The sequence below is a fragment of the Salinispora oceanensis genome (assembly GCF_000383575.1).
In the GTDB taxonomy this organism is placed as follows: Bacteria; Actinomycetota; Actinomycetes; order Mycobacteriales; family Micromonosporaceae; genus Micromonospora; species Micromonospora oceanensis.
Genome location: NZ_KB911579.1, coordinates 3,677,562 through 3,908,247 on the forward strand (window position 1 = coordinate 3,677,562; position 230,686 = coordinate 3,908,247).

At 69.3% G+C, this 230,686-nt stretch carries 193 protein-coding genes, 6 tRNA genes, 10 pseudogenes and 1 riboswitch (2 of these 210 only partly in view); of the genes and pseudogenes, 109 read left to right on the top strand and 100 right to left on the bottom strand.

Translation table 11 applies throughout. The annotated features are described in order from the left end of the window. A protein-coding gene (locus SALPAC4_RS0117075; protein ID WP_018214634.1) for a hypothetical protein crosses the window boundary here: on the top strand, positions 1-51 show its final stretch. 210 nt of this gene lie to the left of the window's left edge; the window shows 51 of its 261 coding nt (coding positions 211-261); its start codon lies off the left edge, out of view; the stop codon is at positions 49-51. 43 nt (positions 52-94) lie between these two features. Beyond that, positions 95-2,128, top strand: coding sequence for a hypothetical protein (locus SALPAC4_RS0117080; RefSeq protein WP_019871348.1), 2,034 nt, complete (start codon positions 95-97; stop codon positions 2,126-2,128). Positions 2,129-2,875: 747 nt separating this feature from the next. Here SALPAC4_RS0117080 and SALPAC4_RS0117090 read toward each other — a convergent pair. Beyond that, entirely contained in the window at positions 2,876-3,310 is a 435-nt protein-coding gene (locus SALPAC4_RS0117090) for a GNAT family N-acetyltransferase (protein ID WP_019871350.1), read from the bottom strand. Between the two features lie 210 nt (positions 3,311-3,520). Between SALPAC4_RS0117090 and SALPAC4_RS0117095 the strand changes: the two genes are divergently transcribed. Both SALPAC4_RS0117095 and SALPAC4_RS0117100 read left to right on the top strand, forming a co-directional pair. Continuing rightward, the gene (locus SALPAC4_RS0117095; RefSeq protein ID WP_019871351.1) at positions 3,521-5,332 is read left to right on the top strand and encodes an ABC transporter ATP-binding protein; all 1,812 of its coding nucleotides are present in this window, start codon (positions 3,521-3,523) and stop codon (positions 5,330-5,332) included. A 195-nt stretch (positions 5,333-5,527) separates the two neighbouring features. Next, on the top strand, positions 5,528-5,911 hold the full coding sequence (locus tag SALPAC4_RS0117100; protein ID WP_019871352.1) for a VOC family protein: 384 nt from the start codon (positions 5,528-5,530) through the stop codon (positions 5,909-5,911). Positions 5,912-6,013: 102 nt separating this feature from the next. On the opposite strand, the gene SALPAC4_RS0117105 is transcribed toward SALPAC4_RS0117100, so the two are convergent. The 5 genes from SALPAC4_RS0117105 to SALPAC4_RS0117125 all read right to left on the bottom strand — a co-directional run bounded on the left by SALPAC4_RS0117105 (position 6,014) and on the right by SALPAC4_RS0117125 (position 12,770). Then, the gene (locus SALPAC4_RS0117105; protein WP_019871353.1) at positions 6,014-6,820 is read right to left on the bottom strand and encodes a hypothetical protein; all 807 of its coding nucleotides are present in this window, start codon (positions 6,818-6,820) and stop codon (positions 6,014-6,016) included. 383 nt (positions 6,821-7,203) lie between these two features. Beyond that, a complete protein-coding gene (locus SALPAC4_RS0117110) occupies positions 7,204-9,270 on the bottom strand; it encodes a 3-hydroxyacyl-CoA dehydrogenase NAD-binding domain-containing protein (RefSeq protein ID WP_019871354.1) in 2,067 nt (688 codons plus the stop codon). 55 nt (positions 9,271-9,325) lie between these two features. After that, entirely contained in the window at positions 9,326-10,522 is a 1,197-nt protein-coding gene (locus tag SALPAC4_RS0117115; RefSeq protein WP_027644327.1) for a thiolase family protein, read from the bottom strand. 104 nt (positions 10,523-10,626) lie between these two features. Then, entirely contained in the window at positions 10,627-11,982 is a 1,356-nt protein-coding gene (locus SALPAC4_RS0117120; RefSeq protein ID WP_027644328.1) for an HRDC domain-containing protein, read from the bottom strand. Positions 11,983-12,197: 215 nt separating this feature from the next. Further along, complete coding sequence (locus SALPAC4_RS0117125; protein ID WP_019871357.1) at positions 12,198-12,770, bottom strand: DUF3000 domain-containing protein; 573 nt, start codon at positions 12,768-12,770, stop codon at positions 12,198-12,200. Positions 12,771-12,930: 160 nt separating this feature from the next. Between SALPAC4_RS0117125 and hemE the strand changes: the two genes are divergently transcribed. Genes hemE through hemQ form a run of 3 tightly spaced genes read left to right on the top strand, consistent with a single transcriptional unit; the run spans position 12,931 to position 16,141 of the window. Further along, positions 12,931-14,028 (top strand): uroporphyrinogen decarboxylase, encoded by a 1,098-nt coding sequence (gene hemE / locus SALPAC4_RS0117130; protein ID WP_020113524.1) that lies wholly within the window; start codon positions 12,931-12,933, stop codon positions 14,026-14,028. Between the two features lie 5 nt (positions 14,029-14,033). Next, positions 14,034-15,443, top strand: coding sequence for a protoporphyrinogen oxidase (gene hemG, locus SALPAC4_RS0117135; protein ID WP_019871359.1), 1,410 nt, complete (start codon positions 14,034-14,036; stop codon positions 15,441-15,443). Continuing rightward, positions 15,440-16,141 carry a hydrogen peroxide-dependent heme synthase gene (hemQ, locus tag SALPAC4_RS0117140; protein WP_019871360.1) on the top strand — a complete coding sequence of 234 codons (702 nt, stop codon included), beginning with the start codon at positions 15,440-15,442 and terminating at the stop codon, positions 16,139-16,141. The genes hemG and hemQ overlap by 4 nt, the downstream gene beginning before the upstream one ends. A gap of 111 nt (positions 16,142-16,252) precedes the next feature. Here the strand turns inward: hemQ and SALPAC4_RS0117145 are convergent, their stop codons facing one another. After that, positions 16,253-16,600, bottom strand: a complete 348-nt coding sequence (locus SALPAC4_RS0117145; RefSeq protein WP_019871361.1) for a YybH family protein — start codon at positions 16,598-16,600, stop codon at positions 16,253-16,255. A 176-nt stretch (positions 16,601-16,776) separates the two neighbouring features. On the opposite strand from SALPAC4_RS0117145, the gene SALPAC4_RS0117150 reads away from it, so the two are divergent. Further along, positions 16,777-17,661 (top strand): LysR family transcriptional regulator, encoded by an 885-nt coding sequence (locus SALPAC4_RS0117150; protein WP_019871362.1) that lies wholly within the window; start codon positions 16,777-16,779, stop codon positions 17,659-17,661. A gap of 36 nt (positions 17,662-17,697) precedes the next feature. Here the strand turns inward: SALPAC4_RS0117150 and SALPAC4_RS0117155 are convergent, their stop codons facing one another. The 6 genes from SALPAC4_RS0117155 to msrB form a co-directional block, all read right to left on the bottom strand. Continuing rightward, on the bottom strand, positions 17,698-18,150 hold the full coding sequence (locus SALPAC4_RS0117155; RefSeq protein WP_019871363.1) for a GNAT family N-acetyltransferase: 453 nt from the start codon (positions 18,148-18,150) through the stop codon (positions 17,698-17,700). Continuing rightward, positions 18,134-19,045, bottom strand: coding sequence for a cytochrome c biogenesis CcdA family protein (locus SALPAC4_RS0117160; protein WP_019871364.1), 912 nt, complete (start codon positions 19,043-19,045; stop codon positions 18,134-18,136). Before SALPAC4_RS0117160 ends, SALPAC4_RS0117155 begins: the two co-directional genes overlap by 17 nt. A 1-nt stretch (position 19,046) precedes the next feature. After that, positions 19,047-19,628 (bottom strand): TlpA family protein disulfide reductase, encoded by a 582-nt coding sequence (locus SALPAC4_RS0117165; protein ID WP_019871365.1) that lies wholly within the window; start codon positions 19,626-19,628, stop codon positions 19,047-19,049. A 140-nt stretch (positions 19,629-19,768) separates the two neighbouring features. Then, positions 19,769-20,029, bottom strand: coding sequence for a hypothetical protein (locus SALPAC4_RS0117170; protein ID WP_019871366.1), 261 nt, complete (start codon positions 20,027-20,029; stop codon positions 19,769-19,771). A 149-nt stretch (positions 20,030-20,178) separates the two neighbouring features. Next, positions 20,179-20,739, bottom strand: coding sequence for a CGNR zinc finger domain-containing protein (locus SALPAC4_RS0117175; RefSeq protein ID WP_027644329.1), 561 nt, complete (start codon positions 20,737-20,739; stop codon positions 20,179-20,181). 458 nt (positions 20,740-21,197) lie between these two features. Beyond that, entirely contained in the window at positions 21,198-21,608 is a 411-nt protein-coding gene (msrB, locus tag SALPAC4_RS0117180) for a peptide-methionine (R)-S-oxide reductase MsrB (RefSeq protein ID WP_019871368.1), read from the bottom strand. A 47-nt stretch (positions 21,609-21,655) separates the two neighbouring features. Here msrB and ligD point away from each other — a divergent pair, with 47 nt between their 5' ends. Beyond that, on the top strand, positions 21,656-22,681 hold the full coding sequence (gene ligD / locus SALPAC4_RS0117185) for a non-homologous end-joining DNA ligase (protein WP_019871369.1): 1,026 nt from the start codon (positions 21,656-21,658) through the stop codon (positions 22,679-22,681). A gap of 4 nt (positions 22,682-22,685) precedes the next feature. Here ligD and SALPAC4_RS0117190 read toward each other — a convergent pair whose 3' ends face one another. The 11 genes from SALPAC4_RS0117190 to SALPAC4_RS0117245 all read right to left on the bottom strand — a co-directional run bounded on the left by SALPAC4_RS0117190 (position 22,686) and on the right by SALPAC4_RS0117245 (position 36,376). Further along, positions 22,686-23,138: a GNAT family N-acetyltransferase gene (locus SALPAC4_RS0117190; RefSeq protein WP_018737548.1), complete on the bottom strand. Its 453-nt coding sequence runs from the start codon at positions 23,136-23,138 to the stop codon at positions 22,686-22,688. Between the two features lie 44 nt (positions 23,139-23,182). Continuing rightward, the gene (locus SALPAC4_RS0117195) at positions 23,183-24,754 is read right to left on the bottom strand and encodes an alpha/beta hydrolase (RefSeq protein WP_019871370.1); all 1,572 of its coding nucleotides are present in this window, start codon (positions 24,752-24,754) and stop codon (positions 23,183-23,185) included. A gap of 30 nt (positions 24,755-24,784) precedes the next feature. Further along, positions 24,785-25,894, bottom strand: a complete 1,110-nt coding sequence (locus tag SALPAC4_RS0117200; RefSeq protein ID WP_019871371.1) for an ATP-dependent DNA ligase — start codon at positions 25,892-25,894, stop codon at positions 24,785-24,787. Between the two features lie 113 nt (positions 25,895-26,007). After that, the gene (locus tag SALPAC4_RS0117205; protein ID WP_018745473.1) at positions 26,008-26,490 is read right to left on the bottom strand and encodes a GNAT family N-acetyltransferase; all 483 of its coding nucleotides are present in this window, start codon (positions 26,488-26,490) and stop codon (positions 26,008-26,010) included. A 152-nt stretch (positions 26,491-26,642) separates the two neighbouring features. Continuing rightward, positions 26,643-27,563 (bottom strand): DNA-3-methyladenine glycosylase family protein, encoded by a 921-nt coding sequence (locus SALPAC4_RS0117210; RefSeq protein WP_019871372.1) that lies wholly within the window; start codon positions 27,561-27,563, stop codon positions 26,643-26,645. Positions 27,564-28,665: 1,102 nt separating this feature from the next. Beyond that, positions 28,666-29,055, bottom strand: coding sequence for a VOC family protein (locus SALPAC4_RS0117220; RefSeq protein ID WP_019871376.1), 390 nt, complete (start codon positions 29,053-29,055; stop codon positions 28,666-28,668). A gap of 70 nt (positions 29,056-29,125) precedes the next feature. After that, positions 29,126-29,983, bottom strand: coding sequence for a spermidine synthase (locus SALPAC4_RS0117225; RefSeq protein WP_019871377.1), 858 nt, complete (start codon positions 29,981-29,983; stop codon positions 29,126-29,128). After that, entirely contained in the window at positions 29,983-30,969 is a 987-nt protein-coding gene (locus SALPAC4_RS0117230) for a hypothetical protein (protein WP_019871378.1), read from the bottom strand. Before SALPAC4_RS0117230 ends, SALPAC4_RS0117225 begins: the two co-directional genes overlap by 1 nt. A gap of 28 nt (positions 30,970-30,997) precedes the next feature. Beyond that, the gene (locus SALPAC4_RS0117235; RefSeq protein WP_019871379.1) at positions 30,998-33,472 is read right to left on the bottom strand and encodes an AAA family ATPase; all 2,475 of its coding nucleotides are present in this window, start codon (positions 33,470-33,472) and stop codon (positions 30,998-31,000) included. Continuing rightward, complete coding sequence (locus SALPAC4_RS0117240; protein ID WP_018732624.1) at positions 33,472-34,620, bottom strand: exonuclease SbcCD subunit D; 1,149 nt, start codon at positions 34,618-34,620, stop codon at positions 33,472-33,474. Before SALPAC4_RS0117240 ends, SALPAC4_RS0117235 begins: the two co-directional genes overlap by 1 nt. Before the next feature lie 13 nt (positions 34,621-34,633). Beyond that, a complete protein-coding gene (locus tag SALPAC4_RS0117245) occupies positions 34,634-36,376 on the bottom strand; it encodes an ATP-binding protein (protein WP_019871380.1) in 1,743 nt (580 codons plus the stop codon). Between the two features lie 160 nt (positions 36,377-36,536). Here SALPAC4_RS0117245 and SALPAC4_RS0117250 point away from each other — a divergent pair, with 160 nt between their 5' ends. Then, positions 36,537-38,222, top strand: coding sequence for an alpha/beta fold hydrolase (locus SALPAC4_RS0117250; protein ID WP_019871381.1), 1,686 nt, complete (start codon positions 36,537-36,539; stop codon positions 38,220-38,222). Positions 38,223-38,320: 98 nt separating this feature from the next. On the opposite strand, the gene SALPAC4_RS0117255 is transcribed toward SALPAC4_RS0117250, so the two are convergent. Further along, positions 38,321-39,067, bottom strand: coding sequence for a pyrimidine reductase family protein (locus SALPAC4_RS0117255; protein ID WP_019871382.1), 747 nt, complete (start codon positions 39,065-39,067; stop codon positions 38,321-38,323). A 150-nt stretch (positions 39,068-39,217) separates the two neighbouring features. Here SALPAC4_RS0117255 and SALPAC4_RS0117260 point away from each other — a divergent pair, with 150 nt between their 5' ends. From SALPAC4_RS0117260 to SALPAC4_RS0117285, 6 genes are all read left to right on the top strand, one after another. Beyond that, positions 39,218-39,763 (top strand): plasmid pRiA4b ORF-3 family protein, encoded by a 546-nt coding sequence (locus SALPAC4_RS0117260; protein ID WP_018732620.1) that lies wholly within the window; start codon positions 39,218-39,220, stop codon positions 39,761-39,763. 266 nt (positions 39,764-40,029) lie between these two features. Further along, positions 40,030-41,316, top strand: coding sequence for an ABC transporter substrate-binding protein (locus SALPAC4_RS0117265; RefSeq protein ID WP_019871383.1), 1,287 nt, complete (start codon positions 40,030-40,032; stop codon positions 41,314-41,316). 217 nt (positions 41,317-41,533) lie between these two features. Continuing rightward, positions 41,534-42,502, top strand: coding sequence for a carbohydrate ABC transporter permease (locus SALPAC4_RS0117270; protein ID WP_027644330.1), 969 nt, complete (start codon positions 41,534-41,536; stop codon positions 42,500-42,502). A gap of 10 nt (positions 42,503-42,512) precedes the next feature. Then, a complete protein-coding gene (locus tag SALPAC4_RS0117275) occupies positions 42,513-43,355 on the top strand; it encodes a carbohydrate ABC transporter permease (RefSeq protein ID WP_019871385.1) in 843 nt (280 codons plus the stop codon). After that, entirely contained in the window at positions 43,352-44,788 is a 1,437-nt protein-coding gene (locus tag SALPAC4_RS0117280; RefSeq protein ID WP_019871386.1) for a GH1 family beta-glucosidase, read from the top strand. Before SALPAC4_RS0117275 ends, SALPAC4_RS0117280 begins: the two co-directional genes overlap by 4 nt. A gap of 75 nt (positions 44,789-44,863) precedes the next feature. Continuing rightward, positions 44,864-45,910 (top strand): LacI family DNA-binding transcriptional regulator, encoded by a 1,047-nt coding sequence (locus SALPAC4_RS0117285; RefSeq protein WP_019871387.1) that lies wholly within the window; start codon positions 44,864-44,866, stop codon positions 45,908-45,910. A gap of 135 nt (positions 45,911-46,045) precedes the next feature. Here SALPAC4_RS0117285 and SALPAC4_RS0117290 read toward each other — a convergent pair whose 3' ends face one another. After that, positions 46,046-47,257, bottom strand: a complete 1,212-nt coding sequence (locus SALPAC4_RS0117290) for an acyl-CoA dehydrogenase family protein (RefSeq protein ID WP_019871388.1) — start codon at positions 47,255-47,257, stop codon at positions 46,046-46,048. After that, the gene (locus SALPAC4_RS0117295; RefSeq protein ID WP_019871389.1) at positions 47,257-48,327 is read right to left on the bottom strand and encodes a phosphotransferase family protein; all 1,071 of its coding nucleotides are present in this window, start codon (positions 48,325-48,327) and stop codon (positions 47,257-47,259) included. Before SALPAC4_RS0117295 ends, SALPAC4_RS0117290 begins: the two co-directional genes overlap by 1 nt. A 135-nt stretch (positions 48,328-48,462) precedes the next feature. On the opposite strand from SALPAC4_RS0117295, the gene SALPAC4_RS0117300 reads away from it, so the two are divergent. Both SALPAC4_RS0117300 and SALPAC4_RS0117305 read left to right on the top strand, forming a co-directional pair. Then, the gene (locus tag SALPAC4_RS0117300) at positions 48,463-49,065 is read left to right on the top strand and encodes a GNAT family N-acetyltransferase (RefSeq protein ID WP_027644331.1); all 603 of its coding nucleotides are present in this window, start codon (positions 48,463-48,465) and stop codon (positions 49,063-49,065) included. 207 nt (positions 49,066-49,272) lie between these two features. After that, positions 49,273-49,542: a hypothetical protein gene (locus tag SALPAC4_RS0117305; protein ID WP_019871391.1), complete on the top strand. Its 270-nt coding sequence runs from the start codon at positions 49,273-49,275 to the stop codon at positions 49,540-49,542. Positions 49,543-49,658: 116 nt separating this feature from the next. On the opposite strand, the gene SALPAC4_RS28995 is transcribed toward SALPAC4_RS0117305, so the two are convergent. Next, the gene (locus tag SALPAC4_RS28995; protein ID WP_080642030.1) at positions 49,659-50,441 is read right to left on the bottom strand and encodes a hypothetical protein; all 783 of its coding nucleotides are present in this window, start codon (positions 50,439-50,441) and stop codon (positions 49,659-49,661) included. A gap of 269 nt (positions 50,442-50,710) precedes the next feature. On the opposite strand from SALPAC4_RS28995, the gene SALPAC4_RS0117320 reads away from it, so the two are divergent. After that, positions 50,711-51,502, top strand: coding sequence for a hypothetical protein (locus SALPAC4_RS0117320; RefSeq protein WP_223874770.1), 792 nt, complete (start codon positions 50,711-50,713; stop codon positions 51,500-51,502). 118 nt (positions 51,503-51,620) lie between these two features. On the opposite strand, the gene SALPAC4_RS0117325 is transcribed toward SALPAC4_RS0117320, so the two are convergent. From SALPAC4_RS0117325 to bioB, 3 genes are all read right to left on the bottom strand, one after another. After that, complete coding sequence (locus tag SALPAC4_RS0117325; protein ID WP_019871395.1) at positions 51,621-53,192, bottom strand: aldehyde dehydrogenase family protein; 1,572 nt, start codon at positions 53,190-53,192, stop codon at positions 51,621-51,623. Between the two features lie 236 nt (positions 53,193-53,428). After that, positions 53,429-53,680 (bottom strand): biotin synthase auxiliary protein BsaP, encoded by a 252-nt coding sequence (gene bsaP / locus SALPAC4_RS0117330; protein ID WP_050565033.1) that lies wholly within the window; start codon positions 53,678-53,680, stop codon positions 53,429-53,431. 11 nt (positions 53,681-53,691) lie between these two features. Beyond that, on the bottom strand, positions 53,692-54,687 hold the full coding sequence (gene bioB, locus SALPAC4_RS0117335; RefSeq protein ID WP_018733671.1) for a biotin synthase BioB: 996 nt from the start codon (positions 54,685-54,687) through the stop codon (positions 53,692-53,694). A gap of 183 nt (positions 54,688-54,870) precedes the next feature. Here bioB and SALPAC4_RS0117340 point away from each other — a divergent pair, with 183 nt between their 5' ends. Then, positions 54,871-56,007 carry an 8-amino-7-oxononanoate synthase gene (locus SALPAC4_RS0117340; protein WP_019871397.1) on the top strand — a complete coding sequence of 379 codons (1,137 nt, stop codon included), beginning with the start codon at positions 54,871-54,873 and terminating at the stop codon, positions 56,005-56,007. After that, the gene (gene bioD, locus SALPAC4_RS0117345) at positions 55,995-56,735 is read left to right on the top strand and encodes a dethiobiotin synthase (RefSeq protein ID WP_018733673.1); all 741 of its coding nucleotides are present in this window, start codon (positions 55,995-55,997) and stop codon (positions 56,733-56,735) included. Before SALPAC4_RS0117340 ends, bioD begins: the two co-directional genes overlap by 13 nt. 60 nt (positions 56,736-56,795) lie before the next feature. Here the strand turns inward: bioD and SALPAC4_RS0117350 are convergent, their stop codons facing one another. From SALPAC4_RS0117350 to SALPAC4_RS0117360, 3 genes are all read right to left on the bottom strand, one after another. Further along, positions 56,796-57,965: a cytochrome P450 gene (locus tag SALPAC4_RS0117350; RefSeq protein ID WP_019871398.1), complete on the bottom strand. Its 1,170-nt coding sequence runs from the start codon at positions 57,963-57,965 to the stop codon at positions 56,796-56,798. Between the two features lies 1 nt (position 57,966). Further along, on the bottom strand, positions 57,967-58,635 hold the full coding sequence (locus SALPAC4_RS0117355) for a class I SAM-dependent methyltransferase (RefSeq protein WP_019871399.1): 669 nt from the start codon (positions 58,633-58,635) through the stop codon (positions 57,967-57,969). Positions 58,636-58,768: 133 nt separating this feature from the next. Next, complete coding sequence (locus SALPAC4_RS0117360; protein ID WP_018733676.1) at positions 58,769-59,371, bottom strand: TetR/AcrR family transcriptional regulator; 603 nt, start codon at positions 59,369-59,371, stop codon at positions 58,769-58,771. Positions 59,372-59,643: 272 nt separating this feature from the next. Here SALPAC4_RS0117360 and SALPAC4_RS0117365 point away from each other — a divergent pair. The 4 genes from SALPAC4_RS0117365 (at position 59,644) to SALPAC4_RS0117380 (ending at position 60,804) form a co-directional block, all read left to right on the top strand. After that, positions 59,644-59,716, top strand: a tRNA-Gly gene (locus SALPAC4_RS0117365). Between the two features lie 34 nt (positions 59,717-59,750). Further along, positions 59,751-59,821 (top strand) — tRNA-Cys (locus SALPAC4_RS0117370). A 12-nt stretch (positions 59,822-59,833) separates the two neighbouring features. Further along, positions 59,834-59,908: transfer RNA gene (locus SALPAC4_RS0117375), tRNA-Val, on the top strand. Between the two features lie 206 nt (positions 59,909-60,114). Further along, positions 60,115-60,804 (top strand): SAVMC3_10250 family protein, encoded by a 690-nt coding sequence (locus tag SALPAC4_RS0117380; protein WP_019871400.1) that lies wholly within the window; start codon positions 60,115-60,117, stop codon positions 60,802-60,804. 37 nt (positions 60,805-60,841) lie between these two features. On the opposite strand, the gene SALPAC4_RS27780 is transcribed toward SALPAC4_RS0117380, so the two are convergent. Then, positions 60,842-60,994 carry a hypothetical protein gene (locus SALPAC4_RS27780; protein ID WP_162562125.1) on the bottom strand — a complete coding sequence of 51 codons (153 nt, stop codon included), beginning with the start codon at positions 60,992-60,994 and terminating at the stop codon, positions 60,842-60,844. Here SALPAC4_RS27780 and SALPAC4_RS0117390 point away from each other — a divergent pair. The 4 genes from SALPAC4_RS0117390 (at position 60,965) to SALPAC4_RS0117405 (ending at position 64,898) form a co-directional block, all read left to right on the top strand. Further along, a tRNA-Gly gene (locus tag SALPAC4_RS0117390) sits at positions 60,965-61,037 on the top strand. The genes SALPAC4_RS27780 and SALPAC4_RS0117390 overlap by 30 nt on opposite strands. Positions 61,038-61,077: 40 nt before the next feature. Next, positions 61,078-61,152, top strand: a tRNA-Val gene (locus tag SALPAC4_RS0117395). 516 nt (positions 61,153-61,668) lie between these two features. Next, positions 61,669-63,726: a discoidin domain-containing protein gene (locus SALPAC4_RS0117400; RefSeq protein ID WP_027644332.1), complete on the top strand. Its 2,058-nt coding sequence runs from the start codon at positions 61,669-61,671 to the stop codon at positions 63,724-63,726. A gap of 179 nt (positions 63,727-63,905) precedes the next feature. Further along, positions 63,906-64,898, top strand: coding sequence for an NAD-dependent epimerase/dehydratase family protein (locus SALPAC4_RS0117405; protein WP_019871402.1), 993 nt, complete (start codon positions 63,906-63,908; stop codon positions 64,896-64,898). 94 nt (positions 64,899-64,992) lie between these two features. Here SALPAC4_RS0117405 and SALPAC4_RS0117410 read toward each other — a convergent pair whose 3' ends face one another. Then, complete coding sequence (locus SALPAC4_RS0117410) at positions 64,993-65,967, bottom strand: Acg family FMN-binding oxidoreductase (protein ID WP_019871403.1); 975 nt, start codon at positions 65,965-65,967, stop codon at positions 64,993-64,995. 278 nt (positions 65,968-66,245) lie between these two features. On the opposite strand from SALPAC4_RS0117410, the gene SALPAC4_RS0117415 reads away from it, so the two are divergent. Beyond that, positions 66,246-66,884, top strand: a complete 639-nt coding sequence (locus SALPAC4_RS0117415; RefSeq protein ID WP_018733529.1) for a response regulator — start codon at positions 66,246-66,248, stop codon at positions 66,882-66,884. A gap of 32 nt (positions 66,885-66,916) precedes the next feature. Here SALPAC4_RS0117415 and SALPAC4_RS0117420 read toward each other — a convergent pair whose 3' ends face one another. Further along, positions 66,917-68,638: a sensor histidine kinase gene (locus SALPAC4_RS0117420; RefSeq protein ID WP_027644333.1), complete on the bottom strand. Its 1,722-nt coding sequence runs from the start codon at positions 68,636-68,638 to the stop codon at positions 66,917-66,919. 43 nt (positions 68,639-68,681) lie between these two features. Further along, positions 68,682-69,698, bottom strand: a complete 1,017-nt coding sequence (locus tag SALPAC4_RS0117425; protein ID WP_397537942.1) for an Acg family FMN-binding oxidoreductase — start codon at positions 69,696-69,698, stop codon at positions 68,682-68,684. A gap of 295 nt (positions 69,699-69,993) precedes the next feature. Between SALPAC4_RS0117425 and SALPAC4_RS0117430 the strand changes: the two genes are divergently transcribed. After that, positions 69,994-71,886 carry a heavy metal translocating P-type ATPase gene (locus SALPAC4_RS0117430; protein ID WP_027644334.1) on the top strand — a complete coding sequence of 631 codons (1,893 nt, stop codon included), beginning with the start codon at positions 69,994-69,996 and terminating at the stop codon, positions 71,884-71,886. 6 nt (positions 71,887-71,892) lie between these two features. Here the strand turns inward: SALPAC4_RS0117430 and SALPAC4_RS0117435 are convergent, their stop codons facing one another. The 3 genes from SALPAC4_RS0117435 to SALPAC4_RS0117445 form a co-directional block, all read right to left on the bottom strand. Continuing rightward, a complete protein-coding gene (locus SALPAC4_RS0117435; RefSeq protein WP_019871407.1) occupies positions 71,893-72,747 on the bottom strand; it encodes a universal stress protein in 855 nt (284 codons plus the stop codon). Next, the gene (locus tag SALPAC4_RS0117440; RefSeq protein WP_019871408.1) at positions 72,744-75,146 is read right to left on the bottom strand and encodes a phosphoketolase family protein; all 2,403 of its coding nucleotides are present in this window, start codon (positions 75,144-75,146) and stop codon (positions 72,744-72,746) included. Before SALPAC4_RS0117440 ends, SALPAC4_RS0117435 begins: the two co-directional genes overlap by 4 nt. 98 nt (positions 75,147-75,244) lie before the next feature. Continuing rightward, a complete protein-coding gene (locus SALPAC4_RS0117445; protein ID WP_019871409.1) occupies positions 75,245-76,069 on the bottom strand; it encodes a universal stress protein in 825 nt (274 codons plus the stop codon). A 211-nt stretch (positions 76,070-76,280) separates the two neighbouring features. Between SALPAC4_RS0117445 and SALPAC4_RS0117450 the strand changes: the two genes are divergently transcribed. The 4 genes from SALPAC4_RS0117450 to SALPAC4_RS0117465 all read left to right on the top strand — a co-directional run bounded on the left by SALPAC4_RS0117450 (position 76,281) and on the right by SALPAC4_RS0117465 (position 81,701). Beyond that, positions 76,281-77,408, top strand: coding sequence for a CapA family protein (locus tag SALPAC4_RS0117450; protein WP_019871410.1), 1,128 nt, complete (start codon positions 76,281-76,283; stop codon positions 77,406-77,408). A gap of 97 nt (positions 77,409-77,505) precedes the next feature. Beyond that, the gene (locus SALPAC4_RS0117455) at positions 77,506-79,173 is read left to right on the top strand and encodes an RCC1 domain-containing protein (RefSeq protein ID WP_027644335.1); all 1,668 of its coding nucleotides are present in this window, start codon (positions 77,506-77,508) and stop codon (positions 79,171-79,173) included. 38 nt (positions 79,174-79,211) lie between these two features. After that, on the top strand, positions 79,212-80,945 hold the full coding sequence (locus SALPAC4_RS0117460; RefSeq protein ID WP_019871412.1) for an RCC1 domain-containing protein: 1,734 nt from the start codon (positions 79,212-79,214) through the stop codon (positions 80,943-80,945). Positions 80,946-81,038: 93 nt separating this feature from the next. Then, positions 81,039-81,701 (top strand): P-loop NTPase family protein, encoded by a 663-nt coding sequence (locus SALPAC4_RS0117465; protein ID WP_019871413.1) that lies wholly within the window; start codon positions 81,039-81,041, stop codon positions 81,699-81,701. Here SALPAC4_RS0117465 and SALPAC4_RS0117470 read toward each other — a convergent pair. Further along, complete coding sequence (locus SALPAC4_RS0117470) at positions 81,661-81,915, bottom strand: hypothetical protein (protein ID WP_019871414.1); 255 nt, start codon at positions 81,913-81,915, stop codon at positions 81,661-81,663. The genes SALPAC4_RS0117465 and SALPAC4_RS0117470 overlap by 41 nt on opposite strands. Before the next feature lie 208 nt (positions 81,916-82,123). Between SALPAC4_RS0117470 and SALPAC4_RS0117475 the strand changes: the two genes are divergently transcribed. Continuing rightward, positions 82,124-83,815, top strand: coding sequence for an RCC1 domain-containing protein (locus tag SALPAC4_RS0117475; protein WP_019871415.1), 1,692 nt, complete (start codon positions 82,124-82,126; stop codon positions 83,813-83,815). 43 nt (positions 83,816-83,858) lie between these two features. On the opposite strand, the gene SALPAC4_RS0117480 is transcribed toward SALPAC4_RS0117475, so the two are convergent. After that, positions 83,859-84,110 (bottom strand): hypothetical protein, encoded by a 252-nt coding sequence (locus tag SALPAC4_RS0117480; protein ID WP_019871416.1) that lies wholly within the window; start codon positions 84,108-84,110, stop codon positions 83,859-83,861. Between the two features lie 445 nt (positions 84,111-84,555). Between SALPAC4_RS0117480 and SALPAC4_RS0117485 the strand changes: the two genes are divergently transcribed. The 3 genes from SALPAC4_RS0117485 to SALPAC4_RS0117495 all read left to right on the top strand — a co-directional run bounded on the left by SALPAC4_RS0117485 (position 84,556) and on the right by SALPAC4_RS0117495 (position 86,787). Further along, positions 84,556-85,428, top strand: coding sequence for a helix-turn-helix domain-containing protein (locus SALPAC4_RS0117485; protein WP_027644336.1), 873 nt, complete (start codon positions 84,556-84,558; stop codon positions 85,426-85,428). Continuing rightward, positions 85,425-85,640, top strand: coding sequence for a DUF397 domain-containing protein (locus SALPAC4_RS0117490; RefSeq protein ID WP_018214707.1), 216 nt, complete (start codon positions 85,425-85,427; stop codon positions 85,638-85,640). Before SALPAC4_RS0117485 ends, SALPAC4_RS0117490 begins: the two co-directional genes overlap by 4 nt. Before the next feature lie 196 nt (positions 85,641-85,836). After that, positions 85,837-86,787, top strand: coding sequence for a sporulation protein (locus SALPAC4_RS0117495; protein WP_050564245.1), 951 nt, complete (start codon positions 85,837-85,839; stop codon positions 86,785-86,787). Between the two features lie 81 nt (positions 86,788-86,868). Here SALPAC4_RS0117495 and SALPAC4_RS0117500 read toward each other — a convergent pair whose 3' ends face one another. After that, positions 86,869-87,207 carry a hypothetical protein gene (locus SALPAC4_RS0117500; protein ID WP_018733497.1) on the bottom strand — a complete coding sequence of 113 codons (339 nt, stop codon included), beginning with the start codon at positions 87,205-87,207 and terminating at the stop codon, positions 86,869-86,871. Positions 87,208-87,480: 273 nt separating this feature from the next. Here SALPAC4_RS0117500 and SALPAC4_RS0117505 point away from each other — a divergent pair, with 273 nt between their 5' ends. Then, positions 87,481-87,888: a hypothetical protein gene (locus SALPAC4_RS0117505; RefSeq protein ID WP_018733498.1), complete on the top strand. Its 408-nt coding sequence runs from the start codon at positions 87,481-87,483 to the stop codon at positions 87,886-87,888. A gap of 78 nt (positions 87,889-87,966) precedes the next feature. Here SALPAC4_RS0117505 and SALPAC4_RS0117510 read toward each other — a convergent pair whose 3' ends face one another. Both SALPAC4_RS0117510 and SALPAC4_RS0117515 read right to left on the bottom strand, forming a co-directional pair. Then, a complete protein-coding gene (locus SALPAC4_RS0117510; protein WP_027644337.1) occupies positions 87,967-90,231 on the bottom strand; it encodes a HelD family protein in 2,265 nt (754 codons plus the stop codon). A gap of 315 nt (positions 90,232-90,546) precedes the next feature. Continuing rightward, positions 90,547-91,695, bottom strand: a complete 1,149-nt coding sequence (locus SALPAC4_RS0117515; RefSeq protein ID WP_027644338.1) for a LolA family protein — start codon at positions 91,693-91,695, stop codon at positions 90,547-90,549. A 212-nt stretch (positions 91,696-91,907) separates the two neighbouring features. On the opposite strand from SALPAC4_RS0117515, the gene SALPAC4_RS0117520 reads away from it, so the two are divergent. From SALPAC4_RS0117520 to SALPAC4_RS0117545, 6 genes are all read left to right on the top strand, one after another. Beyond that, positions 91,908-92,855 (top strand): siderophore ABC transporter substrate-binding protein, encoded by a 948-nt coding sequence (locus tag SALPAC4_RS0117520; RefSeq protein ID WP_027644339.1) that lies wholly within the window; start codon positions 91,908-91,910, stop codon positions 92,853-92,855. Next, the gene (locus tag SALPAC4_RS0117525) at positions 92,852-93,838 is read left to right on the top strand and encodes an ABC transporter permease (RefSeq protein WP_019871421.1); all 987 of its coding nucleotides are present in this window, start codon (positions 92,852-92,854) and stop codon (positions 93,836-93,838) included. Before SALPAC4_RS0117520 ends, SALPAC4_RS0117525 begins: the two co-directional genes overlap by 4 nt. After that, positions 93,828-94,829, top strand: a complete 1,002-nt coding sequence (locus tag SALPAC4_RS0117530; protein ID WP_019871422.1) for an iron chelate uptake ABC transporter family permease subunit — start codon at positions 93,828-93,830, stop codon at positions 94,827-94,829. Before SALPAC4_RS0117525 ends, SALPAC4_RS0117530 begins: the two co-directional genes overlap by 11 nt. Continuing rightward, a complete protein-coding gene (locus SALPAC4_RS0117535; RefSeq protein ID WP_019871423.1) occupies positions 94,826-95,584 on the top strand; it encodes an iron ABC transporter ATP-binding protein in 759 nt (252 codons plus the stop codon). The genes SALPAC4_RS0117530 and SALPAC4_RS0117535 overlap by 4 nt, the downstream gene beginning before the upstream one ends. 105 nt (positions 95,585-95,689) lie before the next feature. Continuing rightward, the gene (locus tag SALPAC4_RS0117540) at positions 95,690-96,349 is read left to right on the top strand and encodes a response regulator transcription factor (protein ID WP_018733916.1); all 660 of its coding nucleotides are present in this window, start codon (positions 95,690-95,692) and stop codon (positions 96,347-96,349) included. 179 nt (positions 96,350-96,528) lie between these two features. After that, complete coding sequence (locus SALPAC4_RS0117545) at positions 96,529-97,857, top strand: sensor histidine kinase (RefSeq protein WP_019871424.1); 1,329 nt, start codon at positions 96,529-96,531, stop codon at positions 97,855-97,857. Between the two features lie 31 nt (positions 97,858-97,888). Here SALPAC4_RS0117545 and SALPAC4_RS0117550 read toward each other — a convergent pair whose 3' ends face one another. Continuing rightward, positions 97,889-99,604: a fibronectin type III domain-containing protein gene (locus SALPAC4_RS0117550; protein ID WP_020629226.1), complete on the bottom strand. Its 1,716-nt coding sequence runs from the start codon at positions 99,602-99,604 to the stop codon at positions 97,889-97,891. A gap of 119 nt (positions 99,605-99,723) precedes the next feature. On the opposite strand from SALPAC4_RS0117550, the gene SALPAC4_RS27785 reads away from it, so the two are divergent. Beyond that, entirely contained in the window at positions 99,724-100,638 is a 915-nt protein-coding gene (locus SALPAC4_RS27785; protein ID WP_019871425.1) for a hypothetical protein, read from the top strand. Here the strand turns inward: SALPAC4_RS27785 and SALPAC4_RS26740 are convergent. Then, the gene (locus SALPAC4_RS26740) at positions 100,522-101,538 is read right to left on the bottom strand and encodes a helix-turn-helix transcriptional regulator (RefSeq protein ID WP_027644340.1); all 1,017 of its coding nucleotides are present in this window, start codon (positions 101,536-101,538) and stop codon (positions 100,522-100,524) included. The genes SALPAC4_RS27785 and SALPAC4_RS26740 overlap by 117 nt on opposite strands. A 217-nt stretch (positions 101,539-101,755) precedes the next feature. Between SALPAC4_RS26740 and SALPAC4_RS0117565 the strand changes: the two genes are divergently transcribed. Beyond that, a complete protein-coding gene (locus tag SALPAC4_RS0117565) occupies positions 101,756-102,532 on the top strand; it encodes a RhlG family 3-oxoacyl-ACP reductase (RefSeq protein WP_019871428.1) in 777 nt (258 codons plus the stop codon). Between the two features lie 118 nt (positions 102,533-102,650). Here SALPAC4_RS0117565 and SALPAC4_RS0117570 read toward each other — a convergent pair whose 3' ends face one another. After that, the gene (locus tag SALPAC4_RS0117570) at positions 102,651-103,082 is read right to left on the bottom strand and encodes an SsgA family sporulation/cell division regulator (RefSeq protein ID WP_011905498.1); all 432 of its coding nucleotides are present in this window, start codon (positions 103,080-103,082) and stop codon (positions 102,651-102,653) included. A 293-nt stretch (positions 103,083-103,375) separates the two neighbouring features. On the opposite strand from SALPAC4_RS0117570, the gene SALPAC4_RS0117575 reads away from it, so the two are divergent. Next, on the top strand, positions 103,376-103,936 hold the full coding sequence (locus tag SALPAC4_RS0117575) for a TIGR02611 family protein (RefSeq protein WP_027644341.1): 561 nt from the start codon (positions 103,376-103,378) through the stop codon (positions 103,934-103,936). 49 nt (positions 103,937-103,985) lie between these two features. After that, positions 103,986-104,057, top strand: a tRNA-Val gene (locus SALPAC4_RS0117580). A 63-nt stretch (positions 104,058-104,120) separates the two neighbouring features. On the opposite strand, the pseudogene SALPAC4_RS25410 reads toward SALPAC4_RS0117580, so the two are convergent. The 3 genes and pseudogenes from SALPAC4_RS25410 to SALPAC4_RS0117600 form a co-directional block, all read right to left on the bottom strand. After that, positions 104,121-105,266 (bottom strand): annotated as a pseudogene (locus SALPAC4_RS25410) (site-specific integrase). Then, positions 105,266-105,464 (bottom strand): annotated as a pseudogene (locus tag SALPAC4_RS25415) (excisionase family DNA-binding protein). Before SALPAC4_RS25415 ends, SALPAC4_RS25410 begins: the two co-directional pseudogenes overlap by 1 nt. Further along, positions 105,461-107,026 carry a replication initiator gene (locus SALPAC4_RS0117600; protein ID WP_019871431.1) on the bottom strand — a complete coding sequence of 522 codons (1,566 nt, stop codon included), beginning with the start codon at positions 107,024-107,026 and terminating at the stop codon, positions 105,461-105,463. The pseudogene SALPAC4_RS25415 and the gene SALPAC4_RS0117600 overlap by 4 nt, the downstream one beginning before the upstream one ends. 1,153 nt (positions 107,027-108,179) lie before the next feature. Between SALPAC4_RS0117600 and SALPAC4_RS27790 the strand changes: the two genes are divergently transcribed. Then, a complete protein-coding gene (locus SALPAC4_RS27790) occupies positions 108,180-108,884 on the top strand; it encodes a hypothetical protein (RefSeq protein WP_027655164.1) in 705 nt (234 codons plus the stop codon). 216 nt (positions 108,885-109,100) lie between these two features. Continuing rightward, on the top strand, positions 109,101-109,352 hold the full coding sequence (locus tag SALPAC4_RS0117605; RefSeq protein ID WP_019871432.1) for an alpha/beta hydrolase family protein: 252 nt from the start codon (positions 109,101-109,103) through the stop codon (positions 109,350-109,352). Positions 109,353-109,698: 346 nt separating this feature from the next. Here the strand turns inward: SALPAC4_RS0117605 and SALPAC4_RS0117610 are convergent, their stop codons facing one another. Further along, on the bottom strand, positions 109,699-111,336 hold the full coding sequence (locus tag SALPAC4_RS0117610) for an MFS transporter (RefSeq protein ID WP_020113527.1): 1,638 nt from the start codon (positions 111,334-111,336) through the stop codon (positions 109,699-109,701). Between the two features lie 62 nt (positions 111,337-111,398). On the opposite strand from SALPAC4_RS0117610, the gene SALPAC4_RS0117615 reads away from it, so the two are divergent. The 3 genes from SALPAC4_RS0117615 to SALPAC4_RS26745 all read left to right on the top strand — a co-directional run bounded on the left by SALPAC4_RS0117615 (position 111,399) and on the right by SALPAC4_RS26745 (position 114,859). Beyond that, positions 111,399-112,022 carry a TetR/AcrR family transcriptional regulator gene (locus SALPAC4_RS0117615; protein WP_019871434.1) on the top strand — a complete coding sequence of 208 codons (624 nt, stop codon included), beginning with the start codon at positions 111,399-111,401 and terminating at the stop codon, positions 112,020-112,022. Positions 112,023-112,470: 448 nt separating this feature from the next. Then, positions 112,471-113,172, top strand: coding sequence for a hypothetical protein (locus tag SALPAC4_RS0117625; RefSeq protein WP_019871436.1), 702 nt, complete (start codon positions 112,471-112,473; stop codon positions 113,170-113,172). 892 nt (positions 113,173-114,064) lie between these two features. Then, positions 114,065-114,859 (top strand): hypothetical protein, encoded by a 795-nt coding sequence (locus tag SALPAC4_RS26745; protein WP_223874771.1) that lies wholly within the window; start codon positions 114,065-114,067, stop codon positions 114,857-114,859. 19 nt (positions 114,860-114,878) lie between these two features. On the opposite strand, the pseudogene SALPAC4_RS0117635 reads toward SALPAC4_RS26745, so the two are convergent. Together SALPAC4_RS0117635 and SALPAC4_RS28585 are read right to left on the bottom strand one after the other, a co-directional pair. Next, positions 114,879-115,079, bottom strand: a pseudogene (locus SALPAC4_RS0117635) (IS481 family transposase); the annotation flags it as partial. A gap of 93 nt (positions 115,080-115,172) precedes the next feature. Beyond that, positions 115,173-115,358, bottom strand: a pseudogene (locus SALPAC4_RS28585) (hypothetical protein); the annotation flags it as partial. 100 nt (positions 115,359-115,458) lie between these two features. Here SALPAC4_RS28585 and SALPAC4_RS0117640 point away from each other — a divergent pair. Then, positions 115,459-116,211 carry a dienelactone hydrolase family protein gene (locus SALPAC4_RS0117640; protein WP_019871438.1) on the top strand — a complete coding sequence of 251 codons (753 nt, stop codon included), beginning with the start codon at positions 115,459-115,461 and terminating at the stop codon, positions 116,209-116,211. A 35-nt stretch (positions 116,212-116,246) separates the two neighbouring features. Here the strand turns inward: SALPAC4_RS0117640 and SALPAC4_RS25420 are convergent, their stop codons facing one another. Then, positions 116,247-116,558 (bottom strand): hypothetical protein, encoded by a 312-nt coding sequence (locus SALPAC4_RS25420; protein WP_027644343.1) that lies wholly within the window; start codon positions 116,556-116,558, stop codon positions 116,247-116,249. Positions 116,559-116,837: 279 nt separating this feature from the next. After that, positions 116,838-117,884: pseudogene (locus tag SALPAC4_RS28595) on the bottom strand (RNA polymerase subunit sigma-70). A gap of 371 nt (positions 117,885-118,255) precedes the next feature. On the opposite strand from SALPAC4_RS28595, the gene SALPAC4_RS0117655 reads away from it, so the two are divergent. Further along, entirely contained in the window at positions 118,256-118,741 is a 486-nt protein-coding gene (locus SALPAC4_RS0117655; RefSeq protein WP_223874772.1) for a DUF1579 family protein, read from the top strand. 531 nt (positions 118,742-119,272) lie between these two features. Beyond that, entirely contained in the window at positions 119,273-119,746 is a 474-nt protein-coding gene (locus SALPAC4_RS0117660) for a hypothetical protein (protein WP_019871444.1), read from the top strand. 118 nt (positions 119,747-119,864) lie between these two features. Here SALPAC4_RS0117660 and SALPAC4_RS29155 read toward each other — a convergent pair whose 3' ends face one another. From SALPAC4_RS29155 to SALPAC4_RS28000, 3 genes are all read right to left on the bottom strand, one after another. Beyond that, positions 119,865-120,158, bottom strand: coding sequence for an HNH endonuclease (locus SALPAC4_RS29155; RefSeq protein ID WP_080640918.1), 294 nt, complete (start codon positions 120,156-120,158; stop codon positions 119,865-119,867). Between the two features lie 350 nt (positions 120,159-120,508). Then, complete coding sequence (locus SALPAC4_RS0117665; protein ID WP_019871445.1) at positions 120,509-121,795, bottom strand: MFS transporter; 1,287 nt, start codon at positions 121,793-121,795, stop codon at positions 120,509-120,511. Then, on the bottom strand, positions 121,792-121,938 hold the full coding sequence (locus tag SALPAC4_RS28000; protein WP_019871446.1) for a hypothetical protein: 147 nt from the start codon (positions 121,936-121,938) through the stop codon (positions 121,792-121,794). The genes SALPAC4_RS0117665 and SALPAC4_RS28000 overlap by 4 nt, the downstream gene beginning before the upstream one ends. Before the next feature lie 162 nt (positions 121,939-122,100). On the opposite strand from SALPAC4_RS28000, the gene SALPAC4_RS0117675 reads away from it, so the two are divergent. The 3 genes and pseudogenes from SALPAC4_RS0117675 to SALPAC4_RS0117685 all read left to right on the top strand — a co-directional run bounded on the left by SALPAC4_RS0117675 (position 122,101) and on the right by SALPAC4_RS0117685 (position 123,956). Beyond that, positions 122,101-122,652, top strand: coding sequence for a hypothetical protein (locus SALPAC4_RS0117675; protein ID WP_019871447.1), 552 nt, complete (start codon positions 122,101-122,103; stop codon positions 122,650-122,652). Between the two features lie 44 nt (positions 122,653-122,696). Further along, positions 122,697-122,976: pseudogene (locus SALPAC4_RS29160) on the top strand (transposase); the annotation flags it as partial. 497 nt (positions 122,977-123,473) lie between these two features. Then, positions 123,474-123,956, top strand: coding sequence for a glycine-rich domain-containing protein (locus tag SALPAC4_RS0117685; protein ID WP_223874773.1), 483 nt, complete (start codon positions 123,474-123,476; stop codon positions 123,954-123,956). A 133-nt stretch (positions 123,957-124,089) separates the two neighbouring features. Here SALPAC4_RS0117685 and SALPAC4_RS0117690 read toward each other — a convergent pair whose 3' ends face one another. Then, entirely contained in the window at positions 124,090-124,740 is a 651-nt protein-coding gene (locus tag SALPAC4_RS0117690; RefSeq protein WP_019871450.1) for a response regulator, read from the bottom strand. Continuing rightward, the gene (locus SALPAC4_RS0117695; protein WP_033664760.1) at positions 124,737-126,179 is read right to left on the bottom strand and encodes a sensor histidine kinase; all 1,443 of its coding nucleotides are present in this window, start codon (positions 126,177-126,179) and stop codon (positions 124,737-124,739) included. The genes SALPAC4_RS0117690 and SALPAC4_RS0117695 overlap by 4 nt, the downstream gene beginning before the upstream one ends. Before the next feature lie 191 nt (positions 126,180-126,370). Here SALPAC4_RS0117695 and SALPAC4_RS0117700 point away from each other — a divergent pair, with 191 nt between their 5' ends. Both SALPAC4_RS0117700 and SALPAC4_RS0117705 read left to right on the top strand, forming a co-directional pair. Then, complete coding sequence (locus tag SALPAC4_RS0117700) at positions 126,371-127,063, top strand: GNAT family N-acetyltransferase (protein ID WP_027644260.1); 693 nt, start codon at positions 126,371-126,373, stop codon at positions 127,061-127,063. Positions 127,064-127,323: 260 nt separating this feature from the next. Then, positions 127,324-128,583, top strand: coding sequence for a hypothetical protein (locus SALPAC4_RS0117705; protein WP_018732940.1), 1,260 nt, complete (start codon positions 127,324-127,326; stop codon positions 128,581-128,583). A gap of 21 nt (positions 128,584-128,604) precedes the next feature. Here SALPAC4_RS0117705 and SALPAC4_RS0117710 read toward each other — a convergent pair whose 3' ends face one another. Beyond that, positions 128,605-130,233: a nitronate monooxygenase gene (locus tag SALPAC4_RS0117710; protein WP_019871453.1), complete on the bottom strand. Its 1,629-nt coding sequence runs from the start codon at positions 130,231-130,233 to the stop codon at positions 128,605-128,607. Positions 130,234-130,555: 322 nt separating this feature from the next. Between SALPAC4_RS0117710 and SALPAC4_RS0117715 the strand changes: the two genes are divergently transcribed. Then, positions 130,556-131,944 (top strand): hypothetical protein, encoded by a 1,389-nt coding sequence (locus SALPAC4_RS0117715; RefSeq protein WP_019871454.1) that lies wholly within the window; start codon positions 130,556-130,558, stop codon positions 131,942-131,944. Positions 131,945-132,118: 174 nt separating this feature from the next. On the opposite strand, the gene SALPAC4_RS0117720 is transcribed toward SALPAC4_RS0117715, so the two are convergent. Then, on the bottom strand, positions 132,119-132,946 hold the full coding sequence (locus SALPAC4_RS0117720; RefSeq protein ID WP_019871455.1) for a peptidoglycan-binding domain-containing protein: 828 nt from the start codon (positions 132,944-132,946) through the stop codon (positions 132,119-132,121). A 769-nt stretch (positions 132,947-133,715) separates the two neighbouring features. On the opposite strand from SALPAC4_RS0117720, the gene SALPAC4_RS0117730 reads away from it, so the two are divergent. From SALPAC4_RS0117730 to asnB, 5 genes are all read left to right on the top strand, one after another. Then, positions 133,716-134,966, top strand: coding sequence for an MFS transporter (locus SALPAC4_RS0117730; RefSeq protein WP_019871457.1), 1,251 nt, complete (start codon positions 133,716-133,718; stop codon positions 134,964-134,966). A gap of 178 nt (positions 134,967-135,144) precedes the next feature. Further along, entirely contained in the window at positions 135,145-136,578 is a 1,434-nt protein-coding gene (locus SALPAC4_RS0117735) for an autotransporter outer membrane beta-barrel domain-containing protein (RefSeq protein ID WP_080640919.1), read from the top strand. Between the two features lie 100 nt (positions 136,579-136,678). After that, positions 136,679-137,623: an alpha/beta hydrolase family protein gene (locus SALPAC4_RS0117740; protein ID WP_019871459.1), complete on the top strand. Its 945-nt coding sequence runs from the start codon at positions 136,679-136,681 to the stop codon at positions 137,621-137,623. 352 nt (positions 137,624-137,975) lie between these two features. Beyond that, positions 137,976-139,073 carry a hypothetical protein gene (locus tag SALPAC4_RS0117745; RefSeq protein ID WP_019871460.1) on the top strand — a complete coding sequence of 366 codons (1,098 nt, stop codon included), beginning with the start codon at positions 137,976-137,978 and terminating at the stop codon, positions 139,071-139,073. Positions 139,074-139,132: 59 nt separating this feature from the next. Next, positions 139,133-141,907 carry an asparagine synthase (glutamine-hydrolyzing) gene (asnB, locus tag SALPAC4_RS0117750; protein WP_027644262.1) on the top strand — a complete coding sequence of 925 codons (2,775 nt, stop codon included), beginning with the start codon at positions 139,133-139,135 and terminating at the stop codon, positions 141,905-141,907. Positions 141,908-141,977: 70 nt separating this feature from the next. Here asnB and SALPAC4_RS0117755 read toward each other — a convergent pair whose 3' ends face one another. The 4 genes from SALPAC4_RS0117755 to SALPAC4_RS0117770 are packed head-to-tail and all read right to left on the bottom strand — an operon-like array spanning position 141,978 to position 145,731. Continuing rightward, on the bottom strand, positions 141,978-142,961 hold the full coding sequence (locus SALPAC4_RS0117755) for a glycine betaine ABC transporter substrate-binding protein (RefSeq protein WP_027644263.1): 984 nt from the start codon (positions 142,959-142,961) through the stop codon (positions 141,978-141,980). Positions 142,962-143,021: 60 nt separating this feature from the next. Beyond that, on the bottom strand, positions 143,022-143,807 hold the full coding sequence (locus SALPAC4_RS0117760; protein WP_018732952.1) for an ABC transporter permease: 786 nt from the start codon (positions 143,805-143,807) through the stop codon (positions 143,022-143,024). Further along, positions 143,804-145,006 (bottom strand): ABC transporter ATP-binding protein, encoded by a 1,203-nt coding sequence (locus SALPAC4_RS0117765; RefSeq protein WP_027644264.1) that lies wholly within the window; start codon positions 145,004-145,006, stop codon positions 143,804-143,806. The genes SALPAC4_RS0117760 and SALPAC4_RS0117765 overlap by 4 nt, the downstream gene beginning before the upstream one ends. Continuing rightward, positions 145,003-145,731 carry an ABC transporter permease gene (locus tag SALPAC4_RS0117770; RefSeq protein WP_019871464.1) on the bottom strand — a complete coding sequence of 243 codons (729 nt, stop codon included), beginning with the start codon at positions 145,729-145,731 and terminating at the stop codon, positions 145,003-145,005. The genes SALPAC4_RS0117765 and SALPAC4_RS0117770 overlap by 4 nt, the downstream gene beginning before the upstream one ends. A 735-nt stretch (positions 145,732-146,466) precedes the next feature. On the opposite strand from SALPAC4_RS0117770, the gene betA reads away from it, so the two are divergent. The 6 genes from betA to SALPAC4_RS0117800 all read left to right on the top strand — a co-directional run bounded on the left by betA (position 146,467) and on the right by SALPAC4_RS0117800 (position 154,976). After that, positions 146,467-148,143, top strand: coding sequence for a choline dehydrogenase (gene betA, locus SALPAC4_RS0117775; protein ID WP_019871465.1), 1,677 nt, complete (start codon positions 146,467-146,469; stop codon positions 148,141-148,143). Positions 148,144-148,207: 64 nt separating this feature from the next. Then, positions 148,208-149,683, top strand: a complete 1,476-nt coding sequence (locus tag SALPAC4_RS0117780; protein WP_019871466.1) for an aldehyde dehydrogenase family protein — start codon at positions 148,208-148,210, stop codon at positions 149,681-149,683. Between the two features lie 166 nt (positions 149,684-149,849). After that, positions 149,850-150,929, top strand: a complete 1,080-nt coding sequence (locus SALPAC4_RS0117785) for a quaternary amine ABC transporter ATP-binding protein (RefSeq protein WP_019871467.1) — start codon at positions 149,850-149,852, stop codon at positions 150,927-150,929. Further along, positions 150,929-152,923 (top strand): ABC transporter permease, encoded by a 1,995-nt coding sequence (locus SALPAC4_RS0117790; RefSeq protein ID WP_019871468.1) that lies wholly within the window; start codon positions 150,929-150,931, stop codon positions 152,921-152,923. Before SALPAC4_RS0117785 ends, SALPAC4_RS0117790 begins: the two co-directional genes overlap by 1 nt. 78 nt (positions 152,924-153,001) lie before the next feature. Continuing rightward, a complete protein-coding gene (locus tag SALPAC4_RS0117795; RefSeq protein WP_019871469.1) occupies positions 153,002-153,973 on the top strand; it encodes an ABC transporter substrate-binding protein in 972 nt (323 codons plus the stop codon). Between the two features lie 193 nt (positions 153,974-154,166). Beyond that, a complete protein-coding gene (locus tag SALPAC4_RS0117800; protein WP_019871470.1) occupies positions 154,167-154,976 on the top strand; it encodes an SAM-dependent methyltransferase in 810 nt (269 codons plus the stop codon). 53 nt (positions 154,977-155,029) lie between these two features. Here the strand turns inward: SALPAC4_RS0117800 and SALPAC4_RS0117805 are convergent, their stop codons facing one another. Both SALPAC4_RS0117805 and SALPAC4_RS0117810 read right to left on the bottom strand, forming a co-directional pair. Beyond that, positions 155,030-155,482 (bottom strand): MerR family transcriptional regulator, encoded by a 453-nt coding sequence (locus SALPAC4_RS0117805; RefSeq protein WP_027644265.1) that lies wholly within the window; start codon positions 155,480-155,482, stop codon positions 155,030-155,032. After that, entirely contained in the window at positions 155,482-156,981 is a 1,500-nt protein-coding gene (locus SALPAC4_RS0117810) for a SulP family inorganic anion transporter (RefSeq protein ID WP_019871472.1), read from the bottom strand. The genes SALPAC4_RS0117805 and SALPAC4_RS0117810 overlap by 1 nt, the downstream gene beginning before the upstream one ends. A 296-nt stretch (positions 156,982-157,277) precedes the next feature. Here SALPAC4_RS0117810 and SALPAC4_RS27490 point away from each other — a divergent pair. Next, a pseudogene (locus tag SALPAC4_RS27490) lies at positions 157,278-157,423 on the top strand (DUF305 domain-containing protein); the annotation flags it as partial. 121 nt (positions 157,424-157,544) lie between these two features. Here the strand turns inward: SALPAC4_RS27490 and SALPAC4_RS26775 are convergent. Further along, a pseudogene (locus tag SALPAC4_RS26775) lies at positions 157,545-157,759 on the bottom strand (hypothetical protein); the annotation flags it as partial. 118 nt (positions 157,760-157,877) lie between these two features. Here SALPAC4_RS26775 and SALPAC4_RS0117815 point away from each other — a divergent pair. Next, a complete protein-coding gene (locus SALPAC4_RS0117815) occupies positions 157,878-158,294 on the top strand; it encodes a hypothetical protein (RefSeq protein WP_223874775.1) in 417 nt (138 codons plus the stop codon). Positions 158,295-158,728: 434 nt separating this feature from the next. On the opposite strand, the gene SALPAC4_RS28605 is transcribed toward SALPAC4_RS0117815, so the two are convergent. The 3 genes from SALPAC4_RS28605 to SALPAC4_RS27805 form a co-directional block, all read right to left on the bottom strand. Next, positions 158,729-159,463: a hypothetical protein gene (locus tag SALPAC4_RS28605; protein ID WP_223874776.1), complete on the bottom strand. Its 735-nt coding sequence runs from the start codon at positions 159,461-159,463 to the stop codon at positions 158,729-158,731. Positions 159,464-159,473: 10 nt separating this feature from the next. After that, positions 159,474-159,905: a hypothetical protein gene (locus SALPAC4_RS27800; RefSeq protein ID WP_162562121.1), complete on the bottom strand. Its 432-nt coding sequence runs from the start codon at positions 159,903-159,905 to the stop codon at positions 159,474-159,476. Positions 159,906-160,110: 205 nt separating this feature from the next. After that, positions 160,111-160,590, bottom strand: coding sequence for a hypothetical protein (locus SALPAC4_RS27805; protein ID WP_162562122.1), 480 nt, complete (start codon positions 160,588-160,590; stop codon positions 160,111-160,113). Positions 160,591-161,483: 893 nt separating this feature from the next. Here SALPAC4_RS27805 and SALPAC4_RS0117830 point away from each other — a divergent pair. The 6 genes from SALPAC4_RS0117830 (at position 161,484) to SALPAC4_RS0117855 (ending at position 168,079) form a co-directional block, all read left to right on the top strand. After that, complete coding sequence (locus SALPAC4_RS0117830) at positions 161,484-162,026, top strand: MobC family plasmid mobilization relaxosome protein (RefSeq protein WP_223874777.1); 543 nt, start codon at positions 161,484-161,486, stop codon at positions 162,024-162,026. Next, positions 162,023-163,057: a relaxase/mobilization nuclease domain-containing protein gene (locus tag SALPAC4_RS0117835; protein WP_019871476.1), complete on the top strand. Its 1,035-nt coding sequence runs from the start codon at positions 162,023-162,025 to the stop codon at positions 163,055-163,057. Before SALPAC4_RS0117830 ends, SALPAC4_RS0117835 begins: the two co-directional genes overlap by 4 nt. Then, a complete protein-coding gene (locus SALPAC4_RS0117840) occupies positions 163,054-165,330 on the top strand; it encodes a type IV secretory system conjugative DNA transfer family protein (RefSeq protein WP_223874778.1) in 2,277 nt (758 codons plus the stop codon). The genes SALPAC4_RS0117835 and SALPAC4_RS0117840 overlap by 4 nt, the downstream gene beginning before the upstream one ends. Positions 165,331-165,660: 330 nt before the next feature. Then, positions 165,661-165,969 carry a type VII secretion target gene (locus SALPAC4_RS0117845; protein WP_223874481.1) on the top strand — a complete coding sequence of 103 codons (309 nt, stop codon included), beginning with the start codon at positions 165,661-165,663 and terminating at the stop codon, positions 165,967-165,969. Continuing rightward, positions 165,963-167,579: an alpha/beta hydrolase gene (locus SALPAC4_RS0117850; RefSeq protein WP_019871478.1), complete on the top strand. Its 1,617-nt coding sequence runs from the start codon at positions 165,963-165,965 to the stop codon at positions 167,577-167,579. The genes SALPAC4_RS0117845 and SALPAC4_RS0117850 overlap by 7 nt, the downstream gene beginning before the upstream one ends. An 86-nt stretch (positions 167,580-167,665) precedes the next feature. Then, a complete protein-coding gene (locus SALPAC4_RS0117855; RefSeq protein WP_019871479.1) occupies positions 167,666-168,079 on the top strand; it encodes a response regulator in 414 nt (137 codons plus the stop codon). Between the two features lie 253 nt (positions 168,080-168,332). On the opposite strand, the gene SALPAC4_RS26785 is transcribed toward SALPAC4_RS0117855, so the two are convergent. Genes SALPAC4_RS26785 through SALPAC4_RS0117875 form a run of 4 tightly spaced genes read right to left on the bottom strand, consistent with a single transcriptional unit; the run spans position 168,333 to position 170,467 of the window. Further along, positions 168,333-168,656 (bottom strand): hypothetical protein, encoded by a 324-nt coding sequence (locus tag SALPAC4_RS26785; protein ID WP_080640920.1) that lies wholly within the window; start codon positions 168,654-168,656, stop codon positions 168,333-168,335. Next, entirely contained in the window at positions 168,616-169,239 is a 624-nt protein-coding gene (locus SALPAC4_RS0117865; protein ID WP_027644266.1) for a Rieske (2Fe-2S) protein, read from the bottom strand. The genes SALPAC4_RS26785 and SALPAC4_RS0117865 overlap by 41 nt, the downstream gene beginning before the upstream one ends. Next, positions 169,236-169,832: a DUF6529 family protein gene (locus SALPAC4_RS0117870; RefSeq protein WP_019871483.1), complete on the bottom strand. Its 597-nt coding sequence runs from the start codon at positions 169,830-169,832 to the stop codon at positions 169,236-169,238. The genes SALPAC4_RS0117865 and SALPAC4_RS0117870 overlap by 4 nt, the downstream gene beginning before the upstream one ends. Further along, positions 169,829-170,467, bottom strand: coding sequence for a hypothetical protein (locus SALPAC4_RS0117875; RefSeq protein ID WP_019871484.1), 639 nt, complete (start codon positions 170,465-170,467; stop codon positions 169,829-169,831). The genes SALPAC4_RS0117870 and SALPAC4_RS0117875 overlap by 4 nt, the downstream gene beginning before the upstream one ends. Before the next feature lie 219 nt (positions 170,468-170,686). Here SALPAC4_RS0117875 and SALPAC4_RS0117880 point away from each other — a divergent pair, with 219 nt between their 5' ends. The 13 genes from SALPAC4_RS0117880 to SALPAC4_RS0117940 all read left to right on the top strand — a co-directional run bounded on the left by SALPAC4_RS0117880 (position 170,687) and on the right by SALPAC4_RS0117940 (position 185,435). Then, positions 170,687-172,297, top strand: coding sequence for an adenylate/guanylate cyclase domain-containing protein (locus SALPAC4_RS0117880; protein ID WP_188116853.1), 1,611 nt, complete (start codon positions 170,687-170,689; stop codon positions 172,295-172,297). Then, positions 172,294-172,965 carry a Crp/Fnr family transcriptional regulator gene (locus SALPAC4_RS0117885; RefSeq protein ID WP_018735713.1) on the top strand — a complete coding sequence of 224 codons (672 nt, stop codon included), beginning with the start codon at positions 172,294-172,296 and terminating at the stop codon, positions 172,963-172,965. Before SALPAC4_RS0117880 ends, SALPAC4_RS0117885 begins: the two co-directional genes overlap by 4 nt. A 409-nt stretch (positions 172,966-173,374) precedes the next feature. Beyond that, positions 173,375-174,967: a GGDEF domain-containing protein gene (locus SALPAC4_RS0117890; RefSeq protein WP_019871485.1), complete on the top strand. Its 1,593-nt coding sequence runs from the start codon at positions 173,375-173,377 to the stop codon at positions 174,965-174,967. Positions 174,968-175,059: 92 nt separating this feature from the next. After that, on the top strand, positions 175,060-177,018 hold the full coding sequence (nhaA, locus tag SALPAC4_RS0117895) for a Na+/H+ antiporter NhaA (protein ID WP_027644268.1): 1,959 nt from the start codon (positions 175,060-175,062) through the stop codon (positions 177,016-177,018). 139 nt (positions 177,019-177,157) lie between these two features. Continuing rightward, the gene (locus tag SALPAC4_RS0117900) at positions 177,158-177,463 is read left to right on the top strand and encodes a hypothetical protein (RefSeq protein WP_018735710.1); all 306 of its coding nucleotides are present in this window, start codon (positions 177,158-177,160) and stop codon (positions 177,461-177,463) included. Between the two features lie 238 nt (positions 177,464-177,701). Further along, on the top strand, positions 177,702-179,153 hold the full coding sequence (locus tag SALPAC4_RS0117905) for a glucose-6-phosphate dehydrogenase (protein WP_019871487.1): 1,452 nt from the start codon (positions 177,702-177,704) through the stop codon (positions 179,151-179,153). A 106-nt stretch (positions 179,154-179,259) separates the two neighbouring features. Next, positions 179,260-180,792: an ABC transporter substrate-binding protein gene (locus SALPAC4_RS0117910; RefSeq protein WP_019871488.1), complete on the top strand. Its 1,533-nt coding sequence runs from the start codon at positions 179,260-179,262 to the stop codon at positions 180,790-180,792. Between the two features lie 49 nt (positions 180,793-180,841). Further along, entirely contained in the window at positions 180,842-181,786 is a 945-nt protein-coding gene (locus SALPAC4_RS0117915) for an ABC transporter permease (RefSeq protein WP_018732978.1), read from the top strand. Beyond that, complete coding sequence (locus SALPAC4_RS0117920) at positions 181,783-182,664, top strand: ABC transporter permease (RefSeq protein ID WP_018725488.1); 882 nt, start codon at positions 181,783-181,785, stop codon at positions 182,662-182,664. The genes SALPAC4_RS0117915 and SALPAC4_RS0117920 overlap by 4 nt, the downstream gene beginning before the upstream one ends. After that, positions 182,661-183,653, top strand: a complete 993-nt coding sequence (locus SALPAC4_RS0117925; protein WP_019871489.1) for an ABC transporter ATP-binding protein — start codon at positions 182,661-182,663, stop codon at positions 183,651-183,653. The genes SALPAC4_RS0117920 and SALPAC4_RS0117925 overlap by 4 nt, the downstream gene beginning before the upstream one ends. Continuing rightward, positions 183,650-184,672 (top strand): ABC transporter ATP-binding protein, encoded by a 1,023-nt coding sequence (locus tag SALPAC4_RS0117930; RefSeq protein ID WP_019871490.1) that lies wholly within the window; start codon positions 183,650-183,652, stop codon positions 184,670-184,672. Before SALPAC4_RS0117925 ends, SALPAC4_RS0117930 begins: the two co-directional genes overlap by 4 nt. A 263-nt stretch (positions 184,673-184,935) precedes the next feature. Next, the gene (locus SALPAC4_RS0117935; protein ID WP_019871491.1) at positions 184,936-185,121 is read left to right on the top strand and encodes a hypothetical protein; all 186 of its coding nucleotides are present in this window, start codon (positions 184,936-184,938) and stop codon (positions 185,119-185,121) included. Beyond that, positions 185,118-185,435 carry a helix-turn-helix domain-containing protein gene (locus tag SALPAC4_RS0117940; protein WP_019871492.1) on the top strand — a complete coding sequence of 106 codons (318 nt, stop codon included), beginning with the start codon at positions 185,118-185,120 and terminating at the stop codon, positions 185,433-185,435. Before SALPAC4_RS0117935 ends, SALPAC4_RS0117940 begins: the two co-directional genes overlap by 4 nt. Positions 185,436-185,826: 391 nt before the next feature. On the opposite strand, the gene SALPAC4_RS29165 is transcribed toward SALPAC4_RS0117940, so the two are convergent. The 5 genes and pseudogenes from SALPAC4_RS29165 to SALPAC4_RS0117945 all read right to left on the bottom strand — a co-directional run bounded on the left by SALPAC4_RS29165 (position 185,827) and on the right by SALPAC4_RS0117945 (position 190,698). Beyond that, positions 185,827-186,150 (bottom strand): colicin immunity domain-containing protein, encoded by a 324-nt coding sequence (locus tag SALPAC4_RS29165; protein ID WP_080640921.1) that lies wholly within the window; start codon positions 186,148-186,150, stop codon positions 185,827-185,829. A 2-nt stretch (positions 186,151-186,152) separates the two neighbouring features. Further along, complete coding sequence (locus tag SALPAC4_RS26795; protein ID WP_223874779.1) at positions 186,153-186,584, bottom strand: hypothetical protein; 432 nt, start codon at positions 186,582-186,584, stop codon at positions 186,153-186,155. Between the two features lie 29 nt (positions 186,585-186,613). Then, positions 186,614-186,988, bottom strand: a pseudogene (locus tag SALPAC4_RS29170) (hypothetical protein); the annotation flags it as partial. A gap of 2,315 nt (positions 186,989-189,303) precedes the next feature. Then, positions 189,304-189,387 (bottom strand): annotated as a pseudogene (locus SALPAC4_RS29175) (polymorphic toxin type 24 domain-containing protein); the annotation flags it as partial. Between the two features lie 15 nt (positions 189,388-189,402). After that, positions 189,403-190,698 (bottom strand): MFS transporter, encoded by a 1,296-nt coding sequence (locus tag SALPAC4_RS0117945; RefSeq protein WP_019871493.1) that lies wholly within the window; start codon positions 190,696-190,698, stop codon positions 189,403-189,405. A gap of 72 nt (positions 190,699-190,770) precedes the next feature. On the opposite strand from SALPAC4_RS0117945, the gene SALPAC4_RS0117950 reads away from it, so the two are divergent. Further along, positions 190,771-191,676, top strand: coding sequence for a LysR family transcriptional regulator (locus tag SALPAC4_RS0117950; RefSeq protein ID WP_019871494.1), 906 nt, complete (start codon positions 190,771-190,773; stop codon positions 191,674-191,676). A 57-nt stretch (positions 191,677-191,733) separates the two neighbouring features. On the opposite strand, the gene SALPAC4_RS0117955 is transcribed toward SALPAC4_RS0117950, so the two are convergent. From SALPAC4_RS0117955 to SALPAC4_RS0117975, 5 genes are all read right to left on the bottom strand, one after another. After that, positions 191,734-192,438, bottom strand: a complete 705-nt coding sequence (locus SALPAC4_RS0117955) for a cation transporter (protein ID WP_019871495.1) — start codon at positions 192,436-192,438, stop codon at positions 191,734-191,736. Next, positions 192,435-192,848: an ArsR/SmtB family transcription factor gene (locus tag SALPAC4_RS0117960; protein WP_188116874.1), complete on the bottom strand. Its 414-nt coding sequence runs from the start codon at positions 192,846-192,848 to the stop codon at positions 192,435-192,437. The genes SALPAC4_RS0117955 and SALPAC4_RS0117960 overlap by 4 nt, the downstream gene beginning before the upstream one ends. A gap of 79 nt (positions 192,849-192,927) precedes the next feature. Then, entirely contained in the window at positions 192,928-194,799 is a 1,872-nt protein-coding gene (locus SALPAC4_RS0117965; RefSeq protein ID WP_019871497.1) for a hypothetical protein, read from the bottom strand. Between the two features lie 218 nt (positions 194,800-195,017). Then, a complete protein-coding gene (locus SALPAC4_RS0117970) occupies positions 195,018-195,872 on the bottom strand; it encodes an alpha/beta hydrolase family protein (RefSeq protein ID WP_018735700.1) in 855 nt (284 codons plus the stop codon). A 157-nt stretch (positions 195,873-196,029) separates the two neighbouring features. Beyond that, entirely contained in the window at positions 196,030-197,304 is a 1,275-nt protein-coding gene (locus SALPAC4_RS0117975) for an SGNH/GDSL hydrolase family protein (RefSeq protein ID WP_027644270.1), read from the bottom strand. A 403-nt stretch (positions 197,305-197,707) separates the two neighbouring features. On the opposite strand from SALPAC4_RS0117975, the gene SALPAC4_RS0117980 reads away from it, so the two are divergent. The 3 genes from SALPAC4_RS0117980 to SALPAC4_RS0117990 all read left to right on the top strand — a co-directional run bounded on the left by SALPAC4_RS0117980 (position 197,708) and on the right by SALPAC4_RS0117990 (position 203,988). Further along, a complete protein-coding gene (locus SALPAC4_RS0117980) occupies positions 197,708-199,816 on the top strand; it encodes a DNA gyrase/topoisomerase IV subunit B (protein WP_050564989.1) in 2,109 nt (702 codons plus the stop codon). Positions 199,817-199,887: 71 nt separating this feature from the next. Next, positions 199,888-202,371: a DNA gyrase/topoisomerase IV subunit A gene (locus SALPAC4_RS0117985; RefSeq protein ID WP_019871500.1), complete on the top strand. Its 2,484-nt coding sequence runs from the start codon at positions 199,888-199,890 to the stop codon at positions 202,369-202,371. A gap of 406 nt (positions 202,372-202,777) precedes the next feature. Next, positions 202,778-202,911: riboswitch (cyclic di-AMP (ydaO/yuaA leader) on the top strand. A 225-nt stretch (positions 202,912-203,136) separates the two neighbouring features. Then, positions 203,137-203,988: a C39 family peptidase gene (locus SALPAC4_RS0117990; protein WP_019871501.1), complete on the top strand. Its 852-nt coding sequence runs from the start codon at positions 203,137-203,139 to the stop codon at positions 203,986-203,988. A 178-nt stretch (positions 203,989-204,166) separates the two neighbouring features. Here the strand turns inward: SALPAC4_RS0117990 and SALPAC4_RS0117995 are convergent, their stop codons facing one another. The 5 genes from SALPAC4_RS0117995 to SALPAC4_RS0118015 form a co-directional block, all read right to left on the bottom strand. Further along, positions 204,167-205,492, bottom strand: coding sequence for a polysaccharide pyruvyl transferase family protein (locus SALPAC4_RS0117995; RefSeq protein WP_019871502.1), 1,326 nt, complete (start codon positions 205,490-205,492; stop codon positions 204,167-204,169). Positions 205,493-205,508: 16 nt separating this feature from the next. Next, positions 205,509-207,206, bottom strand: coding sequence for a CDP-glycerol glycerophosphotransferase family protein (locus SALPAC4_RS0118000; protein ID WP_019871503.1), 1,698 nt, complete (start codon positions 207,204-207,206; stop codon positions 205,509-205,511). 42 nt (positions 207,207-207,248) lie between these two features. Then, complete coding sequence (locus tag SALPAC4_RS25440) at positions 207,249-208,760, bottom strand: bifunctional cytidylyltransferase/SDR family oxidoreductase (RefSeq protein ID WP_033664728.1); 1,512 nt, start codon at positions 208,758-208,760, stop codon at positions 207,249-207,251. 137 nt (positions 208,761-208,897) lie between these two features. Beyond that, positions 208,898-209,701, bottom strand: coding sequence for an ABC transporter ATP-binding protein (locus tag SALPAC4_RS0118010; RefSeq protein ID WP_019871505.1), 804 nt, complete (start codon positions 209,699-209,701; stop codon positions 208,898-208,900). Then, a complete protein-coding gene (locus SALPAC4_RS0118015; RefSeq protein WP_019871506.1) occupies positions 209,688-210,590 on the bottom strand; it encodes an ABC transporter permease in 903 nt (300 codons plus the stop codon). Before SALPAC4_RS0118015 ends, SALPAC4_RS0118010 begins: the two co-directional genes overlap by 14 nt. A gap of 156 nt (positions 210,591-210,746) precedes the next feature. On the opposite strand from SALPAC4_RS0118015, the gene SALPAC4_RS0118020 reads away from it, so the two are divergent. The 4 genes from SALPAC4_RS0118020 (at position 210,747) to galE (ending at position 214,657) form a co-directional block, all read left to right on the top strand. Then, positions 210,747-211,379, top strand: coding sequence for a TetR/AcrR family transcriptional regulator (locus SALPAC4_RS0118020; protein ID WP_019871507.1), 633 nt, complete (start codon positions 210,747-210,749; stop codon positions 211,377-211,379). Positions 211,380-211,527: 148 nt separating this feature from the next. Continuing rightward, positions 211,528-212,637 (top strand): DegT/DnrJ/EryC1/StrS family aminotransferase, encoded by a 1,110-nt coding sequence (locus SALPAC4_RS0118025; protein WP_019871508.1) that lies wholly within the window; start codon positions 211,528-211,530, stop codon positions 212,635-212,637. Then, positions 212,634-213,653 (top strand): Gfo/Idh/MocA family protein, encoded by a 1,020-nt coding sequence (locus SALPAC4_RS0118030; RefSeq protein WP_019871509.1) that lies wholly within the window; start codon positions 212,634-212,636, stop codon positions 213,651-213,653. Before SALPAC4_RS0118025 ends, SALPAC4_RS0118030 begins: the two co-directional genes overlap by 4 nt. Further along, on the top strand, positions 213,650-214,657 hold the full coding sequence (galE, locus tag SALPAC4_RS0118035) for a UDP-glucose 4-epimerase GalE (protein WP_019871510.1): 1,008 nt from the start codon (positions 213,650-213,652) through the stop codon (positions 214,655-214,657). Before SALPAC4_RS0118030 ends, galE begins: the two co-directional genes overlap by 4 nt. 93 nt (positions 214,658-214,750) lie before the next feature. Here the strand turns inward: galE and SALPAC4_RS0118040 are convergent, their stop codons facing one another. Genes SALPAC4_RS0118040 through wecB form a run of 3 tightly spaced genes read right to left on the bottom strand, consistent with a single transcriptional unit; the run spans position 214,751 to position 219,461 of the window. Then, a complete protein-coding gene (locus SALPAC4_RS0118040) occupies positions 214,751-216,886 on the bottom strand; it encodes a glycosyltransferase (protein ID WP_019871511.1) in 2,136 nt (711 codons plus the stop codon). Then, positions 216,883-218,340, bottom strand: a complete 1,458-nt coding sequence (locus SALPAC4_RS0118045; protein ID WP_223874780.1) for a glycosyltransferase — start codon at positions 218,338-218,340, stop codon at positions 216,883-216,885. Before SALPAC4_RS0118045 ends, SALPAC4_RS0118040 begins: the two co-directional genes overlap by 4 nt. A gap of 38 nt (positions 218,341-218,378) precedes the next feature. Further along, a complete protein-coding gene (gene wecB / locus SALPAC4_RS0118050; RefSeq protein WP_019871513.1) occupies positions 218,379-219,461 on the bottom strand; it encodes a non-hydrolyzing UDP-N-acetylglucosamine 2-epimerase in 1,083 nt (360 codons plus the stop codon). Positions 219,462-220,055: 594 nt separating this feature from the next. On the opposite strand from wecB, the gene SALPAC4_RS0118055 reads away from it, so the two are divergent. From SALPAC4_RS0118055 to SALPAC4_RS0118065, 3 genes are all read left to right on the top strand, one after another. Continuing rightward, positions 220,056-221,621, top strand: a complete 1,566-nt coding sequence (locus SALPAC4_RS0118055) for a glycosyltransferase family 2 protein (RefSeq protein ID WP_019871514.1) — start codon at positions 220,056-220,058, stop codon at positions 221,619-221,621. A 4-nt stretch (positions 221,622-221,625) separates the two neighbouring features. Beyond that, positions 221,626-222,909: a nucleotide sugar dehydrogenase gene (locus tag SALPAC4_RS0118060; RefSeq protein WP_019871515.1), complete on the top strand. Its 1,284-nt coding sequence runs from the start codon at positions 221,626-221,628 to the stop codon at positions 222,907-222,909. Between the two features lie 190 nt (positions 222,910-223,099). After that, positions 223,100-224,848, top strand: coding sequence for a CDP-glycerol glycerophosphotransferase family protein (locus SALPAC4_RS0118065; RefSeq protein ID WP_027644271.1), 1,749 nt, complete (start codon positions 223,100-223,102; stop codon positions 224,846-224,848). Between the two features lie 66 nt (positions 224,849-224,914). Here the strand turns inward: SALPAC4_RS0118065 and SALPAC4_RS0118070 are convergent, their stop codons facing one another. Beyond that, positions 224,915-225,454 (bottom strand): acyltransferase, encoded by a 540-nt coding sequence (locus SALPAC4_RS0118070; RefSeq protein ID WP_019871517.1) that lies wholly within the window; start codon positions 225,452-225,454, stop codon positions 224,915-224,917. Between the two features lie 191 nt (positions 225,455-225,645). On the opposite strand from SALPAC4_RS0118070, the gene SALPAC4_RS0118075 reads away from it, so the two are divergent. Both SALPAC4_RS0118075 and SALPAC4_RS0118080 read left to right on the top strand, forming a co-directional pair. Continuing rightward, the gene (locus tag SALPAC4_RS0118075) at positions 225,646-226,302 is read left to right on the top strand and encodes a response regulator transcription factor (RefSeq protein ID WP_018740146.1); all 657 of its coding nucleotides are present in this window, start codon (positions 225,646-225,648) and stop codon (positions 226,300-226,302) included. Positions 226,303-226,308: 6 nt separating this feature from the next. After that, on the top strand, positions 226,309-227,733 hold the full coding sequence (locus tag SALPAC4_RS0118080) for a sensor histidine kinase (RefSeq protein ID WP_019871518.1): 1,425 nt from the start codon (positions 226,309-226,311) through the stop codon (positions 227,731-227,733). A gap of 7 nt (positions 227,734-227,740) precedes the next feature. On the opposite strand, the gene SALPAC4_RS0118085 is transcribed toward SALPAC4_RS0118080, so the two are convergent. The 3 genes from SALPAC4_RS0118085 to SALPAC4_RS0118095 form a co-directional block, all read right to left on the bottom strand. After that, positions 227,741-228,697: a TAXI family TRAP transporter solute-binding subunit gene (locus SALPAC4_RS0118085; RefSeq protein WP_027644272.1), complete on the bottom strand. Its 957-nt coding sequence runs from the start codon at positions 228,695-228,697 to the stop codon at positions 227,741-227,743. An 85-nt stretch (positions 228,698-228,782) separates the two neighbouring features. Beyond that, a complete protein-coding gene (locus tag SALPAC4_RS0118090; RefSeq protein ID WP_019871520.1) occupies positions 228,783-229,454 on the bottom strand; it encodes a hypothetical protein in 672 nt (223 codons plus the stop codon). 124 nt (positions 229,455-229,578) lie between these two features. Beyond that, positions 229,579-230,686: the 3' portion of a hypothetical protein gene (locus SALPAC4_RS0118095; protein ID WP_019871521.1), read on the bottom strand. The gene runs 500 nt beyond the window's last position; 1,108 of the gene's 1,608 nt are visible here — the last part of the coding sequence; its start codon lies off the right edge, out of view; its stop codon occupies positions 229,579-229,581.

A 230,686-nucleotide genomic window follows, 5' to 3' on the forward strand; every position in this document is an offset into this window, starting at 1 on the left:
GACGGCCACGACGGTGCCTGCTCCCGCCGGCTCGGCGGTCGGCGGTCGTGACGGCGCGAAGGGGCCGCGCTCGAGTAGGCGAGAGGACCGAACGATGCTCGGAGTGATCGACTGCGACGAGTGCGACGGGCTGGGCTTCCGCGTTCGGCGCTGCGTCTGCGTCCAGGGCGGTGACCAACTCATTGTTGACGGGGACCGCTGCGCCGACCAGGCGTACGCCGACTGTCGGGTCTGCGGCGGTGACGGCAGCGTGGTTGAGCCCTGCGGTCGGTGCGGGCGTGCGGGGCGGCGGCGGGCGCAGCTCGTGGTCACCGTGGTCAACCTGGACACCGGGGCGGCGGCGTCGCGGCGGCTGCTGCCCGGCCGCCTCGAGCCGCCAGCCGGGCCCGACAGCATCACGCGGGCGCGGGACATCGTCACCGCGCTGGCCGCCACCGTCGGCGTGCGCGCGCTACGCCCGAGCTGGGGGCAGTGCGCCCTGGACGACCCGGTGTACTGGCTGCCCCAGCAGTGGCGGGCCGACCTGCCGACGCGGGAACGCCTGGTCTTGGAGGCCGAAGCCCTCGCCCAGCAGGAGTACGTGCCGTGGCGGGTCTACGTCGGACGGGGCACCGAGGCGCCGCCGCCCCCGGAACCCGGCCGCGAGCTGGCCCGGCTCTGCGAACTGGCCGACCTGCTCCACCTCGATCTGGTGGTGGAGGCTCGCCGTCAGCACGACATGGCGGTCTGGGCGATCCGCTACGAGCTGCCCGGCGGGCCGGTGCCGCTCGACCCGCGGGCCCACGCCCGGGACCTGCCCTCGGCGGTCGCCGCGACGACGTTCCGGGAGGCGCTGCGCGGGTTCGACGAGCGGGGGCGTGCGGCGCCCGCCCACACCGTGCGTCCGGTGCGAGCTGCCGGCGTAACACCGAGGGTGGACCTTGACCGGCTCGGCCGGGCCGTCCTCGCGGACCTGGCCGACGACGAGCCCGGCGCCCAGGCGGTCTGGCGCGACGGGCGCTGGTGGCATACCCCGTTGCGGCCCGCCGGCACCGTCGAGAAGCTGCACGAACGCGACACCGGCCAGATCGTTCGGTACGTGCGGCAGCTGGTACGTAGAGCCGTGGAGCCGCCCGACCCGGCCTGGTGGGGCGAGCCGGTCGCGCACCGCCCCTGCCCGGACTGCCGGCCCGGCACCCGGCTGCGCCGCTGCCACTGCCGAATCGGTGCGCCCGGCCCCGACCCGCAGTGCTCGCGCTGCTCCGGGGCCGGCTTCGCCCCGTCGGGTCTGGCCTGCTTCACCTGCCGCGACGGCGGTCGGATCCCGGCGGCGCTGACGGTGACCGTGACCGACCTGCGCCGGGTGCGCCACGAGACATGGCGCCCGGTCGCGGGGGAGTCGGCTCCGGTGGTCGGCTACCAGCCCAACGGCACCCCCGTGCACCAGCTACGCCCGCACTGGCGGCTGGCCCGCCACGCCGCCATCTTCGGGGTACGCCCGGCCGACCTCAGCCGCCTCGACGAGGAGCGGCCGGTCGACCAGGACCTGCTCCACGGCACGGTGACGGTCCACGACCCCGTCGTCGAGCCGGCCCGCCAGCACGTCGAGCGGGTCGGCGCCGGGCTGCCCGGAGCCCGACTGTTCGTGCTGGCCGCCGCGCCCGACGTACCGCCGCTGACCGACCTGTTGCGGCTCGCCCACGCGCTCGACCTTGCCGCCGTACTGACCTACTGTGATCACCGCCTCGACTCGGGCGACCCGACCAAGGTCCAGGGGGAACGGTGGGACCTCCGCCTCACGGCCCGGGACGCGCCGCTCGGGGCGGAATCTCCGTTCTGCGCCAGCGTCGAACTCGCCCTGGCCCGGTGCGTCGAGTACCTCGACAGCCACCTGCTCGCCGCCGTTCCCCGGGAGCCGGAGCGGCCGGTGCCCGCGCCGCAGGCGGCACCGTCGCCCCCGGTGGCGGACCCGACCGCGCTGCTGCGGCAGGTCGGTCGGCACTACGCCGGGCAGCCGGTGCTGGTGTCGTTCGACCGGGCGGGCTGCCGGCTCTGGCTGGCCGAGGGGGACCACGTCCAGCCGCTTGCCCGAGCCACCACCCTCGACGCCGCGGTCTCCGCCCTGCGGTTGCCGGGGTGGGAGCACTAGACGAGCGGTTCCGAAGTCAGGGGGCCATGGGCGAGCACGTCGAGATGGCCCGTCACGCAATCGCCTGCTCATTCACACTCTCGGATGCCGTCGCCTAGCCCGAATGCCACAATGTCGTAGTGGAGGGCTTCCGGTGTGCGAGCTGCGGGAACACGCTGAGCGTCCCGGTCCGGTTGGTGGAACTGCCGGAGGGGCTGCACTGGTCGCTCCTGGATCACCATCACGTGAACCCGCCGCTCCTCAACCCCGGCACCTATGCGATCGACGAGGCCGGGTACGGCCATGATCAGGTCGTCGGGACCTTCGTACTGTCACCCGGCGACGTACGCGGGACACGCTTCGTCCACGACCTCGTTCAAACGGGCTGCTGGTCCATGGTTGGGTGGAATCCGTGTGTGGCCTGCGAGGCCTGTGGTGCCCTGGTCGCCTCCCGGACGGATGACTGCGGGGTGGCCCAGGAGACGCGCTTCTACCCAGCGATGGTCGTTCGGGAGCCGTGTGACGATGGGCCTGATCGCGCCACGGATCCTTTTGTGCTGATCGCCGACTGGGACAGCCCTGCACCCGACACCAGACGACATGGCTGGGTGCCCAAGCCGACCCGCCCACGTCCTGAACTCGTTGCGACCCGCTGGGGCGGCCGGGGTGTTAAAGCGCGTCTCTTTCGAGACGATCCGCCAGCCTGACGCGCGGGCCGATGTCGGACCTCGCGGGTCGGCGTGGGCTGCTACCCGCCATTAGCCACGTTCACCGGTTGTCGAGCTGCATCCACCGGTCCGGCTGTGCGAGCGGATCGAAGCCGAGCTTGGCGTACACGCCGTGCGCGTCCCTGGTGCCCAGCAGGATGCGGTGTACGCCGAACTCCGCGAGATGGTCGCGGACCGCACCGGTGAGCCAGGTGCCCAGCCCACGCCCGCGCGCGGCGGGCTCGATGTAGACATCGCAGAGCCAGGCGAAGGTGGCCCGGTCGGTCACCGCCCGGGCCACCGCTACCTGGCGCCCGTCCTCCGGCCGGTAGACGCCGAAGCCGATCGAGCCCGCGAAGGCGCGCTCCACGGTCGCCCGGTCTCGCCCCCGGGCCCAGTACGCGTCGGTGGAGAGCCAGTGGTGGACCAGGTCAAGGTCGAGCCGCTCGGGCGCGGTGCTGAGCAGGTAGCCATCGTCTCGGGTCAGGGTGATCATCGGCCCGATGCTACTCGCCGCTTTCTACCGCTTCAGCAGCCAGTTCTTTCGTCCTGGTCTGCCGGAGCGACCGAAAACCGGTTGCGGTGCACCGGCTGGCGCCCGCTAGCCTCGGCGCGCATCGACATCAGGCGGGCTACCGGAGGAGAGATCCGATGACAACACCAGGCGGTCTTTGGCTTCCCTCTTTCCTTCCTGCCTGGAGTCTTCGTGTTCCGCCTCTTCGAGAACGCCGCCGATCCCTTCGGTACCGATGAGCCCGCTGACGCACCGCAGCGGGTCCTGCCCTACCTGATCTCCGAGTTCCGGCCGCTGCGGTGTGTCCTCACCGCCAGCCTGCTCGCCACCGTCGTCAGCGCCGCCGTCGAGCTCTGGCTCATCGCCTACGCCGGCCGCCTGGTTGACACGCTCGCCGGGGCCGACCCGGCGACGCTGTGGCAGACCCACGGCGTGGAGCTGTGCCTGGTCGGAGCGCTGATCCTCTTCGCCCGCCCGCTCCTGCACCTGTTCAACGAGGGCCTGGACGACATCGCCTTCCGGCCCAACGCGCGCACCCGCGCGCTCTGGCGTGCACATCGGCGGGTCTCCCGGCAGCCGGTCGGCTGGTTCCGCGAAGACCTCTCCGGTCGCATCGCCACCCGGGTGCGGGAAGGCTCGGCGGCCGCGGCCATGGCGACGTACAACTTCGTGCACACGCTCGTCTTCGTCTTCGTCTACATCCTCGGGTCGATCTGGTTGCTGGGCTCCGTCGACCCACGCCTCACCCTGCCGCTGGCGGTGTGGATCCTGCTCTACGCCGGGCTGATGGCGTACGTCGTGCCGCGCTACCGCGCCGCCGCCGAACACCATCAGGATGCGGACTCGGCGGTCACCGGTCTGCTGGTCGACTCGTACGCCAACGTCGACACGCTTGCGCTGCTCGGTGTTCCGGCCGCGGACGACCGGGCCGTCTTCGCCGCCGAGCGCGAGGCCCGGCTGCGGGTGGAGCGGCTCGAAGTCACCATGAACGTCGGGATGATGTGCCTCAGCGGGATCCTGATGGTGGGGCTGATCGGGTACGGCATTCTGCTCTGGCAGGCCGGTGCCGCCCCCATCGGCCTGGTCGCCGCCACCCTGGCGCTGACCTTTCGGATGACCGCGATGGCGGAGTGGCTGCTCGACGGTGTCTCGGCACTCTTCGGGCATCTCGGCACCCTGCGCCGCGCGCTGCGGACGATCGCCCAGCCACCAGCGGTCACCGACCGCCCCGACGCGGGGGCTCTTGCCATACGCAGCGGTGCCATCCGGATCACCAACGTCAGTCACCACTACGGCACGGGCAGCGGTGGGCTGGACGGGCTCAGCCTCGAGATCGCCGCGGGTGAGAAAGTCGGCATCGTCGGGCGTTCCGGCGCCGGAAAGTCCACACTCGTCAATCTGATTCTGCGGTTCTTCGACCCGGAGGTGGGCACCATCGAGATCGATGGTCAGGACATCGCCGCGGTGACCCAGCGGAGTCTGCGGCGGCAGATCGCCATGGTGACCCAGGAGGCCACGTTGTTGCACCGGTCCGTCCGGGACAACATCGGCCTGGCCGCAGCCGGGGAAGAGAGCATCGTCGCGGCGGCGCGACAGGCGGCGGCACACGACTTCATCAGCACGCTGTCTGACCAGGAAGGCCGTACCGGCTACCACGCGCATGTCGGCGAACGAGGGGTCAAGCTCTCCGGCGGCCAGCGTCAGCGCATCGCCCTCGCTCGTGCCATCCACAAGGATGCGCCGATCCTCATCCTGGACGAGGCGACCAGTGCCCTCGACTCCGAGATCGAAGCGGTGATCCAGGAAACCATGGACAAGGTCATGGCTGGCCGTACGGTGATCGCCGTCGCGCACCGACTCTCCACCATCGCCCGGATGGACCGGATCGTCGTACTCGACCAGGGGCGAGTCGTCGAGGACGGTACGCACGCCGAACTGCTCAGCCGCGACGGCCGCTACGCCGCCCTGTGGGCGAGACAGGCTGGTGGCTTTCTCGGACGGTGACCGCACGAGCGGATGTGCCTCCGGAACGCGAGCCCAAAATGGGTTGCCTCCGGCTGGTGACGATGTGAATATCTCTCCGTCAGCCCGAGGGTGAAAGGGGGTGCGTCGATGCTCACCAGAAGCTGTTCCGCGCCCCGCCACCCGCATCGCTGACAGCCTGCGCGGGGCGTCTCCCACCCGAACTGAGGAGAGACCGTGACCGCACGTTTCCACAACATCTGCGTCGACTGCCGCGACGCGTACGCTTTGGCAGGCTTTTGGGCCCAGGTTTTCGGGTGCCCTCCGCCCACCGAGGAGCACTCCGGTGACGCCGAGATCAGCCTGCGGCCCGAGGGTGGGCCGGAGCTGTTGTTCCTGGCTGTCCCCGAGGACAAGGCGGTGAAAAACCGCCTGCACCTCGACCTGGAGCCAACCGATCGGACCCGGGCCCAGGAGGTCGCCCGGCTGATCGAGATCGGAGCGACGCACGTCGCCGACCACACCCGCCCGGACGGCTCAGGCTGGATTGTGCTCGCCGACCCGGAGGGCAATGAGTTCTGCGTCCTGCGCAGCGTCGCTGAGCGCCGCCAGCACGACTGATCGGGCTCGCGCGCGACTCGCTCGTTGGGGCCGCCGAGGTTGGTGGCGATCGTCACCGTTGAGGCGGCCCCACCCCACCGTCCCGGAGGGTGGGGACCGGCCTCAGGAGCGCTTCTCGATCTCCGCTCGGATGTCGACGAAGTTGGAGCGGGCCGTGCTCGCGGACTCGGAGAACATCACGATCATGCCGACGCTGCCCTTGTCCGCCCAGGTGCAGACTCCGAGCGGGATGTCCGAGGCGCTCCCGTCACCACATTTCGCGACGCCGCCGAGCGGGTCGGTGGAGACCGTGGACATCTTGCGCACGTTCAGGTCCGACGCGAGCTCCTCAACGGTGGCGTCCAGCTCCTGGGTCGGGTTGAGGACGAAGCCCGAGGCGGCGGCGACCATGATGATGTCCTCATCCTCGAAGCTGCCGTAGAAGGCCCCGACCGTGCTGTTCCCGCTGCTGACCTTGGCTTCCAGCTCCTCCACCAGCTCGTCGGCGAGGGCCTTCAGCTCCGAGTCGGTGCTCCTGGACCGACCGTCGAGTGACTTTGGTGCGACGAGGCGGATCTGTGGCTCGGGGCTGGGTTCGGGGCTGGGCTCGGCTGAGGGGGTCGGTTCAGCACTTTCGGCGGCTTGCGGCGTGCCGGTCGAGGGCGGGGCGGCGACCGGGGGCGGTGCCGGGCTGTCTCCGCCGGAACGGGTGAGGTAGGCGAGGCCACCCAGTGCGAGCACGAGCAGGCCGGCCAGACCGAGCGAGAGCAGCAGGGTGGACCGTGCCGGCCGGTGGGACGCCGGGGCCGCGGAATCGGACGGGGCGGCGGGGTCACCCGTCTCCGTTGGCTGCCGGTCGTGGTCAGCCAGATCGGGTTCGGCCGGAGGGATCGGCGGGATAGCGCTGTGCACCAGGGTCGGCTCATCCATCGTGGCCGACCAGTTGGGAGGGACTGGTGTGGCGGGAGGGGGCGGTGTGGAGACCGGGGCCGACCAGGAGAGCGGGGCTGGGGTGGGGTCGAGTGGGGGCGGGGGCCGCCAGCCGTCCGGTCGCGGTTCGGGGGGCTCCGGACGCGCGTGCCGGGCTGCCCGCGGCCGCGAGGCCGGCGGCGGATAGCTGGGCTGGGCACCGTGCTCCGGCGGGCCGGACCAGGGATCGACCGGTGAGGACATGACAACGCCTCCAGGCGAGGGTGCTGGCGGCTGATGCTAGCCGGTCGGGGACCCGGGCCACGGGACCGACCCCCGCCGGCCAGAGACGAATCGCGGTGGCCGCCCGAGGGCGGCCACCGCGATCATGGGGAAGGGGCAGGTCAGGCCGGGAGGCTGGCGACACCGGCCGGCAGGAACCGCTTGCCGGTGACCCGTTCGGTGGTGCCGGAGCGGTCCAGGTACGGCGTGATGCCGCCCAGGTGGAACGGCCAGCCGGCGCCCAGGATCAGGCACAGGTCGATGTCCTGCGCCTCGGCGACCACGCCCTCGTCGAGCATCAGCTGGATCTCCTGCGCCAGCGCGTCGAGTGCGTTCTGCCGGACCTGCTCGGCGGTGAGCGGTTGGTCGCCGACCACCAGCAGGTTGGCCACCTCGGCGTTGATCTCGTCATCGATGACAATCGGTTTGCCGGCCTCGGCGATCCGCTTGAGGTTCTCGCTGACCCCGAAGCGGTCCGGGAAGGCCGCGTGCAGGATGCCACCGACGTGGTGCGCCACCGCCGGCCCGACCAGCTGCAGCAACGCCAGTGGGCGCATCGGCAGGCCCAGCGGATCGAGCGCGTTGTTCGCCACCTCCAGCGGGGTGCCGGCGTCCACCGCGGCGAACACCGTGCCCAGGAAACGGGTCAGCAGCCGGTTGACCACGAACGCGGGAGCGTCCTTCACCAGCACGCTCGACTTTTTCAGCTGCCTGCCGACCGCGAAGGCGGTGGCCAGGGTGGCGTCGTCGGTCCGCTCGCCGCGGACGATCTCCAGCAGCGGGAGCACGGCGACCGGGTTGAAGAAGTGGAAGCCGACCACCCGCTCCGGGTGCTCGAGGTCCGCGGCCATCGCCGTCACCGACAGCGACGACGTGTTGGTGGCCAGCACCGCCTCGGGCTTGACGATCTTCTCCAGCTCGGCCCAGACCTGCTTCTTGACGTTGAGGTCCTCAAAGACGGCCTCGATGACGAAGTCCGCGTCGGCGAAGACGGACTTGTCGACCGATCCGCTCACCAGGCCGTACAGCTTGGCGGCGGTGCCCTTGTCCATCCGGCCCTTGCTGACCGACTTCTCGATCTGTTCGTGCACATAGGCCACGCCCTTGTCGACCCGGGCCTGGTCCAGGTCGGTCAGGACGACCGGCACCTGGAGACGGCGGGCGAACAGGAGCGCGAGCTGGCTGGCCATCAGGCCGGCGCCGACGATGCCGACCTTGGTCACCGGCCGGGCCAGGTCCCGGTCGGGCGCCCCGGCCGGACGCTTGGCCCGCCGCTGCACCAGGTCGAACGCGTAGAGGCCGCTGCGCAGCTCCGGTGAGAAGACCAGATCGGCCAGGGCCTCGTCCTCGGCGGCGGTGCCGGCGGCGAAGTCCGCCTCCTTGGCCAGGCCGAGTAGTTCCAGGGCCCGGTTGGCGGAGGGGACGGCGCCGTGCAGGCGGGCTTCCAGGGTCTGCTTGGCGAAGAAGAGGACGCCGTCCCACATCTCCCGGTCGACCTCGGGCCGGGTCACGGTGTGCTCGCCGCGGACCACACCGGCGGCCCACTCCAGGGACCGCTCGAGGAAGTCCGCCGGCTCCAGCAGGACATCCGCGAGGCCCATCTCCGCCGCCTGCTTCGGCTTGAGCATCTTGTTCTGCATCAGCGGGTTCTGGATGATCACCTGGGTCGCCGCCGGGATGCCGACCAGGTTCGGCAGCAGCTGGGTGCCGCCCCAGCCCGGGATGATACCGAGCGAGACCTCGGGCAGGGCGAGGGCCGCCGCGCCGGCCGACAGCGTCCGGTAGTGGCAGTGCAGGGCCAGCTCCAGGCCGCCGCCCATGGCCGCGCCGTTGACGAAGGCGAAGGTCGGAACGTCGCTGTCCTTGAGCCGGGCGAAGACCCGGTGGCCGAGCTGCCCGATCTCCAGCGCCTGTGCGCGGTCGGTGAGCAGCGGTAGGCCGGTGAGGTCCGCTCCGACGCAGAAGATGTAGGGCTTACCGGTCACCGCGACGAACGCCGGCTTCGCCGCGTGGGCTGCCGTGATCGCCTCGTCCAGGCTGGTCAGACCGCCGGGCCCGAGGGTGTTCGGCTTCTTGTGGTCGAAGCCGTTGTCCAGCGTGATCAGGGCGGCGGGGCGGTCCAGGCCCGGTACGTCCACCAGGCGCAGCAAGGCCTTGGTGACGACCTCGTTCGGTGCCGCGATGCTCACTGTGCCTCCTCCGTTCGGGACTGCGGGACGCACTGGCTCGACCCGTTGCTCGCGCTCACTTGGCTCCACCCTCCCAGTGCGGGTTCTCCCAGATCACGGTGCCGCCCATGCCGATGCCGATGCACATGGCGGTGAGGCCGTAGCGGACCTCCGGGTGCTCGGCGAAGTGCCGGGCGAGCTGGGTCATCAGCCGGACGCCGGAGGAGGCGAGCGGGTGGCCGATGGCGATCGCGCCGCCCCACGGGTTGACCCGCGGGTCGTCGTCGGCGATGCCGAAGTGGTCGAGGAAGGCGAGCACCTGGACCGCGAAGGCCTCGTTCAGCTCGAACAGGCCGATGTCGTCGATGGTCAGGCCGGCGATGCGCAGCGCCTTCTCGGTCGACGGGATCGGGCCGATCCCCATCACCTCGGGCTCGACGCCGACGAAGCCGTAGGAGACCAGCCGCATCGCGACCGGCAGACCCAGCTCCCGCGCGGTCTCCTCGGCGACGAGCAGGCTCGCCGTGGCGCCGTCGTTCAGCCCCGCCGCGTTACCGGCGGTGACCTTGCCGTGTGGGCGGAACGGCGTCTTGAGGGTGGCGAGCTTCTCCATCGAGGTGTCCCGCGGCGCCTCGTCCACGGTGGCCAGACCCCAGCCGGTCTCCGGGTCCCGGATCGCCACCGGCACCAGGTCGTCCTGGAGTTTGCCGTTGGCGTACGCCTTGGCGGTCTTCTGCTGGGAGGCGAGCGCGAACGCGTCGGTGCGCTCCTTGGTGATGTGCGGTACCCGGTCGTGCAGGTTCTCCGCGGTGGCGCCCATGACCAGGGCGGACTGGTCAACCAGTCGCTCCGCGACGATCCGCGGGTTGGGGTCGACTCCCTCGCCCATCGGGTGGCGGCCCATGTGCTCGACCCCACCGGCGATGGCGACGTCGTACGCGCCCATGGCGATGCCGCCGGCGACCGTGGTCACCGCGGTCATCGCGCCCGCGCACATCCGGTCGATGGCGAAGCCGGGCACGGTCTTGGGGAGGCCGGCCAGGAGCGCGGCGGTCCGGCCGATGGTCAGGCCCTGGTCGCCGATCTGGGTGGTGGCGGCGACGGCGACCTCCTCGACCCGCTCCGGCGGCAGCTGCGGGTTGCGGCGCAGCAGCTCGCGGATGCAGCGGATCACCAGGTCGTCGGCGCGGGTGTTGGCGTACATGCCCCCCGCTTTGCCGAACGGGGTGCGGACGCCGTCAACGAAGACGACATCCCGAACTTCACGGGGCACTTGAGCCTCCTAGCCGGTTAGCCGGACTGGCGTTTTCTCGGATGCTACTTGTCAGTAACCAACTGGAGTACCACCCCCTGTGTGGCCCAGCCCACATCCGTGGCTCAGGTTGCGGCCGGCGGTGGGCCGACCAGGGCCCGGGTCAGGTCTGACTGCAGCAGCGTGATCTGCCACTCGCGCGCACCCAGGCCCCGCAGGGTCTCCGCCACGGTGGCCTCGGTGATCTCCTCGGGCGGGACCCAGGCGAGGCGGCGAATCGAGTCCGGGGCGATCAGGTTCTCCGGTGGCAGGGTGTGCGCGCCGGCGGTCCCGACGACCACCTCCCGACAGCGGGTCAGCCGGGCCGCCGCGACCGGGTCCCGCTCGGCCCACCGGTGCGGCGGCGGCGGACCCTCGACCGTCGGCGCGACCGGCAGCGCCTCCGCTGGCAACTCCCGGGCATCGTCCAACGCCGCCAACCAGGTACGGGCCAGCCGGCGTACCGAGCGACCGCCGAAGCCCGGCAGGGTCAGCAGCGTCTTCTCGTCCCGCGGATCCAGCTCGGCGGCGGCGACGATCGCCGAGTCCGGCAACACCCGTCCCGGCGCCGCGTCGCGGCGTGCCGCGATCTGATCCCGGGCGTACCACAGGGACCGCACCCGGGCCTGCGCCCGCGCCCCGCGGACCCGATGGATGCCCGAGGTTCGGCGCCAGGGGTCGGCGCGGACCCGGGGCGGGCGGGCGCCATTGCGGACCAGCGCGGCGAACTCCTCGGCCGCCCACTCGGCCTTGCCCTGCCGGGTCAACTCGGCGTCGAGCGCGTCCCGGAGCTCGACCAGCAGCTCCACGTCCAGGGCGGCGTAGGTCAGCCAGGACTCCGGTAGCGGCCGGCTCGACCAGTCCGCCGCCGAGTGGTGCTTCTCCAGGCTGAAGCCGAGCAGGTTCTCGGTCAGCGCGGCGAGCCCGACCCGCTCGAAGCCGGCGAGTCGGGCGGCCAGTTCGGTGTCGAAGAGCCGCCGTGGCCGCAGACCCAACTCGGCCAGGCAGGGAAGGTCCTGACTGGCCGCGTGGAGCACCCACTCGGCCTCGCCGATGGCCTCGTCCAGACTGGTCAGCTCCGGCAGTGGCAGCGGGTCGATCAGGGCGGTGCCGGCGCCGGCGCGGCGCAGCTGCACCAGGTACGCCCGCTGGCTGTACCGGTAGCCAGAGGCGCGTTCGGCGTCCAGCGCCACCGGGCCGGTGCCCTGGGCGAAGCGGGCCACGACCTCGGCCAACTCCGCCGGGGTGCTCACCGGCTGGGGGGTGCCCTCGCCGGGCGCGGTCAGCGGGGTGGGGCCGTCCTCGGCGTCGCGCCGGGTGGTAGCTGGGCCACCAGCGGTCGGGTCAACGTCCGTGTCCCCAGACCGGATTAACGGCGGGTGCGGTGTGTCTCCCGTACGGTTTGCGGCAGCCCGACGGGGTAGGGGTGGTTCGTCGGTCACCCGACAACCCTATTGCGCTACCCGATCGGGCGGGGACAGCCGGTCCAGTGCGTGTCGGGAGTCGGCCGGTTTGGTTGAGCACACCGCGCAGGCGAAGCGTGCTGCCACGGATACGGTCCGTATGCCAGGTGTTCGTAGCAGTCGAACGGGGAGGCGGGGAGGCCGTGCCGGCGGGTGGCAGCGGCGTTCAGGCCGTGTCGGCGGGGCAGCGGCGTTCAGGCCGCGCCGGCGGGGCGGCGCTCGGGGAGTGCCGTCACCCCGGGCGGCGGGAGGCCGGCGGTCGAGGCGAGCAGGGTGCACCAGGCGTGCAGATGTGGCACGAGCTGGTCGTCCACCGGCGTCCAGGAGGCCCGGATCTCGACATCGCCGGCGGCGGGCGGCCCGGCCAGGTCACCGAATCGGGTCGACATGGTCTGCGTGACCGTCCCCCCGATCGCCCGGTGCCGGGCCTGCCGCACCTGGAGGGCATCGGTCAGCCAGGTCCAGCCGACCTCCGGTAGCAGCGGATCGGCGGCCAGGTCCACTTCGAGCTCGGCGGTGACGTACGTGACCAGTCGTAGCGTGCCCTGCCACGCCTCGTGCCCGGCGGGGTCGTGGAGGAGGATCAGGCGTCCGTCCGCCACCTCGTCGTCGTCCCGGAGGACGGTCGCGGCGAGCGCGAAGGCGAAGGGGGCCAGCCGTTGGGGGGCGCCAACCTCCTCCAGCCGGATCTCCGCCCGGGTGGTGGCCGATCGTAGCCCGTCAACCGCGCGGGCGAACGTCTCCGGGAGCGCGGTCGGAGGGGTCATCACTGAAGCGTAAGCGCCGCTGCCTCGGTCGATTCGGCGGCACGCCGGGAACCGGAGCGGTGGCGACCGCTCCAGCCCAGAATGTCGCTTTCTCGGCGCGGATCACACGAAGTGACGGCGACGGCGGGGTGGGGCGGGCGGCGTGGCACGATGGGCGACGATGAGCACCGACACCACGGGCGCAGCCGCCCGAGACGAGGGGCCTCGCCCCGGCGATCCGGCCGACTCCCCCTTCGTTCGGGCGTGCCGGCGTAAGCCCGGCCCGCACACTCCGGTCTGGTTCATGCGGCAGGCGGGCCGCTCACTCCCGGAGTACCGGAAGATCCGAGCGAACGTGGCGATGCTGGAGTCCTGTCGCCGGCCGGAACTGATCACCGAGATCACCCTCCAGCCGGTGCGCCGGCACGGGGTTGACGCGGCGATCCTCTTCAGCGACATCGTGGTGCCGGTCGCCGCCGCCGGGGTGGCGCTGGACATCGTCCCGGGCACCGGCCCGGTGGTAACCGATCCCGTCACCACCGCGGCGGACGTGGAGCGGATCCGGCTGATCAACCGCGACGATGTCCACTACGTGGACGAAGCGGTCCGGATGCTCGTCGGGGAGCTGGGCGCGACCCCGCTGATCGGCTTCGCCGGCGCCCCGTTCACCCTCGCCAGCTACCTCGTCGAGGGGGGCCCGTCGCGCAACCACACGAAGACCAAGGCCCTGATGTACGGCGATCCGGACCTGTGGCACGCCCTGGCCAGCCGGCTCGCCGAGGTGACGCTGGCGTTCCTGAAGGTGCAGATCGACGCCGGCGTCTCCGCCGTGCAGCTCTTCGACTCCTGGGCCGGTGCCCTCTCCGAGGCCGACTACCGCCGGTACGTGCTGCCGCACTCGCAGGCGGTCCTCGCCGGCCTCGCCGACGCCGGCGTTCCCCGGATCCACTTCGGGGTGGGCACCGGGGAGCTACTCACCGCGATGGGCGAGGCCGGTGCCGACGTGGTCGGCGTTGACTGGCGTACGCCGTTGGATGTCGCCAGCCGCCGGGTCGGCCCGCAGCGGGCAGTGCAGGGCAACCTGGATCCGTGCCTGCTGTTCGGCCCGTGGCCGGTGCTTGAGGCCGAGGTCCGGCGGGTACTGGCGCAGGGGCGTGCCGCGCCCGGGCACATCTTCAATCTTGGTCACGGAGTGCTGCCGGAGACCGATCCGGAGGTCTTGACCCGGTTGGTGGCCCTGGTCCATGAGTTGACCACGCACACAGACAGAAGGAGCTGAGGGGCATGGCGACGCCGTGGCGGATCGCGGTGGTCGGCGGGGGCATCGCCGGCCTCGCCGCCGCCGTCCAGTTGCGGGATTACACTCCCGCCGGCACCGAGGTGACGGTCTACGAGCGCGGCGACTCCCTCGGGGGCAAGCTGCGCACCGGCGAACTGGCCGGCGCTCCGGTGGAGTTCGGCGCGGAAGCGTTCCTGATGCGCGACTCCGGCGGTGGGGAGTCGGCCGCGGTAACCCTGATTCGCCGGGTCGGGCTGGCCGACGACATCGTCCACCCCACCGTCGGGCAGGCGGCGCTCCTGGTCGGCGGTGAGCTGCAGCCGTTGCCCCGAGGCACGCTGATCGGCGTCCCCGGGGACCTCGCGGCGGTGGCGGCGGTGGCCCGTCCGACGGGGGAGGCCGACGTGGACACTGGTCGGCCGTTGCTTCCCCCCGGCGCGGACATCACGGTCGGCGAGCTGGTTCGGGCCCGACTTGGCGACGAGGTCGTTGACCGGCTGGTCGAGCCGATGCTCGGCGGCGTCTACGCCGGCCGCGCCGACGACCTCTCCCTGGCCGCCACCATGCCCGCGCTGACCCGGGCCGCCCGGGTCGAACACACCCTGGTCGGCGCGGTCCGCGCGGCGCAGGCGGCGGCGCCGCGGGCACCCGGGAGCCCGTTCTTCGGCACCCTGGCCGGTGGCCTCAGCACCCTGGTTGAGGCTGCCGCGTCGACCAGCGGCGCCACGATTCGGCGGAACGCGACGGTCCGGGCGCTGACCCCGGCCGGCGCCGGCTGGCAGCTGACCGTCGGCCCGAACGGCGACGCGGAGCAGGTCCACGCCGACGCCGTGGTGCTGGCGGTGCCGGCCCGGCCGGCGGGGCGACTGCTCGCCGAGGCCGCCCCGGCCGCGGCCGAGAACGTCGGCGACCTGGCCTACGCCAGCGTCGCCCTGGTCACCCTCGCGTTGCCGGCGACGGAGCTGCCCGAGCTCTCCGGCCTCCTGGTCCCGACCGGCGAGGGGCTGCTGATGAAGGCGTCCACCTTCTTCACCACCAAGTGGGGGCACCTGCGTCGGCCCGACGGGTTGACCCTGGTCCGCGCCTCGATCGGCCGGTACGGGGACGAGGCGCAGCTGCAGCGCCCCGACGGGGAACTCGTCGATACCGTGCACCGGGAGCTGTCGGCGGTACTCGGCGCCGAGCTTCCCGCGCCGGTCGCCACACACGTGCAGCGCTGGGGTGGGTCACTGCCGCAGTACGCGCCGGGCCACCTGGACCGGGTGGCGTCGGCGCGGGCGACGCTGCGGGCGCAGCGGCCAACCCTCGCGCTGGCGGGAGCCGGCTACGACGGCGTCGGGATTCCGGTCTGTATCCGTTCCGGCGCGGCGGCGGCCGACGAGATCATCACTGCACTGAAGGGTTCCGGGATATGACCGAGCAGACCAACGCGGCCCGGCTGAACGAGCTGAACGCGACGATCCGGTACACGATGTGGTCGGTGTATCGGGCGAACAACGCCCTGCCGTCACTACGCGAGAACGTCACCGCCGAGGTGACCGCCTTCTTCGACGAACTGGCCGGCGAGGACGTGACCATTCGGGGCACCTACGACGTGGCGGGACTGCGCGCCGACGCCGACCTGATGATCTGGTGGCACTCCTCGTCGAGTGACGCGCTCCAGGACGCGTACCTGCGGTTCCGCCGTACCACGCTGGGGCGTTCGCTGACCCCGGTCTGGTCCCAGCTCGGGCTGCACCGGCCGGCGGAGTTCAACAAGAGCCACGTCCCGGCGTTCCTCGCCGGTGAGCAGGCCCGGGACTATCTCTGCGTGTACCCCTTCGTCCGCTCGTACGAGTGGTATCTGTTGCCGGATGCGGAGCGGCGGGAGCTGCTGGCCGAGCACGGCGGGATGGCCCGCGGCTACCCCGACGTGCGGGCCAACACGGTCTCCTCGTTCGCCCTCGGCGACTACGAGTGGTTGCTCGCCTTCGAAGCCGACGAGCTGCACCGCATCGTTGACCTGATGCGGGACCTGCGGGCCTCCCGCGCCCGCCGGCACGTCCGGGAGGAGGTCCCGTTCTACACCGGCCGTCGCCGCGCGATCGCCGACATCATCGCCAGCCTGCCCTGATCGTGGTGTCCTCCCCACCCGGCGGTACGGCAGCGGCCCGGCCGGTTCAGCCGTTCTGGCAGCCGAGGGGCACCGGCTGACCGCCGGGTGGGGGTGGGGCGTCCGGGGGAGTCAACCCGAGGTGGGCGTGGTGAACTCCGGCTGGTCGAGCACGCGCAGCCAGGACCCGTCGGGTTGGCGACGAACGACCTGCGCCCGAGCACCCGCGCCGTCGCTCGGCGGCGTCGAGGTGAGGGCGAGGTCGCCGCAGACCAGCGTGGGCAGCGGCGCTTCCGGGGTGAAGTGTGGCCGGTTGGCGAGCACCTTCTCCCACCGGGCTTGGATCGCCGCGCGCCCGACAGTCTGGTCGCCGGGCGGGTAGGCCATGACCGCGTCCGGTTCGTAGAGCGCGGCCACACCCGCGGCGTCGCCGGCGTTGGAGCGTTCGACGAACAGCCGGGTGAGGTCCTCGGGCTGCATGGCTTTCGTGCGGTCCGACACGGTGTTCCTCTCGATGTCTTCTGCGGAACTAAGCGTTCATTCGATGTTTCTGCGGAGCGAAGCGTCTCGCTCGGCGCTTGCCCGCGAACCAAGCGTGCCTTCGGCGGCATCAGAAGTCCAACAGATGATTTTTATGAGAGCTAGAATCTCTAGTTATGGAATTGAGGCAGCTGGAATACTTCGTCGCAGTCGCCGAGGAAGCCAGCTTCACTCGTGCCGCCGAGCGGGTACGGATCAGCCAACCCGGAGTGAGCGCCCAGATCCGCGAGCTCGAACGCGAACTCGGCACCACCCTCATCGACCGCTCCACCCGTACGGCGAGCCTCACCGATGCCGGCCGGGCCGCACTCGAACACGCCCGGGCCGCCCTCGCCTGTTCTGACGCGATGAAACAGGCGGTCGGCGACGTGGTCGGACTCATCCGCGGTCGCCTCACCGTCGGGATGGTCATCGGATGCACGATCACGCCGTTCTTCGACGCCCTGGCGGCGTTTCACCACGCGCACCCCGGCGTGGAGATCACTCTGCTCGAGCACCACTCGGCCCGGCTCCTCCGGGACGTCCAGGCCGGTGCTGTCGATCTCGCTCTCATCGGCACCGCCGATCCCACGCCGGCCGGGTCGAACACCTTCACGATCATCAGCGAACCACTCGTCGCCCTCGTCCCACCCGGGCATCTTCTCGCCAGAGAAGCGGCCGTGACCGTGGCCGCCCTCGCCGACCACCCGCTGGTGTGCATGCCCGAGGGCACCGGCATCCGTACCGTCCTGGACCGGGCCTGCACCCGGCACCGAGTCCGGCCGACCATCAGCGTCCAGGCCAGCGCCGCGGACGCCATCGCCGACCTCGCCACCCGCGGGCTGGGCGTGGCCATCCTCACCGAGTCCATGTCGCGGCACTACCAGGGTCGCCTGATCGCGCTGCCGGTCGTCGACATCGACGAGCCGGCCCTGCTGTCCCTGGTCTGGAGCGGTACGCGGAGTCCAGCCCTCGATCGGCTGGTCCGGCACTGCCGCGACACCCTCGCTACCGGGCCGTGATTCCAGCCTCCGGCCCGGTAGCGATCCGCGGTGTGGCTACGTCGCCGGTGTGTCCCGGCGCATCGGCGTGTGCAGGATGCCGTCCTCGAGGTACTCCGGCCCGGTGACCGTGAACCCGTGTCGGGTGTAGAAGTCGACCAGCTGTGACTGGGCTTCCAGGGTGCACGGGCGTTCGCCGACCTCGACGAGGGCAGCGGTCATCAGCTGGCCCGCGTACCCCGCGCCGCGCGCCTCCTTCGCCACCACCACCCGGCCGATCTGTCGCCGGCCATCCGGAGCGGCCAGGATCCGCAGGTACGCCACCGGCGTCCCGGCCTGCTCCAGCCAGAGATGGCGGGTGCCCGGCTCCACGTCCCGGCCGTCCAGCTCCGGGTACGGGCACTCCTGCTCCACCACGAACACGTCCACGCGCAGCCGGAGCAGGTCGTGGAAGGCGCGGGCGGACAGGTCGGCGAAGGAGGCGGTCCGGAGCTCAGCGATGGGCGGCATCCTGTGATGGTAGGTCGCTGCCCGGTGCCGGCTGCCGGGCGGCGGAGCGCCGCCGGCGGAGCAGCGTGCCGGAGACCGCCGCCGCGAGCAGCGCGGCGACCACGGCCCCGATCGTCCACGGGCCCAGTCCGTCCACCCACCCGCTGATCGTGGTCTGTACCCGACCGGCCGCGTCGATCACCGGGTCGTTGACGTCACCGCCGGCGAAGAGCCGGATCTCGTACCAGCCGTACCAGGCGACGTAGCCACCGGTCAGCACCAGGAGCAGGCCGGCGATGCGGCCGAGCAGCGGCCCGGCCCGTCGGGTGCGCCGGACCAGAGACTCCCGGGCCAGCGCGACCGCGAGTGCGGCGGCGCCGACCATCAGCCCCATCCCGACCGCGTACGCGACGAAGAGCCCGACCCCGGCGAGCGGGCTGCCCGCCCGGAACCCGGCGACCACCACGGCCAGGAACGGTCCGATGGTGCAGCCGAGGGAGGCGATCGCGTAGGCCGCACCGAAGAGGACCATCGATCCGAAGCTGCGCCGGACCTCGGGGCCGTTGGCGATCCGGGGAGCGAAGGTCGGTAGCGCCCGGCCGGCGACGAGCCAGCCGCCGGTGGCGACCAGGGCGAGCCCGATCGCGACCGACACCCAGGGCAGGCGGCTGGCCAGGGCGTCGGCGGCCGGGCCAGCGAGGAGCCCGAACCCACCGAAGACGGCGACGAAGCCGAGGGTCATGGCGGCGGTCAGGGCCAACGCCCGTCCCACCGGCGCGAGTGGCCCCCGGCCGTCCGCCGGGCCGTCCCCCAGCACCAGCATCGACAGGTACGCCGGCAACAACGCGAAGCCGCACGGGTTGACGGCGGCGAGCAGCCCGGCGCCGAGCGCGAGACCGTAGGGGGCGTCAACCATGTCAGGTCAGCTCCGCGACCCGCTCGCGGAGGTCGGTCTCGGAGAGCGAACCCTTGTGGACGACCTTGCCGGTGGAGTCCAGCAGCACGTAGTACTGCTGGGAGACCACCTCGAACCGCTGCCACACCTCGCCCGCGTCGTCGGCCAGCTGCGGGAAGCCCTCGATGCCGGTGTCTTGAGCGAATCGGCGCATCGCGTCGTCACCGCTGCCGAGCCCGGCCACCCCGACCACGTTCACCCGGTCGGCGTTCTCCTGCTGCACGGCCGCCACCGAGTCGGCCTCACCCCGGCACGTGGGACACCAGGCGGCCCAGAACCAGAAAACAGTGGGCTTGCCGGCGAGGCTGGCCCCGGTGAAGGCGTCACCGTCAATGGTGCGGGCGGTGAAGTCGAGGGTCTGCGGCACCTCGGGTGCCGGCTCGCCGGTCGGGCTCGCCGTGGTGGTGGCGGGCGCGCTGGTGGAAGCGGTCGTCGGGGCGGGGGTGGGCTCAGCATTCGCCGCGGTGTCCTCGGAGCTCCCGCAGGCGGAGAGCGCCAGAACGAGGGTCAGTGCGATTGGGATTGACCGGGTCATGGTGCGCATGTCCGGATGTTAGCCCGCTGCGGCACCGAGTCTTCTTACCGCTCGCTAACGTCGGCGGCTCGAACTCCACAACGGCTGTCTCCGCCCCGGACCCACTACCGGGAGTGGCCAACCGCTCCTGCCCTGCTGTCCCTGTCCGCTCAGGACGGGCGGGCGCCGACCGAGTCGCGGACCTGGGCGCCCTCGGATCCCTCCTTGATCCGGGCACAGTTCGCGCAGCAAAAGAAGCGGCCGGACACCTCGACGCCGTGGCCTACGATCTTGACCTGGCAGTTTTCGCAGATCGGCGCCAGCTTGTGCGCGGCGCACTCGAAGCTGTCGAAGGTGTGCACGTCGCCGCTGATCGTACGCACCTCAAACGTCAACCAGTAATCGTTCTCGCAGACCTCACAGGTCGCCATGCTATTCCCCCGAAGTATGGATTCCTGAGGTAAGCGTTAACCATCCAATCCGGGCCGGCAACCGGAATCGGTAAACCAGGTGCGGACGGTCGGCCTTGGTGCGCGCGGGCGACGGGCGGGTGTCCCGCTCGTCCGGATGGTGGGGCTGTTCACTCCACGGATGGGCGGGTGTCCTTGCGCCGACGGTCGCGGTACGACCTGGTCTTGTTGCGGTTGCCGCAGACATTCATTGAACACCACGTCTTCGATGCGTTCTTGGAGCGATCATGGAATACCTCTCCGCAGGTCTCCTCATGACAGATCTTGATCCGTCGCCACGTGCCGTCCTGCTCAGCGCGGACTATTGCGCTGAGCACGTTCGCGAGCATTTCGGCCACGCCACCGTGGACGGACACGAGTTGAGCCGTATGGCCGCTAAACGAGGCGCGTAGGGGAATGCGCGCGGCAAGACTTTCCAGGTGGGCGCGGGCGCGCCTGATGCCGGTCTCGTCGCTGTCGTGGCGGGCCTGTAGCTCGTTCCGTAGGGCGGTCCGGAGTTGAACCGCGAGATCAAGCTCTGCCGCGCTGGGGTCGCCGGTTGACTGCGGGAAGCCGTGGACAGCCAGCCAGTGGCCGAGGCGCGCCGGCGACCCGAGGTCATCTCGCCCGGACTCCGGGTCTACCGAGTCGCCGAACGCTACGACGAGCTCGAGGTCGCGCGGGTACTCCACTAACACTTCCCAACACCGTTGAAACGGTTTGACTGGTTGCGTGCATGATACTACAGTCGGCCCGACACCAGCAAAACTATTTTACTAGTGTCGGAGGGGTGGTATGTATCCGTTGTTTCTCATCGCTACCGCCGAGCAGCAGCACGCCGCGCTCCTAGGCAAAACGCAGCTGCCTGCAATAGCGGCCCGCCGGCGCGCCTGGCGCCTCCGACTGGGGCGGCAGCTCATCAAGCTTGGGGAAGCGATCTTGGCCGAGCCCGGAGGAGGAAACGTCTCCCCGCGCGGAATCGCCTGTTCCAATCGGGGCCCAGCGTGACGTTGCGGTGGCTTGACCTGCTCGACCAGGCCAAAGCGACCTACCTCCCGGGCTAGAGCCTTGGTCGACGCCGGAGTCGATAGCCGTATCCGTTCCGGTCACGGCCCTCTCGAACGCCGGGCAGCCGCTCCGGTTGGTGCCGTCAGGAGTCGTGCGGCTTCAGCCGGAGGGACACCGAGTTCACACAGTGCCGGGTGTCCTTCGGGGTGAAGCCCTCACCGGTGAAGACGTGCCCCAGGTGACTGTCACAGCGGGTGCAGCGGATCTCCGTCCGGACCATGCCCATACTCCGGTCCTCGATCTCCCGAACCCGACCGGGAATGGCGTCGTCGAAACTCGGCCAGCCGCAGTGCGAGTCGAACTTCGCATCGCTGGGGAACAGGTCCAGGCCGCAGGCGCGGCAGTGGTAGACCCCCGGGGTTTTGGTGTTCACGTACTCGCCGATCCCGGGGGCCTCGGTGCCGTGCTCCCGCAGCACCCGGAACTCCTCGGGGCTCAGCCGGACCCGCCACTCGTCCTCGGTGCGGGGCAGTTCACTGTCGTCAAGACTCACCCGCCAACGGTACGTCGAAGGTCGTAGCCATCGCATATGGTCGCGCCATGGGTGGCACGAGGGCCGCAGCCGAAGAGATCGAGGTCGCCGGGCATCACGTCCGGTTGAGCAGCCCCGAGCGGGTGGTCTTTCCACAACGGGGCTTCACCAAGGCCGACGTCTTCCACTACTACCTCGCCGTCGGCCCGGGCATCATGCGGGCGCTCGGCGAACGGCCGACCACCCTGCAACGCTTCCCGGAGGGGATCGAGGGGGAGGCCTTCTTCCAGAAGCGGGTGCCGGCCCGCGGCGTGCCCCCCTGGCTTCGCACCGCGCAGATCAGCTTTCCCAGCGGGCGGAAAGCGGCCGAGCTCTGCCCGGCTGATCTGGCTCACGTGGCGTGGGCAGCCCAGATGGGCACCGTGGTCTTTCACCCGTGGCCGGTGCGTGCCCGCAACCCGGACCACCCCGACGAGCTGCGGATCGACCTCGACCCGCAGCCCGGCACCGACTTCGCCGACGCGGCGGAAGCGGCGGCCGAGCTCCGCGAGATCCTGGCCGAGCTGGGTGTCCCAGGTTGGCCGAAGACCTCCGGCGGTCGAGGGGTGCACGTCTACCTGCGGATCCAGCCGCGCTGGACCTTCGTCGAGGTTCGTCGGGCGACCATCGCCCTGGCCCGGGAGTTGGAGCGGCGCCGCCCCGACCTGGTCACCACCGCGTGGTGGAAGGAGGAGCGCGGCACGCGGGTCTTCGTCGACTACAACCAGATGGCCCGGGACCGGACGATCGCGTGCGCCTACTCGCTGCGGGCCAACGCCCGCGCCACCGCCTCCGCTCCGCTGGCCTGGGACGAGCTGGCCGACGCCGAACCGGACGACTTCGACCTTCGTAGCGTGCCGGCCCGGCTGGCCGAGCGCGGCGACCCGCACGCCGGCATCGATGACGCCGCCTGGGACCTCACACCCCTGCTGGACTGGGTCGAGCGGGACGCCGCCAACGGTCAGGGCGACCTGCCCTACCCACCGGAACACCCCAAGATGCCCGGCGAGCCGAAGCGGGTGCAGCCGTCCAAGGACCGCGACCGTCCCCGCTGAGCCGTCACAGCGGCAGCTTCATGCCCTCGTGGCTGGCGACGAAACCGAGACCCAGATAGAAGCGGTGCGCCTCGTGCCGGGACTTGTCGGTCGTCAGCTGGACCAGCGCACACCCACGCGCCCGCGCCTGGTCGACCGCCCAGGCCATCAGCTGCCGGCCCAGCCCTCGTCCGCGCTGGTCGGAGCGGACCCGGACCGACTCGATCAACTGTCGCTCGGCGCCGTGCCGGCTGAGCCCAGGAATGTAGGTGAGTTGCATGCAGCCCAGCACCTCGCCGCCGGCCTCGGCGACGACGAACTGGTTGCGCGGGTCGGCCGTGATCTCCGCGAACGCCTGCTCGTAACGGGCGTCAACCTGCCCCACCTCCCGGGTGCGCCCCAGCCGGTCATCGGCGAGCAGGTCGAGCACGGTGGGCAGGTCGGCCCGGGTCGCCTCCCGAAAGATCACATCGCTCATCCGGGGAGAATGACACAACGGCGGCGCCCCGGCCGCGACCGAGGTCACTGGGGCGGGCAGCTCTTCCCCTCAGCTGGCACGGTCAGGTCAACCAGGTACGCGTCCACCGCCGCGCTGATGCAGTCCGTCTGCGGATAGGCGGTGTGCCCCTCGCCCTCCCAGGTGAGCACCCGACCCACGCCCAGCATCTCGGCCAGCGCCGGGGTCTGCTCGTAGGGGGTCGCCGGATCCCCCGTGGTGCCCACCACCAGGATCGGCGGCGCCCCGTCCGCGGCTCCGGTCGGGTACGGGTCCCGGCCGCCGGGCCACTCGGTGCAGGTGAGCAGGCCGACCGCGAGCGCCGGACCGAACAGCGGGTACTGCTCACGCCACTGCGACTGGAGCTCCCGGATCTGCTCCCGGCTCGGCTTCTCCGCCTCGTCGGCGCAGTTCACCGCGAGGTTCGCGTCGAACAGGTTCGAGTAGGTGCCGTCGGGCTCCCGACCCGCGTACCCGTCGGCGAGTTGGAACACCCCGGTCGCGTCCCCGCCCGCCAACTCGTCGATCGCCTGGGCCAGCTGCTCCCAGCCGGCCTCGGTGTAGAGCGAGGAGACCACCGCGTAGAAGATCCACCCCGGAGTCGCCTCCCGCCCATCGCCGCCCCGGACCGGGGAGACCCGCGCCTTGTCGATGGCCGAGGTGACGGCCTCCCGCGCACCGGGAGCGATCGGGCAGCGGTCGGGGTTGGTGGAGCACCACAGGGAGAAGTTGTCGAAGGCCCGCTCGAAGCCCTTGGCCTGGCTCTCCGAGCTGGCCACCTGGTCCAGTCGAGGGTCAACGGCCCCGTCCAGCACCAGCGCCCGCACCCGGTCCGGGTGGAGCTGGGCGTAGACGGCGCCGAGCAGGGTGCCGTACGAGTAGCCGAGATAGGTCAACTTCTCGTCGCCGACGGCAGCCCGGATCGCGTCGAGGTCGTGGGCCGCCTGCTCCGTGCCGTACAGCTCGAGCTGGTCGCCGTAGCGGTCGCCGCACTCGCGCCCGATCTGTTGGTTCAACTCGACGAGACCGTCGAAGGACTGTTCGCTCTCCGGATCCGGGTCGTAGCCGAAACTGGCGTCGAGGTTGGCGTCCGAGATGCATTTCACCGGACTGGAACGGGCGACCCCACGCGGGTCGAAGCCGATGATGTCGAAGCGGTCGGTGACCGCGGTGGGCAGGCCGCCGAGCGCGGCCGGGAAGGAGAGGTAGACGGCGGTGTCCACGCCGGAGCCCCCCGGCCCGCCCGGGTTGATCAGCAGCGAGCCGATCCGGTCCCGCTGGTTCGTGGAACGGGCCCGCAGCAGCGCGATCTCGAAAGTCTCCCCGGCGCCCGGGCCGGCGGTGGCGGCGGCGCCGTCGGCCCAGTTCCGGGGAACCTGGATCCGGGTGCACTCATAGCGCATGCCCGGTGCGGTACGCCCCACCAACTCCTCGGCCACCTCCGGACAGGCCTGCCAGGTCGGCCCGGCGCCGGACGGCCCCGAGGGCTGCGCCTCGGTGCGCGGCGCGAGCGCCGGCAGGGTGCAGCCGGCGGCGAGAAACGTGCTGGCCAGGAGGAGTACGGCCGGGGCGAACCGGCGGGCGGGGCTGCGAACCACGGGGTGGACCTTTCGGGTCGGGGTAGCCGGCTACGCCGACCCGGACGTGGGAGCGCCGTGCTCCGGGTCGCCCCGGAGCACCTGATCCACGTCGAACCGGACCGGACGGTCGAGCTGGTCGTAACGGCAGGAACGGGGCTTGCGGTCCGGGCGCCACCGGACGAACTGGGCGGTGTGCCGGAACCGGTCGCCCTCCATCGCGTCGTAGCTAACCTCGACCACCAGCTCCGGTCGCAGCGGCTCCCACTCCAGGTTCTTCGTGCCGGTCCACCGGCTGACCCCGCCCGGGATGCGCTGACCGCGTTGGTGGTCGCCGTGCACCCAGGGATGGTCGTCGCCGGCTCCCCGGTATGGCTCCAACTCGTCCACCAGTTCCTTCCGGCGGGCCATCGGAAACGACGCGCTCACCCCCACATGATGCAGGACGCCGGCGTCGTCGTAGAGCCCGAGCAGAAGTGAGCCGACCACCGGGCCGGACTTGTGCCAGCGGAAACCCGCCACCACGACATCGACCGTGCGCTTGTGTTTGACCTTGAACATCAGCCGTTTGCCCGGCTCGTACGGCAGGTCGGCGGGTTTGGCGATCAGGCCGTCCAGCCCCGCCCCCTCGAACCGGTCGAACCAGCGGTGCGCGGTGGCCGGGTCGGTGGTGATCTGGGTGACGTGCATCGGCGGCGCGACACCGCCCAACGTCGCCTCCAGCCGGGACCGCCGCTGTGGGTACGGCTGGTCCAGGAGCGACTCGTCGGCGAGAGCGAGCAGGTCGAACGCCACGAAATCCGCGGGGGAGGTCTCGGCGAGCAGGTTTACCCGGGAGGCGGCCGGGTGGATCCGCTGGGCCAGCAGCTCGAAGTTGAGCCGGGGCTGCCCGCCTGGCCGATCGCGCTGGATCACGATCAACTCGCCGTCAACGACGCAGCGCTCGGGCAGCTGCCGGCGGGCCTGCTCGACCACCTCGGGGAAGTAGCGGGTCATCAGCTTGCCGCCCCGGCTGGCCAGCTCGACCTCGGCACCGTCGCGGAACACGATGCACCGGAAGCCGTCCCACTTCGGCTCGTAGGTCATCCCGGACGCGGTCGGGATCCGTGGGACGCTCTTGGCGAGCATCGGTTCGACCGGCGGGCTGATCGGCAGCTTCACGGCGACCAGTCAACCAGACGGCGCCGACAGCCGTGGGGAGGAACACCAGCCACGGCTGCCCCCTTCCCGGGCGCCGAGCAGCCTTGGGCCCGGGTGGGCGCGGGCCTCTGGATTTAGCAGCGGGACGGCACTGTCTTCTCCAGCAGTGCCAGCGGCACGCCGTTCGGGTCCTTGTCGTGGCCCACCAACCGGTAGCCGGAGCGCTGGTAGAGCCGCCGACTGCGCACGCTCTCTGCCCCGGTGAAGAGGGTGAACCGACACACCCGCGCGCCCGCCACCGTCTCGACGGCGCGTAACAGGCGGCCACCGATGCCCCGACCCTGCTGGTCGGGGACGACCGCCAGCCGGCCGATGGAGGCGATGACACCATCGACGCGCACCCGGACCGAGCCGACGAGTCGATGGCCCAGCCGGGCGGTGAGCACCATCTGCGGGCCGGCGAGCACGGCCCGAATCTCGTCCAGGGTCTCGGTGAGCGGCGGCAGGAACGGGTCAGCGTAGCGCTGCGCCTCGGCCAGGTACGCGGCGAGCTGGACGGTGAGGATCTCCCCGGCGTCGGCCGGGGTCGCGGGAGCGATCAGCGGGCGAGCGGTCACCGGCCCAGCCAACCACAGCGTCGCGACCCCATGGTGCCCGAGTCTCTTGACGACAGTCCGCTACCGGAGCTGGTAAATATCGTTACTGCTGGATGTCGCGAATGGTGGGGGTCGTGCCGACTTGAGCCTGCCGCCGCGCGTCGGCGGGACGGCTAGAAGCGCGCGAACGAGCGCAGCGGTGCCCGCGGGCCGAACTTCGGAGCGGTGATGCCGGCCGCCGCCAGCAGGACGCAGACCCGGCCCCGGTGGCCCCGGAACGGTTCGAGCAGGGCCAGCATCCGGGCGTCGTCGCCGCGCGTCTCACCGGCGAGGGCCCAGGCCACCGTGTTCGGTACGTGGTAGTCACCGACGCACACCGCGTCCGGATCGCCGTAGGCGACGCGGACCACCTCCGCCGCGGTCCACGGGCCGATCCCCGGGACGGCGGTGAGCCGGCGGGTGGCCTCGGCCGAGTCGGCGCACCGCTCCAGCCGGTCGGCCACCGCGGCGGCCCGACGCAGCGTGTCGGCGCGGCGCTGTTCGATCCCGAGGGGGTGGAAGGCCCAGTACGGGGTGGCCGCCACCGCCGCTGGCTCCGGCGGCAACAGCAGGGGCTGCATCGGCCCGGGGGCCACCGCCCGGAAGTGGCGGACCGTGGCGGCGTACGCGCGGTACGCCTCCTTGCCGGTCACCCGCTGTTCGAGGATGGCCCGGAACACCCGGGGGAAGACCTGGCCGCTGGTCGGCAGCCGCAGCCCCCGGTGCCGGGCGGCCAGGTCGGCCACCACCGGGTGCGCGGCGGCCAGCTCGGCGAAGCCGGTCAGGTCGTCCCGGAGGCCGGCGAGGGCGTCGGCCTGGTGCACCACCCAGTCGGCCCCGGGGCCGTACCCCTCGGCGACCAGGTGGCCGGCCTCGGGACGCAGGGCGAGGGTGGCGGGTCCGTCCGGGGTGCGGGTGGCCCACCAGAGGGCCCCGGCGACGATCCGCGCGCAGGGGTCGTACGGGCTGAAGGTGAGGGCCCGGACCGACGCGGCCAGCCGGTACCCGACCGGCGGGTGCAGCAACCGGCGGGCGGTGGGATCGGTCCCGGACACCCCGACATGCTGCCACCGGGGCCGACTGACTGTCGCCGGCGGGTACGCGGACTGTGGCCTGGCTGGCTCTCCCCCGGGGCCCGCGCAACATGGGCCGGCCGGGAGGCCGAACTCGGCGTCGCGCTGCCCGCCGACTTCAAGGAGTTGGGTCGGCGGTTCTTGCCGGGGGCGTTCTCCGGGTAGCTAAGCCTGCTGCGGCAGGCCGCAGCGAGTTTGGCGCGGAGACCTTCGCCCCGTACGGAATCTATGGCCCCGACACGGGACCGGGCCTGATCCAGTGGGGTATTGACGAGACCGAGGGGACCACTTCTGGCTGGCGGACCGCTCCGTCGAGCCGGACCGATGGCCGGTGGTCTCCCGGACGGAGGCCGGTGAGCCGTGGCACCGGTTCGACATGTCGACGGTCGAGTTCGTCTACCGGATGATCGCAGACCGGAGTTCAAGCGTTCACGAACCGGAGGAGCTGATCCATGACCGCAGTCTCGCGCCTTTAATACTGAAGGTCGTCTGGGGTGGTGGTGCCAATGTCAGTGAGCCATTCCGCGCCAAGAGGCCAGTGCGGCAGGTAGCGGTCCGGCTTGTTCGGGTCGGCCGGGACGTCGTGGCAGCGAAATGCCGCAGGACCTTGAGCTGATCTACTCAGCGCCAGCCGTGAACGGGCACCCGAGGGGGCAACCGGGCACCCGAGCGGGCAACCGGGCAACCGGGCGTCGTCCTGCCGTCCAGGTGGTTCTGTGTCGCCCGCTGTCGAGTTGCCCTCATGGATGGGGCGCAGGAATATCCCGCGCCTGCTCGCGCAGCGCCCGTCGGTGCCTGGCCTACCGCCGAAGGACCGCCCCGGCCGCCCCGGCCGCCCCTGGTCACAGCCGAGCGGCCGCGTCGACCGTGGTTGGGCCGGCGGAGCCGGTGGGTCCATGCTGGTCGAGTCGTGGCGGCGCATCCGCCTCGATCGACACTTCGGTCTATTCCGGCCGATAGCTTCTGCTCGCGGTGGCTCGGGTCGGGCCTTGGCGTGGTCCCGCCGGTGGGGCAGCTCGACAGCGAAACCGTTGGCACCCTAGCGGCCAGCTCTAGATGAGGAGGCCGGCAGCGGCCGGCGGTTCTAGCCGGGGAACTGCTCGAACATGAGCTCGTAGCCGTCCGGGTCCAGGCCGTAGAAGATGCGCGCCCATCCGACGTCTTCCGGATCGAGGGTCACGGTCAGGCCCTCCTCCCGCCAGAGCCGCCACGTCGCGTCGAGATCCGTGGTCGGTACGACGAGGACGAAGCCGAGACCGGCGGGGCCCTGCCTGGTCTGCTGCCCGCGCTCGACGTGGTGATAGCCGTGCTGGTGCAGATCCGACAGGATGAGCCAGGTGTGACCATAGGTCAGGTAACGCAGATTCGCCTGCTCGGGCTGTGGAAGGTGCCGGAAGCCGAGCCGTCGGTAGAGATCGAATGACCGGTCGAGATCGCGTACCCGCAGGCCAACCTTCAGCTGCTTCCTCGGCATTCTCGTCATCGTATAGACGCTGCGGATCAGTTGAAAGTGGCCGGCTGCTCGGTGTCGGGGGTGCGCCGGATCAACCACCGACCGAGAAGATCCCCGTCGGGGGCGGTGCGGAGTCGGTGGCGTCGGTGTCGTGGACGACCGGGGCGCCGCCGGTGAACCGGACCAGCTCCTCGCCGGCGAGCACCCGGCCCGGGAACCAGTCGCCGGAGACCCGCCGGGTCAGCTCGGGCACCGGCGGGGTGCTGCGGCCGGCGAGCAGCACGAGGTTGCCGAAGCGGCGGCCCCGCAGCACCGCGGCGTCGCCGACCAGCGCCGCCTTGGGTAGCGCTGATCGGACGGTGGCGACCTGTCGGCGGGCGTGCCGCAGCGGCGGGCCGTCGGCGATGTTCGCCAGGTACCAGCCGGTGGGTCGGAGGACGCGGGCCACCTCGGTGGCGAACTCCACCGAGGTCAGGTGGGCGGGGGTGCGGGCGCCGGCGAAGACGTCGGCGACCACGATGTCGATGCTGGCGTCCCGGAGGCCGGTGAGGGCTTCCCGGGCGTCGGCGACGCGTACCCGTAGCCGTGGGTTGGGGGGCCAGGGCAGCTCCTGGCGGACCAGCTCGACCAGCGCGCCGTCCACCTCGCAGACCCGTTGGGTCGAGCCGGGACGGGTGGCGGCGACATACCGGGGCAGGGTCAGCGCGCCGCCACCGAGGTGCAGCAGGCGCAGCGGGGCGCCGGCCGGGGCGAGTAGGTCGATCGCGGCGCCGAGCCGGCGCACGTACTCGAACTCCAGGTGGGTGGGGTCGGTGAGATCCACATGTGACTGCGGGGCGCCGTCGAGCAGCAGCGTCCAGGAGCCCGCCCGGTCCGGGTCGGGGACCAGCTCGGCCATCCCCGTGTCCACCTCGACGGCGGCCCGGTCGGTGGGGCGTTGGCGCCCCATCAGAGCGCACCGCCGGGTGGCTGCGCGGCGGCGGGCGTGGCGCTGCGCGCGGCGGCGACCAGGGCGCGGTGCAGCAGCCGGGAGTCCCCGATCATCCGTCGCAGGCGGCGTTCCAGGCCGGCGATGGGGATCAGATTCTGCGGTGCCCGAGGGTCCTTGTACGGGGTGGAGGCGAAGCGGGGCAGGGTCACCACGGACAGGTCCGCCAACGCGACCGCCGCCGCGATGTCCAGCTCGGTGGAGCACTCCACCCGCACGATGCCCGCCCAGGGAGCGCCACCGGCGACCGGCAGCCGCAGGTACCACGACCAGCCGCCCCACGCGGTGCCCAGCCGGAACACCGGGGAGCGCTGCCCGGCCGTCAGCCCGGTGACCACCGCGGTGAGCCGCGCGTCCAGGTATTGGCTGTGTTGGGTCTTCACGTAGCCGAGGGTGCGGGGTAAAAGCCGCCGGTTGCGCAGCGGCCCGTCCACCACCAGCAGATCCTCGTCGCTGCGGGCGGCGCTGGAGACCGCCACCTCCAGCGCGGTCAGCGGGCCCTGCACCGCCGCCGGCAGCTTGGCCAGCTCGCCGCTGCCGCCAACCTGGTGCACCGGGTAGTGGACGTTGCCGGCGTGCACGTCCACCGCGGACGGGCTGGCGGTGAAGAGCCCCCGCTCCACCCGGGCACCGGCCAGCTGGGCGGCGCCGCGCTCCAGGTCACAGCGGACCACCCCGGCCGCGTACGAGGCGGCCAGCCCCGGGTACGAGACCCCGTCGGGCTCGGTCAGCCACAGGCTGGCGTCGTTCCGGCGTACCCCGTCAACGAGGAGCACCACGGCCGGGGCGTGCACGCCGGGCCGGGGCCCGACCGCCCGCCAGTCGACCGCGGGCAGCTCGTGGTCGGCCTCGACCCGGGCGCTGCTGGGCGCGGCCGGGCCGCCGGCGGCGGCCTCGAACGAGGCCCCGTACGCCGGGTCCCACGCGTCGACGAAGAAGCGGGTCACCCGGGTCGCCTCCGCCCACCGTCGGCGTTCACCGGCCGGTCCGTTCGATCCGGGCCGACCGGGCGTCCTTGCGGACCTCGAAGCGGACCGGTATGCGCTCGGCCAACGCCGGCACGTGGGTGACGACGCCCACCATCCGGTCCCCCCGCGCGGCCAGGTTCTCCAACGTGGCGGCCACCGTGTCGAGGGTGGCGGTGTCGAGCGTGCCGAATCCCTCGTCCAGCACGATGGACTCCAGGCTGGCCGCGGTGGTCGACATCCCGGCGAGCTGTTCGGCCAGGGCCAGTGCGAGCGCCAGCGAGGCCTGGAAGGTCTCCCCGCCGGAGAGGGTGCGTACGCCCCGGCGCAGGCCGGCGTCGTGGTGGTCCACGACAAAGAACTCCCCCTTGTCGTGGACTAGGTCGTACTGGTCGCCGGAGAGTTCGCGCAGGATTGTCGACGCCCCGTCCACCAGCAGGTCGAGCGCCTCGGCGAGCAGCCACCGTTCGAAGTTGTTCGCCCGCAGGTGCCCGGCGAGCGCGCGGGCCACCTGCGCCTCACGCTCGTAGGTGGCGCGCTGCTCGCGCAGCTCACCGGCCTGCTCCCGGCGGCGGGTCACTTCCCGCAGCTGCGCCTCGGCCCGTTCGAGGGCGACCGCCGTGTCGCGGCCTGGGTCGTCGGTGGCCGGCACCCCGGCCGCCTCGAGGAGCCCGCCGATCCGCGCTTCCACCGCGGCTACCTGCGCCTCGGCCGCGCTCACCGCCGCCACCCGGTCGGCGCGCTCGGACCGCCGCCGCGCCACCTCGGCGGTGGCCCAGTCGGTCAGCGTCGTCCACGCCGCCGCCACATCCTCCCGGTCGGTGGCCGGCGGGCCGAAGCGGGCCAGCCCGTCCCGGGTCGTGTCGAAGGCCCGCCAGGTCTTACGGAGTCGCTCCTGCGCGGAGTCCACCGCGGCCCGGGCCCGGCGGGCCTCATCCCGGCCGGCGCGGACCGCCGCCGCCGACTCCTCCAGCTCCTGCCGCAGCCGCCCGTGCTCGGCCAACGCCTGGTGCAGCGCCGCCGGCTCCGGGGCGTCGGCCAGCTGGGTGTGCAGGGCGGCCAGCCGCGCGTCGAGCTGCTCCTGCCGGACCCGCGTCGCCACCAGCTCCCGTTCCCGCTCGCGGACGGCGCTGTCCCGCTGCGCCACGGTGGTCTTGGCCGCCTCGCTGGCCGCCCGCGCCGCCTTACCGGCCGCGATCGCCGCCGGCACCGCCGACGTGGCCGGGATCGCCGGGACCTGGGCAACGGTCTGCTCGCAGACCGGGCAGGTGGTCCCGTCGTGCAGCGGCGCCCGCACCGCCATCGCCAGGTCGGTCGCCTTGGCCTGCTCATGCGCCTGGAAGGCCGCCGCCAGGTCGGCCTCGGCCCGCTCGGCCGCCGCCTGTGCCGCGGTCAGCTCCGCCGTCGCCGCCGCGTGCCCGGCCTGGGCCGCCGCCACCGCCACCCGGACCGTCTCGGCCTCGCCGGCCAGCTCCGCCCGGTCCTCGTACGCCCGCAGCAGCAGGCGCAGCGCGCTCTCGTCGCCGGCCGCGGCCAGCTCGCCGCGAAGCTTCTCCTCCCGCTCCTCGGCGAGCGCCACCACGGTCGTGGCCTCATCCGCGTCGGTCTGTGCGGTCGCCCCCGCCCGGGCGACCTCGGCCACCCCGGCGGGGGCGCGTACGGCGTCGAGCACGGCCAGGTCGGTGTCGAGGGCGGTCAGCGCCCCGCTCGCCTCCCGCGCCGCGGTGTGCGCCGCCGCCTGTTCGGGAACGGCGGCGGTGACGGCGGTGGCCAGCTCCCGCATCTGCTCGACGCGGGCCGACACCTCGTCGAGGGTGGCGTCGTCGATGTCGGTGAGGCCGGTGAGGGTCTGGTTGACGACCTCGAACTTCGCCTCGGCCTGGCTGGCCCGGGTCCCCGCCTTCTCCCGTACCTGCTCGTAGACGCCGAGGCCGAGTAGGTTGACCAGGATCTCCTGCCGTTTCGCCGGTCGGGCGTGCAGGAAGTCGGCGAACTGCCCCTGCGGCAGCAGCACACAGCTGGTGAACTGCTCATACGGCAGCCCGACCGCCGTCAGCACCGCGTCTTCCATCTCGGCGACCGTGCCGGCGAGCACCTCGCCCAGGTCCTCCGGGCTCAGCCCGGTGTCGAGCTTGGCCGGGTCGAAGCCGGGCGGCATGAGCTGGAGGCCGGCGCCGGAGGTCTTGACGTTGCCCCGGCTGTCCCGCCGGACCACCCGGGTGGCCACGTAGCGGTCGCCGGCCGACTCGAAGACCAGCCGGACCCGCGCCTCGGCCGCCGACGGGGCGAGGGCGTTCGCCAACCCGCGGGTGCCGCCCCACCGGGGTACGGTGCCGTAGAGCGCGAAGCAGATGGCGTCCAACACGGTGGACTTGCCGGAGCCGGTCGGCCCGACCAGCGCGAAGAAGTCGGCGTCGGTGAAGTCGATCGTTGTCGCCGCCCGGAAGACGGTGAAGCCGTCGAGATCCAGTCGCATCGGCCGCATCAGTGCTCGACCTCCTCGAAGAGCTCGTCGAAGAGCCCCCGGACGTCGTCGTCGGCGTGCCCCCGGTCGTCCAGGTAGTCGCCGAAGAGCTCCCGCGGCGACCGGCCGGCGCGCTGGGCGACGCGGGCGCCGCCGCCGGGCGCGGACACCAGCTCCGGATCGATCCTGATCTCCAGGGCGCGGGGGAGGAGCTCCTGCACCTCCTCGCGGAGGCCGGCCCGGGGCTGCTCCCGGACGAAGACCCGCAGCCAGGCGTCGGGCACCTCGACCTCGGCGAGCTGCGCCAGCGTGCCCCGGACGGTCCGCAGGGTGGCGGCGGCGGGGATGGGCACCTCGCGCACCTGGGCGGCCGTGGTGGCGGACACCTCGACCACGGTCACCGACGGGACGTTCTCCTGCTCGCCGAAGTCGACCGCCAGCGGGCTGCCGCTGTAGCGGATCGGGCACCCGCCGTCGACCCGCTGGGCGCGGTGCAGGTGACCGAGGGCGACGTAGTGCGCGGTGCCGGGGAAGACCGTCGCCGGCACCGCGTAGCCGAGGACGGTGTGCGCGTCCCGCTCGCCGCCGCCGGTCGCCGCCCCGACCACGGTCAGGTGGGCGGTGACCAGGTGCACCCGGTTCGGCTCGGTGAAGCCCTCGGTCAGCCGGGCGACGATCCGCCCCAGGTGGTCGGCGTACGTCTGGTTCGCCTCGGCGGCGGTCAGCTCATACATCTCCACGGCCCGGACCGCGTACCGCTGGGACAGGAACGGCAGCGCGGCGAGCTGCCAGCGTTCACCGCCGCCGGTCGTACCGTCGATGATGTGCTCGTCGGGGTCTTCGCGGACGTTGCCCCGCAGGGTGATCCCGGCGGCGTCGGCCCACGGCCGCAGCGCGTCCAGCGCCGCGCCGTTGTCGTGGTTGCCGCCGATCGCGACGACATCGGCGCCGGTACGGCGCAGCGCGGTTAGCGCCCGGGTGACCAACCGGGTCGCCTCGGGGGTGGGGGCGGCGGTGTCGTAGAGGTCGCCGGCGATGATGATCAGGTCCGGCGCTTCCCGCCGGGCCACCTCGATCACTCCGGCGAGGACGGCCTTCTGCTCCTCGGCCCGGGACTGCCCCTTGAGGACCTTGCCGACGTGCCAGTCGGAGGTGTGCAGGATCTTCACGGCTCAAATCACCTCAGAATGGGATGTCGTCGTCACCGGAGCCCACCACGGCGAACGGGTCGGCCGACTGGGTGATCGACCGGAGGGTCTGGGAGGGCGCCGCGCCCGCCTCCGCGACCCGCGTCGCCCAGGCGGGGAACGGAAACTCCAGGCAGAGCGGCACCGGGATGTCGGGCTGGTTGACGAACATCGTGCCCGGCTTCGCCAGCAGGGCCCGCTGCCGCTGCGCCGGCGGGAGGAAACCGTACTCGGGACGGGAGGCTTCGGCCGGGTCGAGCCGACCCACCACCCGGACCGCCGAGTTCGTGACGATGCGCCGCTCCACCTCGCTGGCGGTCTGCTGCGCGCCGACCAGGATCACCCCGAGGGAGCGGCCCCGCTCGGCGATGTCCAGCAACACCTCCTTGATCGGGGAGGAGCCCTCGCGGGGGGCGTACTTGTTCAGCTCGTCGAGGACGACGAAGAGCAGCGGCTTGGCCGTGCCGGTCTTTTCCTTGCGCTCGAACTCGCTCTTGAGCGTCACGCCGACCACGAACCGCTGCGCCCGGTCCGGCAGGTTGTGCAGGTCAACCACGGTGACCTGGGCTGACTCCGCGGTGTTGATCCGGTGCGGGCGCCGGGTGGCCAGATCGCCGCGGATCAGCCGGGACAGGTCCTTCTTACTGCCGATCAACCGGCGGGCGAAGGCGTTGATGGTGCCGAGGCCGACCGCGCTGCCGGCCCAATCGCCCCGGGTCTCGTCGTCGTTGAGCTGCTCGACGATGTGATCGACCAGGTCGGCGTAGCTGCCGAGGCGGACCCCGTCGATGCTCACCCCGCCGTCGGCGGGCTGCGCGTAGCGGGCCAGGTGGGCGGTGACCGAGTGCACCACCATCGTGTACTGCTGGCGCTCGTCGTCGGCGTCGGCGAAGACGTACGGCAGGAGCCGGTCGGCGCAGAACTCGTCGAGCGTCCAGTAGAAGCTGTCCACCCCGCTGAGCCGGCTGCTCACATCCGGCGTGCCGGTGGCGTCGCCGGCCCGGGGCGGCGCGTAGACCCGTACGTCGGGGAAGGCCGCGGCGTCCAGACCGAGCCGCGCGTACGCCGTGCGGGTGGACTCGTCCAGCCGGGTGTTGGGGTGGTCGAGGAAGAGCAGGTCCTCGCCCTTGACGTTGAAGATCAGCGCCTTGGCGTTGACCGCGTCCCCGCCCAGGACGCCGGAGCGGAAGACCGAGTAGAGCAGGAAGGTGGCGAAGCTCGTCTTGGTGGCGACGCCGGAGATGCCGGAGATGGAGACGTGCGCGCCCCGGGTGCCGTCGAGGAAGTCGGCGTTGAGGTAGACCGGCACCCCGTCGCGGCCGGTGCCCATCGGGATCCGCCGCTCCATCCGGTCGAAGTGCAGCGCCCGGGCCCGGGCGTCCCCCTCGGCCCGGTGCACGACGGCGCCCGGCGACGGCGGAACGTAGAGCTCCGGGTCGACCCGGGTGGTGGTGATCTCGGCGGCCTCCTGCACCTGGGCGGGGAGCATGCCGTCGGCGATCGCGAAGACGTCGGAGTCGAACTGGGCGCCCTCGTGTCGGGCGCGCACCTGGGTGACCACCCCGGCGATCGTCACCGGCTCCCGGTCCGGCAGCTCGCGGCGGGTGGCCACGACGTCGTCGAGCTGCAGGAAGCTGGTGGGGGAGACCGCCGTCCAGAACTGCAGCGGGGTGGCGTCGGCGGTGCCGAGCACCCGGCCGACCAGCTCGCCCGGGCTGTCCGCGGCGTCGTCGGTCATCGGGTCACTCCGTGGGGCTGGGGGGCGAGGTCGGCAGACACGTCCTGCATCCTGCCCGAGACCTACGACCAGCCGCCACGTGACGCGGCGGAGACCACGCCGCGCCTGCTATCGGCGAATTCGCCACGAGTCAGGCGAGAGCTGGGCGATGCTGTAACGGATGAAGCTGCGGGAGAGGTGGCTGCGGGAGGAGTGGCTGCGGACGCCCCGCGGTCGGTTCAAGGCGCTGGTCGCACTGGCGGCGGTGCTACCGGCGGTGGAGGCGACGATCATCGCAGTGCTCGGGTTCCAGGCTGTGCGCGGGCTGTCGCCGCAGGTGAGCGCCGTCTGGCCGTACGGCACCTTCCAGGAGCTGCGCTGGCTGTTCGTCTACCACCGGACCATCCCCGGGTTCTTCATCACGTTGGTGGGGATGTCGGCGCTGCGGGGAGTCCTCACCACCGTCCTGGCGAACCTGGCCTGGCCGGACGACATCCCCCGTCCGTCGTGGCGCTGGCTGCTGCGGCGCAACATCTGGATCGCCCTCCTGACCGCGGTGCTCCTCTCGCCCTGGGTGGCGCTGGCGATGGCCTTCGCCACGACCGGGCTCTCCTGGTATCTGATCGCCTCGCTGCTGCCGTTGCTGCTGCTCGCCCCGTTCCTGCTGCGGGCCGGGGTGGCCGCGCACTGGTGGCGGGGTCTGCCGCGGCTCGAGGTGGTGGGCTGGGCGTGGCTGAACTTCATCGTGCTCACCATCGGCGGTGCGGTGCTGTCGGCGGTGCCCATCTGGTGGGGTGTCCCGTTGGCCGCGTTCTGGGGTGCGGTCAACGGCCTGCTCTGGCGGAAGAGCGTCGCCGCCGCTCTGGCCCCCGGCCGGGTTCGCCTCCGGCTCGTGCCGGTGGTGCCGCTGTTGGTGGCGCTCATCCTGCTCAGCTTCCCGGCGATGCCGCTGGCGGCCGAGCGGGTCCAGGGCGGGCGCGGCGGGTGGCGACCGCCGATCATGATGGAGACGTTGCCGGACTCGGTCCCGTACGCGGTGATCGCCCTGGGCGGGCACGACTCCGAGTACGACGGTGAACCGGCGGTGGATCCGCGGGTGGAGCGGTTCTCCTACCTCGGGCTGGATGAACAGAACCGGCCGTTGCCGTACACGGCGGTCGCCACCCACCGGTCATTGGGCGACAGCGCGGCCCTGTTGGCGGAGCACGTCGAGGTCCTGCACGAGCGGACCAACCGGCCGATCGCCCTGCTCGGGCACAGCGAGGGGGCCATGGTCGCCCGGACCTACCTGGAGCGGTGGCCGATGACGGAGGTGGAGGCGGTGCTGCTGTTCAGCCCGCTGGTGATGCCGGGCCGGGTGTACTACCCGCCGGCGGAGATCAGGCGGGGGTGGGGCGTCGTGGCCGGTTGGGAACTGCGCGCGCTGCAGGCGCTCTGGAACCTCACCGACACCTCGGACGAGGTGCCGGACCAGGATTTCATCCGCTCGTTGCTGGCTGACGCCCCGTTCTACCGAAACCGTACGCTCTGCCCGGTGGCGGGGGTGCGGATGGTGGCTTTCCTGCCGACGGTCACCGCGATCGAGGCGCCGCCCGGCCAGTACCACCGGATCCCGGTGTACGAGTTGCCCGCGTTCCACGGTGAGCTGGTGGGCCGGGCCGACGTCGCGGACCTGGTGCTCGACTTCCTCTCCGGCGAGCCGGTGCAGCGGTCCGAGATGCAGTACGAGGTGCTTCAGCGTGTCGGTTCGGCCTGGCAGCCACCGCCGTTGGCCCTGGGGATCAACCCGGTCTGGTCGGCGGGGCGGGAGGCGGATCCCGCCTTCACCGGCCGGATCTGCGAGGCCCGCGACGCCGGGCCGAGATAGGCGCGACGTCGGCCCAGATAGTTCCGGTGCGCGACGCCGCGCCGAGACAGGTCCGTTGGCGGTCGCGGGCGGGCGGGGTTAATCGCGGGCGGGCGGGGTTAGTCGCGGGCGTAGCGGAGCAGCAGCCCGCCGTCCGCGGCGGCGAGTACGTGCCGCAGCGGTAGGTGCCGCACCGGGCTGGGCTCTCCGGCGGTAATCCGGCCCGGACCGGCGCCGGCCAGTAGCGGGGCGACGGTCAGGCAGACCTCGTCCACCAGGTCGGCGGCGGTGAGCGCGCCGAAGAGGTGCGGGCCCCCCTCGCAGAGCAGCTGGCCGAGCCCGCGGCGACGCAGCTCGGCCAGGCCGGCGTCGAGGTCCACCCGGTCGTCGCCGCATTCGACGAGGTCGGCGACGTCGGTCAGGCCGGTCGGTGGGGTGGCGGCGGCGTGCGTGAGCACGATCGGGCGTACCGGCGCGTCGGCGAGGGCGGGATGGGTCGGGTCGAGGTTGGCCGATCCGGAGACCACGACGAGGGTCGGGCACTCCGGTAGGCCGTGTTCCTGGCGCCAGGCGCGGCGTCGCTCGTCCAGCCGCAGTGGCCGGTACCGCTCGTGGCGCATCGTGCCGCCGCCGACCACGAGGCCGTCGCAGAGCATCCGCAGCAGCCGGAAGACCCGCTTGTCCGGCTCGCCGGAGAGCCCGGCCGAATAGCCGTCAACGGTGACCGCGCCGTCCACGCTGGTCACGAAGTTCACTCGTAGGTGTGGTCGATCGGCCCGGCCGTAGCGGTCGGTGAGCGCGGCGTCGTCGAGGCTCGCTCGGGACGGCGCTGGCCAGAGGGCGGTAATTGGCGTTTCGACGGTCATTCGCTGGCCGGACCCGTGACCGGAGGGGGTGGCGGAGGGGTACGGTGCTGGCAGTCACACCAGTTTTGGCCGCGACAGTCGTCGTGCCGCCTCGCCCGGCACGCTCGGCAGATCATGGTCGCAGCTTATTCTGCGGGAGGACGGGATAGCATGCCGCGTCAGATCTTCCAGCTGAGGATTTCCCTGGCCGGGGTCCGGCCGCTGGTCTGGCGCCGGGCGCTGGTCCCGGGCGGCTTCACCCTTGACCGGGTACACCGGGTGGTGCAGCACGCGATGGGTTGGCGGGACTGCCACCTGCACTCCTTCGAGGTCGACGGCGAGCAGTACGGGGAGCCCGACCCGGACGGCGAGCTGTCGCTCCGTGACGAGCTGGACGTGCGGTTGGACGCGGTGGTCGGTAAGGGCAGCCGCTTCCACTACACCTACGACTTCGGCAACTGGTGGGAGCACGACCTGGTGGTGGAGGACGTCCTTCTGGCCGATCCGGAGGGGCGCTATCCCGACTGCTCGGATGGGGAGCGGGCGTGCCCGCCGGAGGACATCGGCGGTCCGGCCGGCTATCTGGTGCTGCTGGCCGCGCTCGCTGATTCGGGTCATCCCGAGCATCACACGTTGCGGGACTGGGCGGGGGACCGCTTTGACCCGGCAGCCTTCGATCCCGGTCGGGCGGGCACGCTGCTCCGTCGATTCTGCTGACCATTTCGTCGTTTCAGGGCGCTGACCCGGGAAAGCGCCATTTCGCGGTAGGGATCGCGGGCGCGCGGTAACGATCCGGGATTCACTCCCATCGGCCTATTGACACGTCTGACACCTCCCGGCAATCTCATGGGAGCGTTCCCAGTGGTGTGGTACGGCTCATTTGTCCACGCCGGACCGTCGTCGAATCCATCATCGTCGGTCGACGCCCCGTACCGCATCCCCATCACGACAGACGCAGCCTCACATCGAAAAGAGGGGTCAGGATGAGCCTCACCACGCGGCGTTCCCGCCTGGCGGCCAGCGCCCTTGCCGCGATCACCGCCCTCGGCGGCCTCGCGGCCTGCGGCAACGACGACGAGCCGGCCGCGGGCGAGAAGCCCAGCAAGCTGATCGTCGAGACGTTCGGCGAGTTCGGCTACGAAGAACTCGTCAAGCAGTACGAGAAGGACACCGGCATCAAGATCGAGCTGCGCAAGACCGCGCAGCTGCGTGAGTACCGGCCCAAGCTGGTGCGCTACCTGGCCACCGGCAAGGGTGCGGGCGACGTGGTCGCGCTGGAGGAGGGCATCCTCAACGAGTTCAAGTCCAACCCGCGTAACTGGGTGGATCTCGCCCCGCTGATCGACGATCACTCCGAGGACTACCTGCCCTGGAAGTGGGAGCTGGGCAAGGCGCCGGACGGCCGGCTGATGGGCCTGCCGACCGATGTCGGTAGCCTCGCCGTCTGCTACCGCAAGGACCTCTTCGAGGCGGCCGGCCTGCCCACCGAGCGGGATGAGGTGTCGGCGCTCTGGTCGGACTGGGACAGCTTCCTGGAGACCGGCCGCGCGTACAAGGAGGGCAGTGGCGGCAAGGCCCTCATCGATACGATCGTCACCGTCTCCGAAGCGGTGCTCTTCCAGCAGGGCGACGACCTCTTCTACGACAAGGAGAACAACATCATCGCGGAGACCAGCCCCGCGGTGAAGGCGGCCTGGGACACCGCGACCTCGATGGTCGAGCTCTCCGCCAAAATCGAAACCTGGTCGCCCGAGTGGTCCGGCGGCTTCAAACAGGGCAGCTTCGCGGCCACCTTCTGCCCCTCCTGGATGCTCGGCATCGTCGCGGAGAACTCCGGCGAGGCGAACAAGGGCAAGTGGGACGTGGCGGCGGTGCCCGGCGGCGGCGGCAACTGGGGCGGCTCCTGGCTGGCCGTGCCAGAGCAGAGCGCCTACCACGAGGAGGCGGCGAAACTCGCCGAGTTCCTGACCAACGCCACCAGCCAGGTGGAGGCCTTCAAGGCCAAGGGCCCGCTCCCCACCCACCTGGAGGCGCTGCAGGACGAGGCCTTCCTCAGCTACACCAACGAGTACTTCAGCGGCGCCCCGACCGGCAAGATCTTCGGCGAGAGCGTGAGCAAGATTGAGCCGATCCACCTGGGGCCGAAGCATCAGGCGGTGAAGGAGAACGCCTTCGGGCTGGCGCTTCGGGGGTTCGAGAACGGACAGGTCAGTGAGGACGAGGCCTGGCAGCAGTTCATCAAGGATGCCCAGATTCAGGGCGCCTTCTGAGTGAATCCGACCTGGTGGCGTTCGGAGACCGTTCCGGGCGCCACCGGTCGGTCCCGGACCGGGGTGCGGCCACCTGCTGGTGCGTGGTGCGTCGCGCCCTGCGCGAGGGCACCAACCCTGCCAGGAAAGGAATCCCCATGAGCTACCACAAGCGAGCCGCCGGTCGACCTGGCCTGCCAGCACCACGGGTCGGCGCCGAATGCGGCGGAGCGCTGACATGAGCCACTCGACCACCGCGGCCCCGCCGACACCGGCAGCACCACCCCCGCCCGGCGGCACCCCCAAGCGCTGGCGGCTCTCCCTGGCCCGCCTGGACATCAGGTACTCGCCGTACCTCTACATCGCGCCGTTCTTTCTGATCTTCGGCATCTTCGGGCTCTACCCGATGCTGCGTACCTTCTGGATGTCGCTGCACGACTGGGATCTGATCGGCGATCACACCTTCATCGGGTTCGACAACTACACCCGGCTACTCACCGACGAATACTTCTGGAACGCGCTGATCAACACGCTCGGCATCTTCGTGCTGTCGACCGTCCCGCAGCTGTTGCTGGCGCTCTTCCTGGCGAACCTGCTCAACCGCACCCTGCTGCGGGCCAAGACCTTCTTCCGGTTGGCCATCTTCGTCCCGAACGTCGTCTCGGTCGCCGCGGTCGCGATCGTCTTCGGCATGCTGTACCAACGGGAGTACGGGCTGGTCAACTGGCTGCTCGGGTTCGTCGGGATCGACCAGATCGACTGGGACGGGCAGACCTGGAGCTCCTGGACGGCGATCGCGTCCATGGTCAACTGGCGGTGGACGGGATACAACACCCTGATCCTGCTCGCCGGCATGCAGGCGATTCCCCGGGACCTCTACGAGGCGGCGGAGATCGACGGCGCCGGCCAGTGGCGGCAGTTCTGGCGGATCACCCTGCCGCTGCTCCGGCCGACGTTCATCTTCGTGGTCATCCTCTCCACGATCGGCGGCATGCAGCTCTTCACCGAGCCGCTGCTCTTCGGCAACGGCAACATCATCGGCGGCACCCAGCGCGACTTCCAGACCCTGGCCATGTACATGTACGAGATGGGTATCACGAATTTGAACAGCGCCGGTTACGGGGCGGCGGTCGCCTGGGCCCTCTTCATGATCATCGGCCTGATGTCGCTGCTCAACTTCGTCCTCGTCCGCCGCGCGGCCAAGTGAGGAGCCGTCGATGATCTCCGCATCCAAGCGTCTCTGGCGCACCAGCCCGTTGACCTACCTGGCCCTCGTCCTGGCGACCCTGTTGTCGATCTACCCCTTCTACTACATGGTGGTGATCGGCACCCGCGCCCTGGAGTCGATCAACGACGTGCCGCCGCCGGTCACCCCCGGTGGTGCCTTCAGCGAAAACTTCGGCCGGGTCCTCGACAACGACGCGGCCAACTTCCTCACCGGCATGATGAACTCGATCATCGTCGCCTCGGTGGTCACCGTGTCGGTGGTCCTCACCGGCTCGCTGGCCGGCTTCGCCTTCGCGAAGCTGCGCTTCCGGGGCCGCAACATCCTGCTGCTCTCCATCATCGTGACGATGATGATCCCCACCCAGCTGGGCCTCATCCCGCTCTGGGGCATGATGCAGACGCTGGGGTGGTACGACACGCTCTACGCGGTCACCGTGCCGTTCCTGGTCACCGCCTTCGGCGTCTTCATGATGCGGCAGTACGCCAGCCAGGCGGTCTCCGACGAGCTGATCGAGGCCGGTCGGGTCGACGGCGCCAGCACCCTGCGGATCTACTGGAACATCGTGCTGCCCGCGCTGCGCCCGGCGGCCGGGGTCCTGGGGCTGCTGACCTTCATGGAAACCTGGAACTCTTTCCTCTGGCCGTACGCGGTGCTCACCCCGGAGAACCCGACGTTGCAGGTCTCCCTCTCCTTCCTGTCGTACGCGTACTACACCGACTATTCGCAGGTCTTCGCCGCCACCGCCGTCGGCACCCTGCCGTTGGTCATCGTCTTCCTCCTGTTCGGCCGCCAGATTATCGGCGGGATCATGGAAGGTGCCGTCAAGTCGTGAGTAATCCTGCGAGCCCACCCGCCGCCGGCGTTCTCGCCGAACGCCCGCCGCTGACCTTCCCGCCGGGTTTCCTCTGGGGCGCCGCCACCGCGGCCTACCAGATCGAGGGTGCGGCGGCCCTCGGCGGCCGGACGCCGTCGATCTGGGACACCTTCAGCCACACCCCCGGGCGGGTAGTGGCCGGGCACACCGGTGACGTGGCGTGCGACCACTACCACCGGCTCGACTGGGATGTCGCCCTCATGGCCGAGCTGGGGCTGAAGTCGTACCGGTTCTCCGTGTCCTGGCCTCGGGTGCAGCCCGGCGGCACCGGCCCGATCAACCAGGAGGGACTCGACTTCTACCGGCGGCTGGTGGACCAACTGCTGGCCAACGGCATCGAACCGTGGCTGACGCTCTACCACTGGGACCTGCCGCAGCCACTGGAGGACGCGGGCGGCTGGCCGGCGCGGGACACCGCCGCCCGGTTCGCCGACTACGCCGCTCTGGTCGCCGAGGCGCTCGGCGACCGGGTGCGGTACTGGACGACGCTCAACGAGCCGTGGTGCTCGGCCTTCCTTGGGTACGGTTCCGGGGTGCACGCCCCCGGTCGGTCTGACCCCGCCGACGCGGTGCGGGCCGGTCACCACCTGCTGCTCGGCCACGGGCTGGCCGTGCCGGCGCTGCGGGCGGCAGCCCAGTCCGAGGTCGAGATCGGGGTGACGCTCAACCTGTACCCGGTCACCCCGGCCACCGACTCGCCCGGCGACGCCGACGCGGCACGCCGGATCGACGGGCTGGCGAACCGGTTCTTCCTCGACCCACTGCTGCGCGGGTCGTACCCGGCGGATCTGAGGTCCGACCTCAGCCAGATCACCGACTTCGGGCACGTGCGTGCGGAGGACCTGACCACCATCGCCGCCCCGCTGGATCTGTTCGGAATCAACTACTACAGCCGGCACGTGGTCGCCGCGCCGACGGCCGCGTCCCCGCCGGAGCCGTACTGGCGGAAACCGTCGTGCTGGCCTGGCAGCGAAGACGTCCGTTTCGTCACCCGGGGCATACCGGTCACCGACATGGACTGGGAGATCGATCCTCCCGGGCTGGTCGAAACGTTGCGGCGGGTACACGAGGAGTACACCGACCTGCCGCTCTACATCACCGAGAACGGTGCGGCCTTCGTGGACGCGGTCGTGGACGGTCAGGTGGACGACCCGGACCGCACCGCCTTCTTCGACGCGCATCTGCGTGCCGCACACCAGGCGATCGCCGCGGGTGTCCCGCTGCGGGGCTATTTCGCCTGGTCGTTGCTGGACAACTTCGAGTGGGCCTGGGGCTACACGAAGCGCTTCGGCATGATTCACGTCGACTACCGCAGTCAGGCCCGCACCCTGAAGTCCAGCGGTCGCTGGTACGCCGAGACAATCCGACGCAACGGCCTGGCTGCAGAATAGGCTCGAACCAGCTATCCGGGTGGTCCCGGTGCCACCGGTGGGCACCGGGGCCTTCCGCCGTCGGAGGAGCAGACGATGACAACGCAGCGCACCCGCTCGCTCGGGCGCCCGACTCTCGATGCGGTCGCCGCACGTGCCGGCGTTGGCCGGGGCACGGTCTCCCGCGTCGTCAACGGTTCACCCCAGGTCAGCCCCGAGGCCCGCGCCGCGGTGCAGCGGGCGATCGCGGAACTGGGGTACGTGCCGAACCGGGCCGCTCGCGCCCTGGTCACCCAGCGGACCGACTCGATCGCCCTGGTGGTGTCAGAATCCGGGGACCGGGTGTTCGCCGAGCCGTTCTTCGCCGGCATCGTGCGGGGCGTGAGCTCCGGCCTGCTGGGGACCCCGTTCCAGCTCTGGCTCGTGATGGTTCAGTCCCCGAGCGAGCGGGAACGGGTCGAGCACCACCTGACCAACCAGCACGTTGACGGCGTCCTACTGTTGTCGCTGCATGATGCCGACCCGCTGCCCACGCTGCTGGCAGAGCGGGGCCTGCCCACCGTGCTCGGGGGCCGGCCAGCCCAGATGCTGCACGCCGGCGCGGAGCCGGCCTGGCTCGTGGACGCGGACAACGTCGGCGGGGCCCGGCGCGCGGTGGAGTACCTCGTCGGGCGGGGACGGCGGCAGATCGCGACCATCACCGGTCCCCAGGACATGGCCGCCGGTCTGGGGCGGCTGACCGGCTACCAGGAGGCGGTCGCGAAGACGCCGAGCGGGGGCAGACCAGACCTGATCGCGTACGGGGACTTCAGCGAGGACAGTGGGGAGGCCGCGATGCGCCAGCTGCTGGCCGCGTGCCCGGACCTGGACGCGGTCTTCGCCGCCTCGGACCTGATGGCGTTCGGTGCGCTCCGGACGTTGCGGGAGGCCGGTCGGCGGGTGCCCGAGGACGTGGCCGTGGTGGGCTTCGACGACGCGCCGATCGCCCGCCAGTCGGACCCGCCGCTGACCACGGTCTTCCAGCCGATCGAGGAGATGGGACGGCAGATGGCCCAGTTGCTGGTGTCCCGGATCCGTGGCGAGAAACGGGCCACCACGAACATCCTCCTGGACACCGAGTTGATCGAGCGCGCCAGCGCCTGACCGCCGCCCGATGGCCTCCGCACCGGAGCCGTCGCTGCGCGTGGCGGCCTCGGTGCGGTCCGGTGCCCGGTGCCTCGTGCCCGGTGGCTGGTGCTCGGCGGCCGGTGTCCGGCGCAGCGAACGAGGTGTAGCGATTCAGGCGTAGCGGCGGAGTTCGCGGCGGGCGAGAGCGGCCTTGTGGACCTCGTCCGGCCCATCGGCGAGGCGCAGGGTGCGGGCCTGGGCCCAGAGCGCCGCCAGTGGGGTGTCCTGGCTGACGCCGGCACCTCCGTGCGCCTGGATGGCCTTGTCGATCACCCACTCCGCCATCGACGGCGTATCGATCTTGATGGCCTGGATCTCGGTGTGCGCGCCCCTGTTACCGACCGTGTCCATCAGCCAGGCCGTCTTCAGCACCAGGAGTCGGGACTGCTCGATGCGGACCCGCGCCTCGGCGATCCACTCTCGCACCACCCCCTGCTCGGCGATCGGCCGGCCGAACGCCACTCGGTCGAGGGCACGACGGCAGAGCAGCTCCAGCGCTCGCTCCGCCATGCCGATCAACCGCATGCAGTGGTGGATCCGGCCGGGGCCGAGCCGGGCCTGGGCGATCGCGAAGCCACCCCCCTCCGCACCGATCAGGTTCTCCACCGGCACCCGGACATCGTCGAAATCGATCTCGGCATGGCCGCCGTGTGGGCCGTCGTGGTAGCCGAAGACATGGAGCCCGCGCCGTACGGTGACCCCAGGTGTGTCCCGCGGTACCAGGATCATGCTCTGCTGCCGGTGCCGGTCGGCCGACGGATCGGTCCGACCCATCACCACGAAGATCTGACAGGCCGGATCCATGGCGCCGGACGACCACCACTTGCGGCCGTTGATCACGTAGTGGTCGCCGTCGCGGGTGATCTGAGTGGCGATGTTGGTGGCGTCGGAGGAGGCGACCTCCGGTTCGGTCATGCAGAACGCCGAGCGGATCTCCGCCGCCAGCAGCGGGCGCAGCCACCGCTGGCGCTGTGTCTCGGTGCCGAACTCGGCGAGCAGCTCCATGTTGCCGGTGTCCGGTGCCGCACAGTTCAGCGCCTCCGGCGCGAGGTGTGGGCTCCGGCCGGTCAGCTCGGCGAGCGGAGCGTACTGCAGGTTGGTCAGCCCGGCGCCGTGGTGGGGGTCGGGGAGGAAGAGGTTCCACAGGCCCTGCCGGCGGGCCGCCGCCCGCAACTCGGCCAGCACCGGCGGCCGAGCCCACTGGTCCGCGGCGCCCGCGACCTGCTCGGCGTAGACCGCCTCGGCCGGGTAGACCTGCTGCTTCAGAAAATCGGTCAGCTCGGACCGCAGCCGCTCGGTGTGGGCGTCGTGGGTGAAGTCCATCAGCTCCTCCTCGAGACAGCGGTCAGTCCGTATGCGACCAGCGGAGCGACCATCTCGCCGATCTGGTCGAAGCCCGCGCCGAGGGTCTGCCCCTGGCGGTGCCGGTAGTGGATGCCCTCGCAGATCACCGCGAGCTTGAAGCACCCCAGGGCCACATGCCAGTCCAGCGGGCCGACATCGATCCCGCTGCGACTGGCGTACCGCTCGATCAGCTCGGCGCCGGCGGGGAAGCCGGCCCGGGGTCCCAGCCCGTCGGCGACGGGATTACTTGGGACCGTATCCCCGCCCATCGCATCCCAGTAGGTCAGCAGGAGGCCCAGGTCGGCCAGCGGGTCGCCGAGGGTGGCCATCTCCCAGTCGAGCACCGCCTGGACGGCGACCGGGTTGACGGTGGCGAGGAGGTTGTCCAGCCGGTAGTCGCCGTGCACGATCCGCCCCGGGCCGGAACTCTCCGGAGCGGTACTGGCGAGTCGGTCGCGTAGCTCGTCAATGCCGGGCAGTGGCCGGCTCCGCGAGCTGTCGAGCTGCCCGGACCAGCGGCGGACCTGGCGGGCGAGAAAACCCCGCGGGCGGCCGAAGTCGGCCAGACCGACGTCCGCCGGATCCACGGTGTGCAGCGCGGCGAGGGTGTCCATCATCGCCATCGCCAGCTCCCACCGCTGCCCGCGGGGGAGTGGGTCGGTCTGGCCCCGGGAGCGGAACACTGTGCCGGGCACGCGGTCCATCAGATAGAACGGCGCCCCGATCACCTCCGGGTCGGTGCAGAGCAGCAGCGCCTGCGGCACCGGCACCTCGGTCGGGGCGAGCGCCGAGATGACCCGGAACTCCCGCGCCATGTCGTGCGCGGTAGCCAGCACGTGGCCCAGCGGCGGCCGGCGCAGCACGAAATCCCGCCCGCCCGCGCCGAGCAGGTACGTCAGGTTGGACCGGCCGCCGGCGATCAACTGGGCGGTCGGTGGCCCGTCGGCCAGGTCCGGCCGATGCTCGGCGAGGTAGCCGGCGAGCCGGCCCAGGTCCAGACCCGGCGGGGAGCCGGTCGGTGGGGAATCGTCAATGGCCGGCTCGGTCATCCGAACAGTTGATGGCAGCTCACCTCTGATGTCAAGGCCGGTTTCAATTCTCGGCGCCGAAACCGACCCGTCACCCTGGGTTGCGGGTTCTGCAACAGCGCTGGGGGAGGGTCATAGCGGGGAAAGGGGTAGAACATGACGCGGTGGGGACAACAGACCCTGGTGGCGGACCGGCCGACCGGTCCGGCGGTTCGAGGACTGGCCGACCTGGTCACCCTGCGCCTGCCGGACGGCGCCGAGGTGGGCGTACGCTCCGCGGCCAGCGATGACCTGACCGGCGTGGTGGACCTGCACGAGCGGTGTTCGGCGCGTAGCCGCAACCGTCGCTACCACGGTGGGTCCGCCCGGCCCGCCCCGACGCGCTTGCGCCGACTGTTGGAGCCGGCCCGGGGAGTCACCCTGCTGGCCACGCCGACCGTTTCCCAAGCGCCGACCGCGCCGGTGGTGGCGATGGCCAATCTGCTCGGTGAAGGAGACCTGGCAGAGGTGGCGTTGCTGGTGCGCGACGACTGGCAGCGTCGCGGGCTCGGATCGGCGCTGCTGCATCGGCTCGTGTGGCAGGCGGAGCAGGGCGGATACGCCGCCTTGGCGCTGCACATTCAGGCAGAGAACACTCCGATGCTGCGGACCGTCCGCCGGTTGGGACCGCCGTCCGCGGTGGACCGGGACGGCTCGCTGCTGACTCTGACGGTGCCGTTGACCGCGACCGCCTCCCCGGCCGGGGCGGGGCAGCCGTAGACCGCGCCGCGACCCCGCGATCGTCAGTTTCGGCCGGTACAGAAACCGGACTGCTGTCGGCGTAGGACATTTCGGTGGCAGTGGCAACGTACCCCGGTTCTCTGACTGCTACCGCGCGCAAATGGTGATGAATGCGAGTAGCGCATCGGAACACATTTCCTCGTACTGTTGAAGGAGCACCACCTCACCCCCCGAGGAGGCACTCCAATGGTCAACGACTTTCTGATCTCGTTCATCCGTACCGCCGTTCCGGTCGCGGTCGGTGCGGTGCTGGCCTGGCTCGCCTCGAAAACGGGAATCGTCCTCGATGCTGACTCGTCCGCTTCGCTGACCGCTGGGGTGGTCGCCGTGGTGGTCGCCGTCTACTATGCCCTCGCTCGTGTGCTGGAGATCCGGTGGCCCTGGCTCGGCCTGCTGCTGGGGCGGCGGGCGAAGCCGGTCTACGAGGTGCCGCGTACCAGCAAGGGCGAGGGCTGAGGCGCTCGTTTGTCCCGCTGCCTACTGCGGCGGGTCAGTGGTGGTGGGTGACCCGAAAGCCACCCACCACCATCACCGGTGCGGTTCACCGTTTCCTCTTCCGGAATTCGTTCCGTTCAGGACGGCGTTGTCAACTGCACCCAGGGGTTGTTGCAGGTGAAGTTCTGCCCCTGCGTAGCGCATTCGGTTTCCCACACCTCGCCATCGGTGGTCAGCACTTTTACCCAGGCGTCATTGCCGGCGGCGGAGATGGCGACCCCGCAGACGGATTCTCCCGGATAGTTGGCGTTTCCGCTGAGGTCGGTCCAGGTGTAGGGCCCCGGCGGTGCTGGGTTGAGAGTTCTGCGACCGGCATAGGTGACCCCGTCCGAAACCACCGCACTGAACTCCTCGGAGTTTGATGGGGCAAGACTGTCGATGTCAGCGCAGGGTCCGGGTGGTCCGGTGGGTCCGGGTGGGCCTGTTGGTCCGGGTGGTCCGGTGGGTCCGGGTGGGCCTGTTGGTCCGGGTGGTCCGGTGGGTCCCGGCGGTCCGGTGGGTCCGGGCGGTCCGGTAGGTCCCGGCGGTCCGGTGGGTCCGGGCGGTCCGGAAGGCCCCGGCGGTCCGGAGGGGCAGGTGTGTCCACACTTGTCGTCCCAGTAGCCGTGGTCCCAGTCTTCCTGGCCCCAGCCTCCCCGGTCCCAGTGTTCGCGGTCCCAGTCGCCCTGGTTCCAGCCCCGTTCCTCGTCCGGGTAGGCGGCCATGTTCGTGCTCGTGCCGCTGCCCCAGACGTGGCCGAAGGCGGGGGCGGTCAGGCCGACGAACGCGAAGGTGAGCGGTGCCATGACGCCAATGGCCACCCACCGTTTGCGACCCGCCAGCAGGCCTGATCCCAGCCTCTGGTGATGATGGCGATTCATGACCCTCCTTGGACTTTGATTGATTCCGAAATAACTTCCTACCCTTCGTATCTGATATTTTGTCGCACTATCCACGTTTCGCGAAACTTATCCGTTTTGCACACCTTTAGGGCTGTGTGTTGGTGTTGTGGAGATCTTGATTTCCTCGATCAGGGCATCGGGCGTCGTCCCGCCGAGGTCGGGGGCTGGCAGGTCCCCCGGGCATTGGGAAGGCGACCCGGTCATCGGCAGACCCGGTAGCGTTCGGCCCCGTGGGTTGATTTGGGACGTTGCTGCTGGCAAGGCCGACGACCGGCACGCTTCCCTCCCAGCCCGGGGTGCGGGCGGCGTTCGGCTCTTTCTTCGCCACGCCGGGTCCTTGGGGCAACGAGCTTGGCCTATCCGACCTCGGCCAGGGCTGGCAGCGAGTGGGAGTCGCGCCGTTCCGCACGGAGCGGCTGCGGTTGGCCGCGGGAGTGGACAATCTCGTGGTGGCCACGGCGGCGCCGGCTCTGGCGGCGTACGTGTCCAACAGCGCCTGCGCCCACCTGGAGGGCCGAACTTCGGCGGGCCACAGCCTCTCGCTGCACCTGCCCAACACCGCTGAGCCGTGCGGCTACCGGCACGTGGAGGGTGGGCCCGGGCAGGTCGACCCGGACTTCGCAGTGGATGCGTTGCGTACCTGGGCGCTGGAAGCGGGCCGGACGCCTTCGACGGAGGCCATCACGGCAATCGTTACCTGCGGCGAGGATGACCTGTCGGTGCGGGAGGACGCCGTGTTGATGTTGTTCGCGGCGCTGGGTTTCACTCTAGGGGCTGAGATTCCGCCCGCCATCAAACCCGATGACCGGGCGTTCGGAGACTACGAACTCGTGGTCCGTAAGGCCGAGGTAAGGGTGGCCCGTGAGCAGTACATGGCGAGCAGAGGATGGCCGCTTGAGGATGACCTGAAGGCGACCCCGCGGGACCTCGACTATCTCCGCTTCCGCGACCTGCTGTGGAGTTCGGTCTACGGCGGAGGAGCGACGCGGGACGAGTTGGTCACGCGGTACCAGCAGTTGGCCGCTCGATGGAAGCAGTGACGGTCGCTCAGGGGGCGGTGGATGGCACCTTGTTGGGGCCATCCACCGCCCCTCCGTGTGACGTGGCTACGTCGAGGCGACAGAGCCGGCTCGTCTGCAGACGAGCCGGGGCGAGGCGTCAGACGTTCGGCGGTAGCGCCGTCCGGTCCGGGAAGTTGCCGTAGAGGCGATCGTCGTCACCGCCGACGGTGACCGCCTGGACCAGCAGGTCGCCGCCGACGAAGGCCCCCTTCCAGGAGGCACCCCGCCCACCGAACGGCTCCTGGCGGTCGCCTCGGGAACGGGGCTTGTTGATGCCGACCTTGAACGCCTGCACGTCCATGGCGAGCTTCGCCGCCTCGTCCTCGTCGTCGCAGGCGAGGGAGGCGACCAGCGCGCCGTTGGAGGCGTTCATCGCGGCGAGGAGTTCGTCGGTGGTGTCCACCACCACGATCGTGTCGACCGGACCGAACGGCTCGGCGTGCATCAGCCGAGATCGACCGGGTGGGGCGAGCAGCACCGACGGCGCCACGTAAGCGGAGGTGTCCTGCCCGTCAAGGAACGGCGCCCCGTCGAGCCGGCCCCGGTGCAGCGGGACCGCCCCGCCCCGGACCGCCTCGTCGACCTTGCGGCGCAGCTCGTCGGCCTTGGCCGCGCTGATCAGGGGCCCGAAGTCGAGCTCGGGGAGGGGGTCGCCGGCGGACCATCCGTCGCTGACCGCCAGCGGGTGTCCGAACCGTACGGATCGCACCACCGGCAGGTACATGTCGAGGAACTGGTCCACCAGGTTCCGTTGTACGACGAAGCGCGGGTAGGCGGTGCAGCGCTGCTTGCCGTACTCGAAGCCCTTCTTCAGGTGTGCGGCGAGCTGATCCCAGCCGGAGAAGTTCCAGATTCCCCAGGCGTTCAGCCCTTCCTGCTCGATGAAGTGCCGCTTGTCGGTGTCCAGCAGCGCCGCCGCGACCTTGCCGCCGTTGGAGCGCCCGCCGACGAACGCCACCGCGCCGACCTCCGGGGCGCGGACCAGCACCTCGGAGAGCTCCTCCCCGCTGCCGGAGATCAGCGTGGCGGGTAGGCCGGCGCGGCGCAGCAACGCGTGCGCGACGGTGAGGCAGACCGCGCCCCCCTGCGACGGCGTCTTGGCGATCACGGCGTTCCCGGCGAGGAGCTGCACCAGTTCGGCGTGGACCAGGACGCTCATCGGGTAGTTCCACGAGGCGATGTTGCTCACCGGCCCGGGAAGTGGTTCCCGGCCGTCGGCGAGCATCCGGTCGATCTCGTCGACGTACCACCGGACCCCGTCCAGGGCCCGGTCGACGTCGGCGGCGGCGAGCCGCCACGGCTTGCCAATCTCCCAGACGAGCAGGAGGGCGAGGAGGTCGCGGTGGGCGGTCAGGGCGTCAACGGCTGCGGTGACCCGCGCCTTCCGTTCGGCGAGGGGGGTGTCGGCCCAGTCCCGGTGGGCGGCGGCGGCGTGGGCGACCGCGGCGCGCGCGGCCGTCGCGTCCAGTCGGGGGAGGCGGACCAGGGTGGTGTTGTCGACCGGCGTGCGTACGGTGGCCGGGGTGCCGACCGCTCGCCAGTCGCCCTCGATCAGGTTGTGCAGCGTTCGGATGCCGTCGGTCGGGGCGGAAAAGGCTTCGGGGGCGGCGGCCACCGCGCGGTCGAGGACCTCGGACCAGGCGGTCCCGTCGGCGAGTCGTAGAGCCATCGCGATCTCCTCAGGGGTTGTCCGGGGAGCGGCGGCGTCGATGGCACCGCTGGTGTGGCGTACTGTCGCCCGCCGCGGGTGGGGGCGGCAACAGTACGTTCGTATGTCAGGACGGCGGGGCGGCCTCCGGTCCGCTTATTGAGCGGTTGTGGAGTCGCCCCGCACCGTCCTGAACTGGCCCAACACCAGCATTCTATTTAAGATTTTCGATACTGTGAGGAATCTCCGGACGCCGGTCAGGCCCGTGTCTCGCCGTGCTCGACGCAGACCGCCGCCCAACCGACCGGCAGTACCTGCACCTTCATCCGTCGCCGGCAGTGCCCGCAGTAGCGGGGTGGCTCCAATTGCCGGGCGGCCCGGCAGGCGGTGTGGTCCTCCTCGTCGGCCGGCGTACCGCACCGGTCGCACCAGGGGGCGCCGGCCCCCGCCGGGCCGCCGAACCGTGTCGACGTACCAAGCGGGGCCGGACCCGTCGTGTCGCCGCTCATCCCGGCCAGGCTCACAGCGTCTCGGAGAGCGCCTTGACCGGCATCTTCAGGTCCTGGAGTAGCTCCAGGTCCGTGGTGGCCGGGCGACCCAGCGTGGTCAGGTAGTTGCCGACGATCACCGCGTTGATGCCGCCGAGCAGGCCGTCGCGGGTACCCAGATCGCCGAGCGTGAGCTCGCGGCCACCGGCGTACCGGAGGATTGTGCGGGGCATGGCGAGCCGGAACGCGGCGATGGCGCGCAGCGCGTCCTTCCCCTCGACCACCGAGCGGTCCCCGAGCGGGGTGCCGGGCCGGGGGTTGAGGAAGTTCAGCGGAACCTCGTGCGGGTCCAACTCGGCGAGCTGGGCGGCGAACTCGGCGCGCTGCTCAACGCTCTCCCCGAGGCCGAGGATGCCACCGCAGCACACCTCCATGCCGGACTCGCGGACCATCCGCAGCGTCTCCCAGCGCTCCTCCCAGGAGTGGGTGGTCACCACGTTCGGGAAGTACGAGCGGCAGGTCTCCAGGTTGTGGTTGTAGCGGTGTACGCCCATCTCGACCAGCTCGTCGACCTGCTCCTGGGTGAGCATGCCGACCGAGGCCGCCACCTGGATGTCGACCTCCGCCCGGATTGCGGCGACGCCCTCCCGCAGCTGCCGCATCAGCCGGTCGTCCGGGCCGCGCACGGCCGCCACGATGCAGAACTCGGTCGCGCCGGTCTTCGCGGTCTGCTTCGCGGCTTCCACAAGCGACGGGATGTCCAGCCACACCGCGCGGACCGGCGAGGTGAACAGGCCGGACTGCGAGCAGAAGTGACAGTCTTCCGGGCAGCCACCGGTCTTGAGCGAGACGATTCCCTCGACCTCGACCTCCGGACCGCACCAGCGCATGCGTACCTCGTGCGCGAGCTGGAGAGCGGCGGGCAGGTGCTCGTCGGGGAGGTTCAGCACGGCGAGGACGCCGGCCTCGTCGAGGCCGACGCCGTTCTCCAGTACCTGGGTGCGGGCCTGGTCGAGGATCTCTGGCATGGCCGTACCCTACAAGGCCGACGCCGCGGGAAGGGGTGCCCGGGGCGGCGCGGGCCAACCACCAGCGGGACCGGCGCGCGGCACGCCGGAGCGGCGCGCGGCACGCCGGAGCGGTGTTCGGCCAGGTGGTACGTTCGCCCCGGCGGAGGCGCCCGGTGAGCGGGAGCCGGGGAAGGAGCGGCGGTGTCGGACTGGCTTGCGGCCCTGGACCGCCGAGCCGAGCTGCGCGCCAAGGCGGGGCTGACCCGCACCCTCCGCCCCCGCGCCGCCGCCGACGACCTCGTTGACCTGGCCGGCAACGACTACCTCGGCCTGTCGAGGCACCCCATGGTGACCGCGGCGGCTACCGCGGCGCTGGACGAGTACGGGCTGGGCGCCACCGGGTCCCGGCTGGTGCGAGGCTCCACCGCACCGCACCACGCCCTCGAAGAAGATCTCGCCGGTTGGCTCGGCGCCGAACGCGCCCTGCTCTTCTCCTCCGGCTACCTGGCCAACGTCGGCGCGGTCCGGGGCCTGGTGCGGCCGCGGACGCTCCTGGTCTCCGATGCGCACAACCACGCGTCGCTGATCGACGGGTGCCGGATTTCCGGTGCGGAGACCATGGTGACCCCGCACGCCGACGTGGACGCCGTCCGGGCCGCGCTCGCCGCCGCGCCGGGTCGCCCGGCGGTGGTGGTGACCGAGTCGGTGTTCTCGGTCGACGGGGACCTCGCTCCCCTCGCCGAGCTGCACGCGGTCGCCCGGGAGCACAACGCGCTGCTGCTGGTGGACGACGCCCACGGGCTCGGCGTGGTCGGGCCCGGTGGTGCCGGGGGAGTGACCGCGGCCGGTCTGGCCGGGGAGCCCGACGTGATCGTCACCGCGACTCTCTCCAAAGCGTTGGGCGGAGCCGGCGGTGTGGTCGCCGCTCCGGCGGAGTTCGTCCGGCACCTGGTCGAGACCGGGCGGACGTTCATCTTCGACACCGCCCCGCCGCCGGCGGTGGCGGCCGGGGTGCGGGCCGCCATGGAGCTCGCCTGGAGGGGCGAGCAGCTGCGGGTGGAGCTCGGCGACCGGGCCGCGTACGCGGTCCGGCGGTTGCGCGCCGCCGGGCTGACCGGGTCGGCGCCGAAGGGCGCGGTCGTGTCGGTGACCGCACCCGGTCCGGAGGCGGCCACCGCCTGGGCCGCCGACTGCCGAGACCGGGGCGTCGCGGTCGGCTGCTTCCGTCCCCCCTCCACCCCGGACAGCCGTTCCCGGCTCCGGCTGACCATCAACGTCGGGGTCCCCCGGGCGGACTTCGAGCGGGCCCTGGAGGTCATCGTGGAGTGCGCGCCGTGAGTGCGACGCCGTGGCGGGGGCCGGTGCTGGTCACCGGCACCGACACCGGGGTCGGCAAGACCGTGGCGACCGCGGCGGTCACCGCGGCGGCGCAGGCCGCCGGGCTGCGGGTCGCGGTGGTCAAGCCCGGCCAGACCGGTACGGCCACGGGTGACCCGGTTGACATCGACGAAGTCACCCGACTCGCCGCACCGCTCACCGGGCGGACGCTGGCGAACTTCCCCGATCCGCTGGCCCCGCTGGCCGCGGCCCGGGTCGCCGAGTTGCCGCCGCTGGAGCTGTACACGGCGGTTGACGCCGTCCGCGAGGAGGCCGACAAGCACGACCTGGTCCTGGTCGAGGGGGCCGGCGGGCTGCTCGTGCCGATGGGGCTGCGCCCGTCGGGTGAGCCGTGGACGATGGCCGACCTCGCGGTCTCCCTCGGCTGCCCGGCCGTGGTGGTGGCGCGGGCCGGCCTGGGCACCCTCAACCACACCGCGCTCACCCTGGAGGCGTTGGAACGCCGGGCGGTGCCGGCGGGGGTGCTGCTCGGCGCCTGGCCGGTTGAGCCGGAGCTGGTCCACTGGGCGAACCTGACCGACCTGGTGCCGTACCTGGTCGGCGCGTTGCCGGCCGGGGCCGGGGCGATCGATCCGGGCGTGTTCCGGCGGTCCGCACCGGGATGGCTCACCCCGGCGCTGTACGGGGTGCTCGACGACTGGCGAGCCTGGGCCGAGGAGGTTCGCTGAGGCGGGCGGGCCGAGGAGGGCCGCGGAGCCAGCTGGCCGGTGCTCCGCTCTGCCGGGTGGTCAGCGGCGGATCACGAAGGCGTCGGGCATCCGGAAGGTGAGGTTGTCCGGATACCACGGAGCGCGTACCACGGATATCCCGTCAAGCAGCGGGGCCGCCTGCTCCACCACCACCGCCGCCTCCATCCGAGCCAACTGGTCGCCGAGGCAACGGTGGGCGCCCGCCCCGAAGGCCAGGTGCCGGCGTGACCCCCGTTGGCCGGGCCGGAACTCGTCGGGCGCCGGCACGATGGCCGGGTCCCGGCCGGCCCGGGCCAGCCACAACAGCACGCTGGTGCCCGCCGGCACGGCGGTCCCGCCCAGCGTGCTGTCCACGGCGGCGACCCGACGCCAGGTGACGATCGGTGGTTCCAGCCGCAGCCCCTCCTCGACCACGTTCGCCACCGAGACGCCGCCGTCCCGCAGCGCGGCGCGAACGGTCGGCTCGCCGGCCAGCCGGTGCAGGAGCAGGGTGAGGAACTGCGACGTGGTCTCCTGACCGGCTACCAGCAGGAAGAACAGCGCCCCGACGAGCACGTCCGGCGGGTGTCCGGTGGTCCGCAGGGCAGCGGCCAGCCCACCGCCGGTGTCCGCGAACTCCCGCAGCACCTGGTGGAACCGGCCGACCTCGTCGGCCAGGGCCAGCTGGCGGTCAGCGTCCAGCGGGGCCCAGAACAGCTCCAGCGCCGCACGGGCGAACTGCTTCACCGCGGAGACCGGGGCGTCCGGGAGTTCGACCAGGCGGGCCAGGACCAGCAGCGGCAGGTCGGCATTGAGCTCGGCGTGCAGGTCGGCGGAGCCACCAGAGTCGAGAGTGGCGCCGATCGCGGCTACCCGCTCGGCCACCAGCTTGGTCAGCCAGGGTCGTTGGGCGGCGACCTTCGCCGGGTGGAGCGCGTCGGCGACGAGGGCGCGGATCGCCGGGTGGCTCACACCGCCGTTGTTGGCCAGGGTCGGGGGGAGGCGGAATCCGTGTCCGGCGAGCACCCGCAGGGCAGGTACCGGGATCGGGGTGACGGCGTCCAGGGCATTGTCCGGACGGTAGGTCACCTGGTCCGTGAGTACCTGCCGGACCAGCTCGTGCTCGGTCACCACCAGGTGTTCGGTGCCCTGCTGGTCAGCGACCCGGGTGACGGCCGGCCAGTGGGGGCCGGCGGTCTTCGTCCAGCTCCGGAACAGCACGGCGGACACGCTAGCGGGCCGTTCCGGGCAGGCTGGCCTGCAGCCGCCACACCGTGGCACGCTTCACGCGTACGCTCTCCAGCGTCTCCGGCACCGGCACCTCGTAGCTGGCCAGCGGGTCGAAGCGGTCCCGGGGCAGGAACGCGCGCTCCGGGTCACCGACCAGCACCGTGGCCCCCGCGCGGGCGGCGGTGAGCAGGAAGCGGAGCATCCGTCTCGCCATCGCCGCGCTGTAGAACACGTCTCCGGCGAGTACGACCTCGGCGTCGCCCGCGTCGCGGTCGAGGATGTCGGCCAGCTCGGCGTCGAGGCGTACCCCGTTGGCCTCGGCATTGACGGCGACGGCGGCGACGGCCAGCGGGTCGACCTCGACCGCGCGGACGGCGGTGGCGCCGGCCCGGGCCGCGGCGATGGCCACCAGCCCCGAGCCGGCGGCGAGGTCGAGCACCCGCCGCCCGGCGACCAGGTCCGGATGATCGGTGACGTATCGGGCGAGGGCCTGCCCGCCGGCCCAGGGGAAGGCCCAGAAGGGCGGTGGTTGGTCGCTGCGGAACTCACCCTCGGTCAGTTCCCAGAGCCCGACCGCGTCGTCGGCCTGGTGGAGTCGCACCTCGGGGACGAAGGGGACCGGCGCGAGACGGGCGTGCAGTCGGACGAAGGCGCTGGCGAGTTCGGACACCGAATGATTCTCCCGCAGCCGGACCGTCCGGGTTACGGCCCCATCCGGCCCGCCGGGTTTACGGCCTCGTCCGGCCCGCCGGGGTTTTGGCCCCGTCTGGCCCGCCGGAGTGGCGGCCCGGTCCGGTCCGCGCTCAGTCCAGCTGCGCCGGGTCGAGTCCCAGCTCCCGGGCGGTTACCAGGCGTACCCACTCGGTGAACTGGCGTCGGGAGATCACTCGGTCGTGCACCGCGAGCTGGACGGCGAGACCGTCCATCACGGCACTGATCCGCCACGCGGCGCCAGGCGGGTCGGCGCACTCGAAGGTGTGGTCGGCTACCCCGTCCGCGATCACCGTCGCCAGGTCCTGCCGCCAGCGCAGGTCCAGCCGGCGGGAGGTCTTCTCCAACTCCGGGGTACGCAGCGATTCGGCCCAGCCGTCGATCCACATTGCCCACGACGTGGGGCGGCCGGCGGGGGTGTAGAGCCGCACCAGTCGGCGGAGCTTGGCCAGCGGTGGGGCGCTGGAGCGCAGCACCGCGTCCAACCGGGCCAGATCCTGCTCGACGGCGTACGCGAACGCCTCGGCGAGTAGCCGGTCCTTGGTGGCGAAATGGTAGAAGACCAGTGCCTGACTCACCCCGGCCGCCTGGGCCACGTCCGCGGTGCGGGTGTTCGCCAACCCGCGTTCCACGATCACGTCACAGGCGGTGCGCAGCAGGGCATCCAGGCGGATCTCGGCCGCACGTCTCGTCACGACCGTTACGGTAGTGCACCCGAACGGGTACGAGTTGGTACCACTCAGGGTGAATCCGGCCTACCGTAGTCGGAAGTAGGACAGTTACCCCGTGATGCACCACGGGGTCCTTCGACGTCGCACCACGGGGCACTTCGGTGATGTGGCTCGATCGGACCAGGGCGGGTTCTGGCCCTGGCCGAGGTGCGGCGGGGGCACGCCGAGGGGGTCGAGTTGGCAACTGTTCACCGACTCGGCTAAAGTTCTCATCCGTCACCGGGAAGCCGGGGCGTGCGGACGTAGCGCAGCTGGTAGCGCATCACCTTGCCAAGGTGAGGGTCGCGGGTTCGAATCCCGTCGTCCGCTCGGAGATGCCGCCACGTTTGACCGGGGGCAACCCGGTGGGGTGGCCGAGAGGCGAGGCAACGGCCTGCAAAGCCGTGTACGCGGGTTCAAATCCCGTCCCCACCTCAGCATCATCGAGGGCGATTGGCGCAGTGGGAGCGCGCTTCCTTGACACGGAAGAGGTCACTGGTTCAAACCCAGTATCGCCCACCATGCGTGACAGTGCGCGAACCATGTTTGCTTGTTAGGGCTGGTCCGTCGAGGGCCAGCCCTTCGGCGTCTCGGTGAGCGGGAGTGTGCAGGCGGGTGCGACCGCCGTCCCTGCCCCCAGCCATACTTCTGACGGGCAGCCAGTTTGGTGAGCGATGGCAGGATGCACCTAGCTGAGCAGTGCCGAAGCCAAGCACCTGGGAGCGCCAGTGCGTGAGGTTGTGTATCTGTCGACGGGCAAGCTCAATGAGTTCGTACCAGAGCCGCGCCGCGCGCTGCCTGCCGTGAAGTTACACGCGGGCGGCTCCTTCGCCGGGGTCGACCTGGCGAGCCCTGCGCCGGACAGCGTCCGAGAGATGCGGCGGCACCTCGCGCGGGTGGAGAAGCGGATGGGGCGCGACACGCCTTGGTACACCGAGCCCGGTCTAGCCCCGGGCCGCTGGGTTAGGTTCGAAGCCGCCCTGGACTGGGTGACGCTCCGTGGCAGTGGTCAGGACCTGGTGCTGTTTGTGGATCCGGTGGACTCCTCCGGGTCTGGTTTCCAGCGCCGGCTGCTGTTACACGGCTCGGCTCGGCACCTGCGGGGCGGTCCGCCGGTACAAGTGGACGGCCCTGCGCTGACCGGCCTGGAGGGCGGTCACAGTGCTGGCACTGTCTTTGTCACCCAGGCTGGGCACGTCGTCAGCGCACTGACGCCGGACTCGCCGGAGGCGACGAGCGGGCCGCTGTCCCGCACCGGCATCCGGGACTTGCTCGCGGCCCTGGACGCGCAGCGTCCTACGGTCAGCACGGCCGCCCGGGTGACCGGTCTGGCCCGGGTCAGCGCGCTGCTACCGGCGGCTGGCGGTGACGGCGGTTGCCTGGTAGCGAGCCCGCTAATCGTGGAGTACGTCAACTAGTCGGCTGGAGGCCAGCGTCGAGACAGATGACGTTGCCTTACGCGTTGACATCGCGGCTTCCGGAGGCCAACGTGTCGATCAGACGTGGCCCGGGGGGTCCGATCTCGGCGATCTTGGCGTCGGGTAGAGTGAACCCGTCGCCGACGCGGTTCGGTGGCACGCGGACGTAGCGCAGCTGGTAGCGCATCACCTTGCCAAGGTGAGGGTCGCGGGTTCGAATCCCGTCGTCCGCTCGTTCACCGCCAGCTTGGCTAGCCGAGTTGCGGTGGTTCGGGGCGATTGGCGCAGTGGGAGCGCGCTTCCTTGACACGGAAGAGGTCACTGGTTCAAACCCAGTATCGCCCACCATTGAACGCGCAGGAGCAGGTCAGCGAGGTGCAGCTGCTCCGACCGGGAGCTGCCGGGTGATCGAGGTTGTCCAGTCCAGCTGACGACGGCGTTCTGGGTGTGTTCAGCTCTGGCGTCCAGGGCGCCTACTGATAGATATTCGTTCATTTTTCCTGAGCTGCGGCAAGGGGTGGTTCCGGCATTCCGGTCGACCTGGGGGTAGCGGGCGGGCGGGGTGGCCTGCTTGCCGTGTCAGCTGTCGTTGCTGATCGAAGCCGATCCGTTAATAGCTAGTTTTAAATGTGGCAATAAATCAGTTACTCTGCGGTAACTTGTCCGGCCGCGGTCCGTAATCTCGCCGAAACGCCCGGTTGGGCAGCACCGGAAGACTCTGCCGGTAACGGCCCGCCAGCCAGTCCGGCCAACCCCGGCAGACAGGGGAGGCCACGGCGGATCGCCTTTCGGTGCTGCGCACACCGATCCGAGTTCTGCCCTGGAGGAACAATGTCTCTCCTGACCCGGCGGCGACGACCGCTGATGGCGAGCCGAGCGACCCGGCAACGATCCGTGGTGGCGACCGTCCTGCTAGCCGTGATCACCCTGCTGCTCAGCACGGCGGCACCCAGCGTGGCGGAGGAGCCCGACTGGTGGACGCCCACCGACCGGCCGGCGCCCGACTCCGCGATCGGGGTCACCGGGGCGCCGTTCACCGGCACCGACGCCGAGGGTCAGGTGCGCGGCTTCGTGGACGCGCACAACCACATCATGTCCAACGAGGGTTTCGGTGGGCGGCTCCTCTGCGGCAAGCCCTTCTCCGACGGGGGCATTACCGACGCGCTCAAGGACTGCCCGGAGCACTATCCCGACGGCTCCCTGGCCCTGTTCGACTTCCTCACCAACGGTGGTGACGGCCAGCACGACCCCGACGGCTGGCCGACGTTCGCGGACTGGCCGGCCCACGACTCGCAGACCCATCAGCAGAACTACTACGCCTGGATCGAGCGGGCCTGGCGTGGTGGCCAGCGGGTCATGGTCAACCACCTGGTCACAAACGGGGTGATCTGCTCGGTCTACTTCTTCAAGGACCGAAGCTGCGACGAGATGACCTCGATCCGGCTCCAGGCCGCCAAGACGTACGAGATGCAGGACTACATCGACCAGATGTACGGCGGGGCGGGCCAGGGATGGTTCCGCGTCGTCACCGACAGCGACCAGGCCCGCGAGGTCATCGCGCAGGGCAAGCTCGCCGTCGTCCTGGGGGTCGAGACCTCCGAGCCGTTCGGCTGTAAACAGATCCTGGACATCGCCCAGTGCGACGAGGAGGACATCGATCGCGGGCTCGACGAGCTGCACGACCTCGGCGTACGCAGTGTGTTCCTGTGCCACAAATTCGATAACGCGCTCTGTGGGGTGCGATTCGACACCGGGACCACCGGGATCGCGGTCAACGCCGGGCAGTTCCTGTCGACCGGGACCTTCTGGACGACGGAGGAGTGCCGGGGGCCGCAGCAGGACAACCCCATCGCCTCCGTAGGCGACCTACCCGGGCTGGGGGATCTGCTCCCGTCCGACGTTGAGATGCCGTCGTACTCGTCCGACGCGCGGTGCAACGTCCGCGGGCTGACCAACCTCGGCGAGTACGCCCTGCGGGGCTTGATGGACCGCAACATGATGGTGGAGATCGACCACATGAGCGTCAAGGCCACCGGCCGGGCCTTGGACATCTTCGAGTCCGTGTCGTATCCCGGTGTGGTCTCGTCGCACAGTTGGATGGACCTGCTCTGGAGTGAGCGGGTCTACCGTCTCGGTGGGTTCATCACGCAGTACATGCACGGTGCCGAGCGGTTCATCGCCGACGCGGACCGGACGAAGGAACTGCGCGACAGCTACGACGTCGGGTACGGCTTCGGCACCGACATGAACGGCTTCGGCAGCTGGCCCGGCCCCCGGGGCGCGGACACCCCGAACCCGGTCGAGTACCCGTACCAGTCCGCGCACGGCGGTGCCGTCATGGACCGGCAGACCACCGGTGACCGGACCTGGGACATCAACGCTGACGGTGCCGCCCACTACGGACTGGTGCCGGACTGGGTGGAGGAGATTCGGGTCCTGGGCGGTCAGGAGGTGGTGGACGACCTGCTGCGCGGCGCCGAGTCGTACCTCGGCACGTGGGGCGCCACGGAGGGCCACGCGCCCGGTGTCAACCTCGCCACCGGGTCGTCCGCCTCAGCCAGCTCGACCGCGTGGTATCCGTTCACCACCTACGCCCCCCGTCGCGCCGTGGACGGCGACCCGACGACCCGCTGGGCGAGCTGGTGGAGTGATGACCAGTGGCTGCGGCTGGATCTCGGCTCGGCACAGCAGGTTCGACGGGTCACCCTGGAGTGGGCGGGCGAGTACGCCAAGGCGTACCGGATCGAGGTGAGCGCCGACGGCAGCTCCTGGCAGACCGTGGCCTCCATATCGGACGGTGATGGTGGTTTGGATACGGCGTTCTTCGACCCGACGTCGGTTCGCTACGTCCGCGTCCAGGGTCAGGAGCGTGGTACCGACTGGGGCTACTCGTTGAAGGAGGTTGGCGTCCACGCCAGCTGACGCGGTCCGCCGCACCAGGCACGGGCCGCACTAGGCACGGGCCGCACTAGGCACGGGCCGCACCGGGCACGGGCCGCGCTGGGCGCGCGGTCCGTGCCCGGGACCGCTTCTGCCGCCAGCAGAACTGCTGGCGGCAGAACCCGGTAGGCGCGGCCGGCGCAGGCCGGCACGGTGGAGGCATGAGACTGCTGGTGTTGGGTGGTACGGGATTTGTCGGCGGGGCGGTGGTCGGTGCGGGGCTGCGCCGGGGGTGGGAGGTGACGGTGTTCAACCGGGGCCGCCACGGGACGACGCCGGCCGGTGTGCGGCGGCTCCGGGGTGACCGGACCGCACCGGGCGGGCTGGCCGCGCTCGCCGGCCAGGAGTGGGATCTGGTCGTCGACACCTGGGACGGGGCGCCGCGGGCCGCCAAGGACTCGGCCCGGGCGCTGGCCGGGCAGGTCGGACGCTACGGCTACGTCTCCAGCGGGTCGGTCTACGCCGAGCCGGTGGCGTTGGGGTCGGCGGAGGACGCTCCGGTGGTCGACGCCGCGCCCGACGCCGTTGAGGGCGACTACGCGCCCAACAAGGCCGGCGCCGAGCGGGCCGTCCGGGAGGTCTACGGCGAGCGGGCGCTGATCGCCCGGGCCGGTCTGATCCTCGGACCGGGTGAGGACATCGGTCGATTGCCGTGGTGGCTGCGGCGGACCGCCCGCGGCGGTGCCGTGCTGGCGCCCGGCCCGGCCGACCTCGCCCTGCAGTACGTTGACGTGCGCGACCTGGCGGCGTTCCTGCTCGACCCGGAGGTGCCTGGCGGGACGTTCAACGTGGTCAGCCGTACCGGGCACGCGACGATGGGGGAGTTGCTCGCCGCCTGCGTGGCGGCGACGGGGGCTGATGCCCGACTGCGCTGGATCGAACCGGAGCGGATTCTGGCAGCTGGCGTGGTGCCCTGGAACGACCTGCCGATCTGGATTCCGGCCGGGCATCCCTACCGCTGGATGCAGGAGCGCGACGTACGGGCCGCGTACGCCGCCGGGCTGGTGTGCCGCCCGGTGACCGACACCGTGGCCGACACCTGGTCCTGGCTGCGGGCGGTTGGCGCGGTGCCGCCCCGCGCGGGCCGTCCGCAACCCGCCCCGGTGGGCCTGGACCCGGCCCGGGAGGCGGCCCTGCTATCGGCCGGACGCTGACCGCGCACCGCGGGGCGGCCGGAGGGTTCGGGCGGCCAGCCGGTCAGAGCGGCCGGACGGTCAGGGCGGCCGGACGGTCAGGGCGGCCGGACGGTCAGAGCTGGGGGACGGTCAGGTCGAGCACCTCGTTGACGTCGCGGCGGGGGGTGGGCCAGCCGGGCTGGCCGTACCCGATCCGCATCACCATCTGTGGGGTGCCGAAGCGGCCCAGCGATAGCCGAAGCTGTTCCCGGGCGGTTGGTACCTCGATGGGTTGGGACAGCATCGACACGGAGAGCCCGGCGTCGGTGGCGGTGAGCAGCGTGCGTTGTAGGGCCTGACCGGCGATCACCTGGTCAACGGCGGTGTTGCCGGGGCCGCCGAGCACCGCGACGAGGGGTTCCGGCTCGAAGTCGCGGCCGGGGGCGCGTTCCCGGCCACCGAAGGCGCGCGCGGGTAGCAGGTCCTGCGGCTCGAACGGCGGGCCGCCGGCGGTCGCGGGCACCCCGTCGGGGGCCTCGTCGTAGTGGACCCACTTCTCCCGCTCGGCGCGGTATGACGGGTTGCGCTCCAGCACCCGGTGGGCGCCCCGGGCGATCTCAGCGAACGCGTTCACCGCGCTGGTACCGACCAGAAGCTCCAGCCAGCACTCCTCGGCCCGGGCCGCCTCGGTGAGCCGCCACCGGGCGTCGGCGGGCACCGGGTCGGGCTGGAAGGGGGCGCGGTTGCTGAACCGGCGGGGGATCGCCGCGTGGAGGGCCTGCTCGATCGGGGTGCAGCGGCGCGGCACGTCCGGGACCAGCCGGGCCACCACGTCGGGCTCGGCCGGGTACGGGCGCAGCCGTACGGCCGCCGGTGTCTCCGCGACGGCCAGGGCGAGCCGGAGGTTGAACAGCGCCGCCCCGGCGGCGATGCGGATCCCCCAGCCGTTCGGGTCGGTGGCGGGCAGCCGTCGGGACGGGTCGGCCAGCACCTCGATTCCGCCGTCGCGCAGGCGGAACCGCCACGGCTGCGTGTTGTGCAGGGATGGGGCGCGAATGGCGTCGGCCGCGGCGGCACGTAGCTGCGCTACGGTGTAGTAGGCGTCCATGGTGTCGCTCCCCTCCGTTGGCGCGCGACGTCTGCTGCTTCGTCCACCGTCTCCCAGGCGAGGCCCGGGAGCCCAGGGCCGGATGTCCCTTCTCTGCGGGACCGACTGTCCCGCCCCGGCTCGGGGGTTTTCCGGTGCTCGCGTTCCTGGCCCCGCTGTCCGCATTGTCGCGCTTGCTGGTTCCTACCGAGTGGGAAATACCGGGCAGGTGTCCCGGCCGGGGTGGGTCGGGACCTTCGACCCCTGCAGAAGAGCCGCCGGCAGGGTAGAAACAAGGGATGATCCGCGTGTACCTACTCGATGACCATGAAGTCGTCCGCCGTGGCCTTGCCGACCTCCTCACGGCCAGCGGCGACATCGAGGTCGTCGGCGAGTCCGGCCTGGCGCAGGAGGCGGCCCGTCGCATCCCCGCGCTCCGGCCCGACGTGGCGATCCTTGACGCGCGGCTGCCCGACGGCAACGGCATCGACGTGTGTCGGGACATCCGAGCCCTGGACTCGTCGATCAAGGGCTTGATTCTCACCTCGTACGAGGACGACGAGGCGCTCTTCGCGGCGATCATGGCCGGTGCGGCCGGCTACGTGCTCAAGCAGATCCGCGGGACCGATCTGGTGGACGCGGTCCGGCGGGTGGCAGCTGGGCAGTCGCTGCTCGACCCCGCGATCACTACCCGGGTGCTGGAGCGGATCCGCAGCGGCGTCGAGCAGCCCCGGGAGCTGAAGTCCCTGACCGAGCAGGAACGGCGGATCCTGGAGTACGTGGCCGAGGGGCTCACCAACCGGGAGATCGCCGGCAAGATGTTCCTCGCCGAGAAGACCGTGAAGAACTACGTCTCCAGCATGCTGGCGAAGCTCGGCCTGGAACGACGCACGCAGGCAGCCGTACTCGCCACCCGTCTGCTTGGCAAGACCAACTGACCCGGCGGGGTTGATCCGGTGCCGCTGGCGGCTCAGCTGTCCAGCGGCACGGACCAGTGCAGCCGGGTGCCGTGCGGGTGCTCCGGCCGCACCTCGAAGACCCCGCCGTGGCGCTCGGCACGTTCGCGCAGGTTGACCAGCCCGCCCCGGGCGGCGGCCGGATCGCAGCCGACCCCGTTGTCGGTGACGGTCACCGAAACCTGACCGGCCGCCACCCGGACGGTGACCGCGACGCGCTGGGCCCGGGCGTGGCGTACCGCGTTCGACAGCGCCTCCCGGAGCACGGCCGTGAGATCGGGACGCAGCTCGTCCGAGACGGCGCTGTCGATCGGGCCGGCCAACTCCAACGCGGGTCGGAAACCCAGCGATTCGGCGGCGTCCTCGACCGCCTCCCGGATCTCCGATCGCAGCTGCGCGGTCATCGGTGTGCGCAGCTCGAAGATGGTGCGACGGATGTCCTTGATCGTGGCGTCCAGGTCGTCCACCGCCGCGTTGATCCGGTTGGCGAGTTCGGGGCGGGTGCTCATCGGCACCGCGCTCTGCAACTGCAGGCCGGTGGCGAACAACCGCTGAATCACCACGTCGTGCAGGTCCCGGGCGATCCGCTCGCGGTCCTCCAGGACCACCAGCAGTTCCCGCTCCTCCTGGCCCCGGGCCCGCTCCATGGCCAGCGCGGCCTGCGCGGCGAAGCTGCCGAGCAGCGCTAGGTCGTCCTCGCTCGTCTCATCGTGATCAGCGCTGTACGCCACCACCAGCACGCCGTGCAGGGTGTCCGCGGTCGCCAGTGGGGAGAGCACCGCCGGCCCGGTGTCCAACAGCGCCGGCCAGGGCGCGGCGTGGGCGAGGTCCGCCACCCGGTCGTGCCGGCCATGGGTGACGGCGGCACCGAAACTGGTGTCGGCGGCGGGTAGGACGGTGCCGACCAGGGCAGCGGCCTGCTCCCCCGCACCGTCAACCACGTCCACGGTGAAGGTGTCCGCGCCGGGATCGTAGAGCAGCACCAGCGCCAGCTCCGCCTCGGCGACCTCCCGGGCGCGCCGCGCCACCAGCGACAACGCGTCGGTACGGCGGACCTCGCCGAGCAGCAGCGTGGTGATCTCGGCGGCGGCGGCCAGCCACCGCTCCCGCCGGTGCGCCAGCTCGTAGAGGCGGGCGTTCTCGATCGCCACCCCAGCCGCGGCGGCCAGCGCCACCACGATCTCCTCGTCGTCCTCGGTGAACTCGGCCGCGTCCCGCTTCTCGGCGAGGTAAAGGTTGCCGAAGACCTGGTCCCGGATCCGCACCGGGACCCCGAGGAAGCTGCGCATCGGTGGGTGGTGTGGCGGGAAACCGTAGGAGGCGGGGTGCTGGGTGATGTCGGGCATCCGCACCGGGCGCGGATCGTCGATCAACAGGCCGAGGACGCCCCGGCCGTGTGGCAGCTCACCGATCTTGGCGCGCTGCTCGTCATCGATCCCGTGGGTGACGAAGTCGTGCAACGCCCGGTCCCGGCCGAGGACGCCGAGTGCGCCGTAGCGGGCTCCGGCCAGCTCGGAGGCCGCCTCGACGATGCGTTGCAGCGTGCTACGCAGGTCGAGGTCGGTGCTGATGCCGACCACCGCGTCGAGTAGGGCCCGTAGCCGTTCCCGACTGGTGACCACCTGGCTGACCCGCTCCAGCATCTCCTGCAGCAGCTCGTCCAGGTGGACCCGGGACAACGGGGTCAACCCAAGCGAAGGGGTGGCGTGCGGTTCGTGTTCGGGACTGGGTGTCACCCGGCTGATGCTAACGCCGCCGATCAGGGGCGTGACACGCCCGTCAGGTTCCGCGGACCGCTGAGGTGTCCACCACCTGCTCCACCGCGAGCCGCGGCGTGTGCGGCGGCCCGGCCTGCGTCGGATCCGCGCGGCCCAGGCGCAGCACGAGATACGGATATCCCATACCAGCCAATACCCCGCGCAGCTCCGCGCGGGTGCCCGGCACCTCGATCACTCCGCTCAGCGGCACCACCGAGACGCCCAGCCGGGTCGCCGTGAGCCAACCCGCCGACAGCGCCTCACCGGCCCGCAACCAGGTGCTGGGCTCGTCCTCGTCGCCGTAGAGCAGCGCGTACGCGGCTGCCTGGTCATGACCGGGCCCCACCGGCAGCGTGCCGGCCCGGCCGAAGTCCCGGCCGGGCACGGTGGTCTGGGGAGGTGACTCCGGCAACACCGCCGGCGGCAGACCGACGTTGTCGGCCCGGCTGGTCCAGTAGGCCAGCTCCGCGCGCAGCCGGGGGTCCTCCGACTCCACGGTGTCGGCCTGAGACGCGGCGGTCGCCAGCTGCAACACCTGGTCCCGGTCGAGTTGCTGGAGCCGGACCCCTTCGACGGTGGCCGCTTCGGTGATCTCGGTGAGGGCCGAGTCGGTGATCGGTTCGTCACCGACCGGTCGGCGGTCGGTGTGCCGGATTCGCATGCACTGCACCAGGTGCATCGCCTCGGGGTCCGTCCCCACCCGGGTCAGGCCGGTGAGCCGGGCCAACAGGTCCGGATCAGCCGGGTCGGGGGTCCGCTCCACCGCATCCGGGTCGGGGATCCGCTCCACCACCGCCCGCCACCCCTCGGCGGCCAGCGCGACCCGGGCGTGGTGCAGCGCCGCACCGCAGCTCAGGACGAGCAGCCGCCCCTCCGGGTCGGTGGCGGTGAGCTGCCGGTCGCGGACCACCCGCAGCTCCAGCGCGTCGGGCTGGACCCGCCACCGCCACGGTTGGGTGTTGTGCACCGAGGGGGCGCGACCGGCGGTCGCGGCGGCCTGCGCGAGCGCGGTGGTCAGCGCGTGGTCCGTCTGGCTCATGCTCTCGACCCTTCCCTCGAAACACATCGTGCCGCACCCGGAGGGCACCCGGGTGCGGTTGCCGATCCATCCTGCGACATTCGCCCGCCGAGCACACGGGGCGCAGGTCCCGTCGCCGCCGGACCATTCGACCCGGGTGATGAACTGCCCCACCTCGACGACCCACCGGAACGCATTCGACCCGGTATGGGTTCGGTGACGACTGCCCACCTCGGTGACCGGCGGGAACGATTTCGACCCGGTGGGTTCGGTGACCAGCGCCCACCCCGGCCGACCCGCTGGGACGATTTCGGGGATGGCGGCGGAGCCGGAGTGTATGCCCGAGCAACCGGCGCGGTCCGGGCCGGGCGGCCGGCTGCTCTGGGCGCCGCTGGTCGGGCTGACCGTGCTGGTGCTCGCTGGCGTGGTGGCGCGGCTCGCCGGCCGGCCCGGCCTCGCGGAACTGCTCTGGGCCGCCGCCACGGTGGCCGCGCTGGTGCCGGCCGCCGGGTCGATGCTGCGCGAGCTCTGGCACCGGCGGTACGGCGTTGACATCATCGCCGTCCTCGCGCTGGCGGGCGCGCTCGTCGTGGCGGAGTACCTGGCCGGGGCGGTGATCGCGGTGATGGTGGCCACCGGCCGGACGCTGGAGGCGTACGCCCAGGGCCGGGCGACCCGTGACCTCCGCGCGCTGCTCGCGCACGCCCCGCGCACCGCGCGCCGACGCGCCTCGGACGGGACGATCGAGGTGGTCCCGGCCGACCAGGTTGTCGCCGGTGACGAACTGCTGGTCGGCCCCGGCGACGTGGTGCCGGTGGACGGGCAGCTCGCGGCGGCGGCCACGCTCGACGAGTCGGTGGTGACGGGAGAGTCGCGGCTGGTCCAACGTGCCTCAGGTGACCGGGTGGGCAGCGGCGTGGTGAACGCCGGTGCCGCCTTCGGGCTGCGGGCGACCGCGGACGCGGCCTCCAGCACGTACGCCGGGATCGTGCGGCTGGCCCGGGAGGCCACCGCGCAGAAGGCGCCGACGGTCCGGCTGGCCGACCGGTACGCCGTCGCCTTCGTTCCGTTCACCCTGCTGCTCGCCGGGCTGGGCTGGCTGGTCTCCGGCGACCTGGTCCGGGCGGTGGCGGTCCTGGTGGTGGCCACGCCCTGCCCACTGCTGCTGGCCACCCCGATCGCCATCGTCTCCGGCCTGTCCCGTACCGCCCGGCGTGGGGTCCTGGTCCGCGACGGCGGCTCCCTCGAGCTGCTCGGCCGGGCCCGCACCCTGCTGGTGGACAAGACCGGAACCCTGACCGCCGGTCGGCCCCAGGTGGCCGAGGCGGTCCCGGCGCCGGGGACGACGGCCGACGAGGTGCTGCGCCTCGCCGCCTCCGTGGAGCAGCTCTCCCCACATGTGCTGGCCACCGCCCTGGTGGAGGGGGCGCGGGAGCGAGAGCTCGGCCTCGCCGAGCCGGAGGGGGTCACCGAGGACCCAGGCCGGGGTGTACGCGGGCGGGTGGAGGGCCGTGACCTATGGGTGGGGCAGCTCGACAGCACGCCGCCGCAGTGGGCCTCCTCGGCCCGGGACCGCGCCGAGGAGGCCGGGCACTCGCTGGTGTGGGTCGGCGGGACCGAGGGGCCGCTCGGCGTGATCCTGCTGGCGGACCCGGTCCGGTCCGACGCGTCGCGTACCGTCGGCCGGCTGCGGGCGGCGGGGCTACGCCGGATCGTCATGGTCACCGGTGACCGGCCGGCCACCGCCAGCCGGGTGGCCCGAGAGGTCGGGGTGGATGACGTCCTCGCCCGCTGCACACCGGCCGAGAAGGCGGACCGGGTCCGCGCCGAGGTGGACCAGGCGGTCACGGTGATGGTGGGGGACGGGGTGAACGACGCCCCCGCCCTGGCCACCGCGGATGTCGGCGTGGCGATGGGCGCCACCGGGGCCACCGCGTCGGCGGATGTCGCCGACGCGGTGCTCACCGTTGACCGGCTGGAGCGCCTGGCCGACGCCGTGGAGATCGCCCGCTACGCGCGCCGCATCGCCGTGCAGAGCGCCACGGTGGGCATGGGGCTCGCCGTGCTGGCCATGTTCGTCGCCGCCCTCGGACGGCTGCCGCCGGTGGCCGGCGCCTTCCTGCAGGAGGGCATCGACGTGCTGGTGATCCTCAACGCGTTGCGCGCCCTGCTCGGCCCGGGCACCCTGACCAGCCTCCGCCGACGGTGACCCGCCTCAGCGTTCGCGGACCACGGCGACCGGGGAGTGCGCGTGGTGCAGCAGCTGTTGACTCACCGAGCCGAGCAGCATCCCGGCCAGACCACCGCGGCCTCGGCTGCCGACCACGACCAGCTGGGCGTTGCGGCTGGCCGTCACGAGCAGCTCGGTCGGGTTGCCCTTGGCGACCTCCACCGTGATCTGTAGATCCGGGAACGCTCGCCGCCACTGGGCCAGTGCCTCCTCCAACTCGGCGTGGACCGCCTGGGCATCCGGGGCGGAGGGCGGACGCGGACCTGGCGACGGACGCCATGCGCGCAGCACGTGCAGCGTTACTTTCCGGGCGGCGGCCTGCTCAACGGCGAAGCCCAGGGCGAGCAGCGACGGCTCCGAGCCGTCCACCCCGACCGTGACGTGCCCGGTCTGCCCCCGGCGGTCGGCATCCCGGCGGACCACCACCACCGGGCAGTGGGCGTGCGCGGCCACCGATCCCGCCGTCGAGCCGACCAGCAGGCCGGCGAAGCCGCCGAGCCCGCGCGAACCGAGTACCAGCAGGCCGGCTCGCGCCGAGAGCTCCTGGAGCACCAGCGCGGGCGGCCCCTCGTACAGCTCACCGGTGACGGTCAGCTCCGGGCTGGTCGCATCCGCCGCGGCCTGCCGGACCAGCTTCTCCGCCTGCCGCCGAGCGGCGTCGTCGGGCCAGATGCTGGGCCCCCCACCAGGGCCGGTCCACCCGGCCATGGTGAGCCACTCGAAGATGTACGCGAGGTGCACCGACCGCCCACTCCGGGCGGCCTCGGCCCGGGCCCACTCCTGGGCCCGGACCGCGTCCGGCGAGCCGTCGTAGCCGACCAGGATCTTGGCTCCGTTCACTGATAGTCGCCCAGGCCGGCGTTCGTCTCGCGGACCCACCGCCACTGCGCCACCCGCGGGTCGTCGGCGCCGTGCTTGCGGGTGTAGTCCCGGCACGACTGGCGGGCGTCCACCATCTCCTGCCGCAGGTGGGCCGCCCGCGCGCCGAGCCCGGGTACCCGGTCGATCACGTCGATGACCAGGTGGAACCGGTCCAGGTCGTTGAGCATCACCATGTCGAACGGAGTGGTGGTGGTGCCCTCCTCCTTGTAGCCGCGAACGTGCAGGTTGGAGTGGTTGGTCCGCCGGTAGGTCAGGCGGTGGATGAGCCACGGGTAGCCGTGGTACGCGAAGATGATCGGCTTGTCGGTGGTGAAGATGGTGTCGAACTCCGAGTCCGGCAGCCCGTGCGGGTGCTCGCTCGACGGTTGCAGCCGCATCAGGTCAACCACGTTGACCACCCGGACCTTCAGCTCGGGCAGGTGCTGGTGCAGCAGGTCGACCGCCGCGAGGGTTTCCAGCGTCGGGACGTCCCCGGCGCAGGCGAGCACCACATCCGGTTCCGTACCACCGTCGTTGCTGGCCCAGTCCCAGATGCCGATCCCGCGCCGGCAGTGCAGGACCGCCTCCTCCATCGACAGCCAGCTCGGTGTGGGTTGCTTCCCCGCGACGACCACGTTGATGTAGTGCCGGCTGCGCAGGCAGTGGCTCATCGTGGAGAGCAGGGTGTTCCCGTCCGGTGGCAGGTAGACCCGGACCACCTCGGCCTTCTTGTTCACGACGTGGTCGATGAAGCCCGGGTCCTGGTGGGAGAAGCCGTTGTGGTCCTGCCGCCAGACGTGGCTGGAGAGCAGGTAGTTCAGCGAGGCCACCGGCTGCCGCCAGGGGATGCCCCGGGTCACCTTCAGCCACTTTGCGTGCTGATTGACCATCGAGTCAACGATGTGGATGAACGCCTCGTAGCTGGTGAAGAGGCCGTGCCGGCCGGTCAGCAGGTACCCCTCCAGCCAGCCCTGGCAGAGGTGCTCGGAGAGCACCTCCATGACCCGGCCGTCGGGGGCGAGGTTCTCGTCCCCGGGTACGGTGGCCGCCACCCAGGCCCGGTCGGTGACCTCGAAGGCGGCGCCGAGCCGGTTGGAGGCGACCTCGTCCGGGCCGAAGAGCCGGAACGTCTCCGGGTTCGCGGAGATGACATCGCGGATCCAGCTGCCGAGCGTGCCGGTGGCGCTGGTGACCGCCGTACCGGGACGTGGCACGTCGACCGCGTAGTCGCGGAAGTCGGGCAGGACCAGATCACGCAGCACCTGCCCGCCGTTGGCGACCGGGTTGGCGCTCATCCGACGGTCGCCCTTCGGCGGCAGGTCCAGCAGCTCGGCCACCGGCGCCCCGGTCGCGTCGAAGAGCTCCTCCGGACGGTAGCTGCGCAGCCAGCGCTCCAACTCGGCCAGGTGCTGCGGGTTCTGGCGCACCTGCGGCAGCGGAACCTGGTGCGCGCGGTGGGTGCCCTCCACCCGGTTGTCGTCGACCTCGCGCGGGCCGGTCCAGCCCTTCGGCGTACGGAGCACGATCATCGGCCAGCGCGGGCGCTCGACCCGGCCACCGGAGCGAGCTTGTCGTTGGATGGCGGCGATCTCGTCCAGCGCCCGATCCATGGTCGCGGCGAGCGCCTGGTGCACCGTGGCCGGATCGTCCCCGGCCACCAGGTACGGCTCGTGACCGTACCCGCGCATCATGTCCAGCAGGTCGGACTCGGGGAGCCGGTCCAACACCGTCGGGTTGGCGATCTTGTAGCCGTTGAGGTGCAGGATGGGCAGCACCGCGCCGTCGCGGGCCGGGTTCAGGAACACGTTCGACAGCCAGCTACCGGCCAACGGCCCGGTCTCCGCCTCACCGTCGCCGATCACGCACGCGACCAGCAGGTCCGGGTTGTCGAACGCGGCACCGTAGGCGTGGCTGAGCGCGTACCCGAGTTCACCCCCCTCGTGAATCGATCCCGGCACCTCCGCGGCCACGTGGCTGGGAATGCCGCCGGGGAAGGAGAACTGGCAGAAGAGCTGGGCCATGCCGGCCTCGTCCTGGCAGGTGCCGTGGTAGAGCTCGCTCCAGGTGCCCTCCAGCCAGGTGTTCGCCACGAGCGCGGGACCGCCGTGGCCGGGACCGGTGATGTAGATGGCGTTCAGGTCACGGGCGACGATGACCCGGTTGAGGTGCGCGTAGAGCAGGTTCAGGCCGGGGCTGGTGCCCCAGTGCCCGAGGAGCCGTGGCTTGATGTGTTCCACGGTGAGCGGCTCACGCAGCAGCGGGTTGCTCCGGAGGTAGATCTGCCCGACCGTGAGGTAGTTCGCCGCCCGCCAGTACGCGTCCAGTCGACGCAGTTCGTCTTCGGTCAGCGGGCTGTGCTGGGCGGTTGCAATATTCATGGTTACCAAAGCCTCTCGGTCGGGTGTGGCGCATCCGGGGCGTTGTGCTTAGCCTCGCCGACGGCTACCGCCGGGTTAAGAGGCGTTGGTCCCGGGTCTCACGGACTGTCTGCCGGGGCGAGTCCTCGCACCACAACCGTGGGCGTGGGCGAGTGGTAGAGCATGGCCTGACAGGCCGAGCCGATCATTCCTCGGCCGGGCTGTTGGCCGCGCGCCGCTATCACCACCAGCTGGGCGGACCGGGACTGCTCGACCAGGACATCGCCCGGAGCGCCCGGGATGGTGTGGCACTCGACCGGCACGCCCGGCTCTGGGCCGCCGACCTCCGCCACCGCGTCGGCGAGGATCGCCGGTGCGTCGTCGTGGCCGTGCTCCACCACCCGGACGGCGACCAGGCGGCCGGACCGCCGGACGGCGCAGTCAAACGCCCACTTCAGGGCCTGCCGGGAGCTGACCGAGCCGTCCACTCCGACCAGCACCGGCCCCTTTATCGGCGGTTCGCGGCGGGTCACCAGCACTGGGCAGCCGGCCTGGGTGACGAGCTGCACCGCCGGCGTGTCGGCGGGGAGGGAGCAGCCGAGCTGTCGGGTACTCATGCCGCTGTCGCCGACGGCGACCAGGAAGGCCGTCTCCGACCTGCGGATCAGCGGCTGCACCCGGGAGCCTTCGGCGATCTCGTGACCTACCGGCAGCGTCTCCTCGACCGCCCGGGCGACCTTGACGGCACGATCGAGGAGTTCCGCGGCCTCGTCGTGCGTGCCGACGACCGACTCCGCCGCGAAGGCTGCCCCCCAGTCGAAGGTGTGGATCAGCTGTAGGGGATGTTCGAACGCGGCCGCTTCCCGCGCGGCGAGCTCGACCAGCGGCAGGTCCCGTTCCGAGCCGACCCCGACGAGCACCGGCGCGTCGTTGGCTGCGGCCATGTCGGCATCACCTCCGCGGGAGTCGCCCCCGGCCTCCGTCCCGAGGCTAGTCCGGGCAGCGCGGCGCCGGGGTGGGATCGGTGCAGCGCGCGTGGCCGGGATTGCCGGCACCGGGGTGGGGCGGTGGAACCGGAGGCCGGCTGGGGCTCCCCGCCGCCCAGACACCGCGATCGAGCGGCCGGACGGTTACCGACAGTGTTAGCGTCCATTCGTGGGCACGAACCAGGAGATTCCGGAGATTGTCGTCGCCGCCACCGGTGACCTGCTCATTCTCCGGGACCGTCCGCACGACATGTTCCGTCACGTGCGAGACCATCTGGTCGAGGCCGATATCACCTTCGGCCAACTGGAGACCGCCTACTCCGACCAGGGGTCGCTGGGTTCGTCCGGCCCACGCGGCGGCGTCCCGCACGACGTGGAGAACCTCGCAGCGATACCGCACGCGGGCTACAACGTGATCTCGATGGCGAGCAACCACACCGGCGACTGGGGAGCTGACGCGCTGCTCGACTGCATCGAGCGGTGTCGCCGCAACGGCGTTACCGTGGTGGGTGCGGGGGCGAATATCGACGAGGCGCGCCGGCCCGGGATCATCGAACGCGACGGTACGCGGGTCGGGTTCCTGGCCTACTGTTCGGTCGCTCCGGAGGGCTACTACGCCGGGCCGGACAAGCACGGCGTGTCGCCGATGCGGGCGATGACCCACTACGAACCGTTCGAGTATGACCAGCCCGGCGGCCCACCCTTGATCAAGACCCAGCCGGACGAATCCGACCTGGCGGCGTTCGTCGCGGACATCGAAAAGCTGCGTGACCAGGTGGAGGTGCTGGTCGTGTCACTCCACTGGGGCCTGCACTTCCAGCGCTCACGGCTCGCGGAATACCAGCCGACGGTGGCTCACGCGGCGATCGACGCCGGCGCCGACGCCGTGATCGGGCACCATCCGCACATGCTGAAGCCGGTCGAGGTCTACCGAGGCAAGGTCATCTTCTACAGCCTGGGCAACTTCGCCTTTGAGATCAACGAGCGTTGGTGGCGGTCGTTCAGCAAGGAGTGGTTAGAGAAGGCGGACCGGATCCACCACGAACTCGCCGCCGGCCGGGATCTGCGGGAGGAGGGCCGGAACTCGATGATCGTCCGGCTGCATATCACCGGGGGTCGAATCGACCGGGTCAGCCTCGTACCCGTGTTCATCAACGAGGAGCACGAGCCGGTGCCGTACCGGGCGGACACGCCGGAGGGGCGCACGGTCTGCGACTATCTGACGGAGATTACGGCCGAGGCGGGGATCGACACCGCCTTCGACGTGGTTGACGACCGGATCCTGGTACGCGTCTGAGCCTTCGAGGGCGTTTCTCCTCGCCATTCCAGCAGTAGGGCGGTAAACATAGCTTTCGTCCTATTTGCGGATTTTGTGCGCTCGGAGGTGTTGAGCGGTGCGAGGATTTCGTCGGCGGGCAGGCCGTGCTGCCCAGGCGGGCTGGGCAAGAATGGCCGCCGGGGGGTGCCTCGCCCTCGCGGTGGCCGTGACGGTCACCCAGGCGGTTGGCGTGTCGCCCGCGGCCGCACAGAGCAGGCCGTCCCCGTCGGCTGTCGCGGCGGACACCGCCCTTTCCTGGGGTGACAACGATTCCGGTCAGTTGGGTGATGGGACTACTGCTGACAGCAGCATGCCGGTGGCGGTCAGTTTGCCGGCGGGTGTCACGGTGACCGCGGTCGCCGCTGGCGCCGCCCACAACCTGGCGGTGACCTCTGCTGGCACTGTCCTTGCCTGGGGCGGCAATTCGTCGGGCCAGTTGGGTGATGGGACGACGACCAATCGCAGTACGCCGGTGGCGGTCAGTTTGCCTTCGGGTGTCACGGTGACCGCGGTCGCCGCTGGTGCTGCCTTCAGTCTGGCGTTGACGTCCGCGGGCACTATCCTCGCCTGGGGCGACAACACAATCGGTCAGTTGGGTGATGGGACCACCATCGACAGCCCTACGCCGGTGGTCGTCAGTCTGCCGACGGGTGTCACGGCTACCGCAGTCGCCGCAGGGGCCACCCACAGCTTGGCGGTTACGTCCGCGGGCACCGTCCTCGCCTGGGGTGCCAACGCCGTCGGTCAGTTGGGCGACGGGACCACCACTCCCAGCCGTACGCCGGTGAATGTCAGCCTGCCTTCGGGTGTCACGGTGACCACGGTCGCCGGAGGCGACGCCCACAGTCTGGCGTTGACGTCCGCGGCTGATGTCCTTGCCTGGGGTAGCAATTCGTCGGGTCAATTGGGTGATGGGACGACCTCCAATCGCAGTACGCCGGTGGCTGTCGGTACCACGGCTACGGCGGTCGCCGCTGGTATCGCCTTCAGCCTGGCGTTGACGTCCGCGGGTGATGTCCTTGCCTGGGGTAGCAATTCGTCGGGTCAATTGGGGGATGGGACGACGACCAATCGCAGTACGCCGGTGGCTGTCAGTTTGCCTGGGGGTACCACGGCTACCGCCCTCGCCGGAGGCGACGCCCACGGTCTGGCGGTTACCTCCGGCGGCGCCACAATTGCCTGGGGCGACAATTCCTTTGGTCAATTAGGCGACGGGACCAGTACCGACCGCGCCACACCGGTGCCCGTCAGCCTGCCCGCCGGCGCCACTGTCACCACTGTCGCCGCCGGCGCCGCTCACAGCGTTGCCTTGGTCGCGCCGTCGACGTCCCGCGTCATGTTGCGGGTCACGCCGTCGAGTCCGGAGGCGGGTCAGGACGTCACGCTCACCGCGACGGTCACCTGCACCGGCGACACGCCCACCGGAACGGTCACGTTCCGCGACAACACCACCATGCTGGCCACTACGTCCCTGACCTCCGCGGCCACCGCCAGCCACACCACGACGCTGGCGCCGGGCGCACACAGCCTCACCGCCGTATATGTCAGCTCCAACACCTGTCCGGACAGCCGATCCGCGCCCGTCAGCGTCACCGTCGCCCCACTACCTGACGATTCTGGTCTGCCGATCACCGGCCCGAACCTACCCACCACCGTCGGCACCGCCGCCCTGTTCATCCTGGCCGGTGCTGCCCTGATTCGCCTCACCGGCCGACGTCAACCGGCCTCGCGTCACCTGCGGTGACGAGTCGGTGCCGTGGCCGCTGCAGGAGGGTATTGACGATGCGGGGAGTCGGTCAGCGGCCGGGCCGTGGTGTCGGAGCGCGCCGGGCGGCGCGGGTGATCGCCGGGTGGTTCTGCCTCGCAGTGGCGGTGACGGCCGTCCAGGTGGGCGGCGTGTCGTCCGCGATCGCGCAGCACACGTCGGTAGCGCAGCACACGCCATCACCGACCACTGTCGCGTCGGATGCCGTCCTCGCCTGGGGCGACAACTACTACGGCCAGTTGGGCGACGGGACCACCAACAACTACCGCACCACACCCATCCCCGTGGGCCTGCCAACCGGCGTTGAGCTGGCCGCGGTCGCCGCCGGTGATGGGCACAGTCTGGCGTTGACGTCGGCCGGCACCGTTCTCGCGTGGGGCAGAAACCGCGTTGGTCAGTTGGGTGACGGGAGCACCATCAACCGCAGTACTCCCGTTGACGTTTCCCTGCCGCCGGGCACGACGGTCACCGCCGTCGCCGCCGGCTTCAACCACAGTCTGGCGTTGACCTCGGCCGGCACCGTCTTCGCTTGGGGTGACAATTCGACCGGTCAGCTGGGTGACGGGAGCACGACGAACCGCAGTACGCCGGTGGCGGTGAGGTTCCCGCCCGGCACGGTGATTACCGCTGTCGCCGGCGGTGGCGTGCACAGTCTGGCGTTGACCTCGGCCGGCACCGTCTTCGCCTGGGGTGACAATTCCTCCGGTCAGCTGGGTGACGGGAGCACGACGAACCGCAGTACGCCGGTGGTGGTGGGGTTGCCGGTGGGCACGATTGCTACCGCCATCGCCGGTGGTGGCTCGCACAGTCTGGCGGTGACCTCGGCGGGCAACGCCCGTGCCTGGGGCAACAATTTCGTTGGCCAGTTGGGCGACGGGAGCAATATCAACCGCGACGCTTCCGTTCATGTCCGCCTGCCCCCGGGCACCACGGTCACCGCCGTCGCCGGCGGCCTCACCCACAGTCTGGCGTTGACCTCGGTCGGCACTGTTCTCTCCTGGGGCAGCAACAACTGGGGTCAGTTGGGTGATGGGACCGCCAGGGACCGGAACACGCCCGGCTCGGTGAGCCTGCTCCCCGGCGTCACGATCACTGCGGTCGCCGCCGGTGATCTCTTCGGCCTGGCGATCACCTCGGTCGGTACCGTCCTCGCCTGGGGCAGCAACATCGGCGGCCAGTTGGGTGACGGGACCACCACCGTTCGCCGGACGCCCGTCGCGGCCAGCCTGCCCACGGCAACCACGATCACCGCCATCGCCGCCGGCAGCGGCCACAGCCTGGCCTTGGTCGCACCGCGACCAGCATCCACCACAGCCCTGCGAGTCTCGCCCTGGAACCCGACGGCCGACCAGGACGTCACCCTCACCGCCACCGTCACCTGCACCACCGACACCCCCACCGGCAGCGTCACCTTCCGCAGCAATGCCACCGACCTCGCCACCGTGCCGCTGGGCGGCACCAACACCGCCACCCACACCACCGGGCTCCCGCCCGGCACCCACACCCTCACCGCCCACTACACCAGCACCAACACCTGCCCCAACAGCCGGTCCGAGGCCACCACCATCACCATCGACACCCCCACCGACCCGGACACCCCCACCGAGCCCGATCCCCCCACCGACCCGGACCTGCCGATCACCGGCTCCAACGTGTCTAGCGCCGTGGGTGCCGCCGCCCTGCTCATCCTCACTGGAGTCACCCTCATCCACCTCACCCACCGACGTCGGCCACCCCACCAGCGTCCGTGAGCCGGCGGACGTGACCCGCTGGGGCCGGGCGGAGTCCGGCCCCGGCCCGACAACGGCGGAGGGCGGCCTGGCCGGGCCCCGTAGGATGCCGTCATGCCGTTACTGAGCTGGCGTGATCCGCTACTTTGGCGGCCGAGCCGGGTCCTGGTCGCGGGAACCTCTGGGGCGGGCAAGACGAGCCTGGCGACGTCGCTCGCCGAGGCATGGCAGCTCCCTCGGGTGGAGCTCGACGCATTGCACCACGGTCAGCACTGGGTGCCGCGCCCGAGCTTCGTCGCCGAGGTGAGTCGATTTGCCGCTGGGCCGCGCTGGGTGACCGAGTGGCAGTACACCGCCAAGCTCGGCGACATTCTCTGCGGCAAGGCCGATCTGGTGGTGTGGCTGGACCATCCCCGGCAGCTGGTGATGCGGCAGGTGATCGCCCGCACCGCGGCCCGAAGTTGGCGGCGTGAGGTGCTGTGGAACGGCAACGTCGAGCCGCCGCTGCGGACCGTCCTGACCGACCCCGATCACGTGATCCGATGGGCGTGGCGAACGCAGAAAGGCCCGGGTGAGCGCGTAACCCGGCTGCTCCAGCAGCGTGGCGCGGCGGTCATGGTGGTGCGGTTGCGCGGCCGTCGACAGGTGCGTCGGTGGACGTCCCGGGTCCTGCCGTTCGCGGCACCGTCGGATGCCGCACCGGCGGTGCTCTCTTCCAGCGCTGAGGCCGGACCCGTCAGTGCGGTCGGTCCTCGCGCCGACGATCCCGGGAGCTGATGCCCAGGTCGTCGGCGAGCTCGCCAAGAATCCCCTTGGGCTTCGACCTCCGGCGAGGGCGGAGAGCTTGGAACACGTCGATCACACCCACCAGGATGAGCAGCAGCCCGAGCGGTTCACCCCGGAACCAGAGCAGCTCGGTGTCTGGAAAGAACAGTCTGAGCACCAACCCAAAAATGATCAACGCTAGGCCCAGGGCCAGCTTGAACGCCATGCCGTCACCTCTCTGGTAAGTGCAGATGCAGGTTGAGCGGTCCCACGATCTCAGCCAGAGATGAACCGCGCTGTCCCGAGCTTCTTCTCCGGCTGCTGGTTGCCGTTCTGGGTCATCGTCGGCTCGGGTCCTTCGTCACCTATGCCTACTTCGTTCGCTTATACCTTGCGGAGGGTGAGCTTTCGACAAGTTGCTGGGGTAGGGCTAAGTGGCGAGTTTTTGGACCGGCAAGGTTGCGGACGCGAGAAGAAGCTGGGTCCAGCCCGCGAGCCTGCGGGGCCTGTTCGCGGTGCTGCTGATGTTGGCGATCGTGCTGGGCATAACCTCGGTCGGTGCGGCGCGCGTCCTCGCGCAGGGCATGCTGTCGGCGGCAGCCGGCCCTCCTGGCACCGGCCTGGCCTGGGGCGACAACGGTTCCGGCCAGTTGGGCGATGGGACCACCACCGTCAGCAGCAGCACCCCCGTGGCGGTCGATTTACCGGGCGGCACCACGATCACCGCGCTTGCCGGCGGGGGCCTCCACACTCTCGCGTTGGCCTCCGCCGGCACCGTGCTGGCCTGGGGTGCCAATGGTTCCGGCCAGCTGGGTGACGGGACGACCATCAGCAGTAGCACCCCTGTTGTGGTGGATGTGCCCGGCGGAACCACGATCACCGCCGTCGCCGCCGGCAACTTCCACAGCCTGGCGTTGACCTCCGCCGGCACCGTGCTGGCCTGGGGCTTCAACGACTTGGGCCAGCTGGGTGACGGGACGACCATCAGCAGTAGCACCCCTGTTGCGGTGGATGTGCCGGGCGGTGCCACGATCACCGCCGTCGCCGCTGGCGGCTTCCACAGTCTGGCGTTGACCTCCGCCGGCACTGTGCTGGCCTGGGGTGCCAATGGTTCCGGCCAGCTGGGTGATGGGACGACCGTCAGCAGTAGCGTCCCTGTTGTGGTGGATGTGCCCGGCGGTACCACGATTACCGCCGTCGCGGGCGGCCGCTTCCATAGTCTGGCGGTGGCCTCCGCCGGTGCCGTGCTGGCCTGGGGCCTTAACGACTCGGGTCAGTTGGGTGATGGGACCACCGTCAGCAGTAGCACCCCTGTTGTGGTGGATGTGCCGGGCGGTGCCACGATCACCGCCGTCGCCGCCGGCGACCGTCATAGTCTGGCGTTGAGCTCCGCCGGTGCTGTACTGGCCTGGGGCCTCAACGTCTCGGGCCAGTTGGGTGATGGGACGACCGTCAGCAGTAGCGCCCCGGTTGCGGTGGAACTGCCCGGCGGCATCACGATCACCGCCGTCGCCGCCGGATCTGTCCATAGTCTGGCGTTGAGCTCCGCCGGTGCCGTGCTGACCTGGGGTTCCAACGCCTTGGGCCAGTTGGGTGATGGGACCGTCGCCAGCAGCAGCACCCCGGTAGCGGTGCATGTGCCGACCGATACCACGGTCACCGCCGTCGCCGGCGCCGGCTTTCACAGTCTGGCTATCGTTCCGTCGAACTCAACCACGACCTTGCAGGTGTCCCCACCGAACCCGAAACTGGATCAACCCGTCACTCTTACCGCTACTGTGACCTGCACCGCCAGCGCCCCCACGGGGATCGTGACCTTCCTGGACGGCACGAAGATCCTGGGCGCTGAACCGCTGTCCGGCAGCCCCACCGCCATCGCAAGCCTCACGGTCAACCGGCTGACGCCTGGTATACACCGCATCCAGGCGCGCTACAACGGCGACGGCAATTGTCCAGTCTCTACCTCCAACTCAGCGACAGTCACAGTCCGAAAGCCCATCCTCCCAGTGACCGGCGCCAGTCTTCCCACCATGCTCGCAGTCGGATTCCTGCTTACCCTCACTGGCGCGGCCCTGGTCGGGGGCGTTCGGAAGAACCGCGACACCAGGGGCACAAAGATGATCTAGAGGAAAGTCCTGTCGAGCGTGGATTCGAGGTCGAACGGGGCGGTCAGGGCGTGCGTCGTCGGGCCTGGGCGCTCTGCCAGTCGCGCAGCGCCCGTTTGATCCGGGTGTTCTCGTCGTGGAGCCGAACTACCTCCTGTCGCAGCGTGGCCAGCTCGTGTGCGACCCGGTGCAGAAAGTGTCGTACCTCCTGGGGGTCAAGGCCGCGTCGGCCGAGGCCCACCATGGCGAAGTTCCGTTCGCGTACGAGGCGGGGATGGAGTTGCTTGGTGCCGCCGTAGACGGTGCCGTGCCGCATTGATCGGTTCCCTTCGTTGGTGTTGGAAGGGGCGGCCCCGGTCGGAGGGGACATTTCCGGCGCAGGGCCGCCCCGCCCGACGACCGCAGCCCTCCTTGGCGGTACGGCCACCGGGCTGCCGGTGGGTGGTGTCAGTTCGCAGCGAGGCAGGGTCGCGGAGACCCGCCTTTCCGTGATAGGTATTCGTTAAGTCGGTCGGAGCCGGAATGCGCGCTAATCGCGGCTCCATGTTGAGGCCCGACGAGAGCCGGTATGCGTCTGCCACACGCCAGGCCGTCTCTCGTCACCTTCTCGGCTGTTGGCACAGCCGCGGTTGCCGTGCTTGCACCGGGCGTCCCCGGGGGCCGGTGATCACCCTCACCCGAAGGCCACATTTCCAGTGGCCTCGGCATTGGTGCAACGACACCAACGGATCCATTTCGGCAGGATGCGTGGAGAGGTGAGCATGGCCGTCAAGAAAGAAGCCTTCGTGCGGACGCTTCGGGCGCAGTGGCTCGGCCAACAGATGCGGGAACTGCGCGAGCGACGTGGCCTGACGCTCAAGTACGTGGCCCAGTTCCTGGAGCGGGACTTCTCGTCGCTGGCGCGGTACGAGCGAGCCGAGTGGCCATTCCGTCGAGATCTCGTCGTGGAACTGTTGGATCTCTATGGGGTCTACGACGAGCGGGAACGAACCCGGATCATCCAGCTTGCGCAGGACGCCTGGCGGGTTGACCGCTGGGACAACGACTTCGACCAGACGATCTATGACACGTCATTCATAGATTTTCCCTGGCTGGAGTCGAAAGCGGAGCAGGTGTGCACCTACGCCTCCTTGCTCATACCCGGCCTTCTGCAAACCCGGGACTACGCCGAGGCGGTGATCCGGAACGCGGAGGCCAGCTCCACCAGCGAGGTGCAGATCCGGAAGTGGGTTCAGCTCCGGATGGATCGGCAGCGCCTGTTGGAACAGCCCACCGGCACGCGAATCGCAGTGATCGTCGAGGAGTCGGCCCTACGGCGTCCGGTGATGAGCCGGCAGGTCATGGCGGCCCAGCTCGACCACCTGGTGCAGACGCTGAGGAAGCCGACGGTCGAGATCCGGGTTCTGTCCACAGGCCTCGGTCTGCACGCCGGCTTGGACGGCACGTTCTGGCTCTTCAAGATGCCTCCGCCCTACACCGATGTCGCGCATGCCGAGACGCTTGGTGGCCGGCTCTTCATGGAGTCGGGCAAGGCGCTGCGATATGTCCGCGCGTACGATCGCCTCCGGGAGGCCGCACTCACCGTGCGCGAGTCGGCGAGGCTGATTTCTGCACTTGCGGAGGAGCTGTCATGAGCGACACCATGCCCGACGTTGCGTGGCACATCAGCACCAGGAGCCCGGACCACGGCGGCAACTGCGTCGAGGCGGGGCCGTTGCTGGACGGGTCGGGGCGGGTGGCGGTGCGGCACAGCAAGGCCCCCGAGGCGGCCACGATTATCTATACGGCTGAGGAGTGGGCGGCGTTCGTCGGGGGCGTGCGCGACGGTGAGTTCGATTTCGCCTAGCTTGTCGGCGAGCCGGACCGGTGGTGTGGTTGCCGGTGCCGGGTAGCGTCCACAGCAATGGGAGTGTCCGGCGGAGGTGGCGGCCGACCCGGCGCTGGTGGGAGACTTGCGACGGCCTCTCGACAGCATCCGGTACGGTGCACACCGTCACCGTCGGCTCCAGGAGAGTGCGACACCAGACCCAGCGGGAGTTCCGATGGTCTTCAAGAAAATGTTGAGCGCGTTAGGCGTAGGCGGACCCAGCGTGGACACCGTCCTCACGAACCCCAACACCCGGCCCGGCCTGGCCCTTGACGGCCAGGTCAACCTCATCGGCGGGGACTCGCCGGCGGCCATCGAGCAGATTGTCGTCGGCCTGGTCACCCGGGTCGAGATCGAGGGCCACGACACCGAGTACGCGGGGCTCATGGAGTTCCAGCGGATGCCGGTCTCCGGGCCGTTGCAACTGGCTCCCAAGCAGCAGTTGTCGATCCCGTTCCAGCTGCCGGTGCCGTGGGAGACCCCGATCACCGACGTGTACGGCCAGCGCCTGCACGGCATGACGATGGGGCTGCGGACCGAGCTGGCGATCGCCCGTGCCGTGGACAAGAGCGACCTGGACCAGGTCAACGTGCACCCGCTGCCGGTGCACGAGCGCATCCTGGAGGCGTTTACCCGACTCGGTTTCCGGTTCAAGAACGCCGACCTGGAGCGCGGTTCCCTCTACGGAGTGCAGCAGACGCTGCCCTTCTACCAGGAGATCGAGTTCTTCGCCTCCCCGCAGTACGCGCAGACGATCACCGAGGTGGAGCTCACGTTCGTCACCAACCCGCACGGTGTCGACGTGATCCTGGAGTGCGACAAGCGCGGTGGCTTCTTCACCTCCGGGCAGGACGTCTTCGGCCGCTACCAGGTCGCCCACCAGGACGCCGACCGGGTGGACTGGATGCAGGTGGTGGACGGGTGGCTGCGTGAGACGACCTCCCGCTACGGCAGCCTGCGGGCGCAGGGCTTCGGCGTTCCGCAGCAGCACGGCCAGCGGGGGATGGGCATGGGCGGCATGATCGCCGGTGCTGCGCTCGGCGTGGCCGGCGGCATGATCGCCGGTGAGATGATCGAGGACGCGATGGAAGGGGACTTCGGCGGGGACTTCGGCTTCGAGGAGTAACTCCGACCGCGAACAGTCACCCAGGCGAGAGGGTGCCCGCCGGGATGTAGATCCCGGTGGGCACCCTCGCGTCGTAACCGGCTAACGCCGGGCCATGCCCCGCTCATTGGTGAGACGCCGATCCGAGCCGGCCTTCGCCAACCCCCGACTGATCAGGTAGGCGGCGGTCAGGGCGGAGAGGAACCACCACGCCAAGGTTGGATCGTTGATGTTCAACCCGTTGGTGCCCGATCCACGCCAGAAGGCGGAGATCAACACAAGGACGACCGCGCCGGCGTAGACCCAGAACTCGGTGGTCAGGAACGAGTTCTTCGTCTCCGTGTCCGGAGCGGACATCTGCTCCCGGTGCCCGTTGTCCATCGCCCGCATCGGGCGGGTCGGGGCGTCCTGCAGGCGGTCCCGGCTCTGGACCTCCCGCATATGCTCCCTGTCCTGGGCGTCCGCCGAAGGCCGGTTCTGCGGCCTGGTGGATGCAGCCTGCGTGCTCATCTGGTCCTCCTCGGATTTGATGAGTACCTGCGATCCCGCGCCCCGCTACCGTGTCTCGGCCACGGCACGGTTCGTGGCGGGGACACCCGGGGATACCCGACCGGCCGGGGCCAGTAACCCCAACCTCGGCTCGGCCGAAGAGTTTGGCCGTCCCGGGGGCGGGAACCCAACGAGACTTCCGACGAGTCTGCGAGGTGATGCGACATGCGCACCGACGACACACGGAACGAGGCCGCCCGGCGGGCCGAGGAGCGGATCGCCGGCGACCGGTACGGCGCGGGAGTCCTGGATGAGGTGACCGTGCCGCAGACCGACGTACAGCGGGTCATCCAGGACGAGGACCCGGGCGACCCGGCGCACAACCGGATCGACCCGCAGGTGCTACGCGACGGTGGTCCGACCCGGGGCCAGGGCGCGATCACGACGACCGGCGGGAACGCCGGGCCGGCCAGTGTTCGCCGGGTGGCCCGGCAACCGGAACGCCACCGGGGCAAGGTCGCCCCGACCACGACGGGGGACGCCACCACCGGCGGCCTGAGCACCCCGACCGCCGGCTCCACGAGCGACGCGGCCGGTCCCGGTGTGCACGTCGCGAACCTCGCCGACGACTGACAGTCCGCCCCGACGGCCTGGCCCGGTTCGGGCCAGGCCGTCGGTCGGCGTACCCGGACCAGGCCGGGCGCGGGGCGGTCAGGAGGTGGGGCGCAGAATCGTCAGCCGTTGGGTGGCGCGGGTCAGCGCCACATACAGGTCGTTCCGACCGCGCGGCGACTCCGCGACTATCCCGTCGGGGTCGACCACCAGGACCGCGTCGAACTCCAACCCCTTGGCCTGGGCGACGGTGAGCAGGACGGTACGGCCCAACAGGTCGGTCTGTTCGCCGATGGTGGCCTCCGGAACAGCATCCGCCAGGGCGGGGCCCAGGTCGGCGATGCGGGCGGCCGGGACGATCACCCCGAGCCGGCCGTCGGTGAGGGTCGCCGCCGCGGTAGTCGCCGCGTCCACCAGCTCCGCCGCCAGCCGCTGCGGCGCCACCGCCCGATCGGTCGGCGGCACACCGGTGGACCGTACCGACCGGGGTGGGCGCAGCGTCGGGTCGATCTGGGCGAGCACCTCCGCGGCGACCGCCATGATCTCGGCGGGGGTGCGGTAGCTGACCGCCAGCTCCGTTAGCCGCCAACGCTGCGCCACGTACGGTTCGAGGGCGTCAGCCCAGGACGCGGCGCCAGCCAACGCGCCGGTTTGCGCCACATCACCGACGATGGTCATCGACCGGCTGGGGCAGCGGCGCATCAGTAGCCGCCACGCCATTGGCGACAGCTCCTGCGCCTCATCCACGATGATGTGGCCGAACGCCCAGCTCCGGTCGGCGGCGGCCCGTTGCGCGGTGGTCAGCCGGTCCCCCTCCTCCTGCCGCTCCACCAGCCGGTCGGCGTCGAGCAGGTCGGTGACGCCGAGGATCTCACCCCCGTCCGCCTCGTCCTCCACGTCGATCGACCGGGACCCCCGGGCGATCTCCAACACGCCCTCGGCGTACTCCCGCTGCAGGGTCCGCAGTCGCTCCCGGCGGGCCGCGGCGGCGCGGTCGTCCTCGCCGAGCAGCTCAGCCGCCTCGTCCAGCAGCGGCACGTCGGCCGGCGTCCAACCACCCGGCTGGCGGTGCAGCAGGGCCTGCTCGGCCTCGGTCAGCACGGGCGCGGCGGCGGCGATGCGCACCGGATCGGCGTACAGGTCGGCGAGCAACTGCTGCGGGGTGAGCAGCGGCCACAGCTGGTCCAGCGCCGCCCGTACCTCCGGGTCGTCCCGCAGTTCCCGACGGATCTCGGCGCGGTCGGCCTCCTCGAGCAGGTTCTCCCCACCCAGCGGGTCGGCGCCGATGCGCTCGGCCACCTGCGCGGCGAGCGCGTGCACGACCTCGACATCGAAGACCGCCCGGGCGAGGTTGTGCGGCCGGCCGGACCGGCGGGCCCGGTCCCGGGCGGCCCGGACGGTCTCCGGGTGCAGCTGCAGGATCTCCCGCTGCGGCTGCTCGATCTCCAGCGGTTCGTCCGGCACCCACTGCCGGTCCCGGACCGCGGCGGCGAGGACATCCACCAGCACCGCGCGGCCCTTCAGCGCGGCGGTCTCGGCCGCCTCGGCGCGTCGCGCTGTGACCCCGGGGAAGAGGTCAGCCTGGGTACGCAGCAACACACCGGTCTCGGCGAGGGCGGGCAGCACCTGGGAGATGTAGCGCAGGAAGGTCGCGTTCGGTCCGACCAGCAGCACGCCCCGGGTGGCCAGTTCCCGCCGGTGTGTGTAGAGCAGGTAGGCCGCCCGGTGCAGCGCCACCGCGGTCTTGCCGGTGCCCGGACCGCCCTGCACCACCAGCGTGCCCGGCAGCTCGGCCCGGATGACCGTGTCCTGCTCGGCCTGGATGGTCTCGACGATGTCCCGCATCCGGCCGGTACGTCCGGCGGTGAGGGCCGCGAGCAGCGCCGCCTCGCCGGTCAACTCCTCGTGGGCGGTGGGGGAGGCGGCAGCCAGGTCGAGCACCTCGTCGTTGAGGCCGGTGACCTTGCGTTGTCGGGTCCGCAGGTGCCGCCGTCGGTGGACGCCCTGCGGGTTGGCGGCGGTGGCGAGGTAGAAGGCGCGCGCCGCCGGGGCCCGCCAGTCGATCAGTAGCGGGTCATAGTCGCCGTCGGTGTCGAAGATGCCGATCCGGCCGATGTAGTGCCGGCCGCCGTCGTCGGTGTCCAGTCGGCCGAAGCACAGGCCCTGCTCGACCGCCGAGTACTGCTCCACCTGCTCGCCGTACATCCGTACCGCGCTGTCGCGTTGGGAGCGGGCTTGGAGGGTGCCACCGGTCGCCCGGAGCTGTTCGGCCAGCCGGTGGGTGGCCTGCTCCCGCAGCGCGTCCAACCGGCCGTAGAGCATCGAGACGTACTCCTGCTCCTGGCCGAGCTCGTCGTCGTTTATCGCCGAATCGCCGGGACCGTCGGTGTGCGGTGAAACGCCGGAGTTGCTTGACAAGCCATCTCGCAATTCGCTACCCTTGATCGAAGGAACGGCCATCTGCCGTTCTTTTTTTATTCCCTGAACTGATCAGGATACCGGGCGGCGTGACCGCCGGGGTGCCCATGGCGATTCACCGGCTGGGCCGAATGTGGGTAACGACCCCGGGGGCGTGGGCGACAACTCCGGGGCGGGCAACAACAAACTGCGGGGCGTGGGTGACAACAACTCCCGGGGCCCGTGCAGGTGCTTGGCCCCGGGAGTTGCCGGCGATGAAAATCAGCCCCGGGCCACCTCGTACAGTCGCTCCGGCGCGACCGCCCCCACGATCAGCCGGCCGTCGTCGGTGAGCAGCGCCGTGACCAGCGTGCTGCGGAACAGTCGTCCGCTGCCCCAGTCACCCTGGACCGCCGGCAACTGACCGGCGAGCAGGTCCAGGTCGGGCGCCTCCTCGGCGGCAGCGGTGGGACGCTCCGCCTCGCCGACCTCCACGACGAAGACCGTGGCCCAGCCCGTGCCGACGGTACGCGGGCCGGGCTGCCCACCGTCGGCGGTCGGTCCTGGCTGCTTCGGTCGCTCGGGCTGCGTCGGTTGCTCGGGGTGCTTCGGCTGCTCGGGGTGCTTCGGCTGCTCGGTGTGCTCCCAGCCGTCCTTCAGCTCGGTCACCTGAACACCCGGTGGCGGGTTGAAGGTGAACTGGTCGGCATCCGGCCGGGCATAGTCGATCTGGGTGAACGCCAGCTCGAACGCCGGGGGATCACCGGCCTCGGCGAAGACCTCGAACCGCAGCGGCAGGTGCTCGGTCGCGTCGATGGCGATCCGGACCTGGTGCACCAGGGAGGCGGCGTCCCGGGGCTCGAGCACCAGCTCGTAGGCGTCCCGCCCGGCGACCGTGGCCGACCGCCCGACGCTCACCTCGGTCGTCGGATCAACCACGGCGAGGGCCTGCGCGGCGGCCTCCTGCGGCGTCGCCGGCACCTCCGGAGGCTTCGCCGCCTCCTCACCCTCGGGCAGCAATCCGTGGGCGGCCGTGTTCGTGCGGCTGTTCCACAGCCACACGTCGCGCCCGTTGCGGATGTAGTCCCGCTGCCCGAGTGTGTCCACGAATGCGATTCGCTGCTGGTCCGGCCCGGAGTGCCAGACCCGCAACGTGTGGGAGCCGGTCAGCAGGCTGGCCGGACCGTCCTCGGCGAGCAACCCGGCGATCGGCGGTAGACCAAGGTCGGCCCGCTGCACGACGGTGCCGGACAGACCCTCGAAGCGGGCGGTCTGGAGATCGACCAGAAGTTGGGCGGCGGATCGGGGCGGCAGGCTCGGTTCGGCTTCGGCGGCGAAACGGCCCAGCGCGGCGCCGCCGCCGATAACAGTCACGACGGCGGCCACCGGGACCAGCCACCGTAAGGCGGGACGGCTTGTCAGAACGGACATCGGGCACCTCCTGCCGACCATCCTGCCGGACACACCCTGTGCGGACGCTGAGTAGGCAACCGATTAAGCGATCGAGATCGTCAGTACGGCCGGACCCGTGCGGTCATGTGAGCAACGCAGCAGGCGATTGCGCCGGCAGTTGATCGTAGTTAGGTTAGCCTCACCTAACTCGGCTGGCGGGTGTCAGCCAGGGACCACCCCGGAGCAAGCACATGAGATTCCCCCTTCTTAGCGTCGGTCTCGCCACCACGCTCGCTCTAACGTTGACCGCCTGCGGCGGCGAAGCGGGAGAGCCGGCCGACTCGACAGCAGCGGACGGGCGCACCGTGGCCATCGAACACGCACAGGGTTCGACCAGGGTGCCGGTCAACCCCGAGAAGGTCATCACGTTCGACCTGGCGAGCCTGGACACACTCGACGTGCTCGGTGTCCCGGTGACAGGGGTGGCCAAGGGCAATCTGCCGTCCTATCTCGACAAGTACAACGGCGACGAGTATGTCAACGCGGGCACCCTGTTCGAGCCCGACTTCGAAGCCGTCAACGCCGCCGAGCCGGACCTGATCGTCGTGGCGAACCGTTCGGCGAAGGCCTACGACGAGCTGAGCAAGATCGCCCCCACCGTCGACCTGACCCTCGACTGGACGAGCTTCAAGTCGAGCTTCGTGACGAACACCGAGAAGCTGGGAACGATCTTCGACCGGCAGGATGAGGTCAAAGCAGCGCTCGCCGACATCGGCACGAAGATCAGCAAGGCCAAGGAGAGCGCCGCCGACGCGGGTCGTGGCCTGATCGTGCTCACCAGCGCCGGCGAGGTCACCGCATTCGGACCAGGTTCCCGCTTCGGCTGGCTGCACGACGAATTCGGCGTGACGCCCGCCATCGCCGATGTCGAGGCCGCCACCCACGGTGACCCCATATCGTTCGAGTTCATCCTGGAGACCAACCCCGACTGGCTCTTCGTCGTCGATCGGGACGCCGCCACCGGTGAGGGTACGGAGACCGCACGGGAGGTTCTCGACAACGAGGTCGTCGCCAGGACCACCGCCTGGTCCACGCAGCAGGTCGTCTACCTCGACCCGGTGCCGTGGTACATCGTGATGAGTGGACTGAACGCCGTTAACCAGATGATCGACGAGGTCACCACCGGTCTCACCAAGTGATCCGACGTATCGGGGCGACGCCGGCGGCTGTGGTCGCGGGCGTCGCCCTCACGGCGGCGCTCGCGCTGGTCAGCGTCTTCGTCGGGGTCGCCGACGTGACGCCGGGTAGCCTGCTGCGCGGCGGGCCGGACGGCGAAGCGGCACTGCTGCTGGCCGCCAGCCGGCTGCCACGCACCCTCGCTCTGGTGCTCGCTGGAGCAGCCAGTGCCATCGCTGGGCTGATCATGCAGATGCTGGTCCGAAATCGGTTCGTCGAGCCGGCCACCACCGGAACCACCGAAGCCGCCGCCCTCGGCCTGCTGGTCGTCACGGTGAGCGCACCCGGGCTGCCGCTGGCCGGCAAGATGGCCGTGGCCATCGGGTTCGCCCTGGTCGGCACCGCACTGTTTCTCCTGCTACTTCGCCGGCTTCCGGTGCGCACGGTCATTCTGGTGCCGCTGGTCGGCCTCATGTTGGGTTCGGTCATCGGAGCGGTGACGACGTTCTTCGCCTACCGGTTGGATCTGCTCCAGACCCTGGACACCTGGCTGACCGGAGACTTCTCCGGCGTCCTGCGGGGCCGGTACGAACTGCTGTGGGTGGCGTTCGCCGCGACGGCCGCCGCCTGGGTCGCCGCCGACCGGCTGACCGTCGCCGGCCTGGGCCGCGATTTCACCACGAACCTCGGCATGCACTACGGGCGGTTGCTCGCCCTGGGTGTCACGGTCGTGGCCACCGTGGCATCGGTCGTTGTGGTGACCGTCGGCGCCATCCCATTCCTCGGGCTCATCGTGCCGAACATCGTCAGCCTGCTGCTGGGGGACAACGCGCGCCGGGCGATTCCCTGGGTAGCCGTCGTCGGGGCGGCCTTCGTGCTGGTGTGCGACCTGATCGGCCGGGTGTTGCGACATCCCTACGAGATCCCGCTCGGTGTGGTGGTCGGCGTCGTCGGCGCGGCGGTGTTCCTGTACCTGCTGCTCAGGAGCTCTGAACGTGCCCACTGACACGCTGAACCGAGCCGTCCTGGGGGTAGCTCCCCTCGTCCGGCGACACCGGATCCGCCTCTGGATCCTCGCTCTGACGGGCGTGACGGTTCTCCTCGTGACCGGGTACCTGTTCACCGACGTGACCGGGTCCTGGGATTACGTCCTGCAACTCCGTGCGCGCAAACTCGCGGCGATGCTGCTCGTGGCGGTGGCCGTGGCCACGGCGACGGTCCTGTTCCAAACCGTTACGGAGAACCGCATCCTCACTCCGGCGATCATGGGTCTGGACGCGCTCTACGTGCTGATTCAGACGGTGGTGGTTTACCTCTTCGGGGCGAGCGCGCTGGCCGCCACCGATCCGGTGCTGCGATGGACGGTCGAGCTCGTCGTGCTGGTCCTGTTCGCCACCGCACTGTTTCAATGGATCTTCACTGGGGCGGGACGCAGCATCCACCTGCTGGTCCTGGTCGGTGTCCTCTTCGGCGTGCTCTTTCGCAGCGTGACCCATCTGCTGCAACGGATGATCGACCCAGCGGAGTTCGCGGTGTTGCAGGACGCCTTCTTCGCGAGCTTCAGCGTGCCGGAACGTCTCCTCGGTCTCTCCGCTGTGACGATCACGCTCGCCGCTGTCGGCCTCGTGCTGATCGGCCGGCAGCTGGACGTCCTCGTCCTCGGCCGAGCCCACGCGATCGGGCTCGGTGTGCACCACCGGCAACTCGTCGCGATCGTGTTTGCCCTGGTAGCGGTCCTGGTCGCGGTCTCCACCGCGCTCGTCGGGCCGATCACCTTTCTCGGGCTCATCGTCGCCAACCTCGCCTATCACCTCATCGGTAGTCACCGGCACAGGCACACGATCCCCGCAGCCGTCCTGCTCGCGGTGATTTTCCTGGTCGGCGGCCATTTGCTACTCGAGCGGGTATTCGACCTCGGCACCGTGCTCGCGGTCGTAATCGAGTTCGTTGGCGGAATCTTCTTCCTCATCCTTGTCACCAGGAAGGGCACGCGGTGATAGTCCTCCAGTCGGTCACCAAGCGGTACGCGGACACCGCCGTCGTTGACGACGTGAGCATCGAGCTCGGGCATCCGGGGATCACGTCCGTGATCGGTGCCAACGGTGCGGGTAAATCCACCTTGCTGTCGATGATCGGACGGCTACTGCTGGTCGACAGTGGCACCATCACCGTTGACGGCCTGGACGTGACCACCACCCGAGGCGCGCTGCTGGCCCGCCGGCTGGCTGTGTTGCGGCAGGACAACCACCTCACCGCCCGACTCACCGTACGGGACCTGGTCGCCTTCGGCCGCTTTCCGCACGGTCGGGGCCGGCTCGGCCCCAGTGATCGGGAAGCCATCGACCGCGCCATCGACTATCTCGATCTTGACCCCGTGGGTGGACGGTTCCTCGACGAACTCTCCGGCGGGCAACGGCAGCGAGCCTTCCTGGCGATGACGCTGGCGCAGGACACCGAATACCTCCTGCTCGACGAGCCACTCAACAGCCTCGACCTCCGGCACTGTGTGCAGACCATGCGACTGCTCCGACGGGCCGCTGACGAGCTCGGCAAACGCATCGTGCTGGTCCTGCACGACATCAACTTCGCCGCCGCGTACTCCGACCGGATCGTCGCGATGCGTGCCGGGCGCATCCACGTCGCCGGGAAGCCGACCGAGGTCATCACGACCGCGGTGTTACGGCAGGTGTACGGACTCGACATCGCCGTTGACGAGTTCGGCGGACATCCCATGGCGATCTACCACCTGTGACGTACCTCCGCATGTGTCCACCTCCCCGTCGTCGGCTCCACCACCCGATGCCCTCCTCTGAACACGGCGTTTCCGACGTGCGTGTCCCGATGGCACTCTTGACCCGTGCGACTGTTGGTGGTGGAGGACGAGGCGCGGCTGGCGGCCGCACTGCACCGGGGGCTCCAGGCCGAAGGCTTCGTGGTGGACGTCGCGACGACCGGGCCGGCCGGGCTGGATGCGGCCCGGCACGGCGACTACGACGCGATGGTCCTTGACGTGATGCTGCCTGGCCTCTCCGGCTACGAGGTGGTCCGCCGGCTGCGGGCCGAGCGGCGCTGGCTGCCGGTGCTCATGCTCTCCGCCAAGGACGGCGAGTACGACCAGGCCGACGGGCTGGACTGCGGGGCCGACGACTACCTCACCAAGCCCTTCTCGTACGTGGTGCTGCTGGCCCGGCTGCGCGCCCTGCTGCGCCGCGGCGCACCGGAGCGGCCGGCGGTGCTGGCCGTGGGGGACCTTCGGCTGGACCCGGCCCGCCGGCGGGTGACCCGAGACGGCGTCGAGGTCGCCCTGACCGGCCGGGAGTACGCCCTGCTCGACTACCTGATGCGCCGACCCGGCACGGTGGTCTCCAAGATCGAAATCCTGGACCACGTCTGGGACGCCAACATTGAGACCGCCCCGAACGCGGTGGAGGTGTACGTGGGCTACCTGCGGCGCAAGCTCGGCCGAGACCGCCTGGAGACCGTCCGCGGGGCCGGCTACCGCCTCGTCACCGCATGACCGAACCCGCCGCCCCCGCCGAACGTCCCCGCCCCGGCACCCCACCCGGCACCGGCCCTCCACCCGGCACCGGCCCTCCACCCGGCACCGGCCCTCCACCCGGCACCGGCCCTCCACCCGGCACCGCGCGCCGGGGTCGCGGATGGCCCTGGAAACCCCTCGGTCTCCGCGGCCGGCTGATGGCGATCGGCCTACTCGGCGTGTCGGCGGGGCTCGCCGTCGGCGGCCTGGTGCTCCTGGCCGTGCTCAACTGGACTCTGCACCGCAACGTCGACACGGAGGCGCTGCGCACCGCCGACGCGATCGCACTGCTGACCGCCGAAAACGCCCTGCCCGACCCCCTACCCGTCGCCGGCAGTCAGGTGCGGGTACAGGTGATCGACGCCCAGGGACGGGTCCGCGCCGCCTCCATCGACGCCGATCGGCTGGTGCCGATGGTCCGGCCGGAGCAGGTCGACCGCACCGCCCGAGCCGGCATCACCGTGCCGGGGCAACGCATGGGGCTGACCGGACCGATGCGGGTGGTGGCCGTACCGGCCGGCACCGACGGCGACCCGCTCACCGTGCTGGTCGCCCGTTCGCTGGTGGACGTGCGGCAGAGTATCCACGTCGTCCAGACCATCCTGCTGGTCAGCTTCCCGCCGCTGGTGGGTCTGCTCGCCCTCGCGGCCTGGCGGGCCGTCGGCGTGACGCTCCGCCCGGTGGAGGCGCTGCGTCGGGGCGCCGAGGAGATCACCGGTCGGGACGGGCGCGGCCGGCTACCCGTACCGGCGTCGCAGGACGAGATCCACCGGCTCGCGGTGACCCTCAACGACATGCTGGATCGGCTGCGCGCCAGCCGCGACCGGGAGCGGGCCTTCGTCGCCGACGCCGCGCACGAACTGCGCAGCCCGCTGACCAACCTGCGGACCGAACTCGAGGTCGCGCAGCGGCTGGGGGAGCGGACCGACTGGCCCGCCGTCTCGGTGGACCTGCTGGCCGACACCGAACGGCTCGGCCGGCTCGTCGACGACCTGCTGCTGCTCGCCCGCCTCGACGAGGCCCCGCCCGCCCGCGGCGCCGGGCCGGTCGACCTGGGTGCCCTCCTGGCCGAGGTAGCCGCTCGCTACCCGGCCGAGAGTGTGCACCTGGCACCGTCGGCGTCGCCGCTCTGGGCGGTCGGCGACCTGGAGGAACTGCGCCGGGTGTTGGTCAACCTGGTCGACAACGCGGTACGGCACGCCCGCAGTCGGGTGCTGCTTGGTGCGGAGCCGGACGGGCCCGCGTACCACCGGGTGATGGTGACCGACGACGGGCCCGGCATCCCGGTGGCGGACCGGGAGCGGGTCTTCGGCCGGTTCACCCGGCTGGATGTCGCGCGCGACCGGGATGCCGGCGGCGCCGGCCTGGGGCTCGCCATCGTGCGCGAACTGGTGCGGCGGGCCGGCGGTCGGGTCGACCTCGGCGACGCCGAACCGCCGCCGGGCCTGCGCGTCCGGGTGACGCTGCCCGCGCTGCCCACCGAGTAGCGGACGCGTCCACCGAGTAGCGGACGTGGCGTCAACCGCGATTGGTGCAGACCTCCGCGGACCGGGCGATCGTCTCCGTTGACCACACCACCGCCACGGCGAAGCAGTAGTCGTCGCCACCGTTGAGCCCGTAGACGACGAATTCGGTACTGCCGGCGGGCAGGTTGGCGAAGACGGTCTGCGACTCGCCGGGCTTGCCTCCCGAGACCACCACCGGGCCCGCGCCTCCCTCCGGGTAGGTCCAGCGCAGGGCGATGTTGTCCCGGTTGTCGGTTAGGGTCACCGCACCGGGCGGAGCGCCCGAAGCGTCCGCCGGTGTGGCCGGAGCCTCGGTCGCCGGGTCCGTCGCCGACGGCGGTGTCGACCCGTTGAACCGGTAGACCCCGGCGATCACCGCGGCCGTCCCCAGCAGCACCACCAGCGCACCCACCACGAGCGGCAGCCGGGGCCGGGGTGGCGGCGTGGCGCGCGGCACCGGCACCGGCAACCGCCGCGACGGCTGCTCCGTCGCCGCATCGGGCATTCCGTGCGGTCCGACCCGGCGGACCCCGTCGGCCTCCTCCAGGTGGGTCAGGGGCAACACCGCTGGGGGTACGGCGGCACCCCACTGCTCGGTCGACGACTCGGGCCACCACGGGTCGTACTCGCCCCCGCGGGCCGGTAAATCCGGTGGGAAGGGCTCGGGCGGCTCGTGGAACCCGGAACCGTCCAGCGGTAGCCGGGGCGTCGGGACCGCCGGCGGCGGCGAGTACCCCGCCGCGGGATGCTCCTCGGCCACCGGCCGGTCCGGCTCCGGCGGAAGATACAGGTCGGTCGGTCGATACCCGGGCTGCGATGGATGCTGCGGCCCGTCCCCATCCTGCGGTGCGTCGTCGGGGAGGGGCCAGTCGTCGGGGCGCGTTCCGCCGCCGGGGGATTCCCGATCGTCGGGGAGAGACCGGTCGTCGGGGAGTGACCCGCCCCCAGGCAGCGGTCGGTCCTCGGGGAGTGGCCCGTCTCCCGGCGGGGGCGTCCGAGCGGACGGCACGAAGAGAGGCTCCCGCCCGTGGGGTGCGCAGCGGTGCTCCGGATCGGCGCTCGCCCGCCCCAACGCGGCCACCTGCCCCGCCAGCGGATCCTCCGTGGCCAGGTGCTGGCCGCACAATCCCTCGGCCAGCGCCAGGCTCTCCCGCGCCGAATCGACCAACCCGCAGTCGCGTTGCATCGCGCCGAGCCGGGCGAGCATCTTGATACCGCTGGGATGCCCGTCGCCGTACACCTCGCGGTGCAGCTCCCACGCGTCGGCGAGCCGGTCGCGGGCCAGCTGGCACTGGCCGCGGGCGTACTCCAGCGTGGCCAGGTCGGCGTGCGCGGCGAGAACGCGAATCGACTCCGGACCGTCCAAGGCCGTCAGCTCGATAATCACCTCCTGGTAGATCCGGGCCGCGCGGGACCAACTACCGACCCGGTGCAGCACCGCGGCCAGGGTGGCGGCAGCCGCGACGGTCCGTTCGTCCGAACGGCCGTGCAGGTGATTGCTGGCCGCGTACGCGTAGGCGGCCCAGCCCCGCGCGGCCTGCGGATCGCCGAGCCCCACCAGCACCCGCGCCTGCAGGCTCGCCAGCTCGGCTAACTCGGCGCTGGCGTTGGTCGGCCGTGGATCGGCGTCGGCCAGCGCGTCGGAGAGGAGCCGCCGGGCGCCGGCGAGATCGCCGGTAGCCACCAGCTGATGCGCGTGGTCAGTCAGTTCCCCGAAGCCAGAAGGCACGCCCCATGGTGCTCAACCAGCGACGGTATGTACAAGCCCCGCGCCGGTTGGGTTTCCCCGCGCTGCTTTTGGACCCCGCCGCCCCGGGCCCATCCCCGTACGGTAGAACCGATGACGTGATGGACGGGGTGGTACGGGAACTGCTCGGCCGGCAGCTCGAAGCGTGGTTGTCCCGGGCGGTCGCGCAGGGGCGGCCCAGCGTCGTGGCGCTCGCCTACGGGCCGGGGGCCCTGCTCGCGGCCACCGACTCCGCCGAAATGGTCCTCGGTGTGCTCGCCGAGCATGCTGGCCAGCTTCGCGGGCGGCAGCTCACCGTGCTGGTGCTCGCCGACGGAAGTGAGGAACTCCCCGCCCGGCTGGGCGCGATCGAGGCGACCCTGCCGGCCGAGATAGCCGTACACCTGGTGCCCGGCGGGCCCGCCCGGCTGCCGGTGGCGGTGAAGGCGGCCGGCGCCACGGGGGCGCCGCTGCTGTCGTACCTGGACGGGGCCGGCGCTCACGACCCCGGTGTGCTGGCCGCCAGCGCCGCCGGCCGCCCCGCCGAGCTCCTGCTGGTCACCGAGGCGAACCCCGCGGCTGCTGCCTCCGCCGGGTCGGTGCGGGCCGGGCTCACCGGTGCCGGTTTCCCGCTCACCACCCAGGTCGATCTGGTCGCGGTGGACGGGTCAGCTGCGCGGCGGCTCGCCTTCGGCACCGGCCACGACCGGAGCCTGGAGGCGTTCAAGGAAAACCTCTGGGCAGTGGATGACGACGCCGCGGTTCGCTACCGGGACCCCGCCGACCCGAGCGGGCAGCTGCTCGACATCGCACCCGACCCCGAGTCGCTGGGCCAGGAACTCCTCGCCGAGCTGGCCCGCTCCGGCCCCCGTACCGTCACCGAACTGCGCCGACACGCGCTGACCGCGACCGCGTACCGGTCAGTCGACGTGCAGCGGGCGCTCACCGGGCTGCTGCGCCGCGGCGCCGCCGTGCGCGACCCCGAGCACGGTCGACTCGGCGGTGACGTGATCATCGCTGTGCCCCGGCATCCGTAGCTGAGCGCCGCCAGCATCGGCGGGCGGGCGCGGGCGTACCAGGGGCGGTCCGGCCGGCGGGAAGGAGCCGGCGGCATGCCCCCGATCGGCGCGGAACGCACCCGGGCTGATCCCGACCTCTCGGCTGAAGAACCGGCCGAAGTTGGTCGGCTCGGTGAAGCCGAGCCGCTGGCCGATTCGCGCCACCGGCTCGTCGGTCGCCGCGAGGAGGCGGCGGGCCTGCAGCGCCACCCGATCGTCCACCACCTGTTTGGCGCTGCGCCCGGTGACCGCCAGGCAGGCGCGGGTCAGGGTACGAACCGAGCAACCCACCCGGTCGGCGTAGTCCTCCACCCGGCGGCTGCGTTGGTAGCCCTGCTCCAACTCGCGGCAAAACACTCGAAAGGTGCCGGTCTCGGTGCGCGACGCAGACCGTGACGTGGGCTGCGGCCACCGACTGGAACCCGGCAGCAGGGCCAGCCGAAGCAGCAGCACCGCCAACTGGTGGCGGAGCAGGGGGGTGGGCTCCCCGCGATGCCGCTCGCAGTCCACCGCGAGCTGATGGACCCCGGCCCTGATGGCAGCCCCGTCCGCACCGGTCAGCTCAAGCCAGGCCGGAGCCGCCTCGGGGTCAAGGTCGAAGCCTTGCAGCGCCGCCGAGGCCCAGTGCACCACGATCGCATCCAGGCTGGCTGGCCCACACCGAAGCACCTGGCCGGCTCGGACCCGCAGCAGTGTGCCCGGGTGGCAGGGCCGGGGGTGGAAGTCCACCTCAGCGCTGCCATGCCCCGTGGTGACCAGTATGAGTAGCTCCTCCGTCAGGAGGATCGGACGCCGCCACGCCAGGTCGGCCACCAGGTCACTGAAGCCGTGCGCCACGCTGACGGCGGCGTCCGGGGAGCGATGAACAGCGGAGGACATCACCTGCGACGGTAGCCCTGTACGCCGATTCCCGCATCACCGTCATCGCCGCGCGGCCACCGGGGCTGGGCGGCGGGCCAGCAATGGCGGACTCCCGGTTGGGGAGCCGCCCTCGACTCCGCCGCCTCGACTCCGCCGTGTCGATCGGCGGGGTTGTGGGGGCTGAGCGGGGCGATTACGTTACCGAGCGGTAGGGGCGGATGGCGAAGGGACGGGCATGACAGATCTTTTCTCGGTAACCGGTAAGACCGTCCTGGTCACCGGCGGCTCGCGCGGGATCGGCCGGATGATCGCCGAAGGTTTCGTCCGGGCCGGCGCCAAAGTGATCATCTCTGCCCGGAAGGCGGACGTCTGCACGGCGGTCGCCGCCGAACTGTCGGCGCTGGGCGAGTGCACGGCGGTCCCGGTCGACCTCAGCAGCGCCGCCGGCGCCGAGGCGCTCGCCGCCACGGTGCGAGAGCGGCACGACCGACTCGACGTACTGGTCAACAATGCGGGCGCCACCTGGGGTGCACCACTGGAGGCCTATCCGGAGAGCGCCTTCGACAAGCTCTGGGCGGTCAACGTCAAGGCCGTCTTCCGGCTCACCACCGCGCTGCTGCCCGCGCTGCGTGCGGCGGGCACCGCGGACGATCCCGCCCGGGTCGTCAACATCGGCTCGGTGGACGGGATCCGGGTCCCGTCAATGGAGGTGTACGCGTACTCCGCCACGAAGTCCGCCGTGCACATGCTGACCCGCAGCCTCGCCCACCAACTCGCCGCCGAACACATCACCGTCAACGCGATCGCCCCGGGCCCGTTCGAGAGCAAAATGATGGCGTTTGCCCTGGACGACCCCGCCTCCCGGGCTGCTGTCGAGAAGCAGGTGCCGCTGGGCCGCATCGGCCGGCCGGAGGACATGGCGGGTACCGCGATCTACCTGTCCTCGCGGGCCGGCGCCTACCTGACCGGCGCGGTCATCCCGGTTGACGGTGGTATCACCACCCACGGCTGAACCCGGCTCAGTCGTGGGTCGGCGACTCGCGTACCGACCGGGGTGGCCGGGGTCGCGCGGACTCGGCAGCTCCGCGCGGCCCCGGCTAGCCGGTCACCAGATTCCGGTCCTTTCGATCTCAGCGTCCGGCCAGCAGCCGGTTCACCGCCGTGTCGACGTCCAGGTGCTCGGCCTCGCGGCCGCGTGCGACGACGACGTAGGTCCGCCGCAGGAAGCGCACCAAGACGCTCCGCGGCACCTCAAACAGGGCGTTACCGTCCGGGGACGACAACGCCAGGGCGACGAAGTCCCCGCGCGGGGTGGCCCAGGGCCAGACCCGCACATCGCCGATGCCGGCCGGCTCATCAAGGCCGGTCACCAGCAGTTCCCGTGCGAACGACCAGCTGACCGCCTCGCCACCAGCCGATTCGGCATGGAACAGGACGTGGACCGCATACGGATCAGCAGGGTCGTAGCGCAGACTGGCGCGCACCGGCAAGGCCGTGGCGTCAGGTGCTACGAGCCTTAGCGACGTCTCGACCTCTACGGTCGTCGGTCGGATGACACTCATGGACGTTCTCCCCCCGGCACCGCTGCGGAACGCGCGTGTCCCGCTTTTCCCATACTCAGGTGCTGCCCCTAGCTACGCTCCGCCATACGCTGACTTCACCCAGTGGTGGGAAGGTCTTCGGAGTGTCCTCCAGAATGTGAAAGTTCCTGTAGGATTTCCGGTTCCACCCGTCCGCGGTGCCGCTTGGCATCAGGTGCTTCAGTCGTCGACTTACTCCGGTAACGTCCAGTCCACGGTCGCAGTGACGGGCGCGCGCCACACTGGGGGAAGGAAATGTGACAGGGTGATCCTCAGTGGATCGTGTCACGTCGTCGGGTCGACCGATCATCGCGACCCAGACGGCTGAACGGCGGGGGTGCGGGGTGTCGAACGAGCAGCGGAGTAAACCGGGCCGATCCGAGTCGGATCTCGGTGCGCCGGCAGCAGGAGTGGCGCTGGTCGAAACCCGGGGAGGATGGTCGCGGTGGCGCCAGCGCGCCTCAACCACCCTCGCACTGATTCGGGCCAACCCCACCGGCCGACTCGCCCTGAAGGTCTTCGTCGCGATCACTGGCGCCATCGTCGTGACCGTCGGAATCGCGCTGATCCCGCTGCCGGGCCCCGGCTGGTTGCTGGTGATCGCCGGCCTCGGGATCTGGGCGGTGGAGTTTCACTGGGCGCGACGGCTGCTCACCTTCACCCGCCGGCACGTCTACGGCTGGACCAGTTGGGTTACGCGACAGTCACTCTCGGTGCGGTTCGTGATCGGCTCGGTCGGTCTCGTCTTCGTGTCGACCGTCGTGTGGCTGTCGCTCAAATACAGCGTCGGCATCGACGTCGTGGCCTGGGTGCTGGATCGCCTCAAGGGGAGCTGAGCCGGTTTGGGGTCGGCATCGGCGATCAGGTAGAGTCATCCGAGCCAACGGGCGATTAGCTCAGCGGGAGAGCGCTTCGTTCACACCGAAGAGGTCACTGGTTCGATCCCAGTATCGCCCACCCAGCTCAAAGGCCACTTCCCAGCGTGGGAGGTGGCCTTTCTGCTGCCCGTACAGCAGCCCGTCATTGTCCGAGCGATTCGCCGAGACGTTTGAGGGCGTCCCTGGTCGCCTTTGACGAGACCTGGGTGTAGATCTCCATCGTCACGGAGAAGCGGGCGTGCCGGAGGATCTGCATGGCGACTCGCGGATGGACGTCGAGATCGGCCAGGAGCGTTGGAAGTTGCGCGGCTCGATGGGTGTGCCATGGCGGGTGGTGAATACGAGGTCGTTCTCGTGCCAGGCCTTTCCGGCGGCTGCTCGTGCCTCATCGCGTTGGCTATTCCGCGATCTGAGTGCGGCCACGCAGATGTCGGGCAGGGGGAGGGCGGCGTCGGACGCCTGGGTCTTTGGTGTCGCGGTGCAGAAGCTTCCCGCGTACGCGTTGCAGTTGCCGGCCGATGGTCAGCTTGCCGGCATGGAGGTCGACGTCCTCCCATGCCAGTCCCAACTCCTCGCCTTTACGCAGGCCGGTGACGAGGACCAGGGCATAGGCGGCGTAGAGCGGGTCCTCGTCGGCGCGGGCCGATTCTAGGAACTTTCGCGCCTCGTCGCTGGACTAGGACCTCCCGCGTCGACGGCGGACGGTGGCCAGAGCGACCGCACGGCCGGATTCTTGCTGATGAGGTCTTCGGCCTGGGCGTGGGTGAGGGCGGCCCGCAGCGCGGCCCGGATGTCGCTGACCGTGCGCGTCGACGGGACTGCCTGGCAGCACCGCCCGGCCGCGCAACAGCGGCGATTCTCTTGACGACGGGCGGCGTCCTTGCCCTGGGCGCAGCACTGGCAGGTACGGGCCACCTGATTGAGCCAGGTCTGCACGTCCCGCGCCTGGAGCCGGTCGAGGCGCTTGGAGCCGAGGCCAGGGGAGAGGTAGCGGCGGACGAATGTCTTGTAGGTGGCGAAGGGTGAGCGGGGCCCGGTTCGGTTCGATGATCTCGGTCAGCCAGTAGGCGAGGAAGCTACCGACGGTCGGGACACTGGTCGCCACCGCTCCCGCCTTTGCCTGCTGGTGCAGTTTGATCCACTTGTCGTGCACGGCGTCCCGTGTCTTGCCGTAGACGTACTTGCGTGTCCGCTGCCCATCGGGCTTGGTGACCCACACGTATGCGGCGAAGCCGGTGCGGTACGGGAAGATCGACCCCTCCCCGTTGGCGCGGGCACGTCCGGGCATCAGGCGGCCTCCTGCTTTTCGACCTGCTCGCGGACGTACTCATCGACCCACTTGGGGGAGGACACGGCGATACTTGCCGTCCTTGATGGAGCGCAGCTCACCGGTGGCAATCTTCATCTTGACCTTGGAGATTCCGAAGCCGAGCAGGACGGCGACCTCGGCAGGTGAGTACCAGCGGGGGCGAAGGTCGTGGTTCATGCGGCGGCCCCGGTAAGCCAGGCGTCATGGGCGACTTCTTCCCGGCCGATGCGTCTGCTCTCGCGTCGCTGTCGGGCGGCAGTGTTGGCGAGTAGGGCGTCACCGTCGGTGCGCCAGCCGGCCCTGAGGTAGGTGAGCGTGCCGACGGTGAGGGTTTCGGTTCCGTTGTCTTCGGTGCGGCGGTAGGTCGCGCGGGTGTCGCGGAGCAGGGCGAAGGTGACCGAGTAGCGGCGGGCTTTGGTGAGGAAGTGGCCGCCGAAGCCGAGCATGTGTGCCCAGCGGCGGAGTCCGGCGTAGGGGTTCGCTGTGGTGTCAAGGCGGCCTTGACGGTCGCAGCCCTGTCCGGCGTTGCCGGTGGTACGGGTGGCGGTGGGGCGTCCGAGTCGCCAGCAGGCGTCGATGAGGCGGGCGGTGTGGTCGCCGTCGGGGTTGGCGTAGGTGCCGATGGTCGCAGAGGTGAGCCGGGTCGAGGCGTGACCGGTGACTTCGGTGGCCTTGGTCGCGTACTTGGCGAGGTAGGCAGCGACCTTCGCGTCGGTCACGGCACCATCGCCGCTGCCGACGCGGCGCACGTCGACCTGCTCGCCCCACGCCACCGGCCAGCCGTCGAGGCGGTCGGGGTGTGGTGGGGTGGTGACGGTGATCTGCCGGGCTGCCGCGTGCACGGCGTTGTCCAGGTCGTCGGCGGTGATCCCGGCCGGCGGCGGCGTCAGAGCACCGGAGTCGCCGGGGTCGACGCCGTCGAGGCGCAGCAGGAGGTGGAAGTGCACGGCTCCCCGGCGTTGCATCTCGGCGACCTTGCCATGTGACACCCGAACCGGCGGCACCCGACGCACCCGGCCGGAGTCGGTGACGACCTGGGCGTGGCCGATGCCTCGTCGGCGGCAGAGAGCGGCAAGCTGGCGTTCGATGGCCTGCTTGGTGCGCCGCCACAGCTCGCCGGAGAAACCGTTCCACACGGCCTGGTGGTCGTGGTCGTAGCAGTCCAGACACAGTGGCCGCCCGAGCTGCGGATCGTCGGTGTCGTGGCGGGCGAAGCAGGCCGCGGGCTGCCCGTGCTCGCAGGTGCCGGCGTCACGGCGGGCGCGGCAGGGCGCGGGCCGGCAGTCGCAACGCTGGCGGGCGGCACAGGTGTGCTGGGGAACGTGCCGGTGATGGACCGCGCCGAAGGAAGGTGCGGTGAACGTGGCGAACACGACCGGATGCCGTGCGACGGTGGCGGGGACGGTCTTGCCGCCGGTCAGGCCGGTGCGGACGACCTGGAAGGCGTCGCCCGCGTAGACCCAGGCGCAGTCCGGGCACTGCGATGCGCGGCGGTTGCCGCACGCTTTGTAGATCGCGCGGTCGGGTAGCTCGTCGGTGCGCAGTTCTCGGATGATGCGGCCGGTGTCGGCCTCGACACTGGTGAGGGTGCCGGTGAGGCGGATCGGGCGAGTGCAGCCGCCAGCGGAGGTGGTGTGTTCCAACCAGCCGAGATAGTCCGGAGTGGTAGCACGGTGCAGGGCTTGGGCGATCCGGCCAGCGGCGAGGCCGGGCCGGGACAGGGGGAGCGGGGTGGACATCGGGTTCTCCTCACGGGGTGGCAGGGACGGAAGACGAAGCACCACCAGCCGTGGACGGGGTCCGCTGGTGGTGTTCGTCGTGTCTCCTGGCACCGCCGTAAGGGCGGTTCACGCCGGAGGGCGGAATCGTGGTGGTGCCACACTCCGCCGATGGGTGATGTCCTCGCGTACTCGTGGAGGTCACGGGGCCGGCACGGGTGGGAACCCTGTGATGCCAGCATCCAACGGGATTGCCGCCGGCTGCCCTACCCGTGGAAGGTAGCGAATCCAGGCCATCGTGGACGGCGAAAGCCGCGCTGGGCCATTCCGCGGATTCTGTGGCCGACATAGCGGCCGGGGCGATCGAGGGCCGGCGGAAAGTGGACCGCTTCAGTGGCAGAAAGGCCGCTCGGCGTCTCAGGAGTCGAGTCCAGCGATCCGGCGGAGGGCCGCGCTGGCGTGCTCGAACGACCGCCAGAGTAGCACCGGGCACCGACACGTCAACCCATCGTGATCCCTCCGGCTGGGTTGGGACGGCCGGCTCCCGGCCGGTGTGGGAGGACTTTCTGTACGTCTATCAAGGCGGCCCGCAACGGGCCGCACGCGCCGCCACCTGGGCGCGCACCGGCCGCTGCCGCTGTCGCTCTGCGGCCGTCCCGCCTGACGCCCGGCGGCTGGCGCGGACAGCGGGATGCCCGGAGGGCCGCCGCAGAACGACAGGCCGTTGGGGGTGAGTTGGTGGGCCGGCAGCCGGCCGGGCCGCGCGGCCACGAGCCCGCGCGGCGTAGGGGAGCCCACGCCGGCCGCGTCGGCGAGCTGGCGGCAGTTCCGGGGCTGCCGTCGGTGCGCCTCCGGCGGGGGCGCTCCGGCTCCGGGACGGCCAGGGCTCCGCCGGCGAGTCGCGGTCCGTGGGTGGTTGCCGTGGGCCATCCCGCCTGCCATCGACCCGGGCAAGCCGAGCAGACCACCGCCCGACCCGCCAGCGCCCGTACGAGCCGTCAAGGTCCGCTTGACGGTGGCGGGCCGGGCGGCGGCCCGCTCCCCAGGAGGGCGGGTCGACGGCAGACGGGATGGAACAGCGGGTTGCCCGGAACGCGTCGCAGTCGGACTTCGACCGGCGGAGGTAGACGGCGATGGCCTTGTGGTGCATGCGCGATCACACGATACTGCGGTCGTGTGGGCCTCCCTGTTGACCTTGCTGTGCACATACTCTGTCCTGAGCCAGGTCGGCGTCGCCGACAGCGGCGCGGCGTCTTGGGCGTTCACGGCGGCGGCATTGTTCGCCGTGTTCGCGCTCTGGCGTGCCGCACGCAATAGCGTCGCACCCGAACCGGAGCCTGTGCGTCGTTCGACGATGGCGCGTCGCGTACTGGCGCTGATCGTCGTAACCCATCTCAGCACATCCCTGGTGAGCGGGCTCATCGGCGGTTTTTCGCCAGCGATTCCGCCCGGTGGTTCTCCGGATCACGCCATGGCCATCAACCTGCGGCTGAACACCACCGTGGGGTGGCCTATAAACTTGATCATCATCTTCCAACTGGGACGCCTGTCTGGGACATGGTTGGCCGTAAGGAGACCTTTTCGATGGCTCGCAATGATATCCGTGTTTCCGGCCCTGATCGCATTAGCGCTGCACCCCGTGGTCATTGCCTTTTCCCAGAAGTACGGCACCATCCCGCCGCATAGCCTCGCAGAGAAAGCTCCGCGAATGATCGCCGGAACCGTCCTGATCTTCTGCGTCCTGGCCCTCGGCAATCTGAGCAGGCGAGAATCGCTGAGGCGGCCCAGGCCAGCGGCAAGCCGCGGTGGCGGCACCATCCCTGGTCTGGGCGACTCCGACACCGGCCATTCCGTAGCGCCGGATCGAGCTACCCCCTAAACGTACTTGGCGGAAGCGTCATGCCCGCTGCGTGCCCCATGTGGGGGTCAACAAGGGCAGCATGGGAGGCTGCGGGTCGCCGTTCCGAGCATCCCGCCAATACTCGGCGCCTGCTCGTTCGCACGATCAAGGACGGGCCAGAAAGCGGTTCAAGGCACCTTCCTGCTCGAGCGCGAGCCGGAGATCGGCCCGTTCACCACCGCTCGCCTGTCCTCCATGGGCCGCTACATCCGGCTGATCAGTGAGGGCGACCTGAAGGACGTCGAGGCGCCCGTCCTGTTCCTGCGGGCACAGGCGTCGATCGCCGAAGCCGAACCCGCGTCCGACGACTGGCGGGCGGTGTTTCCCACGGCGCACACGACAGCGGACGTGCCGGGTGACCACTTCACCATGATGGAGGAGCACATCGCCACGACGGCACGCGCCGTTGACGACTGGCTGCGTGCGACGGTGCCGGCGGCCGGCTGAAGGCGGAGCCGCGGACAGCGGACGTGCGACGGCGGCGACAGCGCTTGCTCATCTCGAGGGGGTGCTGGCGCCTCTGTCCATGCCCGCGAACGCAGCCAACCGGTCGGGTCAGGAAGTCGCCGGCGCCGGGCCCGTCGTCAGCCTCTGGCCGTCCGGCCTCGAACGCTGATCGCTACGCGCGCTGCCATCGGTGTCCGGCTGACCTTTGCGGATTATGCGCGGACCTCGGCAGGCAAAAGCCTTACTGACTTCGGCACCACATGGAGCACGCCGGCAGGCAGAGTGAAACAGAGGTAGGCAGGTGAGGGGCCGCCTGCCTACCTCTGCGCTCGGGGGTGTGCACAGCTCAGGGTCGGTGTTCCTTGACGATCTCCGCCGGACGGTCCTGAGGATGAACGCCGGCGTCAGCGCTGGTCGCAGTGCTGGTGTCCGCGCCCGTTGCAGTGCTCGTGTCAGCGCCGGTGTCCGTGCCGGTGTCCGGGCGCAGGTGCCGCAACATGATCGCGGTCAGCACGGCCATGATCACCATGATCACCGCTCCCGCCCCGGCGGCCAGGCGCATGCCCTCGGTGAACGCCTCCCGCGCTTCCTGCAGGAGCGGGCCGCCGAGCTGTGCCGGCAGGTGCATCGCCACTTCCATGGCGCCACCGAGGGTGTCCCGGGCGGCTTCCGCGGCGTCGGAGGGAAGGCCTGCGGGGACGGCTGTGTCCATGCGGGAGTGGTACACGGCCGCGCCGATGCTGCCCAGCACGGCGATGCCCATGGCGCCACCGAACTCGGAGCCGGTCTCCGACAACGCCGATGCCGCGCCCGCCGACTCGGGCGGGGCCGCTGCGACGATCATGTCCACGGCCAGCGCGCCGACCGCGCCCGACCCGCCCACCAGCAGGATGAAGCCCACGCCGAGGGCGAGGAGGGAGTCCTCCACGTACACCTGGGTCAGGACGGCGAAGCCCGCCGCCATCACCCCGATCGCGCCCGCGACCACGTACCCGGGGCGCACTCGGCGGACCAGCAGCGTGCCCGTCGTCACGGACAGGACCATCGCGGGGGCGATCAGCAACGTCCACAGCGCGGCAGTCAGCGGACGCATGCCCACCACCAGCTGCATGTACTGGGTGCCGAAGAAGCCGAAGCCCACCAGGGCGAAGATGCTGAACACGTTCGCCAGGACCGACATGCTGAACGCGCGCCCGGCGAACAGCTGTACGTCGATCAGCGGATCGGTCAGGCGGCGCTGGCGGCGTACGAAGATCGTGCCCACCACGAGGCCGAACAACGCCGTCAGCACCGGCAGCGGCGCGAAACCGTCCTCGGCGAGGATCTTCACGCCGTAGACGACCGGCAGGACGGCGGCGAGTGACAGCGCCGCGCTGAGCAGGTCGAACCGGCCCGGATTCGGCGCCTTGAACTCCGGCAGCAGCAGGGGGCCGAGGATCAGCAGCACCAGCATCACCGGCACGTTGATGAGGAAGACGGAGCCCCACCAGAAGTATTCCAGCAGCAGGCCGCCGAGCAGCGGGCCCAAGCCGGCGCCGCCCGAGAAACCGGCGGTCCACACGGCGATCGCCGTGCGACGCTGCCGGTCGTTGTGGAACATGTTGCGAATCAATGACAGCGTAGATGGTGCCAGCGTGGCGCCGGCGAGGCCGAGCACGGCGCGGCTCGCGATCAGCATCTCCGCGCTGTCCGAGTACGCCGCGAGCGCCGAGGCGACACCGAACGCCCCGGCACCGAAGAGGAGAATCTTTCGCCTGCCGATCCGATCGCCCAGGCTACCCATCGTGATCATGGAGCCGGCCAGCAGGAAAGCGTAGATGTCCATGATCCACAGGAGCTGCGCACTGCTCGGTGCGAGGTCCGCGCTCAGGTTGGGCAGCGCGAAGAACAGTGCTGTCATGTCCATGGAGATCAGCAGCGTGGGTATGACCAGCACTGCGAGGCCGATCCACTCGCGCTTGCCGGCCATCGTCGTGTCAGCCATGGCGGCGACTATACATTTGTATTATATGTTTGTATAGATTCTCGAACGGTAAGATGGCGGCCATGGGACACCGGGAAGCCCTGCTGGTAGGCGCCAAGATCTGCCTCTACGAGCGTGGCTACGGGCGCACGACCGCCCGCGACATCGTTGCCGCCTCCGGCGCCAACCTCGCCTCCATCGGGTACTACTTCGGCTCGAAGGAAGCGCTGCTCACGACGGCGATCATCGAGTCGTTCGCGGAGTGGGGTGTCGAGCTGGACGCCGTCATGCAGTCGCTGTCGTGGAACACCACGGCGGAACCGATCGAGAAGTTCGAGATGGCCTGGGCCCGGCTGATCGACTCGTTCGTCACCCACCGTCCGCTGTGGGTGTCGAGTGTCGAGGCGTTCGCCCAGGCGGAGCACATCCCCGAGCTCCGCGAGCAACTCTCGGCGAGCTTCGAGGAGACCCGGGCCGGCATGGCCGCGATGATCATGAGCGTCGCCGAGAATATCGACGAGAGGTCCGCGCGCAACATCGGCTCGCTCGTGCTCGGACACCTGCCCGGGCTCGCGCTGCAGTGGCTGCTGGACCCCGACCGTGCGCCGACCGGTGCGGACCTCGCCGATGCGATCCGGACCATTCTGCAAGGCCTCGACAGCGGCACCACGGACGTCGGGGTGGGCATCGCCGCTCAGGGGAGCTAGTACGACAGCCGCCGTTCGTGAGGTGACCTCGGGTCCCGTGGGAAGGGGGACGGCCACCGCATGATTCCGGTGGCCGTAAGGGTAAGGCGTCCCGAGCTGTCCGGCGTGCGGGATGGCAACTGGCGTGCTCGGTAGTGACATTGGGGGCCAGAAGAAGTCGATCTGTAGAGAGGGCCGAAGACGTCGGTGACCTTCCACGTTGCTCTCCTGCTCGGCAGCGAGGACACGTGTGCCGACCGACCGGCGACGATCTTGCATCAGGAGGGCGAGCTGAACGGGTGGGACTTCCGCTTGCCTGCGCGGAGTGCGGGGTCGCCGGATCGGCGCTGGCCAGGCATGATCTTCTACGCACCGGACCCGGCGGATCCCTACCTGCGCCACGAGATCTGCCGGTAACCCGGCCTAACCGGCTGGGCGAAGTCTCCGCCGCGCCCTCTAGGAGAACACCTTGCACTGCACGAGATGCGGAATCGAACTCGAACGCCCCGGCCAAGGCCACACCTGCCGGTCCTCGCCGGCTCCGCCCGCGCTCAGGACCATAGGTTGGAACGTCGCAGCCGGGTTCGTAGCCGGGTTCGGCATCCTCTTCGCCCTGGCCGCCATCGCCGCGGCCGTCCTCGGCAGCACACTGAACGACCAGGCCCGGCCGCTGCCCCCGTCCGGCACCGGCACAGCCAATGGCTTTGTACTGGCCAACCTGATCCTGCTCGCCGCCATCATCGGCCTGGTGATCAGCGCGCTGATCTGGGCCCGCGGCACCCGCCAGCTGGCCGAGGCGCACGGCTCCTCCGGCCGTTCGTACAGCCGCCACTGGGGCATGCGCGTCTACTCCTCCTGCCTCTTTCTCAGCCTGGCTCTGGCCTGGCTGGCCACCGACCGAACCGCCCCGGCGGTCGTGTTCAGCCAGGCGACCCTGCAAACCCTCGGCGCCGCCGCGCTGGTCGGGGGCGTACTGCACAGCCGGGCGCGGATCCTGCGCCTGATCGCCCAAGCCAACCGAGTCGGCCCCGGACACTACTCGCCGGTCGCCGGGGGAGACCCGGCGTGGCCGATGTCACCCACTCCGACCAGCGACGACTGGAACGCCAGCCAATGGGACCCCGATGTGCTACGCGACATCGAATCCAGGCGTCATCGCAACAAAACCTGATCACATGGGGCCCGACGCCCAGTGGCCTACGGCTTGAAGCTACTTCGAAGACAGCCACTGATCGAGGACGAGTCGAGTCCTGATTGAGCGGGTGAGCCGGTGGGTGACCAACTGGGTGACAATCGAGTAGCACAACGCTGGACGTCCACGGACTCCGCTGGAAAGTTCCGCAGCTCAGTGGTGGTCACGTGGCGGGTCAAGCTGCCATGACCATGCGTTCACACCGAAGAGGTCACTGGCTCGACTTCAGGATCGCCCACGTTGGATATAGGCAGGTAAGAGGGCCGGTTGGAGAACTCCAGCCGGCCCTCTTGCTATCCGACGGTAGAGATCATGAGTCGCCTGTGAGTCGATGCTGCGGAGCCCCTGGCGGCCGACCGTCTGCTAGTCCAGCCTTGTAGCCGGTCTCGAAGCCCGACAGCAGCGCATCCTCCAGTTCGGCGGCAAGCTGTTCGCGCAGGTGAACCTCCGCGGGCGCGAATCCCCGTCACCTGATCGCGATCACTAGGCGACTAATGGCAGTTCCATAATCGACAAGTAAAGATGGTTATGGTATTTGCACCTTTTGCGACTTGTGCAATATCCGACACGCGTAGGCTGTGATCTCCTAGCTCCAGAAGAAGAGTGTACGGGATTCAAAAAAGATGACTGTCAGTCAAGTAAGAACAAATATGTTCAAAACGCCCAGCGAGAACCATCGGCGCGAGTCAGAGGCACTAAAGTCCATTCTGATACATAAAAGTTTGTCGAATTTTGGACAGCGGCGGCACGCTCCGAACATTGAGCCTCAGGAGTACGGTGGCCAGTGGCTGGCAGTGGCTCGAAATTGTCGATTCGTCAATTTCGGATCGCCGAATATTTGGCATGGATCATGGGAGGGGATGGGTAGACGATGAGACTCGTCGAACTCGACAGAAGTGCTGTGACCGAAAGGCAGATTCAGGAAACAGACGAATACAGGGTAATGTGCAAACGCAATGACCCAGCCCGTGTCCTCACGGCTTGCATTCTCTTCCTTCGCGGTGACTTTGGATCACTCGAGGAGGCTATCGCGCAGGCGAAGCTACAGAGGGAAGTGGCCCACACCGCCGAGCGAGAATTAGTAGTGAAAAAAGCGACGATGAAGTGGATTCCGTCAGGATACGTGGGCGAAATAAGATCCACGAACAGCTTCGTCAACCTCATCAGCGGCAAGGGCGGGGTTAATCTCTTCAACAAAAGCGCCGAAATGAACTGCTGGGAAGCGGTGATCGTCGCAGCATTTTTGAACAACATCAAGGTGAATCCCGACAAGCTGAAGAACCTTTACACCGCTGACGGATCGAACAATTTCTCACCGGCACTCGTTCAATACCTGGCGAAACGCCAGCACGACTACGCTACAGGGTCTCTACTGTCGCGCCCCGTCATGGGTGACGTTGTCATGTTCTCCGGCCTGAATCATGTAGCGCTGGCAACCGGCAAAATCCTACAATGGCCAGAACGAAAAAAGTTTCCGGAAAAGGCCGGAGGTGCGCAGGTGATTAGCTTCTGGCCGGCGCCGTTTGTTAAGGGGTACTTTAAGCCAGGGAAGGTGGCCACTGTGGACTTAGTCACGGTGGAAGGTATCCACCAGTGGATACGTGAAAGGGGCGAGAAAGCGATGAATGTAACCTTCGGCTGCCCCAATTGGCGAGCTCTCATTTGATCAACTAGCCGTGTGGCCTCTGGTGGAACCGTTCGACCTTGCCGGTCGTGGTAGGTGATCGAGGCTTGGTGAGCCGGTGGGTGACGCCGTTCTCCCGGCAGATGACGCAGAACCGGGAGTAGTCATCCACGCCGGTGACGACCTTGGCCTCTCGCCCGTTAGCGAGCATGCCACCACCGACGATGTCCATCTGCCACAACTCCATCGGCCGACTGACTTCGGATCAGGCCCGATCCGACCGGCGTCCCGCCAGTTCGCACCGAAGAGGTCACTGGTTCGATCCCAGTATCGCCCACGCAGGTAGAGGCCCAAATCACATAGATGATCTAGACCTCTCTCCGTTCCTGAGTGACCAACTGAGTAGCCAGGCCTTCACGGCCTCGAAAATTTCATCCATGGCGGCCGCCCCTTGAAGCAGGATTGGCCGGAGTTGGTGCCGGTATACCTTCTCCGTGACAGTGGCGTCAGGATGACCGCACAACTCCGCGATCTCTTCCAAAGGTCAGGGACTTGGAGGGGCTTCCTTCTTGGTCTCGGCTGATCTGCCACTGGCGAAACATCTGCCGGACCGGTCTCGACGATCGCTATAGTCCGGCTTCATGACGTCCATCACGACGAGAAAGGTCGAGTACCCGGCCGACGGCCTGACGATGATCGGGCACCTCGCCCTACCCGTTGGCTTCGACCGCCGGCCAGCGGTCCTGGTCGGACCCGAGGGGCCGGGGCTCAACGACTTTCAGCGCCGCCGGGCCGACGCACTCGCGGAGTTGGGGTACGTGGCGCTGGCCTTCGACATTCACGGCGGACGCTGGTTTACCGACCCCCAGGAGATGCTGGCACGCCTTAATCCGCTGCTCGCTGACCCCGACCGGATGCGGGGCATCGGCCACGCAGCGCTTGACGTGCTGCGCGCCGAACCACGGACCGACCCGGACCGGATCGCCGCCATCGGCTACGGCATCGGGGGAGCCATCGTGCTGGAACTCGGCCGCGACGCCGCTAATCTGCGCGGGATCGCAACGATTAACGCAATGACCACCGGCCGGCCGGGCGAGGCGGCGCACATTCGTTGCCCGGTGTGGGCCGGGGTCGGGTCGGAGGACCCGATCGTATCGCCGGCCCAGCGGGACGCATTTGCCGCCGAGATGCAGGCCGCGGACGTCGATTGGCGGCTCGTTGTCTATGGCGGTGCCCTGCACGCCTTCCACCACCCATCGATGGGAGCTGACCAGACTGTGCTCCCCGGCGTCGGCTACCACCAGCGGCACGCGCAGCGGGCCTGGCTCGACATCGTGGCCCTGCTGGCGGAGTGCCTTCACGTGCCGGAGGACGTTGCTCCTGGACGTGGGTGACAGGTCCGGGCTAGACGAGCTTATGTTCCTGATGTTCAGGCTGTCTCTTGGAGGGCCTGCACGAGAGTGTGGAGGGTGCCGTAGAACTCGGTCTTTGGCCAAGGCGGTGTCTCCGGGGCGCCTTTCCAGGTGAGGTGGATGAGTGCCCAGCGTTCGGGAAGCTGAACGAGGATGTCGTCCGACGCCTCGGATCTGGCAACGATCCCGGTGGGCTGGCCGTGCAGCGGGTGGCCGGGTGCCACCTCGATAAAAAGTTCGGTGTGCAGGGCTTGCCGTTGCTGTCGTTCGACCGAGTCGTCGCCGCGTAAGTCCCACCACGGGTCGGCGAAGGTGGATTGTTTGTCCACGGCCTCATTCTTGCGCACGTGGCGCGGAAGGCTGATCCGCCACGACCCGGTTGCCCGGACGCGGCGTGGGGCGACGGAGAGGCGGGAGCGTGGGCGTAGTCGGCGGTGGTGCTGCCGAAGCGCGGGTGCGGCGTGGTCCGTGAGGTGACGCCGCAGTGGCGGCCGACGAGCGGCTCGAGGCCCGCATGCCGCCCTGGCCGACGGGCTCACCGCGCTCAGACGCTGGCCAGGTGCCGCCCCGAGGGGCATCCCGCCGGTGCGGGGTGCCCCTTCGGCGGTTCAGAGCGAATCGGGCAGGTTGAACGAGGCGAAGACCTCGGGGGAGAAGGCGGTGATCTCGGCGATCATGCCTTCGTCGATTCGGAAGACGTTGAGCACCTGCGGACGGTAGATCGCTTCGCCGGGACGACGTACGTAGCCGGCGATGGCCGGTTGCCCGTTGGCGTGTGCCGGTAGGGCTCGCCATGTCCCGAAGTAGGCCGGCGAGGCCGGATCGAACTGTGCGACGAGAACTGCGACGAAGACGTCGCGGCCGACGATCCAGAGCGGGTCCGGTGGCATCGTGACCCGCACGTCCTCGCGGAGCAACTTCGCGAAGTTTTCGGCGTCGGCGTTTTCGAGCGTTTCGATGCAGCGCTACAGGAGGGCGCGCTCGGCCGCTGCCGGGTCCGCCGCGGGGCCCCAGTCGCTTGGCCGAGGCGGCAGGCGGTCCTTCAGCGTCGCCCGTGCGCGCTGCAGTGCGCTGTTGGCGGACGCGACGCTGATGTCTAGCATCGCGGCGGCCTCGATGGCGGGCCAATCGAGGACGTCGCGCAGGATCAGCACCGCCCGCTGCCGCGGGGGTAGGTGCTGAACCGCCACGAGGAAGGCGAGCTCGATCGTTTCTCGCGCCATGATCTGAGATTCGGGCTGCCGTTCGGCCGGCGCGACGGGTTCGAGCAGGTGGTCGGGGAAGGGCTGCAGCCAGGGGACCTTGTCGGTCGGAGGTGGGGGAGTGGACGGTCCAGCGCTCAGGGCTGGCTGGCGGTGCGGAGCTGGTGTGCGGGCATCGCGTCGGAGGAAGTCGAGGCAGACGTTGGTGGCGATGCGGTAGAGCCATGCCCGGACGCTGGAGCGTCCCTCGAACGTCTCACGTTTGCGCTACGCCCGCAGGTAGGTCTCCTGGACCAGGTCCTCGGCGTCCTCGAACGACCCCAGCATGCGGTAGCAGTGGACGTGCAACTCGCGTCGATGCCGCTCGACGAGGGCCGCGAAGTCGTCCTCGTCGTTGAGGATGGTGGTGGACCGCTCTGCGCCGGGCTGTGACGCGTCTGCCCCGGTCGCCATCTGTCCCTTGTCCTCCACTGCGGACCACATTTCCGCAGCACCCTATACCGCGGCAGGGCCTCGGTGCCGGCACCGTACGCGAGCTCACGCAGTCGTACTGGGACTACTTCGGGTGGGGCGCCGACTTTGGCTACGTGATCATCGCCGGGCGTAAGCCCTGCGCTTGAGCGTTCATCCCACCGATCCCGCATCAGCTGGGTGGATGGCCGTTCCTTCGCGATCGCCTCCGAAAACCGATGAGTTGCCGGCGGCGCCGACGTCAGCCGACGTCATAAGAGACGTGGCAGGTGCACCCGGTACCGGCCCGATCTCGCGATCGCGCTGGTGCCGTGCCATTGGCCATCCGTACTGGTGGATGTAAAGGAGTGATCATGTCTGAAAACGAGCAGCAGATGCCGCCGCAGCCGGACCCAGCGCTGCGGCGCTTGGACTACCTCGTGGGCACCTGGAAGCTCAGCGGCAAGACCGAGGCCGGCCCCATGGGCCCGCCGGCCGAGCTGTCGGGCACCGAGACCTTCGAGTGGCTGGAGGGCGGCTTCTTCCTCGTCCACCGGTGGAACTGCGTCATCGACATGGGGCCGGCGGGCAAGGTGCCGGACGTCGGGTACGAGTTCCTCGACTTCGACCCGGAGACCCAGAAATTCCGGTCGCACTATTTCAGCAGCTTCGGGCCGTACAACGAGCAGCAGAGTCACTACATCGGCGGGTTCGAGGACGACAAGCTCGTCCTGGTCGGCCCGGCGAAGTACGTCCGCAAGCTCAACGAGGACGGCTCCATCAGCTACGACTGCGACTTCCCGCTGCCGGACGGCAACTGGGTTCCGTTCATGCACGCCACCCTCACGAAGGTGTCCTGACCCAACCTTGCGCGACGGGTACCGCGCGATCAGTCACACCCCGAACGATCGCGCGGTACCCGCCGGGCGTGGGGTACCGGCCCGGCACGCCGCGATGCGCCGCCTCGGCCGCCGCGGGGTGGCGGCTCCTCCCGGAGCGGCCGCCAGGCTTAACCTCGGCACGGAGGTGAGCACGAACCGACCTGGCCGTGCCCGGGCGGAGGCGTCGGCCGTGTCTGGGGCCTCGCCGGCGACGGGCTCGCCGAGGCGGGCGACCCGTGCCCCGTCGCGGGACAGCCGGAGGCGCCAGGAATGGCTCTCGGTGGCGTGGTGATCGACAACGGCGGGTTGGTGTGGCCAGGCAACCGTGGTTGCGCAAAGGGTGAACTGGCATTCGTCGAAACCGTCGAGGTCACGATGAAAAGGGCTCACTGGCTGAGCATATGCGACGGCGCCAGATGGCGTCGGCTACCGCAACCGAGGCGAGATAAATGACGCTTGATCTCGCCGGGCGTCTGGCGGCTGGATCTGGGCTGCGATCATAGCCCTGTGATGTTCTGGACCCGGCCGTATGAGGATCCGATGCGGCTCTTCACCGGCACACTAGCAGTGCTCGGTTCGTCATTCTTTGCGTTCACCGCCTTCCAAATGGCCGCCCGATGGCAGGAGGTTCCGTTCGCTGCGGTGTCGGCCTTCACCGGATTCGCGGCGGTATGGCTTACCTTCGTATGGCGGCTTCACCGTACTGCGCTAGTGGTCAGCCGATCGGGGGTTCGGGTGCGCTGGCTGTGGCGAACGCGCACGGTCGCATGGGGGCAGGTTCGAGGGTTCTACAGCGGTCCCGATTGGCTGGTTCCGGAGCGGCTCTGGTTGCAGCTCTACGATGGAACCAAGGTTCGCACGCCGGTTCGGAGACACCGCGCTACCGTTAACCGCCTTCGCGACGGTGGCACGGTTCTTGCATCGGACCGCTACGAGGGGCTGCTTGCCGATCTCGAGAGATGGAAAGCGGGCGGTCCTCGTTAAACGCCCTCGCCCGGCAGTTTTGGTTGCACTCGCCGGCTGTGGACAGCAACGACGACAGCCGGGCTCGGGTGGTTGGCCACGCTCTGTAGAAGCCGTTTCGCCCAGATGAAAACGGCTTCTACGGCTTAACTATGGAGCATAGTTCTTCCATGGTAAGCCAGGGCTTGGCGCGATGAATCATGCGGTGGCAGTTTGAGCAAATAAGTGCCAGGTCTTCGAGCTTGGTCTGAGTCGGACCGGAAACATGCAACGGTGTCCGATGGTGGCACTCGATGTAGTCGGTGCCGCGAGTTCCGTAGGTTCGGGCAAAGTTGAATCCGCAGACTTCGCAAGCGATAGTCAGACCTTTACGCTTCGCGTCGGCAATCTTGGCGCGTCGGATTTTGGGGTCACGATCGCGGCGTAGGTGCATGTGCTACCCCGGCGGGATTGCGGAAGTCTGGTCCACGCTGGTCTAACGGATGGATGGCGGGCGTCTGGAGAACATTGGACAGCTCCTTCACCCGAGTGTCAGTTCAGTCGGGTGATGTCGGCGAGCGTCACGCGGTAACGGTACGGCGCCGGTGTGACAAGTAGCCGAGCAGTGCTCGGTATCCGCAGTGGATCGAGCGGCACGGCAGCCGAGAGTTGCTGCCGCAGGTTCGCTACTGCCGTTCACTGTGTTCCGGAAGATGCACGGAATGATCAGGAGCGTTGCTCGCCGGATAGGGGCGTATGCCCTGGTGAAGGGCGGTCGCATCGGCAAACGTACATCGCGTTTCGTCAAGAGAACTCAGACACGCGACACTCGCCCGTACTCGACGTCGCCGCCTGCCTCTCGCTCTCCTCCCAGCTGCGGAGGCTACCGATCGAGGCGAGGCACAGCACCGTCGCGACGGCGAAGAACCCGCCTGCGATCGCGAATGGCATGCGGTAGCCGAAGCCCGAGGCGAGTAAACCACCTGCGCCCGCTCCCACCGCGAGACCGATCAGGCCGATCAGTCGCCCCACCGACCCGACCCGCCCCATCATCGCGGCGGGAGTGGCCCGTTGGCGCACCGAGGTGGCCATGATGTTCCAGACGGCCGCGTGCGCGATGTAGGTGGCGAGTGCGATCGCCACGACGACGACGTTGGTCGACAGCGAAATCACGACGAACGACACGGCGCCGACGATGAGCGCGGCGACGATGGACCACCCGTAGCCGATCCGTTCGCGCAGCCTGGCGGCGACGAAGCTACCGAGCAGTCCCCCCAGCGCGGAAAACGAGAGCAGCAATCCGTAGCCGGTCGCGTCTAGCCCCAACTCGTCGCGCGTGTAGAGGACGAGGTAGGAGAACGGGATCATGTAGCCGACGCAGGCGATGCCGCCGACGACGATGAGCAGTCGTACGACCTGGTGCCGCATCGCCCACACCGCGCCCTCGCGGATATCTGCGAGGATGCCGCCGGGCGACTCGCCCGGATCAGCCGGAGCGACGACGTAGCGACCGCGCAGCTGCCAGTAGGCGAACCCGGCTGCCAGGAGGGCAACGACGTTGAGTGCCGAGGGAGCGAAGGCGGCCATGGCGAATAGGAACCCGCCCAGCGGCGGGCCGACGAACTCGTCAATGACCAGCTGTGTCCCCGCGATCTGCGAGTTCGCTCGGTCTAGCCGCTCCGGGGGCACCGCCTGGGGCAGTACGGCGACCGTCGCGCTGTCCGCCAACGTCTCGACGATGCCCATCACGGCGTAGACGATGTACAGCGCGACGATCGGTGCGGCGTCCAGGAGTACGAGTAGCGTGATGACGGCGAACATCCCGGCGCGGGAGAAGTTCGCGAGGTAGAGCAGGCGGCGGCGGTCGCTGCGATCAATGAGCACACCGATGCCGAGAACCGAGAGGATGCGCGATAACGAGTACGCGATCGACAGGCCGGCGACCGCGACCGGGCTGTCGGTGATCGTTGTCGCCAACAGCGGCAGCGCGATGAATGTGACCCCGTCAGCCAGGTTCGACGACGCGTTGCCGAACCAAATCCGGCGGTAGTCGGCGCCCAGCGCTATTCCGCTCCTGCTGCGTTCGTTCACCCCCGCCGCCCCAGGTGGTCGTCCACGGTGGGCGAAAAGACCCGGCAGCCCGGACCTGTCGCGCCGGCAACAGTGGCGTGGAGATCCGGTAGCGGCTGGTGCTTGAGCTCGAGCACCCAGTCCAGGCATTCAGCGAGATCCACAGCCGTTCACTCTAGGGTTGGAACGGTAGGTCAGCTGCGGTAGCTGGGCGCTCGTGCGGTGACCGTGGCGGTGGAGTTGCTGGCGCCGACGAGGACCTCGTGGGGCGAGGAAAGGCGTGGCCAGGCGGTGCGAGATTTGACAGCCTGCTTGTCATGCGTCCGATGGGCAGCCGTGATCTCGACGAAGCCGTGGCCGAGATGGTTCGGGTACTCACACCGCACGCGCGCGCGGACTGGCGACGCCAGGCCGGCGAGCTCGACTGGAGCTGCTGGGAAACAGCCGCACATGTCGCGCATGATCTCCTTGCCTACGCCGGGCAGCTCGCTGTCCTGCCCGACTCCGCCTACCTTCCGTTCGACCTGGTCGTCAGCGACAATGCGTCTCCCCACGACCTGCTGCGCGTAGCCGCCGGAGCGGGAAGGCTGCTCAGCGTTGTGTTGGCGGCGTCCGACCCGTCGGTGCGAGCCTGGCACTGGGGCCCGACCGATCCGAGTGGCTTCGCGGCGCTGGGCGTCAACGAGACGCTGGTGCACACCCGGGACATCACCGAAGGGCTCGGCATCGACTGGCAGCCGCCGGAAGCTCTCTGCCGTGCCGTACTCGCCCGGCTCTTTCCCGGCGCGCCAGCCGGGGATCCGGTCCAGGCGCTGCTCTGGTCCACCGGCCGTACTGACCTTCCTGGCCGTCCTCGACCCACCTCCTGGGTCCCGTAGGCCGACGCCGGACAGCAAGCTGCCGGATAGCGCCGTTCACGCCGGCCCTGCCCGGGGCGTCGTGGCCGCGGTGCCGCACCCACTACCTGCGGAATCTGCTGATGAAGGTGCCGAAGTCGGCGCAGCAGTGGATCGCCGCCCTCGCGCGGAGGATCTTCAACCAGCCCACCGGCGCAGCTGTCCGAGCGCAGTTCACCTGGGTCGTTACCGCGATCGAGGCAAAGTCCCGGCCGCCGCCGAGCATCTCGATCAGGTTCGTGACGACGTACTGGCCTTCACCGATTTCCGCGCGAGAGTTGGCGCCAGTTCTCACGCTCATCGCCGCTAACACTCCGCGGAGTGTCACGCAGGTCCTGATGCCGATAGATCAGGTGGCTTCCCGTTGGGCTTGCAAGTGGTGACGCTCCGCCTCCGACGATCTCGGCGGCGTCTGCGGTGGCCAGGAACGCTACCCGGGCAGGTGACGCGGGACGTTCGAGTAGAGAGTACTGTCGATGGAGGGAGGGTGCTGGTTGTAGCGGTCGGCGCCTTCACCCAGATCGCTGCCGGGGAGAACTGATGCCTGCACCGGTACGCACCATGGTGGACTCGCGGTTTGATGTTGAGCTGCCACAGCGGCGCGAAGCCCGCGACCTGACCTTGCGACAACTGGAAGTCGCATTCCGCTACGGCCAAGGCGCTTTCCACCAACCGGAAGCGAGAAACAGCGGGCCATGCCGCGCTGCGCACGTCTCCACTGCCCAAGTTACCGAGCAGCCCCTGTCGTCCTTGTAGATTTCCGGCCGTAGCTGACGGCCGGGCCGGACAACGAAGGAGTGGACATGTCCACGACAACGCCCAAGCCCACAGTCGCGCTACGGCAAGGCGCCTCACTGGTTTCTCCCGACCTGTTCGTTCGGTTAACTACTCGGATCGCTAAGGACCACCCGGATTTGCCGACGGGTATGGCGGATCGCATCCTGGACCAGGCCCTGGCTTTCCTTGGCGCCGCCGCCGTCACCACCGTGCCGATCGGCCCGTCCGACCTGGTGGACATCGGTTGGCACACGTTCATCCTGTATACGCGCGACTACGCGGCCTTCTGCGATCGGGTCGCGGGACGCTTCATCCATCACGATCCGGAGGCGGGTAGCGAGAAGCCGACCAACCCAGACGGTGGACCTGTCCTATTGTCCCAGGCGATCGACGCGATTACCGCCGCCGGCTATCAGGTGGACTCGGCGCTGTGGAACACCACCGCCGACTGTGTTTCCTGTAGCTCGTGCCGGCCTGGAGGCGGCGGCAACGATATACCGACATACTGAACGCATGTGCCCGTGCTGACTGCGGCGGCCACCAGCGCCAGGTCGCCCCGACAATTTCCAGCTGCTTGCCCACCTCGGGTCACCTGACCGCACCTCGTCGCCCCGGGCCGGCCTGGTCGTGCCGAACTGTCGGTCAGACCAGGTCGGCTTGGTGGGCGACGATCGCCGCCTGTACGCGGTTGCGGGCACCCAGCCGGGTGAGCAGCGTACTCACGTGCGCCTTGACCGTTCCCTCGACCAGATACAGCCGATCGGCGATCTCGGCGTTGGACATTCCCTTGCCGAGAAGCGTCAGCACCTCGCGCTCCCGATCCGTCAGGGCGCTCACCTTGTCCCGGGCGCCGGCTTCCGCGCTGAGGCGACCGGCGGCCAGCCGGGTGAGGACCCGCGACGTGACCCTCGGCGACAGATAGGCCGCCCCCTCGGCAACCGCCCGGATCCCGGCGGTGAGCTCCCTCGGGTCGCCGGATTTGAGGAGGAAACCGCTGGCGCCCTCGGTGATGGCGCGGGAGATGTAGTCGTCCTCCCCGAAGGTGGTCAGAATGATCACTGCCGTGTCCGGCACCAGCCGGCGGATCTCGGCGGTGGCGGCGAGCCCGTCCAGGCGGGGCATCCGGATGTCCAGCAGCGCCACCGCGGGCCGGTGCCGCCGTACCAGTTCCACGGCCTCGTGGCCGTCGCTGGCCTCCGCCACCACCTCGATGCGGGAATCATTGGCCAGGACGGCGCAGACGCCGGCCCGGATCAGGGCCTCGTCATCGGCCAACACCACTCTGATCGTCATCTCACCGCGTCCTTGGCGACCAACCGGTCCTCATTGAAGCAGAGCCGATACGTTGCGCGGGCCACCGGGAAGCTTCCGTCGGTGTAGAACTCGCACCGGGCGCCGTTGGGGGTGGGCGGGAAGGCTTCGTTCCGCCGGTCCGGGGTCTGGCGCGTGGGTAGCACCCCGGCGAGCGAGGTGCGCGTGTCGCCGATGGAGATCCGGGCGTAGTCCCCATCGGGGAGTGTCGAGTTCAGCGCGACGTACGGGTAGTAGCCGGTCGCCACCAGGGCCAGGACCGCCACCGGCGCAGCCACCGCGACCCCGAGCCGGCGTCGCAGTCGACGCTGGGCCTGCTGTAACTCGCTGGTGACGGCCACCTCCTCGTCGGCCGGCGGTACGGCATGATGCGGAATCCACGCCTCAACGGCGAAGCTCCCATCCGGGCGATGCCCGGCACGGAGGGTGCCACCCACGAGGCGTACGCGTTCGCGGAGCCCGACCAGGCCGACCCCGAGGCGGTCCGGTTGTCGGGCGCCGGGCAGCAGCCCGGCCGGCGGCGGATCGTTGACCACCTCGGCTGTGGTGGCGTCCGGCGTGTGTCGGAGGGTGATGTGTACGGCCGCCCCGGGCGCGTGTCGGGTGGCGTTGGTCAGGGACTCCTGGACGAGCCGGTAGACGGCCCGGTCAGCCAGCTGCGACAGGTCGTCGGAGGGACCCGTACGGGAGAGCGTGGCCGTCACGCCGGAGTCGCGGGCCCGGGCCACCAGATCCTCCGGGGAGTGGTCGCCTGGGGTGAGGGGCGCCGCGGTGCCGTCCCCGTGCAGTAGGTCGATGGCCTCCTGCAGCCGGTCCGTCGCGTCGGCCGCGCTCTTTCGCACGTCGCGCGCGGCGGCCCGGTGGTGGGCGGCCAGGTCGGCTGCGGTCTCCAGCGCGCTGGCCCGTAGGGCGAGCAGGGCGAGTTCGTGCCCCAGTGAGTCGTGGATCTCCTGGGCGATGCGGGTCCGCTCGTGTAGTCGTGCCTGCGCGGCCACCATCTGCCGCTCGCGCTCCAGCTGGGCGGCCCGCTCCCAGCCGGCGTTGACCAGCTCGGTGTGCTGCGTTTGGTAGCGACCGACAAGCCACGGGAAGGCGCCGCAGCTGAGCAGGGTGACCACGAGCAGGAACAACTGGGCCGGGGCCGTGTCGAGAACCACCAGGTTGATCAGGGTGCCGCCGACGGTCAACAGTAGGAGGACGACCACTGCCGGGGCGATCCGATCGGTACGCCGCCCCGCGAGGTAGCCCATGACCGGGATGCCGAACAGGAAGTTGCCGTCAACCAGGGTGCCCGCCACCACGAGGACGGCTGACACCAGGGGCAGCCGGCGACTGAAGCCGACGACGACGGCCAGGGTGGCGCACCCGGTCAGGAGCGAGCCGACCGCCGCGTGGCTGATCTGGTTGTAGGCGACCGGCATGCTGAGCGCGGCCCAGAGCAGGGTGTCGAGGATCCACTCCCGCCTCCCACGCGCTGCGCTCACATCGCCCCCATGCCAAGCCCGCTGCCATTGAGGACAGGGTAGCCAGCATGAGCGTGGGCCCGGGTCGCACCGACCGAGCGTCTCGACGGAACCACGTCGTGAACAGCTTTCCGCCTATGGTTCACGGCATGGAGAGAAACCGGTACGGCCAGCAGATTGGTGCGCCGGTTCCGCACTGGTCAACCCGTCCACTGCCAGGACGCGGAACGCTGGCAGGACGGTACGTGACGGCGGAACCAATCAGTCTGCGTCACGCAGATGCCCTATTCGCAGCGGTTTGTGGACCAGAAAACGGGGCGTTGTGGACCTACCGGCCCGTCCCTCAGCCAGAGAACATCGCGGAGTTCGAGGAGAGGGTATTGCGCCCCCTCGCTGAACACCCTGAGTGCACCTCCTTTGCGTTCGTTCCTGCGGGTGACCGCGCATCCGGGCTTGCCACTTTCTCCTCCTGCGCGCCAGACACGGGTGTAGTCGAAATCTCCGGGGTCCTGTGGGGACGGTCAATGCGGCGGTCGACCGCCGCGACCGAGGCGATCCATTTGATGCTCCGTTACGTCTTCCAGCGACTGGGGTATCGCCGGGTGGAGTGGAAGTGCGACAGCCGCAACGAGCCGTCGGGTCGAGCCGCGCAGCGGCTCGGCTTCACCTACGAGGGGCGGTTCCGCCAGCACATGATCGTCCGGGGCAGGAACCGGGACACCGACTGGTACTCCATGCTCGATACGGAGTGGCCAGCGATTCGTGCCAGGAACGAACGGTGGCTTGACCCGAGCAACTTCGACCAGAACGGCCATCAACTCCAGCGGCTCGAAGAGATCTAACTCGCCGGCAGCAACACGAGAGCTTCTTTCGCGTATTTCCTTCGCGTTAGCTGTCCTGTGGGCCTGGTGTCGGTTTAGCTCGAGGGTGGGCCGCTACCGCCTGTCTGGTAGCTGAGGAACACGCCACCCTCGTGTCCCTTGCGGTGGTGGGTTCCTCGCCGTTCACGGGGAAGGACATCGAGACCGCAATGCCATCTCATCGACATGCCTATAGCTCTACCCGCACAGACAGGCGGCCCCCACGGTGGTGGGCCGTCGGGATGGCGGGGTTGACCGGCCTGGCGTTCACCACGGCCGCTCTGGCCACCGCCGCCCACGCTCAACCGAACCAGCCCGTGCCCGGCTCCACCGCGGCGACCGACGCGGAGCCCGCGCCCGTCACGACCGCCCGGGATCGAGTCGGCACCGGTACTCCCGTCACGTGTGACGCCGATGCGTTGATCGCCGCGATCACGTCTGCCAACGCTGCGGGCGGCGGCGTGTTCGACCTGGCCAAGGAGTGCACCTACCTGCTCACCGCCGACATCGACGGTGCCGGTCTGCCCGCGATCATCACCCCGATCACCCTCAACGGCGGCAAGAACACCACGATCGAACGCGCCGCCACCGCCGCCGACCAGTTCCGGATCTTCACTGTCGACTCCGGTGGCGACCTCACCCTCAACCACCTGAAGATCATCGGCGGCCAGACCACCACGGCGGGCACCGATGGGGGCGGCATCCTGGTCAACGCGGGCGGGGGTTTGACAGTCAGCCACAGCGCAGTAACCCGCAACATCGCCGGTGGTAATGGTGGCGGCATCGCCAACAACGGGACCACCAACGTCAAGCGCTCGATCGTCAGCCGTAACACCGCCCCGCTGGAAGGGGGCGGCATCTACAACACGGGCGTACTGACCGTCAACGAGTCTGAGGTCAAGGCGAACACCGGCACCCTCGCGGGAGGCGGTATTGGGAGCACGGCCGGAACGGTCGAGGTTTCCAAGAGCTCCATCTCCGGCAACTGGTCCGATCAGGGAGCTGGTCTCTTCATCGTTGATGGCGGAATCGGCTCGGTAACCGGCAGCCACATCAAGAATAACTCCGCTGCCGATGCTGGTGGAGGTGTCTTCCTGCTGGGCCAGTTGACGCTGCAGAAAGTCGTCCTCGCCGGCAACACCGCCGAAACCGGTGCCGGCCTCATTGTCGACGAGGAGTCCACGGCCGACATCACGGGCAGCCGCATCGTCGACAACACCGCCGGCGCCCAGGGCGGGGGCATCTATAACGCTGGTATGACCACGGTTACCGGCACCAAGCTCGATGGGAACCAGGCCGACACGGGTGGTGGTGTCCAGAATCTCGCGGCAGCGACGCTGACCTTCTTTGGCTCAATGGTCACCGACAACCTAGCTGTGACCGACGGCGGGGGCATCGTCAACGACGTGGGTGGGACCGTCACCCTGAACACGGCCACCGGCACCATCGTTATCAGTAACCGTCCGAACAACTGCGTGAATGTTCCCGGCTGCGCCGGCTAGCGACCCGGAGTGGGTCAAAGTTCACCCGGGCCCCGCTCCTGCCGGATGCGGTAGGGGCGGGGCTCCGTCGTGCGGTGGCTCACCAGAGCTACGGCGCGCCGCCGGATTCGCTGCTGACGCCGCTGTCGAGGGCCTGGCCCTCGCTGCCGCCGCCACCTCTTCCACGGAGGCTGCTGGAAGACCCCACCGTAGAGCACTGCGCGTGGGGCCGGTGCGGTCAGCTACCGGAATGGCCGCCGCGAGCAGATAGTGCAGCACGTCGGTCGCCGCGTAGTCCTCCCCGAAGCGCCGGTGTAGCTCGGTGAGGACGCCGATGTCCTGGCCGATGGTGATGATCGGCGGCTCAGTGCCGTCGCCGGCGCGTCGTTGGCCCAGCCCGATCGTGCCCATTAGCCCGTTGCACAGGCAGCGGCTACCCGTGGTGTCCTCCGCCGCGCCGCCCTTGCGGATGTAGTCGTCGACCGGCTCGGCCGGGCACCGGAAACCGACCCGACCGGTCGGCCGCAGGTACGGGGTGCGCAGATAGCCCAGATCGCACCGGCGAGCGCGGGCCTGGTAGATGCCGTCCTCGGCGGCGGTGCCCTCCAGCTGGGCGATCTTGAAGGGGAAGCCGGTCGGGGAGGCGACCGGATCATTCTGGATCGCGAGCTGCCCGTCGGTGGCCCGCTGGAGTAACTGCCGCCGTAGCTGGGGGCTGATTCCGGATTCCCGGCAGAGGGCGAAGGCGGTGCCGACCTGAACACCGGTGGCTCCGGCCGCCTGGACGGCGGCTACCCGCCGCGGGTCGGCCTGGCCGCCGGCGACCCAGAACGGCAGCCCGGCTGCGGCTACCTTGGCCAGGTCGATCCGGTCCCGCTCGCCGTAGACGGGTTCACCGTTGTCATCGAGGACCAGCTTGCCGCGCGGTCGCGCGGAGTGGCCGCCCGCGGTGGGCCCTTCGAGGACGAAGCCGTCGGGGCAGGTACGGGGGCTGCGGGCAAGGTAGCTGACCAGGGACGCGGCGGAGACGATCGCCAGGAACCGCGGCCGTGGGAGGGGCGGTAGTTGCTCGCCGGTCAAATCAGGCGGGTTGAGGGCGACGGTGTGGGCTTCCCCCGCCGCGCTGCCCTCGACAGCGACGGGCAACTGGACCGGTCGGTGGTGGGTCAGGGCGTCGATCAGAGACGGGATCTCACTGGGCAGGCCGGCACCCATCAGGATGTAGTCGACCCCGGCCAGCATCGCCCCGTACACCGCGGCGGGGGTGGCGAGTTGGATCTTCTCCAGGTAGTTGATGCCGACGACGCCGCTGTGGCCCTGCTTGGCCAGGTAGACCTCGACGAAGTTGGCGACCACGGCCAGCTCGTTCGCGTGTCGTCGGGGCCGCATGCTCAGCAGTGGTGCCGGTCGGAACGGTTTGTCGGCGGGGATTCCCCCCGGTACGAAGTAGCGGTCCAGCACTCGTTGGGCGACCTCCGGCGCGGGAAATGCGCTCAGCGCCTGCCGGAGCGTGCCGTCCTCGTCGCCGAGCTGTAGCCGGCGGGCCAGTGACGCGTCGAGTGCTACCCCGGACACCACCCCGAGCTGGCCGGCGGCGGATACGGCGGCGGCCAGCCGCCAGCTGGAGACACCGACGCCCATCCCGCCCTGAATGATGATCGGAAGTTCCACCCTGTTTTCCTGCCCTTCAGCCGGCCTGTCGGCACTGGCAATCCTGTGGTCTGCCGGGCCGGGGGCGACAGGGCATTTGGTCCTGTAATCAGGTGGGCCAGGTCACGAAGGGCCCTGCGGCCGGAGGCCGGACCCCGGGCGGGCGCCGGCCACGCACCGCGAACCCCTTGTCTGTTTTAGGAGTTTCTTCGGATTCATGTTCGGTTGGGGTCAGTGTCGGTTTAGCGTCTGAGATGGCTGCTACCGCCTGCCTGGTAGCCGAGGAAGCTGGCCTGGGTCGGCTCTTCCTCGCCGTTCACGGGGGAAGGACATCGACACCGCGATGAACCAGCAGCATCACACCCACGAAACCGGGGCCGACCGCTCAGGCGAACGCCGGGCGCGGTCGCGCTGGTGGACGGTCGGCCTGGCCGGGGTAGCCGGGCTGGCCCTCACCGCCGTCGGCGTCGCGACGGCTCCGGCCGCCGGCGCTGCCGGACGCGCCGCCACCAGCGCCGAAACCCAGCCTGGGGGCAGCCACCGGGACAACGGCAAGTCCACGCATGAGGACAGAAACAAGGGCGACCGGGGCAAGGGGAAGAAGGCTACGCCGAAGGGCACGCCGGTCCCCTGCGACGCCGATCTGCTGATCGCGGCGATCACGTCCGCCAACGCCACCGGCGGTGGCGTGTTCGACCTGGCGAAGGACTGCACCTACCTGCTCACCGCCGACATCGACGGCGCCGGGCTACCCGCGATCATGACCCCGATCACCCTCAACGGCGGCAAGAACACCACGATCGAACGCGCCGCCGCCGTCAACGATTTCCGGATCTTCATCGTCGACACCGGTGGTGACCTCACCCTCAACCGCCTGAAGGTGACCGGTGGACAGACCGACGGCAACGGTGGGGGAGTCCTCGTCAACGCCGGGGGAGCGTTGACCACCAATCACAGCGCCATCACCCGCAACATCGTCCAGGGTGACGGCGACGGCGGCGGCATCGCCAACCTGGGCACCACCCGGATCAAGCACTCCAAGGTCGACTGGAACACCACCAGCGAACAAGGCGGTGGGATCTTCAGCACCGGCCTCTTGGAGGCCGTCAAGTCGCACATCGACAACAACACCGCCGACACCGGTGGCGGTATCTACCAAAGCGGTAGCACCGTCACCGTCAAGGGCGGCAGTATCTCCAGCAACCAGGCCTCCGCGGGCGGAGGGCTGTATCAACTTGGCGGAATTGGCGGGCTGACCGGCACCAAGGTCGCGAAGAACACCGCCAGTGGAAACGGTGGCGGTATCCGCGTCGGCGAAGGCGGGCAGCTGACGCTGCGAAAGGTCAGCCTCACCGACAACTCCGCGCTGTCGGGTGTCGCCGGTGGCTTGTTCGTGGAAGGTGCCGAAGTGCTGGACACCATCGCTGTCATCGAGGACAGCCTCATCAAGAACAACACCGCCTTCGACATCGGTGGAGGGATCGACAACTCGGGAGTAGCCGTGTTGCGGAACACCAAGGTCATCGGAAACCAGGCCAACGAGGGCGGCGGCATCTTCAACTCCGGCACGTTGACGCTCTTCGCGACGCAGGTGGTCAAGAACATTGCGGTCACCGACGGCGGGGGCATCTTCAACACCCTCGGCACGGTTGAGCTGAACACCGCCACCGGCACCGTGGTCATCAAGAACCGACCCAACAACTGCGTGGACGTCCCCGGCTGCGCCGGCTGACACTCCGAGCAGAGAACCAAGGGTTCCGCCCCACCGCGAGCACGCGGTGGGGCGGAACTCCGTTCCAGTCACCTTGGCGATGACCGTAGCCCGCGCCTGAACCTGCCCTGTCGTTCCTCGCCGCGCGGGCGGTGACCAGCGCCGTGCTGCGGCGCTCCCCGACCGGCCGGATGCTCACCGAATCGGATTGCGGTAGGCGGCATCCCACGTCTTGCGGCCCAGTAGCCCGTCTCTGCTGAGGCCCTGATCCGCCTGGAACGCTTTGATCAGCTCTCGGTGCTCCGGGCCGTACTTGCCGTCGTGGCCGTTCCGGCGGAGGTACCGCTTTCCCCTGCCAGCGGGCCAGCCTCGGCGGGTGAGCTGTTTGGTCCACATTGCTAGCCACTGTCGGTCCGATTTTCCGTTGAATTTCCGGCGGTAGTAACCTGACACCGACCGATCTCCTCCGCTACGGGAGCCAAAGTAGTAGCCGCTCGGCAGCGGGAATGACACGGCTGGCCCCGGTGCGGGTCGGACCGGGGCCGGCTTTTCGGGCTTGACCGCTCCCGGTTTGCCGAGCTGGTCGAGCCGCCAGTTCGTGCCGCGCACCGTGTCGGCGGCCTGGGTGAAGTCAGAGTTCACGTGGCAGTGGGTCGTGTGCCGGTTCGAGCCGGTGTAGGTGTGGGTCGTGAAATTGTGCCGGCGGTGCCAGATCCGGCCCCGGTAGATGATGTACCGCACCCACCACAGGGCGCCGGAGCGGGCAAGCTTCACCCACAGCTGTACGACCTGTTCCATAGTGACCCCGTCCGGGTCGCGGAGGTCGGCGTCGAAGTCTCGGGCCCGTACCTCGTCAAGGTTGTCGCCGTCGCGATACTCCGGCCGGCCGGTCCGGTCCGGGTTGTGGCTCGATGGGGAGCTCTGGTGGGAGGTATCGCCGATCGAGCCGTCCGACCTGGTGTCCCGCTTGGGGAATCGCTTGTTGAGTTGATCACGAGCTTCATTCAGGTTCGGTACCACCATCCATGCCATCGATTTTCACCTCCACAACTGGCCAGTCGGTCTGCTCGGGGTCTAGCCATGGATCCGGGGTCTGCATCCCGATGTGCTGCTCCGGGTCCTCGTTCGGGACCGGGTGCGGGTTGGTGGCGGACATGACCCTCCCCTCAATTGAGATGCAATTTGATCGGTGGGTAAGCCCAGCGCTTGCAGCGCGATCGGCGAGATTATGATTCCTCCATGAATCACGATCTCGACAATTTATGTCGGCCCGCCGGTGATTAATCGATTCTAGCGGCCGGGTGGCTCATGGGCATGATCAAACCTTTATCGCAGATTGCTCTGTGGGTGAGTGGCCGGCGTTGATACGAGATGTGAACTCACATTCTTGATTGCGTGCGCTGCCCCCGGTGGTCGATGATCATCTGGGTGTGTGGCCGTCGCAATGCTCGTCGCCCTATTGATGTTCGATGGCGTTCAGCGCGCGGTTGTCCGGGGGCTGGCGGCCTGTCAGCGGCCAGTGTCGTGGCGGTCCCGCGCCGCTCCTGCCTGGTCGTTCCGCTTCTGGGCTGGGGGATGGGGGGGTAGGAGTGCGACGAACTACGGCACCCTGCTCGTGACCCCCGGCCCGGGGTGAGGGTCGGTTGGGGCAGCCCCGGCATTTACCTCAGTCGAAGCTACAGCTCTGCTGACCGCTAACTTTCTTGCGACCGGTGGGTGGCGGGGGGATGCTTCCCGGGTGGTTTATCGAAAAGGAGTGTCTACTATTATTCGGGCTTCGCCTTACTGGCCGGTGTTGCAGCACCGCATTTTGCGGCGACTGTTCCCGGGGTTCGTGTTGTCGGCACTGGGCGATGGCATGAGCCTGGTCGCGGTCAGCTGGCTTGCCCTTCAGCTGGCCCCGTCGGAAAGCAAGGCCACCTGGGCCGCGGTGGCGATCGCCGCGTACACCCTGCCGGGGGCGCTCGGGTCGGTGCTGTTCGGTCGGTGGCTCAGTGGCCGCGGCGGTGCCCAGCTGGCCGGGTGGGACGCGGTTCTGCGGACCGTGATGCTGGCGCTGATTCCGGTTGCGCACCTTGCCGGCGTGCTGGATATCTGGTGGTACACGGTGTTGCTCGGACTCTCCGCGCTGCTGCGGTCATGGGGGTCGGCTGGTCGCTTCACGCTCGTCGCCGAACTACTTCCGCCGAAGCACCGCTTGGCGGGTAACGCGCTCATCGGTCTCCTGGTCGAGGCGTCGGTCCTGGTCGGCCCGGCCCTCGCGGCGGTGATCATCGGGTTCGGCGGCCCGGTCGTCGTGATCGCCATTGACGCCGCGACGTTCGGCGTTCTGGCGATCACCTACCTGCTCGCCGTGCCCAAGGCGGCGCACGCTCCGCTCGGAGCGCGGAGGTCGTCCGGTCTCGCCGGTTTCGCTGCGATCTCACGCGACCGCGGCATACTTGGTCTCTCTATCCTGACCTTCGGCTTCTTCTTCCTCTACGGGCCGATACTGGTGGCGCTGCCGGTCCACGTTGGGGCGGCGTCCGGCGACTCAGCTGGAAGTCTCGCCGCGTTTTGGGTGGTCTTCGGTGCTGGCGCGATCGTCGGCGGTTTCGCCGCTGGCTACCTGCGGCGCTGGCGACTGTGGCCGGTCACCATCGCCATCGTGCTGGCCTGGGGCGTCGCCCTACTGCCGCTGGGTGCCGGGGCGCCGATGGGAGTGGCGCTCATCATGTTCGCGGTGGGTGGGCTCGTCTGGGCGCCCTTTCCCGCTACCACGATGGCCCTGTTGCAGGCCCGAACCGAGGGGGGTACGAGAGCTCAGGTGATCGCCGCGTACAGCGCGATCGCGACTCTCTCCGTGCCGCTCGGCACCCTTGCCGGCGGGCCGATGATCACCAACTTCGGTGCCCAGCCCACCATTCTCGGCTGCGCCGGACTGACGCTGGCCCTCGGCCTGGCGGCGGCAGCTGTCGCGATCGGCCGGGCTCGCCGGTGGTCGGACGGCCAGGTCGCAGCCGAGTCCCGGCCCAGCATGGAGTCGGCAGCCAGGGGAGCGTAAGAGGTATTCATGTTCGTCTGGTTTGGTGGATTTAATCGAATTCAGGGTTTCGTGCCGCTCCCCTTTGTTTAGCGTGCGGTGGCTGGGATCACCCGTCCGGTAGCTGAGGAGTGACCTCGACTGGCACTCGGGCCGGGTGGTTCCTTGCCGTGCACGGGGGAAGGACATCGAGACCGCGATGAACCATCAGCGCCACGCTCAGGGGGAGCCGCCCGACCGGCCGGGCGAAAAACCGGCGCGGCCATGGCGGCGGCGGTGGTGGTTTGTCGGGTTGGCGGGGGTGACCGGTGTGGCGCTCACCGCCGTCGGGGTTGCCGTGACCCCGGTCGGCGAGACGATCAGACGCGCCCTGCCGGCCGTTGGCGCGTCCGGATCCCCGGTTGACGTGCCACCCGCCGACGACTCGCGGGACGAGAGCAGCGGCGAGGCCGACCAGGGCGGCGGGGTCGTGGGCGACGCGGGTACGGGCGACGGGCAGCAGGGGGAGCGGCGGGAAGGCAAGCCGGTCCCCTGTAACCCGGATCGGCTGATCGCCGAGATCGCTCTGGCCAACGCCGGCGGTGGTGCCGTGCTCGACCTCGCTGCGGACTGCACCTACCTGCTGACCGCTGATGTCGGGGAGGGGGCCGGACTGCCCCCGATCACCACCCCGATCACCCTCACCGGCGGCAGGAACACCACCATCGAGCGGGCCGCCGCCGTCAACCAGTTCCGGATCCTCGCCGTGAACGCCGGTGGTGAGCTCACCCTCAATCAGCTGACGATTACCGGCGGCCACGCCGCCGAGGGGGGCGGCGGGATCCTCGTCAACACCGGTGGCGTGTTGACCGTCAACCACAGCGTCGTTCATCGCAACATCGCCGGCGTCCTCGGCGGCGGTATCGCCAACAACGGCACCGCCCGGGTCAGCCACTCCAGCATCGAACGGAATATCGGGAACCAGCGCGGCGGAGGGGTCTTCAGCGCTGGTCCGCTGGAAATCGCCCAGTCCCACGTTCGCGGAAACCTCGCCGACCTCGGGGGCGGTGTCTTCGCCTCGGACAGCGGCGTGACCGTCCAGGGCGGCAGCATCGCCGACAACTGGGCGCAGTCCGGTGGTGGGTTGTTCGTCTCTGGCGGCATCGGCACGGTTACCGGCACTCGAATCACCGGAAACTCGAGCCATTCCGACGGCGGTGGCGTCCGGGTTGGTCTCGGCGGCCAGCTGACCCTGCGGTGGGTCCGCCTGACCGGTAACACCGCACTCTCCGGTCTGGCTGGTGGTCTCTTCGTCGAGGGGGACATCGGCGGAGGGAGCTACGTCGTCATCGAGGACAGTGTCATCCGGAACAACACCGCGATGGCTGCCGCGGGCGGTGGAATCTTCAACGCGGGGCAGACGGTGGTGCGACGTACCCGGATCCTCGGCAACCGGGCCGACCGGGGTGGCGGCATCCACAACTCCGGGACGGTCAGCCTCAGCGCTACGAAGGTGGTCGACAACGTCGCCGTCACCGATGGTGGGGGAATCGTCAATGACGGCGGCACCGTGGAGTTGAACACCGCCACCGGCACCATCGTGATCAAGAACCGGCCGAACAACTGCGTCGATGTTGCGGGCTGCGCCGGATAGCCGCCCGCCATTTCGTAATCGAGGGTGAATGCTCGTTGGTAGCCCGCCTTCCGGCCCTCGTTGTCAGTCGGGTGCACGTCTTGAGAAGAGGTGGCTCGACATGAATCGCGCGTCCGGAGCCGGCCTGGCCGTTCCGGTCCAGTCCGTTGCTCCCGTCGTCATCCCGGCACCCGCCCGGACGGTCGACCTTGAGCTACGGGTGTCGGCGCCAGTGACTGGCTCGCGCCGACCAGTCGTGCTGTTCTCGCACAACCACGGGCCGTCCAACCTCTCCTCGTGGCGCGGGTACGACCCGCTCGTGGAGATCCTGGCAGCCTGCGGTTTCGTCATCGTCCAGCCAACACACCTGGACTCGTTGGCCCTCGGCCTACGCGACGCGGAGGCTGCCGAGGCCCCGCTCTACTGGCGCTCGAGAGCGACCGACCTGTCGTTTATCATCGATAATCTCGACGCGGTCGAGGCCGCGGTGCCCACGCTCGAGGGACGGGTCGACCGGGAACGGATCGCGGTCGTCGGGCACTCGGCGGGCGGCCACACCGCCTCCCTCCTCCTCGGCCGCCGCGTCAAGGACCCGGAGGACGGCTCGATCGTTGATCTATCCGACCCCCGGGTTCGGGCCGGAGCGATCCTCTCGGGCCTTGGCCGGGGCGGCGCTGCCCTGAGCGAGTACGCGAGGGAGAAATACCCGGTGCTGCAGACGTCTGACTTCAGCACGATGACCACTCCGGCGCTTGTGGTCGCGGGTGATCAGGACTGCGGGCCGCTCAATGTTGTTGGCGCCTCCTGGCACCGGGACTCGTACACCTTGTCTCCCGCGCCGAAGTCCCTGCTGACCGTCTTCGGGGGTGAGCACAGCCTCGGCGGAATCGTCGGCTTCGGTGCCGCCGAGACCACGGATGAGGACCCCGACCGGGTCTCGGCGGTGGGCGCCATGGTCGGCGCCTACCTGCGCACCGTGCTCGGGGTTGACAGCGAGGCTTGGGCCCGGGCGAGGAGGGAACTGGACGCCTCGCCCACGCCGCGGGGCAACGTGACCGACAAGTAGCGATTCGGCGATGTTCTCAGTAGTTTCGGGAGCTTTTTTTCGGGTTCATGTTCGTCTGGGGTCATTGTCGGCTTAGCGTCTGACTGTCGGCTACCGCGGGTCAGGTAGCCGAGGGACGCCACGCCGGGTTTGGCCCCTGGTCGGTGGAGTTCCTCGTCGTTCGGGGGAAGGCACCGGCACCGTGATGCAGTACCAAGACCACGACCAGGGGGGTAGACCGGAGCGTCCGGCCCGTACCCGACCATGGTTGGTGGCCGGGGTGGCCGGCCTCCTTCTCGCCCTTCTGGCCCCTGCGGCCGCCGCGCGCCCCGGAACGGGAACCGATGACCAGACGAGGCCGAAGGGCACGCCGGTGCCCTGTGCCGCGGACGCGCTGATCGCGGCGATCACTATCGGCAATGCCCAGGGCGGTGCGGTGCTCGACCTCGCCAAGGACTGCACCTATCTGCTGACCGCTGAGGTCGAGGAGGGGGCCGGCCTGCCCGCGATCACCTCACCGATCACCCTCAACGGCGGCAAGAACACCGTCATCGAACGCGCCGCCGCTGTCGAACAGTTCCGGATCCTCACCGTCGAGGCCGACGGCGACCTCACCCTCAACCACCTGAAGATCGCCGGTGGCCAAACCGCCGAGGACGGTGGGGGGATCCTCGTCGGCGCCGGTGGCGCCCTCACCCTGAACCACAGCCGGATCGTGGGCAACATCAGTGCCCAGGAGGGCGGCGGTATTCGGAACTCGGGCACCGCCACCATCACCCACTCTCACCTCGAACGGAACACCGCCGGTGCGGGTGGGGGCGGGGTCGCCAGTACTGGCGTTCTTGACCTGCGCTCCGCCACCGTGGGCGAGAACGTCGCTACGAACGGCGGGGGCATCTCCAGCGCCGGGTCCGTTGTCGTCGCCGGCAGTGCGATCACCGGAAACCGGGCAACCTCGGTCGTCGGTGGCGGGCTGCTCGCCACCGGAGGAAGCGCCCTGCTCACCGACTCGCAGGTGGTTCGCAACTCCTCCAACACCGAGGGCGGCGGGGTGGTCGCCATCGCTGTGCAGCTGCACCTGCGGCGGGTCGTTGTCGCCGACAACGCGGCCCGTAGCGGGGGCGGCGGACTGATCATCGGCGGTACTTCCGCCGCGACCGTGCAGCAGGGTCTCATCAAGGGCAACACCGCCAACACCGATGGCGGGGGCGTCTTCAACGCCGGGGCGTTGGCGCTGTTCGACACCGAGGTCCGGGGCAATCAAGCCACTCGGGGCGGAGGTGTCTACAACAATGCCGACGGCACGCTCACCCTCCACACCTCCACGATCGGGAAGAACACCGCGATCAACGACGGCGGTGGAGTCTTCAACGTGGCCGGTGGCACGGTCGAGCTAAACCCGGCCACCGGCACCGTGGTGATCAGGAATCGGCCCAACAACTGCGTCAACGTCCCCGGCTGCCCGGGCTGAAGCCCGGCGAAAGTCCCAGCAAACCATGCGCCAGTTGCGAACCTAGAGGTGATCGTCCAATGTGCGGGATAGCAGGCTATATCGGCATCAGCGCATTCTGGGGTGAGCCGGTGCTTCGCCGGATGGCCGACGCCCAGGTCCACCGGGGCCCTGACGGAGACGGCTACCTGACCGACGGGCTGATCGGGTTGGCGCACCGGCGGCTGGCGGTCATCGACCGAGCCGGTGGGAAGCAACCGTTGCGCTCGGCGGATGGCCGGTGGGTGCTGAGCTACAACGGCGAGGTCTACAACTATCGACAACTGCGTGCGGAGCTAAGCGACCTTGGCCATCGATTCTCCACGGAATGTGACACCGAGGTGGTGCTCGCCGCGTGGATCCAGTGGGGTCGGGCCGCCTTCGACCGTTTCAATGGAATGTTCGCCCTGGCCATCGCCGATCTGGAGCGTGGCGAGGTGGTGCTGGCCCGAGACCAGTTCGGCATCAAACCGCTGTACCTCGCCGACGACGGAGACGGACGGGTCTTCTTCGCCAGTGAGATCCGTCCCCTCTTCGCCGCCGGTGCGGTCACGCCCAAGCCCGACGACCACACCATCTACCGATACCTGCGGTTTCGGATCCACGACGACACCCCACGGACGTTCTTCCACGGGGTCACCCGGTTGATGCCGGGAGAGACCGCCCTGCTCACCTCGGACGGCGCGATCCAACGCTCCACCTACACCCGCCTCTACGAGGACATGGAGGCGCTCGCGGCGGCGCCGAACCGCTATGACCAGGCAGCGCAGGAACGGTTCCGGTCGGCACTCGACCAAGCGATCCAGGCGCGACTGGTCAGCGACGTTCCGGTCGGCACGGCCCTCTCCGGCGGGCTGGACTCCTCAACCGTGGTGGTCAGCGTCCATTGCATGCTGGCAGCCGCCGACGAAGCCATCCGACCGGTTGGTGCGACGCAACAGACCTTCTCCGCGGTCTTCCCAGGGGAACGAAACGATGAGGAACGCTACGTTGACGCGGTCGCGGCCGCCTGCGGCGAGGCGCTTCAGGTGCACAAGGTGCGCCCGACCCCGGACCGCTTTCTGGTTGATCTGCGGGATTTCGTCCGGACGCAGGAAGAGCCGGTCATCTCCACCGCACCGTACGCGCAGTACTGCGTGATGCGTGCGGCCAGCCAACACGTGACGGTGATGCTCGACGGTCAGGGCGCCGACGAGCTGCTCGCCGGCTACCTGCCCTACTATCTGGTGCACCTGCGCGGCCTGCGCGGGGGCCGGGTGGCCGGGGAGCTGCTCCGCTCCGTCGATGTGCTCTGGCGCCTGGGCCGCACCCGGCTGACCGATGCGATTGGTCGCCGGCGGCGGACCCCGATCGCCAACCTGCTGGGTCGGGATTTCGCCGAAACCTATCGGTACGAGCGCTTCCCGATGGTGCGCGACGACCTCAAGGCCCGGCTGGCCGTCGACCTCTTTCGGCACAGTCTCCCGGCACTGCTCCGTTACGAGGATCGGAACAGTATGCGATTCTCGGTCGAGGGGCGGGTGCCGTTTCTCGACACCACCCTGCTGCGCACCGTGTGGGCGCTTGACCCGTCCGCGATTATCCACCAGGGATGGAACAAGCGGGCACTGCGGGACGCGACCGTTGACCTGTTGCCCCGGCTGGTTAATCGACGTCGCAACAAGATTGGTTTCACCACGCCCGAGGACAGCTGGTTCCAGCGCATCAAGAACGAGCTGTACATGACTTTTGCCTCGCAGTCGTTCGGTGCGCGACCCTACTTCAACCAGCGGGCCGTGCTACAGGCCTTCGAGGATCACGTCGCCGGCCGGGGCGGCGCGGAAACCATGACCTTCTGGCGGATGCTCAATGTCGAACTGTGGTTGCGCGAATTCATCGACCCACCGCCGGCCAGCGAGGCGGACACCTCGGGGCCGGGTGAGCCGGCCCGGGTAGCCACCCAGCGGGTCACCGGCTCGGAGCCCGACCGGGGCGCAGCTCCGCCAGCACTTCCGAAGCCGGATTTCGTACCCAACCAGGGGAAGGAGTTGCTGACGCCCGGTGGCGCCTGGGCCCGGTTTCCGCTGCGGACCGATCTCATCGCCCACGGTGACGACGTCCCCGCGCTCGCCGTCAACCGGGTCGGTGAGTTCTACAAACGGGGGGCGGAGCTGCCGTTCTCCGTCCAGCAACTGGCAACCGCCGGATCCTGGTACCTGTTTGTCAGCGAAAAGGTGGTCGCGGTCGCGCAGGGACGAATCTTCAACGTGACCGATGTCAGGAGTGGGGCCTGGGCACGCTTGCTGTCGCGCGGTGTCCTACGCACCCCGTACGGCGTCGGGCTGGGGCATCCGGCCACGATGCAGCTGGCCATCCAGGAGGTAGGGCTGCCCCGCATCCTGGCCGCCGCGGCAGTCGGGGCAGCTGGGAAGGCGGTCGGGCGGCGGGGGCTGTTCTACCGGGTCGCCGGCCCGGCGGTACGCGCCATTGACGGGCCCACCGAGTACTCGGCCTACCCGGCGAACATATCGGCGAAGCTGGCGCCGCACAATCCGCGTCAGGTCGCCCAAGACATCTCGTCGGCCATTCGGGCGGCCCTGCCCGCCGAGTTCGCGGAGCGGTTCGGCGGCACAGTGATCATCGATGCCAACGACTTCGGTCAGGACATTCTGGGCCAGGACGCCGACTTACCGGACACGGTGTTGGTGGAGGCGTTCGTCGACAACCCCCTCGGCCAGGCCCGCGAGCAGACGCCGTTCGCGGTTGTGGTGGCCCAGCCCCGGCGCGGGGTAGCGGTCCAGAGTGGCGGGCAGCGGGTGGGGCACACCGGGGGCTGAACCGGCACCGCCGATGCCACCCCGTGGTAGCGGGGGGCATCGGCGGTGGTGGTGCGCCAGTTGAGGTGCCTCAGCCGATGAAGCCCTCGGCCTTCATCCACTCGGAGACGACCTGGGCCACCGGCTCGCCCTGGACGTCGATCTTCTCGTTGAGCCCGCGGAGGGTGTCGTCGTCGAGCTTGGCGATCACCGGCTCGAGGATCGTCAGAATGGCGCCGTACGACTCGGCGGTCTCGCCGTTGAGGGTGGGAGCCGGGTTGTAGATCGGGAAGAAGCTCTGGTCATCCTCCAGCACCCGCAGGTTCAGGTGGCTGATCCGGCCGTCGGTGGTGAAGACCTCGCCGAAGTTGCAGGCCTCGCCCTTCTCCGTCTCGGTGTAGACGACGCCGGTGTCGACGACCTTGACGTTGTCCGCCGGGATGTCCATCCCGTACGCCGCGGTCATTCCGGGCCAGCCGTCGTTACGGCCGGCGAACTCGGTCTCCAGGCAGAACGTCGCCTCCTGCGGGTTGCTCTTGGCGAACTCGGCGAGTTCAGAGACGGTCGAGAGGTTCCACTCCTCGGCCTTGTCCTCCCGCAGCGCGATGGCGTAGGTGTTGTTCGCGGGAGCGTACGCCCCCCAGACCACGTTGTTCTTCTCCTTGTCCTCCTCGACCACGGCCGCGTACTGCTCGGCGGAGTCCTGGATCGGGTCGGTGTGGTCGAGGTAGGTGATCCACGCCGTACCGGTGTAGTCCCAGTAGACGTCGACCTCGCCGCTGAGCAGCGCCTTACGGACGTTGACCGAACCCTTGATGTTGGTCTTGTCCTCGACCTCCGCCCCAGCGGCGGTCAGCGCCTGCATCGTGATGTGCCCGAAGACGATGTTCTCGGTGAAGTCCTTGGAGCCGACCGCGATGTTCTGTCCCTTGAGGGTGGCGTCCTCCTTGATCGATCCCTCGCCGACCGCGACGTCGGTGCCGGAGTCCTCAGTCGTCACCGAGCAGCCGGTGAGCGCGAGGGCGACCACCGCGGAGCCGGTCACCAGGCGGGTGAGTGCAGTTCGATTTCGCATCGTTACCTTCCTTGGGCTAGTGCGAGTGTCGGGTGGTGGGTAGGTGCGGGATGCCGCCGCTCAGTCGAGCCCACGGGGGCGGAGCAGGTCGGAGATCACTCCGCCCAGCCAGTCCAGCGTCAACGCCAGGGCTGCGGTCAGCACGGCGCCGGTGACGAGGATCGTTTCGCGCTGGAGCTTGATCCCGGTCACGATCAGCGCACCCATACCCCCCGCGTCGATGAAGGTGGCGAGGGTGGCCACGCCGACGGCGAGGACGAGTGCGGTCCGTACCCCGGCGAGGATCACCGGAACAGCCAACGGAAGCTCGATCCGGAGCAGGACGGCCAGCGGTGACATACCGATGCCCCGACCAGCCTCGATCAGATGGCGGTCTACCTGGTTGATCCCGACAATGGTGTTCTGCAGTACCGGGAGGACAGAGTAGGCGACCAGGCAGATCAAGGCGGTCGAGAAGTCGATGCCGAGGAAGATGCTCAGCAGGACGAGCAGCCCGATCGCGGGCGTCGCCTGGCCGATGTTGGCCAGGCCGGTGGCGAACGGAGTCAGCCACCGCAGGGACGGACGGGTGAGCAGGATGCCGCCCCCACCGGCGATCGCCACGACGAGGACGGTGGTCAGCGCGGCGAGCGTCACATGTTCCCCGGCCGTCCGCAGCAGGTAGTCGGCGTTGAGGAAACGCTGCTCGATGTCGTCCAGATTCGTGGCGCTGACCCAGAGGTAGGTGCCGAGCAGTACCACAGTGAGGATTACCGGCATTGTGGCGTGTCGCCGCAGCAGTCCGCGCCAGCGGGACGGCGGGGTAAGCACCGTCGCTGCGGCCTGGGTCTCGACGGCGCTGCTCATCGCTGCTCCGGGGTGAGCTCGGCGGCGGGGGCCACGCCCGAACGCTGGTCGGGAACGCCGGAACCCGGTGCGCCTCGCTCGGGCGTGTGGTGGATCACCTGCATCAGGCCGTCGAGCGTCACCGTGCCGGCGTAGCGGCCGTGCTCGTCAACCACGACGGCGGCGCCGTCGCGGGAGGCGAGCATCGCGTCCAGGGCGTCGCGGAGCGTCGCCTGCGGCTCGACCGTCGTCACCGTCTGGCCGGCGGCCCCGTCCAGGGCGCCCGCGTCAGCGGTCAGATCATCGGCGTTGACCCAGCGCAGCGGCCGATTGTCGGCGTCCACGGTCAGCGCCGAGGAGCCTTCGGTCTGCTCCAGCTGACGCTTCGCGCCGTTCGCGGCCTTGTCCGGCTGGATCAGCGGGATGTCCTCCCACGCGATCGCGTCAACCCGGCGCAGGTCGAGCTGCTTGAGTCGGGCACCGCGGCCGATGAACTGGGCAACGGTGCTGTCAGCAGGACTCGCCAGCAGGTTTTCCGGGGTGTCGAACTGCCGGATCTTGGACCTCTCGCCGAGGACGGCGATCCGCGTACCCATCTTGATCGCCTCGTCGAAGTCGTGCGTGACGAAAACGATGGTCTTGCGCAACTGCTCCTGCAGGCGGAGGAACTCGTTCTGCAACCGGTCCCGGGTCATCGGGTCGGTGGCGCCGAAGGGCTCGTCCATCAGCATTACCGGCGGATCCGCGGCGAGCGCCCGGGCCACGCCGACGCGCTGCTGCTGTCCGCCGGAGAGCTGACGGGGCAGCCGGTTGCGGTAGATGGCCGGCTCGAGGCCGACGAGGTGGAGGAGTTCGTCGGCCCGGGCCTCGATCCGCTTGCGGTCCCAGCCGAGCATCTTCGGCACCAGGCCGACATTGGTGGCGACGCTCATATGGGGGAAGAGCCCCACCTGCTGAATGACGTAGCCGATCTGCCGGCGCAGGTCGTTGCCGTCCAGCGCGGTCACATCGGTGCCATCGATGAGAATCCGGCCGCTGCTAGGCTCGATCAATCGATTGATCATCTTCATGGTGGTGGTCTTGCCGCAGCCGGAGGGGCCGACCAAGACGATGATCTCGCCCTGCTGGATCGTCATCGACATGTTCTCGACGACCGGGGCTTTCTGCCCTCGGTAGAACTTGTTGACCTGCTGCAGGTCGATCATTACGTCGTGGCTCATTCTCGGCCTCCGAGGGAGGGGGAAGGGACTGCTGTGCTGGGCGTGAGCGTCGGGCGGCGCGCCGGCCGGGGGCGGAACAGCTTCGGCCGTTGCCCGGCCTGGGTGAGCTTGCCCAACAGGGCGAGGGCGAAGTCGACGGTGAGCGCCAGCACAATGACGCCGAGGGTTCCGACCAGCGCCTGGTTCAGGGAGTTCACGCCGCCGAGGTTGGCCAGGCCGGAGAAGATCTGGTTGCCCAGCCCCGGGCCTCCGACATAGGCCCCGATCGCGGCGATCCCCATCGTCATCTGGGTGGACACCCGAATTCCGGTCAGGATTACCGGCCAGGAAAGGGGGATCTCCACAGTGGCGAGAGATCGGAGTCGGCTCATGCCGATTCCCCGCGCGGCCTCGGTCAGGGCCGGGTCGATCTCGCTCAGGCCCACAATGGTGTTTCGGAGGATTGGCAGCAGGGCATACATGGTGAGGGCCACCAATGTGGGCGTGTAGCCCAGCCCGAGTGGTGCGATCAGCAGGCCGAGTAGCGCGAAGGACGGGATGGTGAGCATGGCTGCGGCCATACCCGTCGCGACGGCCCGAGCACGTGGGTTGCGGTAGGTCCAGAGGGCGATCAAGACGCCGATGACCGTCGCCAGGGCGACGGACATCAGCACAATTGTCGCGTGTTCGAGGGTCTGTGCGAGTAACAGCTCACGCCGGCTCTGTAGATATTCGAGGAACGTCATGTGTCACCTGTCACCTCCTGCTGTGGCAATCGTGGGCCCTGAGTTCAAGGAGCGGCTGGGTGGGCCGTAGCGAATGCGGGTCAGCCATCAGCGAGTGGTGATCAGCCGATGGTGGCAAAGGGGGGTCCGACCAGGGGCTGAACCGCGACTCAGGGAGCACGGGCCCGCGTCGTTCGAAGCCGCCGTCCTCCCTTGCCTCGTCAAATTGGGTCACAATCTTAACTCAACGTCACACCAGGGACGGGGTGCCCTCGCGGGCATCGAGTGCGGGATGTGGGGTAGAGCGGGCGAAAGGTGCTGATGGCGCCCGTCGATCTGTGTTGTCCGTTGCCGTCGCGCCATGCGCGGGGCCCCGGTGCGCAGGTGTCTCGATGGCGAGGTGGCCGCCCCTGCGCGGCGGCTGGGGTGGTCGCACCGCGCCGTCCGGATTCGGTTCACATGGGTGCAAGAACGTTATCGTGTGTTCCTCGTCCTGTGATCTCTTCCGTATGTGCAGGTCAGGAGCGTGCGGGTTGGCGGGGTGCAGGAGAACGCGAGGTAAGGTTGCATCCCTGCACGCATCCGGTTCGACCCCCGAACCGGTCGGGAGCGCGCGGCCGGTCGGGAGCCGGTGCGGACGCACCGGACGGACGCGACTGTGGAGTGACGTGCGCCATGCCATCAAGTCGCCGAGTCGTCCTGTCGTCATGCCCGGGTTCGACGAGTTCCGCGACCAGTTAAGTGAGGTGAGTGGAAGTGACAACCCAGCGTTACGATTTCGTCATCGTTGGTGGCGGTTCTGCCGGCAGCGCGCTCGCCGACCGGATCTCCGCCGACCCGGGCAACCGGGTTCTGGTCCTGGAGGCGGGTCGTCCCGACTACCCGTGGGACGTCTTCATCCACATGCCGGCGGCGCTGCCGTTTCCGATCGGGAGCCGGTTCTACGACTGGCAGTACAACTCGGAGCCGGAGCCGCACATGCATGGGCGGCGTATCTACCACGCCCGGGGCAAGGTGCTGGGTGGGTCGAGCAGCATCAACGGAATGATCTTCCAGCGGGGTAACCCGTTGGACTATGAGCGGTGGGGTGCCGACCCGGGCATGGAGACCTGGGACTTCGCCCACTGTCTGCCGTACTTCAACAAGATGGAGTCCGCCCTGGGGGCGGATTCGGACGACCCGTTCCGTGGCCACGACGGCCCGCTGGTGTTGGAGCGTGGCTCGGCAGACAACCCGGTGATCCAGGCCATGCTCGCGGCGGCGGAGCAGGCCGGCTACCCCCGCACCAACGACGTCAACGGTCCGCAGCAGGAGGGTTTCGCCCCGTTTGACCGGAACGTTCGTCGGGGTCGGCGGTTCTCCGCGTCCCAGGCCTACCTGCGCCCGGCGATGAAGCGACCCAACCTCGAGGTCCGTACTCGGGCGTTCGTCACCCGCGTTATCTTCCAGGGCACCCGCGCCGTGGGCGTCGAATACACCCGTGGCCGAGGGACGACCCCCCACCGGGTGTACGCCAACGAGGTGATCCTCAGTGGTGGCGCGATCAACACGCCGCAGTTGCTGCAGCTGTCCGGCGTGGGCAACGCCGACGAACTGGCCGGCCTCGGCATCGACACCGTCGCGAACCTGCCCGGAGTGGGCGAGAACCTGCAGGACCACCTGGAGGTCTACATCCAGCACGCCTGCACCCAGCCAGTGACGATCCAGCCCTACCTGAACTGGCGGTACGCGCCGTGGATCGGTGCGAAGTGGCTGTTCGGACGGACGGGTCTGGGCGCCACCAACCACTTCGAGGCGGGCGGCTTCGTCCGGAGTAACGACACCGTCGACTACCCGAACCTCATGTTCCACTTCCTGCCGATCGCGGTCCGCTACGACGGCTCCTCCCCCTCCGGTGGCCACGGCTACCAGGTGCACATCGGGCCGATGTACTCCGACGCCCGCGGTACGGTCAAGATTGTCAACCGTGATCCTCGGGTGCACCCGGCCCTGCGGTTCAACTACCTCTCCACCGAGCAGGACCGACGGGAGTGGGTGGAGGCGGTCCGGGTGACCCGCGACATTCTCGGCCAGTCGGCGTTGGCGCCGTTCAGCGGTGGTGAGATCTCCCCCGGGCCCGAGGTCCAGACCGACGAGGAGATCCTCGACTGGGTCGCCCGCGAGGGTGAGACCGCGCTACACCCGTCCTGCACGGCCAAGATGGGGACCGACGACATGTCTGTGGTGAACCCCACCGACATGCGGGTGCACGGGTTGACCGGGTTGCGGGTGGTGGACGCCTCGGTGATGCCCTACGTCACCAACGGGAACATCTACGCCCCGGTGATGATGGTTGCCGAGAAGGCGGCGGACCTCATCCTGGGCAACACGCCGTTGCCGCCGTCGCCGCTCGACTACTACCGGCACGACCGCGGTTCGTCGGCGGTGGCGTGATGCCGCGTCGCGAGGGCAGAGCTGTGCCAGGGAAACATTCGACGAGTGCACCGGGGAGTTGCGCGTGAAGGACCTCTACATCGATGGGGAGTGGCGGGAGTCGGTAGCCGGCGGGCACCGGGAGATCCGCTGCCCGGCCGACGGCACCTCGGTGGCCACCGTCACCGAGGGGACCCGGGACGACACGATCGCGGCGATTCGCGCGGCCCGGAAGGCGTTCGACGAGGGGCCGTGGCCGTGGCCGAAGACCCCGGCCGGCGAACGCGGCGCGTTGCTGCACCGCGTCGCCGACCTCCTCCAGCGGGACAAGCAGAAGTTCGCCCGCGCGGAGTCGCTCGACACCGGTAAGCGGCTGGTGGAGAGCGAGTACGACATTGACGACGTGACCGCCTGCTTCCGGTACTACGCGGGAATCGCCGACACCGACAGTGGACGCGTCGTGGACACCGGGCGCAGTGACGCGATCAGCCGGGTCGAGTACGAGCCGATCGGTGTCTGCGGGCTGATCACGCCCTGGAACTACCCGTTGCTGCAGACCTCGTGGAAGGTCGCCCCGGCGCTCGCCGCCGGTAACACCTTCGTCCTCAAGCCCAGCGAGCTGACCCCCGCGACCGCGATCCTGCTGATGCGGGTGCTGGACGAGGCCGGGCTGCCGCCGGGCGTGGCCAACCTGGTCCTCGGCGCCGGTGCCGAGGTCGGCGCGCCGCTGGCCGAGCACCCGGACGTGGACCTGGTCTCGTTCACCGGGGGTCTGCAGACCGGGCGTGGCCTGATGGCGGCGGCCGCGGCGACGGTGAAGCGGGTGACGCTGGAGCTCGGCGGCAAGAACCCGAACGTCGTCTTCGCCGACGCCGACTTCGACGCCGCCGTGGACTTCGCGCTGACCGCGGTGTTCCTGCACTCGGGCCAGGTCTGCTCGGCCGGTACCCGGCTCGTGGTCGAGGAGTCCATCCACGACGCCTTCGTGGACGCGGTCGTGGATCGCGCCCGTCGGATTCGTCTCGGTGGGCCCTTCGACACCGAGGCGGAGACCGGCCCACTGATCTCCGCCGCCCACCTGTCCAAGGTGGAGTCGTACGTCGCGGCCGGAATCGCCGAGGGTGCGGTGCTGCGCTGCGGTGGCCGTCGCCCGGACGACGACCGCCTCGCCAACGGCTTCTACTACCTACCGACGGTGCTTGACCGCTGTCGCGGGGGCATGTCCGTGGTCCAGGAGGAGTCCTTCGGCCCGGTCCTCACCGTCGAGACCTTCACCGACGAGGACGAGGCGGTCCGCATCGCCAACGACACCCACTACGGCCTCGCCGGCGCGGTCTGGACCAGCGACGCCAGCCGCGCGCAGCGCGTCGCGCAGCGGCTGCGGCACGGCACCGTCTGGATCAACGACTACCACCCGTACGTACCGAAGGCGGAGTGGGGCGGCTTCCGGCAGTCCGGCAACGGCCGCGAGCTGGGCCCGACCGGGCTCAACGAGTACCGGGAAATGAAGCACATCTGGCAGAACACCGATCCCCGTCCGCAGCACTGGTTCCGCGGCTAGCGCCCCCACGCATCCCGTAACCGTCGCCCGAGGAAAGAGACGAGTCAGCCATGTCTGTCCCAACCGACTATCACCGCCGTCCCGGCGGGCCCATCCCCGCGTCCGCACTCCGGTGCTGCACGGGCGTGCCGAGGGCGCGGAGCAACGACCGGGCGGTGTGGGCCTCATGAGTACGGATACGGCGGTTCAGCCGCGCGGGCAGGTCAACGATCACCAGACTCCGGTGATTTCCGTCCGGAACCTGTGGAAGGTGTTCGGCCCGAACGCGGAGCGGGTGCCCGACTCGGCCGAGCTGGCGGCGCTGTCCCGGCGGGAGCTACGGGAGCGGGCCCGGTGCACCGCCGCGGTCCGGGAGGTGTCGTTCGACGTCGCGCCCGGTGAGGTCTTCGTCGTGATGGGGCTCTCCGGCTCCGGCAAGTCCACGCTGGTGCGCTGCCTGACCCGGCTGATCGAGCCGACCGCGGGGGAGGTGGTCTTCGAGGGCGAGGACATCCTGCGTGCCGACAAGAAGCGGCTGCGGGAACTCCGTCGCCGTAAGTTCTCGATGGTCTTCCAGCACTTCGGTCTCCTGCCGTACCGAACGGTGGTGGACAACGTCGGCTATGGACTGGAGATCCGGGGTGCCGGCCGCGCCGAGCGGATCCGTCGGGCGACCGAGGTCATCGACCTGGTGGGCCTCGACGGCTACGAGAACTCCTACCCGGACCAGCTCTCCGGCGGGATGCAGCAGCGCGTCGGGTTGGCGCGGGCGTTGGCCGGTGACCCGGACGTGCTCTTCTTCGACGAGCCGTTCTCCGCGCTGGACCCGCTGATCCGCCGGGACATGCAGAACGAGGTCATCCGGCTGCACCGCCAGGTCGGCAAGACGATGGTCTTCATCACGCACGACCTCTCCGAGGCGCTCAAGCTCGGCGACCGGATTCTGCTCATGCGCGACGGCAACGTGGTGCAGGCCGGGACCGGGGACGAACTGGTCGGGGCGCCGGCCGACGACTACGTGCGTGACTTCGTCCAGGACGTGCCCCGTGCGGATGTCCTCACCCTGCGGTGGATCATGCGTCCGGCCCGGGACTCCGACCAGCTGGACGGCCCCGAGCTGGGTCCGGGTGTGATCGTGCGGGACGCGGTGCGCCCGGTGCTCGCCGCCGACCGGCCGGTGCGGGTCGTCGAGAACGGGGAGCTGCTGGGCGTGGTCGGCCATGCGGAGGTCCTCGACATTGTCGCCGGCAATCAGGCGGGCGCCTAATGGCCACGACGACCATGACCGGCTCGTCAACGCGGACCACCCCACGTCGACGAATCACCAAGCCGCTCGCGGTGGTGGCTCTCCTCGCACTCTGGCTGGTCGCCTGGACCCTGCTGCGTGGCCAGGACATGTTGGAACTGCCCCGGGCCACGCTGACCGATCTGCACCACTGGCTCAACGACGTCAACGACTCGGTCGGCGCCAGCCGGAACAGCAGCCCGATCTTCCTGTACTTCTTCAACGAGATTCGCGCGGTGATGGACGCGCTGGTGACCTTCGTCCAGGGGTTCATCGCGCAACCGGCTTACGGGCGGCCGGTGCCGGTGCTCGGCTGGCTGGGCGTGGTCGCGCTCGTCTCCTACGCCTCCTGGGCGTTCGCCAACTGGCGGGTGGCGCTGCTCGCCGCGGGCGGGTTCACTCTCTTCGGCCTGCAGGGGCTGTGGCAGGAGAGCATGGACACGCTGGCGCTGACGTTGGTAGCGGTCTTCGTGTCGCTGTTGTTCGGCATTCCGTTGGGCATTCTGGCGGGAGTGTCGGACCGGTTCCACCGGTTGATCACCCCGGTGCTGGACCTGATGCAGACGATGCCCACCTTCGTCTACCTCGCGCCGCTGACCCTGGTCTTCCTGATCGGCCCGGCCTCCGCGACGATCGCGACCCTGATCTACGCGATGCCGCCGGCGATCCGGATCACCGCGCACGGGATCCGTTCGGTGCCCGCACCGCCGGTGGAGGCCACCGACTCGTTCGGTGCGACCCGGCGGCAGCGGTTGACCAAGGCGCTCCTGCCGCTGTCGAAGCGGACGATTGTGCTCGGCGTCAACCAGACGATCATGGCAGCGTTGGCGATGGTGACCGTCGCGGCCCTGATCGATGCTCCGGGCCTCGGTAAGACGGTGATCAAGGCCCTGCAGACCACCGACGTCGGTACCGCGTTCAACGCCGGTGTCGCGATCGTGGTGATGGCCATCGTCCTGGACCGCGTCACCACGGCGGCCAGCGTCCGTGCCGAGCAGGGCGGCGGGGAACTCAACCCCCGGATCCGCCGGCTGCTCCTGGCCGGATTCGGGCTGGTCGCCGCGGTCTGCTCGTACCTGTCCTACACCTACCTGTGGGCCTCTGAGTTCCCGGACGGGGGCCAGCTCGGCGAGTACCTGTCGCAGGGGGCCACGACGGTGACGACGTGGGCGCAGCACAACCTCGCGGACCTCACCGCGGCGGTGAAGGAGGGCGTGACCATCGCGTTGCTCAACCCGTTGGAGGCGCTGCTGGCAGAGTCGCCCTGGTGGTTGATGGGTGCGGTGATCGTGCTGCTCGCCGCGTTGATCGGCAATCTGCGGGCCGCCGCCGTCGCCGCGGTCTGTGTGGGGCTGCTGGTCGGCAGTGGGCTCTGGAACGCCAGCATGGTCACGCTGGCCATGACGCTGGTGGCGACGCTGTTGGTGGTGACGCTGGGAGTGGTCGTCGGCGTGTGGATGGGGCGGAGCAGCCGGGCTGACCGGATCATCCGGCCGGTCCTGGACGCCGGGCAGACCATGCCGGCCTTCGTCTACCTGATCCCGGTCGTCGCCCTCTTCTCGGTGAGCCGCTTCAGCGCGATCGTGGCCGGGGTCGTCTACGCCGCGCCGGTCGCCATCAAGATCGTTGCGGACGGGGTGCGTGCCATTCCGGAGTCGACGGTGGAGGCGGCCACCGCCGCGGGCTCCAACACCTGGCAGACCATCACGAAGGTGCAGCTGCCGATGGCGCGGCAGTCGTTGCTGCTCGCCACCAACCAGGGGCTCATCTACGTGCTGTCGATGGTGGTTATCGGTGGCCTCGTCGGAGCCGGTGCGCTCGGCTACGAGGTCGTCGCCGGTTTCTCGCAGGGGCAGCTCTACGGCAAGGGCCTGGCGGCGGGCGTCGCGATCGTCGTACTCGGGATCATGCTTGACCGGATCGCGCGGGCCGCCGCGCAGCGGTCGGACCGTGCTCCCAGCGCCAACCAGACGTGACTCATCCGCCGTTCCGGTTCGCCGGGACCGTGGAATCGGAGTTGACCGACGAACAACACCTTGGGAGGGTGACAGTAAATGAGATCCATTCTCAGTAAGAGGGTCCTGACGGGCGTCTCGCTGTCCACGGTGGCGGCGCTCACGCTCACCGCGTGCGGTGGGTCCAAGATCGAGTCGACGGATGCCGCCGACTCGGGTGACTGCGGCACCTTCACCATCGCGATCAACCCCTGGGTCGGGTACGAGGCGAACGCGGCCGTGCTCGCCCACGTCGCCGAGACCGAGCTCGGCTGCAAGGTCGTCAAGAAGGACCTCAAGGAGGAGATCGCCTGGCAGGGCTTCGGCACCGGCCAGGTGGACGCGATCGTGGAGAACTGGGGCCACGACGACCTCAAGCAGAAGTACATCGAGGATCAGAAGACCGCGGTGAGCGCCGGTTCGACCGGCGTGGAGGGGGTCATCGGCTGGTACGTGCCGCCATGGATGGCCGAGGAGTACCCCGACATCACCGACTGGAACAACCTGAACAAGTACGCCGAACTCTTCGAGACCACGGAGTCCGGCGGCAAGGGACAGCTGCTCGACGGTGACCCGTCCTTCGTCACCAACGACGAAGCCCTGGTCAAGAACCTGGAGCTGGACTACCAGGTGGTTTACGCGGGCAGCGAGCCGGCCCTGATCCAGGCGTTCCGTCAGGCGGAGGAGAAGAAGGAGCCGGTGCTCGGCTACTTCTACGACCCGCAGTGGTTCCTCTCCGAGGTCGAACTGGTGAAGGTGGACCTGCCCGAGTACCAGGAGGGCTGCGATGCCGACCCGGAGAAGGTCGCCTGCGACTACCCGGTGTACGACCTCGACAAGATCGTGAGTAAGTCGTTCGCCGACGCCAACGGGCCCGCCTACCAGCTGGTCGACAACTTCAACTGGACCAACGAGGACCAGAACCTGGTGGCCCGGTACATCGCCCAGGACGACATGTCGCCGGAAGAGGCGGCTGAGAAGTGGGTTGAGGCCAACAAGGACAAGGTCGAGGCCTGGCTGCCGCAGAGCTGACCTCCCCGCAAGATCTGTGCGGTGGCACCGGTACTCACCGGTGCCACCGCACAGCTGTCTGCTCGACCTCCCGCCCTCCGGCGGCTCCCGGGGGTCGCTCCGCTGACCCTCCATTCGCGGGACCACGGACGGGCCGCGGTGTCGCTACGCTACGGCGGTGCTGTTGGCGTAGCTAACCAAACCGGGGGTCGACGTGCCGCAGAACCAGGCCGAGCAGCAGACCGGAGACCTCGATTCCACCCTGGACGTGTCGGTGCCACACTCGGCGCGGGTGTGGAACCACTGGCTGGGCGGCAAGGACAACTTCGCCTCCGACCGGGCGGCCGGTGACCAGGTTCGGGCGATCTTCCCGGAGATCGTCGAGGCCGCCCGCTACACCCGGACATTCCTGCGCCAGGCCGTGACCTACCTCGCCGCCGAGGCGGGCATCCGCCAGTTCCTCGATGTCGGCACCGGCCTGCCGAGCGCCGACAACACCCACCAGGTCGCCCAGCGGATCGCACCGCGAACCCGCGTCGTCTACGTCGACAACGATCCGATGGTTCTCGCGCACGCCCGGGTGCTGCTGACCAGCGACCCGGCGGGCGCCACCCAATACCTCAACGCCGACCTGCACGATTCGGAGCGGGTCATCCGGGAGGCCCGGGCGACGCTGGACTTCAGCGAGCCGGTCGGCTTGATGATGTTGGGCGTGATGGGTCACGTCGCGGACCCGGTCCAGGCGCGGGACGCCGTACACGCTCTGGTCTCGTCCCTACCACCGGGCAGCTTCCTGACGATGTCCGACGGCACGGCCACCAGTGAGCGGGTGATCGAGTCCCATCGGCAGTACAACGAGAGTGGCGCGGCGCCATACCACCTGCGCGAGGTCGCCGACTTCACCGCCTTCTTCGACGGGCTCGAGCTGGTCGACCCGGGTGTCGTGCCGCTGGGGCGCTGGCGACCGGAGAACGGCTCGCTGACGGTCGTGGACGGCTACTGCGGGGTCGCCCGCAAGCCCTGACCACCAGCGCGACCGCGGCCGGCTGGGCCGGTTTCGGCCCAGCCCGGCGTCGGTCAGTGGTGGGCCCGGTGCTGGTCGAGTTGGTGGCGCAGGGCGCCGGCGAATCCCTCCGCAGTGCGGAGCTGCTCGCGCAGCGTCTCCACCCGGGTGGCGGCGACGGTGTGGAACAGGTCGAGCCGGTCGAGCAGCGCGGGCCGGTCGGCGGCGTCGGCGGTCACCAGGGCGTCCAGGACGGCCAGCAGCGCCCGCATCTCGTCGAGGCTGAACCCGAGCGGCTTCATCCGCTTGACCACCGCGAGACGCTCCAGGTCGGCGTCGGTGTAGAGGCGGAATCCGCCCTCGCTGCGTGCGGATGGGACGATCAGTCCGGCGTCCTCGTAGTGCCGGATGGTGCGAATACTCAGCCCGACCCGCTCGGCCGCCTCGCCGATGCGCATCAGCGGCCCGGCGCCCGACCGGTGCCTGGTGGACCCGGGCGCGGGAGCACCGGGCACCGGGCCGGGCATCAGTGGCCCCCGCCGAGGGTGCCGGCCAGGTTGCCGTGGATGGCGGCACTGGGTTGGTTCAGCTCGATGATCTCCACGGTCTTGCCGCGAGCCGCGTACTTCGTGGTAACCGCATCCAGCGCCGCGACCGACGAGGCGTCCCAGACGTGGGCGTGGGTCATGTCGATGACCACGTGTTGCGGGTCGTTGGCGTAGTCGAACTGGTAGACCAGATCGTTGCTGGCGGCGAAGAACAACTCGCCGTGCACCGAGTAGATGCGGCTGCCGCCGTCGGGGTCCAGCACACTGGTGACCTCCACCAGGTGCGCGACCCGGTTGGCGAAGATCACCATGGCGGTGAGGACGCCGAGGACCACGCCGATGGCCAGGTTGTGGGTGACCAGGGTCGTGGCGACGGTGGCGACCATGACCAGCGTCTCGCCCCAGGGCATCCGCTTCAGCGTGGCCGGGGCCACCGAGTGCCAGTCGAACGTCGAGACCGACACGATGATCATCACTGCGACCAGGCCGGCCATCGGGATCGCGGCGACCACGTCACCCAGGCTGACCACCAGGATGAGCAGGAACACGCCGGAGAGGAAGGTCGACAGCCGGGTCCGCGCGCCGGACGCCTTGACGTTGATCATCGTTTGGCCGATCATCGCGCAGCCACCCATACCGCCGAAGAAGCCGGTGACGATGTTGGCGACGCCCTGCCCCCAGGACTCACGGGTCTTGTTGGAGTGGGTGTCGGTGATGTCGTCCACCAACTTGGCGGTCATCAGCGACTCCATCAACCCGACCAGCGCCACGCCGAGGGCGTACGGAGCGATCAGGGTCAGGGTGTCGACGGTCCACGGGATCTGCGGCAGCCCGAGGGTGGGCAGGCTGTTGGGCAGCTCACCCTGGTCGCCGACGGTCGGCACGGCGATCCCGGCGGTGACTGTGATCCCGGTCAGGACGATGATGGTCACCAGCGGGGCGGGTACGGCCCGAGTGATTCGGGGTAGCCCGATCATGATCGCCAGGGCCAGGCCGACCAGCGGGTAGACCAGCCACGGGACCCCGAGCAGGTACGGCACCTGGGCGGAGAAGATGAGGATGGCCAGCGCGTTGACGAAGCCGACCATCACGCTGCGGGGGATGAACCGCATCAGTTTCGCCACTCCGAGCAGCGCCAGCAGCACCTGGAAGACGCCGCCGAGGATGACCGCGGCGATCAGGTAGTCCAGGCCGTGCTCCTTGGCCAGCGGTGCCACGACCAGAGCGATCGCTCCGGTCGCCGCGGAGATCATCGCCGGCCGGCCGCCGCAGATCGCGATGACGACAGCCATCGTGAATGAGGCGAACAGCCCGACGCGGGGGTCCACCCCGGCGAGGATCGAGAAGCTGATCGCCTCGGGAACCAGCGCCAGGGCGACGACCAGTCCGGCGAGCACCTCGGTACGAAAGACCTTCGGTGTCAACCAGGACGGGCGGGACAGGCGCGGCCGGGTGACCGCGGGCAGCTCAGAAGACATACAGCCGTTTCCACTCGGGTGTGCGTTGGGGCACACAGATCGGCACGTCCTACTCGGGACGTGGCGAATTTCGTACACAGACGGTTTGGGTTGGGAAACCCGGGGCTAATCCAGGCGACCTTGCCCGGGAGGGACCGTGAGGGGCCAGCAGCCGCACCTCGACGACCGGGATCGAACTCTACCCTTCGGTGAGGGGAGAGTTGGTCCACCGTGATGATCATCACGGTGGAGTGGGTCTGCCTCGGGTCAGCCGGGTGCGGACAGGCTAGGGCGTAAGCGGACAATCAACGTTTTGCACGCTTGACGCATCGGTCGACGCCGTGCTCTGCGAGCTGCTCGGCACCACCACACCGCGGCGGAACTCGCCCGATCACACACGGAGGCCGGCACCACTCCGGAGGTGCTGGCCTCCCGTGGCTCGACAGTAGGGGCCGGACGGTGAGGTTGTCCGGAAGGCTCGTGCCCTTGTGCTTGGAAGGGACCAGTTGGCCGACGAGACACGCGACTGACGGAGCTTCCGACCGGGCCCAGCCGTCGGGGACCGCACCAGTCGCATGCCCGCCTCAGAGAGCCGCTGGCTCGTCAGCGTTGTTGTCGGCGTTGCGTGCGAATTCACCCTGGGGGCGAACCCCGGGACAGGCGCCGTGTCGAGTTCAAGGTCGAAGCGGTTGGCGACGCTATCGAGGTCGGCGTCGATCGAGTTCGATGACTGGTCCTGATTACCCGAACCGAAGTTCAGGTTCGCGAGTTCGTTGCCTCCGCCAAAGTCGATATTGCCACTGGCGCGCAGGGCGTGTTCCACCAGTTGCGCTGTCCGTTCGATCACGCTCGTCGCTGCCGTCTTCGTCATGCTCTCCTTGTGCCCCAGGCGCCTGCCAACTCGGCAGGTGAACCGAGTGGCGGCCGTCCGGATCACACTGCTGGCCAACCCCACCAACCCCACCGCCTATCTGCGCGTGCTGCTGGAGGACGCGCTGACAACCTCGGCCGCGCCACCGCACCCGGCCCGCCGGTGGACCGAACACCGCCGCCGGATCGTCACCGCCCAGGCCGCCACCGCCGCCACCGCCAACAACGCCACCCGCGAACAGTGGGCGGTCCGCGAGCAGGCCCGCCAGGACGAGCGCGCCGGGCCCGGCCACAGCCGCCACACCGCCCTCGCCGCGGCACGCGCCGCAGGCCGAGGCGACCACACCGCCGCCCGCACCATCGCCGCAACCGCAACCACGCCGAAGCCCCGCAGGAACGACGAGGAGTGGCCGCACACCGCACAGCCCGGCCAGGGCATCCCTCCCGGCGGACTCGACCGCTAAAGCCAGGGCCACCCAGCTCGACGCTGTCCGTGCAGAGCTGGCCCGCGTCGATCGGTCGGGTGGGCCGCGGTGACCGCAGGAAGTCGTTGTGTCAGTTACGCCGCCTCCGGCCTAGCCGTAGTAATCGACCGAAAACCAACGGCAGCGCTGGTCAGAGCCCGTTACCGCAGGGCAACGGGTGTCGCTCGTGCCGCCGCTTGACCAGCGTTGCCGTTGGTTCCGGGCTGAAAGCTACGACGAGGCCCACCCCGCAGCACCGCACCACCGACGAGGACTGGCCGCACACCGCGCAGCCCGGCTCGGGTCTGCCTGCCGGCGGACTCGACCGCTAAAGGCGGTGGTCTCTCACCTTCACTCGAACCAACAGCACCTCACGGCGCAAACCGAATGTGAGACAGAGCCGAGATTGAAAGCACTCCCGCAGACCCGCCCGTTCATTGGGTGGGTGCTGGGTTCAGCGTATCGCCCGCATAGAAAAAGCTGTCATTTCTTTGTGCGCGCAGCGTCTCAAGGCCCGGCAGTGCCAACAGTTCATCGATGCAGTTGCGAGTCCCGCCCACGTAGGTGCTGACATGGTCGATGTCGGTACCCACACACCACGCCAGGTCGGCCGGCCACCATAGGTTTGCCGATTGGTAGTCGTGATGCTTGAAGCTGGTATCTGCAGCGTCGAGTGCGCCGACAAGGAGCACCATGCTTCGTCCAGGAAGCTCGACCCGGGATGTTGTCAGATCTCGGACACGTGAATCGCTGAAGCCGTCCCAGCTCGCGTACCAGCAAACCTGCGGCGTGGTCGTTTGGCTTCTCAGCACCGGCAACAGAGCGCGAACGATGTCGATGGGCAACGTGCCCATCTCCGGCGCCTCATCCCATACATCAGGTTCGTTTGGGCCGTTCTCAAAGTCCCCGATTCCCACCAAGTTGGGAAACTGTACTCTCGGATGGATCTGACGACCCGTCGCGCCCGCGATCGTTGCCCATCGAACAGGGGTCCGTAACCTTTCATGTGTGTCGGCATACGCGGGATGCAAAATGCGGGCGTAGGAGTCAAACAAGGGCGACACCATGGACTCGACGATACCTGAAGAAGCGGAGTATAGCGCTCGAAGTAATGGCTCAGCCGACTCGGCACTCTCCGCGAGCCGAATGCCGGACGAGTCGGAGCTCATGCTTCCCACCTCACCCTTCCTTGACATGGAATGCCCAGGATACCTGGAAATCTGCCGCATTGGCGTCGGACGCAGGGGGCAAGGTGGATCCGGCGGCAGCGGCAAGCCATGTCGCCTGGACAATAAAGTAGCCGGCGAACTCCTTTCCGGTAGGCAGGACGGAGAAGCCGTCACTGGTTCTGATCAACTTGCAGGTCGTGTTGTCGACCGTACAGATTGTTTCATCAGCGGTTTCCTGATCCGGTATGCCGCTCCCATCGACTGCTGGATACCGGTAGAAGAGCACTCGTTGTGGCATGCTGACCTCGGCAACTTCCACCGACCAACCAGCCGGATCGGAGCCCGCGACGACCGGCCACTCGACACTCTTACCCGGCCTTCTCGTCGACACCCGAGCCGATGGCCAGTCGAACGCGACCGTCAGTGGCCGGATCGACTGCACCCCAGAAATGATGTTCGCTATCGGCGGCTCGACCGGTGGCTGGCCCCATAGGCGCATACCGGAACCACCTGGCATTTTCGATATGCTCGTCTTTGGCTCGCGTGCGGCAGGGGCGGCGGATACCGGCTCCCGTGGTCCACAGCCGGCTGCGGACGCGACCGCCGTTACGAGAACGGCTGCTACGGCGGTCGCACGCAGCGATCTCCTAGTTATTAGCACCACAGGTTATTTCGGAATCATTCTGCTCGTAAGCCGCCGCGGTGTAGGTCCTGCCAGCGATGACGGCTACGCCGCGACCTTCGGTGCGCCAGCGATGCCTGCTGCCGTAGTCGCAGTTGACGGCGACCGTCACTCGAACGATGTCCTTCGCGCCCGAATTCGATGCGCTGCCGCGCTTTTCCCAGCCGAACCAACGGCTCCGGTAGCTGACGGCGGACAGCTGATTGCTCTGGACTGGAAGAATTTTACAGAATGATTCGACACGGGTGTGGATCTGATTGTTCGTCGTCCAAGATGGATGTGGGCGATCGACTCTAACGCCACAATTTTCGGCTACCGCCGCCGAAATGCCGAATTCGCCGAGAGTCACGGAATAGTCGGCTTCCCCGCGTGCCGAGATGGCGGTAGCAGCATCGGCTTGCGCTTCTGAAGTGTCTGCCAATGCCGCAGACGGCGATGCTGCCATGGCTCCACATATTCCGACAGCTATGCCGGCCATTAAGCTCCTTTTGAAATGACGCATCTGCGTGTCTCCCTTCTGGTTCGGCCATAAAGTATCGACCGCATCGGACGATCGGCAAACTTGGATGCGCGATAGCCTTGACCGTATCGTTTTCTGCCTCAGTGCGGTGCCCCAAATCCGGACATAATAGACACATTCGGGGTTGGGATCGAGACCGGCAAGATCACCTATCCAGGTTGTCCCTGTTTAGGGCGCGGAGGCCAGGCGGTGGTGCGGGCACGGGGTGTTTATGCGCCTTGGCGGCGCGTGGCCCGGCCCTTGGCGGGCCGGGTGTCGGTGGCCGGCAGGGCTTCGCCTGGCGGCTTCGCCTGGCGGCTTCGCCTGGCGGCTTCGCCTGGCGGCTTCGCCTGGCGGCTTCGCCTGGCGGCTTCGCCTGGCGGCTTCGCCTGGCGGCTTCGCCTGGCGGCTTCGCCTGGCGGCTTCGCCTGGCGGCTTCGCCTGGCGGCTTGCCTTGACCTACCCGCCGTCGCCGCCCGTGCCAGCCACCGACGTTGCTGCTGCTCGACGGCTGTGGGTGGTTGCTCTGGTCGTACGGGCGGCGGGCCGTTCCGGTTGGGCATGGCCGTGAGCAGCAGAGCCGTGAGCAGCAGAGCAGAGCGAGCTGTGCACCGAGGGACGCTTATTTTGGCGCTGGCGCGCCTCATAAGCGCCCCTCGGTGCGGCTCGCCTGCTCCCGTTGGTCGCAGGGGCGGCTGCTCGCGTTGCTCGCTGCCGGCCCGGACGCGGTGCGTCCGGGCGGTGTGGGTGTGTTGGTGGGGTTGCTGTGGGTGGTGGGGTGTGGACACCATTACCGGCTGACGCGTGCGGGGTCATCGTGCGTTGGCGGGGAGGGCTGTGTGAGTCGTGGGGATCCGAAGAACAAGCGGACTCGGGATGTGCGGGTGCGGTTGACGCCGGCGGAGTGGCAGGTGTGGGACGCGGCTCGGGAGGGTTCGGGTCGGCGGGAGATGGGGGCGTGGCTGCGGGCGTTGGTGACGGCTGTGTTGACGGGGACCAACCCGGGTCGGCGGCCGGGGGATTTGCCGCGGGTGTCGGTGCCGGAAGTGAATCGGGCGGCCGTCGACGAGTTGCGCAGGATCGGGAACAACCTGAACCAGCTGGCGCATGTGGCGAATGCTGAGCGGCGCCTGGGCGACGTTGAGGAGTTGCGTCGGGTGTTGGGTGAGGTGGAGGACGCGTTGCGTTTGGTGCGTGGGCAGCGTCCGCCGCGGGTGGTGCCGTTGCCGCGTGCCGGTGATGGTGCGGAGGTGGAGCAGGCGGTGGTGGGTACGTCGTCGGGGACGGCGGCGGAGCGGGCGGCGGCGGTGTTGGCGCGGGTGCGTGGTGGTCAGGAGGGGGTGGAGTCGCCGCGGCGGCGGTGGTTTGGTGGCCGGTCGTGATCGGCAACATCACGCGTGGTGGTGGTTTTGGTGGGTTGGGTCGGTACCTGTACGCGACGGGTCGGCACCACGAGGCGCATGTGGACCCGAGGGTGGTCGCCAGCGAGAACGTGATGCGTGATGACTCGCGGCAGTGGCGGCCGTGGGTGGCGGATATGCAGTGGTGCGCCGATCAGCGGCCGGAGGTGGCGCGGCCGGTGTGGCACTGCTCGATGCGCGCGGCGCCTGAGGACCGGGTCATGTCGGATGCCGAGTGGGGGCAGATTGCTCGGGAGCACGCCGACCGGATGGGGCTGGGTGAGTATCCGTGGGTGGCGGTGCGGCACGGCGATGACCACATTCACCTTGTGGCGTGCCGGGTGAATGGTGATGGGCAGCTGTGGCGTGACAGCGACGACAAGCAGCGCAGTAAGGAGTCGATGCGTGAGGTGGAGCGGCGGCATGGTTTGACCCGGCTGACCGGTGAGCGGGAGACGTCGCGGTTGGCGGCGGTGACGAAGTCGGAGCGGGAACGCGGTAGACGGCTGGGGCGTGATCCGGAGCGGGCGCAGCTGCGTGAGGCGATGCATGAGGCGAGGGCCGCCGCTGGCCGCCGCGGGCCGGCTGGGTTCGAGGTCGAGTTGGATCGGCGTGGGGTGCTGCATCGGGCGAACACCACCGCCGATGGGATGCGGGTGCGTGGCTACAGCGTGAGCCGGCCGGGCTGGGTCGACGCCGCCGGTGAGCAGGTGTGGGTGAAGGCGTCTGAGGTTGACCGCAAGTTGTCGTGGTCGAAGCTGCGTGAGCAGTTGGGTAGTGACCGGTCGGCGAACGCGTCGGCGATCGAGGCGGCGCGCACGATCGGGAAGGGCTACCCGTCCCGGGACGAGGCCGGGTCGCGGCGAAGCGCCGCGTTGGCCGCGGAGTCACCGGTGGTGTCGCGGGCCGATGCGGGCCGGTCGGCGCAGGACGAGGCCGCGGCGCGGCTGGCCCGGATCCGAGATCAGCAGCGGCGTGCCGAGCAGGAACGAGGGCGGGGGATGAGTCGGTGAGTGGGTGGGGGCCGCAGCCGGTGGTCGTGGCGCATCTGCCCGGCCGGGGTGGACCGGCCGGCGGGGTGTACTGGGTGGTCGGGGCGTTTCTGCTGGTGCCGGCCGGGATCGTGTCCTGCGGTGGCGCGTTGATGGCGTTGATGTCGCGTGGGGGCTACTGCTCGCCGCAGCAGTACAACGCGGAGTTGTGCGCGGACAACCAGCGGATGGCGGCGCTGGGGTGGGGGCTGGTCATCACGGTCAACATGGTGACCGCGCTGGCCGCGTTGACCGTGGGGATTGTGGAGCAGCGCCAGGGGGCGCCGTTCGCCCATGGGCGGATCGGGTCACTGATCGCGATCGGGTTGTTGTGGCCGGTGGTCCTGGTCGTCTACGCCGCCGGCCGCGGGATCGGGCGCGTGGTGCCGGCCCGCCGGGTGCGGTCCGGGCCGCGTACAGGTACGCACTGGCTGGTGGCGGGCGGGTTGATGCCGCTGCTCGCCATCGGATTCGCTGTGGCGTTATGGCTTGATGAGGTGGGCGGGGAGTGCGCCCGCCGCCACCAGGTCGCCAACGAGTTGATCGGTGATGGCCCGTGTGACGTCCCCCAAGCGTGGGAGTTGCTGCTGGTGTTGACGATATGGGCGCTGTGGTTGGTCACCGCCGTCGTCGGCCTGGTCCTGGGCGTGGTCGAGGGCCGCCGCCGGAGGCGGTTCGCCCACGGCCGGTGGGTGGCGGCCGTGGTGGTGGGGGTCTGCTCACCGCCGGCGATCGTCGGGTACGCGATTGGCTACGGCATCGGCCGGGCGATACCGGCCGCAGCGGCCACCAGGCCGCCGCCGGCGGCGCCGGCGCCGGCGTCACCGACGGATGCGTTGCTGAACAATCTGATCCGCGCCCGCGACCCGTTGCAGGTCATCGACGCGATGGCCGCGCCGGGTGGCGGGCACCTCGGCTGGGACGGCGGCTACTACGTCGGCGCTAACCCCCGTGGTGGAGTGCTGGTCATCGGCCCGCCCGGGTCCGGTAAGACGTCAGCGGCCATCATCCCGTCGGTGATCGTGGCCCCGGGGGCGTGCGTGTCGACGTCGATCAAAGACGACGTGATGACCGCGACCGCCGGTGTGCGGATGCTGCGCGGCACCGTGTGGCACTTCGACCCCGGCGGCGCCCCGACCTCTATCGCGGGTGTCACCACGGCCCGCTGGTCACCGCTGGCCGCCGTGGCCAGCTGGGACGACGCGCGGCGGATCGCCTCGCGGATGGCCGAGCCGGCTCGCGGTAGCGAAGACCAGGCCCACTGGGTCGACCGGGCCCGGGACTGGCTGGAGGTGCTGCTCTACGCCGCGCGTCTGCGCGGTGAGCAGATCGCCACCGTCGCTGACTGGGCGCACAACGCCGCCGCCGACGACGTGGCCCACCCCGTGCTCGCCGCGCTCATCGCCGCCCAGGACGCCGGTGACACCGGTGCCGGGATCGCCGCCCGCCAGCTGGAAGGGCTACTGACCATCCCTGACCGTGAACGCGGATCGGTGCTGTCAACCCTGACCCGGCTACTACGCGTCTACGGCTCCACCGCCGCCCGCGCCGTCGGGCAGGACCCGACCTTCGACCCCGCCGCGTTCGTCCGCAGCCAGGACACGCTGTTCATTACCGCCAGCCCCGACAAACAGCACGAGTACGCGCCGCTTATCGCCGGTCTCCTCGAGGAAATCCGGCTCGCCACCTACGCCCGGCACCGCGCCGCAGCCGCCGGCGTCGAGCCGGCCCGCCCCCACGTCACGTTCGTGCTCGACGAGGCGAACAACACCGCCCCCATCCCCCTACCGGCGATCATCAGCGAGGCCGGCGGCCAGTCGCTGCACGTCATCGTCGGCGTTCAGGACCTCTCCCGCGCCCGCGCCCGCTGGGGCAAAGAAGCCGACGGCTTCCTCACCCTGTTCCCCACCAAGATGGTCCTGCGTGGAGTCGTCGAGCCCTACACCCTCGATGCGCTGTCCAACGCCGCCGGCGAGTACGACCGGCAGATGATCGGCTTCAGCGAGTCCACCGCCTACGTCGGGCAGTACTCCACACCGATCCACCAGACCAACCCGTCGTACTCCACCCAACGGCAAAAAGTCCTTCACCAAGGCGACATCGCTGACCTGCCCGACGGACACGCCCTGATCTGGGAAGGCGCTCGCTGGCGACTCATCCACATCGGCATGCACTGGCAGCACCCCGCCTGGGGCGTCGTCATCGACTGGGGCAACTGGCAACGCGAACAAGCCCACCAACCCGCAACCATCTGACGGCCGTGACGGGCGCCTCGCGTACCCGACCACCATCGTGCCCCCGGCGCCCGCCGCCCCGACCCTTCGGGCCGGGCCACCGCACACCAGAACCCAGCAAGCTACGTGACCAGCGTTAGCGGCAGCGCTACCGGCGTTAGCGGCAGCGTGACCGGTTGACCCACCACGGCCTCTTCAGAGCGGCGAATGGATGCACCTCTACTGGAACCTCGGACGTGCGCGGGCGGGAGCGTACTTTGCCGGTGGCGGGCGGTGAGAGTACTCGATCTACGGCTGACCCCTTGTGTCTGTGTGCGTGTTGCTACCCTGCGTCGCTGGGGAGGTTAGCTCTTGTCTGACGAGGTACGTGTGGATCCGTTGGCGCTCGATTCGCAGGCGCGGGTGGCGGAGGACGTAGCGGCGGCCCTGGAGCATGACTTGATTGATGTGGAGCCAGAGTCGGTCCAAGCCGTGCAGGACTTGTCGGAGTGGCGGACTGGCCGAGCAGTCGAGGATCTGGTGTGGTTTTGGCGCGACGATTTGAAGAAGCTGACCGGGCAGGTGAACGGTGTTGCCGAAGGGCTACGCCAGTGTGCTCGTGACTACCGGCATACGGACACGGCTAGTGCGGATCACTTCCGGTCGGTGGCCGGGTGGTGACGTTCGCCGCGCTGCGGGATACGCGGTTGGAGTCGTTGAGTGAGGCTGCGCAGGCGTGGCGCGATTTGGCCCGTCAGCTGGGCGACCTGGAACGTCGCGTTGTGGTGGAGTTGGAGGGCCCGCTGCGGGGGGCCGGGTGGTCGGGGCCTGCGTCCGAGGCGGCGTTTCGCCGGGTCGACAGCGTTGAGGACCAGTTTGAGCTATCGGCGTTGCAGTCGAAGCTAGTCGCCGCGGTGCTGGGTCGGGCGGCGGAGGAGCTGTGCGACGTACAGCGGCGTCTGCATGCCGCCTTGGACGCGATGCCGCTGCTGCGGTTGAGCGTTGACGACAACGGTCGGGTCGACGCTGGTGTGACACAGGAGTGGCAGCTGCATACGGAAGAGGGCCGTGCCGACCGGCAGCGTCAGTACGAAAACGTCCGTATCTACGGGAAGCTGATAGACGACCTGGTCGTGGAGGCCACTGAGCGCGATGCCGACTTCCAAAAGGCGTTGTCGCGGCTGCAATCGGACTCGCCGGGTGTGAACGACGTGTTCGAGTGGAAGGACGCTGTTCTTGACGCTGAGCGGATCGGGGGTCTGCTTGGCGTGGATGAGGCGGCCATTCCTGGGCGGGGAGCGAGTTCGTCGGAGGCTGGGGAGTGGTGGTCGGGCCTCACCGATGACCAGCGTCAGCTATTTCTGACCGGATACCCCGAGCGGCTCGGCGCGCTCGACGGTCTGCCAGCGGCGGCGCGAGATGAGGCCAACCGGTTGGCCTTGCGAGCGCATCTGGCCTCCCTTGCGTATGCATCAATGAATAGCAAGCAGGGCTATCGGGAAGCGGAGCGTCTGACGAACCTGCTTGATCGGCTGGAAAGCTCCGAGTACGGGCCACCAGAGCAGCGGCTCTTGCTGCTGGGACTTAACAACGCCGGTGATGGGCAGGCGATCGTTTCGGTCGGTGACCCCGACGGGGCTCGACACACCGCTGTGGTGGTCCCCGGCGTTGGCACCGAGCTAGACGGCATGCGCGGGCAGATCAACCGTGCAGCCGAGCTACAGGGAGCGGCGTCGCGACTCGCAGGCCCGACAGGTGGACCGGTGTCGGTCGTCGCGTGGCTCGGCTATGACACGCCAGGGCTGGACGGCAGCGCGGTCAGTCACCGGCTGTCGAGGGAAGGCGGTGTCGCCTTGGATGGCTTCGTCAACGGACTACACACCGCCCATGCCGGGGATGCAAGCCACGTCACTGCTGTCGGTCACAGCTACGGCAGCACAGTGGTCGGAGAGGCAGCCCGACAAGGTGACGGCCTTGCGGTCACCGACATCGTGGTAGCGGGAAGTCCTGGCATGCACGTCAGCTCTGCCAGCGAATTGAACATGGACACCCGCCATGTGTGGGCGGGGGCGGCCTCCGACGATGCGATCTCGGGCACGGCCGGTGGCATCTGGGGTATACACGACGAGGAGCCGACCGATCCGGACTTCGGAGCGAATCGTTTCCACGTCGATACGCCCGGGCATAGCGGCTACTGGGAACCGGGCAGTCAGAGTCTGAACAACCAAGCCCGTATTATCGTCGGTCTGTACGCCGACGTGTCCCTTGACCACGGGAGCGCACCGCGTTGAGGAAGCAAGCCGCGGTAGCGGCATGTCTCGCACTCGTTCTCACCAGCTGCACTGGGCAAGAGCCAGCGGAAAGGAACGGCGCCACCGTGCGGACCCAGCCCAAGGCCGACCTCGAACAAGCCACCCGACGTCACATCTCGACCGTGATCACCGCCGTCAACGCCGGAACACCAGACGCCAGCACGCCCCAACTGCTTGCGGTGCCCTGCAACGGCCCAAGCGGCGACGGCATGTACTACGTCAGCGGGCAGACCACCATCACAGCACCCGCAGACCAGCACCGCCACCTCGTCACCCAAGCCCGAGACACCCTCGAGATGCAGGGCTACGCGGTGACCTCGTACCGTGACCTCACCGGACCCACCGGCGCCGAAGCGATCCTGTCCGACCCCAGTGACGGCACCGTGATCACACTGGCCAGCTCAGGCGATCGAGTATGGCTGGCGCTGCTCGTCAGGTCCGCTTGTGTCCTTCCACCTGACGGCAACTACCCCGGCTGACGTCGTGTGTCCGGCGTCCGCGGCCAGATGTGCGCCAGGACCTGGACCGGGACGGTGCGACTGTTGTAGTCGGCATGCGGATGTCAGAGACGGTCGGCGACGCCAATAGAGCTGAGGAGGCGATGAAGGTGAACGGCGGGAAGCCGCCAGAGGACTGGAGGTAGCCACCCCGGCGTCGGTTTAGCCTTCGATCCACCACCGGGCAGGTGTAGGCCCCTGCTCGGTGGTGGAGGCTGAGCGGGTAGGGAATCGCCTATTCAGTGCTTACCGGTACCTGTTCCTGATCGTCAGGGGCGGCGTAGACCTGCAGCAGCAGGTTAGCCAGCGCTCGAAGGTCCTCAGGCGTCATCTCTGCCTGTAGCGACTTCGCGATCTTGTCAGGAGTGCCGCCGAGGCGCCTGATAGCCTCGGCGGCCTTGCGCGGGCGTTCGCCCTTTTCTCGGCTACCTACAGCGGTTTCAGGGGCTGCAGTCTCGTTAACCGCGGTTAATTCTGGCTTGTGCTGGCGCTCCGCACGGCCCGCGGTGCGCAGCTCATCAGGCCAGGCGAATGTCGCCGCCCTCGACGACGAGGTCACGTGGGTCGAGGCTGCGCGGAGCTGGCCCGCCCGCCACAGAGCCGTCGGCCACCGAGAACTTGCTGCCGTGGCAAGGACAGTTGATCGTCCCGTCGGACACCTCGGCCACGGTGCAGCCCTGGTGCGTACAGGTCGTCGAGAATCCCTTGAACGTGCCCTCCTGCGGTTGGGTGATGACCACCCCGGCGTCGGCGAGGACTCTTCCCCCGCCGACCGGGACCTCGGCTGCCCGTGCCAGCACCTGCCCGTCGCCGGCCGCGTCTTGCGCGTCGCCGCCCGCCGCGGTGCCGTCACCACCACCGGTGCTTTCGCCGCCATTCGTGGCCGGCGCGGAGTTGCCGTAGGTGGCACAACCGCTCAGGATGACCGCCCCGGTAGCGCCCACCCCGGCCAGCCACCGTCGCCGCGATGCGCATCCTCCTGGTTGCCCGCGGTCCGGACCATCGAGTAGGTCGGGGCAAGTGGTCACTTCCGGGCTTAGGCCGTCGGGGGTGTGCGCCTCGCTGCTGACCACGGTTGCCGGCCGGGCGTTGCGGGCCATTTCGCCACCGGGCCTGCCGGCGGCCATCCTCGATTCGTTCACAGCGTGACTCCAATCGTGGTGAAGTACCAGAACGACGACGTCAACCACAGCGCGATCAGGGCGGTGAACACGGTGCCGCCCAGCGCAGGCAGGACCCAACCACGCAGGCCAGGCTTCGGTAGGGCGAGCATCTTGACCGTGAAGGCGCCGAAGAAGAAGCAGCCGAGCAGCCCGTGCGTCACGACGCGCAGGTCGTAGGTGGCGAAACCGAGCGCGTACAGGCAGTGGATCGCCACGGGGACGGCGAGCAGGAACGCCAGTCGCCCCGACCAACGATGTACGGGTGCGGCCCAACTGGGAGTCAGTGAGCCGAGCCTGCCCCACATCGACAGCGCGGACAGCAGCTGAATCACCGCGAGCACGGCCGCGCCGGTGGCGAGCCACACCTTGACTGTCTGTGGGCTGGAGAAGCCGCCCACGTTCACCGCGACACCGGTTGGTTCGTGCAGACTGCCGTAGACCCCGAGGGTCACCGCGACCGTGGCACCGATCAGGAACGGGACACCGAGCAGCGTCAGCTGGCTGGTGCCGGCAGTGCGCCCCGCGCCCTCGTCGACGGTGTGATTCGTCGTGATCTCGTTGGGGGTGGTCACGACAACTCCCTGGGGCGGGTCGGGGTGAGCACATCCCCGTCGAGGGTGACCCGGCCGGCGGTGGTGTCCAGCGGTGGCGCGGGTTGGACGACGCCGTCCACAGTGACCAGGCCGACCTGGGTGCCGTCGGCGAGCACGATCCACCCGCCGTCGACCTGCGCGCCGCGCACCGTCGCGGTGGCCCGGTAGAGCCCGGACGGCGCCGTGACCGCTGCCACGGTGAACGGTAGGATCTGGTCGTCGATCTTGATTTGGCCGCTGGCCCGTCCCTCGCCGAACGTGCCGCTGAGCGTCTCGCCGGCACGGCCGGCCAGGTCGAGTCGTCCGCCCGCGGCGGTGCCCTGAAGCCACGCCTCGATCGCGGCGCCGTCGCACAGGTAGGCCACCGCGACGCCGTCTTGTACCGAGATCGCGAGTGTGCCGGCGGTCAGTCGCCCTGCCCAGGTGGCGTTGATGGGTGCTTGGGTCGGGGATGGCGATGGTACGGCGGATGCTCCCGCGACAGCGGTTGCGGTGGGGTTGGCGGCCGGGACGGGTGGCTCGTCGTTCCCGCCGGTGGCGTGCACGCTGAGCGCGAGCACAACCGCGCCGAGCGTGACGCCGCCGAGCAGTGTTAACAGCGGAGTGGATTTCACGCTGGGTAGTCAACGCGCGTTCGGCGCGGCAGTCTGCGTACTAGTACCCATAGCCGTCGGGTCGTGAAGTGTTGTGGGGCACGTATGGTGAGGCGTGTGTGGCGACAGCTGACCGGGTCTTCTGTTTCGTTGGCTCACCGGTGGCGTCGTCCGCGGCCGGCTCGTCGTCGAGGCCGCCAATTTGCGGTGCCGGTGCGGGCTCTGGTCTGGGTGTTTCACATGGCGCTGCCGCTTTTGGGGTTGTGGCTGCTGGTGGCGCGTCCGCAGGCTGATGTGCACTGGCACGATCCGTTGGGTCATTTCTATTTGATCGTTGCGGTGGCGCTGGTGAACCTGGTGATCGGCGTGATGGTCAGCGCGGCGGCGCATCGGCGGCACGATGCGCGACTGTTCCTCGTGTCGTTGGCGTTTGTGGCCAGCGCCGGGTTCTTCGTGTTGCACGGGTTGGCCACGCCGCAGGTGCTGGTGGAGCATCCGAATCTCGGGTTCGAGTTGGCGCAGCCGGTGGGGCTGGCTTTCGCCGCCGTGTTCGCGGTGGCCTCGTCGCTGCCGTTGGATGGCCGGCGGGGCGCGGCGATCCTACGCGCGCGGCATATCTTCTGGGGTGAGCTGGCGGTGATCCTCGCCCTGTGGGGCGTGGTGTCGTTGCTGGATATGCCGCCGTTGTCGGATCAGCCGGACCCGACGGTGGAGGACGCGTGGCTAGCCTGGTTGGCGCCGGTGTCGGTGGCGTTGCTGTTGGTCGCCGCGGTGCGGTACTTCCTGCTGTATCGGCGTCAGCCGTCGGCGATGTTGATCAGTGTGATCACGGCGTTCGTGTTGCTCGCTGAGGCGATGGTGACGGTGGTGCTGGCCGACAAATGGGCGTTGTCGTGGTGGCAGTGGCATGTGCTGCTGGCGTTGGCGTTCGGTTTCGTCGGCTACAGCGCGTTTGTTCAGTACCGTCGTGAGGGTTCGTCAGCCGGCTTGTTCGACGGGTTGGCGTTGGACCAGACTATTCGGGCGGTTCGGGCCGAGTACAGTGCGGCGTTGGAGGAACTGGTATCCGCGCTCGCGGAGCGGGAACGTGACGGCACCGGTGACATCGGCCCGGTCGCGGCCGGGCTGGGGGAACGGTTCGGGCTGACCGAGCGGCAGACCGCGGTGCTGGAACGCGCCGCAGAGGCGTTGTCGGCGGAGCGGGAGGTCAGCCGCCGGCTGGGTACCCTGTTTCGGCACTACCTGTCGCCGGATGTCGCGGCCGCGTTGATCGCCGACCCGGACCAGGCGGCGTTGGGTGGCTCGGTTGTCGAGGTGACGGCCCTCTTCGCCGACCTGCGTGGGTTCACCACGTTTTCTGAGGTGGCCGAACCCGCGGAGATCGTGGCCATGCTCAACCGCTACCACGGGGTAGCGGTTCCCTGCATCCTCGACAACGGCGGCACCGTGGTGCAGTTCGTCGGTGACGCCCTACTGGCCCTGTTCAACGCCCCAGCCCGGCAGCCCGACCACGCGCTACGAGCGGTACGCGCGGCGACCCAGATGCGTCACGCCGTGGACGAGATCGCCGGCGGCCACCCCAACTGGCCGCGGTTCCGCATCGGCGTGAACACCGGCCCGGCGCTGGTCGGTAACATCGGCAGTGACCAGCTACGCGGCTTCAACGCGATGGGCGACGCGGTCAACGTGGCCGCCCGACTGCAAACGATGGCCGACCCCGGCCAGATCGTCATCGGCGAATCCACGTGGCGATCTACCCGCACACAGGTCCCGGTCGAGCCACTCGGGGACCTCACCGTCAAAGGACGAACCGGCCTGGTCCGAGCCTACGCGGTGCAGGTGCGGCAGTGAACGAATTCTGGAGCACCCTGACCAACAGCGAACGCGACGCCTTCCGGCAACGCGCCGCCACCCGCCACTGGCAACGCGGCGACGTCCTCTTCCACGAAGGCGACACATCAGGATGGGTCGCCGCCCTCGCCGCCGGCCGGGTCAAAGCCTCCTGCCACAGCGCCTCCGGCACCGAGATCCTGCTCGCGGTACGCGGACCCGGAGCACTCCTCGGTGAGCTGTCCGCAGTAGACCTTCTGCCGCGCTCAGCAACCGTGCAGGCGCTGGACCCGGTCACCGCACTCGTCATGTCACCGGCCGGATTCCAGGAGTACCTACAACAACAGGGCCGCGTCGCCTTCCAACTCATGCGGCTGCTCGCGGAACGGTTGCGTGACGCCGACCGCAAACGAATCGAGTTCGGCGTCCAGGACAGTACCGGCCGCGTGGCGGCTCGCCTGGTGGAACTGGCCGAACGGTTCGGCACCCCGGTGGACAACGGTATTCACGTCGCCATCCGGCTGTCCCAGGACGAGCTGGCCGGCTGGATCGGGGCGTCTCGGGAAGCCGTCACCAAGTCCCTGCGTGTGTTGCGTGACTCGGGCTGGGTGCGCACCAGTCGCCTTTCGGTCGTGGTGCTTGACCTCGACGCGTTGCGGCGGCGGGCGGCCGGGTGCGCGACGGACTGATCCGCGTCTCAGGCGGCTGACTGGCGGGTGCTACCGACCTGCTGCCGCACCTGGTCGGATGCCGTGGAAGTCGCGGCCGTTGCGGTCGTCGGCCCGGTCGGCTTCCTCGGCTCCGGCAGTCGTACCTGGGTTCGTGGGCGGGGTAGCGCTAACGAGAGCGGCGGGGTGCGGAAAGCCCGATCAGGGTGACGCCAACGCGGTGTTCGAGCACGCGTACCCCAAGGATGACCTTGAGGTGGTAGTGCCGCCCCGGGCTTGGCGGCCCTTGTCGAGGCCGGGCGCCGGTGACGGGAATCCGACGTCGCTGACCGTGAATCGGTCGCGCACGATGTCCGAGCCGACGGGATCATGGTCGCGGTGCCAAAACGTGGTCGTTGCCGCTAGCATCTGACTGTTCTGAGGAGACCGGATGGACGACGTCACCCTCCGGGCCCTGCGCCTCCTCGAGGAGGCACAGGCCGGCGGCGCGGCCCAGGTGCTGGTGGCCGCCGAGTCCGCGCTGCGGACACCGACCGGGGACATCTGCGACGGCCCAGCCGCTATGCACTTCGCGCGCGTTGTGGCGTTGACCCGACTGGGTGACCTGCGGGGCGCCCTCACCGCAGCCGACCTGATGCTGGCCGCCGCGGACCGGGAGCACAGCGTGGGATGGCGTTCGTGCGCGCTGTCGCTGCGTGCCATTCGGCGGCTGCGTCTCGGCGACCTGGACATCCGCGAGCACGACATCGTCGCGGTGCTCCGGGATCTGGTCACCGCGGAGACCGCTCTGCTCGCCGGCGAACCCGAACCCGTGATCGCGGGAAACGCCCACACGGGGATCGCGATCGGGTACGCGCAGCTGCGCCTGTACGAGTTGGCCGAGCCCCAGTTCCAAGCGGCGTACGAATCCACCTATCAGACTTCGTACCCGGACAACGGCAACCGGGCGATGTGGCTGTGCAACCTCGCCGAAAGTAACCTGATGTGGGCCCTGGAGCTGTACCAGGTCGGCCAGGTGGCGGAGGCGGAGCAGCATCTCACGGTGGCCGAGGAGCACGCGGTACGGGCGGCGGCGGAGGCCTCCGGGCCGAAGGCGGAGGTGTGGCGGCACCTGGGGTTGCTCTTCGCGGCGTCCGCGCGTGCCGAAGGCCGGGATCCGACCGGCGCGGCCGATGACATCCCTCGGTGCATCGCCCAACTCCAGGCGTTCGGCGTGCCCGCCCAGCAGGCGGAGGTGCTGCTGTGCCGGCCTTTCCACGCGGTCGCGCTCAACCGCTCCGGTCGGCTGGACGAAGCCCTTCGCGTCATCGAGGAGGCTGTCGTCGACCTGTCGTCCGACGTCGCCTGGCTGGTGTCGGCGGCGTTGCACCGGACGCACGCGGTGTTGTTGGCCAAGAACGGTGCCCCCGATGTCGGGCCGGGACTCACCTACGGCGACACGCTCGCCGAGCTGTTGTGGCGCCAGCGGCACCGTTGGCTGCACGCGGCGGTGACGATGCAGTCGTACGACCTCCTGCGCTGGCAGCATGAGCAGGCGGAGCAGGCGGCGCGGACCGACCCGCTGACCGGGGTGGCGAACCGGCGGGGCCTCGACAACTTCCTGCAGAAGTTGGCGGACCCGGGCACCGTCGACGACGACCGGGTCGCGGTGCTCGCCCTGGACGTTGACTGTTTCAAGCGGATCAACGACTCACAGGGGCACGCCGCCGGGGACGAGGTGCTGCGCGCGGTGGCGCAGGCGCTGACGACCAGCGTCCGCAAGGGCGACTTCGTAGCCCGACTGGGCGGCGACGAGTTCGTCGCCATCCTCCCCGGTGCCGACTGCGTCGCCGCCGAACAGGTTGCCCTCCGGGCCGTTGCCGCCGTGAGCGGCCTGACACCGTGGCGGACGGGGGTCAGCGTCGGGGTCGCCAGCGGTGCCGCCCATTCGCTCGGGATGTCGCTCGCCGATGCCGACCGTGCGATGTACGCCGCGAAGCGGGCCGGCGGCAACCAGGTGAGCCGGGGGCACGGCGCGACCTGAGCTCGGCAGCGGCTCTCGCCGCCCCGGCGCCCGATGGGCGCGGCGGCTGCCGATATCCTGCCAGCCCGCAGTCGGTGGGGGAGGATCTTTACGTGACGGGTGAAATTCCTCGTAGGCGGCGGTGGTCCGCCCGGAGCACCGGGACCGGCCGGCGCAGCTCCCCACTGCGGGCGTTCCTGCACACCGAGACCGGCAGTGCGCGGGTGCTGCTGGCCGCCGCCGTGGTCGCTCTCGTGTGGGTGAACCTCGACGAGTCGTCGTACGAGTCGCTGTGGGGTAGCACCTTCTCCGTCGAACTCGGCAGCTGGCGGGTCTCACATGATCTGCGGTACTGGGTCAACAGCGGACTCATGACGTTCTTCTTCCTGGTGATCGGCCTGGAGGTGCGGCGCGACTTCGATCTGGGCGAACTGCGGGAGCGGCGCAGGTTGATGCTGCCGCTGCTGGCGGGGATCGGCGGCATTCTGGCGCCGATCGCGATCTACCTGGCGTTCAACGCCGGGAAGCCGACGGCCATGGGTTGGGGCGTGGTGATGGCGACGGACACCGCGCTCGCGTTGGGCATGCTCGCCGTCCTCGGCCCCCGCTTCTCCGACCGGTTGCGGAACTTCCTGCTGACCGTCGCCGTCGTGGACGACCTGATCGTGATCGTGGTACTGGCGATCGCCTACCCGGAGCACCCGTCGCCGACGGCGTTGTTCGTCGCGGCGGGCATCTTCGCGCTTGTCCTGCTCATCCGCGCGGCCGGCGTGCGGTGGGGGCCGGGTTACCTGCTGCTGGGGGTGGCGGCGTGGCTGGCGGTGTCCGAGTCGGGGGTTGACCCCGTGGTGGTTGGTCTGGTGATGGGGCTACTCACCTTCGCCTACGTCCCGGCCCGCACCGAGCTACGGCAGGCGGCCGACCGGTTCCGGCTGTTCCGGGAGCAACCCAGCCCGCAACTGGCGAGTTCGGTCCGAGCAGGGCTCGCCGCGGCGCTGTCCCCGAACGACCGGTTGCAACACATCTACCACCCTTGGGCCAGCTATCTGATCGTGCCCCTGTTCGCGCTGGCGAACGTCGGCGTGGTGGTCGACGGTGACCTTCTGGCTCGCGCGGTGACCTCCCCGGTTACCCTCGGCGTCCTCTTCGCCTACATGGTCGGCAAGCCGGCCGGAATCGTGATCGCCTCGATGCTGGTGGCCCGGCTCAGCCAGAACCGATTCCGGGCACCGGTCGGCTGGGCCGCGATCATCGGAGTCGGCACCGTCTCCGGCATCGGGTTCACCATCGCGTTGCTGATCGCCACCCATGCCCTCCACGGGCCCGCCCTCGACGAGGCGAAGGTCGGCATCCTCGTAGCGACGGTCGCCGCCTCCCTCACCACCTGGTTGGTGTTCCGCCTCGCCGCCCGGCTCGCCCCGGCGCGGCGGGCCCGGGCGCTGCTGGGCGCCGCGGAGGGGATCATCGACCTGATGGTCCCGGTCGATCCGGATCGGGACCATATCCGTGGTCCACGCGAGGCGCCGGTGACTGTCGTGGAGTACGCCGATTTCGAGTGTCCCTACTGCGGGCAGGCCGAACCGGCGGTCCGGGAGCTGCTGACCGACTTCACCAGCATCCGGTACGTCTGGCGGCACCTACCCCTCACCGAGGTGCACCCCAACGCCCAGGTGGCCGCTGAGGCCGCCGAGGCGGCGGGCGAGCAGGGGGCCTTCTGGGAGATGCACGACCTGCTGCTGGCGAACCAAGGTGAGCTGCGCCCCGCCGACCTGCTCCGGTACGCCGAACGACTCGACCTTGATCTGGACCGGTTCCGGGAACACCTCGCCGCTCGTCGTGGCGCTGCCCGGATCGCCGAGGATGTCGACTCGGCCGATCTGAGCGGCGTCTCCGGTACACCGAGCTTCTTCGTCAACGGTCGCCGGCACCACGGCCCGTACAACATCGAGGCGCTCTCCGCGGCGGTCACGTCGGCGTTCGCCAGTGCTCGGCTTCGCCCCGAGGACGGCCGGGAACCGGGCTACCGGCGCGAGGACGGGCCGGAACGGCCGGACGCGGAACCGGGAAGCTGAGGGTCCCACGCGGGGCTTCATGATCAACCCGCTGCGAGGCGGAGCGATCGGGTGGTTTCGCCGGCGGGGCGGATGCGGACCGCGTGGGCGGGTCGGGGTGGGGAAGGTTTCTGGTCAGCCCGTCGGGGAAGCCAGCGGTATGGCCGAAACCTTCGCGGATCAGGATCTGGCTACCCTGCGGTCCATCGCGCGTGGCGCCGGGATAGCGGACACCGAACGCATGCCACACGACGAGTTGGTCGAGATGCTAAGCCGGGCGGGCTTGGCCGAACCGGACAGCGATGCGGCCGAGCAGCCGACCCGGGATCCAGCCGGGCTCGCCGGCCTGCCCCGCAGTGATCTCACCCTGGGCGACGAGAGCACTGGTGGACGGGCCGCTGAGGAGTCGATCGGTGCCAGGCCGGGGGAGTCGGGCACCGAGATCCCCGACCGCACCGAGCGCTGACCTCGACCACTAACTACTGACCACTGACTACGGGCACGCCGCCCCCGGGAGCCGAACCAGCGGGTTCGGCCGCGGGGGCGGCACCCGCTTGACCCCACCTCGGTTGACCCGGCCGAGCTGGAGGGACGCTGGAGGTCGCCGACCTGCTCGGGGCCGGAACGAGTCCTTGACGCGACTGGCGGGCGGTCCCCGCCGAACCAGGCCGTACCGACCGGCCCGGCAGGGCATGGTGGGGGGTATGACGACCTCGCAGTCCGACCACGCTGGTCACCGCGTTAATCGGGGGGATCACCGCCCCCAGACGTTGCTCCTGCTGGGGGCAAGTGGTGACCTGGCTGACCGGCTGCTGCTGCCGGGCCTGGGACGGCTGGTGGCCAGCGGTCCCAGTGCCCGGTCGAATCTCACCCTGCTCGGCAGCGGCGCGGACGACTGGGCGGACGAGCGTTGGCGCCGCCGGGTGGCGGACGCCTTCGCCACGGCGGGCGCGACCGGTCCCCGGGTCAAGGAGCTCGTCCGCACCACCCGCTATCTGCCCGCCGACGTGACGAAGGAGAAGGATCTACGCCGGCTGTTGTCGAACTGTCACGACCAACTCGTGATCTTCTTCGCGTTGCCGCCGGCGATCACCGCCCAGGCCGCCGCCGCGCTAACCCGGATCGGCCTGCCGCCCGGCACCCGGCTGATGCTGGAGAAGCCCTTCGGCACCGACGCTGTCTCGGCCCGCTCCCTCAACGAGGTGCTGGCCCGGCTGGTGCCGGAGGAGCAGGTCTACCGCATCGACCACTTTCTCGGCAAGTCCACGGTGATGAACATCCTCGGGCTGCGCTTCGCCAACCGGATCTTCGAACCGATGTTGAGCTCTGCGCACGTGGCCTGCGTGGACATCGTCTTTGACGAGACGCTGGGACTGGCCGGGCGGGCTGGCTACTACGACGGTGCCGGCGCGCTCATCGACATGGTGCAGAGCCACCTGCTCCAGGTCCTCGCGCTGATCGCGATGGACGCCCCGCCCACCCTCGCCGCCCGGGACCTGCGGGGGCGGAAGGCGCAGGTGCTGCGGGCCACCCGGGTGTGGGCGGACGACCCGGCGACGTGGAGCCGTCGGGGTCGGTACGCAGCGGGGGAGATCAATGGCAAACGGCTGTCCGGGTACGCCGACGAGCCCGGTGTTGACCCGAGCCGGGGCACCGAGACGTTCGCCGAGGTGGTGCTCTGCGTCGACACGTGGCGCTGGGCCGGTGTGCCGTTTCGGCTGCGTACCGGCAAGGGGCTCGCGGCCCGCCGCAAGGAGGCCGTGGTCACGTTCAAGCAACCGCCCCGGGTGCCGTCCGGACTGATCGGGTACGACCAGCCCGACCGGCTGCGGATCGGCTTCGGCCCGGACCGGCTCGGCCTCGACGTGAACATCAATGGCCCCGGGAACCCGTTGGAACTGGGCCAGGCGCACCTGGTGGCCGACTTCGGTCCGGGGGGTCTGCCGCCGTACGGGGAGGTGCTTCGTGGCGCCTTCGACGGCGACCCCACGCTGTCGGTCCGGGGGGACACCGCCGAGGACTGCTGGCAGATCATCGAGCCGGTGCTCGATTGCTGGCGGGCGGGGGCGGTGCCGCTGCGGGAGTACCCGGCCGGCAGCTGGGGCCCGGAGGATTCCCTGCTGACCCCGGTGCCGGGCGTGGAGACCGAGGACTGAGCCCGGTACCGGGTAGGTATTCGCCCAATTTTTTTGACATGGTCCGGCTCGAAGGTGAGACTCACATGATCGTTCACTTTGCCGGGAAGAGTCCACAGGGGGGACCATGTCCAGCAAGAGATTCCGGGGGGCCGGTGTCGCGCTCGCCCTGACGTTCGGTCTGCTGGCGGGTTGCAGCGCCGGGGAGGGCGTCGAGGTTGATGGGGCGCAGGCCGGTGCGGGGGGCGTACTCACCGCCGCGATCAGCGGGGAGCCGGATCAGCTGGACCCACATCAAACCTCGGCCTATCCCAGCTTCCAGGTGCTCGAGAATGTCTACGACACGCTCGTCGAGCCGGACGCGAACCTGGCGATGAAGCCTTCCCTGGCGACCGAGTGGGACACCAGCGACGACCAACTGACCTGGACGTTCACCCTCCGCGAGGAGGTGACTTTCAGCGACGGGTCCCCGCTCACCGCCGAGGACGTGGTCTATTCGTTCAACCGGATCATCGACGAGGAGCTGAACGCCGCGTACCGGTTCGGCACCGTCGAGTCGGTGACGGCCCCCGATCCGGGCACCGTCGTCGTGCAGCTGACCGCGCCCACCCCGAACCTGCTGGCCAGCCTCGGTGGCTTCAAGGGAGTGGCGGTCGTCAAGAAGTCCAACGTAGAATCCGGGGCGGTGAAGACGGAGCCGATCGGTAGCGGCCCGTTCGCTGTCTCCTCCTACAGCGCCGGGGACAACATCAAGCTGGTGCGCAACGACAACTACTGGGGCACGAAACCCAGGCTGGACGGGGTGACCTTCACCTTCGTGCAGGACCCGACGGTGGCGCTGCAGAACCTGCGCGGTGGCGAGGTGCAGTGGACCGACAACCTGCCGCCGCAGCAGGTGTCGGCGCTTCGGGAGGACGACGAGCTCGTGGTGCGCTCCGCGGCGTCGAGCGACTACTGGTATCTGGCACTCAACCAGGCGCGTAAGCCCTACGACGATGTCAACGTACGCCGGGCGATCGCCTACGCGCTCGACCGGGCGGCGATCACCAAGGCCGCCAAGTTCGGGCTGGCGACGGTCAACCAGACCGCCATTCCCAAGGACAGCGCCTTCTACTACGACTACGCGCCGTACCAGCAGGACCTGGCGCAGGCGAAGCAGCTGCTGGCCGAGGCTGGCGGGACCGACCTGACCATGGATCTGATGGTCACCAACGAGTACCCGGAGACCGTGACCGCGGCGCAGGTCATCGCGGCGCAGCTCAAGGAGATCGGCATCGCCGTCAAGATCCGTACGCTGGACTTCGCCCAGTGGCTCGACGAGCAGGGCAAGGGGAACTTCGACTCGTTCATGCTCGGTTGGCTGGGCAACATCGACCCCGACGAGTTCTACTACGCCCAGCACCACAGCGCCGGCACCTTCAACTTCCACGGATACCGCAACCCGGCCGTGGACAACCTGCTTGACCAGGCCCGGACCGAGACTGACCAGGCCGCGCGGAAGCAGCAGTACGAGCAGGCGGCCAAGCAGATCGTGGACGACGTCAGCTACCTCTACCTCTACAACCCGGATGTGGTGCAGGGCTGGTCGTCGCAGGTCAGCGGCTACGAGGTCCGCGCCGACCGGGCGATCCGGTTCCGCGACGTCGCTCTGGCCCAGTGAGTGGCGGATCCTTGCTGGTGATGCTCACTGAGTTGGCGGGTCACTCCCGGTGACCCGCTTCATCCTGCGCCGGCTGCTCCAGTCCGGCATCGTCCTCCTCGGCGTGACGTTGGTGGTGTTCCTGCTGCTGCAACTCGTCCCCGGTGATCCGGTGCGGGTGGCGCTCGGCACCCGCTTCGACCCCGAGACGTACGAGGCGCTGCGCTCGCGGGCCGGGCTGGACCAGCCGCTGCCGGTGCAGTACGCCAGCTACGTCGGGCAGGCGTTGACCGGCGATCTCGGGGTCAGCTTCCGCAGTGGACGGCCGGTGACCGCGATCGTGCTGGAGCGGCTGCCCGCGACGCTCTCCCTGGCGATCACCGCGGTCGTCTTCGCGCTCCTGGTCGCCTTCCCGCTGGGGGTGCTCTCGGCCCTGCGGAGCGGCTCGGTGTTCGACCACGCCGCGCGCGTGTTCAGCCAGTTCGGGGTCTCGGTACCGGACTTCTGGATGGGCATCATGGGCATCCTGCTCTTCGCGGGGGTGCTGGGTTGGTTCCCGCCCTCGGGTTACGTGGCCCTCACCGAGGATCCCGCTGGCTGGGCGTCGCACGTCTTCCTCCCGGCGGTCACGGTCGGTCTGGTCACCGCGTCGATCCTGACCAGGTTCATCCGATCCTCCGTGCTGGAGGTGCTCGCTGAGGACTATGTCCGTACCGCCGAGGCGAAGGGGCTACCCACCCGCGTGGTGGTGGTGCGGCACGTCCTGCGGAACGCGCTGATCCCGGTGGTCACCGTCGTGGCAGTGCAGCTGGCCAGCCTGCTCGGCGGCGTGATCGTGATCGAGGTGCTCTTCGCCTGGCCCGGGGTGGGCCGACTCACCTACGACGCGGTGCAGGCCCGGGACTATCCCGTGCTCCAGGGGGCGATCCTGCTCGTGGCGGCGCTGTTCCTGTTGGTCAACCTCCTGGTGGATCTCCTCTACGCCCGCCTTGATCCGAGGATTCGGGTGCGATGAGCGGAAACGGTGACTCGACGTCGCGCCGGGCGCTGGTGGCGCTGGGCCGCGACCCGTTGGCCGTGACCGGCGGTGTGGTGCTCGTCTTACTGGTCGTGGCGGGCCTGGCCGGGTCCTGGCTGGCCCCCGCCGGCATCAACGAGGTGGATGTCGACCGGATGCTTCAGCCGCCCAGCTGGGCGCACCCCTTCGGCACCGACGAACTCGGTCGCGACGTACTCAGCCGGGTCCTGGTCGCCGCCCGCGTCTCGCTTCAGGTGGGCGCGGTCAGCGTGGGGATCGCCCTGCTGGCGGGCGTGACGCTGGGGCTGTTCGCCGGCTACTACCAGGGGTGGCTGGACAACGTACTCATGCGCTGCATGGACGTGTTGTTCGCGTTCCCGGTCCTGCTGCTCGCGGTGGCCATCGTCGCGGTCCTGGGGCCGGGCCTGAGTACCGCGATGGTCGCGATCGGCGTGGTCTACACCCCGATTTTCGCCCGGGTCACCCGCGCGGGGGTGCTCTCCGTCCGCGAGCAGGTCTTCGTCCGGGCGGCAGTCGCCACCGGGGCATCGGACCTGCGCATCATGCGGCGGCACGTGCTGCCCAACATCGCGGCGCCGCTGATCGTCCAGACGTCGCTCTCGCTGGCCTTCGCGATCCTGTCCGAGGCGGCACTCTCCTTCCTCGGCTTGGGGGTGCAGCCGCCGGAGCCGGCCTGGGGCCGGATGCTCTACGACGGGCGCGGATTCGTCACCGATGCGTGGTGGCTGGGCTTCTTCCCCGGCGCCGCGATCTTCCTCACCGTCCTGGCGTTCAACCTGGTCGGAGACGCGCTCCGCGACGTGCTCGACCCTCGCCAGCTCACCGTCAGCGAGGCGAGGAGGAACGCCGGATGACCGACGAAGAGACCGTGCTCTCCGTCGCGGACCTGACCGTGACGATCGGTACCCGCCGGGGAGCGGCCCGCGCGGTCGCCGGCGTCGACTGGTCGGTCCGGGCGGGGGAAACCCTCGCCCTGGTGGGGGAGTCGGGCAGCGGCAAGAGCATGAGCGTGCTCGCCGCCACCGGGCTCGCCCCCCGCGCGGCCCGGGTCACCGGAGACGTCCGGCTGCTCGGTACGGACCTTGCCACGCTGTCGGCGGCACGTCGCCGGCGGATGCGGGGGCGGCACGTCGGGTTCGTCTTCCAAGATCCGATGACCTCGCTGAACCCGGTGCTGACCGTGGGCCGCCAGATCGGCGAGGCCAGCGAGGTCCACCTCGGGCTGACCCGGCGGGCCGCCCGGGCCCGCGCCATCGAGATGCTCGAACTCGTCGGCATCCCCTCCGCCGCCGAACGGGTGGACGCCTACCCGCACCAGCTCTCCGGTGGGATGCGCCAGCGTGCGGTGATCGCCATGGCCCTGGTCTGCGAGCCGGATCTGCTGATCGCCGACGAGCCCACCACCGCGCTCGACGTGACCACCCAGGCCCAGATCGTCGAGCTGGTCGCCGACCTGCAACGGCGCCTCGGCACCGCCGTCGTCTGGATCAGCCACGACCTCGGCGTCGTCGCCGGACTCGCCGACACCGTGGCCGTCATGTACGGCGGTCGTATCGTCGAGCAGGGATCGGTGGACGCGGTCTTCGCCGAACCGGCGCACCCGTACACCGCGGCGCTGCTCGCGGCGCGGCCGGACCCGGACGCGAACGTCACCGAGCTGGTCACCATCCCGGGGACGCCACCCAGCCCGCTGGAGCTGCCCGAGGGGTGCGCGTTCTGGCCCCGCTGTTCGGTCCGCGGGGACAGCCGCTGCGAGCGGGAGTTGCCACCTCTGGTGCCAGTCGCGGCGGGGCACCAGGTTCGGACCTTCTATCCGCGTCAGTCGACTGGGGAGGACCGATGACCGGGGAGAGTGTGGCCGCCGACGCGGTCGCTGAGCTGACCGACCTGGCGGTGTGGTTCCCGACCCCGGCGGGGGTGGTCCACGCCGTGGACGGGGTGTCGCTGACGGTACGCCGCGGCGAAACCCTCGGTCTGGTCGGTGAGTCCGGCAGCGGCAAGTCGACGACCGGGCTGGCGCTGCTGCGCCTGGTCGAGCCGACCGCGGGTACGGTCCAGGTGGCGGGGCAGGACGTGACCCGCTGGTCGCGGCGGCGGTTGCGTCGGCTGCGCCGCCACGTCGCCATGGTGTTCCAGGATCCGCAGGCCTCCCTCGACCCGCGGCACACCGTCGGGGCGAGTATCGCCGAACCGCTGGCCGTGCATCGGCTCGCCGCCAGCGGCGCGGCCCGGCGGGACCGGGTGGCCGAACTGCTCGACCTGGTCGGCCTGCGGCGCGATCTCGCCGAACGGCACCCGCACGAACTCTCCGGCGGCCAGCGGCAGCGGGTGGGCATCGCCCGGGCGCTCGCCGGTGAGCCGGACCTGATCGTCCTCGACGAGCCGATCGCCTCCCTGGACCTGAGCGTGCAGGCGCAGATCATGAACCTGCTCCGTGGGCTGCAGCGAGAGCTCGGACTGACCTACCTCTTCATCGCGCACGATCTCGCCGCCGTCGAGCACATGAGCGATCAGGTGGCCGTGATGTACCTCGGCCGGATCGTGGAGAGCGGCAACCCGGCGCAGATCTGGCGGGAGCCCGCCCACCCCTACACCGCCGCTCTCCTGTCGGCGGTGCCGGTGGCCGACCCGCCGATGCAGCGTAGTCGCCAGCGGATCATTCTGGCCGGTGATGTCCCGAGCCCGATCGACCCGCCCACCGGCTGCCGGTTTCGGACGCGGTGCCCGCAGGCCCGACCCGACTGCGCCCAGACCGACCCGGTGTTGGTCGAGATCGGCTCCGGGCACCAGGCGGCCTGCCTCTTCGCGGGCGAGGCGGTACGCGCGATGCGGGCGCAGCCCGTCAACGCCTCCTCGCCATGACCGCTGCGATCGCACAATAAGGTCAGTGCACCCGGTCCGGGGACAAGGTCGCCCGGATCGAGATTGCCTACGAGTAGACGCCTCTGCGGTGTCCAACGGCGTGAATAGTCAACTCGTCGCCGTGGAGGCGGTAGCGGACTCGGTAGTCACCGGCACGTTGCCAGGCCAAACGCATCCCGTTCTCGCGCCAGCATGGGTGGTATAGCGTCCACTATACTCTGGGGACGGCTACCGACGAGTGGGAGATCTACCTCGTCAACGAGGTGCAGGAGTGGATCGACAACCTCGATCCCCTCACCCATGCCCGCGTCGTGCAAGCCATCGACCTGCTCGTCGCCGGAGACAAGGCCGGACGATGGCAACAGTGGTACACCGAAGCGATCCCCCTGGCCGAGCAACGCTACGAGATCTACCTCAAGGAACGCGCCAAGGAGGGCCGACAGCTATGAACAGCTACGCACGCTGGAGTGACATCCGCACCACCCACGTTGAACGCGCCGGCGGCGAGCAGGCCGTCGAAGAAGGCAAACAGGAACTCCTCGCCACCGTCGTCGGACACCGACTCGCCGAGGTGCGCCGCACCCGCGGCCTGACCCAACAGCAGGTCGCCGAGCGCATGGGCGTTACCAAAGGCCGCATCTCCCAGATCGAACAAGGCAAAATCTCCGGCCAAGACATCGTTGCCCGATACGCCGCCGCCCTCGGCGGACGCCTCCACCAAGCCATCTACTTCGACGACGGCAACATCGCCGCCATCGCATAGCGCCCAACCAACACACCAAGATCCGATTGGCTCAAAACTGCTCTACAGGATCAAGAGCGGCCCGGCAGAGCCGGGCCGCGCGCACGCCCACCAACAACGAGCCATCCGCCAGGAGCTAGGTTGATCCACTCTGAGACCGGGCGATCCCTTCACCTGATGCTCAGAGTGGGTGGCTCCGGGGATCGACGCCGCACCGCTACGCGGCACGCCACCGGTCCCGCTTCCGTCACCATCCCGATCGGGCGGTACGCCATCGATACATCGCCAATCTTCGCACGCCTTTGACGGCGGCCGTGACGGCAACGCACGCGAACACCCACGCCCGCCAACGCACAACGGAGTGACACCGATACGTTCAGTAATGACACGACTCCGCATACTGGACTTCTATTTAGACTGGTTCCGGTGGCATCGCAACCGCGCGAACAAATGCCGATGCGGCCGCCGCTAGACCCACTTCATCCAAGTCCCTGTCATCACGTAACGCTGGGTCAGCACAACAGGCGTCGACTGATGTGAAGAGTTCGTGCAGTGCCTGTGTTTCGCGCTCCGCGAACACATCGCCCTCGCCACGAAAGACAGGCAGGAAGACCGTCTCGAACTCCTCTGGGCTCAACCTGCCTTCTATAGGCGCTCGAAGTCTTGGCAGGACCGAGATCCGACTAAAACCGACCCATAGGCTACGGAGGCCCATCGGCGCTTCCAACCCCTGCATGCTTACCCACCTCTCACTTCCAGCGCTATCTGGTAGTTAACGTGGACCTCCTCGGCAAGAGCTGGGCCACAGTAGCGTGGGAAGAAATGCCAATACCACGCGACGCCATCGTCAATTATGTTTCTAGCGATGTCGATAGGCTGCTCATGGTCCAGCAATGCAACAAGACGCCGATCTGCCTGAACCACCCTGAAAGTGCGATCCACAACGTCCGCGTATGCAATCATCCTCTCATTTGAGAATAAGCCAGACAACACACTCCTAAGGCCGATGAAGTTGTAGTACTCATCGAGATCACCTTGATATGACTTCTCACATTCGGCCACGAATCCGACCCACCGCGATACAAGCTCGTCCAAAGATCGTATGACCTTGGGGCGAGGAGGCAGGCCGAGTTCTATCCTTGCCGCCAAATAAGCGTTCTCGAAGCTCACAGCATGCTCCAACAAATGCTCGTAGGTGATCAATTCAAGTCGCCAGGAAGCCCGTTAAAGGACTTCATGCTGCCGTCCAAATTGTAATAGTTCAAAATTCCATGCTGCCCGCGGATGATAGCAAACTCGCCCGTCTTAGGGTTGTAGTGATATGTCTTCCCCGAGACCGAGTTCGTTCGCCTTACAACACCTGGTCTACCGCCATCGCATATGCAATTGAGGTCAATGGCACCCTCGGCGTACTCCCTCTCGGATTGGGCGCCCATCTCCGCTCCATGCTTCTTTTATTTTTCGGCCAAGCGGTTCGAGCCCGACCACGTATTGCGGTTGTGAACAAGTACGGGTGTAGCACCGGCTACCACATAGTACGTGTGGATATCGGCGATGGTGCGGTTGTAGACCGTGGAGGGTTTCCTGGCAAACGGCGTCGAACTTCGGCGATGCCTCAATCAGGGACAGCCTTAACCGGCTACGTTAATGCGATCAGGCAACTATTACGGCTGCCCCATCAGGCTCATTTTCGATAACCGCGAAGTTAACCTACTACACGTCAAAGTCCGTTGGAAACACCAAATGTTCTCCCCCCCCCCGCCTGAAGAGCCTCCATGCCTCAGTTGGGCTGCCGCTAGCCGGAAATGCCTCTATCGCGACCCGATCCGATAGGTCTACACGCAGATCACCTGACTTTGTGATTCTTACATCACGGACGACAAGCGGGGATGACAGATTTGCCTTGACAATACGATCAGCGACAACATCAAAAGCAGTTACGGATTCCTTTTCGGAATTGCGACTAATGGAATCCGTCATGACCTCACGGGAAGACAGGACGTCATTGGATCCAACCAAAATACGCCCCCCTCTCGTCAATCTAAACGGACACTGCGCATGGATTGCATACTCACTTCCCATACGAGAGGCTCCCGTATCGGGTTCAACCCAGACCACATCAGCCCCAAAGGAGAACACTCCCATATTTAGGGCCCTGCCAATTCCCGACAGACCAAGGCCGATCATCGATCGGATCAGTTCGGCGGCTTCCGACATTCAGCACGCCCTCCTCCCAAAACGTCCCACGGCCTCGTCAACAATTTGGTGATAGCCGTATCCCTGCTTAGTGATCGCTTCGTGCACCGATCGCCTCTCAGCTGGCGAAAGGGTCCTGCCGATCTTCCTCTCAGCCTCGCGAAGCGCATCATCGAATGATTTATTTTGAACCTGGTTTCCGCGGGGGGACGATATCCATCGTCATCCGCGTCTCCGGCCTTCCATTCTGGTTTAGGACCCCCAGGCGGGATTCCAGCTGTCCCCCCCCCCGTATTGTGTTCGAGCACCGGCGTGTTACCGGCCAACACATAGTACGTGTGGCATATGCACTGCCTGCACGGAGAGTGACCTACGGCGACATGTCGTTGACCTGGACTTTCATCGACCAGTACTGTGCCGAACCTCGGTGGCGGACCTGGTTGACGGCAACGGTGACGGCAACACGGATAGACGCCGACGCACGTCGCCGCACGCCGAAGGGGCCTTGCAGGTCCCCGTTGGACGTCGTCGCCACTCTCTCCTCAGGCAGCCGGCCCAGACGGCGAACGACGATCTACGGGCGGCCCCAGGGCGACGAGGGCCGCCCCTCCGACCTCACCGGCCGCCACGCGTCACTCCGCGACCGCCCGCACGGGCGTCCCTTGACTCCAGAGACCACTACAACCCGCAGACGCCGACACCACCGGACAGGCCCCTGACGGGACCCAGCCCGCCACCCAGCCGCCAGAGCACCGAGGTGGCGGCTACGGGAACGAGCTGGCCCAAATTTGCTCTACATAGTCAAGACGGCCCGGCAGAGCTGGGCCGCGCGCACGCGCTACAGGCCTACGGCCCCGCGCGCACGCCCATCAGAACCGAACCGCCAACATGACACCCCTCAACGGGCCAGCACGGCCGCGAGCGATGATCCTTGCATGCAATAGCTGGTCTTCGATCTATGATCGCTGCTGACGGCAACGGTGACGGCAACCCGGGCAGACAGCCGCGCGCCCGTACACACACCGGCCACTCTCCGCATTGCCGGTCGGCTCAGCGGTTTGCCGTTTTGGCCGCCGCTACTCTGCACTCAACCCCTCACTCAAATCCTTATGAAGCTGCTCCTGCCACGCCCTCGTGTCTGACCAGGTTTCGCTGAAGTGAAGGATTTCCTTGGCTTGGCCAAGATTTCCACCCATCAGCGATTTTACTGCCTTTACACACTCAATCTGCGACAACCCCGCGCTCCTCATATACCTAAGCGCAGACTCCATACTTTCGCCGCCGTCAATCAGATCTCGGGCACCCTGAAGTACAGCCTCATATCGTCCCTGCGGTTGCATCAGCACCCCCCACCACCAGCGTACTTTTTCAGGTCCAGGGTGAAGTCGGGACGGTGCCCAACAGGCCCTGTAAGCCGAATTCCTGAGATCGTCAGCTCATTAAATCCCTGCGCAGCCGCAGCCGCAGCCGCAGCCGCAGCCGGCGCAATTTGTCCACGCAAGGCTTTCAACATAGTCGACGTGCCCAAAGATCCGAGGGTCAGCTCCGGGCTATCACCGTAAACCACCATGTTGGAGAGGGTAACGCGCCCCCCGCTCACACTTATTTCTGCGAGCATTCCCACATTCCCCTTCGGCGTTTGAATGCTCCACTCGAAGTCTTGTCCATCTACGAACGGCGGCACCGGCACGCCACCCTCGTTGTGCACGAGGACCTTGGTGTCGCCGGCGAGCACATAGTACGTGTGGAGGCCGTCAACGGTGAGGTTGTGCACTCGTCCCTGGCGGAGAGTTCAGCGGTGGAGATAGCCGGTCCGGGCTTTGGAGCCCCGGGGCGAGGGAGCGGCCTTGGCCTGGCCCGGGGCCAGGAGGATCACCGTGACGGGTCTCCAGGACAACCCGGCTGCGCCGACTGCGGCGGCGATCTGGAGGAGCCCGGTGGTCAGGAGTACGGCCTCGGATCCTGCCCAGCCGATCAGGGCTCCACCAGCCAGCAACCCCAGGGAGGTGCCTCCGGAGTGCAGGACTGTCTCTGCGGTGAATGCCGCCCGGCGTTCGGGGCCCTGGGTCTGCTCGCTGATCAGAGCGTTCAGGGCGGCGAGCCCCCACGGCATCGCGGCTCCGCCCACTGCGGCCACGGCGGCGACACCGGTCAGGCTCGGTGCCACCAGTGGCAAGGCGACGAACACGGCCCCGAGCACGACCCAGGAGGACAGCATCGCCGCCATCCGCGGCAGGCGGTCGATGACCACCGGCACCAGCAGGGAGGCGGCCACGGATGCGGCCCCGTACCCGCTCATGCCCGCGGCGATGAGTGCGCCGGGCCGGTCGTGCTCGACCCCGAGTACGGCCAGGCCCAGGCTGAACCCGAACCAGCACATCCCGCCAACCCCGGCCATGAGCGCGCCGGTCGCGATCTGCGGGTGGGAACGGAGTACTGCCAGAGCAGAGACTGGCCGTCCCGGCGTGGCCGCTCCCGGACCGCCGCCCTGGCCTTCGTGGGATGTCGCGCTACGGGCGGGGACGGCCAGGAAGGCGATCGCGGCCAGGGCGACCACGGCGGTCTCGCACCACAGCAGCGCGCTCGCGCCCAACATGGTCACGGCCCAGGCCCCAGCGGGTGGGGCGAAGATCATCGAGACCCGGTGGGCGAGGTCCTGCCAGGCCAACCACTTTGCTGGTCCGGTCCGGCCGCCGCGGGCGACGTGTTCGTCGGCGAGGTCGGAGACCAGGGATCGTTCGGCCGGGCCCAGCAGTGCGCCCGCAACCCCGGTCACCAGGCCCGAGGCGCACAGCGCGACCGCCCCGACCTGACCCACCAGGGCGGCCACGGGGACGATGGCGAGCCCGGCGGCGTGCACGCCTGCCACTACCGCCAGGGCTCTCCCACCGGTGAGGCGCTCCCGCAGCCCCCTGCCCCACCAGCCCACCGTCAGTAGGGGTAGCCCGGCCATCCCGCCCACCAGCCCCGTGGTCCAGGCCTGTCCGGTCTCCTCCAGTGCGACCAGGGGCAGGGCGACGGCGGTCATCCTCGTCCCGATCCAGGTCACGAACGTGATCACGGTCAGTAGCAGCAGTCCTCTCCGCACGCACCGATCCTCAACCGCCCTCCGCCGACCGGGTAGAGATCTCTTCGCGTAGCTGGCTCATACGCTGGGGGCATGAGACCCAGCCTGAAGACCGAGGACCTGGTGCTGGTCGAGGCCGTCTCCCGGCACGGATCGGTCGGGGCCGCGGCCAAGGAACTGCTGACCACCCAGCCCTCGGCCTCGCGTCGACTGGCCGCGCTGGAGCGCCGCCTGGGGATCAGGTTGTTCGAGCGGGACACGACCGGGGCCCGCCCGACGCCGGCCGGGCGGGAGCTGGCCCGGCGAGCCGTACGCCTGCTGGCCGACCTCGATGCCCTCCCCGCCCAGCTCGCCGCCGCGATGCAGGCCCCGTCGTTGAGCTTGGGCACGATCCAGGCGCTGGCCCCGATCGTGTTCACTGCCACCCGGATCGAACTCGCCGGCGTGACGCTTCAGGCCGAAGTCGAGCATGGCCCCACCCTGATCGGCCGGGTCCACCAGGGCCTGTTGGACGCGGCGATCGTCACGATTGCCGACCAGGCCGTTTTGCCCCACGGCCTCCAGGTCACCGGGCTCGGGGCCTCCCCGCTGGTCCTCGTCCTGCCCGCGGACACCGCACCCCTAGCCCCCGGCAATAAGGGGCTAGCGGGAAGGGAAGTGCTGTACTCCTCGATAGATCTGGCCGGTGGACACCTGCACGCAGGGTTGTCCGGGCTCGGCGCGCTCCCACAGCCGGGCCCCACGGTCGAGGCCACCCTACGTATCGCCCGGCACCGCAAGGTTCCGGCCGTGGTTCCCGACCTCGCGGCACGCTGGTGGGATGACCGTACCGACCGCCTGCTGCCCTCGCCGGTGCCGGGGAAGGTCGTGCTCTCGCTGGTGACCCGACCCCCGCAACCATCTCACCTGGCACAGGTGCTGCCTGCCCTGACCGCGCGGATCCTGAGCTCCCCGCGGGACGCACGGGGCGGGCCCGAGCCGGGTGCGGCTCGCCGGTAGCCGCGGCCCGGCGGCCGCTCGTCCCTGGCCCGCCGGGCACGCGCACCGCCGGAGCGGCTACGACTGGGGTGTGGCCGGGTCGGGCCGGCACCCGTCGGTGCAGCTCGGTGCCGGATCAGCGGTGGCACGGGTGGGCGGCGCGCAGTCGTCGCACTGATCACCTCGCCACGCCGCGATCCCCTCCCGTACCGCGACGGCCGCGATGGCGAGCGCGGCGATGGGGTCTGCCCAGGACCAGCCGAGCCCGGCGTTGAGGAGCAGACCCGCGAGGAGCACCGCGGACAGGTACGTGCAGAGCGCGGTCTGGGTGGAGTCGGCCATGACGGTGGCCGAGCCGAGTTCCCGGCCGGTACGCCGCTTGGCGCGGACCAGCAGGGGCATGACGATCAGCGAGGCGACGGCGAGGCCGATGCCGACCGGGCTGGGGCTGGCGTCTCCGTCGCCGAGTAGCGCGCGCCCCGCGTCCACGGTGACCCAGGCGGCGAGGGCGAAGAACGAGACACCGATCAGTCGCAGCGCCAACCGTTCCCGCTCCTCCGGCACCCGGGAGCGGAACTGCCAGATCACCACGGCCGCGCTGGAGACCTCAACGAACGAGTCGAGGCCGAAGCCGATCAGCGCGGTGGAGGAGGCCGCCGCGCCGGCGGCGATCGCGACCAAGCCCTCCACGAGGTTGTAGCCGGCGGTGGCGTAGGCCAGCCAGAGGCTGCGGCGGGACAGGAGCGCACGCCGCTGGGGGGTCAGGGTGGAGGTGATGGTCACGCGTCGTCCCCTCGAACCGTGGACGAGCCGTATGTCGGGCAGAGGGCGACGGCTTCGCCGGTGGCGGCGAGGAGTTGTTCCGCCGAGCGCAGCAGGGCGGGTAGCTCGGGCCGGGCCAGCGCGTAGAACGACTGGCGACCCTCAACCCGGAAGTCGATCAGTTGACAGTCCCGCAGGCAGGAGAGGTGTTTCGAGACGGTCGACTGCGCCAGTTGCAGCTCGCGGGTGAGGTCCACCACCCGGGCCTCACCATGGGTGAGCCGGTGCAGGATGGCCAGCCGGGCCGGGTCGCCGAGAGACCGGAACAGTGCGACGGCCGGTGCGAGCCCCGAAGAGTGCGCCTTCGTTGAGGGTGCGGGTGCCGTTGAGGAATCAATCGCCACGCAGCGATGATAGCACCGCTGGTGCATCATTTTGTCGTGGCCGGCACGGGTCGCGGTGCCCTGGTTGGCGCAGCGCGACCCGTGACCGGCGGTCAGCGGCGGGGGCTCAGTCGACTGGATATTTGGTCAGATAGACCGGTTGGCCGACGCGGGTGGTGTCGGCTGCCGCGCCGATCCCGTTGACCACGTGGTCGATCGTGCCCGCGTTCAGGTTCACGGTCATCACGCGATGGAGCTGCACTCCGGGGTGGTCCGGCACCTCGAATCCGTTCTCAGTATGGATCGACGGGTTGTTTCGGTTGTACACGTACACCCCGCCGCTGTAGAGCGTGTGGTGCCGTACCCGGTCGTTGACCTTGTAGCCGGCCCAGCCCTGCACCTCGCCCTTCATCCAGTCGGCCTGCGTGGGCGGGTCGTAGGGCAGCTCGTTCTGGTAGAGGATCGTGGTGCCGTGCTCGCCGTTCCACACCGTGTTGTGGCGCTGGAAGTGCTCAACGAAGAGGCCGGTCGCGGTGACCCGGTCGCCGTTGATGATCGCGCCGTACCGCCCGGTGTTGGTACGCCAGCGGTCGGTGTCGCCCTTGACCCCCTCGGTGAAGTCCTCCACGCCGTGGTCGCCCCGCCACACCCAGGTGTGGTCGATCAACACGTCATCGGCGTTGACCTCCAGCGCGGTGTGGGTCCGGCCGATGTGGGGCCCGCCGACCCGGAAGTACACGTCCGAAAGCGTGATCGGGTTCTGTGGTGTGCTGTGGTTGCGTCCGTGCCGTTTACCAACGCGGAGCAGTACCGGCGACTCGTGGAGCCCCGCGTCGATGGTCACCCCGGCCACCACGACGCCGGGAACGCCGGCGACGTTGAGCGGCGTGGCGCCGTCCACGGCGGTCAGGGTGGCGTGCCCCAGCCCGAGGACAACCGTGTCCGGCCGGCGGATCTCGATGCTACGGGCGATGTCGTACCGGCCGGGGGTGAGCAGCAGGTGCTTGCCCCGCGCCAGTTCCCGGTTGATCGTCCGCACGGAGTCACCCGGACGCGCGATGTGGAAGTCGCGGATCGGGATGGTCCGGCCGGGGGTGGTGCCCGTGGCCCAGGAGACGCCCCGGGTGTCGCGGCGAGCAGCCGGTACCCGTACCTGGTAGCGGCCCCGATCATCGACGAAGAGGTACGGCTTCTCCCGGCTCAGCGGGGTGGTGTCGAGCGTCGTGTACGGCGGGTCGGGGAAGCTGTCGTCGGCTGGTGCGCCGTCAACGCCCGTGAAGACCTGGTTCCAGACGCCATTGGACCAGCTGTCGATCTCGCTGTTGCGGGTCAACCACTGCTGTTGTGAACCGTTGACGACCTCGGGGAGTCGGGAGTCGGCGATGAAGCCGCCGCTGGCGTACTGTGGGCCGGCGGTGCAGTAGTCCATCAGGGACAGGGTGCCGCCGGTGACGTCGAGGCGGCGCATCGACACGGCCTGCGACACCGCCCAGAAGTTCGCCGAGGAGCGGCAGTCGTCCTGCCCGGCGGGGTCGATGCGCAGTGCCAGGTTGGACAGGGTGCGCCAGAAGTTGACCAGCGCGAGACAGTTGCTGGTGCCCTCGTCATCGAGGCAGCGGTTGTAGACCTCGATTTTTCCGTCTACCTGGACGTCGGTGGGGGTGGCGCCGAGGCCGGAGACCTGGGTGTAGTAGCCGAGCTTGACCTGCAACGGCTGGTCGGCGCTGCCGTATTCGCCGGGCAGGAAGAGGTAGGCGTGGCGGTCTGTTCCCATCTCGGCGTCCACCTGCGCGGCGTGCCGCGCATCCATGGTGGCCTGGATCTCGTCGGTGGGCGTCTCCGGGCTGAAGATCGTCACGTTGGGCCCGAAATCGGGGGCGCTGGGGCGGGGGCCGCCGGCGCTGGCGGCGCCGGGGGCGGTGGCGGTGACGGCGACCATCAGCGCGAGGCTGAGCCCGAGGGCTCGGCGTACGCGTCGTCGTGGGTGGGGAAAGGTCATGCGTTTCGTCCTCTCGTCACGCGAGTGGGAAGAGAGCGCTCTCTCGGTGTTTCGGGGGACGGCCTGGACGGGGTGGGGGTTGACCCCGTTTCTACCGGGTGAGCAGGCTGGAGGGAAGGGGGTCGATGGCTACGGTTCGCCCGGCTCGGGGGAACTCGCCGCACCCCAGCCGAGCGGAGGTCTGTCCCCTCGTGACCGGGGACAGACCTCCGCTCGGGCTACCCCTGGGTCGCGAACTGGGCGATTCGGGCGGCCAGCGGGGTCGCTGCGGTACGTGTCCAGCTGAAGTGGTCGAGCCGGCTGCCGCCCGGCTCGGCCCCGTGGCGCTCGCGGGTGATGGGAGCGCTGGTGAGCTTGGCGCAGAGGTGGTCGATGGTCTCGTGCGGGGTGTACTGGTCGTTGTCCACGCTGACCGCCAGCACCGGTGTGCGGAGGTCGCGGAGCGCCGCCTCGGCATCCACGCCGGCCAGTCGGGGAAAGCGCCCGGTGCGTGCGGTGTAGGCCCAGTCCCGGACCACCCCGCGCGCCAGCCGGCCGCCGAAGCCCCAGCCCGGCCACACCCCGAGCAGTCGGGTGGTGACCGCGATCGTCTGGGAGAACGGGAGGACGCCGTAACCCCGCGGTCCGGGCGGATAGCTGCGCCACCAGGGGAGCCCGACGGCGATCAGGGCCAGCCCGTCCACCTCGTGCCCGGGGGTCAGGGCCAGGTGCAGTAGGGCCGTCTGGCCGCCCAGGGAGTGTCCGAGCAGGAGAGTGCGCCGGCCGTTTCGCTGTTCCTTCAACGCCGCCAGCACCGCGCCGACATCGGTGGCCAGCTCCGCGTACCCGTAGCGGCAGCGGCGACTCGGGCGCGGTGTGCTCGCTCCGGTGCCGCGGAGGTCGGCGACCGCGACGGCGAGCCCGGCGGCGCGGAGCGCGGTGGCGAACGGGCGGTAGTACCGGGCGGGGACGCCCATGGCGGGGGAGATCAGCACCAGCGGGGCGTCGGCGGTCTCCGCCGGCTCCGGATAGATCTGCAGACCGAGGCGGGCTCCGTCGACCTCGACGAATTCTTGCTGGTATTCCGCATTCACCAGCCCAATCTACGGGGTGAATCTACCGACGAGTAACCAATCGGTGACTGTCGTCACGTCGATCTGGCCGGGCTGGCGTCGGCGCACCGGGAAACACAGACGCCTCGCGGATCCGATCGGTGCGCGGATCCGCGAGGCGTCGGGGTGCGGTTAGGGGTCAGCTCACCGTGATCGCGCCGGTCGGGGAGCGGACACAGGAGACCTCACGGGCGCTCGTGGAAGCGGCGCCGGTAAGGCATTCCCCGAGCGCCAGGTGACCGGCGGCGTTCGGGTGCCACGACTCCTGGCACGTCTGGAAGTGATCCACGCAGGTGCCGGCGATCCGGTTGATGTCGAGCTTGTCTGCCCCTTCGAGGCTGGTGACGTAGGTGCCGGTGGGCCCATCCATCAGTCGAACGGCGGTGGCGAGGGCGTTCTCCGGACCAGCTGTCGTCTCGCAGAGCCGGGCGCCGTCGAAGGCCTGCTGCACGTTGAGCAGGACCACGTCGGCGTTGGGGAACTCGCTGGTGACGTCGGTGTGGACCTGGCTCACCATTGTGCCCAGACCCTGCGAGAAGCGGTGGCCGGGAGCGAGGCTGGCGCGGTGGATCGGGCACCCGGCGGCGTACCGTTCGCGGCCGAGGTCGCGGAACTTGTCCCGCGTGTCGTCCCGGTTGTCCTCGGTCCAGTAGGCCTGGTCCAGCTGCTCCGGCAGCGGGTTCGTGTAGTCCTGGAGGACGACCCGGTGCTCGCCGTCGGCGTCCACCTCGGCGAGCGTACTGAGGACCTGCCGCACGGCGGCGCTGGTCTCCGCGGTCGCCGCGGCGAGCTCCGCGGCGGTTGCCAGGTCGGCGTCGGAGCAGGGGTCCTGTTCCACCGCCCAGGGGTGCGCCCAGAACTCCCACCAGCCGATCCAGGCGTCGGCGATGAACCGGTTCGCGCACTTCTCGGCCACCTTGCCGAAGGTGAACGAGCTGTTGTTCGAACCGACGCCGATGAGGACCAGGTCGATATCGTGGGTTTGGGCCACCGCGCGGAGCTGGTCGAGCTGGGCGGCGACCTGGCGCCCGTTCGCCCGGTCGGCGGAGGCGTTGGCGATGTCGGCCGGCTGTCCGCCGGAGCAGGCGAGGTTGAAGCGGTCCTCGATGCCCGGCAGGTTTGCTCGGTGGAGTGAGGCGTTCGCCGAGCGGTGGCAGAAGTAGGCCGCGCTGTTCGGTGCGGACCATCCGGGGAAGGTGCTGGTCTCCCCGTTGATGTCGACCACGGGGGTGTACGCCCCGGCGCCCTCGCCGCTGACAAAGCTGTCTCCGAGCGCTACCGCGGCGGTGGGTGGTGCGCCGGCCGGAGCGGTGGGCGGTGTCTCGGCCAGAGCCGGCGATATGACTGTCGCAGAGAATGTGGTCGTGGCGACGGCGATGCCGACGGCCAGGACGGTACGACCCAATCTGGACATGTGATGATCACCCCTATCGAGATGTGAAAGATCCGCTGGGAAGGGGATCAGATCACCCATCGGTCGCAAGTGTCAATACTCACTAGTAACAAATCTCACGGCCGTGGGTTTTGTGGTGAAAAATATTCGTCGATCTCGTGGTGATGGGGGTGCCCGGCCGGGTCGGGCCGCTCCCGATGGGAGCCACCGGACGCGCCTGAGTGCCCGGGCAGGAAGCCGGCCCGTTCGGGGCCCACGGGTGCCGGCTCCGGCCTCGCCGCACTCGGAGACGCTTGTCGCCTGGGTCACGGCCGGAATCGTTGGACGGCCCCGACCCGTTACTCCGATTGTGGCCGGTCGAACGGGCCCAGCGGGGCCCGTCGGGGCCTACGGCTAGGCTCGCTGCGGCGTGCCGCACCGGCCCATGCCTGTCGTGCGTGGCACCATACCCGCCGAGACCTGGGAGTACGACCAGTTGACCGCAGAGCCTGAGACCCTGTATGAGGCCGACGACCTCACGCATCTCGAGGGACTGGACGCCGTCCGTAAGCGTCCGGGGATGTACATCGGCTCAACGGACAGCCGTGGCGTGGGTCACCTCGTCAACGAGATCCTCGACAACTCCACCGATGAGGGGGTCGCCGGTCACGCGACCTCCATTGAGGTGACCCTGCACGCCGACGGATCGGTGCAGGTGGACGACGACGGCCGCGGCATCCCCACCGACGTGCACGCGAAGTCCGGAATATCGGGGGTCGAGCTGGTGCTCACCCGGCTGCACGCCGGCGGCAAGTTCGGCGGCTCCGGCTACAAGACCTCCGGCGGCCTGCACGGTGTCGGTGCCTCGGCGGTCAACGCCCTCTCGCGCCGGTTCGACGTGACGGTCCGTCGCGGCGGCAAGATCCACACGATGTCGTTCCGGCACGGGGTGCCGGGCGCGTTCGACGGCGATGGGCCACAGGCGGCCTTCACGGCCGGCCCGGGCCTGCAGGTGATCGGTGCGGCCAAGCGTCGGCAGCGCACCGGTACCTCGATCCGCTACTGGTACGACCCGCGCTACTTCGAGGTCGGCGCCGCGCTGGACGCCGACGCCGTACGGATGAAGCTGCGCAACACCGCCTTCCTGGTCCCCGGGGTCAGCTACCTGCTGCGGGACCACACCGGAGCGGAGCCGGTGGAGGAGCGGTTCCACTACCCCAACGGCTTGACCGACATGGTGGACTTCCTCGCCCCGGCCGGTGACCGCCCGGTCTCCGGCACCCTGCTGGTCCGTGGCGAAGGGGCGTACCGGGAGAACGCCGCCGACGCCAACGGCGTGATGCAGGCCAACGTGCCGCGTCGCGCCGAGGTGGAGGTGGCCTTCCGGTGGGGCACCGGGTACGAGCGGACCGTGGAGTGCTTCACCAACACCATCCGCAACGCGCACGGCGGCACCCACCGCAAGGGCTTCGAGCGGGCCCTGACGCGGACCCTCGCCGAGGCGATCCGAAACACCCGTGGCCTGCTCAAGGCCAAGGAGGATCCGCCCACGCTGGACGACATCCTCGAGGGCCTGACCGCGGTCGTGCACGTGCGCGTCCCGGAGCCGCAGTTCACCTCCCAGACCAAGGACGAGCTCTCCACCGCCGGTATCACCAAGGTTCTCCAGCGCCTGGTCGAGCAGCATCTCAAGAGCTGGCTGGAGGAGCGCAAGACCAAGACCGAGGCGCGGACGGTCCTCCAGAAGATCGCTGATGCCGCCCGGGTCCGGCTGACCCAGAAGCAGCAGAAGGAGGCGGCGCGGCGCAAGACCGCCCTGGAGGGCGCGTCGATGCCGGCGAAGCTGGTCGACTGCCGGTCCACCGGGGTGGAGCGCAGCGAGATGTTCATCGTCGAGGGGGACAGCGCCCTCGGCACGGCGCGGTTGGCCCGCTCGTCGGAGTACCAGGCGTTGCTACCGATCCGCGGCAAGATCCTCAACGTGCAGAAGGCGAACCTTCAGCAGGTCCTGGACAACGCCGAGTGCGCGGCGATCGTGCAGGTGTTGGGGGCCGGGTCGGGGCGCACCTTCGACCTCTCCGCCGTGCGTTACGGCCGGGTGCTGATCATGGCCGACGCCGACGTGGACGGCGCGCACATCAGGACCCTGCTGATCACGCTCTTCGCCCGGTACATGCGACCGTTGATCGAGGCTGGCCGGCTGTACGCGGCGATGCCGCCCCTGCACAAGATCACCACAAAGGGGCGCAAGCCGCAGACTATCTACACCTACACCCAGGAGGAGATGGAGGCGACCGTCCGGCGGCTGGAGCAGGCGGGCAAGCAGATCGTCACTCCGATCCCGCGGTTCAAGGGTCTGGGTGAGATGGATGCCGACGAGTTGTGGGAGACCACGATGAACCCGGCTGGCCGGGCGGTCCGTCGGATCACTCTCGACGATGCCGAGGAAGCCGAACGGATCCTGGAACTGCTGATGGGGGAGAAGGTGGAGCCCCGCCGGAACTGGCTGATCGCCTCCGCCGACCGGGTTGACCGTGAGGCGATCGACGCATGAGACCCGGACCGGCCGCGGTTCGCGCGGGCACCGGCACGAGCACGGAAACAGTCCGAGGGGAAAGCTGAGTCATGGCACGCCGCAAGGGCCCGAAGGTCGACCTGTCCGCGTTCGACCAGGCGGGCGCTCGGGTTTTCGACAATCCGCTGGTCACCGAGGTCTCCGACTCCTACCTGGAGTACGCGTTCTCGGTCATCCACTCCCGCGCCCTGCCCGACGCCCGAGACGGGCTCAAGCCGGTGCACCGGCGCATCCTCTGGTCGATGTACGAGTCCGGCCACCGCCCGGACCGGGGGCACGTCAAGTCCGCCCGGGTGGTCGGCGATGTGATGGGCAAGTACCACCCCCACAGCGACGTGGCGATCTATGACGCGCTGGTCCGGCTGGCGCAGGACTTCTCCCTGAACGCACCCCTGATCGACGGGCACGGCAACTTCGGCAGCCCGGACGACGGCCCGGCCGCGGCCCGCTACACCGAGGCCCGGATGTCGCGGGAGGCGATGCTGCTCGTCGGTGAGTTGGGCGAGGAGACGGTCGACCTGGGGCCGAACTACGACGGTTCGTTGACCCAGCCCACCGTGCTGCCGGCCGCCTTCCCGAACCTGCTGGTCAACGGTGCCTCGGGGATCGCGGTCGGGATGGCGACCAACATGATCCCGCATAACCTCGGTGAGGTGGTCTCCGCCGCCCGCTGGCTGATCAACCACCCGGACGCCACGCTGGACAAGCTGATGGAGTTCGTGCCGGGGCCGGACCTGCCGACCGGTGGGCTGCTGCTCGGCCTGGACGAGGTACGGCGGGCCTACGAGACCGGCCGCGGCGTGGTGCGGATGCGCGCCAAGGTGGAGATCGGCCCGATCGAGGGCAGCCGCGGCCGGCAGGCGATCACCGTCGTCGAACTGCCCTACGGCATCGGCGCCGAGAAGGTCATCGCCGCTGTCACCAACGAGGTCACGAAGACCAAGCGGCTCACCGGGATCGCCGACGTCAAGGACCTCACCGACCGGGAGAACGGCACCCGGCTGGTCATCGAGTGCAAGGTCGGGGTGAATCCACAGGTACTTCTCGCCGACCTCTACCGGCTGACCCCGCTGGAGCAGTCGTTCGGCGTCAACAACCTGGTGCTGGTGGACGGACAGCCGCAGACCCTGGGGTTGAAGGCCCTACTGGAGGTCTTCCTGGCCCACCGGTACGAGGTGGTGACCCGACGCAGCGCGTACCGGAAGCGTCGGCGGGAGGAACGGCTGCACCTGGTGGATGGGCTGCTGGTCGCGCTGCTCGACATCGACCAGGTGGTGAAGCTGATCCGGGGCAGCGAGGACGCGCAGGCCGCGAAGGACGCTCTGATGCGGCGCTTCGGGCTCTCCGAGATCCAGGCGACCTACATCCTCGACACGCCGCTGCGCCGGCTCACCAAGTACGACCGGTTGGAGTTGGAGGCCGAGCAGGAGAAGCTGCGCGGCGAGATCGCCGAGCTGTCCCGGCTTCTGGACGACCCGAAGATCCTGCGGAAGGTCGTCTCCGGCGAACTGGGCGCGGTGGTGAAACAGTTCGCCGCGCCGCGTCGCACCACCCTGGTGGACGGGGATCTGAAGGAGGTACTCGCCGCGTCGGTTCCGGCTGGCCCACTGGAGGTCGCCGACGACCCCTGCCAGGTGATTCTCTCCTCAACCGGGCTGGTCGCCCGGACCGCCGCCGAGTCGGAGGAGGCGGTCGAGGGGCATCGCCGGCATGGCCGGGTCCGGCACGACGCGGTACGCGCCGTCGCCCATTCCACGGCCCGCGGCAAAGTTCTGCTGGTCACCAGCGGCGGCCGGGCATTCAAGGTGGACGTGCTGCCGCTGCCGGTGCTCCCTGAGCAGTCCGGCACGGTCTCCCTACGCGGTGGGATGTCCGCGGCCGAGTTGGTGCCGCTGGCACCGGGGGAGACGGTGGTGGGGATCGCGCCGCTGGGCGCGTCCGCGGAGGGGTCGCCGGGGCTGGCTCTCGGTACCCGACAGGGCATGGTGAAGGTCGCCGCGCCGGACTGGCCGGTCCGCGCCGACGAGTTCGAAGTGATCAGCCTCCGGGATGGGGACGAGGTGGTCGGGGCGACCTGGCTGACCGACGGAGCTGAGAGCCTCGCCTTCGTCACCTCGGAGGCGTCGCTGCTGCGTTACCCGGCGGGGTCGGTCCGTCCGCAGGGACTGCGCGGCGGTGGCGTCGCCGGAATCAGCCTCCCCGATGCCGCGCGGGTGGTGTACTTCGGCGCGGTCCGCACCGACGATCCTGCCCACGGTGAGCCGATGGTGGTCACCTCGACCGGCGCCACGGTGAAGGTGACACCGTTCGCGGCCTATCCGGCGAAGGGACGGGCGACCAGCGGCGTACGCTCCCAGCGTTTCCTCAAGGGGGAGACCGAGGTGGCCGTCGCCTGGGTCGGTTCGCGCCCGGTCGGCGCGACGGTGAACGGTGAGCCGGTGGAACTGCCCGCGGCTGATCCGCGTCGCGACGGCAGCGGCTTCGCTGTGCTGCTAGGCCCCGCCGTAATCGGCCATCAGATCGACCGCGACTGAATCGGCGCTGCCGGGTCGGGAAGCGACCGGTACCACCTCCGGCGCTTCGCCGGCGCGCAGGAGATCTGCGGGTGGTGGTCGGTCCCCGGCCCGGCGAGGCCACCCGTCAACGTCTCGAACACCGGTCGAAATTTGTGAGGCTGGTCATAGCATTGTTGGGTCAGTCATTTCGGGCAGACGGCCTGATTCCTCAGGGCAGCGTGCGGAAATTTGCCGACAAGCTGTCCGGTTCTTGACCGGACTGCGCCACTATCGCCCTTCGTGTAATTGATTCATTTCAGTGTGCAGCTGTCGGTGAATCGTGACTGCGACCCATGTTTAAGCGGTTCCGAGAGGGTTGGCGGGTCGGGAAGTGGTCAGTAGTGTCGGCGCGTCCGGTGCGGTTTTCGATCGCAAAAGGCGACGCCGTGCCGACCCGCTCAATTGCCGAAAGGCGAACCGGGGACCCGTTCTATCTGGGGTGAATCCGCGAGTTTGCGGTAGGGCGCACTTCCCGTCCGAATCCGTCAGCTAACCCGGTCAGCGGCATTGGAAGGAGTCCCGTTTCCGTGCAGCGCTATTCCGCCCAGCGGGCGTTCCGCCGCCTCCACGGCACTGCGGGGTCCGCGTCCGTCCGGCCCGCCGCCGGGCGCTGACCCATCCCGCGTAGCCCGGCACTGGGGCCGGGCGTAATCCCCCTGTGGCCACCGGCGCGCGAATTCCGGTTTCGTGCGGCCACCTCTGCTGCCCGCCCAACGGCGCGGTGTGCCACAGTCCCGACCGCCTGTGGAGGATCCCGTGAAACATCGCCTCAAACGACAGCTCCGCCGTCTGACCTCGGAGCGCCCGTACCAGCTGGCCGCCGCCTCGGCTGCCGTGCTCGTGCTGGCCACTGGCGCCGGCGCCCTCGCCGCCGGCAGCGACGAGGGCTCCACCTCGCCGCAGCCGGCCCCCGCCGTTGCCGCGGCCGGCGACATCGCCGACTCGAGCCCCGAGGCGGTCGCGGTCAACGCCGCGCCGTCGAGCACTGAGTCGCCGAGTGTCGAGTCGTCGAGCGCTGAGTCATTCAGTGCCGCACCGTCGAGCGCGGCGGATCCGGACCTGACCGAGGAGGCAGCACCGGAGCCACCGACCTCCAAGGTGCTGGATTACGACTACCAGGCGCAGATCAACTTCTACTACTGCGGTCCGGCTGCCGTCCGGAACGCCCTCAGCGCCACCGGCATCGAGCGCACCCAGAACGAACTCGCTGGCCCGCTCGGTACCGACCAGTTCGGCACCGACTCGGCCGAGGACACCACGCGGGTGCTCAATGCCGAGGTGGAGGGCGAGCCCTACCAGACCCGGATGATCTCCGGCGGCTCGGCCACCCCGGCGCAGATGGACCAGCTCCAGGCCGACGTGGTCGAGGCCATCACTGACGACCGGAGCGTGGTGGTGAACATCGCCGGTTCCGCCACCGACACCGCCGGCGGGTGGCACTCCTTCCCGGGGGGCCATTACGTCGCCGTGGTGGGCTTTGACGACGATGGTCGCCTGGTGCAGATCGCCGACTCGGCGAACCCCGCGACCAGCTCTTACTGGATGACCACGATCGCCCTGGCGAATTGGGCCGCGACGCGCGGCTACTCCGCCTGACCGACAGTTTGTTGCCCGGGCGTCGGTCCTCCACCACGGGGGACCGACGCCCGTCGTCGTACTGGACACCCGGTTGAGTCCGGATCACAGGCTCACGTGGGCCTGCAGTTCTGGCAACGACCAGGTCGCGCTGACACCCGTGGTCGCCGTCGGGAGCTGCAAGCCAGATCCGGATCAGTCAGCGACTGAGTAGCCCGCGCACCCGGCCGCGGATGGCGCGCTTCACCCGGGCGGGCAGCTTCGCTTCCTGCTGGGCCCGCACCTTGCGGCGGAGCCTTTCATTTTGGTCGCGTAGCCAGTGCATCCGGTTTAACAGTTCCTCGCCAGCCATCGCGGTGGCGGGCCGAACCGCAGGTGGGAAGGTGGTGGCACGGACCTTGTCGTCAAAGCGGGTCGCACTGTCGGCGTCCGCGAAGGAGTGCCCCAGATCATGCTTGGTAAGGAATGAGAGCATGGTCTCGAAGCGGGCCGTGTGCCCCTTGTTGAACGCCGTGTAATCCGCTTCCTGGTACAGATCAGCGGCATCGACGTCGGCGGGAACGTCCTGCATGATCCGGTGCGGGATGTCGAAGTAACGGGCGAGCTCCAGGGTCCGGGAGTCGTGCGCGAAGAGATAGCCCGGGGTGCCGGCGAGCAACGAGGTGATGGTGCCGTGGATGCGGGTGCCGAAGTTGAAGTCGAACCCGGAGAGGTAGTCCATCCACGTCCAGGGATCCACGAACATTCGTACCTTGTCCTCAACGAAGAGGGGGTGCGAGGTGTAGATCGGAATTGGGCTGGTCTTGTCCCGGTCGCTCGGCGCATCGCCGTAGAGGAGGAGACCCAGGGTCTTCAGGTCTTGGGGGATGTACCGAAGGTTTGGGTAGTGCCGGTGGTGGTGGGTGACCACCGAGGCCATGGACGTGACATAGGGAGAGATCGTCATCGCGACCCGGTCGTCCGGTTCGAGGGCCGGCTTGCCCTTCTCCACCTGTAGGTCGTTGCCGTGCAGGAACATCGACGGACAGCCGATGACGTCGACCGCGGAGAAGCCCAACGCCTTCAGGTAGTCCGCAGTGATCTCGCCACGGACGCCGATGGTGTGCGAACGGTCGAGAACGGCCCCGACGAACCGCTTCACCACGTCGTCCAACGGTCGAAGGTATTCCCGGTCACCATGGATGTTGGTCTGGGCGCCCACCCCGAGCACCACGACCGGGATCTTCAGGCGCTCGATCAGGCGGGTCATCACCTCAACCCGAGGGGCGTAGCTGCGCCGGAAGGCATTGGCCAGTGGGACCACGAAGACGTCGAATTCGTCGTTGATGCGGTCGGCCTCACGCAGGTCGACCGTGAATCCGGTCGGGGTGATCTGGACCGTTGAGGTCTGCAGAAGCTTGTGCGCGGCGTGGCTGAACACCAGGTTGCCGCTATTTAGGCCGATCAGGTCACGCTCGAATGTCTCCTCCGGCGAGTGGACAGCCAGAGGCCCCTTCCTGGCCCGCATGAGGATCCGTTGGTGCATTCTTGGCTCCATCTCACTAGGTAACAGCGGCATCGGCCGGTCGGGGTGGACGGGCGGTCGATGGCCGCCCGCGATCCAGTTCCTGTCGGGCCGCATTCACAAACGCGGCCCCGTAGGTTTCGTCCGGAAAGTCACCGAGGTAGTGCCGTCGTGTCGCCCAGCGATGCGCTGCCAGGGGGTCGGTACTGAGTAGTTGGTCCAGTACCCCGTCCAAATTCCTCATGTCCCGGGGTAGCCGGTAGCCGGCGGCGGCCAGGGGGAACTGTTCGGCGAACGCGTCGGCGTCGGTGGTGGTCATGTCGGTCACCGCGAACGGTTTGCCGGAGCGCAGGTAGTCCGAGATGACTCCGGACACATCGGAGATGAGAGCATCGGAGCGGTTCATGCATTCCGCCAGGCTGAGCTTCCGGCTCGCCTCCGGGCCCCACACGTGCGGTCGGTGGCTACGCTCCCGGTCGGTTGCCAGTAGCTCGGTGAGTCGTCTGAGCTGCCGGGCGGAGGCGGGGTTCTGGTTGGTGTACGGGTGCGCACGGAGAATCACCGTGACGCCGCGGTCCAGGAGCCGACGCAGAATCGGCTCGGCCACTGCCAGCGAGCAGTAGTTCGCATGCGCGTTGTGGCCCGTCCAGGTTGGCGTGTACAACACCGTGGCTGGCGCATCGGAGGGCACCGGTTGGTGGCGTACCTGGATCGATTCGACCTGCGGACGGCCGACTACCCTGAACTTCTCTACCGGGATGTTGATGCCGGCGCGGGCGTACCGCTCAATCGCCGCCTCACCGGCGACGAAGATTCGGTCGAAGAGTGCGGTGACCGGATTGGCGCTCGGCGCCTTGTCGCTGTCGCCGTGGTGCAGTTGGATGTGGGTCAGCTGGGTGAACCCGATGCAGTGGCTGTTCTTGGCGCCGTGGTTGACGTAGAACGCCACCTTCAGGCTCGGCACGAGCACTTCGTCCAGGGACCGCGGCGTGGGGCAGTAGATCACCGGTGCTGTGGTGGCCGCGGCGATCGGGGCTAGGAACTGCGGCTCGCGGAGCACCACCAGGAACTTTCGGTTGATCCGTTCCAGGTAGGGCAGCCACATGGTGACTTGATACTCCGAGCCAGGGGGCGCGGAGAAGTGCAGCAGGAACTCCGGCTGATGTCGCTGCACCGCCTGCCGTACGGCCCCGTCCGCAGTGGTTGGGCGCAGCCGCCGACGCGTGAGCCCCAGCCCGGCGGTACCGGCGACGGCGGCCACCAGTAGCGTCGCGACCAACGCGATCAGCGTCGGTGCGCTGATCGCCGCAGCTAGGGTCAGCACGGCCAGCAAGCCGAGCAATACGGTCTCGAGCCGCGTGGCGACCAGCGGCTCCCAGGCTCGCGCGGACAGGTTCGCCGTCTGGGGCTCCAGCCCGCCGGCCTGCCGCAGCGGGCTGGTCAACAGCACCAGCCCGAGTAGAACCAGGCCCGTGGCGGCGAGCGCCGGCTCGAATCCGGCTTCCAGCTGTCTGGAGTACGCGACCAGGACAGCCGCGGCGACCAGTGCCGTCTCGGCGGGCGTGTCCACGCTGGTGGGGATCCGCCGTTCCAGGGCGATCGCGCCGAGGGCCGCTGCCGCCAGAACCAGTCCCCAACCGGTCGAAGCGGTCAGCGCGCAGACGAGGAAGGCCAAGAGGGCCAGCCCGACACTCAGGAATCGGGTGACCAGTTTACGGATCAGAACACCGCGCATGTCGCTCCGTTCACCTGTCGTCCTGGCCGCGGGGATCGGCGGTCAGTGCCCGGCCGCCGCTGCGGCGACCGGGCGCGTCACGGTGGGTCCGTGCTGGGCTGGCACCGGTGAGGTGTCACCGAGCTCGCGGCGTACGTCGATGACCTGCCCGGTCAGTTCGGAGATCAGCACATCAAGCGAGGCCTGCGCCACCGCGGCCGAGGAAAGCAGCGTGTGTTCTGGCTCCACACCAAAGGCGCGGGTACGCATCGGCGTGGCGGTTCGCTCCGGGTTGATGCAGTTCACCCGCACGCCGAAGTCGGCCCACTCGTCGGACAGCGCCTGGGTGAGGTTCACCAGCGCCGCCTTGGTCGCCGAGTACAGCGCGTAGCGTGCCCGGCCTCGGGTGTACGAGCTGGAGGTGTAGAGCAGCAGTTGGCCCTTGGTCTGCTGTAGGTAGGGCAGGGCCAGACGGGCGACGGTGACCGGCCCGATGAAGTTGACCTGGAGGAGGCTGTCCATGGTCTTCTCGTCCATCTCGGCGAGACTCCCCTTTTCCAGGACGCCTGCGGTCACCACCACGTGGTCGATGCGGCCGGTCGCCTCGAATGCCGTGGTCAGTGCCGCCGCGACCTCATCGGCCCGTTCGACATGGGTTCCCGTGTCGCTACGGCTGAACGCGAAGACCTGGGCGCCGTGCCCCCGGGCGATTTCGGCCAGATCGTGCCCGATGCCGTAGCTTCCCCCGAAAACCACGACTGTTCGGCCACTCAGCTCTTCTCGGTAGCTGCCGTGGTCGGCGACAGGGGGCACCCGCGCGGCGGCGAGTTGGAAGAGCTTGTCGGCCAGGTGGACATCAACGGGATGAGTCACCTTGATGTTCTCGTCCGAACCGTTGATCACCTTGATAGTGGTGTCGGGCAGGTACCGAAGCACTACACCGCAGTCGTCGGTAGCGGCGAAGTTCGGATCGCCCTCCGCCCGCCGGTAGGCCTCGCGAATCGTGCCGGAGCGGAACGCCTGCGGGGTCTGGCCTCGGCGTAGCGTGGAACGGGCCGGGATGTCCGTGATGCAGTCGTCGTCATCTACCTGGATGATGGTGTCAGCGGAGGGGATAGCCACGTCGACCGCGGCATAGGTCCAGAGGGCGTTTACGCACTCGCGGACAATCCGGTGGCTGACGAGGGGTCGGACCGCATCATGGAAAATGATGTTGCAATCCTCTTCGCCGATCGCCTCGAGGGCGATCCGAGTGGTGGCGTTACGGGTGTCTCCTCCCTCGATCACCTTGCTGACCTTGCTGAGGTCGGCTGACTCGACGATCCGCAATGCCTGCTGGACGTGGCCGTGGGCCATGAGCACGATGATTTCGTCGATCTCTGGTGCGGCTTCGAAAATGGCCAGGGTGTGTTCGATGATCGGCTTTCCGGCGATCTTCAGGAGCTGCTTGGGGATACCGAGCCCAAGGCGTTCACCGGTCCCACCGGCGAGGACCACCGCTACCGTCCGCGAGGGGCGCCAGGATGCCGGGTTCGGCGGCGTGGCGCCCGATGCAGTGGTGCGGTCCTGGGTCATGTCCGTTCCTCGCTTCTGTCGGGGGTGATTGGGGAGACGTATCGGTGCGGGGTGGGCCGACGCTCACGGAACTCTAGCGTCTGCGACAGGGCGCATCGACCAGCCGACGATGCTGCTCGATGCGCTCCGTGGCGGCGTTACCTGCCCTCGTACGCGTTGCAGACCTCATCGGTCGGGCCGTCCATTTTCAGGACGCCGCCTTCCAGCCAGATGGTCCGCTCACAGGTGTCCCGGATCGAGCCGAGCGCGTGGCTGACCAGGAAGACCGTGCCGGCGTTCGCCCGCAGTTCCCGCACCCGCTGTTCGCTGCGGGCCCGGAACTTGCGGTCGCCGGTGGCCAGCGCCTCGTCAATGAGGAGCACGTCATGGTCCTTCGTGGCGGCGATGGCGAAGCGCAGCCGGGCGCCCATCCCGGAGGAGTAGGTGCGCATCGGCAGAGACGCGAAGTCACCCCGTTCGTTGATTCCGGAGAATTCGATGATGTCGGGAGCGACGCGTTTGACCTTTTCTGGAGACATGCCCATCGCTAGACATCCGAGCACCACGTTTCTCTCGCCGGAGAGATCGTTCAGTAGGGCCGCGTTTACGCCGAGTAGCGACGGCTGTCCGTGTGTGTAGACCGCGCCCTGGGCCGGTGGGAGTAGCCCGGCGATGGTCCGTAGCAGGGTCGACTTGCCGGAGCCGTTGCTGCCGATCAGGCCGATGGCCTCACCCTGGTATGCGGTGAAGCTGACTCCCTTGACCGCGTGCACCTCGCGGATGTTGGGGGTTTTGGTGCGGGATACGATTCGTTTGAGGGCGGCGGTGGCGCCGTTGTTCGCCGCGGCGCCCTTGTGAATTCGATAGATCACATGGACGTCGTCGACAATGATGGTCGGAACCCGGTTCGCCGCCGCGGGAGTGGTGTTGGCCTTGGATTGGGTCTGCTCAGCCACGTCCATACTCCTTCTCCCCACGCCAGAAGTAGACAAATCCCCCGATGCCCATGGCGGCCGCCCAGGCCAGGGCCATTAGCCAGAGCTGCGTTGGCGGGTTGACCAGGTTGTCCTGGTTTGATTCCAGTAGCGAGTACCGGGCCAGCTCGATGTAGATCAGGGCCGGGTTCGCCTCGAGCAGGGTCGCGGCCCACTGCGGCAGATGATCGCGGAACAGGACAACCGGGTAGAGCACACCGGAGGCGTAGAGCCAGGTGCGGAGCACGAACGGCATCACCTGTTTGAGGTCGGTGATCTTGGAGCCGATCCGTGCCATCACCATGGTGAGTCCGATATTGAAGATTGTTTGTAGGAGCAGTGTCGGAGCGATGAGTAGCCAGCGGAGGGTGAGCGGTTCGCCGGTGGCCAGCACGATGACCGCCAGGACCACCATCGACATCAGTAGCTGCTGGAACTGCACCAGGGTGACGGTGACGGGCAGCGCGGCCCGGGGGAAGTGCAGGGCCCGGATCAGCCCGAGATTGTTGGTGATCGCACTGGTGCCGTTCGCCACCGTGCTCTGGGTGAACATGAAGACGAACACGCCCGTGCACAGGTAGGCGATGAAGTTGTCCACGTTGCGGTCCTGGGACAGGATCACACCGAAGATCAGATAGTAGACCGCTGCGTTGGTGAGCGGGGTCAGCAATTGCCAGAGTTGGCCGAGCTGGGTGTTGCTGAATGACGAGGCGACCTTCGCTCGGGAGTACGCGGTGATGAAGTGCCGGTACGCCCACACCTGGCGGGTGTACTCGCGCAGGGAGGGCCTTGCGCCAGCGACCCGTAGTCCGTGCCGCTGCGCGAGTTCGGCGGGGCTTGGCCTGGAGTCGAGGTCGGCCACCGCGGTGTCGGCCATGATCAGGCGCTCCGATCTATCGTGTCGATGGGAGGGAAAGTGTCGCGGTGCTATGAGCCGGCGTGTCCGGTTTACGGGGTGTCACGTCGGTGCCTGGAAGCTAGTGTATTACCCGTCGGGACGCAACCGTAGCGTCGTTGCGTTACATTGTTCGGCGTGACGACCGAGAAGAAGCGCCCTCCGGCGGGCGCCGCGGTGCTGCGCGAGGACATCACCTCGGCCATCCGCCGTGCGGTCATGGCGGAGCTGGCCGAGGTGGGCTACGGGCGTCTCTCCATCGAGGCGGTGGCGCGTCGGGCCGGTGTGAGCAAGACCGCCATCTACCGCCGGTGGCGCTCCAAACTTGATCTCGTCCTGGACCTGGTCTCCGCCGCGGCTGGCCGCAGCCTCCCGCTGCTCGACACCGGCAGCCTCCTGGGTGACCTGGAGATCCTGCTCCACGTCCTGGCCCGGGCGCTGCGGCACCGGGCGGCCTCCCAGATCATTCCAGACCTGCTCGCCGAGGCCGCACGTACCCCACAGATCGCCGAGAAACTCCACCAGACGCTGGAGGCGTATCAGCGGACCATCGGAGGCATCGTGATCGGCCGGGCTGTCGAGCGCGGTGAGCTGTCGGCGGACACCGACCAGCGTCTCGCGGTTGACCTGATCGTTGGGCCAGTCTACTGGCGGCTGGCGATTACACGGGCTCCGCTGCCGGCCAGCGAGGTACGCCGGGTAGCGGAGACGATCGTCGCCGGCCTGCGGGTAGCATCCACGGAGTCCGACTCTGGCGAGCCAACACATTAAGTTCGATTTAGCTGGTGAAACGTCTTGATCCTCGCGGAAATCAGCCCGAGCTCTGCAATGACCCCGGCGCCGATGCCGTCTTGACCCGGACCCATTAGCATCGCCCCCGGACCCCTCGAATGATCGTTCGTAGACAGGAGGACGCCCCATGGCCGGGCCGCACCCAGACTTCATCCCCCCAGCACGACCAATCATCGGTGAGGCCGAAATTGACGCGGCGGTCCGGGTGTTGCGGAGTGGCCGGGTCGTGCAGGGCCCGGAGGTGGCGGCGTTCGAGGAGGAGTTCGCCGACCTGACCGGAGGGTCGCACTGCGTCGCTGTCAACTCCGGGACCTCGGCGCTCCAGTTGACTTTGCTGGCGCTCGGTTTCGGCCCGGGCGACGAGGTTATCGTTCCGTCGTTTTCCTTCGCGGCCACCGCCAACGCAGTCCGGTTGGTGGGGGCGGAGCCAGTCTTCGTGGACATCGAGCGGGACAGTTTCTGCCTCGATCCGGAGGCCGTGGCGGCCGCCGTCACGCCGCGGACCGTCGCCGTTATGCCGGTGCACCTGTACGGTCACCCTGCTGCCATGGACCGGATCGCCACCATTGCGGACCAGCATGGTCTCGCCATCGTTGAGGACGCCGCCCAGGCGCACGGGGCGAGCCTGAACGGCAGCCCGGTGGGTGCCCTCGGCACGGCCGGCTGCTTCAGCTTCTATCCCACGAAGAACATGCACTCGCTCGAGGGTGGCATGATCAGTACCAGGGACGCTGAGCTTGCCCGCACCCTTCGGTTGCTACGAAACCAGGGTATGGAGCAGCGCTACGCGAACGAGATCGTGGGCGCCAACATGCGGATGACCGATGTCGCGGCCGCCGTCGGTCGGGTCCAGCTCACGCAGCTGGCCGAGTGGACCGAGCAGCGCTGTGCCAATGCCAAGTTCCTCGACTCCGCGATCACCAGCATGGTCACTCCGCCGGTGGCCGACGGCGCGCGGCACGTCTACCACCAGTACACCGTCCGGACGAAGGGCAATCGGGACGCCGCCCAGCAGCGGCTGACCGAACTGGGCGTGGGGAATGCCGTCTACTACCCGACCCCGATTCATCGACTCAAGCCGTACCTAGCCGAAAACGGTGAGCCGGGTCCGTGGGACTTGCCGGAGACCGAACGCGCTGCCGCCGAAGTGATCTCGTTGCCGGTGCACCCGTCGCTTACCCAGGTTGAGCTCGAGCGGATCGCCGAAGGTGCGAACCTGGCCGGGGGTGCGCGATGAGCGGGGGGCGTAAGCTGCGTGCCGGCCTGATCGGTCTGGGTGCCATGGGGCGGAACCACGCCCGCGTGCTGTCCAACCTGGATGGAGTTGAGCTGGTCGGGATCGTGGACCCGGCTGGCGGCGCGACCGGCGCGCTGCCCGTGCCAGTCGTGCCCGAGGTGGGCGACCTGCTGGCGATGGGGGTGGACTATGCGGTGGTAGCCTGCCCGACGGTGCTACACGAGCCGGTTGGCCTGGAACTTGCGGCCAACGGCGTCTCCGCATTGATCGAGAAGCCGCTCGCCCCGTCGATCGAGAGCGCGACCAAGCTGGTCGAGGCGTTCGAGGCTGCGGGCCTCGTCGCTGGCGTGGGCCATATCGAGCGCTACAATCCCGCGTTGCAGAGCCTGCGTGCCCGCCTTGAGGCCGGTGAGTTGGGTGAGGTCTTCCAGGTCGTGACGCGGCGGCAGGGGCCGTTCCCGCACCGGATCGCCGATGTCGGCGTGGTGATGGACCTGGCCACCCACGACATCGATCTGACCGCCTGGGTCACCGACCAGAAGTACTGCTCGGTCGCGGCGCACACGGTCTCCCGCAGCGGTCGGCTGCACGAGGACATGGTCGCCGTGGTCGGTCAGCTCTCCGGTGGGACGATGGTCAATCACCTGGTCAACTGGCTGAGCCCGCTCAAGGAGCGCTCGACTGTGGTCACTGGTGACCGGGGCTGCTTCGTGGCCGACACCCTCACTGCTGACCTTACCTTCCATGCGAATGGCGCAATCGACACCGAATGGGAGGTGCTGCGCGCTTTCCGCGGCGTCGCCGAGGGGGACATGGTGCGGTACGCGATCCCCAAGCGGGAGCCGCTGCTGGTCGAGCACGAGCGGTTCCGCGATGCCGTTGAGGGTAAGGAGAGCGACATTGTCACTCTCCGTCAGGGTCTGCGCACCGTCGAAGTCGCCGCTGCCGTGCTCCGCTCGGCAGCCGAAAACGTTGCGGTTTCGGTACCTTCCGCCGGCCAGGGGAGGCCTGAGTGAAGGTCCTGATCGCTGGTGGAGCCGGCTTCATCGGCAGCACCATCGCGTCGGCCTGCCTCGACACGGGCATCACCCCGGTTATCCTCGACAACCTCAGCACCGGCCGTGCCGAGTTCGTCAAGGACCGGATCTTCTACCGGGGCGACATCGCCGACCGGTCCCTGATCGACCGGATCTTCGCCGAGCACCCGGACATCGGAGCGGCAGTCCACTGTGCCGCGTTGATCGTCGTGCCGGAGTCGGTGGCGCACCCATTGCGCTACTACCAGGAGAACGTCGGCAAGTCCGTCGAATTCTTGTCCGCGTTGGTAGCCAACGAGTGCGAGCGGTTCCTGTTCAGCTCGTCTGCTGCGATCTACCAGCCGGGGGAGGACTTCGCCGTGGACGAGGCCTCCCCTATCTCGGGAACCAGCCCGTACGCGGAGAGTAAGGCGATGGTGGAACGCGTGCTGGCCGACGCCGCTCACGCGTACCCGTTGCGGGTTCTCTCGTTGCGCTATTTCAACCCGGTCGGGGCAGATCCCAAGATGCGGACCGGCTTGCAGGTGGCCCGGCCCTCGCATGCGCTCGGCAAGATGATTGAGGCGGCGCGGACGGGGGCGCTGTTCCAGGTCACCGGCACCGACTGGCCCACCCGAGACGGATCAGGTATCCGTGACTACGTGCACGTGTGGGACCTTGCGCAGGCCCATGTCGAGGCCCTGCGCCGGTTCGACACCGTCATCGACGGTAACCAGCGGCCCTACCAGGTGATCAATCTGGGGACCGGCAACGGCACTACCGTCCGGGAACTCCTAGACGCGTTCACCGCGGTGCTCGGCCGGCCGATTCCCACTGCCATTGCCCCGCGTCGCCCCGGCGACTCGGCTGGCACCTACACCCGCAGTGACCGGGCCCGTCGACTGCTCGATTGGGAGCCGACGTTGTCGCTGAAGGAGGGCATCCAGCACTCCTTGAGCTGGGCTGAGTTGCGGGACGACGTGCTGGGGAGCGGTCCCGGCTGACCCGGGTTCCTGGCTTCTCCGGTAGTCGGACATGCGACGAGCGGGGCCCCACCAGCTGGTGGGGCCCCGCTCGTCGCATGTCACCCGTGACTGTCAGATCACGTGGTCGCCGAGGATCAGCCGGTCGAAGTGTTGCTTGACCACCGGCCAGTCCCACTCACCCAGCGCGTGAGTCGAGGCTTCGTCGCCGGCGGCACGCCAAGTCTCCTCCGTCGCCGTTGTCTGGAGGATTCGCTCCGCTGCCTCCTCCGGGCTACCGACGACCCAGCCCTGCGGGTACAGGGTGCGGGCACTGCTGGGCCGGCCGGCGAAGAAGGGCCAGTCCCGGACGACAGGCACCGCCCCGCTCGCTGCGCCCTCCATCAAGCCGCAATGGCAGCCCTCGCGTACGGAGGAGCTGAGGATGACACCAACGTCGGCGAGCACCTTCGGCACGTCGTCGGTCGGGCCGAACCGCCGGACCGCGCCAACCGTCTCTAGCTCCTCCAACTCGCGGTTGAGCGTATCCAGGTACTTCCGGCTGGCGACGCTGACGTTCGGGTTCATGTCGCCACCCACCAGCAGCAGCTGGTATCGGTCGTCATGCCGCCGTACCTGTCGGAGAACCTCCAGCGCCCAGAGCGGGTCCTTGGCGACCTGGCTGATTCCGACCATGCCCAGTTGGAACCGCGCGTCCGAGGGCTTGTCGATCTGGAATCCGCCCAGGTCCATCGCGTTGTCGAGCACGTGCATCCGCGGTGCATCCGGGCCCTGCAGGTAGGGGACCAGCGTGGTGGTCAGATCCTTGATGTGATCGGCGACGAAGACGAGGTCATCGATCCGGGAGAAGTCGACCATGTACGGCCAACGGGACAACGTCTCGTAGCTGTGTAGGCGTACGACGATCCGGGTGGTGCCCGGGTCGAGAATCGTAAACAGCGCGGCCGGCGCGACACACCAGTCCACGAACACGGTGTCCGCCCAGTCGAGGTGCGGTCGCAGCTGCTCCTCTGCGTTTGCCCCGTACGGTGTCTCCTCTGCCGACAACCGTTGCTCAAGCATCTGCGTCGCGGCCCAGGTGACACTCTTGAGTTTGCTGTCGGCCGCCAGGTCGAGGTAGCGGATCTCCACCTGCGGGTGGGACTCGTAGTGGGCGCGGATCAGCTTCAGGAAGTTGTCGTTCGCGCTGGTGGCGATCAACAACCGTAGCGGCCGATCAGTCGGCGGCTTCGCGGCCGGCTGCTTGCGGCCGCGAGGGGCCGCGACAGTCGTCGCCGCGAGCGAGTTACGGAACGGCGCGATGAAGCCCTCCGGGTCCTCCGCCAGCGGCGACGTGAGCCGGTCGATGTGCAGCACCCGGTCGAAAGCCAGCTTCATGGCCCGGTTGAGTAGATTGGCTGCCGGCGTTTGCTTGCCGGCTCGGTGCCGCTCGTCAGCGATGGCGAGCAGCGCATCAACGGCGCTGTTCAAATTCCGCGGCGGAATTCCGGCCTTCAACTCGCGGCTGGCCGCGTCACCGAGCATCCGGGCCCGGGAAGCCGGGGTGCGTAGCTTCTGTGCCGTGGCCGTGAGGATCAGCGCCTCGCCCTCCGGCCGGTCGGCCCAATCCATCCCCTTGGCGACCTGGCGGGCGACCTTTGTCCGGAGCCGGTCGGAAATCTTCGGCGTGCGTACGGCCGCCAACCAGAGCTGTGTCCCGGCCTTGCTGCGCATGACCGGCCGGGCGGTGACGGCGTCAATCGCTGCCCGGGGTGCGGAGTTGATGATGTGAGTGAGGTTTCGCCGGACCATTCCCCTGGACGGCAAGTTGCTGGCCAGTCGCTGTAGTGCCCCGGGGGGTGGGGTGCCCTGTCGCCCGATGACAGCCTGCACCGCAGGCTGGACACCATACCGTGCGTCCGCGCCGACATTGCGCTGTGCCATCCGCCAGACGGTGTAGATGGCGTGTGGGTCGAGCGCCACCAGGACATCCGCGTTCCGGGCCTGTTCCCTCGCCCACCGTTCGCGGCGGATTCTCGCCCAGACCCGCTCGCCCGGCGTGGCCCGGGCCGCCGCACGCGCCAGCAGGGCCTTGGCGATGTCGCCGGGGAGGGCGCACAGCCCGTCCAGCCGTACGTCGGCCGGGAGGTCCTCCGTATCGACCGCGCCGACCAGGTGCACCCTGGCACCGGCCTCCTGCAGCCGGTGCACGGCCGAAGACAGAAACCCTGGCTGCGGCGGTACGCCGGCCACCAGCAGAACGTCGCTCATGCGCGCACCTCACCGGCTTGTCGAGATTCGTCGGTCATTCGTGGTCTCGGCGGCGGGGACACGACACCGGTGGAGTCCGCCCCGCCACGGACAATCCCTTCGGCGAGCTGTTCGACGGCCTGCCGCATCAGGGTCTCCCGGGTAAACGGCGCGGCGTGGGCGCGCACACCGGCCCGCTCGGCCTCGGTGGCCTCGATGGTCATCCGCGCGGCCGACCGGAAGCTGTCGATCAGGCCTTCCTCGTCCAGGCCACACGCGCCGGTCCAGAGCGGATGCCCGTCCAGCACCCGGGAGGCGTCGTGATCGATCTCGTGTACCGATACGATCGGTAGGCCGGTGGCCATGTATTCGTACACCTTGCCGGAGGTGACGTAGCGGCCACCGATGAGGATCAGGACGAGGGCGTCCCAGTTGGCATACGTCTCAGCCACCTCTGCCTTGAGGACCGGGCCGCCGAACGAGACGCCATCGGCTGCGGCCGTACTGATCAACTCTGTGAGGCCGTTGGCCTCCCGGGCGGCACCGGCGCCGATATGGCCGCGGATCTCGAGCCGAGCGTTGCGCATCAGCGGCTCCAGCTCGCGCGCCTTCCGCCACGCGGTGATCACTGCCCCGAGCTGCCGCGCGTTGTAGTTGACAGTGCCGAGGTAGCCGAAGACCAGCCCGGCCTCGGGGTCGGGGCGGCGTGGCTGGACCGTTGTCACGCTGTCCGCGTCGTACCCGTTACGCACCACGTGCACCCGTTCCGCGATGTGCGGGTAGCGGTCCTGGTAGTGCTCGGCGATCGGATCGTTGACGACCCAGAGCGCCTGGCATTCGTCGAGGATGCGACGCTCCCAGACTCCGGGCTCGGACTCCTCGGTGAAGGCGACGCCGCCGTTGACCACGTCGATCGACCAGCCATCGCGGAAGTCGACCGCGTATGGCACGCGGTGCGTCTCCCAGAGCCGCCACGCGGCGGCGAGGTTTACGTACGGGACGCAGCTCGCGAGTAGCAGGTCGGCCGGGTGCTGACGGTGGAGGCCAAGCACGGCCTCTTCGATCGTGTCCCGCCAGCCGCCGAAGACCGGCTCCGGGAAGACTCTCTTCTCCCGCTTGCGGAGGTCGGTCACCCACTTCGCGGGCCGAAGCGCGCGCTCCTCGCTGAACATCCGGATGTCCGTCTCGAGGTCCTCCCGGGCCAGCGGCAACTCCAGCACCGTGATCCCGGGGTCGACTTGTTCCAGGAGGCTGTAGTCGACGCCCGAGTCGCGTTCCCACGAGGTGGAGGCAATCGTCACCACGGTCACGTCCCACCCGATCCGGCGGAACTGGTTGGCCGTCTCCCGCATTCGGTAGGCGCAGCTCTTGGCCGCGGGCGGGAAGCCGATGGCCAGGTAGATCAGATGAGGGCGGCCGTCTCGTCGGCCGCGGCCGGTGGCTGAGGAGCTGGACAACTCACGGGAAGTAGGCATGGCCGGGGTGTACTCCGCTTTCTTGATGGCCGTCGACATCACTTTTCGGTAAGCTTCTCGACCACTCGACGAGCGGCGTGCCCGTCGCCGTACGGCGTGCCAGGCGCACCGGTAGGAGCGGGGCGGGTGGCGGTGCTGGCCCACTCCGACCGTGGGTAGGCCGACGGGTCTGGTACCAGCTGGTTCCATCCGTCCGCCAGCGTCTCGATCCACTCCGTCTCCGGCCGTAACGTGGTGCACGGCCGGGACAGCAGGTATGCCTCCTTCTGTAGGCCGCCGGAGTCGGTGACCACCCCGGTCGAGCCGAGGACCGCGGCGACCATCCCGGCGTAGGGCAGCGGACGACCGACGTGTATGGCGCCGCGGCTGAGCCGCACGCCGTGCTCCTCGGCCTTCGCGGCCAACCGTGGGTGTGCCAGTAGCGCCACCGGTACGGGCAGGTCCGCCAGCGCGTCAACCAACATCGCCAGTCGCTCTGGCGAGTCGGTGTTCTCAGCCCGGTGCAACGTCGCGAGTAGGTACGGTTCGTCGGGCTGGATGCCCGCTGGCAGTACTGGCGCCGGGTGGTCACCGGAGAGCACGGAGTCGCGGATGCGGAGGCAGACGTCCACCATCACGTCGCCGACCAGAGTGGAACGCGCGGCGAGGCCCTCCGCCGCGAGATGGCGCATCGCTTCGTTGGTGGGGGCGAGTAGGAGATCAGCCGCATGGTCGGTGAGGATGCGGTTGTGCTCTTCCGGCATCGCCCGGTTGAAGGACCGCAGTCCCGCTTCCAGGTGCGCCACCGGTAGGTGTAACTTGACCGCGGCGAGCGCCCCGGCCAGGGTCGAGTTGGTGTCGCCGTAGACCAGCACCCAGTCTGGCTTCTCCGCCATGAAGACCGGGTCCAGCGCCGCCAGGGCCTTGCCGGTCTGCACTCCGTGTGAGCCCGAGCCGATGCCGAGGTGAACATCCGGGGTGGGAATGCCCAGGCCAGAGAAGAAGACATCCGAAAGGTCGGCGTCGTAGTGTTGACCGGTGTGTACGATTTGGTGCTCGTGATCGGTCGACGCGAACGCCGCAGCGATCGGAGCTAGCTTGATCAGCTGGGGGCGAGCCCCGACCACGCTGATGACCTTCACCTGTTGACTCCCGTGATGATCGTGTGAAGGGCAGCCGCAGGTCGGCCGGCGCTGTCCCTTGAGCCAGACGATTGTGCCTCAGGTGGAAGTGGCTGCCAAATCCCACAAGGCCTACGCCGCGTCACTCCCGACCTCTTCGGAGGACTTGTCCCGATCGCCGGTTGGCGGAGGTCGGTCTCATCGCTCGTATCGTCGGTTAACCCTACCTGCTGGATGCAGGATGGTGCAGTGCGCGGGGCTGGCCCAAAGGCGGTGGATGCTTACGCTGTGACCTGATGTCGGTACGCAAGGTGATGGGGTCCATGCCTCTCGCCCTCCCCACCGAGCCAGCCAGGGGACTCGGTCTGGATCTGATGGCGGAGGCGGGGTGGGCTCCGGGCCGGGCGCAGCGGCACCGACCAGTCAGAGTCTCGTGGCCGAAGGGGCAGGCGTGGGCGCGTCTACCGCGCGATCCGGTGCCGTACACTCGCCGGGGGTTCTGCCCGAAGCGCCGGGAAGCCTGGTTGCGACAAGTCGTTGAGGGCGTGGCGGTGGCCCCTGACTGACGGCGGGTTTCCACCCAGCAGCGAGCAGGGGCGAGTCGGAAGGGAACGGATGGGAACGCCGGATGTCAGTGTCCTCGTCGCTGTCTACAACACGATGCCGTACCTGAGGACCTGCCTGGATTCCCTGATTGGGCAGAGCCTAGGGCTGGACCGGCTCGAGGTGATCGCGGTTGACGACGGCTCCACCGATGGTGGCGGTGATGTGCTGGACCAGTACGCCGAGCGCTACCCGGACCAGGTTCGAGTGTTCCACCAGCCGAACTCGGGCGGTCCTGCGGTGCCGAGCAACATTGCCCTCGACCATGCACGTGGTCGGTACGTCTTCTTCATCGGTGCTGACGATTTTCTTGGTGTCGAGGCGCTGGAACGACTGGTTGACGCTGCCGACAGGTGGGGCTCCGATGTTGTGCTCGGGCGGATGGTCGGCACCAACAAACGGTACGTCCACCAGGAGGTTTACGCCGAGACCCGAGAGCGGATAGGCCTCTTCGACAGCGCGCTGCCGTGGGCGCTGTCGAACACGAAGCTGTTCCGGCGGGAACTGCTCGAGCGGCATGGCCTGCGTTTCCGCACCGACATGCCGATGGGCAGTGACCAGCCGTTCACGCTGCAGGCCTGCTACCACGCGGCGAAGATCTCCGTCCTGGCCGACGACGAGTACTACTACGCGGTGAAGCGGGACAACGCGCAGAACATCACGTACGCGAGCAACTTCGAGGAGCGCTTGCGCTGCGCCGAGGAACTGGTGAGTTTCGTCGCCGGCCTGATCGAGCCTGGCTCGCGCCGGGACGCCGTCCTGCTGCGTCACTTCAGCTGGGAGGTGGCGAAGCTCCTGCGGGCCGAGTTCCTCGAGCTCGCGGCGGATGCCCAGCAGCGTGTCCAGGGGCGGATACGGGCGCTGGCCAGGGCGCATCTCACGGACGGCATCCTGGCTGCCATGGCGCCCGCGCTGCGGCTGCGACTTACGGTTGCGCGGGACGCCGAGTTGGAGCGGCTGCGTGAGTTGATCGGGCAGCAGGCGGCGAATTCACTGCCGGAGGTCGTCGTCGAGGATGACCGCTGGTACGCCTGCTACGTCGGCTTCCGGGACCCGTCACTCGGCTATCCGGACGAGTGGTACGACATCACCGGTCAGGCGGCGAAGGTGATGGCCGGGATGGACGCGACCGGGCTGGAGTGGGGGCGGGACGCCTCCGGTGCGCGGGCGCTCGGAGTCACCGCACGGAGTCGCTGGATGGCCCTGGCCGACATTGGCACGACGGTGCGGGTGAGCCTCGGTGGGGTAGCCGGCGCGACGTCTGTCGAACCGGATGAGTCGGGTATGGTCGTACGGACGGACTTCGTGATTGATCGCTTGCTCGGGGAGGCAGCGGCGAACGGCGGGCGGCAGGCGGTGACAACCCACGTGACCGCCCCGATGGGGACCGGTTCGGCGTTGCTACGCGCAAGCCGAGGGCTCGCTGCACCCCGCATTCTGGCCTGGCGTGGCCTCCGTTGCTACTTCGTTTCCCCCATCATCAATCGCAAGGGCCAGGTGGTCGTCGCGATCGCTCCGGTGACACCCCGCCGGGTCCTTGCCCGTCTGAGCCGAATCTGGCCCCCTGGAGGAAAGTAGTTCCATGAACATCTGTGTCGTCGCGCTCGGCAAGATCGGTCTACCGCTCGCCGTGCAATTCGCCTCGAAGGGGCACACGGTGATCGGTGCCGACGTATCCGATCGAGTCGTCCAGCTGGTCAACGACGGTGCCGTTCCGTTCCCAGGCGAGGCTGACCTGGACGTCAAGTTGAAGGAGGCGGTGTCCGCCGGGCTGTTGTCGGCCACCACGGATACCGCTGCCGCCGTCGCCGAGTCGGAGGCGGTTGTCGTGGTCGTGCCACTGTTCGTGGACTCCGAAGGGGTGCCCGACTTCGGCTGGATGGACGATGCCACCCGTGCTATCGCCCGTGGCCTCAAACCCGGCACGCTGGTCAGCTACGAGACCACCCTGCCGGTCGGCACCACCCGCAATCGGTGGGCACCGATGCTGGAGGAGGGCTCCGGCCTTACCGCCGGCACGGACTTCCACCTGGTCTTCAGCCCGGAGCGGGTGTTCACCGGCCGGGTCTTCGCCGACCTTCGTCGCTACCCGAAGCTGGTCGGCGGCATCGATGCCGCGTCGGCGGAGCACGGCAAGCGCTTCTACGAGGCGGTTCTCGACTTCGACGAGCGGGATGACCTCGGTGGCCAGCAGGGTGTGTGGGACCTCGGTTCGGCCGAGGCTTCGGAGTTGGCAAAGCTGGCCGAGACGACGTATCGGGACGTCAACATCGGGTTGGCGAACCAGTTCGCGCGTTTCGCGGACACCGTAGGTGTGGACATCACCAAGGTCATTGCGGCGTGTAACACCCAGCCCTACAGTCACATTCATCAGCCAGGCATCGCCGTCGGCGGACACTGCATCCCCGTCTACCCGCGGATGTACCTCTGGAACGATCCGGCCGCCACCGTTGTCCGGGCCGCCCGTGAGGCCAACGCAACGATGCCGCAGTACGCCGTGGACCTGCTCGCGGCCGCCTACGGAGAGTTGACCGGGGTCGGTGTCCTCGTGCTGGGGGCGTCCTACCGAGGCGGCGTCAAGGAGACCGCCTTCTCGGGGGTCTTCCCCACGGTCGCGGCGCTCCGTGAGCGGGGCGCGATCCCGTATGTCTCCGACCCGCTGTACACCAACGAGGAACTGGCCGCGCAGGGTCTGCCGGGCTACGACGGCGAGTCGCTGGGAGCCGCGATCGTGCAGGCCGATCACGCCGAGTACCGCAGCCTGACCCCGGCCGACCTGCCGGGGGTTTCCGTCCTTGTGGACGGTCGCCGGGTGACCGACCCGGCCAACTGGTCCGGTGTTCGACGGGTGGTCATCGGCGGCTAGGACTACCTAGAGACCGGCTACCGAGGCCGTCCGGCAGCATGTTGACGGCCCTGGTCGAACCATCGAGGTGCGGCGTCCGTGTCATCTCGGACACGGACGCTGTTTCCCGGCCGGCCACCCCGGCAAAACCGGGTGTTCCGCCCGCCGTTAGGGTCGCAGCCGTCGATCTGGACTGGACAGGGGTGACGCGGTGTTCCGTAATGTTCGGGGCGAGCGAGGTCTCGCCGTAGGCGGTGTGACCCTGCTGTGCTACGGGACCATGATCCTGAGTGGGATGCTCGGTTGGGTCATCCTATTCGCGGTTTCCGCGTTGGTCGTGATCGTTGGCGAGGTCGCACTCGCGACCCGGTTCGCGTCGGTGGGCATGTTGGTGGAGAAGGCGGGCCTCGGCCCGACCGTCCGCTGGCTCTTTCGCGACCTGGCAGCGGTGTTGTTGGTCATCAGTACCGTAGGCCCCGGCACCGCCGGGACCGTGATGACCCTGCTCTTACCCGCCGGGCTTTGGGCGCTCGCCGTCGGCACCACGACGTTGCAACGGTTTGCCGAGCGGACGCCTTTCCTGGTCCAGACCCGCAATATTGATCCCGGAACGTCGGGGCTGAGGCCGACCCCGCCCCGGTGGGCCCAGCGGGTAGCGGGATTGCGGATGCCGCTGCTCAATTTTCTGCTCCTGCCGGCCGCAGTGGCGGCGGCCCTGACTGATGGGGCCGCGCCGGTGGGCGCAACCGGCCTAACTACCCTGACCGCTGGGTTCGTCGTGGCGGGGGTGCTGGCGGTCAACTGGCTGCGTGGCCGCGGCGGCGCCCTCGAAACGCTGCCTGCCCTGCACTCCTGGATGACGCGGGTACAGCCGGAGGTAGCCCTCTACTTCGCCGGACCGGCCAAGGACATCTACCAGGTCAACATGTGGCTCGCCCCGGTGGAGGCGAGTGGTCGTCGGGCAGTGGTGCTGCTCCGCAACGAGCAGGCGTTCGCCGCACTGGCCGACACCCGGCTGCCAGTGGTCAGTGTGCCCGCCGGAGTGGACTTCATGAACTTGGAGTTCACCTCGCTGCGGGTCGCACTCTACGTAGCGAACGTGGGCGCCAACATCCACCTTCTCCGGGAACCCGGCGTCCGACACGTCTTCGTGGGACACGGCGACAGTGACAAGCAGGCCAGCGTGAATCCGTACAGCAAGGTGTACGACGAGGTGTGGGTGGCCGGTAGGGCCGGCCGTGAGCGGTACGAGCGGGCCGCCGTCGGCGTACGGGATGAGGACATCGTCGAGATCGGACGGCCACAGCTCGCTGGCGTTCGCACTTTCGGTTCGGAGGCTGTCAAGCGGCCCTTCACGGTGCTTTACGCCCCAACCTGGGAAGGCTGGCTCGACGACGATCTATACCACACCTCGCTGGTCCTGATGGGCGAGCGAATCGTCCGGGGTTTGCTCCAGAGCCGGCCCGAGGTTCGGTTGATCTACAAGCCCCACCCGCTGACGGGATCCCGCTCCCCAAAGGCCAAGGCCGTACACGAGCGGATGGTGGGGCTGGTCCGCGCGGCCGGCGGAGACCCGGCGGCGACGTCGTTGGATGGTTCTCGGCACCTCGTGGTGACCGGCCGGGTACCAGCGCTTTTTGACTGTTTTAACCAGACTGATCTTTTGATAAGTGATGTGTCCAGCGTGGTGTCCGACTTTGTACAGAGTCGGCGACCGTACGTTGTGGCTAATCCCGGTGGCTTGCCGGAGGACGAGTTCCGCCGGAAGTACCCAACCGCACGGGCGGCGTACCTGCTCTCCAGGGACGTCGGCGAACTGGAGAAAATCCTGGGGTTGACCCGGGCCGGAGACGACCCAATGGCCGAGGCGCGACGGGAGCTGAAGACCCACCTGCTCGGCCCGGATGAGCCGAACGCGATGGAGCGGTTCCGGGCCGAGATCGCCCGCCTCAGTGACTGAGTCGAGGTAACGGACGGAACGGGGGAGGTGGCCGATGGCCCTCCCCCGTTCGTTATTGGTGGGTTCTCAGCCCTGCTGTGGCGGGTTGTCCACGTCGCGCGAGACGACCTCGCCCTTGGTGTTCACCCAGCCCCTCGGGCGGGCCGGGTTCCCCACCACCAGTTGGTACGGCTGGACGTCCTTCGTCACCACGGAGCCAGCAGCAACCATGGCGTATTCGCCGACCTCGATTCCGCAGACCAGGGTGGCGTTCGCGCCGATGGAAGCTCCGCGGCGGACCGTCGTCTCGGTGATCGTCCAGTCGGGGTTCTGGGCCCGGGGCCGGAAATCGTTGGTGAAGACCGCGCAGGGGCCGACGAAGACCTCGTCCTCAAGGGTCACGCCCTGGTACACCGAGACATTGTTCTGGATCTTCACCAGGTTACCGACGGTGACCTCCGCGTCTACGTACACGTTGCGTCCGATGACGCAGCCCGCGCCGATCCGCGAGGTGGAGCGGATATGGGCCAGGTGCCAGACCTTCGTGCCGTCGCCGACCTGGGCACCGGCTTCCACGTCGGCGGTGGGGTGGACAAAGACCGGCGTACGGTCGTTGGTGTCAGCCATGTCAACTCACATCGTCTCGGGTCCCAAACGCGTCGTAGCATAGCCACCCCACCGAGCCCGCCGGTCGGCCCGCCACATCGGCCATCGCCGCGACCGGGTCGCGACTGGCTATGGGTGAAGTCCGCCCTCCCATCAATGGCCAATGTCTGCGACCATTCGTGGTCAACGAAGGCGAGAGTTGGGGGCACTGGGTGCGGATCCTGCTGGTCGAGGACGACCACCGCGTGGCCGCCGCGCTTACCGCGGCCCTGACCCGGCGCGGTTACGAGGTGGAGCACGCGGCGACGGTCGCCGCCGCGCTCTGCGCTGCCCCGTGTGACCTGGCCCTGCTGGATCTCACCCTGCCCGACGGGGACGGCACCGACCTGTGTCGGGAGTTGCGGCGGCGCAGCAGCCAACTCGGGATCATCGCGGTGACCGCGCGGGGGGAGGAGCGCGACCGGGTGCTGGGGCTGCGGCTCGGTGCGGATGACTACGTGGTCAAGCCGTTCTCAATGGTGGAGTTGCAGGCCCGGATCGAGGCAGTGCTGCGCCGCGCCGCGCAGGCCGCGCCAGAGCGCAACCTGATCGAGGTTGGTCCGGTTCAGATCGACGTGGCGGCCCGTACGGTCCGCATCCACGCCCAGGAGGTGGCGCTGACCCGTAAAGAGTTCGACGTGCTGCTCTCCCTGGCCCGCCAGCCCGGGTCCGCCGTGCCCCGCGATCGGATCCTGCTCGACGCCTGGGGCACGACCTTCGCCGACCGGCACACCGTCGAGGTGCACGTCGGCTCCCTCCGCGGCAAGCTGGGCGACCCGCGCCTGGTGGAGACCGTACGCGGAATCGGCTACCGGCTGCGGAGCGGGTGAGGCGCGGTGCGTCGCCGTCTGGTGATCAGCTATCTGCTGCTGATGGTTCTGGTCCTGGTCGCCTTGGAAACCCCGCTCGCGGCCACCTTGGCCAGTCGGGAGACCGAGCGGGTCCGCGCCGACCGGCTCGCCGACGCCACCCGCTTCGCGTCGTTGGCCGACGCGGCGCTGCGCGGCGGGAGCACCGGCCCGATCGGCAGTGAGTTGGACCGCTACGACGAGCTGTACGGCATCGGCGCCGCGGTGGTTGACCGGGACCGGCGGACGGTGGTCGCGTCGCCGAGCTGGCAACCCGCTCTGGGCACCCGGGGGGCGCTTGACGTCGCCCTCTCCGGGCAGCAGGCCAGCGGGCCCGACTCGGTGCTGCCGTGGGTGGACGGGCCGATCGTCGTCGCGGTGCCGATCAACGACGGCGGTGAGGTGCTCGGCGCGGTGGTCACCATCACCCCCACCGAGCGGATCCGGGGGACCGTCACCCGCTGGTGGCTGCTGCTCGCCGGTGCCGGCCTGCTCGCGGTGCTGGCCTGTGTCTCGACCGCGTTCGCCCTGGCCGGATGGGTGCTGCGACCGGTTACCGAGCTGGACGCGGTCACCCACGAGATTGCCGAGGGCGACCGGACCGCCCGCGTGCAGTATCGGCAGGGTCCACCCGAACTACGCCGCCTGGCGGCGAGCTTCAACCACATGGCCGACGCCGTCTCCGACGTGATGGATCGGCAGCGGGCGTTCGTGGCGCACGCCAGCCACCAACTCCGCAATCCGTTGACGGCACTGCGGCTGCGGGTTGAGGAGCTGGGGCCCAGTTTGAGTGACCCGCAGGGCCAGGCCGAGCACCAGCTTGCCCTGGCTGAGACCGACCGGCTGGCACTCGTGCTGGATGCTCTGCTCACCCTGGCCCGGGCCGAGCGGACGGAGAACCTGCGCGTGACCGTTGACGCGGCGGCGGTCGCCGCTAGCCGGGTGGCGGCGTGGGAGCCGCTCGCCCGCCGCCGGTCAGTCACGCTGCGGCTGGACACTGATGTTGCGCCGGCTTACGCGAGGACCGTGCCGACCGCCGTCGACCAGGCGCTTGATGCGCTGATCGACAACGCGGTGAAGTTCAGTGGTGCCGGGGGCGAGGTGACGGTGGAGGTTCGGGGTCGGGACGATGGGACGACGCTGCGGGTACGCGACACCGGCCCGGGCATGACGGCCAGCCAGCTCGACCAGGCGACCGAACGGTTCTGGCGGGCGCCGGAGGCGCAGAACATCGACGGTGCCGGGCTGGGACTGGCCATCGTCGCCGTCCTGGTGGACGCCTCCGCGGGGCGGCTCAGTATGCGTCCGAACGAGCCCCACGGACTGATCGCGGCCCTGTGGTTTCCCGCGTCGCTGCCGATGCCCGGCAACGACGGGGAGCAGGAGGAATCCTGCCCTTCGGCGCGGAGCTGACCGGTGGCTACGGTTTGACCGCGTTGTACCAGGCCACCGCCCCAGGGTGCAGCGGTAGGGGGGTGGTGTTGATGGCCGAGCGCGGACTCATCTGGCCGGCTGCGGGGTGTGCCGATGCCAACTCCTCGCGCCGCTCCATGAGTAGCCGGGTCAGCTCCCGGACCAGTCCCTCCGGCAGGTCGGCGCGGACGATCAGGTAGTTCGGGTTGGCGACGGTGGTCACCGGGTCCACCCCGTACACCGAGCGGGGAATGTCCCGGGAGACGTAGAAGCCGGGGTGCTGGGCGCGCAGCGGCGTGCTCCACGCACCCAGTCCTACCAGCTGGACATGTTGTTGTGCGGCCAGCGTCGCTACCGCCCCCACCGGTAGGCCGCCGGAGAAGAAGAATGCGTCGATGTGGCCGGCCCGCAGCGCCTCGACCGAGTCGTCCAGGCCGAGCCGCTCCCGACGGACCTCATCTCCGCCAAGTTGGGCCACGTCGAGTAGTCGGGAGGTGGTGATCTCGGTGCCGGAGCCGGGTGCCCCCACGGAGACCCGCCGGCCCCGCAGGTCGGCCAGGGTGCGGACGCCGCTGTTGGGGGTGGTGACGAGGTGTAGGAGGTCGTCGTAGACGCGGGCCACCGCGGCCACCGTCGGCGGTGGGGCCGGGACGGTGGGGAGCGCGTCGGCCTGGGTGAAGCCGAGTTCCGCCTCGCCCGCGCCCACGAGTTGGATGTTCTCCGCCGACGCGGCGGTCACCAGCACCTCAGCCTCAACGTTCGGTAGCTCCCGATTGAGGATGGTGGCCAGGGACTGCCCGAAGGCATAGTAAACGGCGGCGGGGCTGCCGGTGGCGATGCGGATCTGCATGGCCGGCGGAGGGCCGTGCTGGCATCCGGTGAGGCCCGGCAGCGCCATCGCCAGGAGCAGCACCGGTAGCACCGCGTCGCGTCGGAGACCTGGGATTCGGATCACGCGCTGCACTGTCCGTCGTACGGGTGGTCGGGCGCAACCCCCCATTGCTCGCCGATGCGGTCCCGGCGTTCGTCTCGCCGGCCCACCGCGAAGATCAGACGGCGATTAGTTCGGGGTGCGGTGGCCCCAGCTCTGTGGCCTGCATAATCCGTTCGCGGGCCGGTCCGTGTGGCACGCTCACCAGATAGCAGCCGGTGCCAGGGCGCAGTATCGCCGGTGTGTCCAGCAGCGCGGCGCTCCGGACCAGAATCGCCGCCAGGTCCCGGTCGGTCACCCGGATTCCGAGGATGTGCCGGCGGATGTGTCGGCCGCCGGCCAGCAGCGCGGCCCGCCAGGCGGCTGCGGCCAGCCGGGTTCGCCCCACTCGTCGGGCGCCGGACGCGCCGCGCACCGGCGCACCGATGAGTTCCCCGCGTCCGCGCCGCCAACTGGCATCCAGCATGGCGGCGTACCTGGCCTGGTGGGCCGGGGCGACGGTCAGCCGGTGTAGCTCGTAACGGCGGCGCAGGCCGCCGACGCTGCGTTCATGCGTGACCGGAACGTCGAGCTGATGGAGCAGGCGGTGGAGTCGCTGCGCCGCGTCCTCGCGGTTGAACTCCACCCGCTCGGGTGGGTGGACGGGGGTGCCACGCTGGCGTCGGATCGTCGTCGGCGTGGTCACGCAGCGCAGGAGGCAAGCGGCCTCGAACCCAGCGGTCAGGGTCAGCCAGTCCAGCGGGTGTGGGGTCGACGCTGACCGGGGGCGGTCCAGCAGGGTCGGGTTCACCTCGGGACTCCTTATCGGCGTCGGATTTCCCCTACGGTGACGGCTGTCACAGGCGTAGGGGAACCGATTGGGCCAAGCCTTGAGGAAATCTTGCGGGTGTGGCGGGGTCTCGACGACGGTCGCCCTACCGCCAGGGCCGGAGAGGTTCCTCTGGGTGATACACCCGATACTCATCGATGTCGGCGATGAGGGCGGCGTCGGCTCGCTCGCCCAGCAGTTGGCGCAGGCGTTGCTCCTGGGGCGAACCGGTCTCCACCACGTAACCGGGCCGGCTCGCCACCGCCACCCGGTCCCAGTAGGCGGGGTGGCGGTTATTTCCCGGGTTGAGCTCGTCGTCAAGGACTCCGCAGGCCACCTCCTCGTCCGTGTTGAAGATCAGTCGGTTGCAGGTCCAGTAGGCCCCGTAGACCTCGTGGGGACCGGACGCCCGCAGGGTGTCCGCCAACTCGCGGGCGGCGCGTTCGTTGGCCCGAGAAGCGGCGGTGCCGGTGGTGATGAACAAAACCGTGATCAGTGAGGCGGTGACGGTGAGGGCGGCTAGGAACGCCGCGGCGAGCGTGCCCGCCAGCCGACCAAAAACACCGCCGGTGCCCTTCAGAGCCGCGACCGCCGCCTGCCAGAGTGGCCACAGCGCCGCGGGTAGGGACAGCTGCAGCAGGGCCAGGTAGCGGGCGTTAGCCAGCGGGTCCGTGGCGGCGACCGAAGTGCGTATGTACGACAGGAGGGTCAACGCCGCGCCGACGACCAGCGCGAGGTGCACGACCGGGGCGACCCGCGCGGCCCGCCCGGTGGCCCGCCGATACGCGGCGACCGCGACCACGGCCGCGATCACCAGCAGCACCGGGTAGAGCAGGCCGAACCCCTCCAGCCAGCGGCTGCACCCGTTGACGGGGCAGAGCCCGGTGGCCAACGGCACCCCCTCCAGTACGGCACCGGAGAACCGTTGGGCCAGCGGTGGGTCCGAGTTGTCGTGGACCTGACTGAGCACAGACAGCGGATCCGTACCCGGGCCGGCGGTGCGGTAGTACGCGATCATCGGTGCGACGCCGAGCGCGAATCCGGCGACCAGCAGCACCCCGGCCCAGCCGAGCAGGTCGCGGCGGGCCGCCCACAGCAGCGCCAGGGTGGCGGCCCCGAGGTAGGGCAGAAGCAGCCAGTCGGACCAGACGGCCACCCCGGCGAGCAGGCCGAACAGGCCGACAGCCAGCCGGCGGAGCCGGAGCGTCCCCCGG

Bases quoted from the DNA above. Each gene is read 5' to 3' on its own strand.
- SALPAC4_RS0117080 (WP_019871348.1), top strand. From the start codon at position 95: ATGCTCGGAGTGATCGACTGCGACGAGTGCGACGGGCTGGGCTTCCGC.
- SALPAC4_RS0117090 (WP_019871350.1), bottom strand. From the start codon at position 3,310: ATGATCACCCTGACCCGAGACGATGGCTACCTGCTCAGCACCGCGCCC.
- SALPAC4_RS0117105 (WP_019871353.1), bottom strand. From the start codon at position 6,820: ATGGATGAGCCGACCCTGGTGCACAGCGCTATCCCGCCGATCCCTCCG.
- SALPAC4_RS0117125 (WP_019871357.1), bottom strand. From the start codon at position 12,770: ATGACCCCTCCGACCGCGCTCCCGGAGACGTTCGCCCGCGCGGTTGAC.
- hemE (WP_020113524.1), top strand. From the start codon at position 12,931: ATGAGCACCGACACCACGGGCGCAGCCGCCCGAGACGAGGGGCCTCGC.
- hemG (WP_019871359.1), top strand. From the start codon at position 14,034: ATGGCGACGCCGTGGCGGATCGCGGTGGTCGGCGGGGGCATCGCCGGC.
- hemQ (WP_019871360.1), top strand. From the start codon at position 15,440: ATGACCGAGCAGACCAACGCGGCCCGGCTGAACGAGCTGAACGCGACG.
- SALPAC4_RS0117145 (WP_019871361.1), bottom strand. From the start codon at position 16,600: ATGCAGCCCGAGGACCTCACCCGGCTGTTCGTCGAACGCTCCAACGCC.
- SALPAC4_RS0117150 (WP_019871362.1), top strand. From the start codon at position 16,777: ATGGAATTGAGGCAGCTGGAATACTTCGTCGCAGTCGCCGAGGAAGCC.
- SALPAC4_RS0117155 (WP_019871363.1), bottom strand. From the start codon at position 18,150: ATGCCGCCCATCGCTGAGCTCCGGACCGCCTCCTTCGCCGACCTGTCC.
- SALPAC4_RS0117160 (WP_019871364.1), bottom strand. From the start codon at position 19,045: ATGGTTGACGCCCCCTACGGTCTCGCGCTCGGCGCCGGGCTGCTCGCC.
- SALPAC4_RS0117165 (WP_019871365.1), bottom strand. From the start codon at position 19,628: ATGCGCACCATGACCCGGTCAATCCCAATCGCACTGACCCTCGTTCTG.
- SALPAC4_RS0117170 (WP_019871366.1), bottom strand. From the start codon at position 20,029: ATGGCGACCTGTGAGGTCTGCGAGAACGATTACTGGTTGACGTTTGAG.
- ligD (WP_019871369.1), top strand. From the start codon at position 21,656: ATGGGTGGCACGAGGGCCGCAGCCGAAGAGATCGAGGTCGCCGGGCAT.
- SALPAC4_RS0117190 (WP_018737548.1), bottom strand. From the start codon at position 23,138: ATGAGCGATGTGATCTTTCGGGAGGCGACCCGGGCCGACCTGCCCACC.
- SALPAC4_RS0117220 (WP_019871376.1), bottom strand. From the start codon at position 29,055: ATGCCGAGGAAGCAGCTGAAGGTTGGCCTGCGGGTACGCGATCTCGAC.
- SALPAC4_RS0117225 (WP_019871377.1), bottom strand. From the start codon at position 29,983: ATGGGGCGCCAACGCCCCACCGACCGGGCCGCCGTCGAGGTGGACACG.
- SALPAC4_RS0117235 (WP_019871379.1), bottom strand. From the start codon at position 33,472: ATGCGGCCGATGCGACTGGATCTCGACGGCTTCACCGTCTTCCGGGCG.
- SALPAC4_RS0117245 (WP_019871380.1), bottom strand. From the start codon at position 36,376: ATGACCGACGACGCCGCGGACAGCCCGGGCGAGCTGGTCGGCCGGGTG.
- SALPAC4_RS0117250 (WP_019871381.1), top strand. From the start codon at position 36,537: ATGAAGCTGCGGGAGAGGTGGCTGCGGGAGGAGTGGCTGCGGACGCCC.
- SALPAC4_RS0117255 (WP_019871382.1), bottom strand. From the start codon at position 39,067: ATGACCGTCGAAACGCCAATTACCGCCCTCTGGCCAGCGCCGTCCCGA.
- SALPAC4_RS0117260 (WP_018732620.1), top strand. From the start codon at position 39,218: ATGCCGCGTCAGATCTTCCAGCTGAGGATTTCCCTGGCCGGGGTCCGG.
- SALPAC4_RS0117265 (WP_019871383.1), top strand. From the start codon at position 40,030: ATGAGCCTCACCACGCGGCGTTCCCGCCTGGCGGCCAGCGCCCTTGCC.
- SALPAC4_RS0117270 (WP_027644330.1), top strand. From the start codon at position 41,534: ATGAGCCACTCGACCACCGCGGCCCCGCCGACACCGGCAGCACCACCC.
- SALPAC4_RS0117275 (WP_019871385.1), top strand. From the start codon at position 42,513: ATGATCTCCGCATCCAAGCGTCTCTGGCGCACCAGCCCGTTGACCTAC.
- SALPAC4_RS0117285 (WP_019871387.1), top strand. From the start codon at position 44,864: ATGACAACGCAGCGCACCCGCTCGCTCGGGCGCCCGACTCTCGATGCG.
- SALPAC4_RS0117290 (WP_019871388.1), bottom strand. From the start codon at position 47,257: ATGGACTTCACCCACGACGCCCACACCGAGCGGCTGCGGTCCGAGCTG.
- SALPAC4_RS0117295 (WP_019871389.1), bottom strand. From the start codon at position 48,327: ATGACCGAGCCGGCCATTGACGATTCCCCACCGACCGGCTCCCCGCCG.
- SALPAC4_RS0117300 (WP_027644331.1), top strand. From the start codon at position 48,463: ATGACGCGGTGGGGACAACAGACCCTGGTGGCGGACCGGCCGACCGGT.
- SALPAC4_RS0117305 (WP_019871391.1), top strand. From the start codon at position 49,273: ATGGTCAACGACTTTCTGATCTCGTTCATCCGTACCGCCGTTCCGGTC.
- SALPAC4_RS28995 (WP_080642030.1), bottom strand. From the start codon at position 50,441: ATGAATCGCCATCATCACCAGAGGCTGGGATCAGGCCTGCTGGCGGGT.
- SALPAC4_RS0117325 (WP_019871395.1), bottom strand. From the start codon at position 53,192: ATGGCTCTACGACTCGCCGACGGGACCGCCTGGTCCGAGGTCCTCGAC.
- bsaP (WP_050565033.1), bottom strand. From the start codon at position 53,680: ATGAGCGGCGACACGACGGGTCCGGCCCCGCTTGGTACGTCGACACGG.
- bioB (WP_018733671.1), bottom strand. From the start codon at position 54,687: ATGCCAGAGATCCTCGACCAGGCCCGCACCCAGGTACTGGAGAACGGC.
- SALPAC4_RS0117400 (WP_027644332.1), top strand. From the start codon at position 61,669: ATGGCGAGCCGAGCGACCCGGCAACGATCCGTGGTGGCGACCGTCCTG.
- SALPAC4_RS0117405 (WP_019871402.1), top strand. From the start codon at position 63,906: ATGAGACTGCTGGTGTTGGGTGGTACGGGATTTGTCGGCGGGGCGGTG.
- SALPAC4_RS0117410 (WP_019871403.1), bottom strand. From the start codon at position 65,967: ATGGACGCCTACTACACCGTAGCGCAGCTACGTGCCGCCGCGGCCGAC.
- SALPAC4_RS0117415 (WP_018733529.1), top strand. From the start codon at position 66,246: ATGATCCGCGTGTACCTACTCGATGACCATGAAGTCGTCCGCCGTGGC.
- SALPAC4_RS0117425 (WP_397537942.1), bottom strand. From the start codon at position 69,698: ATGAGCCAGACGGACCACGCGCTGACCACCGCGCTCGCGCAGGCCGCC.
- SALPAC4_RS0117430 (WP_027644334.1), top strand. From the start codon at position 69,994: ATGGCGGCGGAGCCGGAGTGTATGCCCGAGCAACCGGCGCGGTCCGGG.
- SALPAC4_RS0117440 (WP_019871408.1), bottom strand. From the start codon at position 75,146: ATGAATATTGCAACCGCCCAGCACAGCCCGCTGACCGAAGACGAACTG.
- SALPAC4_RS0117445 (WP_019871409.1), bottom strand. From the start codon at position 76,069: ATGGCCGCAGCCAACGACGCGCCGGTGCTCGTCGGGGTCGGCTCGGAA.
- SALPAC4_RS0117460 (WP_019871412.1), top strand. From the start codon at position 79,212: ATGCGGGGAGTCGGTCAGCGGCCGGGCCGTGGTGTCGGAGCGCGCCGG.
- SALPAC4_RS0117465 (WP_019871413.1), top strand. From the start codon at position 81,039: ATGCCGTTACTGAGCTGGCGTGATCCGCTACTTTGGCGGCCGAGCCGG.
- SALPAC4_RS0117470 (WP_019871414.1), bottom strand. From the start codon at position 81,915: ATGGCGTTCAAGCTGGCCCTGGGCCTAGCGTTGATCATTTTTGGGTTG.
- SALPAC4_RS0117480 (WP_019871416.1), bottom strand. From the start codon at position 84,110: ATGCGGCACGGCACCGTCTACGGCGGCACCAAGCAACTCCATCCCCGC.
- SALPAC4_RS0117485 (WP_027644336.1), top strand. From the start codon at position 84,556: ATGGCCGTCAAGAAAGAAGCCTTCGTGCGGACGCTTCGGGCGCAGTGG.
- SALPAC4_RS0117490 (WP_018214707.1), top strand. From the start codon at position 85,425: ATGAGCGACACCATGCCCGACGTTGCGTGGCACATCAGCACCAGGAGC.
- SALPAC4_RS0117495 (WP_050564245.1), top strand. From the start codon at position 85,837: ATGGTCTTCAAGAAAATGTTGAGCGCGTTAGGCGTAGGCGGACCCAGC.
- SALPAC4_RS0117500 (WP_018733497.1), bottom strand. From the start codon at position 87,207: ATGCGGGAGGTCCAGAGCCGGGACCGCCTGCAGGACGCCCCGACCCGC.
- SALPAC4_RS0117505 (WP_018733498.1), top strand. From the start codon at position 87,481: ATGCGCACCGACGACACACGGAACGAGGCCGCCCGGCGGGCCGAGGAG.
- SALPAC4_RS0117515 (WP_027644338.1), bottom strand. From the start codon at position 91,695: ATGTCCGTTCTGACAAGCCGTCCCGCCTTACGGTGGCTGGTCCCGGTG.
- SALPAC4_RS0117520 (WP_027644339.1), top strand. From the start codon at position 91,908: ATGAGATTCCCCCTTCTTAGCGTCGGTCTCGCCACCACGCTCGCTCTA.
- SALPAC4_RS0117545 (WP_019871424.1), top strand. From the start codon at position 96,529: ATGGCGATCGGCCTACTCGGCGTGTCGGCGGGGCTCGCCGTCGGCGGC.
- SALPAC4_RS27785 (WP_019871425.1), top strand. From the start codon at position 99,724: ATGGACGGGGTGGTACGGGAACTGCTCGGCCGGCAGCTCGAAGCGTGG.
- SALPAC4_RS26740 (WP_027644340.1), bottom strand. From the start codon at position 101,538: ATGTCCTCCGCTGTTCATCGCTCCCCGGACGCCGCCGTCAGCGTGGCG.
- SALPAC4_RS0117565 (WP_019871428.1), top strand. From the start codon at position 101,756: ATGACAGATCTTTTCTCGGTAACCGGTAAGACCGTCCTGGTCACCGGC.
- SALPAC4_RS0117570 (WP_011905498.1), bottom strand. From the start codon at position 103,082: ATGAGTGTCATCCGACCGACGACCGTAGAGGTCGAGACGTCGCTAAGG.
- SALPAC4_RS0117600 (WP_019871431.1), bottom strand. From the start codon at position 107,026: ATGTCCACCCCGCTCCCCCTGTCCCGGCCCGGCCTCGCCGCTGGCCGG.
- SALPAC4_RS0117605 (WP_019871432.1), top strand. From the start codon at position 109,101: ATGGGCCGCTACATCCGGCTGATCAGTGAGGGCGACCTGAAGGACGTC.
- SALPAC4_RS0117610 (WP_020113527.1), bottom strand. From the start codon at position 111,336: ATGGCTGACACGACGATGGCCGGCAAGCGCGAGTGGATCGGCCTCGCA.
- SALPAC4_RS0117615 (WP_019871434.1), top strand. From the start codon at position 111,399: ATGGGACACCGGGAAGCCCTGCTGGTAGGCGCCAAGATCTGCCTCTAC.
- SALPAC4_RS26745 (WP_223874771.1), top strand. From the start codon at position 114,065: ATGAGACTCGTCGAACTCGACAGAAGTGCTGTGACCGAAAGGCAGATT.
- SALPAC4_RS0117640 (WP_019871438.1), top strand. From the start codon at position 115,459: ATGACGTCCATCACGACGAGAAAGGTCGAGTACCCGGCCGACGGCCTG.
- SALPAC4_RS0117655 (WP_223874772.1), top strand. From the start codon at position 118,256: ATGTCTGAAAACGAGCAGCAGATGCCGCCGCAGCCGGACCCAGCGCTG.
- SALPAC4_RS0117660 (WP_019871444.1), top strand. From the start codon at position 119,273: ATGTTCTGGACCCGGCCGTATGAGGATCCGATGCGGCTCTTCACCGGC.
- SALPAC4_RS29155 (WP_080640918.1), bottom strand. From the start codon at position 120,158: ATGCACCTACGCCGCGATCGTGACCCCAAAATCCGACGCGCCAAGATT.
- SALPAC4_RS0117675 (WP_019871447.1), top strand. From the start codon at position 122,101: ATGGGCAGCCGTGATCTCGACGAAGCCGTGGCCGAGATGGTTCGGGTA.
- SALPAC4_RS0117685 (WP_223874773.1), top strand. From the start codon at position 123,474: ATGTCCACGACAACGCCCAAGCCCACAGTCGCGCTACGGCAAGGCGCC.
- SALPAC4_RS0117690 (WP_019871450.1), bottom strand. From the start codon at position 124,740: ATGACGATCAGAGTGGTGTTGGCCGATGACGAGGCCCTGATCCGGGCC.
- SALPAC4_RS0117695 (WP_033664760.1), bottom strand. From the start codon at position 126,179: ATGCCGGTCGCCTACAACCAGATCAGCCACGCGGCGGTCGGCTCGCTC.
- SALPAC4_RS0117700 (WP_027644260.1), top strand. From the start codon at position 126,371: ATGGAGAGAAACCGGTACGGCCAGCAGATTGGTGCGCCGGTTCCGCAC.
- SALPAC4_RS0117705 (WP_018732940.1), top strand. From the start codon at position 127,324: ATGGCGGGGTTGACCGGCCTGGCGTTCACCACGGCCGCTCTGGCCACC.
- SALPAC4_RS0117715 (WP_019871454.1), top strand. From the start codon at position 130,556: ATGAACCAGCAGCATCACACCCACGAAACCGGGGCCGACCGCTCAGGC.
- SALPAC4_RS0117720 (WP_019871455.1), bottom strand. From the start codon at position 132,946: ATGGTGGTACCGAACCTGAATGAAGCTCGTGATCAACTCAACAAGCGA.
- SALPAC4_RS0117735 (WP_080640919.1), top strand. From the start codon at position 135,145: ATGAACCATCAGCGCCACGCTCAGGGGGAGCCGCCCGACCGGCCGGGC.
- SALPAC4_RS0117740 (WP_019871459.1), top strand. From the start codon at position 136,679: ATGAATCGCGCGTCCGGAGCCGGCCTGGCCGTTCCGGTCCAGTCCGTT.
- asnB (WP_027644262.1), top strand. From the start codon at position 139,133: ATGTGCGGGATAGCAGGCTATATCGGCATCAGCGCATTCTGGGGTGAG.
- SALPAC4_RS0117755 (WP_027644263.1), bottom strand. From the start codon at position 142,961: ATGCGAAATCGAACTGCACTCACCCGCCTGGTGACCGGCTCCGCGGTG.
- SALPAC4_RS0117760 (WP_018732952.1), bottom strand. From the start codon at position 143,807: ATGAGCAGCGCCGTCGAGACCCAGGCCGCAGCGACGGTGCTTACCCCG.
- SALPAC4_RS0117765 (WP_027644264.1), bottom strand. From the start codon at position 145,006: ATGAGCCACGACGTAATGATCGACCTGCAGCAGGTCAACAAGTTCTAC.
- SALPAC4_RS0117770 (WP_019871464.1), bottom strand. From the start codon at position 145,731: ATGACGTTCCTCGAATATCTACAGAGCCGGCGTGAGCTGTTACTCGCA.
- SALPAC4_RS0117785 (WP_019871467.1), top strand. From the start codon at position 149,850: ATGAGTACGGATACGGCGGTTCAGCCGCGCGGGCAGGTCAACGATCAC.
- SALPAC4_RS0117790 (WP_019871468.1), top strand. From the start codon at position 150,929: ATGGCCACGACGACCATGACCGGCTCGTCAACGCGGACCACCCCACGT.
- SALPAC4_RS0117795 (WP_019871469.1), top strand. From the start codon at position 153,002: ATGAGATCCATTCTCAGTAAGAGGGTCCTGACGGGCGTCTCGCTGTCC.
- SALPAC4_RS0117805 (WP_027644265.1), bottom strand. From the start codon at position 155,482: ATGCCCGGCCCGGTGCCCGGTGCTCCCGCGCCCGGGTCCACCAGGCAC.
- SALPAC4_RS0117810 (WP_019871472.1), bottom strand. From the start codon at position 156,981: ATGTCTTCTGAGCTGCCCGCGGTCACCCGGCCGCGCCTGTCCCGCCCG.
- SALPAC4_RS28605 (WP_223874776.1), bottom strand. From the start codon at position 159,463: ATGAGCTCCGACTCGTCCGGCATTCGGCTCGCGGAGAGTGCCGAGTCG.
- SALPAC4_RS27805 (WP_162562122.1), bottom strand. From the start codon at position 160,590: ATGGCAGCATCGCCGTCTGCGGCATTGGCAGACACTTCAGAAGCGCAA.
- SALPAC4_RS0117880 (WP_188116853.1), top strand. From the start codon at position 170,687: ATGGCGCTGCCGCTTTTGGGGTTGTGGCTGCTGGTGGCGCGTCCGCAG.
- SALPAC4_RS0117890 (WP_019871485.1), top strand. From the start codon at position 173,375: ATGGACGACGTCACCCTCCGGGCCCTGCGCCTCCTCGAGGAGGCACAG.
- SALPAC4_RS0117900 (WP_018735710.1), top strand. From the start codon at position 177,158: ATGGCCGAAACCTTCGCGGATCAGGATCTGGCTACCCTGCGGTCCATC.
- SALPAC4_RS0117905 (WP_019871487.1), top strand. From the start codon at position 177,702: ATGACGACCTCGCAGTCCGACCACGCTGGTCACCGCGTTAATCGGGGG.
- SALPAC4_RS0117910 (WP_019871488.1), top strand. From the start codon at position 179,260: ATGTCCAGCAAGAGATTCCGGGGGGCCGGTGTCGCGCTCGCCCTGACG.
- SALPAC4_RS0117920 (WP_018725488.1), top strand. From the start codon at position 181,783: ATGAGCGGAAACGGTGACTCGACGTCGCGCCGGGCGCTGGTGGCGCTG.
- SALPAC4_RS0117925 (WP_019871489.1), top strand. From the start codon at position 182,661: ATGACCGACGAAGAGACCGTGCTCTCCGTCGCGGACCTGACCGTGACG.
- SALPAC4_RS0117930 (WP_019871490.1), top strand. From the start codon at position 183,650: ATGACCGGGGAGAGTGTGGCCGCCGACGCGGTCGCTGAGCTGACCGAC.
- SALPAC4_RS0117940 (WP_019871492.1), top strand. From the start codon at position 185,118: ATGAACAGCTACGCACGCTGGAGTGACATCCGCACCACCCACGTTGAA.
- SALPAC4_RS29165 (WP_080640921.1), bottom strand. From the start codon at position 186,150: ATGCAGGGGTTGGAAGCGCCGATGGGCCTCCGTAGCCTATGGGTCGGT.
- SALPAC4_RS0117950 (WP_019871494.1), top strand. From the start codon at position 190,771: ATGAGACCCAGCCTGAAGACCGAGGACCTGGTGCTGGTCGAGGCCGTC.
- SALPAC4_RS0117960 (WP_188116874.1), bottom strand. From the start codon at position 192,848: ATGCACCAGCGGTGCTATCATCGCTGCGTGGCGATTGATTCCTCAACG.
- SALPAC4_RS0117965 (WP_019871497.1), bottom strand. From the start codon at position 194,799: ATGACCTTTCCCCACCCACGACGACGCGTACGCCGAGCCCTCGGGCTC.
- SALPAC4_RS0117975 (WP_027644270.1), bottom strand. From the start codon at position 197,304: ATGTCCAGATTGGGTCGTACCGTCCTGGCCGTCGGCATCGCCGTCGCC.
- SALPAC4_RS0117980 (WP_050564989.1), top strand. From the start codon at position 197,708: ATGCCTGTCGTGCGTGGCACCATACCCGCCGAGACCTGGGAGTACGAC.
- SALPAC4_RS0117985 (WP_019871500.1), top strand. From the start codon at position 199,888: ATGGCACGCCGCAAGGGCCCGAAGGTCGACCTGTCCGCGTTCGACCAG.
- SALPAC4_RS0117995 (WP_019871502.1), bottom strand. From the start codon at position 205,492: ATGCACCAACGGATCCTCATGCGGGCCAGGAAGGGGCCTCTGGCTGTC.
- SALPAC4_RS0118000 (WP_019871503.1), bottom strand. From the start codon at position 207,206: ATGCGCGGTGTTCTGATCCGTAAACTGGTCACCCGATTCCTGAGTGTC.
- SALPAC4_RS25440 (WP_033664728.1), bottom strand. From the start codon at position 208,760: ATGACCCAGGACCGCACCACTGCATCGGGCGCCACGCCGCCGAACCCG.
- SALPAC4_RS0118010 (WP_019871505.1), bottom strand. From the start codon at position 209,701: ATGGACGTGGCTGAGCAGACCCAATCCAAGGCCAACACCACTCCCGCG.
- SALPAC4_RS0118015 (WP_019871506.1), bottom strand. From the start codon at position 210,590: ATGGCCGACACCGCGGTGGCCGACCTCGACTCCAGGCCAAGCCCCGCC.
- SALPAC4_RS0118025 (WP_019871508.1), top strand. From the start codon at position 211,528: ATGGCCGGGCCGCACCCAGACTTCATCCCCCCAGCACGACCAATCATC.
- SALPAC4_RS0118030 (WP_019871509.1), top strand. From the start codon at position 212,634: ATGAGCGGGGGGCGTAAGCTGCGTGCCGGCCTGATCGGTCTGGGTGCC.
- SALPAC4_RS0118040 (WP_019871511.1), bottom strand. From the start codon at position 216,886: ATGAGCGACGTTCTGCTGGTGGCCGGCGTACCGCCGCAGCCAGGGTTT.
- SALPAC4_RS0118045 (WP_223874780.1), bottom strand. From the start codon at position 218,340: ATGCCTACTTCCCGTGAGTTGTCCAGCTCCTCAGCCACCGGCCGCGGC.
- SALPAC4_RS0118055 (WP_019871514.1), top strand. From the start codon at position 220,056: ATGGGAACGCCGGATGTCAGTGTCCTCGTCGCTGTCTACAACACGATG.
- SALPAC4_RS0118060 (WP_019871515.1), top strand. From the start codon at position 221,626: ATGAACATCTGTGTCGTCGCGCTCGGCAAGATCGGTCTACCGCTCGCC.
- SALPAC4_RS0118070 (WP_019871517.1), bottom strand. From the start codon at position 225,454: ATGGCTGACACCAACGACCGTACGCCGGTCTTTGTCCACCCCACCGCC.